This is a genomic window from Janthinobacterium sp. GMG1 (genome assembly GCF_034427795.1).
Classification (GTDB): Bacteria; Pseudomonadota; Gammaproteobacteria; order Burkholderiales; family Burkholderiaceae_D; genus Janthinobacterium.
This window is the reverse complement of sequence record NZ_JAXQNT010000010.1, coordinates 55,338-219,693: the sequence shown is the minus strand read 5'-3', so window position 1 is coordinate 219,693 and position 164,356 is coordinate 55,338. Positions and strand designations below refer to the sequence as shown.

Below are 164,356 nucleotides of genomic sequence, written 5' to 3'. Positions count from 1 at the left end.
CGCCAGCAGCATGCCGTAGGTTACTGGTTCTGGGACGGGGGTAACAGTGCCATCGTCGACGTTAAATGCCTGAATCAGCGTTATCGGACGGGTTTCCCCAAAGAAAATGAATCTGGCCCAACCGCCCCAACGATCAATGCGACAGCACCGAACCGCGCGACCTGTGGCCGAGGTAGGGCAGCAAGCTGATGAGGCCAAGCACGGCCAGCGCGACACCGACCCACAACGGGGAGCGCAAGCCGTAGCCGGCGGCAATGCCGAGGCCGCCGAGCCAGGAGCCGGCGCCCAGGCCGATGTTGATGACGGACGTGTGCACCGTGTTGACCAGCGGCCCTGGGTGGGCGGTCTTCATCACGCGGGCGATGATGGCGGGATTCATCGACATGCCGACCAGGCCCGTGACGACCAGCAAGGCGACGCTGATGGTTTTGTCGTGCGCGAAGACGGCGAATAGCGCCAGGCTGATGCTCAGGATGATCATGCCCCAGACCATGATGACGGTGGTGTAGCGGTCCGCATAACGGCCGACTACGCCATTGCCCACCACGTTGGCGACGCCGTAGATACCCAGCAGCCAGGGGATGTCGGAAGCTTGAAATCCTGTAATTTCCGTCAGGATGGAGGCGAAGTAGCTGAAGGCCGCGAAGATCGCGCCGATGATGAGACCGCTGCTGGCATACGCTGCCCACAGGTGGCGGTTGCGGAATTCCCCCAGTTCATTGCCGAGGCTGACGACTTCGGATGGCTTGGCGCGCGGCACCAGTACGGTGATGAGTGCCAGGCACAGGAGCGCCAGCAGCACCACCAGCCAGAAGCTGGCGCGCCATCCCAGATGCTGGTCGATCAGCGTGGCGACCGGCACGCCCACCACGGAAGCGAGCATGAGGCCGCCGATCACGACGGCGGCGGCGCGTCCGCGCGCATTGGGAGCGACGATGTCGGCACAGATCGCCAGGGACAGGCCAAAGCAGGTGGCGGCGACCACGCCGGTGACCACCCGCGCGATGGCCAGGATGTCATAGCTGGTGGCGGACGCGGCAACGGATTGGGCAAGGACATAAAAGCCCAGCAGCCACAGCAGTCCCTGCTTGTTCGGCACGCGCAGCTTGAGCAGGGCGATGGTGCTCAGCGGTCCGCCGATGACCATCCCCATGGCGTAGAGCGAGATCAGATAGCCGATCCGTGTCACCGGTTCGTCCATGGCCAGGGCCAGCGACGGCATCATGCCCGCCACCATGAATTCAGAGGTGGTTAACGAAAAGATCGTCAACCCCAAAATGTAAACAACCAGCGGCATAGCAATATCCTTCGAGAGTAATAACAAAAACGCCAGCCAGGCGTGGCGCGGGCCTCGGCCTCATGCGGCCCTTGCGCGCGCCACGTCCTGGTCAGGTGTTGCAAGACGTAAAGACGCTGTCCGCAATATCACCGACAAACAGGTTGGGGAAGTCGCGTACCGACCGGTGCTGCGGGTCGTTGCCTGTGACCATGCGCAGCAGGCGGTTGCCACCGGCCTCCAGGTAAAAGACCGATGGCGGCTTGCCCGTCCGCTCCACTACCCAGGCGTCCGCTTCCCGGCCCAGCACGCTGTGGCGGCCGTCGTGACGGGCACCGCCGTCCAGCAGCACCGCTTGCGGCAGGAACAGGTCATGGAACTGGATCACCTCATCGGCCAGTGCCGTGCCGTGCAGCTGCTCGCCACTGGCCTCCGCCTGCCTTGTGTAGGCCACTTTCTGCTTGCGGCTTTGTTCGCGCCTGGCGTCACCGATTTCCGACATCCACAGCAGGTGTCCATGTTCCTTTTCCGGCCAGGGATTGAACAGACCATCGATGCGGCAGATGTTGCGCGCATAGTCGAACCAGCAATAGCCGGACGTGACCTGGTCGTCCTTCCGCATCGGCGTCCAGTAGGAAATATAGGCGCTGCTCCATTGCAGCGGCAGCGGCGGCGGGGCGAGGTGTGTCGGCATGGTATCTCCCTTAGCGGCCCAGTGCGTAGCCAAGGCTGGCCATCACCGCTTCTTGCAGCGACGGCAAGTCCTTGCGGCGGGCGTCGAAGCTGGCGGTCAGCTCTTCATTGCTCAGTTCGATACGTTCGCCCACGCTTTCAAACCACAGGCGGCTGCTGTTGGCGTGCTCCTTGAACAAGTGCACCAGGGGCACGGCGCGGGCATTGAAGCTGTCCAGGGCGGCGGCCGTGTTGGCTTCGGTATTGAGGACTTTGACCAGCAGCAGTGCCGCCACCACGGCCATGGTGGTGCCATGGCCGATGGAAAAATGCCCCGATTGCAACGCATCGCCGAGCAGGACGAACTTGCCGTCGCAGGCCCGGTCGCGGCTGAGGGTCATGAAGTTGCGCCAGCCCTGGCCCGGCTGGCTCTGCAGTCCGTGCTCGCCGAGTTCGGCTTTGAAGGTCTTGGCGATATACGCGGCGGCGTCGTGCTCGGACAGCGCCTCCAGCCCGGCCTTCGCGTACGTTTCTTCGCTGCATTCGACGATAAAGGTGCTCATCGTGTCCGAATATTTATAGGCATGGCCGATGAAAATGCCGTGTTCATTGCTGCGGAACACCAGGTTCATCTGGTCGAACAGCTGGGTGGTGCCGTACCAGATGTATTTGTTGCGGCCGAAATCGATGTGCGGCGCCAGTGCTGGCGGCAAGTCCAGCGATTTGTAATTGACGCCATTCGACACCACCACCAGGTCGTACTCGGCTTCCAGTTGTGCCTTGTCCGCCGGCGGCGTTTCGTAGCGGATATCGATGCCGGCTGCCACGCACTTGGCGCGCAGGGCCTGCACGAGGGCCTGGCGTCCGACGCCGCACAGCGTCACGCCGGTGCCCATCAGGTTGGGCTGCTCGTGGTGCACGAGCTTGAATTCTTCCAGGAACTGCGGATTGAGCCGTTCCGGCTGCTCCAGGTAAGAGAGCGGATTGGCCGGATGGCGCGGCGGCCGTCCCGGCAACACCACGCCCCAGCCCAGCACTTCTTCCGGGGTATTCTTTTCCGTAATGCGGATATTCCAGCCGGGCTGGGCCTGTTTCATCTGACTGGCGAAGAGCAGTCCTGCGGGACCGGCGCCGATGACGAGAATGTTCATTAATTTACCCTCCCAAGTTTGTACCAAACGTTTTGTTTTTTCTGAATTTGCTGCAGTTCATCGTAAGGAATCGATGTAAAGAACAATTTATCCGCCATGTCGGGTGGATAAATACGGGGGAATTTCTGGTGCATAAAGCGGTTGTAGCGCGTCTGCAGGAAGAAAATCAGATTGGGGTTGCTCAGCGCTTCGTAGTTGGCGATCGCCATATCCTGCATGGCGTCGGCCTGTACCTTGCGCTGCTGCGTGAACTCGGCCAGGGCGGGCGCCAGCGCATTGCCGTGCTTTTCCAGCAAAGTGACGAAGATATAGGTGTCTTCCAGCGCCATGTTCATGCCCTGGCCAAGGAAGGGGGCGGTGGCATGCGCCGCATCGCCGATCAGCAGGACATTGCCCTTGTAATGGAAGGTGCTCGAGCGGACATTGATGAGGTCGTTGCTGGGCAGGGCGATGAACTGGTTCACCATCTCTTGCCGGCTGGCCGCCGGCAGCTTGTCGTAATAGCGGTCGAAGAAGGCCGCCATGGTTTCCCGGTTCAGCGTGTTCAGGCTGAGCGTGCCGGAGTAGGGCAGGCAAATGACAAAGCTGACGCTGCCGTCCGGAATGGTGGCTGCGCGGCCGGCAAACTGGCCCTTGGAAGCCATGCCGAAGAAATACAGCAAATCCTTCCTGAAACCCAGGCCCTCCGCATTCGGTAACACGAGGGTCTTGTAGCCATGGCGGAAGAAGCTCTGCTTGAATTCAAAGCGCCGCATGCCGCTCTGCATGGCGCGCCGCACGGCGGAATGGGCGCCATCGGCGCCGATGATCAGGTCGCCATCCAGGTGCTGCAGGGCGCCGTCCGGACCCTGGATCAGCACGACTTTTCTTTCCAGGTCGACATCCAGGCATTTATGCTCGAAGTAGTATTTCACTTCGTGCCTGGCGGCATAGGTGTTTAACAGGCGCTGGAAGGCGGACCTGTCCAGCGATAGTGGGAACAGGCCTTCGCGCTGGTCCAGTTCGCGCACCTTGAATGTACCGCCGACGGAAAACGCCATGCCAAGGATGCGTTCGCCGCACAACTCCAGCTCTTGCCTGCTGATGCCGGCCGCCAGCACCGCCTTGACGCCGCGCACGGTCATGGTGACGCCGATGGCGCGCGAGTTGACCGGATCGGCGTTGGCGTAAGCTTGCTGCAGCGGATCGCCGCGTTTTTCGACAACGTGGACATCGTGTCCCCGTTGCGCCAGATAAATGGCGCTGAGGCTACCTGCCAGGCCTCCGCCGACGATAATGATTTTATGCATTTCAGGCCTCTCTTGACATCTTTCCCCGAGATGAATCGGTAAGTTGCTGATTAAAAAACTCCAACATTTCTATCGGCGCCATGCCGATGACATCGCTCTCAAGGCCGCGCGCGTACCGTGCCAGCGCCAGGCATTTCTGCGCCAGCATGTCGCAACCCAGGCTGTAGTCGCTGCTGACCCGGCTGCTGACCGGCTCGGGCACGGGCGGTCCCGCATGGCGGCCGGGCACGCCCGATGGCATGTTCATCAGGGCGGCCGACAGGGGGCGCAACAGGCCGGTCATGATGTCGATGGAGGCGTTCATCAGGCGCGAGCGGCGCAGGCTGCCCAGCGGCTGCTGCGCGAAATGGTGCGCCATCATCAGGAAGGTCAGTTCGTAGCAGCCCTGATACAGCTGCATCAGCGCGCGCGCCTTTTGGTCGGTTACCACCGTGCAGTCCGCGCGTGCTTCCAGCACGGGATTCTTCAGCGCCGGCACGGCCGGCTCGAACGGCTTGCCGCAGGCCGCAAACTTGCCGGCGATGGCGCGCAGCCGCTGGAAGTGCGACGAGGCGAAATGCGGCGAATCGACGGCCACGCCTTCCCCCTGTTCCGTGACGAAGTCGATGGCGAACAGCGCGCTGTCGCGGTCCGACACTTCCAGCTGGTAGCCGGGATAGGCGCGGTTGGTCAATTCTTTCAGGAACAAATGGTGCTCGCCGCCGCGCTTGCCGCCGCCGCTCTCGAACAGGCCGGGCAGCTCGGCCACGGCCTGGCGGATCGCGATATAGAAGGTGGCAATCGATTTGCCCGGCGTGGGAAGGTAGTCGGGCCATTCGAAACGCACGAAGCGGGCCAGCACGTGTTCGGAAAATGGTTCGAACGCAAATTCCGTGTCCAGGCCGAAGCGCCGGCGCGCCTGCAGGCCCAGCAGCGGGGTGCCGCTATAAAACGCTTCGCCTAGCGCCATCAGCACATTGTTGACTAATAAGTAGTGAATCATTTCTTCATGGGCGATTTCCAGCAATGCGCCGCGCGTGCCACTGTTGCGGCGCCGGTCTTCGGCGCCGCAGGCCAGTTCCAGCTCGGCCGGCAGCCAGCGGCCGGCCTGCACCAGCGCCGCACCCTGCGCGTAATTGGGAATCGAATACGCGGCATACAGGTATTGCAGCATCAGCGACAGTTCCAGGTCGATGGCCTTTTTCAGCTCGTCGATCAACTCCGCCTTGCAGCCGATGACATGCGGCGTGGCCGCTTCCGGCACCGCCGCCTTGGCCGCGGCTGCCGCCTCGACCTGGGTCAGGTATTTGAGGAACAGGCGCGACTTTGGCAGCGACAGTTCGCGGGTGCTGGGCATGTAGTAGCTTTTTTCGCGGTTCTGCGGATCGCACATCTGCCACATCAGGCGCGAATACGTTTCGCACTTGCACTGGTCCGCCAGGCTGAAGACCTTGTCCGACATGAAGGGATACACGAGCTCGTAGTAGCTCATCACATGCCTGTAGAGGAAGGCGTAGTCGACCTGTTCGGCCGGTACGTCGTCGAGGTCCCAGTCGTCGGGCAACACGCGCACGCAGAGGTATTGTTTATCCTGGCCTGTGCCCAGCACGATGCGGGTCGCGCCCGGCTGGCGTCCCGTCAGGGTCAGCGCCGTGTAGCCATGCCCGAGCGGCGACGGCTGCTGCTGCACGGCCAGCAGCGCGCCGTCTTCCGCTTCCGCCAAGGATGGGGGGGCCGCCAGCTCGCCGCGGAAGCGGCTTTGCACGGTGATGGTCTGCGGAAATTGCTCGTGCTTTTTATGGTTCGGCGCTTCCAGGTACAGCTGGTTGCTGTCCGATTGCAGCACCCAGTCGGCCTCGTTCCACTGCGCCTGCGCGCTGCCCAGGCTGAGCGAACCCGGGGCGGGGGGATGTTGCAGCGGCACATCGAAGACGCCGTGGTGGCGCCAGTAGTCGCGGTACAGCGATTCCGGAATCCGTGCCAGCAAGGTGCCTGTGTCATCATGCAGCAGCAGGTCGCCGAGCGCCTGCTTGCCGCCCAGCGCATGCGTGGGATGCTGTTCCGAGACGGCGCCCGCGTCGCGCGTGGTGAAGGGGATGGCGGTCGGCATGTTGAACGCGACGCGATCCGCATGCAGCTTTACCAGCACCGGTCCCAGGCTGGCCTGGCGCGGCTGCAGCAGGCGGCCGGCCGGATAGGTGGCCAGCTCGTCGCGTCGCCACAGGCCGATGCTGCCGGCCAGGTCATAGAACACGGGCGAGTCGGGTTTTTGCGGCGTCGACATATTGAACAGGCAATACTGCACCGTCAGGCCCAGCACGTCGTCATCTGCCAGGGCTTGCTGCAAAGCACGCATACTTGCCGGCAGCGGCAGGTCCGCATTGAACAGGAAATGCGGGTCTTGCTTGGCCACGGAAAACTGGAACAGCCTGGAGCGGCCGAATTCCTCGTCCAGGAAATGCCCGCTGCGTTCCGTGATATGGCCGCTGCCGAGCCAGCGCACCGAGTGCGCCTGCGCGATGTCGGCGGTAAACAAAGTGGGCGTGTTGGGCGTGGCCAGCTTGTCGCTCAAGGTGAACTGGCCGGCGTAGATCAGCGTGGTGTCCGGCTGGGCCGGGTTATTGTCGATCCACCTGGCGCGGTTGAACGTCGTGCGCAGGTACTCGTTGTAGTGGCCCCACAGGCCCAGCTTGGCGCCCACCAGCGGATCCTGCGTATCGACCTCGCCATGACGCAGCTGGACGCCCGTGATCCTCGCGTTTTCCCAAGAGAAATGATTATTCCCGCCAAAATTGTGACCTGCCGCCAGGCTGAAGATACCGTCCGGATCCGGCTTGCCCTCCGCATTGAAGCGGGGGGCAAGCTGTTTCAGGTGTGCATGGAATTCGGCCGGCGGCCGGCTCAGGTCGACAGCTTCGCCCGCCATCGATACCGCATTCGTGGCGATATCGATGTTGCCGTGCGTATTGCGATTCCCGGTCGGCACATTGGCGCGGGCAAAACCCCGAAAATGCAGGCGGGGGAAGTCAAGTAGGCTCATGCGCGCTCGGTCGAGGAAGTGATGAAGGTATCGTTGGCGGCGGCGACCACGTCTTCCCGTTGATCGAGCCGCTGCAGCAGCAGGCCGCTGGCGTGCTGGGCGCTGATCAGGCTGCCTTCCATCCAGCCGCAGTGCGCGGTATACGCATCCGAGCAGGAAATGATGCCGTCCTGGTGCAGCAGGACGGCCGGGTGCTCGGCTTCCGGCTCCACGCAAAACTCGACGCCATGCGGCCAGAACTTGTGGAAATGCGCCTTGATCGGCGGCAGCGGCTGGCCATCGAGCGGCAGGATTTCTTCCAGGTGGCTGCGGACACGCGCCAGGTACACGTCTTCACCGAGTTCCAGGCTGTCCCGCCAGTAGGTGGCGCTTTTGCTGTCGGTGTAGAACAGCACATATTTGTCGCTCTTGAAGTAGACCTTGCGCAGGGGATTTTCCGCCATCAGCACCTTGTCGGTCAGCCCCAGCGCATCCCACCAGGCCGTGTCGAAGGTGAAAAATCCCTTGAACAGGGGCAGCGAGTCGTACTGGAACGGACTCCAGGCGGCAGGAAAATCCAGGTTCAGGCGCGGCATGGCGGACGGCGGAATGGTCATCACCAGATGGCGTGTGCGGTGCATATGCGTGTCGCCGTGGTGGCTGAAGGCAAGCACATGCTCGGCGCCCGATTTTTCAACGGACAGCAAGCGATGTTCGAGCCGGAATTCCACCCCGGCGGCCTGGGCCTGGTGCTGCAACTGGCATAGCAACGCGTGGTAGCCATCGGTGGCGTAGTGCCACTGGTTGGCGGCGTTCTCCGTAAAGTGCTGCGTTTCCGGGTGTTTCTTGATGATGTCGTAGGCCATGGCCGCCGACACCATCGGCAGCAGCAAGGCGTCATAGCCGGTCGCCTTGATGATGTGGGTGGCCTTGGCGGCGCCCAGGTAATGGCTGACGAACTCGAGGAAGGAGTCGTTCGGATGCTCTTTCAGCATCGGGCTCAGGTCATCGAGCGTTGCCTTCAGCTCTTCCAGCACGCTGTCGTGCGAGATGACCTTGGTGAACGGGTAGACGGCATGCGGCAGTCCGCTGCCCTGCATCAGTTGCTGGAAATGCGGATGCAGCTGCGGCGAGTAGCGGGCGGCGCCGAGTTCGGCGATTTCCTCGCCATCTATTTTTCGCGACTGGATGCGGCCGCCGACGGTGGGATTCAGGTCGAAGACCCGGATGCGCAGCTTCCTGCTGGCGGCGGCGTCGATCAGTTGATTGGCGCAAGTCAATCCGCCTATGCCGGCGCCAACGATGCAAATGTCAGAATACGTGCTCATACGAAATTCCTTTTTAACGTGCATTAATCAAAAAGCTGCAAAATCGCTAGCAAAAGTTTCCCCGGCACGTACAGGCAAGGGAGGGGGAACGCTGGGTGTTACCGCACTTGGCGAGCGTTATCGGCTGGGGAATGAAGAGCCTGGCGAGAACTGGCGTTGTGTCTGGAATGGTCGATTCTTGGCAGCAGAGTTTCTGTTTCAAATCAAAGATGGCACCGACAGTAGCCCACGCATCGGGCAGTCAATTTGATAAATATCAATGTAGTTGTCGTTCGTGGCTGCACCGCTGTTGATGCGGCGATGCATGCGCGATGGCGGCGGCAGTGTGCCGGGCGGTAGCCGGGAGGACTGGAATGCGGTGTGGTGCGGCTTCTCCGGCCACTGCCCTGGTCTGTTAGACCGCAGTCATGCGGGGAGTTCCGCCGTGTGCGATGGCGACAGGACCAGCAGTGGGTTCTGTCGCCATCCATGGTGAGATGGTCTGCTTTTTTGCTATTTTTTGCTGTTTTTTACTTTGCTGCCGGTGCCCGTCAAAAATCCACGGCGGCCGACAGTTGCACGCTGCGGGGCGCTGATTGCGAGACGGTGCCATACGAGGCCACGCCGGCCCAGTAGTGGCGGTCGAAGGCGTTCATCAGGCCGCCGCGCAAGGTCGCCGCCTTGCCGGCGATGGCCGTGCGGTAGCGCAAGCCCAGGTCGACCTTGGTCCATGACGGCACCGATTGCTGATTCGTCTGGTCGACAAACTGTTTGCTCGTGTAGCTGACGGCGCCCGTGGCTGTCAAGCCCGGCCAGTACGGCATATCCCATTCGCCGCCCAGGTTGGCCATGGACGTGGGCACGCCGACGGGACGCTTGCCCATGGTGGCGGCGTTGTTGGTCTTTACCAGGCGGCCGTCGAGCAGGGTGATGCCGGCCAGCAGGCGCACGGCCTTGCTGGCGGCGCCGGACAGATTCAGTTCCAGGCCCCGGTTGCGCTGTTCGCTATCCATGCTGTACACCTTGCCATACAGCTGGCCGCTGGGTTTACTCACCTGGAACACGGCCAGGGTCGCCAGCACCACGCCGAAATCGGCCTTCGTGCCCACTTCATATTGCTTGCTCTTGTAGGGCGCGAAGACCTGGCCCGCGTTGTCGGCGATGTTCGGCGCGATATCGCCCTTGCTCAGGCCCTCGATATAGTTTGCGTACAGCGACACGTGGCGCAGCGGCTTGACGACGATGCCAGCCAGCGGCGTCAGGGCGCCCTGTTTGTAATGCGTGGTGAGCGCGCCGCTGGTGGCGTGGTAGTTTTTCGATTCGACCAGCTGGCGGCGCACGCCCAGGGTCAGTTGCACGCGCTGGTCCAGCATGTCCAGCGTATCGGCCACGGCCAGGCTGGAAAGCGTGGAGGCCGACAGTTTCGGCGCGCGGACCGGAGCGGGAATGCCGGGGTCGGCCACGGCGACAGGGTGGTAGATATTCGAGGTGATGAGTTTGCCGGAATTGCTCACGCTGCCAAATTCATCGCGGTAGACATTGCCCATCACGACCAGCGCATGCTCGATGCCGCCCGTGCGAAAACGCGTGCGTACGCCCGTGTCGCCGCTGGCGCGCCGCACGCGGAATTTCCAGTTCATGGGCGTGACCGTCATGTCGCCCGCCGCGCTGGTGATGGTCGGCGTCTGGTCCGAATAGCGCGACACGTCGGAGCGCGTGCCGCCCACGTCGGCAAAGATGGTGACCTTGTCGTTCAGGTCATATTCGAGCTTGCCCAGGGTGGCCAGGTCGTTCGACTTCCACCAGCCCCAGGATTGGGCGATGTTGCGCCGGCCATCGGGCGCTTGCGGCACTGGCAGGCGCGCGGCCACGAGGAAGGGGCGCGTGGGCGCGTCGATCCACTGGTATTGCTCGATCACGTCGAGCGAGGCGCGCAGCCGTTGCCCCTGGTAATCGAGGGCGATAGCGGCCACTTCCGCGCGCGAGGTCTGGTGGTCGAGCGGCGTGCGGCCCTGGCGGTGCAAGCCATTGACGCGGATGCCGAAACGCCGCTCGTCGCCGAAGCGGCGGCTGACGTCGATGGCCGCGCCAGCCTGCGAGCCCGAGCCGTAGTCAAAAGTCAGTCGCGTCAGGTCGCGCGGCAAGGAGCGTTTCGGCACGGCATTGACGACGCCGCCCACGCCGCCATTCGGCGACATGCCGTACAGCAGCGCGGCCGGTCCCTTGAGCACTTCGACGCTCTGCAGGTATTCCGTAAACAGGTGGTAATTGGGCGACACGCCATACACGCCGTCGAACGCCACTTCGCTCAGATTGCCCTCGTTGAGGGGAAAGCCGCGGATGAAGAAGGAATCCGTGACGCCGCCGATCTGGCCCGTGAAGCGGGTGGACGGGTCGCCGCCCAGCACCTCGGCCAGGGTCAGCGCCTGCTGGTCTAGCATGCGCTGGCTGGTGTAGCTGTTGACGCTGAACGGCGTATCGAGCAAGTCTTTTTCGCCCAGCATGCCGGCGCGCGCGCTCTTGGCGATCTGTCCGCCGGCGTCCGCTTCGGCCTGGCCATTCACCAGCACGGTGGCGAGCGGGGTCGATGCATCGGCCGCGGCCTGGGCGATCGCCTGCGGCGTGACGCTGGCAACGAGCAGGCCGGCGAGGATCAGCCGGGTGGTGAGGTGGGGATGGGCGAGTGGGGAATGTGGAATGGGCATCAAGGGCAGCGTATAAAGTCAGTAGGGAGGAATTGCATGCACGACATTATAAATGAGAATCATTACGATTTATAATGATTAAAATAGTCGCTGCTGCCACGCTCATGACCATGCCGTGCGCGTGCCTGGAGGGTATTTCAGCGCGGAAAATGGCCATCCTGGGCCTTCAGATCCCGATATTTGCTGTCTTATATAAGATTCGTCGCCATCGGATACACAAACAGCGGCAGGACAGTCTAAAATACGTGGTGGGCAAGCACGGCGTCACCGCCGGCACACTAGCCGTCCAAAGCAAGGCTAACCGTCCTGTGTTTGGAATGAAGAAAGTTAACCACCAGGCATCACCGCATACAAGGGAATGAACATGGCAACACAAAAATCCAAAATCATCTACACGCTGACTGACGAGGCGCCGCTGCTCGCGACGTATTCCCTGCTGCCAATTATCAAAAAATTCACCGCGCCGGCTGGCGTGGACGTGGTCGCCAGCGATATTTCGGTGGCGTCGCGTGTACTGGCTGAATTTCCAGAATTCCTGACGGACGCGCAAAAAGTCCCGAACACCCTGGCTGAACTGGGCAAATTGACCCAGAATCCGGACACCAATATCATCAAGCTGCCGAACATTAGCGCTTCCCAGGGCCAGTTGATCGCCTGCGTGCGCGAATTGCAAGGCCGTGGCTACAAGCTGCCGGACTACCCGGAAGATGCGAAGACGGACGAAGAAAAAGCCCTGAAAGCCCGCTACGGCAAGTGCATCGGCAGCTCGGTCAACCCGGTCCTGCGCGAAGGCAATTCCGACCGCCGCGCACCGAAGGCTGTCAAAGAGTACGCACGCAAGCACCCGCATTCGATGGGCGAGTGGAGCCAGTCGTCGCAGACGCACGTGTCGCACATGCACCATGGCGACTTCTACCATGGCGAAAAATCGCTGACCCTGGAAAAAGCGCGCGACGTCAAGATGGAACTGGTCACGGCCTCGGGCAAGACCATCGTGCTGAAACCGAAGGTTTCCCTGCAGGCGGGCGAAATCATCGACAGCATGTTCATGAGCAAGAAAGCGCTGCTGGAGTTCTACGAGAAAGAAATCGACGACGCCTTCAAGACGGGCGTGATGTTCTCGCTGCACGTCAAGGCGACCATGATGAAGGTCTCGCACCCGATCGTTTTCGGTCACTGCGTGCGCATCTTCTACAAGGACGCGTTCGCCAAGCACGCCGCCCTGTTCGACAAGCTGGGCGTGAATGTCAACAATGGCATGAGCAACCTGTACGACAAGATCGAGACCCTGCCGGCGTCGCAAAAAGATGAAGTGCTGAAAGACCTGCACGCCTGCCACGCGAACCGTCCGGAACTGGCCATGGTCGATTCGGCCAAGGGCATCACCAACTTCCATTCGCCGAACGACATCATCGTCGACGCGTCGATGCCAGCCATGATCCGTATCGGCGGCAAGATGTGGGGTGCCGATGGCCGTCCGAAAGACGTCAAGGCAGTCATGCCGGAATCGACTTTCGCGCGCATCTACCAGGAAATGATTGGCTTCTGCAAATGGCATGGCAACTTCGATCCGAAGACCATGGGCACCGTGCCGAACGTGGGCCTGATGGCGCAGCAAGCGGAAGAATACGGTTCGCACGACAAGACGTTTGAAGTGCCTGAAGGCGGCATCGCCAACATCACCGACCTGGAAACGGGCGAAGTGCTGCTGACGCAAACGGTGGAAGAGGGCGATATCTGGCGCATGTGCCAGGTCAAGGACGCGCCGATCCGCGACTGGGTCAAGCTGGCCGTCACGCGCGCGCGCAACTCGGGCATGCCTGCCGTGTTCTGGCTCGATTCCTACCGTCCGCACGAGAACGAAGTCATCAAGAAGGTACAGGTTTACCTGAAAGAGCACGATACCAAGGGCCTGGACATCCAGATCATGTCGCAAACGCGCGCCATGCGTTACACCCTGGAACGCGCCTTCCGCGGCCTGGACACCATCTCGGTGACCGGTAACATCCTGCGCGATTACCTGACCGATTTGTTCCCGATCCTGGAACTGGGCACGTCCGCCAAGATGCTGTCGATCGTGCCGCTGATGGCCGGTGGCGGCATGTACGAAACGGGCGCCGGCGGTTCGGCACCGAAACACGTCAAACAGCTGGTGGAAGAAAACCATTTGCGCTGGGATTCGCTGGGCGAGTTCCTGGCCCTGGCCGTGTCGCTGGAAGACATGGGCATCAAGACGGGCAATGCGAAGGCGAAAATCCTGGCGAAAACCCTCGACGAAGCCACCGGCAAGCTGCTGGACAACAACAAGTCGCCATCGCCACGTACCGGCGAACTCGATAACCGCGGCAGCCATTTCTACCTGGCCATGTACTGGGCGCAAGCCCTGGCTACGCAGAAGGACGATGCGGAACTGGCAGCGCATTTTGCGCCAGTGGCCAAAGCCCTGGCTGACAACGAAGAAAAGATCGTTGCCGAGCTGAAAGCAGTACAAGGCAAGGAAACGGATATCGGCGGCTACTACCTGCCAGATCCGGCGAAGACGGAAGCGGTCATGCGTCCTAGCGCCAGCCTGAATGCCGTGCTGGACAGCATCTGATGCAGTCATGAAGGCAGTCAGTTCTTGACTGCTGCCTGATAAAAAAACGCCGCCGGAAGCGATTCCGGCGGCGTTTTTCATTGCCCTTCAGTGTTATTGGTAGTGCTTGTAGACACTGGTGCTGCCATTGTTCTTGACCAGCAAGACGTCATACGCATCCTTGCGCGGTCCTTCCATGCCTGGCGAGCCCATCGGCATTGCCGGGACGGCCAGGCCCTTGGCCTTGGGTTTCTCGCGCAGCAGCTGCTTGATTTCGCTGGCCGGCACGTGGCCTTCGATGGCGTAGCCGTTGACGAGGCCCGTGTGGCAGGAGCCGAGCGCGTCGGGAATGCCGGCCAGCTTGCGGTATTGCGCCGGCATCTCGACATTTTTCGCGCGCACCGTAAAGCCGTTCGTTTCCAGGTGCTTGATCCAGTCGGCACAGCAGCCGCAGGAGGCGCTCTTGTAGACTTCGATGACGGGCAGGGCCGCCATGGCGAACGTGGGCAGGCCCAGCATGGCGGCGCAGGCGCCGCGCAGCAATAAATGTTTGATCATGGTGTTGCTTTCAGACGAAGTAGGTCTATCGTGGCCACTTTGGTGGCCTGCTTGGTATTTAAACTGCTAGCTAAGCGGAAAGCGGTCTCGGCGGCCGGCGCGGGCCGTCGGGAATGAATCCCGTCAGCAAGGTGGCCGTTGCGATGGTGACTTGTTGCGCGCCGCTGCAGGACGCGGCGGGCGGGGTAATGCCAGGTGGCATCAGCGCGCCCAGGCAAAAGCTGGAGCAGGCGCCGCATGCGGGATGCTTGGCTGGGGTCTTGTTTTCTTCCGGTGTGCTGGCGCTGTCCGGAACGGCGGAGGATTGCGTGGCGTCATGCTGGCAAGCCGCTGTCATCGCGGCGGCAGGCACGGCAGCGAGCGGCGCGCACGTCCGCATGGCGCCCGCAGCGGCCGCCTGCAGCGGCACCGCCGTGATCAACAGCAGGATCAGCCATGTTTTGAAGAGTCTCAGCATCGCCGGAAAGTATAGCATAGGGGAAACTGTCGCCAGGAGCGGGCGTCCGTTAGCGCGAGGCGGCCGCCAGCACTTTCGAGGCGTACATGGCCCGGTCCGCATGGCGCAGCAGCAACTGCATGGTATCGCCATCTTCCGGATAGTGGGCCACGCCGATGCTGACGGCGATCTGCAATTGCTGTCCGTTGCCCAGGTGCAGCGGCGCAGCCAGGGCCGCGTGGATCTTTTGCTCGATCAGGCTGACGTCCCCCGGCGTGGCATTGCTTTCCAGAAGCACGACGAATTCATCGCCGCCCATCCTGGCCAGGGTGTCGGTTTCGCGCATGCAATCGCGCAGGCGGCTCGCCACCGTTTGCAGCAGCAGGTCGCCACAGGCATGGCCGTGGTCGTCGTTGACCCGCTTGAAGTTGTCGAGGTCGAGGAACAGCAGCGACAGCCGACCTTCCTGGCGGTGCGCGCGAGCGAAGGCCGTATGCAGGCGGTCGTGGAACAGGCGGCGGTTCGGCAATCGGGTCAGCTCGTCGTGCATGGCCATGAACTGCATTTGCGTCTGCAACTGGCGCCGCTCGATGGCGGTGGCAAGTTGCTTGGCGACAAATTGCAGCAAATCCTGGTCTTGCGCCGAGCCGATGACGGCATCCTGGCCCCCTTGCAGGGCCAGCGCGCCGATGCTGCCCAGAGAAGAGTACAGCGGCACGGCCAGCCAGCACGAGGACAGGGCGCAGGCCGCCGTTTGCAGCGCCGCCGGCAGGCCGGCCAGTTGTCCCGATTGCAGCAGCAGGGGACGGCCGCTGCGCAGGACTTCGTCGCACAGCAGGCTGGCCAGGGACGATGTTGGCTGGGGCGCGCTGTCGTCGGCATGCGAGGTCATGGGAGCCTGGGCGCCGTGTTCGTCATGCAGCAGCAAGGTCAGACTGCGTGCCGGCAAGTGTTCGCCGATGATGTGCTGGATGCGGTGCAGCAAGGCGGGCAAGTCTTGCGTCGCCTGCATGGCTTCGGAGATGGCGTACAGCGCGGCCTGCTTTGCCTGGGCCTGTTTCAGCAAGGTGACGTCGCGCGCCACGGCCACGCGCAGCTGGTCGGCGGCGGACCAGCGGGCCGACCACATGATGTGCGCCAGGCTGCCATCCTTGCGCAGGTAGCGGTTCTCGAAGTGCGTCTGCGCATGGCCATCCATGATGGCACGCGCGGCGGCCAGGGTGCGCGCGCGGTCGGCGGGGGCGACCATGTCGAGCATGAGCTTGCCGATCATTTCCTGCTGCGTGTAGCCGAAGATGCGTTCGCAGGCGGCGCTGACGAAAACAAAGCGCCCCTCCACGTCGACCATGCACACGGCATCGAGCAACAAGTCGGTAAAGCTGGCCAGCGGCGCGCGCAGAATCTTGTGTTCCATAGTGGCATTTTAATGGACATTCCCGGCTGTGATTCAACTTGTTGGGGCAGGCGAGGTCTGCGGCATGAAAATGTTTCATTTCCCCGACGCTCATGCTTTTCCGTTTCTTGCCGTTAATGCAGTATTGCCATGCAGTACTTGCCTTCACGCCAGATAACGTGAGGCCAGGTTTGCCTGGCGCCAGGAAATTGCAAAAAAACTAACCATATCGAACTTTTATGATGCATCTTCTCTCCATTTGCAAGGTGACAGCGCCATGACCTCCATTTCTCCACTGTCCAGCTGGAATAGCGCCCCGTCACGGGCTTCCTCCGCCGCGTCGAACCGCACGGAGGCGCCGTCCCCGTCGCCCGCATCCACGCCGTCTGCCATCGTTGCGCTCAGCCCGGAGAGCGTGAGCGACAGCAAGCTGGCAGCGTTCGTGAAAGCGCCCATGGTGTGGGAAAGCGCTACGCGCGACAAAGTGAGCGAGGCGATGACGAAGAGTTTCTCTTCGTACGCGTTTGGCGGCCGCTTCAGCGGCCTGGGCGCTGCCATGCTGGGACAGGCCAAGCTGGGAAACTATAATTTCTCGCAGGCGATGCGGCAGCCGCCGCCAAGCACCACGCCGAATATCTATGGCGCATCCGGCATCGCGCCCGGCAGCCTGCATGGCAATGGCGAAGACCGGGTGTCCCTCAGCATCACCACCAGGAGCGGCGTGGAAGTCAAGCTGTCGCTCGACAGCCAGGGCGACGGCCTGGCCGTGAACATGACGACCAGCGGCGAGCTCAGCGACGCTGAGGCGAGCGCCCTGGGCGAACTGGCGAAAGGTTTTCAGGAAGCCATCGATGGCATGGGGCAGAGCACGCCGAAAATCAAGCTGGAAGGCTTGATGCAGTTCGACCAGCAGGTGCTCGAGTCGGTGAAGCTGCATGCGGAAGTGAAGGTGCGCGGCGAGCCGGAAAGTGTTCAAACCCTCGATTTCCAGGCAGATGGCGCGCAGCGCAAGGTCAGCTTCAGCGGCGAGGCCGGCAGTCTGGACCTGAAGGTCGACGCCAGCCAACTCAATACCTTGGGCAGCAAGGAAAAGCAAGCCAAGGCGCTGGACAGCTACATGAAGCAGTTCGACCAGGCGGCGTCGCGCGGCCATGGCGACGCGGGCCTGGTGTCCATGCTCAAGGATAGCTTCACTGCCTTGCACAGCAACGCCGCCGCGCCGCAAGTAGCCACGGACAATCCCGCGACGGGCAAGTGGCGCCTGGCGGCCGAGGACAAGTCCATCCTGACGGGACTGGCCGATTTCAGCGCCTCCGTGTCGCAAACCGTGAAATTCAGCAATCCCATGCGCAGTGCGGAAAGGGATGGCTTCAATTATGAAGTGTCGCAAAAGACGGAGCAGGCCGGCGCCAGCCAGGACGAACGGTCGATCAGGCAGCAGCAACAATCGAAGCTGAGCGCCAGCTTCCATGAAACGCTCGTCCCCGGCGTGCCGCTGCGCCTGCTGGACAATACGGAATCGCAGAACTACACCTATCACCAGATCGAGGATACGGCCAGCAGCGATGCGCAAGTGGCGTACAAGGATGGCAAGATGGTCAAGGCGAGCTTGCGGCAGGAGGGCAACCAGTCCGAGCGCGTCATGAAGTATTTCCTGGGCAAGCTGGAATCGGACAAGACCACGCCGGGCAACTATTCCGTGCTGCGCGACCTGCTGCCCGTGCTGGGGCCGTACAAGTCGGGCGAGAAGGAGATGACGCCGGAGGCGCGCCTGGAACAGCGCAAGCAGGCGTTGCTGACCTTGAACGACGATGTGCTGCTGCAGTCGTATGCGGGCCGGACCATCAGCCTGTGGCAAGCCGATGTGCTGCCGGAGCGGGACAAGGCCGTCGCCGCTTAGCGATTGAGCACGCTCAATGCAAAAAGCCCGCCTTCCTGCGAAGACGGGCTTTGTGCTTTTGATGCGGCGCAAGGCAGTCTAGGCCTTGGCCCTGCTTTGCTTGATCCAGTAACCGACGCCCAGCGCGGCGAGCCACACGGGTATGAGGTAGACGGAAATGCGCAGGCCCGGCGTCAGGTACATGATTACCAGAATGCCGGCCAGGAACACCAGGCACAGGTAGTTGGTGAACGGGTAGCCCAGGCTCTGGAACAGGGTCGTCTTGCCTTCGATTTTTTTCTGTGCGCGGAAGCGCAAATGGATCCAGCTGATCATGGCCCAGTTGATGATCAGCGCCGACACGACGAGCCCCATCAGCACTTCGAACGCTTCGCCCGGCATGAAGTAATTGACCACCACGCAGGCGCCCGTCGCCAGGGCCGATACGCCCAGTGCCACCAGCGGCACGCCGCGGCGGTTCAGGTGCAGCAGCGCGCGCGGCGCATTGCCTTGCTTGGCCAGGCCGAACAGCATGCGCGTGTTGCAGTACACGCCGCTGTTGTAGACGGACAGGGCGGCCGTCAGCACCACCACGTTCAGGGCCGTGGCCACCAGGTTGCTGTCGAGCGCATGGAAGATCAGCACGAAGGGGCTGCCGCCGGTGACGACGTTTTGCCACGGGTACAGCGACAGCAAAATGCCCAGCGCGCCGATGTAGAAAATCAGGATGCGGTAGATGGCCTGGTTGGTGGCGCGCGGAATCGTCGTGCTCGGGTCATCCGCCTCGGCCGCCGTGATGCCCACCAGTTCCAGGCCGCCGAACGAGAACATGATGACGGCCATGGCCATCACCAGTCCCTGCCAGCCATTCGGGAAGAAGCCGCCGTGCTGCCACAGGTTGGCTACCGAGGCTTGCGGACCGGCGTCGCCGGAGGCCAGCAGCCAGGCGCCGAAGACGATCATGCCGATGATGGCGACCACCTTGATCAGGGCGAACCAGAACTCCATCTCGCCGAAGGCTTTGACATTCAACAAACTGATGGCGTTGATGACGCAAAAGAAGATCAGCGCCGAAACCCAGGTGGGCACGCCGGGCCACCAGTATTGCACGTAGATGCCGACGGCCGTCAGTTCGGCCATGCTGACGAGCACATACAGCACCCAGTAATTCCAGCCCGACAGGAAGCCGGGCAGGTGGCCGCAGTATTTGTCGGCGAAATAGCTGAAGGAGCCGGCGACGGGTTCGTCGACCACCATCTCGCCCAGCTGGCGCATGATCAGAAAGGCGATGACGCCGGCGATGCCGTAGCCCAGCAGGACCGAGGGGCCAGCCATCTTGATGGTTTGCGCGATGCCCAGAAACAGGCCGGTGCCGATGGCACCGCCCAGGGCGATGAGCTGGATGTGGCGGCTTTTCAGGCCGCGCTTGAGCTCTTGTGGTTCGGTATTCCCGACTGCCGTCATATGTTTTATCCTGTTTTTACGGGGCTGAGGTCGCTGATTCTAAAGCATGCACGGGCAAAGCAGGAGCGAAATGCATGTTGCACTGCGGAGGCGCAAGAAAAGCCCCGCATCTTCGCCGAACGGCGTGCAAAACGGCGCTCCAGGCGTCCGCTTTTACGCGCCGGCCGCGACGATGGCTGGTTCGTACACGGCCAGAAACTCGGGCGGCAGGCGGCGTGCGCGGCCGCTGCTCAATTCGATGCAGATCAATTCCCATCGTCCGCGCACGACGGTGGCGCCGTCGCTGTCGCGGATCAGCTGGAAACGCCGTTCCATGCTGGAGCGGCCATCGCTGGCGCACAGCCAGGTGGCCAGGGTCAGCGCTTCGCCGGCCCGCGTCGGCAGCAGGTAGTCGTATTCGCCGCGGCGTATCGCCATGGCCCGGTCCAGACGCCGGTAATCGTCGAGGTCCAGCCCCAGAGTGGCCGAGTGGTGCCAGGCGATATGCTCGCACCAGCGCACGTAGACGGCGTTATTCGTGTGCTGCAAGCCATCGATGTCGCCCGCTTCGGGCGTGACGGGCAGGGTATGGGCGTACGGATAATCCCAGTTCAAGTGCATTCCTTTCGAGACGGTGGCGGCTGATTGTACGGTCTGGCAGCGCGTCCTGTCTTCTGTGCACGCCAGGAAAAACACTGTTTTTCACATTGATGTATGATGCATCATAATTTCTCAACGATCAAGAACACGTATGAACCATCAATTGGACAGTCTGGTGCACGTCAATCTGGGCAAGTCCGTGTACGCCATGCTGCGCGAAGCGCTGGCGGCCGGGCGCTTCCAGCCGAATGACCGGCTGCGCATCCGCGAACTGGCGCTGCAGCTGGGCACCAGCGTCACGCCCGTGCGCGACGCGATGCTGCAACTGGTGCAGGAAGAGGCGCTGGTGCTGCGCTCGCCACGCGACTTCCGCGTGCCCGTGCTGAGCGTGGCGCGCTACCTGGAAATCCGCGCGCTGCGCCTGGAACTGGAAGGCCTGGGCGCGTTTGAAGCGGCGCAGCGCATCGACGATGCTACCCTGGCCGACCTGGAGCGCCTGCTGCAGGCGAACGAAGAGGCCATCGCGCGGCACGACCTGGCGGCGGCCCTGCAATGCAACCAGGCGTTTCACCTGGGCCTGGCGCAGGCGGCCGGCATGCCGACCTTGAAACGCTTCGTCGACCACCTGTGGATGCAGACGGCGCCCCTGATCGCCGCCGGCTACGCCAGCTTTTCGCCCGACATGCGGGTGGGTCATCACCACGCCATCATCAGCGCGCTGCGCCAGCGCGACAGCGCGGCCGCGCGACGCGCCATCGAACAGGACATCCTCGATGGCGGCACGCAGATGCTGGCCTATGTCATGCGCCAGGAGCGCATCCACGCCGGCGCAAGCGAACAAGAACAGAACGAGGAAGAACATGACGCACATTGAGCACAAGATTGAACAGAAAGTTGAACAGAAAACCGCCATCGTCACGGGTGCCAGCCGCGGCATCGGCCACGCGGTGGCCGAGCGCTTCCGCAGCCTGGGCTGGCGGGTCATCACCGTCTCGCGCAGCCCGATTCCCGGCGGCTGCCCGCGCAGCCAGGAGCACAACACGCATGTGTGCATGGATTTGTCGGACCTGAGCCAGATCGGGCAGATGGTCGAGACGCTGCGCCCCATGCTGGGCGACTCGAAACTGCACGCGCTGGTCAACAATGCGGGCGTGTCGCCGAAAGGACCGGGCGGCTCGCGCGTCAATTCGCTGACCACCGACATGCAGACGTGGCAGGAAATGTACAACACGAATTTCTTTGCGCCGCTGGCCCTGACGCGCGGCTTTGCGCAGGAATTGTCGAACGCGCACGGCGCCGTCGTGAACCTGTGCTCGATCGCCGGCTACCGCGTGCACCCGTTTGCCGGCTCGGCCTATGCCAGTTCGAAGGCGGCGCTGGCGTCGCTGACGCGCGAAATGGCCAACGACATGGCGCCGCTGAATGTGCGCGTCAACGCGATCGCACCGGGCGAGATCGACACGGCCATCCTGTCGCCTGGCACTTCGCACATCGTCGACACGCAAATCCCCCTGCGCCGCCTGGGCACGACTGCCGAAGTGGCGGATTTGGTGGAGTTTTTGTGCAGCGAGCGCGCTTCGTACATCACGGGGGCGGAAATTCCCATCGACGGCGGCCAGCGCATTTAGAGCCTGTCCCGGTAGCCGGCGCGGATGGCACCTGCGAGGCGTCAGTGCGCGTCCAGCTGCGCCTGCAGCGCGGCCACCACCAGCGCGTGGTCGTCCGCCTGCGCCAGGCCGGAAACGGTGACCGTGCCGACCAGTCCCACGCCGCGTATCAGCAGGGGGAAAGCGCCGCCGTGGCCCGCGTACTCGATGTCATCGAGGTATTTCACGTCTTCGAAGGTGCTGCCGCGGCTTTTATACGAGATGCCCATGTAGTAGGAGCTGCGGCAAAAGCGCTGCACCGTATTGTTCTTGCGGCGTATCCAGTCCGCCTGGTCCGCCGTGGCGCCCGTCATGGCGTGGTGGAACAGGACTTGACCGTTGCGCGTGATGTTGACGGTGACGGCCTTGCCCCGCTTGCGCACTTCTTCGACGATCCACAGGCCCACGGCCAGTGCGGCGTCGTTGTCGAAGCGTTCGAATTGCAGGGATTCTTCCTGCTGCGCCAGGGTTTGCAGCAAATCGGCGTAATGATCCATCGTGGAGGCGGGTGGTAGTGGCTGGAAGCGCTACTGTAGCGCACCATGGGGCGGCCGCGCGCGCTTTTTCCATGGCGCGGCTAAAATAGGCGGCATGAACCTGTCCCTGTTCGCCGATGAAGAACAAGTCCCGGCCGGCCCCGTGCTGCTGGTGCCGGGTTCGTCCGCGTCTATCCTGCTGCGCGCTTTCGCGCTGCCCTGCCTGGACGAACTGCTGCCGGCGCTGGACGCCATCGTGCTGGCGGCTCCCCTGCGCCACATGGCCACGCCGGGCGGCTTGCGCATGTCGGTTGCCATGAGCAATTGCGGCGCCTTGGGCTGGGTCACGGATGGGCGCGGCTACCGCTATGCGCGGCGCGATCCGGACAGCGGTCTTCCCTGGCCGCCGATGCCGCCCGTGTTCCTGCGCCTGGCGCAGGAGGCGGCGCTCGCGGCCGGCTATCCGGGCTTTGCTCCCGACGCCTGCCTGGTCAACCGCTATGCGCCCGGCGCGCGCATGGCCCTGCACCAGGACCGCGACGAATGCGATTTCAATGCGCCCATCGTTTCCGTCTCGCTCGGTTTGCCCGCCACCTTCCTGTTCGGCGGCGCCGGGCGGGCCGACAAGGCGGCGCGCATCGGCCTGCTGCACGGCGATGTGGTGGTGTGGGGCGGCGCCGACCGCCTGCGCTTCCACGGCGTGGCGCCCCTGAAGGAAGGTGAACACGCGGTGCTGGGCGCGCAGCGCATCAATCTGACGTTTCGCAAGGCCAGCTAACCCGTCAATATGCTCCATTAATGCAAGTTGCTTGCAAATGCGAGGATTTTTCTTCATGATATGCAACTTGTTTGCATATGGAGTATCACCATGAAGCGCGATTCCCTATCCTCGCCGCTGCCCGATGTGGCGGCCGGCCCCCATCTGGGCAGCCCCTTTCCGCTTGAGTGGGTCGGCATGCAAGGCATCGCCTTGCCCCTGTGGCTGGAAGAGGGCGGGCAGGCGCAGCAAGTGCATGCCTGGGCCGACGTGCAAGTCGATTTGCCCGACCCGCACGTCAAGGGCATCCACATGTCGCGTTTGTATCTGCTGCTCGATGCGTTTGCCGCCGCGCAACCGCTCGATGCGGGCGCCCTGGCCGCCGTGCTGCGGCGCATGGTGGACAGCCATGCCGATTGCGGCAGCACGCAGGCGCGCCTGGTGCTGGCCTTTCCCCTGCTGCGGCGCCAGCCGGCGCTGCTGACGGCGGGGCTGTCTGGCTGGAAATCGTATCCCGTGCGCCTGCAGGCCAGTGTTACTCCGCAGGGCTTTGCCCTGTCCCTGACGGTGGAGGTCGGCTACTCGTCGACCTGTCCATGTTCGGCGGCGCTGGCGCGGCAATTGCTGGCCGACGCCTTCGCGGCGCAGTTCGGTGCGGGCGGCATCGAGGGCGCGGCCGCGCGCGCCTGGCTGCAGGAACACGCGAGCCTGGCCACGCCGCACAGCCAGCGCAGCACGGCGACGGTCACGGTGCCCTTGACGGAACAGGCGGAGCTGGACCTGTTTCCCCTGATCGACCTGGTGGAAGCGGCACTGGCGACACCGCTGCAGACGGCCGTGAAACGGGCGGACGAGCAGGCGTTCGCGCGCCTGAATGGTGCTAACCTGATGTATGTGGAAGACGCGGCCCGCCGCGTGCAGGCGGCGCTGGCGCCACGCCATCCGCAGGCGCGTGTTACCGTACGGCATATGGAAAGCCTGCATCCGCACGATGCCGTGGCGCAGGCGGGCAAGCTTGCCGGAGAATACTAGTCAACCACCGTGAAGGAGGGCAGCATGCCGGAGAAAATCGAGCGGGACGTCAACGATGACAGCCTGGAAGAAGAAGTGGAACGCGAACGGCGCGAGCATGCGCTGATCGACGAGGAAAAGCTGGGCATGGACGAGCTGGAAGAGGAGCGGCTGAAGCGGGAGCGCCAGCCGGGCGGTCACTAACGTCAAGGCAATGTTATCAGCGCTGGCATCGCGCCGTGCTGCCCGGTACAATTTCGCTTTGTCCTTCTCCCCCAACCCCGGAGGCCCATGAAATATCGCGCATTGTTCCAGTTTATCCTCGGCCTGACGGCCGCCACCCTGGCCGCTTCGCAGGCCCAGGCCGCCACCATCTGCACCGCCATGGCCGACGCCAAAACAGGCGCCGTCTTGCTGCAAGAGGGCAATTGCCTCGACAGAGTCACGCCCGCATCCACGTTCAAGATCGCGCTCAGCCTGATGGGCTATGACGCCGGCTTCCTCAAGGACGAGCACAAGCCGGCCCTGCCGTACCGCCAGGGCTATGTGGACTGGGGCGGCGAAGCCTGGCGCCAGGATACGGACCCGTCGCGCTGGATGCAGTATTCCGTCGTCTGGTATTCGCAGCAGATCACGCAGGCTCTGGGCGCCGAGCGCTTCCAGAAATACGCGAAGGCTTTGCGCTATGGCAATGCGGACGTCTCGGGCGATCCGGGCAAGGAGAACAGCCTGGAGCGTTCGTGGATCAGCTCTTCGCTGAAAATTTCACCACTGGAACAGCTGGGCTTTTTGCGCAAGCTGGTCAATTACCAGCTGCCCGTGACGAAACAGGCGATGGAAGCAACGCACCGCCTGACCCGCCTGGCGGACGTGGGCGGCTGGCAAGTGCATGGCAAGACGGGCGCCGCCTTCCCGCGCAAGGCCGACGGCAGCTTTGACGAAGCGCATGGCTACGGCTGGTTCGTGGGTTGGGCCAGCCAGGGCGAGCGCAGCATCGTCTTTGCGCGCCTGGTGCAGGATGACAAGAAGGGTGAGCAATCGGCCGGCTTGCGCACGCGCGAGGCCATGCTGAAGGAATTGCCGGCGCTGCTGGAGCAGGCGCAGAAGTGACGGCCAGCATCGTCGCCGCCACCTTCATCGCCACCGATGGCGAGTACCTGGAAGCCGTCATCGACGTGGATGGCCAGCGCCTGCACGTGATGGACGAGTTCGGCGGCAGGCAGATGGCCGCCGGCACGCAAGTCCAGCTCGAACTGTGGCCCATGGCCAGCGAACTTGACGACTGGGACGCCATCTTCCGCGCCAACCCCGGCCGGGAGCAGGGCTTGCGTCGCCTCGATGGCTGGCGCTACCTGGCGCTGGGCGTCGTGACCCAGGTCGATCCCGTCATCTGCGACTGCGGCCTGCTGCAACTGGAAAACCCGTTTACGACGCATGACGCGCGCTGCGTGGGCGCGTATGTCGGCGTCACCCTGGCGCGCCTGGATGCTTGCCTGGCGTAAATTCCGGCCCGCTTTGTTGCCCGCCCTATATACTTGCTGAAACGGATTTTCCGGCATCAGACAAGGTTACAAGCATGGCATCAGGCATGGAGCAGTTTCAGGAAAAAGCACGGCAGGCATGGACATGGGCGTGCGCGCAAGCCTTGCGCGTGGCGGGAGTGACGTGGACAAAGGCGGTGGCGCTGTACCGGCGCGGCCACGCGCACCTGATGACCCTGCCGCCCGTGCGGCGCGCGCTGGTGCTGGGGCTATGGTCTTTCCTGGCCGTGCTGGCGCTGCTGACCTTGTACATGCTGCTGCTGATTCCCCTGACGCCGAGCATCCACGACTTGCGCCAGGCGCGCGCGGCCGCGCCGAGCACCATGGTCAGCGCCGATGGCGAGGAACTGGCCCGCTTCGACCAGGGCTTGCAGGAACGGGTCACGTTAAAGCAGATTTCGCCGAACGTGATCAGCGCCTTGATCTCGACGGAAGACCACCGTTTCTACGACCACCACGGCATCGATTTCACGCGCACGGCAGGCGCCGTCTTGCACACCGCAAGCGGCAACCCCCAGGGCGGTTCCACCATCACGCAGCAACTGGCGCGCAATATGTTCCCCGAGGAAATCGGCCGCTCGCGCAACCTGAACCGCAAGCTGAAGGAACTCATCACGGCCCTGAAAATCGAGGCCACCTACAGCAAGACGGAAATCCTGGAAGCGTATTTGAACACTGTGCCTTTCCTGTACAACACCTACGGCATCGAAATGGCGGCCCGTACCTATTTCGACAAGCCAGCCTCGCGCCTCGATATCCTGGAAAGCGCCACCCTGGTCGGCATGCTCAAGGGCACGAATTACTACAATCCGGTCGGCAATCCCGAACGTTCTTTACAGCGGCGCAATGTGGTGCTGGGGCAGATGCGCAAGCATGACGTCATCGACGAGGCGCGCTACAAGCAGTTGATCAAGCGTCCGCTGCGCCTGCATTTCGAGCGCCAGAGCGAGCGGGCGCAATCGGACAGCCATTTCACGGCCTATGTGCGCAAGTGGCTGATCGACTGGGCCGACGAGAACGACTACAACCTGGAGCGTGACGGCTTGATCGTGCACACCACGCTCGACCATGACTTGCAGCAGGCGGCCGAGCGCGCCGTCGAACGCCAGGCGAATGCCTTGCAGGCGATCGCCGACGTGGAATGGAGCCGCGCGGGCGTGCCGTCGTCCACCTCGACAGGCATGTACGCGGGCATGCAGGGCGGCAGCGTGCCCTTCGATTATTTCTGGAAATCCCACCCGGCCTTGCTTGACGCCTTCGTGCGCGAGTCGGGTGACTACCGCAAGCTGACGGCCGCCGGTGGCACGCCGGAGGCGGCTTTGGCACAGCTGAAGGGCGACCGCGCCTTCATGGCGGCCCTGCGCAAGTCGAAGACCCGCCTGGAAGCGGGTTTTACGGCCATGGATCCTGCCACGGGCGCCGTGCGCGCCTGGGTGGGCAGCCGCGACTTTGCGCGCGAACAATTCGACCACGTGTCGCAGGCGGCGCGCCAGCCCGGTTCCACATTTAAACCCATCGTGTATGGCGCGGCGCTGGAAAAGGGCTTGAGTCCCGAGCACGTCTACCGCGATGCCGTGATGGATATCAAGGCGTCCGATGGCACGATTTGGCGCCCGACGGACATGAGCGGCACCACGGGGCGCGACATGACCATGCGCGACGGTCTCGTGTATTCGAAAAACACCATCACGGCGCAAGTGATGCAAGACGTGGGCTTGCCGCCGATCATCAAGCTGGCGCGCGCGCTGGGTATTCGCGACAGCAAGCTGGAAAAAGTGCCGTCCCTGGCGCTGGGCACCAGTCCCGTCACCTTGCTGGAAATGGTCAACGCCTACGCCAGCATCGCGGCCCAGGGCGAAGCGCGCCTGCCGTTTGTCGTCACGCACATCACCGACCGCGAAGGCAAGGTCATCGCCCGCTTCGGCGAAGACAAGCCCAAGCGCGCCATGCAGGAAGCATCGGCCGCCACCCTGACGGACATGATGCGCGGCGTCATCGACCGCGGCACGGGCACGGCCATCCGCAGCCGCTTCGGCATCCGCTCCGACGTGGCCGGCAAGAGCGGCACCACGCAAAACAATGCGGACGGCTGGTTTATTTTGATGCATCCGGAACTGGTGGGCGGCGCCTGGGTCGGCTTCAATGACGCGCGCGTCACCATGCGCAGCAATTACTGGGGCCAGGGCGGCCACAACGCCGTGCTGGTGGTGGGCGACTTCTTCAAGACGGCGCTCGACACGGGAAAACTGTCGCGCGACGCCATCTTCCCCGGCGGCAAGCCACCTCCGCCGCCGCGCCACGTGGAGCCGGTCGACGAGCCCGAGGATGAACCGGTGGAAGAGCCGGGTGACTTGCTGCAAGAGGGCGCGCCGCCGGCGCCGCTGGCCATGCCGGCCGAAGGCGAGGGCGGGCAGGAGTCGCATGGCAAGGCGGTGCAGGAGCCGGCTCCCGCACCGGCTCCTATGCCGCAGCCGGTGCCGCAAGGCTGAGCGGCGAGAGCCTGGCGAAGTTCTCTGATCGGCCTGAACCGCGTGTACGAGATTCTCTCAATGGCACGCGCCAGCTGACCCTGCCGACGATCCGCCGCCTGCATGAGGAGTTGGGTATTCCGGCCGAAGTGCTGATACGGCAGGCGGCGGCTCAGGCTTAGCTGGCCAGCCTGTGTTCTTGCCTATCTTTTTACACCGTATTGCGCCGCAACCCCGCTTCGCGCACGAACACTTGCAACGCGGCCATGGTCTGCTGGTGCAGCGTTTTCAGTTCCGCTCGCAGCGCGGGCGTGATGGCCAGGTTGCCGTTCGCTTCCTTGCGCACTGGCAGGCCCAGTACCTGCGCCATTTCCACCGGGTAATTTGTGAAGTCGCCATACGGCCGCTTGCCGTCGACGGACGGAGTGGGCCAATAGCCTTCGGCCAGGTAGTCTTCCGCCGCCATGCCCAGCATTTCCAGCGGCATCCACGACTGTTGCCGCAGCAGTGTCACATGCTGCCTGGTCAGGGCGAAGGGTACCTTGCCGTTGGCATAGCTGCCAGGCTTCAGGTCGGCCATCTGCACGAAGTGGGGCAGCAGCAGCGCCGCCTCCATCAGGCGCTGCGCGGCCAGCGCCGCATCCTTGCTGGCAATGGCCTGCATGGTCAGTTGCAGGGTATCGCCCTTGCCCAGCGGGTAGGCCGGATTGAGCATGGGCGCGCCGCTTTCCACGGGCGACCAGCCGATGTTGAAGCGCCGTATCAGCGCCAGATGCTGCACATTGAGCACCGTGGGCAGCGGAGCGTCGAGGGTGGCCAGGATGCGCTGACGCACGGCGCTGGGCAGGTCATTGTCTGCCGCGCGTGCGAGTACGGGCGAACACAGCAGGACGCCGGCGAGGCGCAGCAGCTGGCGGCGCAGGGGCTGGATCAGGCGCGGCATCATGGCGTCGTCAAGTCCTGGCGCTGGAATTCGATGCGGTTTTCCTGGTAATCCCACTTGGTGTAGGACCCGAACACGCGACGGTTTTCCTTGCTGTCGGCATTCGACAGTTCGCGCTTCATGCGCCGTACCAAAGCGGGATCCGTGAGCGGCGCCGTCGTGGCGGCGAACACGTCGTGCCGCACGCTCTGTTTGGCGTCGGCGCCGCGCGAGATGATGGTGAGCTTGCGTGAAGCAGGATCGAAGTACACGCGCATGGCGAAGGTATTCATGTCCTGCAGATACAGGCCGTCGTCGCGCTGCTGGGCGTGGAAATAATCGCCGCAGACTGCCTTCGGCTCGCGTTTCCACTCGCAGGACAGGGCGATCAGCAGGTGCCGCTCGTCGAGTTGCTTGACCGAAATGCGTCCTTTGGAGTAACCCCAGGTGCTGGCCGGCACGGTTGCCGACGAGGCAAGATTGTATTCGCCCACCAGCTTGGTCAGGGGAGCTTGCGCCGACGCGCCGGCGCAGAGGATCAGGGCGGCGGCCGCAAGGGCGCCTTGTATCTTGGAAAATGGTGTCATGATGACCATAAAGAAAAGTTGCCATATTATAGATGGCAACTTTCCAATATGGCCACGCGCTAGCGCAGTGCCGGCCGTTACTTCAGCTTGCTCAACTCGGCCACGTCGATCTTGACGGTCTTGTCGCCCACGGCGGCCACCAGCGTCTTGAAGTGGGGCGTCGCGTAATGCGCCGTCAGCGCGTCCTGGTTGCTCCACTCTTCCAGCATGATGAAGCGCGTAGGAATCTTGTTGTCGAGGTGTAATTCGTAGCGCAGGCAGCCGCTTTCCGCGCGGCTCGGTACTACGACGGCTTCCAGGGCGGCGCGCACGGCGTCGATATGGTCAGTTTGGGCATCGATGGTGGCGACGACGATCAGGGTCATGGTGGTCCTTGTGGTTGGGGTGCCAGCAGCTTAGCGCATCTGGCGCTTCCTTGCCGGCTGCGCCGCGACGGCTTGCGGCGCAGCGGGCACTCCTTACGCGGCTTGCAGCGCCCCGATCTGCTCGAAGGCCCCCGTCAACGCTTGCGCCCTGGCTGCGTCGCTGACCTTGACGCCTTCGGCGCGCACGATCTCGATCTGCGTGACGCCGAGGAAACCGAGGAAGGCGCGCAGATGGCTTTCCTGGTGTTCCAGGGCCGCCATCGGCGTGTCGGCGCCGTAATAGCCGCCGCGCGTCGAGGCGATGATCACGCGCTTGCTGCCCAATAAACCTTCGGGGCCGTTGGCGCCGTACTGGAAGGTTTTGCCGGGCACGGCCAGCGCATCGAGCCACGATTTGAGCTGGCTGGGGATGGCGAAGTTGTACATGGGCGCGCCGATGACGATGACGTCGGCGGCCAGCACTTGCTCCAGCGCGCCAGCCAGCGCCAGGCCGTCGGCGGCGCTCGGTGCTGCCGTAAATTGCGGCAATGGTTGCGCGGCCAGGTCATGGTACTGGACGGTGGCGCCGGGCGCGGCCGTTTGCAGGCGGGCGACGATGGCGGAGGACAATTGGCGGCTGAGGGAATGCTCGCCGAGGATGCTCGAATCGATGTGCAGGATGTTCATGTGGGCCTTCTTGGGTGGTATGATCGGGTGGTATGCTTTTGTAACCGAGTTAAATATAGTGACTATCAAATGAACGCACAAGAAGGCACTTTTTCCACACTGGGGCACACGGATGTGACTATTGGCGATGCCGCCGCGCAAGGAGCGGAGCTGGAACGGCGCATGCGCGACGAAGGCGGCCATGCGGGCGTGGCCGATTCCTGCCGCCCGATCACGGACATCCTCACCCGCGTGGGCGACAAATGGAGCGTGATGGTGGTGATCTTGCTCGGCAATGGCACCAAGCGCTTCAACGAGATGCGCCGCCTGATCGGCGGCATCTCGCAGCGCATGCTGACATTGACCTTGCGCGGGCTGGAGCGCGACGGCCTGGTGACGCGCACCGTGTTTCCCACCGTGCCGCCGCGCGTCGACTACGCCTTGACGGACCTGGGGCGCTCGCTATTGATCCCCATCAGCGCGCTGGGCGCCTGGGCCCATGGCCACCGCGACGCCATCGATGCGGCGCGGCTGGCGTTTGACGCCCGGACGGCGAACCATTTGCTGTCCGGCGAATAAGTCACCTCAAGCCGCGCCAAACAGCTGCGCCATCGTCTGGCGCAGCCAGCGGTTCGACGCATCTTCATGGTAGCGCTCGTGCCAGTGCTGCTTGACTGAAAAGCTGGGCAGTTGTACGGGCAGGGGCAGGATGCGGAACGCTTCGTGGTCCTGCATCTGCAGCGCGTAGCGGTACGGTACCGTGACGATGTACTCGGTTTCGGCGACGATGCGTGACACACCGAGGAAACTGGGCAGTTTCAGCACGATGCGCCGCTGCACGCCAGCCGCCGCCAGTACTTTTTCCACGATGGAATGGCCCGTGCCCGAGCTTTTCACTTCGATATGCCCCTCCTGCAGGAACTCTTCCACCGTCATCGTGTCGCGGATGCGCGGGTGGCTGCTGGCCACCAGGCAGACAAAGTGCTGGTCGAACAGTTTTTGCTGATAAAACCCCGATTCCAGGTGCGGCATGAAGCCCACGGCCAGGTCCACTTCGCCTCCCTCCAGGCGCTCGGGCGTGTCGGTGGCGATCTTCGACACGTCCAAGGTGATGCCGGGCGCGATCTGCTGCAGATGGTTGAGCAGGGTGGGCAGCAGCACGATTTCACTGATGTCCGTCATGCAGATGGCAAATTCGCGCGTGCTGGCGGCCGGGTCGAACACGGGCTGGTCGGCCAGCGCATGCTGCCAGGCGGCGATCGCGGCGCGCACGTCCTGCACCGCGTTCTGCGCGCGCGGCGTCGGCTCCATGCCTTTCGAGGTGCGCGCAAACAGGCGGTCGCCGAAATGCGTGCGCAGCTTGCCCAGGCCGATGCTTACCGTCGATTGCGGCAAGCCCAGGTTTTCCGCCGCGCGCGTCACATTGCGGCTTTTATAGATCTCGTCAAAGATGAACAGCAATTCGATATCGAAGCGCGACATGGGGAGCACCATTATTTAAAAACTTGATTGTGGCTATTGTATTCCATCGCTTTACCAAATATTGACCTGTCGGCACACTGCTTGCCATACCCAGAGCACGGCAAACGTGCATCGCGCAAGCACACAGATCAATTGGAGGAAAGAAATGGAACATACCCACAAGCCGTCCGTGCTGATCGTCGGCGGCGGCATCGGCGGCATGGCCGCCGCGCTGTCCCTGTCGCGCCTGGGGCTGGCCGTCACCGTGCTGGAACAGGCGTCGGCGCTGGGCGAGATCGGCGCCGGCATCCAGCTGGCGCCCAACGCCTTCGCCGCGCTCGATGCCCTGGGCGTGGGCGAACGCACGCGTGCCAAGGCCGTGTTCACGGAGCGCCTGGTGATGATGGACGCCGTCGACGCGACCGAGGTAGGCACCTTTGTCGTCGACGCGGCCTTCCGCGAGCGCTTCAGCAATCCCTATGCCGTGATCCACCGCGCCGACATCCACGGCGCCATCCTCGACGCCGTGCGCATTTCGCCGCTGATCACCTTTGTGACGTCGTCGCAGGTGACGGACGTGGTGGAAGATGCGGACGGCGTCACCGTGCAGGATGCGGCGGGGCGCAGCTTCCGCGCCGATGCGCTGATTGGCTGCGACGGCGTCAAGTCCGTGATCCGCGAGCGCATCGTGGGCGACCAGGTCCGCGTTTCCGGCCATGTGGTCTACCGCGCCGTGGTGCCGGCGGCCGACATGCCGTCCGACTTGCGCTGGAACGCGCCCGTTGTCTGGGCCGGGCCGAACTGCCACCTCGTGCACTACCCGCTGCGCAATGGCGAGCAATACAACCTGGTGGTGACCTTCCACAGCCGCGAGCAGGAAGAATGGAGCGTCACGGACGGCAGCAAGGAAGAAGTGCTGTCCTACTTCGACGGCGTCCATGCGCAGCCGCGCCAGCTGCTGCACAAGCCGACATCATGGAAACGCTGGAGCACGGCCGACCGCGACCCCGTCGCCAACTGGAGCACGAAGCGCATGACCTTGCTGGGCGACTCGGCCCACCCGATGCTGCAATACCTGGCGCAGGGCGCCTGCATGGCGCTGGAAGACGCCGTGACCCTGGGCGAAGCCGTGCGTGCATGCGACTTCGACATGGCTGCCGCCTTCCAGCTGTACCAGCGTTCGCGCATCGCCCGCACGGCGCGCGTGGTGCTGTCGGCCCGCGAGATGGGCCGGCTGTACCACGTCAAAGGCGTCGAGCGCCTGGTGCGCAATGACCTGTGGCGCGGTCGCACGCCCGCGCAATTCTATGAGGCGCTGGCCTGGCTGTATGGCTGGACGGCGCAAACCTGTCTGGCCACCACCGAGAAGGAGGCAGCATGACTTCCCATCAAACGCCCGAACGCGAAGCTTTATATGAAGCCCTGAGCGGCATGCATTTGTCGCCGCTGTGGCAATCCTTGCACACCCTCGTGCCGCCCCATCCGACGGCGCCGTATGCTCCCGCCCTGTGGCGTTATGCCGACATCGCGCCGCAGCTGGCGCGCGCCGGCGAAGTCATCACGGCCCACGAAGCCGTGCGCCGCGTGCTGGTGCTGGAAAATCCGGCCTTGTCTGGCCGCGCGTCCATCACGCAATCGCTGTACGCGGGCCTGCAGCTGATTTTGCCGGGTGAAGTGGCGCCCTCGCACCGCCACAGCCAGTCCGCGTTGCGCTTTGTGATCGAAGGGCAGGGCGCCTACACGACGGTGGCGGGTGAGCGCACCACCATGCACCCGGGTGACTTCATCATCACGCCGTCTTGGACCTGGCATGACCATGGCAACCTGGGTATCGACGGCGTCTGCGAGCCGGTGGTGTGGCTCGATGGCCTCGACATTCCCATGCTGCGCTATTTCGACTCGGGTTTCGCGGAAAACGACACGGAAGACAGCCAGACCGTCACCCGCCCGGAAGGCCAGAGCCTGGCCCGCTACGGCTGCAACATGGCGCCCGTGAAGCAGTTGCACCAGGGCGCGACCTCGCCCATCTTCAACTACCCGTATGCCCGTTCGCGCGAGGCGCTGGAGCTGCTGTCGCGCACGGACGCCATCGACGACTGGCACGGCTACAAGCTGCGCTACACGAATCCGCTGACGGGCGGCTCGCCCATGCCCACCATGGCCACCTTCCTGCAGCTGCTGCCGAAAGGGTTTGCCGGCAAGCGCGCGCGCAGCACGGACGGCACCGTCTACAGCGTCGTCGAAGGCCGCGGCAAGGTGACGATAGACGCGCAGGTGTTTGACTTCGCCCCGCGCGACACCTTCGTCGTGCCGTCGTGGGCCCTTGTCTCCTTCGACTGCCCGCTGGACGACGTCGTGCTGTTCAGTTTTTCCGACCGCCCAGTGCAGCTTGCCATGGGCGTACTGCGCGAGCAGTTTTTGACCGATTGATTTTTCACACAGGATTTCACCATGACCAACTTCATCTTCGCCCCTCAAGCCATCGCCGGCCTGCCCATCGTCGGCGGCGACAGCCAGTTTCCCGTGCGCCGCATCTACTGCGTGGGCCGCAACTACGCCGCCCATGCGCGCGAAATGGGCTTCGATCCGGACCGCGAACCGCCATTCTTCTTTTGCAAGCCGAATGACGACAAGTCTGTCGTACCCGTGCCGCCCGGCGTGACGGCCACCGTGCCATATCCGGCACAGACGTCGAACTACCATCACGAGATCGAACTGGTGGTCGCCATCGGCAAGGGCGGCAGCAATATCGCCCTGGAGGACGCGGCGTCGCACATCTTCGGCTATGGCGTGGGCCTGGACATGACGCGGCGCGACCTGCAGATGCGCATGCGCGAACAGGGGCGGCCATGGGAAATCGGCAAGGCCTTCGACTATTCGGCGCCCATCGGCGCGCTCACGCCCATCGCGGCGTCCGGCGAGATCACCACGGGCGCCATCGTGCTGGAAGTCGACGGCAAGGTCGTGCAGACAAGCGATTTGACGCACCTGATCTGGTCCGTCAATGAAGTCATCGCCAATCTGTCGACCCTGTTCGAACTGCAGCCGGGCGACATCATCATGACGGGCACGCCCGAAGGCGTGGGCGCCGTCACCGCCGGCCAGACGATGGATGCGCGCATAGACGGTTTGACGCCGATCACCGTCGCCGTCAAGTAAACCACCGGGCCAGCGCGGCACAGATCGCGCAGCCCAAGCGAACAATAACAACGGAGACAAGATAATGACTACCCACGCCGGCACCGACGTCCAGCACTTCCTCGACAGCCACCCGTTTTCCCGCTACCAGAAACTGATCCTCTGGCTATGCTTTCTGATCGTCGCCATCGACGGTTTCGACACGGCCTCGATCGGCTTCATCGCGCCGGCCATCCGCGCCGAGTGGGGCTTGACTCCCGCCGCGCTGGCGCCCCTGTTCGGCGCAGGGCTGTTTGGCCTGATGGCGGGGTCGTTCCTGTTCGGACCCCTGGCCGACCGCTATGGCCGGCGTCCCGTGCTGATCGTCTCCGTGGCCTTCTTCGGCGCGGCCAGCCTGCTGTCGGCCTGGTCGACGGATCTGACCATGCTGCTGGTGCTGCGCTTCCTCACGGGGCTGGGCCTCGGCGGCGCCATGCCCACGTCGGTGACCATGACGTCCGAATACTGCCCGCAGCAGCGCCGTTCCGGCCTCGTGACCATGATGTTCTGCGGCTTTACCATCGGTTCCGCGCTGGGCGGCCTGGCGTCGGCGCAACTGCTGCACCTGATCGGCTGGCGCGGCGTGCTGATGCTGGGTGGCGCCTTGCCGTTGCTGCTGGTGCCAGTGCTGCTGCTGGCGCTGCCGGAGTCCTTGCGCTGGCTGGTCTTGAAGGGGCGCGACGGCAGCCAGGCCATCATGCGCCGTATCGCACCCACCCTGGCCGTCTTGCCGCGCCTCGTCGTCAGCGACAAGAAACTGGCCGGTTCGCCCATGGCGGAACTGTTCCGCCCCGGCGTGCTCGGCGGCACCTTGCTGCTGTGGTCAACGTTTTTCATGAGTTTATTGATCATTTACCTGCTGTCGAGCTGGATGCCGACCTTGCTCAACGGTAATGGCCTGTCCTTGTCGAACGCTTCGCTCGTGACGATGATGTTCCAGGTGGGCGGCACCGTCGGCGCCATCATGCTGGGCCGCTGGATGGACCGCTACAGTCCCCATAAAGTACTGAGCATCGCCTACCTTGCGGCCGCCGGCTGCATCATCGTCGTGGCCCTGTCGGGCAGCAGCCTGGCCTTGCTGGTGCTGGCCGTGTTTGGCGTGGGTTTTGGCGTCAGTGGTTCGCAAGTGGGCGCCAATGCGCTGGCCGCCGCGTTTTACCCGACATCGAGCCGCGCCACGGGTGTCAGTTGGGCCGCGGCCGTGGGCCGCAGCGGCTCCGTGCTCGGCTCCATGGCCGGTGGCCTGATGCTGACCCTGAAACTTGATAACGAAACCATCTTCTTTTTGCTGGCCATTCCCGCCGTGCTGGCGTCCCTGGCCTTGCTGGCCATGGGCCGCCTGATGCGCACCCGGAATGCCGCCGGCGCCGTTCCTGTCACCCTGAAAGAAAGCACCGTATGAAATTGCATGGCTATTACCGCAGCTCCGCGTCCTATCGCGTGCGCATCGCGCTGAACCTGAAAAACCTGCATCCCGACACGGCGTATGTGCACCTGAGCCGCAATGGCGGCGAGCAGTTTACGCCGGCGTTTTCCAGCCTGAACCCGCAGCACCTGCTGCCCGTGCTGGAGGACGGCGGCGCCGTGCTGACCCAATCACTGGCCATCATCGAATACCTGGACGAGACGCAGGAGGGGAAAAAGCTGCTGCCGGCCGATGCCCTGGGCCGCGCCCGCGTGCGTCAGCTGGCCATGGTGTGCGCCTGCGACATCCATCCGCTCAACAACCTGCGCGTCCTCAATTACCTGACGGGACCCCTGGCCCTGTCGCAGGCGCAGAAAAACGCGTGGTACCAGCACTGGACCCATCTGGGCCTGGCCGCGCTGGAAGCGGAACTGGCAAATAGTCCCCACACGGGCCGCTTCTGCCATGGCGACACGCCCACCCTGGCCGATTGCTGCCTGGTGCCGCAGGTATACAACGCGCTGCGCTTCCAGTGCGACCTGGCGCCGTATCCCACGATACGCCGCATCGTCGCGCACTGCGAGGCGCTGCCGGCATTTCGCGAAGCGCACCCCGATGCGCAGCCAGACGCAGAATAAACCACAATAAACGGAGACAAGCATGAGAAAAATCAACGCCATCACCATGGCGCTGCTGGGCACGTGCGCCTGCAGCACCGCCTATGCGCAAGGCAGCGTCACCCTGTATGGAGTGCTCGACAGTTCGCTGGCCTACACGACGAATGCCAACGCGGCCGGCGACAGCGTCACCAAGATGCCCACCTTGACCGGTTCATTGCCGTCGCGTTTCGGCTTCAAGGGCGTGGAAGACCTGGGCGGTGGCTTGCAGGCGATCTTTGCGCTGGAATCGGGCTTCGGCGTCGATACGGGCGTCGCGGGGCAAGGCGGGAGACTGTTCGGCCGCCAGTCGTGGGTGGGCCTGAAGGGCCGCTATGGCAGCGTGATGCTGGGGCGGCAGATGAACATGTCGTTCTGGGCCACGCAAAAGTCCGACATCATGGGGCCGGCCCTGTTTTCCATCAGCAGTCTCGATCTGTACCTGCCGAACGCCCGCAGCGACAACGCCATCGGTTACCTGGGCACGTTTTCCGACGTGACCGTGGGCGCCACCTACAGCCTGGGGCGCGATGCCTCGGCGGCGGGCGGGCCGGCAGCTACGGGCTGCGCGGGCGAAGTGGCGGGCAATGCCAAGGCCTGCCGCCAGATTACCGCCTTGCTGGGCTACGACACGGGCCGCGACGGCGCCACGGCGTCGTACGACATCATGTACGGCAACGCAGGCGCGGCCAACGGCCTCACGTCGAGCCGCCACTTCGACCGCCGCGTGATCGCCAGTGCCTATGCCATGTTTGATCAACTGAAAATCGGCGGCGGCATCATCGACCGCACCATCCGGGCCGCCGGGGGGGCCGTCGACTCGCAACTGCTGTATGTGGGCGCCGCCTGGCCGCTCGCGCCAGCGCTGGTGCTTGACGGCCAGGTGGCCAAACTGGCCGTGAAGGACAGCCCGAACGATGCCACCCTGGCCACCGCGCGCCTGACCTATCACCTGTCCAAGCGCACGGCCATCTACGGCGCCATCGGCCGCATGGACAACGATGGCGCGGCGGCCGTGGCGCTGGACGCGGGCGGCACGGTGGGTGCGGGGCGCACGCAGAATGGCGTGATGGCGGGCGTGCGCCATTTCTTCTGACGTCCTATGAGCTGCCTTGCATGTCGTGCCGGTAGCGCGCCGGCGGCAGCTCGAACTGGGTCTTGAAGAAGCGGGTGAACGCGCTTTGCGAGGAAAAGCCCAGGCGTTCGCCGATTTCCACCACGCTCAGACTCGTTTCGCGCAGCAAACGGCGCGATTCGCGGCTTTTGGCGCGCAGTTCCAGTGCGCGGAACGATGTTTGCTCCTGCTGCAGCTGGCGCTGCAAGGTCCAGCGGTTCATCGCCAGGCCGTCGCACAGGGCCGGCAGCAGCGCGGCGCTATCGGCATCTCCTGCGCCTTGCCGGCCCAGCAGATCGATGATGGCTTGCTCCACGCGGGCCGAAAATAGCTGCGCGCCCTGCAACTGCTGTAATTGCCCCTGCGCGTGCCGCAGCGCGTGCGGCGCCAGCATGGCGTTGAACTGGACGAAGGGCCGGTCCAGCGCCGGCGCGTCAAACGTCAGCGTGTTGCGCGCCTGACCAAAGGTGGCGGCGGCGCCGAAGCACTCGGCAATGGCCGGCGCGAACCACGGCGCTTTGCCATGGAAGCCGGCATGGAAGGCGGTGGCCGCGCCATCGTCGTAGGCGCGCGCCACCAGCGACAGCATGCGGAAATTGGCCAGCGCCTGCATGGCGCCTCCCAGCGGGCAGAACTCGGACAGGTATTCGATCTCGATGCGCGTGCCATTTTCGCTCATCAGCATGAAGTCGAATTCGCCGATCAGGCCCCGCAAGTGCAGCAGCTCGTGCAGCGCGCTGCGCAGGGTGGGGCGGTTGAAGCAGACGTGGGCGATGCCGGAGTAATGCGCGAACCAGTGCGTCACGTCGAGGTCGAGAATCGCCCGGTGCTGCGGCAGTTGCTGCGCATAAGCCGTCATGCGGCGGTGCCGCTCGGCGTTGATGCGCCCGCCAGGCTCGTTCAGCTGCGCCGGCGTGATGCCGGTCTGCCGGAAGAAGTCGGCGGGGTCGTGCCCATCGGCTTGCATGGCGCGCGCGCATTGCTGCGCAATCCGGTTCGAAACCGTGCGCGTATCGGGTTTGTGCAAGGGTGTCTCCTGCTTGTTGTAGTAATTTTTCACAAATATTAGCACTTTGTAGGAGATTGTTGGTTGTCATGCCGTCTAACCAAAAATTGTTCTCGCGGGTATAAAACGCGTGCTGTGCGGTCAAGAAACTCACGCATTCTCACGCTATATTGATTTCGGGCTGGCCCTGATGCCACCCGGATACCTACAAAAACAGTCTTGGAGATAATGATGAATTGCACTATGAAACCGATGGCCCGCATGGTCGCCGGCTGCGTCGCCACGCTTGCCCTGGCCGCCTGCGGCAATAACGGCAGCGAGCAATACACGCAGCCCGTGTTTGGCGCCACCACCTACAGCCAGATCCAGGTCGACGGCTATACCTTCAAAGACATGAACCGCAACGGCAAGATCGACCCGTATGAAGACTGGCGCCTGCCAGCCGAAGCGCGTGCCGACGACCTGCTGGCGCGCATGACCCTCGATGAAAAAGCGGGCCTGATGATGCATGGCACGGCGCCCACCGTGTCCGACCCTTCCGGCATCGGCCTGGGCGGCGCGTATGACTTGACGGCCCTGCAAGACCTGATCGTCAAGCAGTACGTCAACACCTTCATTACCCGCATGGCGGGCGATACGGCCAATATGGCGGCCCAGTACAACAAGGTGCAGGCAATCAGCGAAACCTCGCGCCATGGCATTCCCGTGTCCATCAGCACGGACCCGCGCCACCATTTCCAGTACACGGTGGGCGCCAGCGCCGGCACCAAGGGATTTTCCCAGTGGCCGGAAACCCTGGGCCTGGCCGCCATCGGCGACGATGCGCTGGTGCGCCGCTTCGGCGACATCGCGCGCCAGGAATACCTGGCCGTCGGCATCACGCAGGCCCTGTCGCCGCAGGCGGACCTGGCCACCGAGCCGCGCTGGTCGCGCATCAACGGCACCTTTGGCGAAGATGCGGATCTGGCCAAGCGCATGGTGCAGCACTATATCGAGGGCTTCCAGGATGGGAACACGGGCCTGCATGACGGCAGCGTGGTAGCTGTCGTCAAGCACTGGGTCGGCTACGGCGCCACGAAAGAGGGCTACGACGGCCACAATTACTATGGCCGCTACATGACTTACCCGGGCAACAACTTTGCCTACCACGTGAAGCCGTTCGAAGGCGCGTTCACGGCCAAGGCGGCCTCCGTCATGCCGACCTACGCTCTGCCGGACGGCAATATCACCATCGACGGCATCACCTTGGAGCAGGTGGCGGCCGGTTTCAGCAAGACCATGCTGACGGATCTGCTGCGCGGAAAATACGGCTTCGAGGGTGTGATCCTGTCCGACTGGGGCATCACTTCCGACTGCGACGCCAATTGCCGCAATGGCACGGCGCCGGGCGTGGCGCCTTCCTTCATCGGCTTCGGCACGCCGTGGGGCATGGAAGACGCCACCAAGGCCGAGCGCTATGTCAAGGCCGTGACGGCCGGGATGGACCAGTTTGGCGGCGTGACGGAAGCGCCCTACCTGACGCAAGCCGTGCAGCGGGGCCAGCTGACGGAAGCGCGCATCAACGCGTCGGCGCGGCGCATCCTGATCCAGAAATTCAAGCAGGGCCTGTTCGAGCATCCGTTCGTCGATGCGGCCAAGGCGGCCACCACGGTGGGCAAGGCGGACTTCATCGAGGCAGGCCTGGAGGCCCAGCGCCGCTCGCTGGTTCTGCTGGAGAACAAGGAAAAGGTCTTGCCGCTGGCGGCCAACGTCAAGAAAGTCTACCTGTACGGCATCGATGCGGCCGTGGCGCAGCAGTATGGCTACACGGTGGTCGCCACGCCGCAGGAAGCGGACGTGGCCCTGCTGCGCGTGGCCGCGCCGTATGAAATCCTGCATCCGAACTACATCTTCGGCAGCATGCAGCACGAAGGGCGCCTGAACTATGTCGATGGCGACGCCGACTACGAGGCGATCAAGAACGCGGCGAAGTTCGCGCCGAAGACGGTGGTCACCGTGTACCTGGACCGCCCGGCCATCCTCGGCAACGTGGAGGACAAGGCCAGCGCCATCCTCGCCAACTTCGGCGTGAGCGACGGCGCGCTGTTCGATGTCCTGACGGGCAAGGCCAAGCCGCAAGGCAAGCTGCCGTTCGAACTGCCTTCGTCGATGGCCGAAGTGCAGGTGCAGAAATCGGACGTGCCGTATGACACGGCCCATCCGCTGTACAAGTTCGGCTACGGGCTGGCGTACTAAAACGCTGCTGTTCAGGCTTGCTGGCGCCAGGCTTGGCTGTCGAGCGCGTCGAGGAAGCGCGCGGCGGGCCAGTCCTGCGCCAGCGCTTCGTGCATGAGCTGCTGCTGCGTGGGCGGCGCCATGCCGCCGATCGGTTGATCACGATCAAGGTTGCTGGGGAAGGCATAGCCTTCTGCGCAGGCGGCAATCGCGTGAACAATCCCATCGGCGGACAGGGTTTCCTCTGCCCGCAAGGCCTGCAGGGCCGGATACAGCGCGGCGCTCATGGCGCGGCGGTCCAGCGCTTCCATGGCGCGACCGAACGGCGACGACACTTGCAGCAGGTTGGCCATGCGGCGGATGTCGGGCGAGCGGTTGTGGCCCGCCGCATGGAACAGGGCGGGGTTGAAGAAGACGGCGTCGCCTTGTGACAGCGGCAGCTGCACGCAATGCCGGGCAAAATAGTCGCGGAAAGGCCGCTGCTGCCAGGCGAGGAAACCGGCCTGGTAGCGCTGCGAATAGGGCAGGTACAGGGTGGGGCCGGATGCCAGCGGCATGTCGCAGTGGGCGACGGCGCCCTGCAAGGTCAGGAGAGCCGACATCTGGTGCACGGGCGCGGGATAGGCGGCGCAGCTGGCGGCGCTCTGGAAGCCCAGGTGATAGTCGCGGTGCGGCGCCTGGGCCGCCCCGCCCGGGTTGACGACGTTCACTTGCGCCGTCATCTGGTAGGCGGGACCGAGCCAGGCCTCGGCGATCCACGCGAAGACGGGATTGCTGTAATAGCGCGCGAACGCTTCGGGCGCGCGCAGACACAGTTTTTGCTGGGCGTTCCAGATACGGTCATTCGCGCCCGGTTTGGCGAAATGGTCGCCGCCCGCCTGGCCGCTCGCGTGCTGTTCGGCGATCAGTGCGCGAAACACGCCGCTCACCTGTTCCAGCGTCGCCGTGTCGTCGATGGCGCGCTGGAGCACGATGACGCCGGGGCCATCCATCAGCGCCTTGCCCCATTCAGCCTGCAGCGCGCGCAGCGACGCCTTGCTGGCGGCCAGTGCACGCACCTGGTCGCAATCGTAGACGAGAATATTTTCTTTCACCGCAGTGGCGTGGGGATAGTCGGCCAGCGCCGTGCCTTGGCTGACGGTGCGGATGAAGTCATCGAGCTGGCAGTCTTGCTGCGACAGCCAGAAGGGCGCGGGCGGCGCGGCGTCTTGGGTGATCATGCGGTGTCTCCGTTGTTTAAGTTGTAGAATCAGTATAGGGATGAAAATCCGCTTTTTTCATCAGGAAATCCATCAAAAAACCATCAAAAAGTTATTTAATAGAATGGACATGGCATGACGCATCCGTTTCCCGTCAAGGTCGTGGCGCTGCAGGCCGGCGTCAGCGTGGCCACCGTCGACCGCGTGATCAAGCAGCGCGGCGGCGTGCATGCCAATACGGTGCGCCGCGTGATGCAGGCGCTCGATGAACTGGCGCGGCAAAGCACGCAGGTGGGCCTGTCCGGCAGAAAATTCATGCTCGACGTGCTGATGGTGGCGCCGCGCCGCTTTACGGACGCCGTACGTGCAGCGCTGGAGGCGGAGCTGCCATCCTTGCATCCGGCCGTGCTGCGCTCGCGCTTTCACCTGCATGAAACCCTGGAGGTGGATGGCATCGTCGAGCAGCTCGAACGCATCCGCAAGAACGGCAGCCACGGCGTGCTGCTGAAAGCACCGGACTTGCCGCCCGTGGCCGAGGCGGTGGGCCGGCTGGCTGCGGCCGGCATCCCCGTGGTGACCCTGGTGACGGACTTGCCAGCGTCCGCGCGCCGCAGCTATGTGGGCATGGATAACCGCGCCGCAGGGGAGACGGCTGCTTACCTGATCGGCCAGTGGCTGGGCAGCGCGAGAAAGAAACAGCAGGTGCTGGTGACCCTGAGCAGCAACCGCTTTCATGGCGAGGAAGAGCGCGAGATCGGCTTTCGCCGCGCGCTGCGCGAACGGCACCGCCATTTATCCATCGTCGAAGTGAGCGAAGGCCACGGCATCGATGGCGCCACGGGCGCGCTGGTGCGCCAGGCTCTGGCCGCGCATCCCGCCATCGCCGCCGTTTATTCGATCGGCGGCGGCAATGCCGCCATCGTGCGGGCATTCGCGCAGGCGGACCGGCCCTGCCAGGTCTTCATCGGTCATGACCTGGACGCGGACAACGTGGCGCTGCTCAAGTCGGGCGCCATCCAGGCCGTGCTGCACCATGACCTGGGCCAGGACATGCGCCGCGCCTGCCAAGAGGTGCTGCGGGCGCAGGGCGCGCTGCCGGCCCTGGCGCAGCCGGCGCCCTTGTCCTCCATCCAGGTGGTCACGCCGTGGAATCTGCCCGCGTTGAATTGCCTGACTTGATTGCCGTTTTCTCCGCTCGAACTGATGGTGAGCCGCTACCTCTGTTACGGCGCGCTGATAGCGGCGGAAGGACGGGCGTAGCGAAAAATACATCGTTGCCAGCCTGCCGTTTGCACTGGGCGGGCCGTATAATGACCTTCATTTGCCGGCCATCCAGGGAGTTCCGCTTGCAGCTACCGATCCGTTATCCGAACATGCCGCAACTGCTGCTGAAGGCCCGCGACAGCCTGCTCCAGCATTTCCGTCCCATCCTCAATCACTTCGGCGTGACGGAGCAGCAGTGGCGCATCATGCGCGCGCTGAATGAAAGTCCGACCCTGGAACCGCGCGAGCTGTGCGAGATCTGCCAGATATCGAGTCCCAGCATGAGCGGCATCCTGGCGCGGATGGAAGAAATCGGCCTGATCGGGCGCAGCAAGTTCGAAGGCGACCAGCGCCGCCGCAAGGTGCACCTGTCGGAAGCGGGCGCCAGTTTGCTGATGCAGATGGGTAAGCTCATCGACCTGCAATATGCCCACCTGGAAGCGGCCTATGGCAAGCAGGTGTTCGAAGACATGCGCCGCACCCTGGAAGCCTTCATTGCCCTCGAAACTTTGCCGGTGGCGCCCGCCATCCTGCGCTGAACTTCCCAGTTCCTCCGTTTTTCTGTCTGCCTGGATATCCACAGGGCGCGTGTTTTCCGACACGCGCCGCCGCTGCTTTCCCCATATCTGTTCCGCGTATTTCCGCACGTTGCGGGGCGTGCGGCCGCACGCCTGCCGATTTTGCTATAAGACACAAGAAAGTTTTGCTATAAGACTACGCCTTACAGTCAATTACTTACATGTTAGTAAATAAGCGTATAATTTGCCTCACTTGATCCAAATCAAGAAGAACAGCGGACGCCCGTATCAATGGATGGGGCGGCAACGCGGCGCCACGCCCGTATTTCGCCAGATAAAACAGGAAAGTCAGGAAAAAAATGAATACACCATGCATGCGCGCTGCGGCGCTGGCCATTTCCACGCTCATCGGCGCAAACGTTTGCGCCCAAAGCAATGTCACCATTTACGGCGTCGTCGATGCGGCCACCGCCTACGCCAGCAACCAGGGCGGCAAGTCGAATACCTACATGCGCAGCGGTAACTTGTCTGCCAGCAAGATCGGTTTCCAGGGTGTGGAAGACCTGGGCGGGGACCTGAAGGCGCTGTTCCTGCTGGAAAACGGTTTTGAAAGCGACACGGGCGCCATGAGTTCCGCCGGTACCCTGTTCAACCGCCAGGCTTACGTGGGCTTGCAATCGACCGCTTACGGCAGCGTGACGGCCGGCCGCCAGTACACGCCGTACTACCTGCTGGTGGGCTCGCTGGCGTCGAGCAATGTCTTGACGGGAGCCACCGGCGCCCACCCGGGCGATATCGACGGCCTTGATACGACCGTGCGCATCAGCAATTCCGTCACCTACAGCATGCCCGCCTGGCGTGGCCTGCAAGCCAGCGCACAATACGGCTTTGGCGAGGCGGCCGACGGCAATGCCGTGGGCAGCAGCTTCAGCGCCGCCGTCAAATACAGCACTGCGCCGGCCGAATTCGCGCTCGGCTACCTGAAACTGAAAAATGGACAGAATGGCGCCGGCTGGAGCGACAACGCATCGGGCAGCTTTGGCATCTCCGCCATCAACCAGGGCTACGCCTCGGCGGAAAGCATCGCGTTCATCGCCGCCAGCGCGCGCTACACCATGGGCAAGTGGATGGTGGGCGCCAACGCCAGCAACGTGCAATACCAGGCGGGCAGCCGCTCGGCCTTCTGCGACACGGCCATCTTCAACACGGCCGGCCTGATCTCGAGCTACCAGCTGACGCCGCAATGGTTCCTGTCCGCCGGCTATAGCGACACCTTCGCCAGCCACGCCAACGGCGTGTCGGACCGCGCGCGCTACCGCCAGCTGTCGTTCGAACAGAATTATGCGCTGTCGAAGCGCACGGCGATCTACCTGATCGAAGCGCGCCAGCTGGCGCGCGGCCAGACCCTGGGCCAGGACGGCGCCATCGTCAACGCCGTCGCTTCGGTCGGCGATTCGCAAAACGGCACGCCGTCGTCGAATGGCGGGCAGACGGTGGTCATGGTCGGTCTCAAGCATTCTTTCTGAACGGTTGCTGAACTCACGGGAGCTTCAATTGGACGCTACATATCACAAGGAGGGCCGCGGCCCTCTGAATCCCGGCCGCCGCATGGTGCTGGCCGGTTTGCTGTCGGCGTCGGCCGCGGCGCTGATTCCCTGGGCGCTGGCCGCACCGGTCGCCAATGCGGAGCAGGGCGCATTCCTGGGCGTGTCGGCCATGCTGGTCGGGCGCCAGGTGCTCGACCCCGTGCTGGCCAAGCGCCTGTATGACGCACTGGTGGCGCAGGACGCCGCCTTCCCGGCGAAGGTGCGCGCGCTGCTGGCGTTGATCAACGCGCAGGGCTTGCAGGCGGCCGGCCTGCAGGAAGCGCTCGACGGGCTCGATCCGGCCCAGTCGCCGCTGGCGGCCTTGCCGCGCCAGATCGCCAGCGCCTGGTACCTGGGCATCGTCGGCACGGGCGAGGCGGCCGTCTGCGTCGCCTACGAGCAGGCGCTGAACGCTGCCGTCGTGGCCGACGTGCTCAAGCCTCCCACGTATTCCTACGGCGCCTACGGCAGCTGGGCCAGAAAACCAATTTAAGGAGCCATCATGGCTGAAGAACTCTCCGCCGATTACCTCGTGATCGGCTCCGGCATCATCGGTTCCCTGGCCGCGCGCAAGCTCGCGCTGGCGGGTGCCTCGGTGCTGATCCTGGAAGCGGGGCCGCGCGTGTCGCGCGGCGAAATCGTCGCCCGTTTCCGCAACACGACGCGCCGCAGCGACTGGATGTCGCCGTATCCGTCGGTGGCCACGGCGCCGCACCCGATCTACCAGCCGAAGGATAACGGCCACCTGGTGCAGGCCGGCCCGTATCCGTACCCGGCCGAATACATCCGCCAGTTCGGCGGCACCTCGTGGCACTGGGCCGCGCAGGCGTGGCGCAATGTGCCGAACGATTTCCGCATCCATACCCTGTATGGCGTGGGCGTCGACTGGCCGATCAGCTATGCAGATCTGGAACCGTTCTACCAGGAAGCGGAAGAAATCATGGGCGTCTCGGGTGCCGACAATACGGGTTCGCCGCGCAAGCAGGCCTTCCCGATGGAGCCCGTGACGGAGCCGTACGCCATGCGCCGCATTCGCGAACGCCTCGACCCGTCGTTCAAGGTCGTCGGCAACACGGTGGCGCGCAACAGCGCCAGCTACGATGGCCGCCCGGCCTGCTGCGGCAACAACAGCTGCCAGCCGATCTGCCCTATCGACGCGCAATACCACGGCGGCATCGCCGCGCAGCAGGCGGAAGACGCGGGCGTCAAGATCGTCTGCAACGCCAACGTCTACAAGCTGGAACACGATGCGCAGGGCCGCATCACGGCCGCGCTGTACTATGACGTCGACAAGAAGAGCCACCGCGTTACGGCCAAGACCTTTATTCTGGCGGCCAACGGCATCGAAAGCCCGCGCTTGCTGCTCGTTTCCGCTTCGGAGAAATACCCGAACGGCCTGGCCAACAGCAGCGACATGGTAGGCCGCAACCTGATGGACCACCCGAGCACCTCGATCACCTTCGACGCCGATGAAGACCTGTGGCTGGGCCGGGGCCCGCAAAGCCCCAATTCCATCAACACCATGCGCGATGGCGACTTCCGCAGCCAGCATTCGCCGTACCGCCTGGATTTCACGAACATTTCGAGAGTCGATGGCGCCACCAGGGAACTGATCGGCAAGGGCGTGTTTGGCGAAGAGTTCGAACAGCAGCTGCGTTTCCGCTCGGCCCGTGAAATGAGCCTGAAAAACGTGCTGGAAGTGCTGCCGAACCCGGAAAACCGCATTGCCCTCAGCAGTGAAAAGGATGCCATGGGCATCCCCAAGCCGCAGGCGCATTATGCGATCGATGAGTACACCAAGCGTGGCCACGAGCGTTCGAAGCAGGATTTCGAGCAGATCGCCAAGCTGATGGGCGGCACCAATCTGCGCCACAGCAAGGAAGGCGTGTTCGCCAACAACCAGCACATCTGCGGCACCCTGTCGATGGGTTCCGACCCGGCCAAGGCCGTGTGCGACCAGTGGGGCCGCACGTTTGATCATGCCAACCTGTTCCTGTGCAGCACCGGCGTGCTGCCCACGTCCGGCACCTGCAATTCGACGGAAAACGGCCTGGCCGTGGCGCTGCGCACCGTCAAGCACATCCTCGATGAACAGCAGGGAGGAACGGCATGATGGCGGCCTACCGACTGGCGGCGGGTGCCGCCTTGCTATCCCTTGCGGCCTTGCCGGTGCTGGCGGCGCAAGCGCCGGGCGCGGACGTGCAGTCGATCGAACGTGGCCGCTACCTGGCCACGGCGGGCGACTGCATCGCCTGCCATAGCGTACCTGGCGGCAAACCGATGGCGGGCGGCCTGGCCCTGGCCACGCCATTGGGGGCCATTGTCGCCACCAACATCACGCCGTCGACAACGCATGGCATCGGCAACTACACGCTCAAGCAGTTTTCCGACGCCGTGCGCCATGGCGTGCGGGCCGATGGCGCGCACCTGTATCCGGCCATGCCCTACACGGCCTACGCCAAGGTGACGGATGACGATACGGCCGCCCTGTACGCCTACTTCATGCATGGCGTGGCGGCGGTGGACACGGCGCCGGCGCAAACGACGGACTTGCCGTTCCCGTTCAACATCCGCCTGTCGATGGCGGGCTGGAATCTGCTCTTCCTCGACAAGAAGCCCTTCGTGGCCGATGCGTCGAAAAGCATGGAGTGGAACCGCGGCGCCTACCTGGCACAAGGCCTGGCCCACTGCACCACGTGCCACACGCCGCGCAATGCGCTGATGGCCGAGCAACTGTCGAAGGAGCTGGGCGGGGCCGACCTGGGCACTTGGTACGCGCCGAACATCACGTCGGACGCCAACAGCGGAGTGGGCGGCTGGAGCCAGCAGGAACTGGCCGGCTACCTGCGCACGGGCCGCGCGGCCAACAAGGCGCAGGCGGCCGGACCGATGGCCGAAGCCATCGACCATAGCCTGAAGCACCTGAGCGATGCGGACTTGAACGCCATCGCGCACTACATCAAGAGCGTGCCCGCCATCCGCGACAAGGCGGACGTGAAGCCTGTGACGCAATGGGGCCAGGCGGGCGACGAGTTGAGCAGCATACGCGGCGTGCCGCTGCCGCAAAATCTGAACAGGATGTCGGGCGCGCAGCTGTACGATGCGCAGTGCGCCAGCTGCCACCAGGCCAGGGGCGAGGGCAGTTTCGACGGCAGCTTGCCGCCGCTGTTCCACAACTCGGTGACGGGCCGCAGCAACAGCAACAACCTGGTGATGGCGATCCTCGATGGCGTCGAGCGGCAGGATGGCAGGGGTGCCCATGCGGGTCATTTGATGCCTGCCTTCCGCCAGACCCTGTCGGACGAGCAGATCGTCACCTTGGGCAATTACGTGCTGAAGATGTACGGCAATCCCGCCATCAAGGTGACGGCGGAACAGGTGACGACCTTGCGCAATGGCGGCGCGCCGTCAAACCTGATCGGCCTGGCCCGCGCGGGCATCATCGTCGGCGTGCTGGTGTTGCTGGCCTTGCTGGTATGGTGGCGGGGACGGCGGCGCAAGCCGGTGTAAGCGTGAATTGATCGCATAAGCTGGGGCCAGGCCGCAAAGTCTGGCCCTTTTTTTATGCCGCAAAAATCGCAACTCAATTGCATCTGCATAGATTATGTACTATCATTAGTTACATGAGACGCGACAGCAAACTATCATCGATCCTCCATGTGCTGCTGCACATGGCCCACGCGGGACGCCCGATGACGTCCGAGGAACTCTCCGGCTACCTGGACACCAACCCCGTGCTGGTGCGGCGCGTGATGGCCGGCTTGCGCGAGCGCGGCTACGTGGCGTCCATCAAGGGCCATGGCGGCGGCTGGCGCATCGTCTGCGACTTGCGCAGCGTGACCCTGCAAGACATCTACGTGGCCGTGGGTTCGCCCACCATCTTCGCCATGGGCAACCGCGTCGATCAGCCGGGCTGCCTGGTCGAACAAGTGGTCAACCAGTCGCTGGCCGGCGCCTTCGACGAAGCCGAGGCATTGCTGATCCGGCGCTTCGGCGCCGTCACCCTGGCCGACCTGGCTGACCGTTTCAGCCAACAATACGCCACCCACAAAGGAGCACCGCATGCACATTCCTGAATCGCCTGGCATTCCGTTCGATGCCATCATCGTCGGCGGCAGCTACGCGGGCCTGTCCGCCGCCACGCAACTGGCGCGCGCCCGCCGACGTGTGCTGGTGATCGACGGCGGCCGGCGCCGCAACCGCTACGCCAGCCATTCCCACGGTTTCCTGACTCAGGACGGTAGCGGCACGGCCGCCATCGCGGCCGAAGGCAAGGCGCAGTTGATGGCGTATGCCAGCGTCACATGGCTGGACGGCACGGCCGTGCAAGCGGTGGCGAGCGGTGATGGCGATGGCTTCGACGTGACCCTGGCGGACGGCAATGTCGTGCACGGCCGCCGCCTGGTGCTGGCCACCGGCGTGATCGACGAACTGCCGCCCGTCGATGGCCTGGCCGAGCGCTGGGGCGGCAGCGTCTTTCACTGCCCGTACTGCCACGGCTATGAACTGGAGCAGGGCGCCATCGGCGTGCTGGCCACCGGCCCCCTGTCCATGCACCACGCCCTGATGCTGCCCGACTGGGGCACGGTCACTTTTTTCCTGAATGGCGCGTTCGAGCCGGATGCGGCGCAGCTGGCGCAGCTCGATGCGCGCGGCGTCAAGCTGGTGCGCACGCCCGTGGCGCGGATCGACGGCGTGGCCGACGTAGTTACGGCCGACGGCAGCCGCCACGCGATGGCCGGCCTGTTCGTGGCGACCCGCACCCGCCTGGCCAGTTCCCTGGCCGGCGAATTGGGCTGCTTGCTGGAAGAGGGACCCATGGGACCGTTCGTGCGCACCGACGAGCAAAAGGCCAGCAGCGTGCCTGGCGTGTTTTGCTGCGGCGACGCGGGCCGCATGGCTGGCAGCGTGGCGTTCGCGGTGGCCGACGGCGCCATGGCAGGCGTGGCGGCGCACCGTTCGCTGCTGTTCGGACTCGATCAGGCGGCAAAACCACCGTCGATCTTCAGTCCGGCGCCCGTGACGAAAGCCGCTTCCGCGCTGGCCAGGTAGGCCACCATGCCGGCGATTTCATCGGCCGTGCCATGGCGGGGCAGGGCCATCAGGCCGTGCATCAGGTCGGCGAAGTCGCCCGTCGGCGGGTTCATGTCCGTGGCGACGGGGCCAGGTTCCACGTTGTTGATGGTGATGCCGCGCGGTCCCAGGTCGCGCGACAGGCCTTGCGTCAGGCCGCTCAGCGCCGATTTGCTCATGGCATAGGCAGCCGCGCCGCCGAACGGCATGCGGTGCGCATTCGTGCTGCCGATGTTGATGATGCGCCCGCCCGTCTGCATGTGCGCCACGGCCGCCTTGATGGCGACGAACACGGCGCGCACGTTGACGTTCAAGGTCTTGTCAAAGTCTGCCAGCGAAAAGTCGTCGATGGCGCCGGGCAGGAACACGCCCGCATTGTTGACGAGGATATCGACACGGCCGAACTGCGCCGCCACCTTGTCGATGGCGGCCGTCAGGGCGCTGGCGTCGGCCGCATCGGCTTGCACGCCCAGGGCCTTGCCGCCTGCCGCTTCGACTTTGGCGGCCAGCGCCTGCGCTTCGGCGGCGGAACTTTGATACGTGAAGACGACGTTGGCACCCTGGCTGGCAAGGCGGCGTACGATGGCGGCGCCGATGCCGCGCGAGCCGCCCGTCACAAACGCGATCTTGTCTTGCAGTGGTAAAGAGGTGCTGGTGGTGGCTGGGGTTTGCATGATGTGCTTTCTGTGTGAGGAGTCGAGGAATTCAGTATCTGCCTTTCATTCCTGTCGCGCTAGCCATCAATCCCTACAATCACTTTCAACCATTACTATCAAATGGGCGGGTAGAATAGGGGCATGGAAGCCCTCAATCACTTGCAATCGTTTGTGCTGTCCGCCGAGCTGGGCAGCTTTTCGGCCGCCGCGCGCCGCCTGGGGTTGACGCCGGCGGCCGTCAGCAAGAATGTGGCGCGGCTGGAAGCGAGCCTGGGACTGCGGCTGTTCCAGCGCAGCACGCGCCGCCTGACCCTGACGGAAGGGGGCGAGCGCTTCCTGCAGCAGATCGGCGGCGCCCTGTCCACCTTGCGCGAAGCGATCGCCGGCGTGGCGGAAGAGGGCGGCCAGCCGGCCGGCATACTGAAAATCAGCATGGCGCCATCGTTCGGGCGCAGCTACGTGGTGCCCTTGCTGGGCGAATTCATTGCGCGCTATCCTGGCGTCATCCCCGACTGCCATTTCGACAACCGGCAAGTGGACTTGATCGGCGAAGGGTTCGATGTCGCCATCGGCGGCGGCATCGAACTGACGCCGGGCGTGGTGGCGCGGGAATTGGGCCACGCCCACATCGTCGCCACGGCGTCGCCCGCCTTCATGCAGGGCAAGGCCATGCCCGCGCATCCGTCGGACCTGGCGCACTTCGACGGCGTGGCGCGCCGCTCGGCTGGCAGCGGCAGATTGCGCAGCTGGATATTGCGCGACGGATCCGGCGGCGAAGGCGTGGCCGAATGCCGCCCGCGCGCCATCTTCGACGACCCGGAAGCGATGGCGCAGGCAGCCATCCTCGGCGTCGGCGTGGCGCTGCTACCCATGCCGCACGCGCTGGCCCATTTGCGCAGCGGCGCGTTAATCCGCTTGCTGCCCGGCTGGCATGCTGATTCCGGCCCCCTGTCCGTGTACTATCCCAGCAAGAAACTGCTGCCCGCGAAGACGCGCGTGTTCGTTGATTTCCTGCTGGAGCAATTCCGCCAGCGCGATTTCGCCGCGCAGATACGGCCCGATTAAACAATGAAGAATCTTATGCCTGACAATTACAGCCTGTTTTACACCTTTGACCATGACCAGCCGGCCCGCTTCCAGGAAGCGCGCGTGTTCGGCAAGACCGTCTGGACGGCCAGCGGCGCGGCCATGACCTGGGGCGCGGAGACACGCACACAGTACGCCAGCGTAGCCGAAGCGCAGGCCGCCTATCTGGCCCATTGCGACGCGGCTGTTGCCGATGGCTATATCCTGGAGCGCGCCATGCTCATCGACCCTGCCGTCTTCGATTTTGCGCTGCTGCAAACCCTGGTGGCGGACGCCGCGCGCCTGGCTGTCGATGCCGTGCGCCGTGCCCATCCCGACCAGCATATCGACGCTTTCGCGCTGGTGAGCGACGACAGCGCCATGACCATCGACCCGATGGCCAACAGCCGCGAAGCGCTGGACGCCTCGGAATATGGCGACGAGATGCTGTGGAATCCGGCCGAATGGGCGTTTGACGAAGGCGGGGCCTACTTCGACAGCGCCTACCGGCTGTTCTTGCAGGCGCACCGCGACTTGCCGTTCGACGTCGATTTCAGCACTTTTCGCAGCGGCGTGTTCGAGGCCTGCATCGCGGCGCTGGCGCAGCTCGATGCCGAAGGCTGTTTTGGCGTGGGAGTGCAGCGCGACGATTTCGTACTGCTGTTCGAGGTCAGCGACAGCGAAACCGTGGAAGGCGCCATGGCGCGCCTGAATCCGCCGGCAGTGGTGGCGCGTTTCGCGGCGTGGATGGCCAGCTGGGCCGACTAGGCTCTACGCCGCCACCAGCCTTAACCGCGTAATCTCCGCCGGCGCGCCGATGCGCTTGGGCGGGCCCCAGTAACCGGTGCCGCGGCTCACATAAATCCACAAGCGGCCTTGCCGGTGCAGGCCCGCCACGTACGGCTGCTGCAGCGGCACGAACAGATTCCACGGCCAGAATTGGCCCCCATGCGTGTGGCCCGACAATTGCAGGTCGTAGCCGGCCGCTTCGGCCTCGGGCGCGCTGCGCGGCTGGTGCGCCAGCAGAATGCGGGGGATGTCGGCGGGCGCGCCGGCGATGGCCGCTTGCGGGTCGCTTTTCTGGGCAGGGTCGAAACTGGCCGCATTGAAATCGGTGACGCCGGCCAGGGCCAGGCGCGCGCCGTCGTGTTCGAGGACCGCATGTTCGTTCATCAGTACGCGCAAGCCCAGGCGGCGGAACTCCGCCACCCACGGTGCTGCACCCGAATAGTATTCGTGGTTGCCTGTGACGAGAAAGACGCCATGGCGCGCGCGCAGCTCACCCAGCGGCGCCGTATGGCTGCCCAGTTGCGCCACCGTGCCATCGACCACGTCGCCCGTGATGGCGATGATGTCGGGCCGCAGGCCGTTGGCGCGCGCGACGATGGCTTCCACGTAGGCGCGCTTGATGGTGGCGCCCACGTGGATGTCGCTCAGCTGCACGATGTTCAGCCCTTGCAGCGCCTGCGGCAGGCCGGCAATCGGTACCGTCACTTCGCGCACGCGCGCCACCTTGCGGGCGTTGATGAAGCCGACGACGGTGGCCAGCAGCGCCAGGAGCAGGACGGCCACGGCGGACGCCTGCGCGTGCGGGCGCATGGCGGGAATCAGCATCAGCAGTTCACGCAGCACGGTGAGCACGAACAGCGAGGAAAAAAAGCCCATGCACAGCGAGCCGGCCCAGCTCAGGCGGTCGGCCAGACGCGCATCGTTGGTGACGGCGCGGGCGAAGATGGTCATCGGCATGAGCATGGTCGAGGCGAGCAAGACGGCGCCGCCCAGCAGCCAGCCGGCCAGGCCGACAGGCAGCGCCGGCAGCAGCAGCCAGCCCAACAGGGCGTGCAGGGCGCCCAGTATCATGGTGATGCGCAGCAGCGGCGTGCGGGTTTTCATGTCATGGTTCCAGAGGTGAGGCGGCCGCCGATTATAGCCGACGCCCTGGCAACACGCAGCCGCCATCCCCGCTCATGGAGCAATATGCAATCCCAGCATGGCCAGCTTGCCGAAATCGACAGGCTTGGCAAAATGTTCATTGAAGCCCGAGGCCAGGGCCGCCTGGCGGTCGTGTTCCTGGCCGTAGCCGGTCAGCGCGACGAGCAGGAATTGCTGCGGTATCGGCAACTGGCGCAGTTTGATTGCCACGTCGTAGCCGCTCATGTCGGGCAGGCCGATGTCGAGAAAGACGATGTCGGGCTTGAATTCCAGGGTGCGTTCGGTCGCTTGCGTGCCCGTGTAGGCCGTGCGCACCGTGTGGCCGTACATTTCCAGCAGTTCGGCCAGGGTGTCGGCCGCATCGCAGTTGTCGTCGACGACGAGGATGCGCTGGCTGCCGCCGGTGGCGGTCTGCGGCGCGGGCGCGGCCGGCAGCGGCACGTTGGCGTCGAGCGGCAGGAGGACTTCGAAGGTGCTGCCCAGTCCCACGCCGGGGCTGCGCACGCTGACCTGGCCGCCGTGCAAGGTCACCAGGTTGCGCACCAGCGACAGGCCGATGCCCAGGCCATCCTGTACCCGGTCGGGCGAGTGGCCGCTCTGCTCGAACAGGCCGAAGATGCTGTCGATATTGGCGGCGGCGATGCCGATGCCGTTGTCGCTCAGACGGATGCGCACGTTGTCGCTTTCGCGTTCGGCGGTAATGGCGATGCACCCGCCCGGTGCCGTGAACTTGGCCGCGTTGAGCAGCAGGTTGGCGACGATCTGCGACAGGCGTACGGCGTCGCCGCAGACCCACAGTTCTTCCTGGGGCAGGTTCACGTCCAGTGCATGGCCGCGCGCCTCGACGCTGTGCGAACTCGTTTCCAGCGCGCTGCGGATGACGCTGGCCAGGCTCACACTTTCCCACTGCAGCGAGATTTTACCCTGCGAAATGCGCGACACGTCGAGCAGGTCGTCCACCAGCCGCACCAGGTGGTCCGTGTGACGGCCGATGGTGCGGCGCGCATTGTCCTGCACGGCCGGCACGACGGGGTCGAGCTTGCACAGCAGGGCCAGCGCCGTGCGGATGGGGCCCAGCGGGTTGCGCAATTCGTGCGCCAGGGTGGCCAGGAATTCATCCTTGCGGCGGTCCACGTCGCGCAGCGCGCGCTCGACCCGTCCCAGGCGCAGCAGCGCCTTGACGTTGGCGATCAGTTCATCGGCCTCGATCGGCTCGACCAGGTAATTGTCGGCACCGCCGTCCAGGGCGCGGATCTTGTCGGCCGTGCCGATGCAGGACGCGGACGTTTGCAGCACCAGGATGGTGCTGGTCTCGTCGCCGCCCTTCAACTGGCGGCACACTTCCAGGCCGTTGATGTCGGGCAGCTTGACGTCGAGGAGGATCAGGTTGGGGCGGTCCTGGCGGGCGCGCAGCAGCGCGTCGCCCCCGTTCGAGGCTTCGATGACCTTGAAGCCGGCGCGTTGGAGGATGCGCGATTTGGCGTAGCGTGCGCCATCGCTGTCATCGACGTTCAGGATCAGAGCATCGCTGTTGTTATCCGGTAGCATGCGCATTGTCCCAGGTGGTTGTGCCTTGCGGCGGAACCGGCTCTTGCCGGTGGTGTGGATTGCCGATCAGCGCGCGCAAGGTCGCCAGCAATTGCTGGCGCGACAGCGGTTTGACGTAGTAGGCATCGGCGCCCAGGGCCAGGCCCTTGCGCACGTCGTCGATCTCGGTGGCGACGATGACGGGCACCTGGCGCCGCAGCGGGTCGTTTTTCAGCTCGGCCAGCCAGTGCCAGGCCGTTTCGCCGTGCAGCAGGATATCGAGGATGACGGCGGCGGGGCGCTGCTGTTCCCAGCGCTCCTGCGCCTCGCGCACGCTGCGCGCGGGAACGACGCGAAATTCGCTGCCTGCCAAAAATTTTTCATACAGCAGGCGCACGGGCGGATTGTCTTCTACCACCAGCACGGCGATGCGCTGGTCATTGCCATTGTCGTTGGCCGGCGCGCACGGCGGCAGGGTGCCTTCGGGTGCATGGTAGCTGGCGGGCAGGACCACGGAAAACAGCGAGCCCTGGCCTGGCGTGCTTTCCACGGCCACCGTGCCGTTGAGCAGGGTGGCCAGGTTGCGGCACAGGGGCAGGCCCAGGCCCGTGCCCTTGACTTTGCGCTGCATGTGGTTTTCCACCTGGCTGAATTCCTCGAAGATCATCTGCACGTCTTCGGCGGCGATGCCCAGGCCCGTGTCGGAGACGGAAAAGCGGATGGCATCCTGCTCCGGCAAGGGCGTGGCGCTGACGATGATGGCGCCGGCTTCCGTGAACTTCAGGGCGTTGGCGATGAAGTTGCGCAGGATTTGCGACAGTTTGCCTTCATCCGTGTGGATGTGCAGCGCCGGGTCGGGATCGATGAAGGTCAGTGTCAGCGACTCGGATACCAGCAGCGGGCGCAGCATGCCGCGCAGGGCGCTGAACAGGTCGGCCACCTGGAAGCTGTTGGCGTGCACGTCGACCTTGCCCGCCTCGATCTTGGCCAGGTCCAGCAGGTCGTTGACCAGGTCGCTCAGGCTGACGGCGCTTTGCAGGATGAACAGCACCTGCTTTTCCTGTTCCTCGGACAGCTCACCGTCGATGCGGTCGAGCAGCAGCCTGGACAGGGCGCGAATGGAGCTGAGCGGCGTGCGGAATTCATGGCTCATGTTCGACAGAAAGCGCGATTTCATCTGGTCGGCGCGGCGCAGGTGGTCGGCTTTTTCATCGAGTTCCGCGAACAGCGCCACCACGCCGCGGTTGGTGTCTTCCAGTTCGCGCGTCAGCTGCAGCAAATCGTCCTGGCGTGTCTTCAGTTCGGCCAGGGTGGTCAATAGTTCGCGGTTCTGCTGCTGGACTTCGGACAGCGTGATATCCGGCGGCAGCGCCTGCAGGCTGCCGGACAGCGCGCCGACGCTCTGCCCGTCGAGCAGGGGCGCGTCGCGCGGGAACAGCTTGTGCAGCGTGATGTGCGTGCCATCGCCCGGTGCGCTGCGAATATGGCAGCGGTCCATCAGGCGCTGGGCGCCCAGGATACCCAGGCCCATGCCCGTCGGCGAGCGGTAGGTGCCGGCCAGTATTTTGTCGAGCTGCGCGATGCCGGGGCCCTGGTCTTCGATGCGGATGCTGAGCACCTGCGGCGCCGTCTGGCCATCGATGGCAAAATGCACCTTGCCGCTGCCGGCGTAGTTGTAGACGTTGCGCGCCAGTTCCGACACGGCCGTGGCGATGCGCACCTGGTCCTGCACGCCGAAGCCGCACAGGGCGGCGATCTGCCGCGCGCGCTGGCGTGCGCCCACCACATCGAGTTCGCTGCCTATATGGGCCGTTAATATGCGTTGGGTCATGGCGTGTTGTTCCTTTCCGCACCGGCAGGCCGGTGCTCCTCATGTTCGCGCAGCACCACTACCGTGACATCGTCGCGCCCGCGCGCGAAATCGCGGTACAGCACGGCGGCGACGAGGCTGGGGTGGCATTGCGCCAGGCCCGGATACTGTTCCAGGTCCCAGCGCGTGTGCAAGCCGTCGCTATGCATGATCAGTGTCGCGCCCGGCTGCCATGGATAGCAGAATTCCTGCACCTTGCGCAGGTTGCTGCCGACGATGCCGTTATGCGACAGCAGGTGCCGGCGCTGCCGCGCATCGAAGGCGCAGGCGGCGATATTGCCCACGCCCGCGTAGCGCAATTGGCGGCGTGCGCTGTCGATATGCGCCAGCGCCAGGGCCGCGCCGCGCGTGGCGCGCAGGGCGCCGTGGGCCAGTTCGATGAAGGGGGCGGGCAGCGGTGGCAGTCCCGGCGTGTCGTGTTCCAGCAGCGCGCTGGCGCGTTCCGACGCGCGCGCCGCCAGCGGGCCGTGCCCCAGTCCATCGGCCACCATCAGGCTCAGTTCATGGCCTTCGCAGACGACGTTCCAGGCGTCGCCGCATACCTGTTCCGAGGCCAGCGGCAGGCACACGGCGCCGATGCGCCAGTTCGGACTGGGCGGGATGGCGCTGCTGGCGTTTGGCCCCCAGACCACCACCATCAGCACCGTGCCCTTGCCTGGCGCCGTGTACAGGTCGAATTCCTGGCTCAGGCGGCGTATCGCGCCCAGCCCCACACCGTAGGTGCCCGTGGTGGAATGGCCATCCTGCATGTGCTGGCGTACATTCGCCATGCCGGGGCCATTGTCGATGGCCAGCACTTCGATGCCGCTGGTGCCGCCGCGCAGCACCTTGCGCAGCAGGATTTCGCCGCGCTGCGCGTGCTTGACGATGTTGGTGGCCGCTTCGCTGATGATGATGGCCAGCTGGCCCGTGCGCACATCGTCGAAGCCGATGTGGCGCGCCAGTTCGTTGCCGGCGCGGCGGGCCGCGGCGATCTCGCTCGGTTCGCCGACGGGGAAACTGCGTTGCCTGAGAATGTCAGGTTGTGGTTCCTGGTGGTTCAAAACAGCTTCCATTTCGCGATGGTGACGGTGGTGCCCGCGCCGGGCGCCGTGTCGATGTGAAAGGCGTCGGCCAGGCGCTTGGCGCCGCCCAGCCCCAGTCCCAGCCCGCCGCCGCTGGTGTAGCCATCGGTCAGCGCCAGGGGGATATCGTCGATGCCAGGTCCCGCATCGACAAAGCGCAGCTCCAGTCCCTGGCGCGCGCCATCGCAGACGCGCGCGATGCGCGCTTCGCCGCCGCCGCCGTAGCGCAGGGTGTTGCGCGCCAGTTCGCTGGCCGCCGTGATGATCTTGGTCTGTTCGATCAGGCCAAAACCCATGGCGACCATGCTGTCGCGCACCTGCTTGCGCAGCCGCACGACGTCTTCGTCGCTGTGCAGGGGCAGGATCTGCTGCACCTGTTGCACCCCCGCCTGCGCCTGCGCGCCTAGCACGGCGCCCCCGTCATGCGCATGCGCCGCCCCGTTCCAGCAGCTTGATGCCCAGCTCCACGTTCAGCGCCGTGCTCACGCCTTCCAGCGTCAGCCCCAGTTCCACCAGGGTGATGGCGACGGCCGGCTGCATGCCGACGACGACGGTGCGCGCGTCGAGGATTTTCGCCATCGCCGCCGTGTTGCTGATCATGCGGCCGATGAAGGAGTCGACGATGTCGAGCGCGGAAATGTCGATCAGCACGCCCGTGGCGCGGTCTGTCACGATGCGGGTGGTCAGGTCGTCCTGCAAGGTCATCGCCAGGCGGTCATGCATGTCCACCTGGATCGTCACCAGCAGCAGCCGGCCCATGCGTAAAATGGGGATTCTTTCCATAGGCGCCTCAGTGTTGTTGCTGCTGGTAGGTGATGCTGGAACCCGTGCGTTTCAGGGCCACGACGAAGGCGTCGGCCAGCGTGGCCTTGGTCATCACGTCTTCCAGGTTGACGCCCAGATGCACGATGGTTTGCGCGATCTGCGGACGGATGCCGCTGATGATGCAGTCGGCGCCCATCAGGCGTGCTGCGGCGATGGTTTTCAATAGATGCTGCGCCACCAGGGTGTCGACGGTGGGCACGCCGGTGATGTCGATGATGGCGATCAGGGCGCCCGTATCGACAATCTTTTGCAGCAGGCTTTCCATCACCACCTGCGTGCGCGCGCTGTCGAGGGTGCCGATCAGGGGCAGGGCCAGCACGTTTTGCCACAGCTGCACCACGGGCGTGGACAGCTCCAGCAATTCCTGCTGCTGTCGCAGAATCACCTGTTCGCGCGCTTTCTGGTAGATGGCGATGGTCAGCAGGCCCAGCTCGTCGAACAGCTTGCTGGTGCTGACGATGGCGTCGCCCAGTTGCTCCGGATGGGCCGTGATTGCCTTGCGCAGGTAGGCGAACAGCGGCTCCTTGAGGGCAAACATGAAGCTGGCCGTGTCGATCGGCGAATAGCCCTGGCGCACGCGCGACTGCGATATCTCCGCGATCAGCTGGCGCGTATCGTCCCAGGCGCCGCCTTCGATGTCGAATGAGTCGCCGCTTTCCAGCGCACTGGCCAGCAGCGGCAGGAATTGCGATGCCTGCTGGCGCAGCTCGTTCTCGGCGATCTTGTCGCGCCGTACCAGGCGGGCGATCAGGCCGGCCATCCAGCCGTCCAGCAATTCCGTGTGGTGCGCGTTGATGATGCCGGCCAGTTGCTGCGCCTGGCCCGTGCCCGTCTTGGCAGTGTCCATCTTCATTCTCATACTCATCCTTGGCTGGAGTGGAGGGTGCGGCACGGCCGCAAACGGGCCCGCGCTGTGATGAATAAATTATAAGCAGACATGGCCGTAGCTTGTGTTCCATGCCGCACATAGTGGCCATGTCAGTATGAAATACTGGCTATTTAAAGATGCATGTAATTTGCATGTTTAAGTGAATTCCGCTACACTGGGAACACTCAACAAGAGAAACACGCCATGAATATCGACAAATTCAAACAGCAGCACCTGGACATCCTGACCGCCATCGACGACTTGCGCGAGCTGGCGCGCGGCGGTGTGGCCGCGCAGGCGCGGGCCATTGCCGACCAGATCATCGCCATGAGCGGCTTGATCAAGCTGCACCTGGCCGTCGAGCAGCGCTACCTGTATCCGGCCGCGCAAGCGTCCGGCGTGGCCAAGGTGGCACAACTGGGACGTCAGTACGAAAACGAAATGCACGGCATCGCCGGCGCCTACCTCGATTTCGCCGGCCGCTGGAATACGCCCGTGCGCCTGGAAGCGGAACCGGAAGCCTTCCGCAGCGAAGCCAATACCGTGCTGCACGCGCTGTTCCAGCGCATGCGCCGCGAAGACCACGAGTTATATCCAGCCGTTGAAACGCTGGCCTGAGACCGCTTACAAATAAATATACACAGGAGTTTTACATGCTGACCCAAGAACAACGCGCCATCATCACGGCCACCGTCCCCATCCTCGAGCAGGGCGGTGAAGCGCTGACGCGCCACTTTTACAAGAATCTGTTCCGCGACCATCCCGAAGTGCTGCCGTACTTTAACCAGGCGCACCAGCACAGCGGCGACCAGCAGCGCGCACTGGCGAATGGCGTGCTGATGTATGCCAAACATATCGATAAACTCGATGCGCTCGGTGACCTCGTGGCCACCATCGTCAACAAGCACGTGGCCCTGCAGATCCGCGCCGAGCACTATCCGCTGGTGGGCGCCAGCCTGCTGCAAGCGATCCGCGAAGTGCTGGGTGTAGAAGTCGCCAGCGACGCTGTCATCGATGCCTGGGGCGCGGCGTATGGCCAGCTGGCCGACATCCTGGCCGGCGAAGAAGGGCGCATCTACAAGGCGCAGGCGGCCGCACCCGGCGGCTGGAGCGGCGCGCGCGATTTTCTGGTGCAAAGCAAGGTCGTGGAAAGCGGTGAGATCACGTCCTTCCTGCTGGTGCCCGCCGATGGCCAGCCCGTGCTCGACTTTGCGCCAGGCCAATATATCGGCGTGCTGGCCACGGTCGATGGCGTGCCCATGCGCCGCCAGTACTCCTTGTCGGCCGCCAGCAATGGCCAGACGTACCGCATCAGCGTCAAGCGCGAAGCGGGCGGCAAGGTGTCGACTTTCTTCCACGATCACGTGCAGGCGGGCGACACCGTTCAGCTGACGCCGCCATCGGGCGACTTCGTGCTGACGGATAGCGACAAGCCGCTGGTGCTGATCAGCGGCGGCGTGGGTATCACGCCGACCCTGGCCATGCTGACGGCGGCCCTGCGCGGCAAGCGTCCCGTGCATTTCATCCACGCGGCGCGCAACCACGGCGTGCATGCATTCCGCGCGCAGATCGATGCACTGGCCGCGCAGCATCCGCAGTTGCAGCGTTATTACTGCTACGCGGAACATGGCGGCGAGCAAGATGCGCCCGATGCCGTCGGCTTGCTGAATAAAGAGCAGCTCGGTCACTGGCTGCCGGCCTCGCGCGACGTCGATGCCTATTTCCTGGGGCCGCAGCCATTCATGCGGGCCGTCAAGCAATACCTGCGCGAGCTGGGCGTGCCGGAACAGCAGACGCACCATGAATTCTTCGGACCGGCTGCCGCCTTGAACTGATTTCCTTCCTGCCTTGTGTTGTCCCCGCGAGAAAAAACGCTGCCGTAAGGGGCGGGTAAGTCTCGCGCTGTACTGTGAATCCAAGCTCGCACAAAAGAGCACGCTTTTACATAACAGGAGGCAACACAATGCATGACGATCTGGTTCAAAAAATCAAGGGCGACCCCAGCTATCATCAGCTGGTCAAGGTGCGTTCCCGCTTCGGCTGGGCGCTGACGGGCCTGATGATGCTGGTGTACTACGGCTACATCCTGCTCATCGCCTTCAACAAGGAATTCCTGGCCACGAAAACGGGTGCAGGCGTGATGACCTGGGGCATGCCGATCGGCCTGTTCGTCATCGTGTTTACCGTGCTGGTCACCGGCATTTATGTGCGCCGCGCCAACAAGCAATTCGACGACCTGACCAGCGCCATCCAGGCACGGGTGCAGGCATGAACGGCGCCCCATTGACGCAACGCAAACTCGCCTGCCTGGCAGCCCTGACCTTGCTGGCGGGCGCCAGCAGCAGCGTGCTGGCGGCCGGCGCCGATCTGGGCCAGGCAGTCAAGCAACCGACCAACTGGACGGCGATCATCATGTTCGCCGCCTTCGTCATTTTTACCTTGTTCATCACCAAGTGGGCGGCCGCGAAGACCAAGTCGGCTTCCGATTTCTACACGGCTGGCGGCGGCATCACGGGCTTCCAGAATGGCCTGGCGATTGCCGGCGACTATATGTCGGCGGCATCGTTCCTCGGCATTTCCGCCGCCGTCTTCTTGAACGGCTACGATGGCCTGATCTATGCCATCGGCTTCCTCGTCGGCTGGCCCATCATCACCTTTTTGATGGCCGAGCGCTTGCGCAACCTGGGCCGCTACACGTTTGCCGACGTGGCCGCCTACCGCTTCAAGCAAGCGCCGATCCGCATCTTTTCCGCTTCCGGCACCCTCGTCGTCGTGGCGTTCTACCTGATCGCGCAGATGGTAGGCGCGGGCCAGCTGATCAAGCTGCTGTTCGGCCTCGAATACTGGATCGCCGTCGTCCTGGTCGGTACCTTGATGATGATTTACGTGCTGTTCGGCGGCATGACGGCCACCACCTGGGTGCAGATCATCAAGGCCGTGATGCTGCTGGGCGGCGCCACCTTCATGGCCGTGGCCGTCCTGGCGCAATTCAATTTCAGTCCGGAAGCGCTGTTCGCCAAGTCGGTGGACGTGCACGCCACCAAGGAAGCCATCATGGGTCCTGGCAGTTTCATCAAGGATCCGATCTCGGCCATCTCCTTCGGCATGGCGCTGATGTTCGGCACGGCCGGCTTGCCGCACATCCTGATGCGTTTCTTCACGGTGCCGAGCGCCAAGGAAGCGCGCAAATCCGTGTTCTGGGCCACCACCTGGATCGCCTATTTCTATATTCTGACCTTCATCATCGGCTTTGGCGCCATCGTGCTGGTGAGCACGAATCCCGAGTTCAAGGATGCTGCCGGCAAGCTGCTTGGCGGTAACAACATGGCGGCCGTGCATCTGGCCAAGGCCGTGGGCGGCAACGTCTTCCTCGGCTTCATGTCGGCTGTCGCGTTTGCCACCATCCTGGCCGTCGTGGCGGGCTTGACCCTGTCGGGCGCGTCGGCCGTGTCGCACGACCTGTATGCGACAGTCATCAAGAAGGGCAAGGCCACGGGCGCCAATGAATTGAAAGTGTCGCGCGTGACGACGATCGTGCTGGGCATTATCGCCGTGGTGCTGGGCATCGCCTTTGAAAAGCAGAACATCGCCTTCATGGTGTCGCTGGCGTTCGCGATTGCCGCTTCGGCCAACTTCCCCGTGCTGTTCATGTCGGTGCTGTGGAAAGATTGCACCACGCGGGGCGCCACCATCGGCGGTTTCCTCGGTTTGACCACGGCCGTCGCGCTGACGGTGGTGTCGAAATCCGTGTGGGTTGACGTGCTCGGCCATGGCGAAGCGCTGTTCCCTTACGCCTCGCCGGCGCTGTTCTCGATGACGGCCGGCTTTGTCGGCATCTGGCTGTTCTCCGTGCTCGACAAGAGCCCGCGCGCGCGCATCGACCGCGCCGGCTACGAAGCGCAGCAAATGCGTTCGGAAACGGGTATCGGTGCGGCAGGCGCCAGCGCGCATTGATATAGAGGAGTTGCTGAAAGAGATAATGCCCGGTTCGCCGGGCATTATTGTTTTTGGCGAGCTTACTTTGCCACGCGCAGGGGAATGACGCCCGCCGCCAGCGCGGGCGCGCCCGGCGTCGCTTCGAGTATCGAGGCCAGGGTCACCGTATCGAGCACGGCCAGGAAGGCGGCCGTGGCCTGGCCCAGCTTGGCCTTCAGCAGGCAATCGGGTGTCAGCGGGCAGGTATTGTTTTCCATGTTAAAACATTCCGCCATGAAAAAATCGTTTTCCGTCTCGCGCACGACGGTGCCGATATTGATCTCGGCCGGGTCGCGCGCCAGGCGCAGGCCGCCATTTCTCCCGCGCACCGTTTCCACGATGCCTGACAGGCCCAGCTGGTGGACCACCTTCATCAAGTGATTCTTCGAGATGGAGTGCAGGTCGGCGATGTCCTGGATGGTCACGAGGCGGTCGCGGTGCACGCCCAGGTACATCAGGGTGCGCAGGGTGTAGTCAGTGTAGGCAGTCAGTCGCATGGGGTTCGTTCATAAGATGTGGATTACATCCTTGTTTCAACCGCAGCATACAGGAGAGGGCCGGCCCTGTGTGTTGCCTGTGTGTTGCGCCGTCACTTTTCAGCCTCGAAAGACAAAAGTTGATTGCCTTTCGCCTAAATGCGTAGTAAATTTTCATATTGTTGCCTTGGCAAACAGCTCGTAAGCCCTTGCTGGTCCTTTGGGTGGGATTTTTATTGATGGAAATCAAGAGGATGGTGAAGCAATAAGGTAAATTTACTACAAATTCGACGATGGGCGTTTCCCGGGCCGGGAAGCGCGAACTACGCAATCTGTGCGGTGCCGCCGTGGCCGCCCCAGGAAATACATACCATGCAAATGAATGAAGTGAAAGACGAGCTGCTGAGCAGCGATATCCGCCAGCTGGGCCGTCTGCTGGGCGACGCCATCCGCAACCACCTGGGCGACCCCGCTTTCGAGCGCATCGAACATGTGCGCCAGCTGGCCATCCGTTTCCGCCGAGACAATGATGAAGCGGCGCGCGCGCAGCTGTCGGACGCGCTGCAAGCGCTGTCGCAGGAAGAAACCACGCAATTGACGCGCGCCTTCAGCTATTTCTCGCTGCTGGCCAATATCGCGGAAGACCAGCATCACATCCGCCGCACGCGCGCCCATTTGATCGCCGGCTCGCCGCCGCGCCAGGGTAGCCTCAGCCATGCCGTCGGCAATGTGTTTGACGCGGGCAAGGCCGATGCGCTGGAAACCTTCTTCGAAGATGCGTTCGTCAGCCCCGTCTTCACGGCGCACCCGACGGAAGTGCAGCGCAAGAGCATCCAGAATTGCCAGATGGCCATCGCGCGCCTGTTGAGCGAGCGCGACCGTGTGCAAATGACGCCGGAAGAAGCCGAGCAAAACGAAGAAGCGCTGGGCCGCGGCATCGTCACCCTGTGGCAGACGCGTCTGCTGCGCACCAGCAAGCTGTCCGTCATGGATGAAGTGGCCAATGGCCTGTCATTCTACGACCACACGATTTTGCGCGAATTGCCGAAATTATATTCCTCGCTGGAAACCATGCTGGCCCAGCGCGACGCCCGCTGGGAAGATGCGGAATTACCCAATTTCATGAAGGTCGGCAGCTGGATCGGCGGCGACCGCGACGGCAACCCGTTTGTCACGGCCGACATCCTGCGCAGCACCCTGCAAACGCAGGCCGACAAGGTGCTCGATTTTTACCTGGGCGAATTGCGCAAGCTCGCATCGCAGCTGTCGCTGGCGCAAATACTGAACGCCTGCAGCGAACCGCTGCGCGCGCTGGCGGAACGCTCGGCCGATGCGTCGCCGCACCGCGTGGACGAACCGTACCGCCGCGCCTTGCATGGCATCCATGCGCGCCTGGAAGGCACGCGCGTCGTCTTGTGCGGTAAAGGCAAGCAAGCCGACGGCGTACAGCCCTACGCGGCCGCTGCCGAGCTGCTGGCCGACCTGGACGTGGTCCAGCATTCGCTCGTCAGCAATGGCTTGCGCGCGCTGGCCCGTGGCCGGCTGCGCCAGCTGCGCCGCGCCGTCAAGGTTTTCGGTTTCTCGCTGGCGCCGCTGGACTTGCGCCAGAATTCCGACGTGCATGAGCGCATCGTGGGCGAACTGTTCGCCGGTGCCCAGCCGGGCCTCGTCTACCTCGACCTCGATGAAGAGCAGCGCGTCAGCTTGCTGCTGGCCGAGCTGGAATCGCCACGCCTGCTGACGTCGCCGTATGCGCAATACTCGGATGAAACGACGTCCGAACTCGACATCTTCCGCGCCGTGCGCGAAGCCCATGTCAAATACGGCAAGGAATCTGTGCCGAACTGCATCATCTCGAAGGCAGCCAGCGTCTCGGACTTGCTGGAAGTGGCCTTGCTGCTGAAAGAAGTGGGCTTGCTGCGCCAGGACAGCCGCGAAGTGGATGTCAACATCATTCCCCTGTTTGAAACCATCGACGACTTGCGCGCCGGCCCCGCCATCATGGCGCGCGCCTTCGGCTTGCCGTTCTACCGTGGCTTGCTCGAATCGCGCGCGGACCAGCAGGAAGTCATGCTTGGCTATTCCGACAGCAACAAGGACGGCGGCTTCCTCACCTCCGGCTGGGAACTCTACAAGGCCGAGATCGAGCTGGTGACGGTCTTCAAGCAATACCAGATCAAGCTGCGCTTGTTCCACGGCCGCGGCGGTTCCGTCGGCCGCGGCGGCGGACCCAGCTATGAAGCCATCCTGGCCCAGCCGGCCGGCGCCGTGCAGGGACAGATCCGCCTGACGGAGCAGGGCGAAGTCATCACGGCCAAGTATGCGAACCCGGAAGTGGGGCGCCGCAACCTGGAAGTGCTGGTGGCCGCCACCATCCAGTCGACCCTGCTGCCGCAGGCACAGCTGCAGCCGAAGGCTTCGGCCGGCGCGGGCCACCTGACCGCGATGGAAGAGCTGTCCGGCACGGCCCTGAACGCCTACCGCGACCTCGTCTACGGCACGGAAGGCTTTGAACAGTATTTCTGGGAATCGACGGTGATCGCGGAGATTGCCGCCCTGAATATCGGCAGCCGTCCCGCCTCGCGCAAGAAATCCACGTCCATCGAGGATTTACGCGCCATTCCCTGGGTCCTGAGCTGGGCGCAATGCCGCTTGATGCTGCCGGGTTGGTTCGGTTTCGGTTCCGCCGTACAAGCCTACCTGGCCGCCCATCCCGCCGATGGCGCGGACGTGCTGCGCGGCATGTACACGGACTGGCCCTTCTTCACGTCCTTGCTGTCGAACATGGATATGGTGCTGGCCAAGAGCGACATCGCCATTGCCGGCAAGTATGCGGAACTCGTCAAGGACAAGGCCTTGCGCGAGGCCATCTTCACGCGCATCCGCGCCGAATACGCTGCCACCCTGGACGCCTTGAAACTGATCACGGGCCAGGAAGAGTTGCAGCAAGCCAATCCGCTGATGCAGCGGTCCATACGCAACCGTTTCCCGTATATCGACCCGCTCAACCACGTGCAGGTGGAGCTGTTGAAACGCTTCCGCGAGGGCAAGCAGGATGCGGCGGCGCGCACGGGGATACATTTGTCGATCAATGGCATCGCGGCGGGGTTGCGTAACAGCGGTTAATTTTTAGGGCAGACCCGCCGAAATTCCGGGGTCAGACCCGCCGGGTCTGACCCCAGCTTTGTACTTGGGCTAGTTTTAAGTAAAAAACAATAAGGAGACAGCATGACCATCAAAGTTGCCATCAATGGCTATGGCCGCATCGGCCGCAATGTCTTGCGCGCGTTTTATGAAGGCGGCAAGCAGCAGGATATCGAAATCGTCGCCATCAATGACCTGGGCGACGCCAAGTCGAATGCACATCTGACGCGCTACGACACGGTACACGGCAAGTTTCCCGGCGTCGTCACCATCGATGGCGAGAACATGCTCGTCAATGGCGACCGCATCCGCGTCTTCGCGCAGCGCGATCCGGCCCTGATACCGTGGGGAGAGTTGGGCGTTGATGTGGTGCTCGAATGCACGGGTTTCTTCACGACCAAGGAAAAAGCCTCGGCCCATTTGAAGGGCGGCGCGAAAAAAGTCATCATTTCCGCACCGGGCGGCAAGGACGTGGACGCCACCATCGTGTTCGGCGTCAACCAGCACGTGCTGAAAGCCACGGACACCGTGATTTCCAACGCGTCGTGCACGACGAATTGCCTGGCGCCATTAGTGAAACCGCTGAACGACGCCATCGGCATCGAATCGGGCCTGATGACCACCGTGCACGCTTACACGAATGACCAGGTGCTCTCCGACGTGATGCATGAAGACTTGCGCCGCGCCCGTTCGGCCACGCATTCGATGATTCCCACCAAGACGGGGGCGGCGGCCGCCGTCGGCCTGGTCTTGCCGGAACTGAATGGCAAGCTCGATGGCTTTGCCATCCGCGTGCCGACGATCAACGTGTCGCTGGTCGACCTGTCTTTCATCGCCAAGCGCGACACGACGGTCGAGGAAGTCAACGCCTTGCTGAAAGCGGCGTCGGAAGGCGCCCTGAAAGGCATCCTGACGTACCAGACGGAACCGCTCGTTTCCATCGATTTCAACCACAACCCGGCTTCGTCGAACTTCGATTCGACCCTGACCAAGGTTTCGGGCCGCCTCGTGAAAGTGTCGTCGTGGTACGACAACGAGTGGGGCTTCTCGAACCGCATGTTGGACACCACGGTCGCCCTGATGGCGGCCAAGTAAGAACGTAGTACCGCTGATCCAGCGCACCAGGACGGCCGGCCCACAAGGCTGGCCCTTGTAGCAACTTATTTTAGAAAGCAGCAACCATGACCATGCAAGTACAGCAACGCGCCACCAAGATCGTTTCCACCATCGGCCCCGCTTCGAACGACATCGATACCCTGGTCCGCATGTTCAAGGCCGGCGTCGACGTCGTGCGCCTGAACTTTTCGCATGGCAAGGCGCAAGACCATATCGACCGCGCCCGCATGGTGCGCGAGGCGGCAGCCCTGTGCGGCCGCGAAGTGGCCATCATGGCCGACTTGCAAGGCCCGAAAATTCGCGTGGGCAAGTTTGAAGAAGGCAAGATTTTCCTGGAAAACGGCGCCAAGTTCATTCTCGACGCGAAATGGGGCGAGAACGGCGAACTGGGCAACCTGGAGCGTTGCGGTCTCGACTACAAGGAATTGCCGCGCGACTTGCGCGCCGCCGACGTATTGTTGCTCAACGACGGCCTGATCGTGCTGACGGTCGACAAAGTCGTCGGCAGCGAAATCCATACGACCGTCAAGATCGGCGGCGAATTGTCGAACAACAAGGGCATCAACCGCCAGGGCGGCGGCTTGTCCGCGCCGGCCCTGACGGCCAAGGATATGGAAGACGTGAAGACGGCGATGAGTTTTCAGGCCGATTACGTGGCCGTGTCGTTCCCGAAAAATGCCACCGACATGGTCATGGCGCGCCAGCTGGCCAACATCGCCGGCGAAGCGTGGGACCACAAGCCGATGATGATCGCCAAGATCGAGCGCGCGGAAGCCATTCCAGCGCTGCAAGAAATTCTCGACGCTTCCGACGGCATCATGGTGGCGCGTGGCGACCTGGCCGTGGAAGTGGGCAACGCGGCCGTGCCCGCCTTGCAAAAACGCATGATCAAGATGGCGCGCGCGTCAAATAAACTGGCGATCACGGCCACGCAGATGATGGAATCGATGATCGTCAACGCCGTGCCGACCCGCGCGGAAGTGTCCGACGTGGCGAATGCCGTGCTCGACGGCACGGACGCCGTCATGACGTCGGCGGAAACGGCCTCGGGTCGCTACCCGATCGAAACGGTGGAAGCGATGGCCGCCATCTGCCTGGACGCGGAAAAGTGGGATACCTGCAAGCTGGACGCCGATTTCCTCAACGCCACGTTCTCGCGCATTGACCAGTCGATCGCGTATGGCGCCCTGTTTACGGCCCATCATTTGCGCGTCAAAGCGATTGCCACCCTGACGGAATCGGGTTCGACGGCACTGTGGATGAGCCGTTGCAACATCGATATCCCCATCGTCGCGCTGACCCCGAGCGTGGGTACGCGCCGCAAGCTGGCCCTGTACCGCAACGTCAGCACCCTGGAACTGACGTCCGGCACGGACCGCGACAAGGTCTTGCAGCAGGCGGAAGATTTGCTGGTCGAGCATAAAGTCGTGACCAAGGGCGACACCGTCGTGCTGACCTGGGGCGAGCCGATGGGCAAGGTCGGCGGCACGAATGCGCTGAAAATCATGAAGATCGGCCAGCACTGACCGTCTCGCCCGCCGCCAGTTGCCTGCAGCCTTAAGAATGGCTGAAAAACAGGCGGTTGGCCGCCCACCGCAATGGCAGATGCCCAATCTGCCATTGCGGTCGCCACATTTCCGTGTCAGCATGGCTTTCCTGCCTTCCAAGGCGATCTGGAGTTCATGATGATCGAGTACTTGCCTGCCTTGATCTGGTCGCTGTCGGCCTTCGCTTGCCTCTTCATCGCCAAACGCCGCGCCTTACGAATAACGGCCATCCGTGCCGTCATGGTGACTTTCCTGGGGCCGTTTGTCATTCCCTTCGTGCTGGCCGCAAGGCCCGAGATGCACGGCTAAGCGTGTGGCCTGTGCGCGTTCCTCTTTGCTATATTCAAGTTTTTAGCTGAGGACTGCCCATGCAGCGCAGCGCGCCACGGGGCTGTGGAAGGTGACGCCCACCACCTCGCCATTTTCCTGGGAAATCTGCGTCGACCACGCGCGCGTCCGGACGCCAGGCTGGCCGTCACCTTCAAGGGCGACCTGGCCAGGGCATATACCTTGAGCGCCGACGCCACCGTGCAAGTCAATGGCAAGAGCAAAGTGCAGCGCACGGAACTGGCGGCCATGTTCCAGGGCGCTTGTCCGGCGGGCTTGGCGCCGGGCGCGAAGAAAATGCGCGGCGGCATGCTGATGAAGAGCTTGTATACCGACCGCTAGAAGATTGCAGCCACGCTGAAACAACAGTTTCCAAGGATAGGCAGGCGCCGGCATTGACGCCGGAGCCAATGATTTGTGATAATGAGAATTATTATCAATTAGCCGCGCCTTGCCTTGCGCGCATCGGAGTCCCCAGTGAACATTGCGCAGTCCAGCGAGTCGATAGCCGGCATTTACAGCCACCACCATGGCTGGCTGATGCGCTGGCTGCGCGCCAAGCTGCAGTGCGCCGACCATGCGGCCGACCTGGCACAGGATACCTTCGTGCGCCTGCTGACGGCGCCGCCGGAGAACCGGCAAAGCTTGCGCGAGCCGCGCGCCTATCTGACGACCGTGGCGCAGCGCCTGCTGATCGACCATTACCGACGCCTGTCGCTGGAACAGGCCTGGCTGGAAACCCTGGCGCAACAACCCGATCTGCTGATGCAGTCGCCGGAAGAGCGGCTGCTCGTGCGCGAAGCCTTGCAGCGCATCGACGCCATGCTCGACGGCTTGCCGCCGCTGGTGCGCAATGCCTTTCTGCTGGCCCATGTCGACGGCCTCGGCTATGGGGAAATCGCCCGGCGTCTGGCCGTGAGCGAGCGCAGCATCAAGCGCTACATGGTGCAGGCGTTCGAACGTTGCATCCTGCTGATCCTGTGAGCTCCACCAGCACGGCGGCCATCGATCCCCGCGCCGCGCGCGCGGCAGCGCAATGGCTGGTGCGCCTGCACGCGGGCGCCTTGACGCCCGACGAGCAGCAAGCGTTCCAGGCCTGGCGCGCCAGCGATCCCGCGCACGAAGCGGCCTGGCAGCGGGCCGAACTGGTGTGCAGCACCCTGTCCAGCGTGCCGTCCGCGTTGCGCCAGACGGCGGACGCGGCGCCGAAGTCGCCGCAGCGGCGTGCCGTGCTCTACGGCCTGGCGGGGTTGATCGCGGCCGGGCCGGCGCTGTGGCTGGCCAGCCAGTCGGCACCCTGGCAAGCGTGGCGCACCGACATCCGCACGGCCAGGGGCGAAATCCGCCACATGACATTACCCGACGGCACGCAGCTGGTGCTCAATACGGACACGGCCATCGACGTGCATTTTGATGACACGACACGGCTGGTGGACTTGCATGCGGGCGAACTTCATATTGCCACGACGCACGACAGGGCCGTGCCGGCCCGTCCCTTCCTCGTGCGCAGCAGCAATGGCGCCGTGCGCGCGCTGGGCACGCATTTCAGCGTGCGCCAGCGCGGCAGCGTGCTGGCGCCGCGCACCGAGGTGAGCGTCAGCGAAGGCGCCGTCGAGATCGCGCCGTCGCGGGCGCCCGAGGCCTTGCGCAGGGTCGATGCGGGCCGGCAGGGCAGTTTCGACGACGTGGCCGTTTCCGCCTTGACGCCGCTGTCACCTCATGCGGATGCCTGGCTGCAGGGCGTGCTGATCGCCGAGCGCATGCCGCTGGGCGAGGTGCTGGAGCAGGTGGCGCGCTATCGCTATGGCGTGCTGCGCTGCGATCCGGCGCTGGCGGCCATGCCCGTGGACGGCATTTTCCAGTTGAACGACCCGGACAACATCTTGCTCTTGCTGCAAGGTTCTTTGCCGATCCGGCTGGCGCGCCGCACGCGCTACTGGATCAGTGTCGAGGCGGCGTAAGCCGACATGCGCGCAATTTGCTTTTTCCCTGTCCCTTTTTTCGGATTGCTTCGTCATACAAGGTAGAGAACGAACAATCCGAACCATCGAAAGGGTCCACATGGCTTTGCAGCACCGCAGTTTGACAACAGCACGCATGACGCTCCATCCCACCACCGGCGCCGTGCGCGCCGCGCTGGTCCTGCTGCTCGCCGTGGGCACGGCCGGCGCCACCTTGCCGCAAACAGCGCTGGCCGCGGAGGCCAGCCCGGCCGCCAGCCAGCGCGACTACAGCATTCCCGCCGGCAACCTGCGCAGCGCACTGGCATCGTTTGCCATCGCCGCCGGCGTCAACCTGTCCACCCAGGGAGTGGCGCTTGACGGCCTGGTGACACCGGGCTTGCAGGGGCGCCACGGCGTTTCCGCCGGCCTGCAAAAACTGCTGCAAGGCAGCGGCCTCGAAGTGCTTGATAACGGCAATGGCAATTACCTGTTGCGCAAGATCAATACCAGCACGGCCGATGGCGGCCTGACCAGCATGCCTGCCGTGGTCGTCAGCGCCGAGGCTGACCGCGCCACGGAAGGCACTGGCCTATACACGTCGAGGAATATGTCGACGGCCACGGGCTTGAACCTGTCGCAGCGCCACACGCCGCAAACGGTCAGTGTCATTTCGCGCCAGCAAATGGAAGATTTCGATCTGACCACCCTGCAGGACGTGGCGCGCGCCACGCCTGGCCTGTATGGCAAGACGCAGGGCGTATCCGACCAGGAAACCAGGTATTTCGCGCGCGGCTTCGCCTTGAGCCATGTGAATGTCGATGGTTTGCCGCTCGACGTCACGGATTTCAATGAGCGCAACGTCTCGGCCGACATGCTGATGTACGACCGCGTGGAAGTGGTGCGCGGCGCCACCGGCCTGATGGAAGGGGCGGGCGCGCCGTCGGGCAGCATCAACATGGTGCGCAAGCGTCCCACGGCCACGCCCTTGCTGGACGCATCCATTCACCTGGGCAGCTGGAAGGACCGGCAATTGACGGTGGACGCCAGCAATGCGCTGAACGACTCGGGCAGCGTGCGCGGGCGCGTGGCGGCCAGCCTGCGCGACAGCGACAGCTTCGTCGACGTGGTCAACAACAAGAACAGCACCGTGTATGCGATCGTCGAGGCGGACCTGACGCCATCGACCACGGCCGGCATCGGTTTTTCGCGCCAGCACAGCCGCACCGGCGGCGTGTTCGTCGGCTTGCCGACCTTGCCCGATGGCCGTCACATGGACTTGCCCCGCTCGACTTTCCTGAACAATGCTGATTCCTTCCAGAAACGCGACAACAATGTCGTCTTCGCCGACCTGGAAACAACGCTGGAGAAGGGCTGGCGCAGCCGCTTTGCCATCACGCATATCGACGCCTCTTCGGATACGCGCAATACCACCAACAGCCGCGTCGCTGGTGAAACGTATCTGCTGGAACAGTCGGAAACGGGCTGGAAGTACGGCACGCAACAAGTGGTGGCGGACTGGCGCTTGAGTGGCCCCGTCACCTGGTTTGGCCGCCAGCATGACGTGATCGTCGGCGCCAGCTACCGCCATGACGATTCGGACGCGGCCCAGAGCTGGGAAGGCGCGCAAACGCGCGTGATCGATATCCGCCGCTGGAATCCGCGCGCCTACCGCATGAACGGCGCACCATTTGAGCCGTACAACTGGGGCCGAAAACGGACGAGAAGGGGCTGTACGCGGCAGGCAACTTCAGCCTGGCCGATCCGCTGCGCCTGGTGCTGGGCGGGCGCTTCGGCTGGTATGCGCAGGATGTCACGGGCTGGTATGCCAGCAATCCGACGTGGCGCCGCAGCCTGACGGAGAACGCGAAATTTACGCCGTACGCTGGCCTCGTCTACGACCTGGACCAGCACCACTCCATGTATGCGAGCGGCACGCAGATCTTCCAGCCGCAAAGCGTGCTCGATGTCAAAGGCAATACCTTGCCGCCGTTGAGCGGCACCAACCTGGAAGTGGGCGTCAAGGGAGAATATTTTGGCGGCAGGCTCAACGCCAGCGGCGCCTTGTTCCGCATCCGGCAAAACAACCGCGCCATGACCGATGAAGTCAATTGCCCCACGGGCGGCCCCATCTATTGCGCCCGCGCGGCCGGGCAAGTGCAGAGCGAAGGCGTCGACTTGCAATTGTCGGGCTCACCATTGCCGGGCTGGCAGATTTCGGGAGGCTACACCTATGTGCTGGCCAAGTACACGAAGGACAGCGTGGCCGCCAACGTCGGCCAGCGCATCGCTACCGATGAACCGAAGCAATTGTTCAAGCTGTACACGAACGTGCAGCTGAACGGCAGCCTGGCGCCATGGAATGTGGGCGCCTCCGTGTATGCGCAGGACAAGATCTACCGACGCGATACGGCCTACCTGACGCGGCAGGGCGGCTACGCCATCGTCGGGCTGACGGCCGGCTATCGCATCAATGAGCAGCTGCAGCTGCGCGTGAATATCGATAACGTGCTCGACCGCCGCTACTACCAGGCGCTCGGCTATTCCTGGTCGGGCGGGCTGGAGCGCTACGGCGCGCCGCGCAGCGTGCTTGTCTCGCTGAACTACAAGATGTAGCGGCTGCGCCAGCAGAGCGCGCCCGTCCGGGCGCCTCTGCTACACTGCCGCCGTCTTTATCTTTCCACTTTGCCATGACCGCCATCCCTGTCCTTACGCCCCTGAAAAGCGCCTTCCAGCAATCGCGCGCCGAGAATAACATCGAGCTGATCCTGCCTGAACTGCTGGCCGCGCAATTGCACGTCGTCATCGGCGGGCAAAGCGAGCAGATCGACCTGTTCCTCGTGCCGTCGCCGAATCCCGAGCGCCAGTGCGTCACGGTGGCGGAAGATATGGCCTTCCTGGCCGGTATCAATTTCCCCAAGATTCCCGTCACGGGCGCGCAGCTGATCGCCTCGATTCCGGCCGAGATCGAAATCGTCCTGCTGCATGGCGATGGCGCCAATTACCTGACGCGCGAGCAACTGGCGTGGTTCCGCGGCATGCTGGCGCAGAACGCTTGAGCGGCATTCCCGCCAGGCGCTTCAAGCCGGCGCGTGCGGAATGGATACGCTTTGCGCCGGCCGACGATGCAAGCTCGCAAGCGGCGATGATGGCCAATCTGCGTCCCGTGCTGTGGCGCAGCGTGCTGCTGGGCGGCTGCGCCCTGATCCTCGCCTTTGTCGGGCAAGCCGTCTGGCGCGATGCGGCATACGCGGGCGAGGCAGTGCTACTGCTCCTGCCGGCGCTGGCCGCATGGATCGTCGCCCTGTTCGTGCTGACTGGCCCCGCTCTGTCTTTTCATGTCGAGATCAACGACGCCGGCCTGCTGCTGCGCCGGGTGACGCGGCGCCTGCCTGGCCATGACAAGGTGCTGCAACTGGCGCCGCGGCAGATACGCGCGCTCGAGGTGGTCACCTACGCGGGCGCCGTGAATGTCTACCGCGGCGGGCCGCCGATGGCGCGCGTGGAGCTGCTGCTGCACACGACCCTCGGCGACTGTCCGCTGATCCGCGTGGTGGGCATGGATCTGCCCGTGCCGCAGCGCTGGTCGTTGCGGCAGATCAAGGACGAGCTGAGCCGCCGCTGTACACTGGCCGGTATCCCTGTGGCCGTGCGTGCCGGTCCGACTTATCAGGCATCTGCCGCCATACGCGCGCAGTGGCCGCCAGCTTGAACAGACGAGCGCTGTCGCATCGCAACCTCAGAATATTGCATTTCTTGTCATAGTATTGCTGAAGTCCTATGAATATGTTCGCAAAGCAACTATACTCATGGCTCTTTAAAAAATCATCGTCACGCTGGCGGCCAGCCATCCGCGCCAGAGTTCGTACGCATTCCGCTTTTTCCCTCTGTAAAAAGCACCTTTCCCCCGCGCGGCAGGCGCGGGCGTGATGACCGAGCCTTGCCCTGGTCGACTGCTACCGTTGTCTTTTCCGCTGTGTTGCCGCTTTAGTAAAAAGCGTGGCGCCGGCGCGCGCGGTGCGCCGTCATGTTTTGCGACGTCACGTTTCACTCTATTGAGTTCACGACAGTATGCTGAGTTCCATCTTTGCCGTATCGACCGATACCATGCAGTACATCTATGGCACGCACAATGCGTGGCTGGTGCTGTTTTCCATCGGCATCGCCATCTTTGCCTCGTTCATGGCCTTGCAGATCGCCGGCATGGCGCGCAGCAGCGAGCGCGGCTTCCAGCGCCAGACGGCCATCATCACGGGCGCCATCGCGCTGGGCGGCGGCATCTGGTCGATGCACTTCATCGGCATGCTGGCCTTCGACATCTGCACGCGCGTGTCCTTCGACCCCAGCCTGACCCTGCTCTCGATGCTGCCCGGCGTGGCGGCCTCGTGGGTGGCGCTGCACATGCTGGCGCGTCCGAGCATCAACTGGCGCCAGCTGGTGGTGGGCGGCGTGCTCGTCGGCGTGGGCATCGGTTCCATGCATTACAGCGGCATGGCCGCCATGCAGACCTCGCTGACCCTGCATTATCAGCCGTGGCTGTTCGCCCTGTCGCTGGTGGTGGCGGTCGTCATGGCCATGCTGGCCCTGTGGATACGCTTCGGCCTGAGCGCCATGCGTTTGCGCCTCACTCCCCTGGCGTCGTTGCTGGTCAGCAGCGTCGTCATGGGGTTGGCCATTTCCGGCATGCATTACACGGGCATGCTGGCGGCGCGTTTTTCCGGCACGCCCACGGCGGGCGACAACACGATCACGGTGCAAGCGTCGTTCGTGGCCCTGGCCGTGGCCCTGATCACCGTCACCCTGACCGTCTTCGTGGCCGCCGCGAATGGCTTGCTGCGCTACCGCCAGCTGCTGCGTCATGCGAATGCCAGCGAATCGCGCCTGCGCGCCATCGTTGATACGGCGGCCGACGGCTTGATCACCATCGATGGCCAGGGCAAGGTGCGCTCGTTCAATCCGGCCGCGGAAAGCCTGTTCGGCTGGCGCGAAGCGGATATCGTGGGGCGCGACGCCAGCGTGCTGCTGCAGCAGGCCGACGCGGCCGAGTACGAGGGCTATCTGCGCGACTACCTGGAAACGGGCGCCTCGCGCATCCTCGACAGTGGACGCGAACTCGATGGCTGCCACAAGGATGGCACGGTGCTGCCGATGCGCGTGGCGATCGGCAAGATCGACACGCCTGGCCAGCCCCTGTTCGTGGCGTTTGTCACGGACATGCGCACGTCGCGCAGCATGGAGCAGGCGCTGAAAGACAGCGAGCGCCAGTACCGCACCCTGATCCGCAATATCCCCGGCGTATCCTTCCACTGCAGCTTCGCGCCCGAATGGAAGATGATCTTCATCAGCGACGCCGTTTTCAACCTGACGGGCTGGATGCCGCAGGACTTCGCCGAAGGGCGCGTCAGGCTGTTCGACCTGGTGCACCCGGACGACCGCCAGCGCGTCAACGACACCTGCGTGCAGGCGGCCGGCGAAAAGCGCGACTTCGAGAACGTCTACCGCATGATCCACCGCGACGGGCGCGAGCGCTGGGTGCGCGAAAGCAGCGGCCCCGTGCTCGATAACGACGGCGTGGTGCGCTGGATCGACGGCGTCATCCTCGACATCACGGAAAGCGAATTGCGCAACGCCGAATACGAAGGCAAGGTGACGGCCATCTCGCGCGCGACGGCCGTTGCGGAGTTCGACCTGCAGGGGCGCATCCTGGCGGTCAACCAGAACTTCCTCGACCTGGTCGGCTACCGGCTCGACGACGTGCTGGGCTTGCACCACAGCATTTTCTGCGAGGCGGGCTATGTGACCTCGCCCGATTACATCGCATTCTGGCAGCACCTGGCGCAAGGTGAATTCAATACGGGCGAGTACAAGCGCATCGGCAAGGATGGCCGCGAAGTGTGGATACAGGCCTCGTACAACCCGATCTTCAACACGGACGGCAAGCCGTTCAAGGTGGTCAAGCTGGCCACGGACGTGAGCGAACGGCGCGCCATGCAGGAAAACCTGCGCGCAGCGAAAGACCGCGCCGAGCTGGCCGCCGAATCGAAGACCAGCTTCCTGGCCAACATGAGCCATGAAATCCGCACGCCGATGAACGCCATCATCGGCTTCACGGAAGTGCTGCTGGGGACCGCCCTGGACAGCCTGCAGCGCCGCCACCTGGGCACGGTGCGCCAGTCCGCCCGTTCGCTGCTCGAGCTGCTCAACGACATCCTCGACACGGCCAAACTGGAAAAGGGCGCCACCGAGCTGGAACTGGTGGACTTCTCGCTGCCCGACCTGGTCGATCACGTGGCCGCGTCCCTGCGCGTCACGGCGCATGCGCGCGACCTGGTGCTGCATGTCGATGTCGATCCCGGCATGGGCCAGTTCTTCCTGGGCGACGCGCGCCGGGTGCAGCAGGTGCTGACGAACTTGATCGGCAACGCCGTCAAGTTCACGGAAGTGGGCCATGTGCGCGTGGCTGTCGACATGCAGGGCGAGCAGGTGCATATCGCCGTGCACGACACGGGCATCGGCATCCCGGCCGACCGCCTGGATAAAATCTTTGCCCCGTTTACGCAAGCCGATTCCTCGATGAGCCGGCGCTTTGGCGGCACAGGACTGGGCACGACGATTTCGCTGCAGCTGGTCGAGCTGATGGGGGGCACCATCACGGTGGAAAGCACTCTGGGCGTGGGCAGCGTGTTCCACGTGCTGCTGCCGCTGGCGCCGGGCAAGGCCGTGGCGCGCCGCAGCGAGCAGCCCGTGGTGGCCTTGCCGCCGCTGCGCATCCTGGCGGCCGACGACGTGCCGCAGAACGTGGAGCTGCTGTTGATCAGTCTGGGCGCGGCCGGCCACCAGGTGATCGCCGCCAGCGATGGCGAGAGCGCCGTGCGCGAGTTCAGCAAGGGCAGTTTCGACATCGTCCTGATGGACGTGCAGATGCCTCGCATGGATGGCCTGGAAGCGACGCGCCTGATCCGCGTGTTCGAGCGCGAGCAGGGCCTGAAGGCGACACCCATCATCGCCCTGACGGCCAGCGTGCTGGAACAGGACCGGCGCGCCGCGCAGACGGCCGGCATGAACGGCTTTGCTTCGAAGCCGCTGGAAATGCACAAGCTGACGGCGGAAATCGCCCGCCTGCTCGATATCGCCGTGGCCATGCCGCCGCCGGCATCGGGCGCGGCGGCGAGAGTGGCGTCCGGCCAGGTCGACTGGCAGCGCGGCATCGCCCTGTGGGGCGGACGCGAAGCCTTGCAGCGCGCGATTGGCCGTTTCGTGCAGGCCAATGGCGATTGCGCCGCCATGCTGGCGGCGGAACTGGAACGCGGCGGCAGCAGCGTGGCCGGCCATCTGCTGCACCGTATCAAGGGCGCGGCGGGCAACCTGTGCCTGGTGCAGCTTGAAAGCCTGCTGGGACGCATCGAGCAAGCCATCGCGCGCCAGTTGCCGGTGACGGAATTGCTGGTGCAGCTGGCGGCCGCCTTCATGGCACTGGCCGGCGAGCTGGAAGAGGTGGGCCTGCCCGTCGTGGCCATGGCGGCGCCGGCCGCCAGCGCGCCCCTCGATGCCTCCGCTGCGGGCGCCTTGCTGCGGCAAGCCATCGCCAGCCTGGAAGGCGGACAGCTGGACGACGCCTTGATGGCGCAGATTGCCGCCATGCTGGCGCCGCACGGTCAGCAGCCGCGCCTGCAGGCGCTGGCCAGCGCCATCGATGACTTTGAATTTGCACGCGCCGCGGGCGTGCTGCGCCAGCTGCTGGCGTGGCTGGAAACGCCAGCGCCTGCCGACCTTTCCTGATACTGGGCTAACGATGACCTTACACGAAGACAAACCGATCCTGCTGCTGGTCGACGATGAAGCGACGAATCTGCAGGTGCTGCGCCAGATTTTGCAGGACGATTACCGCCTGCTGTATGCCAAGGATGGCGAGAAGGCGCTGGAACTGGCGCAGAACAATCCCGTCGAGCTGATCCTGCTTGACATCATGATGCCTGCCATGACGGGCTATGAAGTGTGCCGCCAATTGAAGGCCATGCCGGCCACCGCGTCCATCCCCGTCATTTTTGTGACGGCCCTGTGCGACGTGAAGGACGAGGCGGACGGTTTCGACGCCGGCGCCGTCGACTACATCACGAAACCTGTCAGCCCGCCCATCGTGCGCGCCCGCGTGCGCACGCATCTGTCGCTGGTGGACGCCGAGGAATTGCGCCGCTCGCGCCTGCAGGTGATCCAGACCCTGGGCCAGGCGGCCGAATACAAGGACAACGAGACGGGCATGCACGTCATCCGCATGAGCTATTACGCGCGCCAGCTGGCGTTGGCGGCCGGCTACAGCGTCGCCAGGGCGGAAGATTTATTGAATGCGGCGCCCATGCACGACGTGGGCAAGATCGGCATCCCCGACGCCATCCTGCAAAAGCCGGGCAAGCTCGATGCGGACGAATGGCAAGTCATGCGCCGCCACGCGGAAATCGGCGCGGCCATCATCGGCGAGCACGCGGGCGGCCTGCTCAAAATGGCGCGAACCATCGCCCTGACGCACCACGAAAAATGGGATGGCAGCGGCTATCCGCAAGGCTTGAAAGGCGAGGAAATCCCCCACGAAGGCCGCATCGTCGCCATCGCCGACGTCTTCGACGCCCTCACCAGCGAACGCCCGTACAAGCGCGCCTGGACCATCGACGAAGCCATCGCCACCATGCAGCGCGACAGCGGCACGCACTTCGACCCGGACCTGCTGGCGCTGTTTGTGGAACAGCTGCCAGCGATGCTGGAGATCAAGGACAAGTGGCGCGAGCCGGTGTAGGGCGCCTCAGGTCAGGGCGGATCCACGCGCAGGCGATCGCACAGCAAGCGTGAGTATGCCTCAGTGTCGCCGAATGGCAGCTGTGAGCACGCCATGGCCTGGCCCAAGGTTGCCATGTGGCGCGATGAAATGCCATAAGCTAGTTTGCCGGGCTGGCGGCGCGATGGATACATGAAACCGTGAATCGCGCCGGCTTCCTGTGCGATGATCTGATCCAGCTGCCAGCCCAGCCATTGGCACCAGCCGTGATCGGGGCTGCGCAATTGATCATAGATGCCCAGCCGGCTGGCGGCCAGCCCTGTCAGATCGAGCAATTGCAGCGGGGCGCTGAATGACAAGGTCGCGATCAGCGCTTGTTGCGCGCCATGCGCGATGTAAAACGTGCCCGGGCGCGTGACGTCGTTGCGGCAAAGCTGGGCTTCCCATGCTGCCGTGTAGGCGTCATCCGCAATATATACCCAGTGATAGGGGAAACCGTCCCGCTCGGCCAGCTCGGCGGGCGGGCCGAAGCGGTAGGTGCGTTCGACCTTCGCGGGCCAGACGGATGCCACGTTCCACGCTGCGCGTACCAAGGGTTGGCCTGCTTGATGGGTGGCAAGATTGCTTAATAATTCAACGCGCAGCGATGTCAATGCCGGCAGGCGCGCAGCCATGTCCGGCGGGACGGGGGACGTTGTATGTCCGAGTTGCATGTTAACCTACGATGTCAGCCATCCCCCTATGCTGCCATTTCGCCACCGCAAGCACCTTGCGCAATCTCTCGTTTGCCGGCAGGTCCAGCAGCGCTTGCTGACTGGAATGCACCTCGGCCCGCGTCTCGAATGATTTGCCCGCAAGCATCTCTGCTGGCGACAGTTCGTTGAGTTCGTCTGCACCACTGACCCAGAAGGCATGGATTTCACTGCTGGGCTGGTCGGCAAGGATGGCCAGTACCGGCGAGATCAGTTCCGGTACGGGCTGGACAAATTGCCATGCAGGAAATTCCTTGCCGATACTGCGCCCCTTGGGCGTCACGCAATAAAACCGATTGTTTTCCACCGCGCGATACAGCGACGCCTGCGACAGTTCCACCCATCCTTGTCCGATGACATCGGATACCTTGAGTTTTGACCCTGGGAGCTGGAGCGGCGTGAGCGGCGGCGGGGCGCCCAGCGAGGCGCGCGCCTCATGGAGCGCCCGTGTGGCCAGGTCGATCAGGCGCGGGCGCTCGGGCCCTTGCGCCAGTATGTCGAGCTGTGCGGTCACGAGGCGCGAGAATTGTTCCACCACCCGCAGGTCGTTATCCGTTAATGCCTGAAGCTCGGGCGCCAGAGTATCGTGATGCAGATGCGCTGTCATGATGATTCCTTTGCAGTAGCGTGGTAAAGAACACTATATACAAGATTCTCATATTTCGCAACTTTATCATGCGATGTAACTTTCGTATCCAGCGATAAAGCATGCGGAAAGAATGCTAAGTGCATCAGGGCAAGGTGTCAGGCATGCGCAAAATCCGCCGTATCTCCAGAATCGCCTGCGGACTTTCCTGCACGCTGTGCCACGAAGGGATGACTTTTTCCGACAGGGCGCTGTCGAGGTGGGCGCTGGCGTAGGGCACCACGCCGTCGCTCGATTCCGCCAGGGGCAGCTCCGGCGTGTCGTTGCCCATGATGGAGTAGTAGTGCACGTTCGGACTGATGGGCAGGTCGGCCACCAGGCGCACGAACGGGTCCTTGTCGCTGAGGTTATCGATGCTGTTGGGGATGCGCAGCGGTTCGCTGCTGCCCGTGTCGAGCTGGGCCAGACTGCCGGCCGCGTCGGACAACTGGTCGAGCATGTTGATGGGCAGTGTGATCAGGTTGGCGATCCAGCGCGCCACCTTGTGGTTGGCGAACGAGGTGCCGCGGTGCGGCGCGGCGATGAAGATGGCGCGGTTCACTTGCGGCATGGCCGTGAAATTCAGGTAAGGCGCCAGGCCCGCGCGCACTTTTTCCGCCTTCTTGCCCTTCAAATTGTATTCTTCCGTGATGGCGTCGAGCAGGGTGTTGCTGGCATCGGAGACCATCAGGCGCGCCAGTACGCCGCCCATGCTGTGGCCGATCAAGACCATGTCGTTGGCCGCGTCGGCCTTGGCCGAAGGGTCGAACTGGGCCAGCGTCGCGTTCAGTGCCTTGCGGATGGCGGCGTTGTTGGCCGCCAGCGGCGCATTGCTCGGGTAGTACACTTGCCAGATCTGGTAGCGGCGGCGCAGCTGTTCGTCGCCCATCAGTTCATTCGCCACATTGATCCACGCTTCCGGGCTGCTGGCCAGGCCGTGCAGCATGACGATGGTGCGCTTGTTCGGGTCGTAGGGCTGCATCAGGTGCACCTGCGGGCGCGAGATGCCGTCGGCGCGGCCGAACAGCGTGCGCAGCGCTTGCACGCCGAAGCCGGAACGGGCCAGCCACAAACCATAGCCGGCCGTGAAATTGGCGGCCACGGGCAGTTCCTGGCCTGCCATGCGCGTCGATTCGCTGCGCGTCGGGTCGACCAGCATCACCAGCAGCTGCTGCGTGGCCAGCACTTCCTGCAGGCTGTTGCCGTCGAAGCGGATCAGCGCCGTGACGACGGGGAAGCGGGTTTCCTGATAGGGCACATACTCGCCTTTCGACGCCTGGGGCTTGGGCATGACGGCCACCAGGTCGGCGCCGAATCCGTCGCGCCGGTACACATTGCGCAGGCCGGAAAACGACAGCGAGGTGGCCGGCAGCAGTTCTTCCGGCAGGGTGCCGTCGTCGGGCAGGCGCAGGGCCGACAATTCGCTGTCGATCTGCCAGCCGGCGACGCGGATCACATGGCCGTCCGGGCGGTATTCGCCCCGGTGGCGGAACAGGTTGCCGACGGCTTTTTGCACGGCATAGTTATAGTAGTCGCGGATTTGCGTCTGGCGTTCTTCGAAGGCGCGCTGGCCCGGCGTGCGCGTCGTGTAGAACAGGTAGGCATACGCATAGCGGGCCGATTCGAGCCAGGCGGCCAGCGTTTCCGCACTCGGGTGGCCGCCCTGTTTTTCTTCCGCCAGCGCGCTTTCCAGCCACAGTTCGGACAGGGTGGCCAGGCGCTGCTCGTCGCTGAGCAGCTCGGAACGGGCCAGGTCGGCGCGGCAGCTGCCCGTATTGGCTTCGCAGGCGGCGATGTCGCTGCCGATGATGCGCAGCACCTCGCTGGCCGAGGCGCTGAGTTTGCCCGTGGTGAGGATGTCGCCGCGCCGCTGCTGCAGGTAGTCGGCCGGCGAGATCGCGCTGACGGTGACGGCGGCGCAGCCGCTCAGCAGCGCCGCCGCGCACAGGAGGGCGCATACGCGCAGACGCCGCATCAGCATGGCCGGTGCGCGCCTAGAACGAGTAGACCAGGGTCAGCGACGTTTGCGTATCCGTGTTCTTCTTGTCATCCGGTACGCGTGTGTCGTTGCGGGCGCTGAAGGCGGCCTTCATCTGCATGGTGCCGTTGATTTTCGTGCTGAGCGCTGTTTCGGCGATCGAGTGCGTGTTCGAGGTGCCCCGTTCCACGCTGACCGTCTGGGTGAACATGGCTGACTGGCTGATCTTCCACTTCATGGCGGCCGCGCCACGCACCGTCAGGCCGTGTTCCGATTCGCCCGCGTCGTTGGTGCCGCTGAAATAGCCAGGACCGACTTCCACGTCGACGCTCTTGTCGCTCGACTGGTACCAGCGCGAGCCATGACCGACGGCCAGGGTCGAGTATTTGGTGTAAGCGCCGAACTTGTCGTTCACGTGCGAGGCCAGCACGAACAGTTTTTCATGGTCGGCCATCAGCTTGTAGGCGGCCTTGGCGGAGGCGGAAAAGCGTTCGGCCGAGCGTTCGCGCACTTTTTCGCCGTCGTCGTTGGTCGTTTCGTCTTCCTTGAAGTAGCCGCTGAAGATGTACTGGTTGCTCCAGTCATCGAGTTCCTGGCGCGCGTCGATCTTGCCCGTGACGGAGGTGCCGACCGTGTTGCCCGAGGTGGTGATGGCGCCCAGTTCGGCGGAGGTGCTCCAGCTGCCGATGGGGATTTCATCGAACAGCATGCTTTGCTTGGTGTCTGCGGCGGCGGCGCTGCCGCAGGTCATGGCCAGCGCCAGTGCGAGAGAGTGGGTCGATTTCATGGCTGTATTGGTTTTTGGCGCGCGCCAGGCGCGCCTGATATTCGTTAGTGGCAGTGGTGGTTTGCAGGCCGCGGCAAGCCGGGAGGCGCCGAAAACATGCGCACATCAGCATGCGCGCGCGGGCGCGGCCAAACATTGTCGAGGCTGTATTGTACCCGACCCTGTCATCGCGCGCCGCACGCGGCGGGGCTGGCAAGTGGCGCGCGCCTGGCGTATGCTGCGCATGTTTGCTGTCCCGATCTTTACAAGGAACTCCCGTGCGCTGCCTGGTCATCGAAGACGAAGCTGAAACTTCCCGCTATATCTGTGCCGGCCTGCGCGAGGCTGGCCACGACGTCACCGCCTGCGACAATGGCATCGACGGCATGCGCCTGGCCTGCGGCGAAGACTGGGATGCGCTGGTGCTCGACCGGCTGCTGCCCGGCGAGATCGACGGCCTGGCCATCGTCGCGCGCCTGCGCGGCTTGGGCCGCAACACGCCCGTGCTGGTGCTGTCGGCCCTGTCCAGCGTCGACGAACGCGTGCGCGGCCTGCGCAGCGGCGGCGACGATTACCTGTCAAAACCGTTCGCCATCGCCGAACTGCTGGCGCGCATCGAGGCACTGCTGCGGCGCGCCGCGCCCGTGCCCGAATCGACGCAGCTGCAGGTGGCCGACCTGGTGCTCGACATGCGCACCATGCGCGTGACGCGCGCCAACCGGCAAATCGCCCTGCAGCCGCGCGAATTTCGCTTGCTGGAATACCTGATGCGCCACCAGGGCCAGTCCGTCACGCGCGCCATGCTGCTCGAAGCCGTGTGGGACTACCATTTCGACCCGCAGACGAACGTCATCGACGTGCAGGTAAGCCGTTTGCGCACCAAGGTGGACAAGGAATTTTCGCCGCCGCTGATTCACACGGTGCGCGGCGTTGGCTACACCCTGGGCGTGATCGACAGTGCGTAACTGGCACCGCTCGATCGCGGCCCGCCTGGCGCTCGGCTATGGCGTGCTGGTGGTCGTCTCGATCAGCATCGTCTGCGCCGTCTTCTATTTCGGCACCATCGGCGTGCTCGATCGCAGCGTGGACCGCAAGCTGACCCTGCTCTCGGAGCGCCTCGCCGCGCTGTACCAGCAGGGTGACAGCAGCCGCACGACGGCGGAAATCGCCCATCTGCTGACCGACCGCACCGACAGCGACACGGAGATCTTCTTGCTGGTGGGCGCCGATGGCCGCCGCGTGGCGGGCAATCTGTCGTCCTGGCCCGACGCGGACAGCCCCGTGGGCCGCTTGCTGCACCGCGACGTCACGCGCGAAGGACGCCGGGTGCCCGCGCGCATGCTGATCCGCGACCTGGAGGGCGGCGCGCGCCTGTTCGTCGGGCGCGACATGGAAGAGGGCAAGTCGATCCGCTCGCTGGTGCTGCGCTCGCTGGCCTATGGCGGCGGGGTGGCCATCCTGCTGGTGGTGGCGGGCGCGTGGCTGTTCCGCCGCCAGCTCGAGGCGCGCATCGGCCAGATCCGCCGCACGGCGGGAGAAATCGAGGCCGGTGACCTGAGCCGGCGCATTCCTGTCGCCAGCGAGGATGAATTCGGCTTGCTGAGCCGCGACATCAACCGCATGCTCGACCGCATCGAACACTTGATGGAAGGCGTGCGCCACGTGTCGAACGCCATCGCGCACGACTTGCGCACGCCGCTGGGCCGCATCCGCAACAAGCTCGATGGCGCCTTGCGCCAGCAGCCGGGCGTGGCCGGCTACGAGAGCGCCGCGCAGGCGGCCATCGACGATATCGACGACCTGACGCGCGTGTTCGACAAGCTGCTGCAGATCGCGGCGGCCGAATCGGGCATGCGCCCGGAGAATTTCGATGACATCGACCTGCAGCAGATCGGCGCCGACATCGTGGAAATGTACGAAGCCACGGCCGACGAGCAGGGCGTGCTGCTGGTGCAGATGTATGGCGAGGGCGTGCCGGCGCGCGGCGACCGCAACCTGCTGGGCAGCGCCCTGGCCAGCCTGGTCGACAACGCCATCAAGTACGCGGGGCCGGGCGCCACGGTGGAGGTGTCGGCCGGCAGCGATGAACAGGGTAGCTGGCTGGCCGTGCGCGACAACGGCCCCGGCGTACCAAAGGAAGAATTGCCGAAGCTGACGCAGCGTTTTTACCGGCTCGACAAGAGCCGCCATTTGCCCGGCAATGGCCTGGGCCTGTCCATCGTGGCGGCCATCGCGGCCCTGCATGGCGGCAGCCTGGAGATCGAGGATGCGGCGCCGGGCTTGCGCTTGCGTTTGCGGCTGCTGCGCTAGCATGGCGTATCGGCACATTACCAACTTGTAACCCCCTTCATTTTCGCCTCCCCCTATCATCCGTTCTACCCGGCGTAGAGCGGCTGCGTGCGCGCAGCCGCCTGTTCCGGGCTGCCCGCGGCCTGCCGCGGCTTGCCTGTTCCGACACGTCGTAGAGCTGTTTTCATGCATACATTTACCGCCACCGGCGACAACGCCGCGCCGCAGCAGGTGCCACTGCGCCAGCATGGTCACCGCCTCAAGGCCGCGCTGGGCGCCATCGTCTTTCCCGTGCAGCGCGCGCGCTGGCAAGCGGTCATCGTCGGCACGCCGGGCCTGGCGGCGCTGGCGCAAGCCCATCCCAGCCTGCTGTACAAGATTTATCGTCCCTACGCCAGCCGCCGGTTGGGCTGCGCGGCGAGGGTGGACCTGCTGTGCGGCCATTACCGTTTCCTGTGGCAGGCGGGCGCACGGGCGCTGGTGGAATACGCGGCGCGGCGCGCACTGGTGCTGGCAGCCATCGAGGGCAAGGATGGCGGCACCTACCGTTTGCAGCTGACGGCCATCCACGATAGCCACCGCGAAGGGGAGCTGTGCCTGCGCCTGACTCGCGACGGCGTGCCGCTGTACCTGGCCAGTTTCCTGTTCCGTCCCCAGCCTGGCGGCGCCGTCATCCAGCTGGGCGCCTTGCAGGGTTTGCGCTCGCCTGCCGGCGCGCAGGCGGTGAAAGAGGCCACGCGGGCGCTGCATGGCTGCCGGCCGAAAAACCTGATGGTGACCGCCTTGCGCGACCTGGGCGATTTTTTCGGTTGCGGCCACCTTGACCTGGTCAGCAACGCCAACCGCATCGCGCTGAATTGGCGCCGGCGCCGGCATATCTCGTGCGACTACGACCTGGCGTGGCGGGAACTGCATGCGCTGCCCACCAGCGACGGCAATTACCGCCTGCCTTGCGGCCCTTGCCGGATGCCGGATATCGAGCTGGTGCCGTCGAAAAAGCGGGCGGACGCGCGCCGCCGCGGCGCCATGCTGGTGCAGATGGCGGCGGACATGCGCTGGCAAGTGTCGGCCCTGCTGCACGCGCAATGACGGCTCCGGGCGGGGTTTCTTGACCTGCGCGGCTTTTTTGCCGTGCAGCCCGGCGCAATCGGCGTGATCGGCGTATACTTGCTGGCGTTGTTAACCTGAAGCCAGTCACCCCATGCCAGCACACTACCCAACTTCGCGCATGCGCCGCCTGCGCGCGACCCCGCAACTGCGCGAGCTGTTCCGCGAAACCGAGATCAATCCGCGCGACCTGGTCTTGCCGATCTTCGTCGACGAAGGCAGCAGCGATTTCATCGACATCAAGTCCATGCCCGGCGTGCGCCGCATTCCCGAAGCGAAGCTGGCGCAGGAAGTCGAGCGCTACGCGCGCGCCGGCCTGCGCTCCGTCATGACCTTCGGCATTTCGCACCACAAGGACAGCCACGGCACGGACACGCTGAACCCGGACGGCCTGGTGGCGCGCATGTCGCGCATCATCAAGGACGCCGTGCCGGAAATGGTGATCATGTCCGACACCTGCTTCTGCGAATACACGGACCACGGCCATTGCGGCATCCTGCATGGCGATACGGTCGACAATGACAGCACGGTGCTCAACCTGGGCAAGCAGGCCGTCATCGCGGCCCAGGCGGGCGCCGACATCATCGCCCCCTCGGCGGCCATGGATGGCCAGGTGGCGGCGATCCGCAGCGCCCTTGATGCGGCCGGCTTCCACGACACGCCCGTGATGGCGTATTCGACCAAGTTTGCCTCCGGCCTGTACGGCCCGTTCCGCGACGCGGCCGGCAGCACCCTGAAGGGCGACCGCAAGACCTACCAGATGGACCCGATGAACCGCCGCGAAGCCGTGCGCGAGTCCTTGATCGACGAAGCCGAAGGCGCGGACGCGCTGATGGTCAAACCCGCCGGCGCCTACCTGGACATCATCCGCGACCTGCGCGAAGTGACGCGTTTGCCGATCGGCGCCTACCAGGTCAGCGGAGAATATGCGATGATCAAGTTCGCCGCGCAAGCGGGCGCCATCGACGAGCGCCGCGTGGTGCAGGAAACCCTGGGCGCCATCAAGCGCGCGGGCGCGGACATGATCTTTACGTACTTTGCGATGGATGTGCTGAATAACCCATATTAAGTCAACGCGGGGCAGGGCAGCCGCCTTTTCAGCTATCATGGCGCGCTGCCCAACCGGGTCTTATTTGTAGCTTCCCATGCCCCTGAAAATCTCCCGCATCCTGCACGCCGGCTATGTCTTCGAATGCGAAGGCACGGCCATCGCCTTCGACCCCATCGTCGAAAACCCGTTCAGCCGCAACTGCCACGCGTTTCCGCCCGTGCGCTTCGACCTCGACGCCGTGCGCCAGCTGTGCTGGGATGCCGTCTTCATCTCGCACTTCCATGACGACCACTGCTCGCTCGACAGCCTCGATGTGCTGGACCGCGCCACGCCCATCTATTTGTACTGCGTCTTCGACGAACTGTTCGCCATGCTGCGCGCGCTGGGTTTTAGCCGCGTCGAGCGGCTGCACGTGGACGTGCCGGTACAGGTGGGCAGCATCGAGGTGATCCCGCGCCGCGCACTCGATGACGATGTCGATTCGCTGTTCCAGGTGCGCGCCGCCGGGCTGAATGTGCTCAACGTCGTCGATTCCTGGATCGGCCCGGAAACCCTGGCGCAGCTGGCCGCCTATGCGCCGTGGGACATGGTGCTGTGGCCATTCCAGACCATGCGCGAGATCGCCGTCATCGCGCCGTCGCAGGCGCAGCCTGGCCCGGTCGAACTTCCCGACGACTGGATGCCGCAGCTGCGCGCGCTGGCGCCCCGTTACCTCGTGCCCAGCTCCTGCCAATTCGTGCAGGAAGACTGGTCTTGGTACAACCACGCGATGTTCCCGATCACCTACCGCCAGTTCGCGCAGGAGATCGGCGCCGCGCTGCCGGACGCGCACATCTTCCGCCTCGACCCATCGACGTCCGTGCTGCTCGACGCGCACGGCATGGCGCCAGCCGCGCCGCTGCCCTGGGTCATTCCCATGGGGCCGCAAGAAGTGGATTTCGACTACCGCCCCGACGCGCCGCCGCCCGCCACGGCGGACATCGCCCGCCGTTTCGCCCCCTTGGGCGCGGATGATGCCGCACTGGTGCTCGATTTCTGCCGCAACGCTTTGCTTGAGCGCTACCGCGACATGGAACTGCCCGAGGATAGCTATTTCCAGGCTCCGCGTGTGTGGCGTCTGGCGCTGTATGGCCATGACGGCGCGGCCACCATCCTGCACTACCGCACGCATGGCGACTTGATCGACCTCGTGCCGGACACGGGCGAGGCGCCCGGCTGGACGACGGAAGTGCCGCTGGTGAAGTGCCATGCGGCGCTGGTGCTCGGTGAATCGCTCACCTCAATGTACATGCGCATCAATGATGGCCCATTCGATGCGGCCACGCGGGCCGGACTGGCGGAAGCGGATATCGTCGACGACCCCTTGATCCGCTGCCTGTTCAACGACGCCATCGGCGCCTACCAGGCGGCGCAGCTCAAGCGCTTGCTGGCCCGCTGAAGAAAACGCCGCGACAGGGTAAGATGGACGATTGATACCAGTATCTCAGATCAAGGAATGATCAATATGACACAAAACAACGAAATCGCGATCCTGGCCGGCGGCTGCTTCTGGGGCGTGCAGGACTTGCTGCGCCGTTATCCGGGCGTGATCGCCACGCGCGTGGGCTACAGCGGCGGCGACGTGGCCAACGCCACTTACCGCAACCACGGGACGCATGCGGAAGCCATCGAGATCATTTTCGACCCGACCACCATCAGCTACCGCAAGATCCTGGAATTTTTCTTCCAGATCCACGACCCCAGCACGGAAGACCGCCAGGGCAATGACCGCGGCACGAGCTACCGTTCGGCCATCTTCTACACCAGCGACGAGCAAAAACGGGTGGCCGAAGACACCATCCGCGACGTTGACGCTTCCGGCCTGTGGCCCGGCAAGGTGGTGACGGAACTGGCGCCCGCCGGCCCGTTCTGGGAAGCGGAACCGGAGCACCAGGATTATCTGCAGCGCTTGCCGCACGGCTACACCTGCCATTACATCCGGCCGGACTGGGTCTTGCCGCAGCGCGGGCAATAAGGAGCGAGGCATGCGTTACTGGCGCGTCGAGCGGCAGCCGGCGGAAGGGCAGCTGGACTTCGGGCGTACCCTGGAGTTGATGGCGGCCATCGGCCATGCGGACGTGAATGCCGTTGCCGGGGCCATCCTGAAGACGGTCAGCACGGTCGCACCGATTGCCCAGTGCACGATCTTTGCCTATGAATTCGGCAACCGTCCGCGCACGGTCGCCGTGGCCGACCGGCGCGGCGGACGCTTCCTGCAGGATATTGCCGACAGCTATGCCCGCCATTACTATGCGCTCGATGGCAACCAGCGCGTGATCGCGCCGGCGCCGGGACGGAAAATCGATCCCGCCATCGTGCTGCACCAGCAGGCCAGCGACGAGATCGACCATCCCGGCTACCGCGCCGCCTGCTATCAAAAACCGCATGTCTCGGACCGGCTATCCTTGCTGGTGCAGCCGGCCGGCGATATCTGGCTGTCCGTCAATTTCTACCGCGACAGCAGCCAGGGCAAGTTCCTGCCCGGCGAAGTGGCCGGCATCGAAACCCTGTCACCGCTGTTTGCCCATGCCGTCAAGCATCACTACAGCTTGAAGGGGCAAGCCACGCAAGGCGTCGCGCCGATGTTGCTGGCACGGTTGCGCCAGCATTGCCCCGCCTTGAGCAAGCGCGAACTGGACGTGCTGCGCTGCGTGCTCGAAGGCCTCACTGCCGTGGAAATCGCCGAGACCATGGGCGTGCAACCGTCCAGCGTGATCACTTATCAGAAGCGCGCCTATAAACGCCTGGGCATTTCCAGCCAGCGCCAGTTGTTCGCCCTGTGCATGGCGCCGGTCTAGTTCCTTCGGCGTAGGGATGGCTCCGCCTTTTTGACTGTTTTAGCCGCGAAACGTCCCCAAAATGGGGACAGCCGCCGGCATTGTCGTCTGCATACTGTGTTTCAAGCCGGGATCACCCGGCCGCTCTCACCCAATAAAATCAACAAGGGGAGGGCGACACCTTATGGAGACAAGCATGACCATCGCCACCACTACGCCCGTCCTCGACGCGGCCACCGACCAAATGGAACAGCAGGTGATGCGCAAGGTATCGCGCCATTTGCTGGGATTTTTGTTCCTGCTGTTCGTGTTTTCCTTTCTTGACCGCATCAATATCGGCTTCGCCGGACTGACCATGATGCAAGACCTGGGCCTGTCCGGCACCCAGTTCGGCTTTGCCACCACCCTGTTTTACATCGCCTACATCGCCTGCAGCATTCCCAGCAACATCGTGCTGGCCCGCATCGGCGCGCGTAAATGGATAGGCAGCATGATGATCGCCTGGGGTCTGGCCTCGACGGCGACCCTGTTCGCCAGCGGCCCGGCCAGCCTGTACGCGCTGCGCTTCCTGGTGGGTGTGACGGAGGCGGGCTTTCTGCCCGGCATGCTGCTGTATCTGACCTACTGGTTCCCCAGCGCCTACCGGGCGCGCGCCAATGCCCTGTTCATGATCGCCATGCCCGTCACGGCCGCCATCGGTTCCGCTCTGTCGGGCCTGATCCTGGGCCTGGACGGCCACTGGGGCTTGAAGGGTTGGCAATGGCTGTTCTTGCTAGAAGGCATGCCATCCGTGCTGCTGGGCCTGGCCGTGTATGGCTACCTGGACGATTCTCCCAACAAGGCAAACTGGCTGGGCAAGCTGGAACAGCAGGTGCTGGCGCGCATGCTGGCGGCCGAGCACAAGCCGGCTGCAGTGCACATCGCTCCCCGGCAAAACACCTCGGTGATGGCGGAAATGTGCTCGCCCACGGTATTGAAATTCGGCGTCGCCTATTTTTGCCTGGTGAATACCCTGGCGATGGTGGCCGTGTGGACGCCGCTGATCGTGAAAAGTTTTAATAGCAACGCCAGCAACACGCAGATCGGCTTGCTGGCCGCCATTCCGCAAGTGTGCACCGTGATCGGCATGATTGCCTGGGGCCGCCGCTCGGACCGCCTGCAGGAACGCCGCTGGCACATCGTCTGGCCCATGCTGCTGTCGGCGGCCGGCTGGCTGTTCACGGCGTATTCCGGCAACCCGGTGGTGCAGCTGCTGGGCGTGTGCATGGCCTCGACGGGCGCTTACACGGCTATGTCCGTCTTCTGGACCACGCCGGACCGTGCGCTGAGCCTGGGCGCGCGCGCCATCGGCATCGCCGTCATCAATGCCACGGGCAATATCGGCTCGGCCCTGAACCCCGTCGTCGTGGGTTGGCTGAAGGATTTGACGCACAGCTTTGCCACGGGCTTGCTGTACGCCAGCGTGCTGCTGGTAGCGGGCGCGGCCATCGTGCTGACCCTGCCCATCGCCCGTAGCAGCAAATAATATTGTTGAAGAGGAAACATCATGAGCGATACATTCCACCCTTATCCCCATGTGCCGAAGGTCTATCCGCCCGGCAAACCGGCCGGCGCCGGCATCGAGCACGTGCCGGTCCTGATCGTCGGCGGCGGCCCCGTGGGCCTGGCCACGGCCCTGGGCCTGGCCCGCCATGGCGTGCGCTCGGTGCTGATCGAAGCGGACGACGGCGTCTGCACGGGCAGCCGCGCCATCTGCATCTCGCGGCGCAGCCTGGAAATCATCGAACGCCTCGGTGCGCTCGACGGTTTTCTCCGCAAGGGCTTGCCGTGGGCGGGCGGACGCAGCTTTTACCGCGACGAGGAAGTGCTGCACTTCACGATGCCGCAAGACGCGAACCAGAAGTTGCCACCCATGGTCAACCTGGCGCAATACCATATCGAACAATTTCTGCTCGATGCGGCAGAACGCCAGCCGAAGCTGATCGATATCCGCTGGCAATCGAAAGTGACGGGCGTGCAGCAGCGCGCCGACGGCGCCAGCGTGACGGTGACGACGCCACTTGATACATATCAAATCGATACGGACTGGCTGGTGGCGGCCGATGGCGGGCGCAGCGTCGTGCGCGAAGCGCTGGGCCTGAAATTGCAGGGCACCAGCTATGAAGGGCGCTACGTCATCGTCGACATCCATTTGAAGAGCGAACGCCCGACGGAGCGCCTCGCGTATTTCGACCCGCCATCGAATCCCGGCTCGACCGTGCTGGTGCACAAGCAGCCCGACGATATCTGGCGCATCGACTACCAGTTGCGCGACGACGAGGATGCGCAGGCGGCCGTCCTGCTGGAAAACGTGGCGCCCCGCGTGGACAGCCTGCTGGCCATGATGGGCGAAACATCACCATGGCATCCCGTCTGGATCACCCTCTACAAGGCTAACGCGCTGACTCTGGAAAAATACCGGCATGGCCGCGTGCTGTTCGCGGGCGATGCGGCCCACCTGGTGCCCATCTTCGGCGTGCGCGGGGCGAACTCGGGCATCGATGATGCGGACAACCTGGCCTGGAAGCTCGCATATGTCGTCAAGGACCAGGCGCCCGATGCCTTGCTGGACAGCTATTCGGACGAGCGCGTGTTCGCCGCCCATGAAAACCTGCTCCACGGCACCAAAAGCACGGAATTCATGGCGCCGCCCACCTTCGCCTTCGAGCTGATGCGCACAGCCGTGCTGGGCCTGGCGGGCAAGCATGCGCACGTGCGCTCCCTGATCAACCCGCGCCAGACGAGCGCCATCGCGTACGCGCAGTCTGCCCTGAATGCACCGGATAGCGAGACGTTTGCCGCTGGCCCCACGCCGGGCATGGTCTTGCCCGAATGCCCGCTGGCGTTGCTGCAAGACGGCGCGCAGCAAGCGGGGTATATTACCGATTTGCTGAAACGCGTTGACGGCGATTTCACGGGACTGTACTTCAGCGAGGATGGGGCCGTGCCGGCGGAACTGCTGGCGCTCGGCGATACATTGCCGTTGAGTACCGTGGCGATCGCCCGCAGCGGGCAGCAAGGGCGCGCCCGGGATCACACGTCGCAGGTATTCTCGCTGTTCGACGCGCAGCCCGGCACGTTTTACCTCGTGCGTCCGGACGGGCACGTGCTGGGCCGCTGGCGGCAGGTGCGGGCGGGGCAGGTGGCGGCTGCGCTGGCGAAAGCCGGCATTGCCCAATCAAAGTAACAAGGAGACAACATGACCGATATCGAACTGGATAATTTGTACACCGAGCTGTGCCATACCATGGGCGGCCTGGGCGAGCAGCGCTCGCCCTTGTTCCTGGCCCGCTTCGCCCTGCTGGCCATGGGCGCCATCGGCAGGGCCGACGTGGTGCAGGGCTTGCTGCGCGACGCGGCCGACGGCCTGGCGGAGGGGGCATGATAGGCGCCGGCTACCAAAGCGGCTTCGGCAACGAATTTGCCACGGAAGCCGTGCCCGGCGCCTTGCCGCAGGGGCAAAATTCTCCGCAGCGGGCGCCATTGGGCCTGTATGCGGAACAACTCTCGGGCACGGCCTTCACGGCGCCGCGCGCGCAGAACCGGCGCTCGTGGCTGTACCGCATCCGTCCCGCCAGCCAGCATCCGCCATTTACCCTGGCTGAAAATACCCGCATCGTCAGCGATTTCCACGCCATGCCCCCCACGCCGCCGAACCAGCTGCGCTGGGACCCGCTGCCGCTGCCCGACAGCGCCATGCCGGTGGACTTCATCGACGGCTGGCAGACGATGGCAGGCAATGGCAGCGCAGAAACCATGAGCGGCTGCGCCATCCACGTGTACGCTGCCAACCGTTCCATGCAGCGTTTTTTTTACTCGGCCGATGGTGAATTGCTGGTCGTGCCTCAGGAGGGAAGGTTGGCGATTGCCACGGAACTGGGCTTGCTTGAGCTGGAACCTCAGGAAATCGCCGTGATTCCCCGCGGCGTGCGCTTCCGCGTGACCCTGCCCGATGGCGCGGCGCGCGGCTATGTCTGCGAAAACTTCGGCACGGCTTTTCGTTTGCCCGATATGGGGCCCATCGGCTCGAACGGCTTGGCCAACAGCCGCGACTTCCTCACGCCGCACGCGGCGTATGAAGATATCGACGGCGCATGCGAACTGCTGGCGAAGTTCGGCGGCCACTTGTGGCGCACGACTCTCGACCATTCGCCGCTGGACGTGGTGGCCTGGCATGGCAATTACGCGCCCTATAAATATGATTTGCGCCGTTTTAATGTCATCGGCTCGATCAGCTACGACCATCCGGACCCGTCGATCTTCCTCGTGCTGCAGGCGCCCAGCGAAAATCCGCTGTTCGGCGCCATCGACTTCGCCATCTTCCCGCCGCGCTGGCTGGCCGCCGAGCACACGTTCCGGCCACCGTGGTTCCACCGCAACGTGGCCAGCGAATTCATGGGACTGATCCACGGCGTGTACGACGCCAAGGCGGCCGGCTTCGTGCCGGGCGGCGCCAGCCTGCACAACTGCATGTCCGGCCATGGCCCCGATGCGCAGACCTTCGAAAAAGCCTCGCACAGCGACACATCCGCGCCCGTGAAGGTGGGCGACACCATGGCCTTCATGTTCGAGACGCGCACCATCCTCAAGCCGACGCCGTTCGCGCTGGACGGCGGCCTGCTGCAAAACGACTACTTCACGTGCTGGCAAGGCTTGCGCAAGCATTTCGATCCGGACCAGGGGTAGTCAAATGTTGGTCACGCAGCCCGCGTCCCCGTATGCGGGCTGGCGAGCCCTTTGGCAACCGGTCATCTGTCGTGGTTGCTCCGCTGTTTGCCGCAGCACCTGTCCATGCCTGCGCAATAAATCTTGCCAAGTTGAAATTATCAATATACCATCCCCCTTGCATCGAGCACGCGATTTTTTCTGTACTCCTTAGTCGAAGAAATGAACTGCTGAAAGGGCTGCATGGACCACTTTCCGGAGAATTTTTCCCGTCGTCGTGCCCTTCGAGGCATCGGTGCCCTTGCCGTTGGCACAAGCGTCGGCTTGTCAGGCTGTTGCTTGTTCAAGCCACGCCCTTTGGATTGCGTCAACAGTCCCGACATCAACCTGCCGACGGGGCCTTTGACCATCGATGCTCACTGCCACATTTTCAATGGCACGGATATTCCTGTCATGGACTTCGTGGGAAAAGTGATGGTTGGGGAGGCCAGCCCGCTGGGGCCTGCGGCAATGGCTGTCGGTGCGCTGCTACAAGGCCTTGCGTGGTCATTGGCGCCTTCCGGTGACATGGAGCTGGAGACGCTCCGGGAGTTGTCCCCAAAACTGGCCACTTGCACAAGCGAGCAGGCCAAGATGGAGGTCATTTCCCGGCTGCGGCGAGACGCATACGCAGCCGGTACTGCGTCCTTGAAAGCTGCTGCGGCTACCTCACCCCTGTACTTGCCATTCATTCGAGAAAAGCAAAGCAAGCTTCTTATTCCCGATATGCAGACACGTCTGCAAGTCGAGGCCCTGGAAATTATTGACAAGCTTCCTGCCACGATTCCCGATCTGGATAAAGACTCTCCCGAGCCATTGGACATGCTGAGTGGAGACAGGTCGGTGATGGGTGTCATTAAATTCATCCTTCAAAATTTCCAATACCGGTATGTAAATATTCAGCAATATCTGCGCACATTTAATGTTCCTGGTGTGCGCATGGTGGATCTCCTCATGCCCAGCATGGTCGATTATTCGTGGTGGATATCAAAGGGGAAACCAACAGCGACTTCGCTCGAAACGCAGGTCCAGGTCATGGAGCAGTTGTCCATTCTGACGGGAGGGAGAATGCACGGATTCGTGCCATTCTGTCCGCTGCGAGAAGTGGCGTTCAGCAAGGGGAAATCAGCGACCAGTTCTTTTGACCTTGTCCAGCGCGCGCTTGAAGAACACGGATTTATCGGCGTCAAGCTATACCCGCCAATGGGCTTTGCCGCGCTGGGAAATCAGTATATTCAAGATGCGGAGCCGGATTTCTGGAGGCGTCGTTGGTTGCCGGAGTGGGTACAAAATACCCCTGATTTGGGAAAGTTGCTCGATGACGCCTTGCGCCGGCTATATGACTACTGTCAAAAGCATGGTGTACCGATCATGGCGCACACGGGTCTTTCTAACGGACCCAGCATGGCCTTCAAGAATCTGGCGGGTTCCAAATACTGGGCGTGCGTCTTGAAGGAGTTTCCACGCCTGCGTGTCAACTTCGGGCATTTCGGCGATACGTCCATCGTGAAGGACCAGCGTGCAGGTTTCTCCCTTGCGGAAGCATTTGCAAAGGAGATGAATGCAAGCGGACCAGGAGAGTTCGCATACGCCGATGCCGGATTCTTTACCGAGGTGATATCGGACCAGCCTGAACTCAAGGCGGATCTGCAAAAGCTCTATAACCTTACCGCCCCAAAGGGTTCTGCATCGTTGGCGAACCGCTTTCTATATGGCACAGACTGGGAAATGAGCCTGACTGCCAGCTCAATTGGAAGTTATCTGAGCGACTTCATGAAACTTTTCAAAGAGCTTGAAGAACTGCCATCTCTTAGCGGCGAAACCGTGACGACGCTCTCGAACAAATTCTTTGGCGATAACGCTGTACGTTACGCTGGCTTGTCCCGTGGCGGGGAGACGCGGTTGAGGTTGCAGGCATTCTATGACAAACACGGCGTAAAGCCGCCTGCCTGGCGCTTGAAAGTGGATGGTCGATTCAGTTAGCGAAGCATGGTGCGGATGTCCGAAATGCCATTTTCAAAACTTGGAGATTATCGATGTTTAACAGATTCCAGCATTCGCTTGCCATCATTTTCTCGCTCATGGCTATGGGCGCCTCGGCAGCGGATATCGACATGGAAAAACTCCAGCAAGAAATTCCTGCGGCAAAAGATGAATCCATATCCGTTATTTGTGAGAGATGCAATTCTGATTTCAAGATAAGCGAGCATAAAATCCTTCTGGATGGCCTGAGCAGCCGGAAGTATGTGCGTCAAATGCAAATTGCACTCTACATGCAAGATATAGTGCATCAGACAGCATCAAAGGCCCACTTCGACAACTGTGATTTTTCCGGAGCGATTGCTTATATTGCGCAACTTAAAGCCGAGCTGGACGAGCACGCTGAAGCGGCCACGATTCTGCTCATGGCAAAGAAACCATTGTTGGTGAATCTGGAGTTGAATCTGGCTTTTCTGTCCCTGGGACAGGCGCTGCATGGAATTCAGGACTTCTATGCTCACACGAATTATGTCGAAATCAATATCGATGATGCCAGCGCTTTATCGGACTTCAAGGTTGTCAAAACCTGGGGAAACCAGGCAGAAGAGAATGTGAAAAAATGGCAGGAGGCGGGTCTGACATCTGGATACGTGAGCTGGGGAACACCAAAAAAATGCACGGCTCCCTACGAAACGCATGGAGAGATGGCGAAAGACTCAAAGGAAACTGATCGGGGGAAAAAAGCTATTTCAAAGTTTGGTAATGTCACCCATTTTGAAGTGGCTCAGCGACTTGCCAAAGATGCCTCAAGGCAATTCATTCTTGATGTATTCGCGGAGTGGCCAATTTTAAACGCGGTAAGCCAGGGAACGATTAAACTCGATGTGCTGGTCGACGGCAGAGCGACCGTTTTGAGGTAGCGGCGAAACAAATCCCGGCAAGGCCAGGGTTGAAGCCGGGGTGGATGACGCTATCTCCAAAGTGCACCGTTCACGACAAAACAGCGCCCGTTCCCGGCACTGTGCATATGCAAAATCCGGATAAGCAAGCGCAGCACCATTCGTTCACGCCTGGAGATGGCGCGCGGTATAGTCGGTCCATGGAACTCTTAGCCCACAATTTCAGCAGCGATTTCGCGCGCAGCGCCCACCTTGCCCGTGGCGCCAGCGCCGACGATGATGGTGCGCTCGTCGCCTTCCGCGACCCGCAGCAAATGAGCTTGCTGGTGCGCGCCACGGCCTTTGTCTTTGCCGACCCCCGTTCGCGCCAGCTGCACGAGCTGATCGAACGCATCGCCCCCAGCGAGGCGACGGTGCTGATCACGGGCGAAACGGGGACTGGAAAAGAACTGATTGCGCGCCACGTGCACGGCTTGAGCGGGCGCGCCGAACAGACCTTCGTGGCGATCAACTGCGGCGCGTTTTCCGAAACCCTCGTCGAGAGCGAACTGTTTGGCTATGAAAAAGGCGCATTTACGGGCGCCCAGCAGGGTAAACCCGGCTGGTTCGAGACGGCCAGCGGCGGTACCCTGTTCCTCGATGAAATCGGCGACCTGCCGCTGGCGATGCAGGTCAAGCTGCTGCGCGTGCTGCAGGAGCGCGAAGTGGTGCGCCTTGGCGCGCGGCGCGCCATCCCCATCGACGTGCGTCTGATCGCGGCCACCAACGTGGACCTGGCCGAAGCCGTGCGGGCCGGGCGCTTCCGCGAAGACCTGTATTACCGGCTGCAGGTGATCGGCCTGCCGCTGCGTCCCTTGCGCGAGCGACCGGGCGACATCATGCCGCTGACGCGCCATTTCATGGCCATCTATGCGCAGCGATTGCACCTGGGCGAGGTGGAGCTGGGCCTCGATGCGCAAGAGGCCTTGCTGGCCTATCCATGGCCGGGCAATATCCGCGAACTGGAGAACGTCATCCACCGCGCGCTGCTCGTCTGCCGCAGCGGCGTCGTGCGCTCCGAGGACCTGAGTTTGTCGGGCTGGCACAGGGCGCCTGCCGCCGCACCTGTTTCTGTACCCGGTCCAGAGGCCTGGGCCGGCGGCGCCGACATCGCCTACGCGGCCCACGGCGCGGCCGCACAGGACGATGTGCTGGCGGCCGAGCGTTTTGCCCGCGCCTGGCAAGCCTTGCTCGACTCGGGCGAGGCCGTGGAATTCGAAGCCATGCAGCAGGAACTGGTGCGCGCTGCGTGGGAGCGCAATGAGCGCAACCAGGTGCGCACGGCAAAACACTTGAACCTGAGCCGCAACATCCTGCGCACTTTCCTGAAAAAGGCGGGCGCCATCGACTAGGCACATGACGAACCTCCCGGAGCCGGACCCGCAGCGATGCGGCTCCGGCTTTTTTCATGGCTGCTGCGCGCGCAGCATGCTGCTGCCATGGCTGCACCCGGTTGCTGCCAAATCAACAGCGAATGGCGCTGTTGGGCCTATACGGCATGGCATGTTTTCTGCGAGGAGGGAAGGGCAGGCCGCTGCGCGCAAGTATCCAATGCGCGCAGCGGCGTTTTCTTCGACCCACGACAGGAGTCCATGCATGACCATAGAATTTATCTGGCAATTGCCCACCAGCGGCGATGGCCGTTACGCGGCGCCCGGCGTCACGCGCCGCGGCGAGCGAAACGCTGGCGCGCCCAGTCCCTTGCAGGCGGGCGTGAGCGACCCGCGCGGCGCACGTCCACCCTTCAATTATTTCGATTACCTGCACCAGATCGCCCGCGCGGCCGATCTCTCGGGCTTCGACGGCATCCAGATACGCCACGATACGCAGGGCGATGAAAGCTGGATCGTCGCCGGCTACCTTGCGCGCAGCACGCGCCATTTGAAACTGATCGCCGAATTCGACGCGGCCTGGGGCTCGGCCGTGTACGCGGCAAAGAACGCCGTCAGCTTCCAGCGTTTCACGGGCGGACGCTTTGCCTGGCAGATCGGCCATGGCGGCGATGCGGCAGCGCGCCGGCGCCAGGGCGATGCCGTACCGGACGCCGACATTTTGCCGCGCATCGATGAATTCATCACGGTGGCGCGCGGCGTGCAAAGTACTTCGCCGTTCAGCTTCAAGGGCAGGTTTTTCGAAGTGCAGGACGGCGGCTTCAAGGGCCCGCTGGCGAACCATCCTGTCAACAGCATTTATTTGACCGGCAATACCCCTGAATCGCTGGCCCTGTCGGCGCGCCAGGCCGACGTGCACGTGTTCGATGCTGCACCGCTGGCGGATTTGTCGCCCGCCATCGCCAGCCTGCAAACGCGGGCGCGCCAGCTGGGCCGCGCCGTGGCGGCGGGCTTGCGCATCGACGTGCTGGCGCGCGAAACGTTCGAGGAAGCCTTGCGCGATGCGCGCCGCTACCGTAGCGGTGCAGGACTGCCCGACGATGCGCCATTCGATGCCGGTGCCGCAGCCTTCTGGCCCGGCTTTGCGCAAGCGCAAACGGGCGCCCACGGCGCCTTGGTCGGCAGCTATGCACAGGTCAGCGCGGCGCTGGAAGCCTACGCGCAGGCGGGAGTCTCCAGCTTCGTGCTGGCGGCCATCCCCCATTTCGAGGAAGCCTACCGCATCGGCGAACACGTGCTGCCGCTTGTGCGCGCAGCGTTGAACACGCAACGGCAAGCAGCCTGAATCCCCTTATTTGAAGGAGTACCCCACATGGCAATCGATTTTTTCTGGCGCATCCCCACGCATGGCGAACCGAGTTCGCACCGCGCCCGCACGCCGTTTCGCGGCGACTGGTTTCCCGGCAATGACAACCTGCGCCAGGCCGGTCTCGGTGGCGGCGGCGCCGATGGTTTCAGCTATATCGACTACCTGGCTGAAATCGCCCGCGCCGCTGAAATATCGGGCTTTCAGGGCGGTTTGATCCCGTCCTTCCCCATGACGGACGAACCGTGGGCCATTTCCGCGCTGCTGGCGAGAGAAACGACCACTTTCCGCTTCATGATCCCGTTCCAGCCCGGCTTTTTGAACCCCGTGGTGGCCGCGCGCATGACGGCCAGCCTGCAACGGGCCACGGGCGGCCGCGCCCTGTACAACGTGATCACGGGCGGCGGCGGCCCTTCGCAGCTGTGGTGGGGCGATTCGGCCGGCCACGATGACCGTTATACGCGTACGACGGAATTTCTCGACGTGGTGCGCGGCGTGTGGCGCGGCGGGCCGTTTTCCTACCAGGGCAAGTTCTACCAGGTGGAAGACGCGGGCCTGGCCACGCCGCTGTCGGAGCAGGATTTCCCCGAGATTTACTTTTCCGGTTCGTCCGACGCGGCCCTCGGTTCCGCCTCGAAGCATGCCGATTACTACCTCACGTGGCTGGAACCGTTCGAGCAGCTGCGCGAGAAATTCGCCCGCGTGCATGAAAAAACGGCGCTGCTGGGCCGCAAGATCAAGTGCGCAGTGCGCGTCGATATCGTGGCCCGCGCCACGGAAGAAGAGGCGTGGGATGAAGTGCGCAAGGGCTTTGACGCCGTGGACCCCGCCACCCTGCGCCAGTTCCTCGGCGCCGATGGCGGCGATTCCGTGGGCGCCGCGCGCCAGCGGGGCAACCGGCCGACCACCCTGAACAGCTACAAGGACTTGATCACGGCGCCCAACATCTGGTCCGGCTTCAATCTGCTGCGCGGCGGGCAGACGCAAGGCATCGTCGGCAGCTACCAGCAAGTGGCCGAACGCCTCGACGAACTGGTACAACTGGGCGCCGACGCCTTCATCCTGGCCAGCACGCCGCACCTGGAAGAAGCGTACCGGGTGGGCGAGGAAGTGCTGCCGCTCGTGCGCGGGCATACATCGGCGTTGTTGCGCGCCGCCTGACCTTCACACTGTTGCCGCGACAGCAGCGTCACCGCCTGCTGTCGCGCAGGCAGCACGCGGCAGCGCCGCTGCTGCCAAATCAACAGCACTATCATCACGATAGTCTTCCTTTTAAATCAATCACTTAATGATGATTTTGCTGCGCCGCGGCAGCGGGCATGCGCCTTGCAATGACAGTCATCACCATCTCGCGTTTTGACTTTACTCAAGGATAATCACCCATGCGCCGTTCGACTGCCCCCGCCGCCTTCTCCTCTTTTCCCTTTCATCTGACGCCAGTGCGCCGCGCGCTGCGCTCGGCCTTCGCCATCGGCGGCCTGATGCTCGTCCATGGCATGGCCCATGCGGAAGCGCCTGGCGCCGATGTCATTGCCGCCGCCGACGCGAACGGCGCCGGCGAGGGCACCTCGCTGCAATCGGTGACGGTGACGGCGCAAAAGCGCGAGGAATCCGCGCAGAAGGTGCCCAGCGCGATCACGGTATTGGGCGGCAAGGAGCTGCTCGACACGGGCATCGGCCGCTCGGCCAGCGAAATCCTCAATTACGTGCCGAACGCCTCGGCCGGCACGCAGCAGCATGGCCGCCCGCGCTGGTGGATACGCGGCGTCGGTGCGGGCCAGCAGCAGATCGATTTCCCAAACCCTGTCGGCTTTTACCTCGACGATGTCTACATCAGCAATTCCAGCGCCACGGGTTTCCCCTTGTTCGACCTGGACCGGGTGGAAGTGCTGCGCGGGCCGCAAGGCACCTTGTGGGGCAAGAATACGACGGGCGGCGCCATCAACGTGATCTCGCGCAAACCCTCGTTCAAGTCCAGCGGCTACGCCAAGCTGGATTACAGCAGCTACGACACCAAGCTGGCCGAAGGCGCCATTGGCGGCGCGCTGGTCGACGAGGTGCTGGCGGGGCGCTTGTCCTTCCACACGGAGCAGCAGGACAAGGGCCGCTTCCACAATCAGTTTACGGGCGAGCGCGATGGAAAGCTCAAGGACAGCGCCATCCGCGGCCAGCTCAAGGCCCTGATCGGGCGCGACCTGACGGCGAACCTGAACCTGCATTACCGCGACTACACGACCAAGGGCGCCACCACCACCGTGGCCAGCTATGGCGCGAATGGCATCTACCGCAATGGCTACGTCCCCAGCACGAATCCCGATGACGTCAGCACGAACGCGCCGGCCGACAGCGACGTGACGCAGGGCGGTGCGCAGCTGAACCTGGAATACGCGCTGGGCGAGCTGACCCTGACGTCCATCACCGGCTATGAAAATTTCAGGAACGAAGCGACGGGCGACAGCGACAACACGCCGCTGGAAGTGGGCCGCAGCCGCTCCAAGGCCAGCAGCCGGCAAGTGTCGCAGGAGCTGCGTTTGACGTCGCCGCAAAACGGCGCCGTGAGCTGGGTCGCCGGTTTGTTCTACTTCAATGAAAAGATCGATTCCGATGCGGCCGGCGCGCGCCTGCCCAACGGTACCGTGCCGGCGCTGGCGGGCAGCACGCAGCCCGTCGGCTACAACCGCACGCTCTACCAGCACAAGGCGCGCAGCGCGGCCATCTTCGGCAGCACGACCGTCAACTTCAGCGAGCAGTTCCTGTCGACGTTTGGCCTGCGCTGGACGACGGAAACCAAGGATCTCGACTTGCAGCGCGTGCAGGCCGCATCGAATTCGGTGACATTTGGCGATGCGGCCAACTGGTGGAACACGGTCCGGGGCGGCAATTACGGCGCCGCATCGGTGGCCAACAACAACTTCACGTCGAATCCGTCCACCACGTGGAATGCGCTGACCTACGACGTGACGCCCGAGTACCGCTTCAGCCGCACCCTGCGCGGCTACCTGAAATACGCGCACGGCATCAAGTCCGGCGGCTACAACACGAGCGCCACGGACGTGCGGGCATTGAATACGGTGAAGCCGGAAACCCTGAACTCGTTCGAGGCGGGCATCAAGTCGGAATGGCTGGACGGGCGCCTGAACTTCAATGCCAACGTTTTTCACTATGACTACAAGAACGTGCAGGTGAATATCACGGGCGTGTACAACGGCGACCCCACGCAAAGCGTCAATTACCTGCAAAACGTGCGCAAGGCCCACGTGAATGGCGCGGAATTCGAGATCGAGGCACAGCCGACGGACAAGCTGCACCTCAACGCCAATATCGGCCTGCTGCGCACGGAATTCGACGATTTCGCCATCCAGAACAATGGCGGCGACCGCTCCGGCAATGAATTCGTGCGCTCGCCCCACGTGACGGCCTTGCTGGCGGCCGACTACCGCTACCCGCTGGGCGATGGCGCGCAGCTGGTCTTCAGCGGCGACGTGCGCTACACGTCGAAGCAGTATTACTATGTCGACCCGCAAAACGCCGCGCGCGACTTGCTGAACCAGGGCGGTTTCGCGCTGGCCAATGCGCGCCTGTCGTATGTGCTCCCGGGCGGCAAGCAGCGCATTACGGCGTATGCGAACAACCTGGCCGACAAGGTGTACCGCAACCACACCTTGACCAGTTTCGTGCCGGGCGCCGTCAACGGCGACACCGTCATCATCGGCCAGGGCCGCACGGTGGGCGCGTCGTACACGATCCAGTTCTGACCCTGATTGCCTGATGCAGAAAGGCCGGCGCTTGCGCCGGCCTTCTCATTTAAGCTGCCTGCAGCAGCAATGCCTCCAGGCGCCGCTGTGCCTCCTCCAAAGGCCTGCGATCGATCCAGCGCTCGATATCCACGTCGCGGTCGAGGAAACCGTGCTGCAGCTGGAAATCCTTCTGCTGGCGGAACAGCGCCACCTTCTCGTCGGACAGGTCGGGCGCCAGGGTCAAATGAAAACCATCACGGTAGGCTTCGGCCACGGCTTCGGCGCCGGCCCGCGTTTCGTCCTGCAAGATGGCGAGCACGTCGGCATGGTGGTTGCGGGCCCAGTGGGCGGCGCGCAGGGTTTGCGTCAAAAAGCGCACGACCAGCTCGAAATGCTGTTCCAGCATGGATGCATGCACGGTGATCGGGCGCGGCGTGCCGTTGTTCACGCGGAAGCGCCGGTCGGGCAGGGCGTCGATGTCGATGCCCACTTCCAGTCCCGCCGCGCGCGCCGCTTCGGCCGCTGCCGCGCCTTTCACGTAGACGGCATCGACTTCGCCGCGCAGCAGCGGCGCGATGCCTTGCCACAGGCCCGCCCCCAGATTGGCCGATGCCTGGGCGTCGGCCCCCACTTCCACCAGCTGCACGTCGTCGAGCGTGAGGCCGGCCGACGCCAGCACGCCCTTGTAGCCGGCCAGGCTCATGCCGCGCGCAATGCTGCGTCCGCGCCGGTTCTCGCGCAAGTCCTCGGCGCGGAACACGGGCAGCGCCAGGCGCTTGCCCTGCAGCTGCGCCGGCGTCGTGATGCCGGAACCTGGGCGCACGAGGATGGCTTGCCATTCGTCGATCCAGGTCAGGCCGATCAGGCGCGTGGGTGCCCCTTGCGCGCGCGCCGGCAGGGCCAGCAGGTTGCCCCCTTCGCGCACGAGCGTGGACAGGCCGTGGTCGTAATGGTGGCGCGCCAGTTCGCCGCCCACTTCCTGCAGGGTCTTTAACGCGATGCCGTCGCGGGCGAATTCCTCGTCCAGCCAGCCCAGTTTATAGGCCAGGCCCGTGGCCGTGGGCACGGGGCAGCGCGTGAACCAGACGGTATCGACGGCGGGAGATGGTGCGGTAGTCATGGGACTCCTTCGTGGTGGGTGGAGCCTGGAACCGTGCAGGAAACGTGCCCGCGCCGCTTGCTGGCTTGCCGACAGCGCGTGCGCACGCGGCTGCTGCCTCGCCAGCAGCCGCTGTTGCGCAGGCAGCAGCCTTCCACCATTTGACTGGCCGCGGCGCTGGCACGCGTCTTGCGAAAGTAGAGGCAGGACTGACCCGTATCCCAACCCCAAAGAATGGAGCATGACATGACGGACGTGGCACAAGCGGAAGCACAACAAGTACAGGTGCAGGAATTGACAGCGGCCGAACTGGCCTTCGTGGAGCAGGTGCGCCGCGATGCGCAGACGGCCTTCGACGGCTTGCGCGAAACGGGCAGCCTGACGGCCAATGGCACGGTGGGCTTCGTCGAGCGCACGCCCGGCGGCGACAAGGTCGTGGTGGTCAACGATCCGGGCCCGTTCCGCCGTGGTCAGCCCCTGAAGGCGGCGGTGCTGGCGCTGGACGGCACGGTGCTCGTGGGCGATGCGAACAACGGCGGCGCGCGCTACTTAAAACTGTTCCGCGAGCGGCCTGAGGTCACGTCGATCTCGCACGTGCACTCGCCGTCGCTGGGCGCGTGGGCGCAGACGCACCGCACCCTGCCGATCCGCTACGTGCCCGTGCAGCGCTACCAGCTGGTGCGCGAAATCCCCATCTATATCGACCGCCGCCAGCCGGAAGTCGATTTCATCCTCGGCGAAATCGCCCGCAACACGCATGCGACGGCCATCCTGGAAGCGAACGGCGGCGCCACCGTGTGGGGCAAGCAGGGCTTGCTGAAGCTGGCCGAGTTCATCCTGCTGCTGGAAGAGGGCGCGAAGATCCAGATCGCGGCCGAAGCCATCGGCGGTTCGCGCGATTTCGGCCCCGGCGTGCTGCTGCAGCAATGGAAGATGAGCAAGCTGATCGACACGGCGCGCGCGCTGTCGCTGCTGCCCGCCACCGACCTGGTGTAACCCTTTCACGAACAGGCCCGCAATGTCATTGAAATTCTTACGTTTGAGCTGGCGCAAAGCATTCGCCGCCGCCGTGGCGGTCAGCCTGCTGGCACCCGCCATCGCGCTGGCGGCCGCCGCCGAGCCTCTGCCGGCCGCCGTACGCATCGCCGTCGTGGCACGCACGGCGCCGTCCGGCAAGACCGTGTTTGCCGGCTCGGCTGCCCAGGTGGCATCAACGGGCTGGCTGGCGGCCGAACTGGGCAAGCTGGGCGTGAAGCTGGAATGGGTTCCCGTCACGACCAATTCCGTGGCGACGCAAGTCAACGAGGCCTTTGCCAATCACTCGATCGACCTGGCCCAGTATGGCGATCTGCCATCGATTATCGCCAATGCCTCGGGCTTGACGACGCGGCTGATTTTGCCGGGCGGCAGCGCCAACAATACCTATCTGGTGGTGCCGAACGGTTCCACGGCCAGGTCGATCAAGGATTTGAAGGGCAAGAAGATCGCCTTGCACCGTGGCCGGCCGTGGGAGTACCCGTTTGCGCGCCTGCTGGAAGCGAACGGCATGACCTTGCGCGACGTCAAGATACTCAACCTCAATCCGCAGGCGGGCGCGGCGGCCGTGGCGACGGGCGGCGCCGACGCTTTCTTTACCCTCAGCGACGCTTTCCTGCTGGAAGATAAAAAGGTCGGCAAGATCATCTGGTCGAGCAAGGCGCCGCCGCAGGACTGGAAGATGCGCGCCGAACTGTGGGCCGACAGCGGTTTCCTGCAACGCTGGCCGCAACTGGCCCAGCTGGTGGTGACGGCGTATGTGCGCGAGCACCACCGGGCTGCCGGCGCTGGCGGCGAAGACGAATACGTGCGCACCGAAGCGGCAGCGGGCCAAGTGGAAAGCGTCGTGCGGCGCGAACTGGCGGGCGACCATACGCCATGGCAGGCGCGCTGGTCGCCCTTGTTTACGGCCAGCCTGCGCCAGCACTACGTGGGCGAGGCGGCGTATGCGAAGAGCGCGGGCCTGATCGGGCGCCCCCTGCAAGTCGACAGTCTGTTCGCGCCCCAGTTCGTCAACCAGGCGCTGGCGCAGCTGAAGCTGCAAACTTACTGGTCGCCATGACGGGGGGCATATGAATACTCTTGTCAACGCCATCGCCTTGCCGCGCGCCCCTGCGCCAGTGCGCGCCGCCGCTGTGCCCTGGCTGCAACGCTTTATACGCTCACGCTGGTCCGTGTGGGCATCGCCGCTGGCCTTGCTGCTGCTGTGGACGGCCGCCACCACGTTCGAGTGGATGCCCGCGCACATTTTGATGTCGCCATGGCAAGTGCTGCTGACGGCGGCAGACCTGGCCGACAGCGGCGAACTGGGCCAGCACCTGGGCATCAGCCTGTTCCGCCTGCTGGCCGGCTTCGGCCTGGGCGCCAGCGCGGGCCTGGCGTTTGGCGTCGTGCTGGGGCTGTCGCCTGGCTTGCGCAGCTATGTCGACCCCACCTTCAATGTTTTGCGCCAACTGCCCACGGTGGCCCTGATCCCCCTGTTTATCTTGCTGTTTGGCATAGGTGAGAGCTTCAAGGTGTTTATCGTGGCCAAGGCCAGTTTCTTTATCGTCGCGCTGGCCGTGCATGACGCCATCCGTAACCTGTCGCAACGCTATTTTGAGGTGGCGCAAGTGTATTGCTTCTCGCGCTGGCAGCGCATCCGCCTGATCGTCCTGCCCGCCATCGTGCCGGCCGCGTTGACGGGCATGCGCATCGCCCTGTCGCGCTCGTGGATGGTGCTGGTGGGCGCGGAATTGCTGGCCGCCGACAGCGGCCTGGGCCAGATGATGGAAATGGGCCGGCAAATGTTCCGCCTCGACGTGGTGATGGTGGGCGTGGTGCTGACGGGCGTGATCGGCTTTGGCCTGGACCGGCTATGCCATGCGCTGGAAGCGCGGCTGATGCGCTGGAAGCGTAATGGGGAGTCCATATGAAACAACGTTTGATCCAGATCATCAAGGGCGCGCTGCTGCCGCTGGCCTTGCTGGGCGCCTGGCAATGGGCCTCCGGTCAGGGCGCGGCGGCCGCCTATATCTTCGTGTCGCTGGGCGACCTGGCGCACAGCCTGCGCGACCTGGTTTTGACGGGCGAACTGTGGGTGCATTTGCGCGCCAGTCTGGGCCGTACCCTGGCCGGCTTGCTGCTGGGCGGCAGCGCCGGCATCGTCACGGGCGCGCTGATGGCGCAGTCGCCGCTGGCGGACAGATTGATCGGCCCGTTGTTCCACAGCATCCGGCAAGTTCCGTTGCTGGGTCTGATCCCCCTGCTGGGATTGTGGGTGGGCAATGGCGACGGCGCCAAGCTGCTGGTGATCGCCATCGCCGCCTTTTATCCGACCGTGCTCAACACCTATGCGGGCATGCGCCAGGTGGAAGGACGATTGCGCGAAGTGGGGCAGGTGCTGACCCTGACGCGCTGGCAGACCCTGCGCCAAATCTTGCTGCCGTGCGCCATGCCGGCCATCGTCACCGGCGTCACGCATGCGCTGGCATTTGCCTGGCTCGCGTGCCTGGGCGGCGAACTGCTGTTCTCTGCCGGCCCCGGCATGGGTTCATTGCTGCTCAATGGCGAAGTGTCGGGCCGCATGGACGTCGTCTTGCTGGCCGTGCTCGTGATCGCCTTGCTGGCACAAGCGATGAACGTGGCGTTTGCGCGGCTGGCGCGTTTGCTGGTGAAGGGGCGCAGCAGTGAGTGAATCGTTGCCATTCCAGCCAGACTCGGCCGTCAGCGCCCGCGAAGGGGAGCTGCGCGCCTTTCTGCTGCGCTTTATCGGCCTGACCCTGCTGTCGGGCGTGACCATCGGCATGAACAAGGTGCTGGCCACCTTGCTGGGCTTGCATCTGCACGTGAGCAATTTCCAGCTGGCTGCGATCAGCAGCGCGGAAACCCTGGCCATGGCGCTGGGCACCATACCGGCCGGCTACATCTTGTCGCGCGGCAACCCGAAGCATCTGTATGCAGGCGTCAGCCTGAGCCTGGCACTGGCGTTCTGCGTGCTGCCGTGGCTGCCCGGCTGGCAATGGGTGGCTTTGCTGATGTTTCTCGTCGGCCTGTGCATCTCCCTGCGCATCGTGGCCATGAGCACGGTCTTCCTTGTGCGCCTGCCGGAACTGGGGCAGGGCAAGGCTGGCTGGTACAAGGGAACCTTGATCCTCGGCATGCAATTTCTTGGTCCCCTGTGTGGCAATTACCTGATCGCGCAGCTGGGCCTGAAGGCGGGCTTTTTGATCTCCGCCCTCATGTTCGCCATTCTGGCCGTGCTGGGCTGGCAAGTGTTGCCCAGCAATACGGCGCCGCGCAAGCTGGATGGCCAAGCCTTGCTGCCCGGTGCGGCCAGCCTGCGCGAACTGCTGCGCCTGCCTATCGTGCGCGTGACTTACCTGTTCGAAATCCTCGCCAGCTTCACGGCGTCCAGCGTGGGCGTGTTTTCCATCTTGCTGGCCATCCGCGTGCTGCACTGGCCTGCGCATCACTCCGTCTGGCTGATGGCCGTGCAGGGACTCAGCTGCGTGCTCGTGCTGCTGTTCCTGGGGCGCTTCGTGCTGGCCAGCCGCTATCGCGAGCAATTGTATGGCGGCGCGCACCTGGCCATCATGGCGGCCTTGCTGATCCTCGGCCTGTGGCCAAACAGCATCGCCTACCTGGCTGCCTCCGTGCTGCTGGGCCTGGGCCTGGGCGTGAATAACCTCGTCAATACAGACAATATCGCCCGCGCGCCAGTCGACAAGGCCCGCGTTTCCGCCCATTTGACCCTGTTCGGCATGGTGGGCGGCACGGCTGGCGCGCTGGCGGCGGGACGCTTGGCCGACCTGACGGGGCTGCGCAATGTGTTCCTGATCTGGCTATTTCCCTGGCTGGCCGCCTGGCTGGTGTTCCACGGCAGCCGCTGGCTGCGCCGGGCGCCGCCCGCCGCCATTCCTTCCCTTGCCCCCACCGCAGAGAGTGCGCCATGAATGATTTCGTTTCCCCCTCGGCCTTGTCGCCGCAAAAGCAGCACCTGAGCGGCGGCTTGCAAGTGCAGCACGTGAGCAAGTCGTTTTCGCTGAAAGGCGCGCCGCTGCCCGTGCTCGACGATATTTCCCTGACCATCGCCCCCGGCGAATTCGTCGCCATCGTGGGCGCGTCCGGTTGCGGCAAGTCCACCTTGCTGCGCCTGCTGGCGGGCCTGGACACGGACTACACAGGCTTGCTGCTGCACGATGGCGTGCCGATTCGTGGCACGGATCTGCACCGGGGCCTCGTGTTCCAGGATCACCGCCTGTTTCCGTGGCTGACGGTGCAGCAGAACGTGGCCGTGGCTTTCAGCAATACCAAGGTGCCGCTGGCCGAGCGCGACGCGCGCGTGGCGGCGGAAATTACGCGCGTAGGCCTCGACGGCTATGCGGATGCCTATCCGCATCAATTGTCGGGCGGCATGTCGCAGCGGGCCGCCATTGCCCGCGCCCTCGTGGGGCGGCCTGACGTGCTGCTGCTGGACGAGCCGCTGGGCGCGCTTGACGCATTGACCCGCTTGCGTTTGCAGCAAGAGTTGCGTCGTTTGTGGCAGGACGAGGGCATCACCATGGTGATGGTCACGCATGACATCGATGAAGCCGTCTACCTGGCCGACCGCATCGTCGTGCTCGATGCTCGTCCGGGCAAGGTGCGCCGGGTGCAGGACGTGCCGCTGGCCCACCCGCGCCAGCGCGGTTCGCCCGGTTTTGTGTCCATCCGCGATGGCTTGCATGCGGATTTCAGCGACCTCGACGAATCGCATGCGCCCGTGGCGCAGGAAGAACACCCCAGCAGCTTGTGGGATGGCAATGAATGGGCGCGCAGGATGGCGCTGTAGTTTTTTTGATATCCATCAACCTGGAGATACACGATGAGCAATAACAACGTACTCGACACCCTGTGGTACACGCGCTGCCCCGTCCCGACGGGCCTGGGGATAGCCCTGCAGCAAGGCTGGCTGGAAGAGGCCTTGCGCGCCGACGGCAGCAACTTGCGCTCCTTGCGCGAATCGGAGCAGGAAGCCGTGCGCGAATCGCATTTCGACCATACCTTGCAAAATTCCGTGCGTCACGGCGGCAACATCCCGGCCCTGTGGGCGCGCGCGGCGGGACGCGAGACGCGCGTGATCGGCCTGTCATGGTCGGATGAGACGCAGCTGATATTGACCTTGCCTGGCAGCGGCATCCAGTCGGTGCGTGACTTAAAGGGGCGGCGTTTCGGCTTGCCTTTGTGGGCCAAGGCGCAGATCGATTTTGCGCGCGCGCAAGCCTTGCGCGGGCTGGAAAATGCGCTGAGCCTGGAAGGGCTGGCCGTGTCCGATGTAGAACTGGTCGATTATGTGGTCAACACGGGCCAGAGCGAGGCGGCGCCGGAGAAGGGCGCGGCAACGAACCTGTTCAGCGGCGCGCGGCGCGGCGGGCAAAGCCCGGAACTGCTGGGACTGTTACGGGGCGAGGTGGACGCCATTTTCCTGAAAGGCGCCTCGGCCGCCCAGCTGGCGCAGCAGTTCGGCTTGCATACGGTGATCGACACGGGCATCCATCCGGAACCCTTGATCCGCGCCAACAACGGCACGCCGCGCACCCTGAGCGTCGATGCGCACCTGCTCGACAATCATTTCAGTTCCGCCGTGACCCTGGTCGACCAGGTGCTGCGGGCCGAAGCGTGGGCGCGCGGTCACGCGGACGAGACGCGGCGTTTCCTTGCGCGCGAATCGAATGCCAGCGAGCACTGGGTGCAAGTGGCGTATGGCAAGGATGCACATTTGCGCCTGGACACGGACCTGGCGGAAACGTCGGTGGCGGGCTTGCAGGATTTCAGCGACTTCCTGTTCCGTTGGAATTTCTTGCCCAGCAAGGTAGACGTGCGTGCCTGGATCGACCCGCGTCCCTTCGAATCGGCGCTGGCGCAGACGCGCCGGGCGGCTTGAGCGGGAAGTACGTCAACAGTGGCCATGCTTGATGATGAGGAGAATGCGATGCGGCGACGCACGGTGATGGGCGGGCTGGCCTTGCTGCCCCTGGCGGGACAGGCGGTGTCGGCAGTGTCGGCAGCGAAAGGGGCGGGGGCGCCGCCGGCGGCCCTGCGCATCGCCTCGACGGGCTTTGCGGAAAACGGCAAGGCGGAACTGGGCGGTATCGCTTACCGGGTGCAGCAGGAAGGCTGGCTGGCGCGTGAACTGAAGCAGTGGGGCGTGCGGCTGGAATGGCTGCCCGTCACGGGCGACACGGGCGCGACCATGAACGAAGCGTTCGCCAGCGGGCGCATCGACATGGCTGCGTATGGTGACTTGCCGTCCGTCATCCTCAACGCGGGCGGCGTGCGCACGCAGGTGATCGTGCCGGCGGGGCGGGGCACGGACCAGTTCCTGCTGGTGCCTACCGGTTCGCGCGCCACGTCGCTGGCCGAGCTGAAAGGCAAGCGCATCAGCGTGCACCGGGGCCGGCCATGGGAACTGGGCTTGCGCCAGCTGATCGCCGACCAGCGCATGTCGCCTACGGATTTTCGTTTGATCAATATGGATTTGAAGCCTGGCACCGCCGCGCTGGCCACGGGCGCCGTCGACGCCTTGTTCATGATCAATGGCTATCCGTTGGAAGACAAGGGCATTGGCCGCATCATCTGGTCCAGCAAGGGGCTGCCGGAACGCAAGATGCGGGCGGAACTGTGGGCGCGGCGCGATTTTACGCAAGCCCATCCCGACATCGCCGAACTGGTGGCCACGGCCTGGCTGCGGGCCCAGCACTGGGCGGCGTTGGACGGCAACCGCGAAGCCGTCATCAAGGATGGCACGCGCAACGGCACGCCCGACAGCGTGGTGCGGCGCAGCTACGACGATCCGGGCTTGCAGTGGAAGGAGCGCTGGTCGCCCCTGTACGACGACGCCGTGTACCGCCATTACCGCCGGGTGCTGGCGTTTGCGCAGGAACAAAAGCTGATCCGCCAGCCCTTGACGGCGGAGGAATTGCTGGAACCGCGGTTTGTCGCTGCCGGCTTGAAAAAGCTGGGGCTGAGCAATTACTGGGAACCGGCCAAGGTGTAGTGCCGGAAGACGGGCGCGTGGCTCAGTGCGGCAGGCACACGCGTCCCGCCACATTGATCAGGTCGTCGCCCGCATGCGCGCGCAGTTGCAGCAGCATCAGGGCCACGCCCAGCATCAGCGCGGCAGCGCAGAGTTTCTTGTGCATCGTCTTTTCCGTTTTCACTATCTATGGGGGTGTTCAGCGATATTATTGCCGAAATTCACCGTGCGGGCTGAGCTTGTGCCAGGCGTGCTTTACAATTATGCATCGTGCGCATCCGCGCCATCTGAATGCTATGCATAGTATGTGAAGGGAATGACAAGCCTGTGACTTCCAAACCGATCAAGATCGCCGCCACCGTTGTCGTGGCACTCGCCGCTGGGGCCGGCATTTATAGCTACACGCGTCCCGCCGCCACTGCCACGCCGGGCGCACCCGTATCGGGCAGCCCGTCCGCCGCCGCCCAATCGACGGTCGACACGGCCACCGTGGCTGCCCAGTTCCGCGATTTGCTGGGCAATTTCCGCAAGATTATCGTGCTGCTGGCCGACGAGCAAAGTCTGCCGGAAGGCGCGCGCGACGAAGCGCGTAAAGTGGGGCAGGGATTGTTCCATGAAAACCAGGAACGCATCGCCAAGCTCGATCTTGCGCTTGATCAATTGACGGCGCCCACCAATCCGGGCCGCTTCGAGGCGCTCGACAGCCTGTTGACGTATATCGAATCCGATCCCGGCCTGTATGACGCGGACCGCCTGGCCTTCCGCGAGCTGCTGCAAAGCATGCTGGCCGACGTGGCCAAGGATTCGTCTTTGCCGGCGATCAAGCTGCACAAGCGCATTTCCGAAGACCTCGATGCGCTGGGAGAGATCGAGCGCAATTACGAGAAGGAAATCCGGCAAATCTTCGGCAACCTGGGCCAGCGCGCGATCGAACTCAAGCGCGAACGGTGGGACGATTACGTGGCGCAGCTGAAAAAGCTCTACAGCCGTGAACAGATTTTGAAGGAAAACGGCATCGTCGTACCGTATGCAGTACCTCCAGCCGCGCCGTCAGCTGGTACGATACCCGAAGCCAAGCCCGTGCCAAAAAAAGATGAGGCAGAAATCTTTGGCCTGGGCTTGCCGAAGAAAACCATCGTGCTGACCTTTGACGACGGCCCGCACCGCCGCTACACGGAAGAAATCAGCGCCATCCTGAAACAGTATGGCGTGCCGGCCGTGTTCTTCAACGTGGGCCGCAACCTCGGTTCGCTCGATGCGGAAGGCCACGCCAAGCTGGGCGCGGGCGCGGAAGTGAGCCGCAAGCTGATGAAAGAGGGCTATGCCGTGGGCAACCACAGTTTCAGCCACGCACAATTGTCGAAACAGACGGGCGACAAGCTGAAAGGCGAAATCCTCGGCACCGACACCTTGTTGAAAGCCATCAGCCCCGAGCGGGCCGCGCTGTTCCGCTTTCCGTATGGCGCGCGCAATAGCGAAGGCATGGCCGCACTGGCCGATGCGCATTTGAAATCCGTGATGTGGAATATCGATTCGCTGGATTGGGCCGACCCTGTGCCCAGCTCGATCACGAACCGCGTGTTGGCGTCCGTCGACAAGGCGGGGCGGGGCATCGTCCTGTTCCACGACATCCACGAACGCACGGTGAAAGCCTTGCCGGCCGTGCTCGACAAGCTGATCGCCGAAGGCTATCAATTCGCGGGCTGGGATGGCACCAGCTTCCAGGTGGGGAAAAGCATGGCCCCGGCGCCGGAAAAAGTGCCCGTGACCACCGGTTACGCCAATTCCTGGGCCGTCGTGATCGGCATCGACGATTACGCGAAATGGCCGAAATTGCAATATGCGGTACGCGACGCGCAAGGCATCCGGGAAACGCTGATTGAAAAATTCGCATTTGCGCCCGAGCGTGTCGTGACCCTGAAAAATGGCGAAGCGACGCGCAACAACATCCTGGCCGCTTTCCACGACAAGCTGGCCCACGGTGGCGTGCAAAAGAATGACCGCATCTTCGTGTTTTTCGCCGGCCACGGCGCCACGCGCAAGCTGAGCTCGGGACGCGACCTGGGCTACATCGTGCCCGTCGATTCCGACCCGGCGCAGTTTGCCACGGATGCGATTCCGATGACGGAAATCCAGAATATCGCGGAAAGCCTGACGGCCAAGCACGCGTTCTTCGTCATGGATGCCTGCTACAGCGGCCTGGGCCTGACGCGCGGCGCCGGTTCCAGCTCCTTCCTGCGCGACAACGCCAAGCGCATCGGCCGGCAAATGCTGACGGCCGGCGGCGGCGACCAGCTGGTGGCCGACGGCGGGCCGAATGGCCACTCCGTGTTCACGTGGACCTTGTTGCAGGGCTTGGCGGGCAAGGGCGACCTCAACGGCGACGGCCTCATCACGGCCACGGAACTGGCGGCGTATGTGGCGCCGGCCGTTTCCAGCGTATCGAACCAGACGCCCGCGTTCGGCAGCTTGCCGGGCTCGGAAGGGGGCGATTTTGTGTTTGAATTGCCGGGCGAAACGGAATTCCTCAGCCCGAACACGACGCAGCTGTCGACGGAAGCCATCGCCCTCAATAGCAAGCTCGATGCGAAACCGGCGGCGGCCAGCGTCACGGTGAAGGATTTGCAGGGCGGCGAACAGAAGATCGTCACGCCGGGCGCCGTGCCGACGTCCACGCGCCAGTTGGCGCAGCGGGCCAACGACCGTGGTTTGCAGCTGTACAAGGAGAAACAATATGCGGCGGCGGAAGCGCAATTTACGGAAGCGCTGAAACTGCGTCCCGACTTCGCGTTGGCGGCGAATAACTTGGGCTTTGTCTTCTACAAGCAGGAAAAATACCGCGAAGCGGCCCGCTGGTTTGAAAACACGGTCAAGATGGACCCGTCGCGCGCCATCGCCTATCTGAACCTGGGCGACGCCTATGCCAAGGCCGGCGACGCCGCCAAGGCGAAAGCGGCCTATAAAACCTACTTGGAACTGGCGCCGACGGCTTCGACGGCCCCGGCCGTGCGGCAAAAGATGGAGAAGCTGTAAGCGTGTGCGGCAGCGCGCCCATCGTCCACGTGTTTGTGTGCCGCGGGCGCTTTGCCAGCTGGGACGCGCTGCAGGCCTTCCTGGCGCCCACGTACACGGAGGATGGCGATGAAGTAGCGTCGCCATTCTTCCTGGAAACAGGCCTCACGCACTACGAGCCTGCCTGTGTTGAGAGCGCCATGCTGGCGTCGCCGGCGCCGCTGGCCCGGTTGCTCGATGGCGTGTCGTATGGCGACAGCTGGATGGCGCTGGCGTGCGCGGACGCGGATGGGCAGCACTTGCTGGCTGACACGAGCGTGTGCGTATTTGCGCCGAATCAGCTGGCGCACCCACAGCGCAGTTCGCTGCATCACGTGGGCAGTTACCGTTACTGCGTGGAAGACTGAGCGCCATCCCCCCGCTCCTCATGCAATAGCTTGTTGACGCTGGCCAGCAGGCTGGTGCCCGACGTCGTGATGAAGCGGGCGCCGGCCGCCTCCGCTTCCGTGCCGTAACTGGCGACCGTATCCTTGCTGCAATACACAATGATGGGTAACGCAGGCTGCGCCTGCCGCACTTCGCGCACCGTGCGCACGCCCGCATCCTTGATGCGCCGGCGGTTTTCCACCCGCGCCATGTCCGTGATGAGCAGCGCATAGGGCTTCTGTTGCAGCATGGCCAGCGCCTGCCGCGTCGAGACAGCCTGGTCCACCTTGATGTTTTCCCGTTCCAGCTGTTCCACCAGCAAGGTATTGTTGCGGGGATGGTCGTCTAGCCACAGCACCTGACTGGCCGGCTTTTGCGCCGTCGGCATGCCGGCCAGGGCTGTGACGGCCGCGCCCCCGTCCGGCGGATGGGCCAGCAGCAGTTGCGTGACGGCTTCCTGCATGTCGTCGAGCGATTTTTGCTGCAGACGGCTCAATTCCGTGACTTCGATTTCCTTGCCGCTCTCCAGGCGCACGGATTCGTTCTTGACCATGCTGTCGGCGCGCTTGATCATGATGGACAGGTAGATGCGCGTGAGCAGGTAGCCGATCAAAAAACCGTGCACGGAAAAGAACAGCATGATGCCACCCACGACGGCCATGGCCGTGGGCGTGTCCGTATTCAGGCTCGGTGCGATGAAGGCGGCCATGCTGCGCGCGCTGCCGGGCAGGCTTTTGAGTTCGATCAAGCCCACGCCGACGATGATTTTCGTCAGCCAGTCCGACACTTCGACCAGATTCGAATTGATTTCCATGGGCGTGGGCGTGCCCAGGAACAGGGTATTGCTGGCGTTCCCCGTTGCCGCATCAGCCCCGGCGGCAGGCGGTTCGTCCGTGGGGCGGCCCTTGCCATTGCTACGCTCGTCGGGCGGCGCCATGTTGACGGTGCCCGAGGGCAGGGTGCGCGGTATGCCGAACAGGAAACCCAGCAGCATGCCGCTGACGCAAAAGCCCAGACTCCACAGCAGGGCCGGCACGGCGTGATAGTAGGGCGGCAACAGGGCGCCGGCCAGCACGGACAGCAGCCCCGCCAGCAGGATGAACAGCAGGATATACGGCAGCACATCGCGCTTGCGCACGGCGGCGGCAGTGCTGGTTGCCTTGCCGGTGCTGTCGTTCAGGTCCACGGTCGCTCCTTGAAAAGGCTGAATCCAGGCGCCCACCCGCCGCGTATATGGTCAGCAGGGGCCTGTACTGACATCATAAAAAGGGGAGACGCGATGCTATTGAGAAAACGCAAACTGATGGCAGCTTGTGCACTGGCATTGTTGGGCATGGGGCGCCTGGTGGCGGCGCAAGCGCCAGCAGGGGCCGCCACAGTGGCTGAAGAGTCGCGCACCGTGCGCGTGACGGGCCACTACGACAACGCCGTCGGCACGTCGGACGCGGCCAGCCAGGGCGTCATTACCAGCGAACTGATCGTCAACCGGCCCGCCTTGCGCACGGGCGAGTTGCTGGAATTCGTGCCGGGACTGATCGTCACCCAGCACAGCGGCGACGGCAAGGCCAACCAGTATTTTTTGCGCGGTTTTAATCTCGACCATGGTACGGATTTCGCCACCCATGTCGACGGCATGCCCGTCAACATGCGCACGCATGCGCATGGGCAAGGCTATTCCGACCTCAATTTCCTCATTCCCGAACTGGTGCAGCGCATCGATTACAAGAAGGGGCCGTATTTCGCCGGCGAAGGCGATTTTTCCTCGGCAGGCAGCGCCCGCATCCGCCTGGCCGACAAATTGCCGCAAGGCCAGGCCAGCGTTTCCGTGGGACAGCATGGCTATGTGCGCGGCGTCGTGGCCGATTCCGTCGCTGCGGGGCCAGGCACCTTGCTAGTCGGCCTGGAAGTGAACCGCAACAACGGTCCTTGGGATGTGCCGGAGCGCGTGCGCAAAGTCAGCGGCCTGCTGCGCTACAGCCAGGGCACGTCCGATGACGGTTTCAGCGTGACGGCCATGGCCTATAGAAACAGCTGGAACGCCACCGACCAGGTGCCGCTGCGGGCCGTGGCATCGGGCCAGATCGGCCGCTTCGGCTCGCTGGCGCCCAGCGATTGCGGCGATACTTCGCGCACCAGCCTGTCCTATGCGATGCGCCAGCGCACGGAGAACCGCTTGTTCGAGCTGGACGCGTACGTGATCCGCTCGCAGCTGGAACTCAATAGCGATTTCACGTATTTCCTTGCCGACCCGGAACAGGGCGACCAGTTCCAGCAAAGCGAGCGGCGCACGGTGGCGGGCGTGAACGCCAGCGAAAGCTGGACCACGCAGCTATTCGGTCTTCCCTTGCGCAACAAGCTGGGCGTGCAGGCCCGCTACGACCGGCTGTCGCCCGTGGGCCTGTACAACACGGTGGAACGCGTCCGGCAAGGCACGCTGCGCGAAGACCGGGTGCGCGAAGCCAGTATCGGCCTGTATGGCGAAAACACCGTGCAATGGCTGCCGTGGCTGCGTTCCGTGGCGGGTGTGCGCTACGACGCCTACCGTTTCAATGTGGACAGCAGTATCGACGGAAACAGCGGCGCGGTGAATGACCACGTGGTGTCGCCGAAGCTGTCATTGATCCTTGGTCCCTGGAGCAAGACGGAATTCTTCGTGAACTACGGAAAAGGTTTTCACAGCAACGACGCACGCGGCACGACGCAGACGCGCCTGGCCGATGGCGCGGTGTCCACACCCGTGACGCCCCTGGTGCCGACGAAAGGCATGGAATTGGGCGCGCGCACGGAATGGCTGCCGGGACTGCAAAGCTCGCTGGCCCTGTGGCGCCTCGACATCGCGTCGGAATTGCTGTTCGTCGGTGACGCGGGCGAGACGGAGCCCAGCCGCGCCAGCCGCCGCCACGGCATCGAGTGGAACAACCATTATATTGCCGCGCCGTGGCTGCTGTTCGACCTGGACCTGGCCGCCTCGCGCTCGCGCTATAAGCAGAATGATCCGGCCGGCAATTTCATTCCGGGCTCCATCGACAAGGTGGCCTCGTTCGGCGTGACGGTGACGGACCAGGGGCCATGGTCGGGCGCCTTCCAGCTGCGCTACTTCGGCCCTCGTCCCCTGATCGAAGACAACAGCGTGCGCTCGGCCTCGACCATCCTGGCGTATGCAAGAGTGGCTTACCAGCTCAACCGCAAGACGCGCCTCTCGCTCGATGTGTTCAACCTGTTGAACAAGCGCGCCAGCGACATCGATTATTACTACGCGTCGCGCCTGCCCGGCGAAGCGCAAGAAGGAGTGAACGACCGGCATTTCCATCCGGTCGAACCGCGTTCCGCACGGCTGACCTTGTCATATGCATTTTAGTCAGGGTAGACTGGGGCATGACCGATCACTTAGTAAATACCAGTAAATTTCTTTCCCTTATATTGCGCCACGCCCCAGAAAAAATCGGCCTCGCGCTCGATCCAAACGGCTGGGCCGACATCGGCCAGCTGCTGGCGCAAGCGGCCCGGCATGGCCGACGCCTTTCTCGTGAACAATTAGATGACGTGGTGGCGCGCGACAGCAAGACGCGCTATGCCATCAGCGACGACGGCATGCGTATCCGCGCCAACCAGGGGCATTCGCTGGCGGCCGTCGATATCGCTCTGCCGCCCGCCACGCCACCCGCCATGTTGTACCACGGCACGGCCAGCCGCTTTGTCGAGGCGATCCGTACCCGCGGTTTGCTGCCGGGATCGCGCAACCACGTGCACCTGTCCAGCAACCGCGAAACGGCCGTGGCCGTCGGCGGGCGCCATGGCAAGCCCGTTGTGCTGACGGTGGATGCGGCCGCCATGCGGGCGCAGGGTCACGTGTTTTATGTGTCGGACAATGGCGTGTGGTTGACTGACGCCGTGCCGCAGGCGTTCATCGGCTTTCCCTGAGGACAGGCCGAACTGCGGCTTCCACGCCCGAATAAACCTGCACGGCGTCCGGCAGCCTCGCCCCTTGCACCGGGATAGCCGCCACAGCCTGGTTCAGTTCCGCCACTTCTGCGGTTGTAAAACGCACACTGGCCGCGCCGATATTGTCCAGCATGTGCGCCATCTGCGTGGTGCCGGGAATCGGCACGATCCACGGCCGCTGCGCCAGCAGCCAGGCCAGGGCGATTTGCGCCGGCGTGGCTTGCTTGCGTGCCGCCCAGCGATTGACCAAGCTCACGAGCGCCAGGTTGTGCGGCAGGTTTTCCGGTGCAAAACGCGATTCGATCTTGCGGATGTCGCCGTCGGCAAAGCGGGTCTTTGCGTCGATGGCGCCTGTCAGGAAGCCCACGCCCAGCGGGCTCCACGGCACGAAACCGATGCCGAGTTCCTGGCACAGGGCCAGCACGCCGTCTTCCGGCCCCCGCCACAGCATCGAGTATTCGCTTTGCACGGCGCTGACGGGTAGTGCCGCATGGGCGCGGCGCAAGGTCTTCAAGCCCATCTCGGACAAGCCCCAGTGCAACACTTTTCCTTCGCGCATCAGGTCCTGCACGGCGCCGGCCACGTCCTCGATCGGTACTTGCGGGTCGACCCGGTGCTGGTACAGCAAGTCGATGCGGTCCGTGCGCAGGCGCTTGAGCATGCCGTCGACGACCAGCTTGATGTGCGCCGGACGGCTGTTCAGGCCGGGGCGGCGTTCGCCCGTCTGCTGGTCGATATTCCAGCCGAACTTGGTGGCGATGACGATGTCGTTGCGAAACGGCGCCACGCCTTCACCAAGGATGTGCTCCACCTCGTGCGGGCCGTAGGCTTCGGCCGCATCATATAAGGTGACGCCCTGCTCATAAGCCGTGCGGATGATGCGATGCATTTCGGGGCGGCTGGGTATTGTCGTCTGGTAAGTGCGGCTCATGTTTTGCACGCCCAGGCCGATGCTCGATACTTCCAGTTGGCCCAGCTTGCGACGACCCTCCACCGTTGCCGGCACCGTTTCGCCTTGCGCCGAGCTGATCAACGGCGTGGCGGCCAGGCTGCTGGCCGCCAGCAGGAAGCCGCGGCGGCCCGTGCTTGTATCTTTTGTTGGCATGTGTGTTTTCCCTTAAATACCAAGCTTGCGTTCGGCCATCCACTGGACGATGGCCGGGTCGCGGTGCGAAAAGAAGCTGCTGGTGCCCGTTTCCAGGGTGGCGATGGCGGCCATGTCCGCTTCATCGAGGTCGAAATCGTCGATGGCCAGGTTTTCCGCCATGCGTTCGCGGCGCACGGTCTTGGCCAGCACGGCGATGCCCCGGTGCGTGAGCCAGCGCAAGACGATCTGGCCCACGGACTTGCCATATCTGGTGGCGATGTCCAACAGTAACTCGTTATGGAGCAGATGGTTGCGGCCTTCGGCGAATGGCGCCCACGCTTGCGGCTGCACGCCGTGCTCGAGCATGAAAGCCACGCTGTCGGCTTGCTGGTGAAAAGGGTTGATTTCGATCTGGTTGACTGCGGGCGCGATGTCGTTGAAGGCGATGATGTCCATCAGTCGGTCAGGCTGGAAATTGCTCACGCCGATGGCGCGCAACTTGCCGCCGCGATATGCGTCCTGCATGGCGCGCCAGGAGCCGTGGACGTCGCCAAACGGCTGGTGGATCAGGAATAAATCCAGATAATCGAGCTGCAAGCGTTGCAGCGACTGGTCGATGGCGTCGCGCGTGCGTTCGTAGCCCGTGTCCTGCACCCACAGTTTGCTGGTGACAAACAGTTCCGCGCGCGCCACGCCGCCATGCTTGATACCCTGGCCGACGGCTGCCTCGTTCATGTAGGAAGCGGCCGTGTCGATCAGGCGGTAGCCGGAAGCGATGGCGTCGATCACGCTGCGCTCGCATTCGGCCGGATCGGGAATCTGGAAGACGCCGTAGCCGGCGACGGGCATGCTGATGCCGTTATTCAGGGTGACGTGGTTCATGGCTAGCTCCTTCAATCATTGACAGGAGCTACTTTACGGCCTAAGCCATTCGTTGATAAGCCGCTGGAATCGGCATGCTCTTATTAGCTGTACTAATGAATAAGCGCCCTCGCCTTGGCTTGCCCCTGGCGCTTGCGGCGCCAGATCAGCACGCCCGTCACGCTCAAGCCCGCCACCAGCAGGCCCATGGCGCAGATGAACAGTTTAAAAGGCCAGCCCCACATCGAGGCCATGTGCAGGGCGCTGATCCAGCTGCGGATGGTGTCGCCGCTGGCTGCGCCCGTGGGCAGCCAGGCGGCCAGCTGTCGGCCGCTGGCTGCATCGAAAAAGACAGTGGTGAGGCCCTTGTGGGCGCGCACGTCGCGGCTGCTGCGCACGTTGTAGCTGTACACGCCCAGCGCGCGTTCATACGCCAGCGCGTTTTCCTCGATGATGCTGAAAGCGTGCCGGCGCGCCAGTTCGCCCATCAACAGGCGGCCCTGCGCGCGGGCGGCCGGCCAGTCCAGCTGCGGCCCCGGCGACGGCGTGTGTCGCGCGACGATTTCCTCGGCACCCTGGTGGGCAAACAGCGGATGCATGACGGCCGCATAGGCGCCGTACAGGTTGAAGGCGACGCCGCTCCAGGCAAACACCAGCAGCATGGCCCACAGCCACAGGCCGCCCGCGCGGTGCAGGTCGAATACCAGTTTATAGCTGCCGCCGTTGCGGCGCAGCAGCCACGATGGCCGCCAGCGCAGCAGCCACGGTTTCGTGCCCGGCGCGCGTTTTTTCAGGCGCGCGGGGAAGGTCAGGGCGGCGCCGATGAAGCAATCGAGCGTCCAGACGATGGCGACCAGACCGAACACCAGCAAGCCCGTGTCGCCCAGCGCCAGCGCGTAATGCAGGCGCTCGATGAAGGGCAGCAGGTTGATGGTGCCCTGGCTGATGGCACCCCAGCGTCGCTGGCCCAGTATCGCGCCCGTGTACGGATCGACGAATACTTCGTCGCTGGCCAGCGGTGATTCGTCGCCCGGGCGCAGGTAAAACACCATGCTGCGGCCTGGCGGTGCGGACAGCGGCGCGTAGCTCACCTGTGCCTGGGGAAAGCGCGCGGCGATGCTCTCGCGCAGCAGCAGGGCGTCGAGCGGCGCGGCGCCCGGCGTGGGCGGCGCCACGCGGAAGACGGCGGGTAGCATGGCCGCCTCCAGTTCATCCTTCCACGCCAGCGCGCTGCCCGTCACGCCCGCGACGATGAGGAAGCCGGCCATCAGCAGGCCGGCATAGCGGTGCATGGCCGCTAATACAGGCCGAACTTGCAGCGATGGCATCAGAACCTGTACATCGCGCTGACGTTGGCCGTGCGTTCGGCATTGCGGTAGCACAGGTTGGGCAGGTAACCGCAGTCATACAGGGTCTGCTTGTTCAGCACATTGTTCACGTTGAGGGCGAACTGCCACGGCCCGCGCGACACGCCCAGCGCCGCATCCCATTGCGTCAGGCCGCCATTGCGGATGTTCAGGTTCTCGCCATCGGAGTTCGAGCGCATGGCGCCGAGAAAACGCATGCCCAGTGCCGCGTACGCGGGCAAGGCCGTGCCCAGGTTGAACGACTGGCGCGCCCACGCCGAGGCGCTGTGGCGCGGCGCGCCCGCTTGCTGCAAGCCCAGGTCGCCGTTATTGCTCTTTGTGACCTCCGTATCGAGGTAGGTGTATTGCGCGATCAGGCTCAGACGGCTGGCGAACTCCGTGCGCGCTTCCAGTTCCACGCCGCGCGAGCCGACTTTGCCCGTTTGCTGCAGGCGGCCCGGGTTGCCGATGTCGGACGTGGTGACGTTGTCGCGCACCAGGTCGAACACGGCGGCCGTGTAGCTGGCGCGCTGGCCCACGGGTTCGTAGCGCACGCCCGCCTCGAACTGCTTGCCGCGCGACGGTTTCAAGGCGTCGCCGTTGGCCGTGATGCCCAGCTCGGGCGAGAACGAGGTGGCGTAGCTGACATACGGCGCCCAGCCGCCATCGAACAGGTAGACGGCGCCCACGCGGCCCGTGGTGGCCGATGGCGACTGGTGGAAGTCCGGTTTGACGGCGCCGCTATGGAGGTCGGTGACGTCGCGCGATTGTGTCGCCTTATCGCGGCGCAGGCCCGCCGTGACGACCCAGCGGTCCCATTTCAATTGATCCTGCGCATACAGGCCCAGCTGGCGCGACGGCGCTTCAGCGCGTGTCGGCGCCTTGGCCGGAACCAGGGGCTGCTTGCCATACGCGGGCTGGTACAGGTCGATCGGCTCGATAAAACCCTTCTGGTGGCGGTAGTCGTCCGTGTTGCGGATATTCGCATAATCGACGCCCAGCAGCACCCGGTGCGCCAGGCCGCCGGTGGCAAACTGTGCCTGCAGCTGCGTATCGGCGAACAGGCTTTTCGACGCCGTATCGACGGGCATGAAATAGCGTTCCACCGTGCCATCGTCATTCAGGCCACCGGGGAACATGTCCGTGCGGTCGTTCTTCAGGCGCGTGTAGCGCAGGTTCTGGCGCAGCGACCACGTATCGTTGAACGTGTGTTCGAACTCGTAGCCCAGCATGGTGTTGCGGCGCTTGAAGCGGTTATCGTCGCCCATCAGGTTGACTTTTGGATCGACCTGGCCGCGCGGACCCGGCTGCAGCAGCTGGTTGGGAAACGCGTACTGCTGGTTGTCCTGCTCGTAGCGGGCCAGCAGGGTCAAGCGCGTGGCGGGCCCCGCCTGCCACGTCAGCGAGGGAGCGAAGTACAGGCGGTTGTCGTGGTCGCGGTCCAGCCGCGTGTGGGCTTCGCGGCCCAGCATGACGACACGGTAAGTCCAGGCGCCTGGCGCGTCGATGGTGCCGCCCACGTCGGCTTTCAGCTGGCGGCGCTGGTAGCTGCCGTATTCCACGCCCACTTCGCGCACGGCGTCCGCGCTGGGACGCTTGCTGACGGCGTTGACCATGCCGCCCGGCGGAATCTGCCCGTACAGCACGGAGGCGGGGCCGCGCAGCACTTCCAGGCGTTCCAGTCCATACGGTTCGATCGAGGCGCCAAAGGTGCGGCCCGAATTGCGCAAGCCGTCTTGCAGGATGCCGTTCGTCTCGATGGTGAAGCCGCGCAGCAGCGAGGAATCGTCGCTGCCCAGCGGGCGCTGGTTCGGCGTCACGCCGGCCGTGTAGCGCAGGGTTTCGTCGAGCGATTCGGCATTGCGGTCGCTGATTTCATCAGCCGTGACCACCGACACGGATTGCGGGTTTTCATTGAGCGCCGTATCCGTCTTGGTGGCCGAGCCGGCGCGCCGCGCCACGTAGCCGCGCACGGGACCCGTCGCCGTTTCGCGTTCGCTGCTGGCATTGATGGTGATGGCGGGCAGGGTGGCGCTGGCCTGTGCCGGCGTGGCTGCCGGTGCCGGGGCAGTCTCCGCCCGCAGCGCATACGCGCCGTTGGCGCCCGCCACCACGCGCACGCCTTGGCCGCGCAGCAGTTCTTCGAAACCCTGGCGCACCGTGTAGCTGCCCGTCAGGCCGCCGCTGCGCTTGCCCTGCAACAGGGCCGCATCGGCCGACAGTTCCACGCCTGCCGCGCTGGCGAACGTGGTCAGGGCCCGCTCCAGCGATCCGGCGGGGATCGCGTAGGGGCGCTTGGCTTGCGTAGTGTCGACCGTCTGGGCGTGGGCGGCGGAGGCCGTGACGGCCAGGGTGCCGACGGCGGCGCCAGCCAGGAACAGGGCCTGGATGGCGGCAGCTAGGGGAAACGGACGCAGCTTGGGTGCGGGTGCGGTCAGGCGAGGGGGCATGGTGCAAATCCTTGGAAAGTGGCAGGAAAAAATCGGTTCTTCCCGTATTCCGAACGAAAAGCCAAAACCCTCAACTTTTTTTCACTTATTTTTTCAGGAGGTGGGGCGCGGCCCCACGCTGACCCAATAGCGCGTGCGGTAGCGCAGTTGCACGGGCAGGCTGGCGGCCAGGTTGGCCAGCGAGCGGTCCGTGTCGCGCAGCGAATACACGCCCGTCACGCGCAGGCCGGCGATGGATGCGTCGCAGCGCAGCACGCCGTGGCGGTAGCGCCCCAGTTCGGCCAGCAGCTCGCCCAGGGGCATGCGCTCGGCCACCAGGCTGCCATCGGCCCAGGCGGCGGCGCTGTCTTCCACCTTGCCGATGTCCCGCACGGCATGGCGCGTATAGCCGGCGCGCTGGCCCGCCTGCAGGTGTACCGGCGCGGCGCTGTCTTGCGATGGCTGCAGGGCGACTGTGCCCTGGAACACGGCGACACGGCTCTCGCCGTCATCGACGCGCACGCTAAAGCGCGTGCCCAGCGCCGTGGCCGTGCCGTGCGGCGTTGCCACCAGCAGCGGGCGGTAGACGGGCGCCGCTTCATGCGCGCTGGTGACGAGGATGGCGCCGGCGCGCAGCACGATGCGCCGTTCGCCAGCGCTGTATGCCACGTCGATGGCGCTGGCCGTGTCCAGCACCACTTGCGTGCCGTCGGCCAGCATGATGGCGCGCGTCTCGCCAACAAAGGTGCGGTAGTCGCTGGCGGCCCGCTGCCACAGGTCCGTTTCGTGCGCCAGCAGGGCCGTGCCGCCGCCCGCCGCGATCAGGCCCAGCAGCTGCAAGGCGCGCCGGCGGCCGATGGCATGGCGCGGTGCTGGTGTCAGGGCGCCGCGCGCCACTTCGCGTGGCAGGGCATCGAATTGCCGGGCGAAGCACTGCAGCCGGGCCCAGGCCCGTTCGTGCTCGGGGTGGGCGGCGCGCCAGACGGCGCAGGCGTCGGCATCGGCTGCGCTGGCGTCTTCCGCCCACAGCCGTGCCATCCACTCGGCGGCGCGCTGCAGCACGGCGGGGGCGATGGGGGCGCTGTCCAGCTGGGAACTCATGCGCATTGCGCCGCGCAGCAGGCCAGCAAGGCGCGGGCGATGTATTTTTCCACGGACGAGACGGAAACGTCGAGGCGCGCGGCGATGTCGGCGTAGGCCATGCCTTCCAGTTTGCACAGCAAAAAGGCGTCGCGCACTTTATGCGGCAGGCTGGCCAGGATGGCGTCGATTTCCATCAGCGCCTCGACGATCAGCGCGCGCATTTCCGGCGTGGGCGCGGCCGCTTCCGGCTGCGCGGCGATGGCTTCCGCGTAGGCTGACTCGATATGCCGGCGGCGGAACAGGTCCACCACCAGGCCGTTGGCGATCTGCGCCAGGTGCTGGCGCGATTCGTCGGGTTCGGGGGCGCGGCCGCGCGAGATGATGCGCAGATACGTGTCGTGCGCCAGGTCGGCCGCATCGAAGGCGTTGCCCAGCTTGCGGCGCAGCCAGCCCTGCAGCCAGCCATGGTGGTCGCTATAGAGCACTTCGATTTGCCGGTGCAGTTCCAGTTCGGGGCGTAGCATGCAACCTTTCCATGCCACGGTCCACAGGACAGACAGGCCTTGATGCGATTGAGAATTGTTCGTATTGTAGCCCGATTGCCGGGACTTGTGGCCCGGCAGTGGCGGGCCAGCAACGCTATTCTCCAGCCGCTACGCCGAAATCAGCTTGATATCAGCCACCCGCTCCACCAGCCACACGCACGCCACCAGCGCGATGGCCAGCGAGCCGACGGTCAGCACTTGCCGGTACAGCCAGGTCTTGCGCAGCAACCAGGCGAGGGGCAGGAACGCGGCGACGATGGCCAGCTGGCCCAGTTCCACGCCCAGGTTAAAGCCCAGCAGGCTGGCCAGCAATGAACCCTGCGGCAAGCCCAGGTCGCGCAGCACGCTGGCAAAGCCGAAACCGTGGATCAGGCCAAACGCGAAGGCGGCTACGGGCCGTTTTCCCCGGAACAGCGGCAGCAGGTTGTTCAGCGCGGCCAGGATCACGGAAGCGGCGATGGCCGACTCCACCCAGCGCGAGGGCAGGGAGACGAGAGACAGGCTGGCCAGGCTCAAGGTGATGGAATGGGCAAGTGTAAAAGCCGTGACGACTTTCAACACGTCATAGAACGCCGCCTTCAAGCCGCGCTGCTGCTCGCGCAGCCCAGGCAGCAGCACGGCCGGCAGCAGTAAAGACAGCAAAAACAAAATATGGTCGTAGCCGATCCAGATATGCCAGATGCCGTGCTTGACGTAGGCGCCGAACTGCGCCAGGCGGTCCGGCGCGGCCAGCGAGATGGTCTGGCGCGGGCTGTCCGGGTCGAAGATGGCCGTTTGCGTGGAACCATCGCTATTAATCTTGAACAAGCCCTTGTGCTGAGGATCGAGGTCCGCGAACAGGGTGTAGCCGATGGTGAGGCTGGCCGGGGCAGCGCCGGGACAGCTGGCCTGGAAGCGCAGCACGCTGTAGGCGCCGTCCGTATGGTGGTCGATCAGCTGCTCGACGGCTTGCAAAGGGCAGACGCCCTGGTCGCTGGCCACCTGCAGGCGCTGCAAGGCGTAGGCGGCGATGGCGTCGTGGCGCGCGCGGATTTCATCCCACGTCAGTGCGCCGTCGCCATTGCCATCGAGGCCGATGGCGAAATCGAGGTCGCGCAGGGCGATATCCCATTGTCCCTCGATCTGCTGGCCGTGCACGGCCAGGCTCACATAACTGTCGCTGGGCTTGTGCGCTTGCGCGGGAGCCAGCCAGGCGCACAGCAGCAGGATGAACAGGCAGCGTTTCATAGCGCCCCCGCTTTCTTTGTGCTACTGAGTTTCTGCCCATCCTGCGGCCCCAGTTGCCTGACGAGCCGTTGCAGGGCCACGTCTTCCACGCCATTGGCGGCGATCCAGGCCAGCACGGCTTGCGCCGCCCCGTAATTGCGCGCGGCCAGCGCTGCTTCCAGCAAGATGCGCATGTCGGGCACTTCCTTCTGGATGACCCAGTTCTTCTGCGCCAGTTGCAGGGCCGCCGGCACATCCTGTTGCACAAACAGGGCGAAACGGGCTTGCTCGCGTTGGTGCACGGTATCGCCGCGCTGCATGGCGGCGTTGAAGCGGGCCGCCAGTTCCGCTTTCGCCGCCAGGAAGGCTGGCTGCTGGCCGGGCAGCGCTTGCAGGGCGAGCACGTAGCGCAGCAGCAGGGCATCGATGCGCTGCTGGTCTTTCAGCAGTTTGACGACTTCCTGCGGACGCTGGCGGTCGAGCAGGAAGTCCGCGTACGCACCCAGCAGATAGCTGTCGCGCGGCTGCTGCGCCAGCGCCCTGGTGTAGCGCGCTTCGGCCAGCGCTGATTCTCCGCGCCGCGTGGCCATTTCCGCCAGCAGGGTTGCGGCCCAGTTTTCCAGTTCGGGCGCCGCGCCGGCGCTTCTTTGCAAGGTCAGGTCCAGCAAACGCTCGCTGCTGGCGGCGCGGCCCGTGACGCTGGCGATATTGGCAAGGCAGGTGACGGTGACCAGTTGCGTTGTCAAGGCCGACAGGCGGGCGCAGGCCGCTGTCGCCTGGGCGTAGTCGCCCTGCACGGTGAGCACGGTGGCGCGCGTCAGCCAGGCCTGGGCGTTTTGCGGCTGCTGCGCGATGACGGCATCGAGATCATGCAGCGCGGGGCCGAAATGATGGGTGCTTTGCAGGATGGTGGCGCGCAGCAGGCGCACGGGGACGGGCGGCGCCGCTTGCCGCCACCAGGGCGCCAGCGCCGCTTGCGCGTAGCCCAGGTAGCGCGGGTCCGTTTCGCTGCGGGCCAGGGTGATGTAGCGCTGCGCCAGATTGCTCGCCAGCGCCAGGTCTTGCGGCGTCGTATCGAGTTGCTGGCGCAGGCCGCGCAGGGCCAGCTGCGTGGCGTCCGCGCGGCGCGGCAGCTGTTCGATGACGGCGCTGCCGTCTTTCGGCGTGTAGGGCGCAGCCAGTGCCAGCACGGGCAGGCAGGCGCACAGCAGGGAAATTGGTGTTTTCATCGCGGATGCCGTGAGCGGTGGGGGAACAGGGCGGGCGCCGGGGAGGGTTTCCCGGCGCCCGCTAGGGCTTACAGCGGCACCGGCTCCGTATTTTCCGGAGACGTCGACATGATGGCGTCGATGGCCACGCCGTCCTTGTCATCGCTGGTGGTCAGGATGACGTTGCTGACGGCCACATAGAAGGCGTCGAGCAGGACCACGGGCGGTGGATTGACGCCACCGTTGCCATTATCGCCGCCGTGGCTGCTGCTACCGCCGCCACCGCAGCCGGCAAGCAGGGCCGTGAGCGCCAGGGCGCCGCATGCATAGAGCTTTTTCATCGCGTTCTCCTGGTTACAGCTGCGGCGAACCGGCCACGGGATTTTTCAGGTAGGGGAAACCGGCCGTGAACGACGTTTCGTCGAGGAAGGCGCCGTCCGTGAAGTGCAGGGCGCCGGCGGGAGCGTCGGCCGGGGCGCAGCCGATGTTCAGGGTGCACAGCTTGCCCATGGCCACGCGCAGCACCACGTCGACCACGTCGTCGCCGGGGCGGCGGCCGTTCGGGAAGCCGGCGTTATCGCCGCCGATGACGCCGAGGCGGTTTTGCGCGCCCACATTGGTGGCCGCGATCGAGGTGTTCAGGCGCAGCATTTCGGACGCCGTCACGGTGACGGGCTGGTTCACGCCCTTGATGCCCGTTAAAAATGTGGCGACCAGGTCGTTGCGGGGGAAGTTGGTGGGCGCCTTGGCGCCTGCCGAGCCGAACAGCACTTCCACCAGCGCCGGCGCCGTCGGGTTGGTGACGTAGTCGGCAAATTGCGCATCGCCCGAAGGCTTGCTGGCGTTGAAGCGGTCCTTGTCCTTCAGGCCGATGACCAGTTCATTTACCAAAGGCATGCCCAGGCGCGACACTTGCACCCACGCGCCGCCTTCCTTCGAGGCCGTCGTAGCCGTGCCCGGCGCCGGGTTCAGCAGGCGGCCCTGGCGCAGGCTGGCCGTGGTCCAGCCGCCGATGACGGGGTCGGCGCCCGCCGTCAGGCAGGCGGTCGGTACTTCCATTTCGATGGCCGTGACGTTTTTCCGTGCCAGGTCATCCTTGGCAGCGGACTCCGCATTCGCGGCAAATTCCGTGGCAGGCGCCTTGATGTTGATCAAGTCGAACGTTTCGCCCAGGTTCACGACGAACGGGTCCTTGCGCTGGCCGACGAACATGCGCGCGGGCGTGGCGCAGCCGGGAATGTTGACGGCGTACACATGCTGCGCGGCATACGCGGCGTAGTTGGGGATGGCCTTGTTGCCGATATTGTCGACGGGCTTGTCGAAGGTCGTGCCGCCGCCCGTGGCATTCGTGACGCTGCTGCGCGTACCCGTGCGGCGGTCGCCCCGCACCACCGTCACGCTGTAGGTTTCGCGCACGTTCAGGCCGGCCGGGTTGACGGAATCGATGGCGCCGCCGTTGATGACGAGTGGAATCGAGACTTTCTTGCCGCCCACGGTGAACTGGCCATCCTTGATGGTGTTGGTGAAGCGGAACTGGAAGGTGAGGTCTTCCTTGCCGTCGCCGTTGTTGTCGATATGGATTTCGTACAGGGCGTTCGGGTCCATGGCGAAGTAATTCGGGCCGCCGTAGGCGTCTTGCAGGGGGATATAGTCGGCTACCAGCGTGGTGTAGGCGCCGCGGCCCGCTTCATAGCTGCGGAACATATAGAAGTCGGTGGCGTCGACTTTGGGGTTTTGCGTGATGAACGGCGCTTCGCGGTGGCTGGAAGCGTAGGCGGCTGGCGCGATGGCCAAAGTGAAGGAAACGGCGAGAAGGTTGCCCAGGATAGCGGCGCCCAGTGCGGTTTTCGAGTGTGACAATGACATTTCGATTCTCCCGATTTTTGTTAGCGTTGACAGACAAGTCCAAGAAACTGCAGGCTGCCTGACTTGTACGCACGGGGGGAGAGAACGGATTCAACTCTTCGGCAAGGGCCGAAAAAGCGTCACCAGGCCAGCACTTTCGGCCCGATGGCCGCGCCGATGGCGGTTGGCACCAGCATGCCAACTACGTACCAGAAACCGACGAAGCTGGCCGCCAGCTCGGGGCAGTGCAGGCAATACACGAGCGCGGCCATGGCGCCGGCGGCAAACCCGGCAGCCGCGCCGGCCAGGCGCAAGCGCGTGGGCGCCAGCTGGCGCATCAGGCGCAGCACGGCGGCCAGGATGGGCAGCGACAGCAGGGTGATCAGCAAGGGGCAGCTGCGCCAGGTGGCGCCCCAGAACAGCTCGGCCCGTTGTTCGGGCGGCGCTTCCTGCACGATGATGGCGCCCAGCGCCCACATCAGCAGCAAGGGCATGGCGAGCAGCAGGGGCAGGGCGCGGGTAGCGGCGCCCGGCACGCACAGGCGGCGGCTGACATGCCAGGCCGCCAGGCAGATGCACACGACAAAGCCCACCTTGATCCAGAAATCGGGCAGCAGGGCCAGCTGTTCCAAATTGGGCCGCACGCCCAGCAGCATGGCCATCAGCGCCACGCTGGCCAGCAGCCCGGCACCCAAAGTGGACGCGGCGCGCCAGCGGGCGCCCGGGGGCGGCGCGGCGGCCACGTCGGGGCCGCTGGCCAGCATGGCGATCAAATCATCGGTTTTCATGGTGCGCTTCCTTCTATTCGTAAATTGGCTGCCAGTGCCTTCAAGCCGCGATGCACGGCTACCTTGACGCTGGCTTCCGAAATCTGCATGGCGGCGGCCGTGTCGCGCACGGACCAGCCGTCGAGCTTGGTATGCACGATGGCGTCGCGCTGCTGCGCTGGCAACGTGGCCAGCAGCTTGCCCAGGTCGCGGCTGGCTTCGGCCGCCTCGGCATCGGCGCTGGAAAATAGTTCTTGCGCGCTATCTTCTTCGTCATACGGCAAGTGCTGCGCCTCGCGCCGCCCATGCCGGCGCAGCCAGTCGATCAATTTATAGCGCGCGATCGCATGAATCCACGACGTCAGCGGCACGCCCGTGTCATACGTCAGGCGCTGGTTGTGGATGGCCAGCAAACATTCCTGCACCAGGTCTTCCACCTCATCCGGCCAGCGCTGCAGGCGGCGCCGGAAAAACGCGCGCAAATGGCTGCTGCTTGCCTGCAAGAAACTGCGGTAGGCCGCCGCATCACCGTCGAGCCCGCGCAGCATCAAGCCATGCAGCCGCAATTCCGTGCCATGCAACTGCTCGCTTACAGGTATTCGTTGCATGCAGGCCTTTGGTGACAGGCGTTGAAAAAATAAATTTAAAAATAATTGAGGGTGGCTGTAACCAATCCGGCCATCGCGGCGAATTGACAGGCAAGCACGTTTCTTAATTCACGTTTCTTATTTCAATATACCGGGTAAAGACCATGGACATCAAGCACCGCCTTGCAACACTGTTTTTACCTGTCCTGAGCGTGACGATGGTAGCCCCGGCCATGGCGCAGATGGCGGCCGGCCAGCGCTGCGCCGTGCAAAGCGGGCCGCAGACGGCGGCGCTGGTGGAACTGTACAGCAGCGAAGGCTGCTCCAGTTGCCCGCCCGCCGACCAGCGCCTGAACGCCTTGCGCAAGGAAGCGGGCGCGGCCAGCCTGATCGTGCCGCTGGCCTTGCACGTCACGTACTGGGACCAGATCGGCTGGACGGACCCGCTGGCGCAGGCGCAATTCGATGCGCGCCAGGCCGAGCTGCTGCGCCACCAGCCGCGCCACGTGGCTTACACACCCCAATTCTTTGTGGGCGGGACGGAATTGCGCAGCTGGGATACGCAGTTGCCGGCCGCCATCCGCCGCATCAATGCGACCACCGCGCCCGTCGCTATTCGCCTGTCCGCCACGCCGGGGCCGGGTGGCAAGCTGCTGCTGGAAGCTGATGCCAGCGCGCCGGACGCACAGACGGGCGGCCAGTTGTATGTGGCCATCAGCGAAAGCGCCATCGTCTCGAAAGTGCTGCGCGGCGAAAACCGCGGCGCCACCCTGCATCACGATGCGGCCGTGCGCCTGTGGCTGGGGCCGGTTGCGCTGGCGCAAGGCCGTGCCCAGTTGCGCCGTGAAATCAATCTGCCCGCTAGCTGGCGCCCGGAACAGCTGCAAGTGGTCGCCTTCGTGCAGCGGGCCGACAGCAGCGCCATCCTGCAAGCCGTCAGCACGGCGCAATGCACGAAAGGAGTGTTGTGATGTCTACGCCGGCTGTTTCCAGCGCCGTGATCCACCCCGCCTGGCTGCGCCTGACGCACTGGCTCAATGCCGTGGCCGTCGTCGTGCTGGCCACCAGCGGCTGGCGCATCTATAACGCGGCGCCGTTTTTCCCGTTCGAATTGCCGCGCGCGCTGACCCTGGGCGGCTGGCTCGGCGGCGCGCTGCAATGGCATTTTGCCGCCATGTGGCTGTTGGTGGCCAATGGCTTGCTGTATCTGATTATCAATATCGTCTCGGGACGGCTACGGCGCCAGTTCTTTCCCCTCTCGCCGCGCCTGCTGCTGGCCGATTTTGCCGCCGCGCTGAAGGGCAAGCTGGCCCATGCTGACCCGCGCCATTACAACATGGTGCAGCGCGCCGCCTACCTGTTCGTCATGCTCGATTGCATCGTGCTGGTGCTGTCCGGTCTGGTGCTGTGGAAATCCGTGCAATTTCCCCTTCTGCGCGAGCTGATGGGCGGCTACGAGAGCGCGCGCCGCGTGCATTTCATCGCCATGGCGTTGCTGACGGGCTTTGTCGGCGTGCACTTGCTGATGGTGGCGCTGGTGCCGCGCACCCTGGTCGCCATGCTGCGCGGCCGCTAAGGAGATGAACATGAAAAAAACCATCCTCGTGCCGGAGCATGGCCAGGCCATGCTGGCCGACGCCTTGCGCCAGATCAAGCAGCCGTCGCGGCGCCTGTTCCTGCAGCGCAGTTTGACCCTGGGTGGCCTGTCCTTGCTGACGGGATGCAATGTCAGCGATCCGTCCGCCATCGAGACAGCCTTGACGGCGGTGTCGCGCATGAATGACACGGTGCAAGGCTGGCTGTTCGACCCGAACAAACTGGCGCCTACGTATCCCGATTCCATGATCACGCGGCCGTTTCCCTTCAACGCGTATTACGGCGAGGATGAAGTGGAAGAGGTCGATGGCGACGCCTGGCGCCTGGAATTGAGCGGCTTGATCTCCGACAAGAAGTCGTGGACCCTGCCGCAGCTGCGTGCCCTGCCGCAGGAAACGCAGGTGACGCGCCACATTTGCGTGGAAGGCTGGAGCGCGATCGGCAAGTGGGGCGGCGTGCCGTTTGCCCACTTCCTGCGGCGCGTGGGCGCCGACACGACGGCGAAATACATCGGCTTCAAGTGCGCCGATGATTATTTCACCAGCATCGACATGGCCACGGCCCTGCATCCGCAAACCATCATGGCCTTGACGTACGACGACCAGGAATTGCCGCCCAAATATGGCTACCCCATGAAACTGCGCATGCCGACCAAGCTGGGCTACAAAAATCCGAAACATATCCAGGCCATTTTCGTGACGAATACGTATCCGGGAGGGTACTGGGAGAACCAGGGCTACAACTGGTTTGGCGGTTCCTAGTAAGACCGGGGAGCCGGCCAGTGCGGCGTTGCATTGCCTTGTCGTACTAATCGTATTGCCTGCGGCAATGCGCCTGGCCCTGACCACCTCCCGGTCTTCCTGTTATTTAGCAGCAAGCAGCACCCGTAGCACAGCAACAGCTTTATCACCGGGCAATCTCGCCCATCCCACACTGAGACAAGGACTTATCATGAAAACCACGATCACCACCTTCGCCGCCATCCTCGCTTCCGCCATCCTCATGTCGGGCGCCGCGTTTGCCCAGGACGCCATGAAAAAAGATCCGATGGCCAAGGACGCCACGGCCGATGCCATGCACAAGGACGGCATGGGCAAGGACGGCATGAAAAAGCCGATGGCCAAGAAACACATGAAGAAGGACCACATGGCCAAGGATGGCATGGCAAAGGATGGCATGAAGAAGGATGAAATGAAAAAGGATGGTATGGCCAAGGATGCGATGGCCAAATAAGCGGGCAAGCAAGGTTTTGCATGGGCAGGCGCGCCACCCGGCGAGGATGGTGCGCCTGCCGTCGTTTGGCCAGCGGTTTGCTGATGTTCATTGCAATTTGCTAAAATTGAAAACTTATTTAATAGCAATTGCTGGAGTAACGATGCCGATGCATGAAGCAAGCTTCCCATTACGCTGTGCTGCAGCGGTGCTGGCCATCCTGCCCGGGCTTGGCCAGGCGATGCCGGGCGCGACCTGTCCGCCGCAAGTGTATCCGCACGAGGCGCGCCTGTATGAACTGGAAGGTAAAACGACCATGCGCTTTTCCGTGGGGCAGGATGGCAAGGTGGCATCGGCATCCGTGGCACGCAGTTCGGGGTGGAAAGTGCTGGACGATGCGGCGCTGAGCAATGTGCGGCAGTGCGTGTTCCCTGCTGATAGAGCGGCCAAGGAAAATTTTAGTGTTCAATATGTATGGGACCTGGACGATGCCGAGCTCTTGCGTCCCTTGCTGGTGCCCGGCAGCTGCCAGCCTTCCCAGCGCGTCCAGGGCTATAACAACCTCGACAAATCGGCCAGCAATGACAGCGGCGTAGTGCTGCGCATGTTTATCGGCAGTGAAGGAGCCCCTGCACGCATCGTGGCCGAAGCGCCAGGCGTGCCAGCGGAACTGGTCGAGGCGGCTGTTACCTATGTGCAGGGTTGTCGTTTTGCTATCGATACTGAAGTTGGCGGCACGCGTAGCTGGAGCACGTATGGCAAGGTGATGCTGCGCCGCCAGGCCCTGTAGTAAGCTTGCACTCTCCACATTGTTTCCCCGCCGAAGTCATGACTGAGCCATCCGCCGCCGCTGTTACCACCGTATCGAGCTCCTCCGATAAATCGATCCGCCGCCGCTCGCTGTTCGCCGCCTGCAGCGCGCATGCCGTGCATGACGGCTTGACGGACGTGATCTATGTGCTGTTGCCCATCTGGCAGGCGCAGTTTGCTATCAGCTACGCCATGGTGGGCCTCTTGCGCGGTTCCTACTCGGGCATGATGGCCGGCTTCCAGTTGCTGGCCAGCCGCCTGGCCAGGCGCTGGGGACGCGAGCGCATGCTGGTGGGCGGCACGGCGCTGGCCGGCATCGCCTACCTGATCGCCGGGCAGGCGGGCGGCCTGGCCGTGCTGCTGTTCGCCCTGCTGCTGGGCGGCCTGGGCGCCAGCACCCAGCATCCGCTGGCGTCTTCCATCGTCACCGACACGCACGAGGCGGGCGGCGGCGTCAAGGAGGCGCTGTCGCACTACAATTTTGCCGGCGATATCGGCAAGACCCTGATTCCCGCGCTGGTGGGCTTGCTGTTGCTCGTGTGCAGCTGGCAAGCCAGCGTTTCCCTGCTGGGCTTGCTGGGTCTGGCGGCGGCCGGCTTGCTGTGGTGGATGCTGCCGAAGCCGGGCGAGCTGCAGGCGGGCACGAAAAAGGCCAGCAAGACCATCACCGGCAGTGGCGCGAAAGGCAGCTTTCGTGCGCTGCTGGCCACGGGCACCCTGGACAGCGCCGTGCGCATGGGTTTTCTCACCTTCCTGCCATTCTTGCTGAAAAGCAAGGGCGCGGGCACGGCCGGCATCGGCGTGGCCCTGTCCCTGCTGTTCGTGGGCGGCGCCTTCGGCAAGCTGCTGTGCGGCTACCTGGGCGCGCGCATCGGCATGATGAAGACCGTGTGGCTGACGGAATCGATGACCTCGCTGCTGATCGTGCTGGCCCTGTGGCTGCCGCTGGCCGGCGTCATGGCCATGTTGCCGCTGCTGGGGCTGGCGCTGAACGGCACTTCGTCCGTGTTGTATGGCGTGGTGCCGGAGCTGGCCGAGCCTGGCAAGCGCGAGTATGCGTTTGCGCTGTTTTACACGGGCAGCATCGGCGGCGGGGCGATGTCGCCCGTGCTGTTCGGCGCGCTGGGCGACCATACGAGCGTGAACACGGCCTTGCTGGCGCTGGCAGCCGTATTGCTGCTCACTTTACCGTTGGCATGGAAAGTGCAACGGGGCCTGGCGCACGGCGGCGCCACATGACACTACGCATACATCTGCCATTGCCGCGCGATAAGCACGATACGCAGAACGCGCAAGCCCTTATTGCCTTGCCATGGAACGACATTGCTCCAGCCATGCCGGAGATACTGGAATGGGTGCAAGATGCGAACTGGCCCGTGGCAGCCGTGCTCCTGCCGTATCTGGCCGGCATCGGTCCGCGCCTCGCTCCCTATATCAAAACGGTGCTGGCCAGTGGCGACGCACAGTGGAAGTATTTTGTGCTGCAGGGTATTGTGCGCCATTCACGGGAGCTGGCGTTCGAATTAGGCGGGGAATTGAAACGCTGCGCTTATGCGCCAACAATCGAAGAGCTGGAGGAAGGCGTGGCCGAGGTGGCCCGGGAAATCCTGCAATGCCAGTTAATCACCGTGCCCAGTCAATAATCAGGGTCATGATTGGAGCGCATCAGTATTGAATGTGCGTGCGTGTGGCCATTCCTGCAATAGATAGGCGACAATCCGGTCCGAATATTTGTCGGCATCCGGGTTTTGAAAACTCTCTATCATTTAACAGGAAGATTACATGGGCAATTTTAGTATCCCGCAAACCAATAAAGCACTCGCAGTGTATTTGCATGGCAAGACGGTGCCTATGCTCTTTGCGGTATTTGCGGCGATCCTGGCGGCAGTGGCGGGTTTCGTGCTGTACCTGAGCACGACCTTGCCCCAGAAGACACTCACTGATGTGCAAGCCATGACCTTGCGTAACGGCGCCAAGCTGGGCACGCACAGCAATTTGACGATTCTTTATGGCACGGCGGCTTTTCTATTGCTGATCGCACTGCTGGTGCTGGTCATGCGCGCGGTAATGCTCAAGCGGCGGAAGAGCCGTTTTGAATTGCATGAAGACGGTGTGGTGCATGAATTGGACGGTATTCGCAGCTACGCTGCCTTTGCCGATATCGAAGACCTGTATCTGTTCGCTGGCGGCTCCACCGCCATGGCCGGCATGATTAATAACTTAGCCTATCGGACGGGTGCCGACCAGCCCTGGATATGGGCTACCGGAGAACTCAAGCGCTTTGACGAGTTCATGGACGAGTTTCGTTCCCGTTACCTGGAAGACCGCATGCCCGTCCTGAAGAAAAAACTCGCAGACGGCGAGTGCGTGAATTTCCGTTACATCAGCAGCGGCGACGTGTACAAGAAACGCTTGTTCGGCAATTTCCTGAATGTCAAGACACAGGAACTGGCATTATCGGCGCAGGGCTTGCATGTGGATGGCGTCACCTGGCCTGGCACCAGCCTGAAATGCATGAATCAGAATGACTGGACCGAGAAACTGACGATCAAGGATGCGGCAGGCAGCACGGTATTTTCATGCATCGGCACGGGTATTCTGAGTTTCGACCTGTTCGCCAATATGCTGGACGACGAGATTAATCAGGCCGGGTAAAAAATCCGGCGAAAGTATGCCTCCCGCTACAGGGAGGCTTGCGACCGGGCTATCCCGGTCGGCAGTCAGTTTCAGATAAAAAATGAAAACACATTGACTGTCGAATGACGAATATCAAAAAAACATTACATGCGCTCATGACGTGACTTGCCCGCCAGCACCGCCATCGTCTACACTCGCCGCATGAAAAATTTTGAAAAGCGGCGTGACCGCTATGATTTGTTCCGGGCGTTTGACAATCCCCTCGTCAACATCAACTTCCAGCTCGACGTGCCGGACTTCCGGCCGTATTGCAAGGCACGGCAGATTCCCGTGTTTCACTTTTTCCTGTTTTGCCTGCTCAATACGGTCAAGGAAATCGACAACTTCATGTACCGCATCTACCAGGGTGAAGTGATACGCATCGACGATTTCCCCGCCTCGTACACCGTCATCAACGGCGATGAGAACCTCAATTACACGCGCTTCGCGATGACGGACCAGCTCGATCTATTCATCGCGCGCAGCCTGGACGCCAAGCGCCTCGCCGAAGCCAGTTCCGCGCTGATCAATACGGGCGAGGGAGAGAGCGAGCGCCAGCAGCGCAACAATATCTTCATTACCTGCTTGCCATGGCTGGAACTGGCGGCCATCGAGCACCCGATCTACCGCCACCGCGACGCCGACATCCCGACCTTTACTTGGGGCAAGTTCGGCCCCGCGCAGGACGATGGCCGCATGCGGGTGCCGTTTTCCACGCAAGCCCACCATGGTTTTGTCGACGGCTACCATGTGCAGAAACTGGCGCAGGCGCTGGGCCAGCGCATCGCCGCCATCATTTCCTAGGTCGACAGATAATCGCTTGGCGCCTGGTCCAGCACGCGGCGGAAGGCGGCCGTGAAGGCGCTGGGGCTGGCATAGCCGAGGTCGAGCGCGATCCTGGTGACGGCTTGCCCGTCGGCCAGGCGCGTGATGGCCGCCAGCAGGCACGCTTGCTGGCGCCACTGGGCAAAGGCCAGGCCCGTCTGGGCACGGAACTGCCGCGTAAAGGTGCGTCGGCTCATGCCCGCCTGCGCCGCCATTGTGTCCAGGCCGCTGTCCAGGCTCGGTTGCCGTAGAAATTCCATGCATAGCCGCGCCAGCCGGGGTTCCTGCGGCAGGGGCGCGTTCAGGGGCAGGGGCTGGGCGGCGGCAATCTCGTCGAGCAGCAAGGCCATCAGCCGTCCGGCGCGCGACGCTTCCGCATACATGGCTTCCACGGTCACGGCCTCGGCCAGCAACTGGCGCAGCAGCGGCGAGGCGTCCAGCACCTGGCAGTGGGACGGCAAGCCGGTTCCGGGGATGGCGGCGGCGTCGATAAACACGTTGTGCATGGTCACGGCGCCATGCATGCGCATGCCGTGGATGAGCTGGGCCGGTACCCAGCAGGCGCGTTGCGGCGGCACCAGCCAGTTGCCTTGCGGCGTGTGCACGCTGATCACGCCGCGTGCTGCATACGCAAATTGCCCGCGCGCATGGCTGTGGCTGGGAAAGACAGCATCAGGCGCATGGTCGCGCGCCGTGGCGATCAAGGGGCGCGGCACTTCCGTATAAAAATCATCCATGGCCCATACTCTACAGTATTTGACCTGGCATCGAAGGCGGGCCGCTCGCTGGCCGCTTACCATTGACTCTTTTTCAGGAGTGAACATGCACAATACCTATCACCGCGTGGGCCATGGCCCGCACGCCGTCATCGTCCTGCACGGCTGGTTTGGCGACGCCAACGCTTTTTCCCCGATGGAAGCGGCCCTCGATGGCGACGCTTTCAGCTATGTCTTCATGGACAATCGCGGCTATGGCGGCATGCGTGGCGCGGCAGGGACGTACTCGATTGACGAAGTGGCCAAGGACGCCCTGGCCTTGGCCGATGCGCTCGGTTTTGCGACGTTCAGCGTGGTGGGCCATTCCATGGGCGGCATGGCGCTGGAACGGCTGGCCTTGCTGGCGCCCTTGCGCCTGCGCAAACTGGTGGCCGTGGCGCCCGTGCCCAGCTGCGGCGTGGCCTTCGATGCAGCAGCCCGCGCGACGTTTCTCGCGGCCGCTGATAGCGTGGCGGCGCGGCGCGCCATCATCGATCGCAGCACGGGCGGGCGCTTGCCCGCCACCTGGCTGGATTGGAAGGCGCAATATTCGTGGGAAAGGTCGGATCCAGCCGCGTTTGCCGCCTATTTTCTCGCCTGGAGCGGGACGGATTTCAGTGAGGAAATCAAGGCGGCGCGCGTGGCACTACCGTTGCTGGCGCTGGTGGGAGAGCACGACCCCCGTTTCGATGCGGCCCTGATGCGCCGCACGTATCTGGCGTGGTACCCGCAAGCCCGGCTGGAGGTGCTGGGCAATGCGGGACACTATCCGATGAATGAAACGCCGCTGGCCCTGGCGGCCAGCATCGAGACGTTTCTACTGCAGTAGTACTTAGCTGTAATTATGCCGCCTTGCTGCGCAGGCGCAGCAGGCTCAGGCCCAGCAAGACGAAGGCGCCGCCCGTGATGCGGTTGAACAGCTTGGCGCGGCCCGGCGTGGCCAGCTGGGTTTTCAGCAGGCGCGCCAGGTTGGCATAGAACAAGTGGGCCAGCATGGCGCAGGCGACAAACGAGGTCGTCAGCACGGTGAACTGGATGGCCACGGGTTCGCCCGGCGTGATGAATTGCGGGAACAGTGCCGAGAAGAACAGGATGGCTTTCGGATTGGTCAGCGCCACCGTCAAGCCCTGGCGGAAGAGTTTCCAGAACGAATTAGGATTCGCCGCGCCGGCCACCACGGGCGCATCGGCCACGACGCTGGTCTTGCTGCGCCATTGCTTGATGCCCAGGTACACCAGGTACAGGGCGCCAGCCAGTTTCAGCAGCATGAAGGCCGTGGCCGAAGTGGCCAGCACGACGCCCATGCCGGCCATGGCCACGCCGGAAATGATGAACAGGCCAAAACCATTGCCCATGCTGCTGATCATCGCGCGGCGGGGGCCGACGGCGATAGCATTCGAGATAGCCAGCAAGACGGCCGGGCCGGGAGAAAACGTGACGAGCAGGGCGACGCTGCAGAAAAGCAGCCAGTTCGAGAGATGCATGGGTGTTCCTGGATGGGGGCCGAAGCCGGATTGAGAGTCAAAACACTCATATTGTACGAAGTTTTCGGCTCTCGTGTCGGCTAGCCTGGGCGGGAACTGGCCAGTTTCAGGCAAACAGGCTGGCGACCACATGGTTGATGGCGGCGCCACCGGCGATCAGCCAGCAGAACAGCAAGCCGGCCAGCAGCAGGGGTTTGATGCCAGCGCGGCGGATGGCCGACATGTGCGTGGTCAAGCCCAGGGCCGCCATGGCCATGGCCAGCAAGGCCGTATCGAGATCCGTGATGGTGGCTACCGTGCCCGCTGGCAGCAGGCCCAGCGAATTGAAGGCGACCACGGCAATAAAAATGAAGGCGAACCAGGGGATGGCCAGCTTGGTGGCCTTGTCGTGGCCGCCGGCCTTGGCTTTGCCGCGCGCCAGCACCGCCGACAGGATGACGAGAAACGGCGCCAGCATCATTACACGCACCATCTTGGCGATCACAGCCGCATTCGCCGCCTCTTGCCCGATCGACTTGCCGGCCGCGACCACCTGCGCCACCTCATGCACGGTCGAGCCGATGTACACGCCAAACGCAGTGGGCGTGGCGCCCAGCACTTGCCAGCCCAGGTTCAGCTGATACAGCAGCGGGTACAAGAAGATGGCGATGGTGCCGAACACGACGACGGTGGAGACGGCCACGGTGACGTCTTCGCTGCGCCCCTTGACGACGGGCTCCGTCGCCATCACGGCCGCCGCGCCGCAGATCGAGCTGCCCGCGCCGATCAGGATGGCGCTGTTGCGTTCCAGCTTGAACACCTTGGTGCCGAGGAACATGGCCAGCCCAAACGTGGACGCCAGCACCAGCGCGTCGATGGCGATGCCGGCCAGGCCCACCTGGCCAATATCCTGGAACGTCAGGCGGAAGCCGTACAGGATGATGCCGAGTCGTAATAATGTCTGCTTGGAAAAGGTTACACCTGCGCCGCACGTGGGCGCCAGTCGGCCATACAGGCTGTTGCCCAGCACAATACCCAGCATGATGGCCAGGGTCAGGGCGCTCATGCCGTGGCTTTGCATCCATTCCAGCTTGCCCAGTTGAATGGCGCCATAGGCGATCACGCCGCTGAGCAGTAGGCCGGGCAGCAATCGGCCGTAGCGGTCGCTGAAATTTGTTGTGTTGCTTGTTGATAGGGATGGCATGCCGTACTCCATGTTTTTATGCGTATGGCATGACTGTACAGTTCGTCGATTAAATGGTAAAACGGATTATTTTTGTATGTTTAACCTATTAAGTGAGTACATGAGATGGCGTTGACCTTGCGGCAACTGCAGATTTTCCTGGCCGTGGCGGACACGGGCAGCACCAGTGCGGCTGGCGAGCAGATTGCGCTGTCGCAATCTGCCACCAGCGCGGCCCTGAATGAACTGGAAACCTTGCTCGGTGCGCAACTGTTCGACCGGGTGGGCAAGCGACTGCTGCTCAACGACAATGGCCGTTTGCTGTTGCCGCAGGCGCGGCAGATGCGCGACGGGGCCGCCAGCATCGAGCGCCAGTTCGCGGGCGCGGACCCGTCCGTGCCCGTCAGCCTGCAAATCGGCGCCAGCACGACGATAGGCATCTATCTGTTGCCGCAGATTCTGGCGCAGGCGGCGCAGCAATACGGGCGCAGCATCCCGCAAGTGACGATTGCCAACACAGCCGACATCGCGGCCGCCGTGGCCGAGTTCCGTGTCGATATCGGCCTGATCGAAGGGCCGTGCCACGAAGCGGGCTTGCTGGTGGAACCGTGGCTGACGGACCAGATGCTGATCGTGGCTGCGCCCACGCATCCGCTGGCCCAGCTGCGCCATTTGCTCAGTTTTACGGAGCTGAACCAGGCGGGCTGGCTGCTGCGCGAAGCGGGCTCTGGCACACGCGAAGCCGTGGAGCAAGCATTGGTGCCGTATCTGCACTATCTGCGCGCCGCAGGCGAGTTCAGCAATTCGGAAGCCATCAAATATGGCGCCGCGGCCGGTCTCGGCATCGCCTGCCTGTCACGGGTCGTCGTGGCAGATTTGCTGGCCAGCGGGCAACTGGTGGAGCTCGAGACCATGCTGCCGCCCCTGGAGCGCAACTTTTATCTGATCCGCCAGTCCAAGAAGATTCTCTCGCCGCGCCTGGCTGGTTTCCTGGAATTGTGCCGCCACGCGTCGCGCATGGCGGGCTAGGGGGCGCGTCTTACTTGGGCCGTGGTGGCGACAGGTTCGCATCGGGCGGGGCCAGCGTACCAGCGCGCAACCGCTTGACGGCTTCCGCCACGGCGCGCGCCACGTTGCACACTTCTTCCTGCATCTTGGTGTCGCGGTCCAGGGTGTCATGGCTTTGCGCGTAACTGTCGTAATAGCCGATGTAGCGGTCCAGCCGCGACTTGGCGCCCGCGTCGACCAGGCCCATCCAGTCCAGCCAGTCGGACAAACCCCGCCGCACGCCTTCGATGCCGGCCACGTCGCCGTGCACGACGAGGCCATAAGCGCGCCCGGCCAGGTGTTTCGGGTAATTCCAGCCTTGCAATTCCAGCGCTTTCGCTTCCACGGCTTTCTTGCCGTGCGTGGACGTGGGATCGGGGTTGCCGCCATCGGCGCACACGAGCCGGTCTATCATCAGTTTCAGCACGCTTGGCGTCTGGTACCAGTACACGGGCGTGAGGATGATGACGGCGTGCGCGGCCGTCCAGCGTTCGTAAATCTCCGCCATCCAGTCATTCGTCTGCCGTGTGCCATGGTTCGGGTAGCAGCTGCACGGCCAGTGGCACAGGGGCATGGCCGTTGAGACGCAGCCCTTGCACGGATGAATGTGCAAATCATACGAGGAGGTCAGCAGGCTCAGGTCCAGCACGTCCGCTTCGATGTGGTCGGCCTGCAATATTTCACTGGCCCACTGCGTCATGCGCCACGTCTTCGAGATTTCGCCGGGGCACGAACCGTCATTGCGCGCCGCGCCGCAGATCAGCAGCACGCGCGATGGCGTGGCGGAATCTTTCTGGCGCGTTTCGGCGGCCAGCAAGCGGTCGCGCGTGGCTTTCCACTCCACGGACAAGTCGTAGTCGGGGTCAAGAAAGCCGGGCCCCGCTTTCTGTGTCACTGGCGCCTTGCGGCCATCCTGGTAATTCTTCCACGCCACTTCTTCCACCTGCACCAGGGCGTCGCGCACGGCGTCGAACGTGGGATCGGCAAACGAGCGGATGAATTGCAGATGAAATTCAACCCTGCCCAGTGGCGCGGGCGCCTGGCCCAGGCGTAGCTCGGGAGTGGAGGGAGTGGCGACCATGGCTTCTCCTTGAAGTGATGGTGCATCGTGCCTGAGGGCCGGCCGCAGGTCTGTGCGCTGAGCAACTGTGCAGCGATTGCTTGCCAAATTCCCTGTTATGGGATAAATTCCCATATATGGAAATTTTACTGAGTGCAGAGAACGATACGGAACAGCGGCTGGCGGCGCGTCTGAAGCAGTTGCGCGTGGAGCGGGGCTGGTCGCTGGACCAGTTGGCCACCGCCAGCCAGGTCAGCCGTGCCACCCTGTCGCGCCTGGAAAATGGCGAAGTCAGCCCGACGACAAACGTGCTGGGCAAGTTGTGCGCCGCGTATGGCCTGACCATGTCGCGTCTGCTGCGGATGGTGGAAGACGATTTCCCGCCCGTGCTGCGGCGGGCCGGGCAAAGCGTGTGGGCGGACCCGGTTACCGGTTTTATCCGCCGCTCCGTCTCGCCGCCGTCGCGTGCGCTGGCCGGCGAAGCGCTCGAATGCGAACTGGGCGCTGGCGTGACGATCAGTTATGCCGCCTCGCCCCGGCCTGGCATGGAACACCATCTGTTGCTGCAGGAAGGCAAGCTGAACGTGACAGTCGACGGCCGCTCGCACGATTTACAAGCTGGTGACTGCCTGCGCTACCAGTTGCATGGCGCCAGCGCGTTCATGACGCCGCCAGACAGCGGCGCCCGCTATTTTCTCTTTCTTGTCTGAGGTCGCCATGTCCGCATCGCTACGCCATTTCTCGTCCACCGATATTCGTGTACGTTTGCCGGAACTGGGCGTCTTGCTACAAGACTGCGTGCACGACGGCGCCAGCATCGGTTTTATCTTGCCCTTCGACATGACGGCCAGCCAGGCGTTCTGGACGGATAACGTGTTGCCGGCCGTCACGCGCGGCGTGCGCCTGCTGCTGGTGGCCGAAGTCGATGGCCGTGTGGCCGGCGCAGTGCAGCTGGACTGGGATACCAATCCCAACCAGGCGCACCGGGCCGAAGTGCGCAAGTTGCTGGTCGGGCCTGCTTTCCGCCGCCAAGGCCTCGCGCGCCAGCTGATGCAGGCGCTGGAAGAGCAGGCGCGCCTCTTGCCGCGCAGCCTGTTGACCCTGGACACGCGCAGCAGCGACCATGCGGAACCGCTGTATTTATCGCTCGGCTATGTGGTGGCCGGCAGCATCCCCGGCTATGCTCTGGCGCCGACCGGCGACCGGCTGGACGCCACCACGGTCATGTACAAACAGCTATAAATGAGAGCGGCGCGGCGATGGCGGGGGAACTCAGGCTTTCAGCCGCGCTCTAACGGTTGTGGCAGGGCGATTTGCTGGCGCGGAGACAGCGTGAGTGGCCTGCGGGGCCACCAGGCTGATGCCGTGCGCAGCTTGGGCTGACGCTTGGTCACGGCTCAGCTTGAAAATGCCCACCGTGCCCGACAGTAGCGTGGCGCGCTGCTGCATGCTGGCCGCCGCCGTCGATGCCTGCTCCACCAGGGCCGCATTTTGCTGCGTCACCTGTTCCATCTGCACGATGGCGGCATTGACTTGTTCGATGCCTGACAATTGCTCGCCGCTGGCCATGCTGATTTCGCCCATGATGTCCGTGACGCGGTGCACGCTGGCCACGATCTCGCGCATGGTGGCGCCAGCCGTGTCGACCAGGCGCGCGCCCGCGTCGACCCGCTCCACGGAATCGCCGATCAGCTGCTTGATTTCCTTGGCCGCATTGGCCGAGCGTTGCGCCAGGGTACGGACCTCAGCGGCGACGACGGCAAAACCGCGCCCCTGTTCGCCGGCCCGCGCCGCTTCCACGGCCGCGTTCAAGGCGAGGATATTCGTCTGGAAGGCGATGGCGTCAATGACACCGATGATGTCAACGATCTTTTTCGATGAAGCGTTGATCGAACTCATGGTATCGACCACTTGCGCCACCACCGTGCCCCCTTTGCCGGCCACTGCCGCGGCCGATTGCGCCAGCTGATTGGCTTGCCGTGCGTTATCGGCATTTTGCTTGACGGTGCCCGTCAGCTCGTCCATCGAGGCGGCCGTGCGTTCCAGCGAACTGGCTTGCGCCTGCGTGCGCTGCGACAAGTCCAGGTTGCCGGCGGCAATTTCACCCGAAGCGCCCGCGATGTCGTGCGTGCCGCCGCGCACCTCGCCCACGATCGTGATCAAGCTGGCATTCATGTCTTTCAGCGCCTGCAGCAGTTGCCCCACTTCATCGCTGGAATCGACGCGGATATGCTCGCTCAAGTCGCCGCCAGCCACCTTGCGCGCCACTTTGACGGCATGCCGCAAGGGCCGCACGATGCCGCTGCTGATGAACCAGGCCGTGGCCAGGCTCAACACGCCGCCGACCAGGCCCAGTGCAATGATGAGCACACTGGTATCGTGGGCGCGGGCCATGGCCGCCTCGGCCGCCGTGCGCATCTGCGCCGATTGCGTGGCGATCTGCTGGTCGAGTTCGTGCAGGGTCGGCTGTTCTTGCGTGCTGTTGCGCGCGGCTTGCAATTGTGCGATGCGCGCATAGCGCTGGTTCACGCTGCTGTCGATTTCCCCGCTCACGGTCGACAGCTGCCACGTGCTGATAAGCACCACCACGGCCAGTAAAAGCGAAGTGAGCAAAAAGCCTGCGGTCAGGCGCACACCGATACGTATGTTTGAAATATTCATGTCCCCTCAGCTGTTGTCCCATGGTGGCCATCTTCCATGCCTGCGGCATGATGCGGCGCTTGTCCCCTGAAGTTGCTGGGGTGAAATGAGTGTAGCAGCGCGGTACTAAGTAATCTATAAATATTTCCATATTGGAATTAGTCACTGCCTGTTTAGCAACAGCGGCATTGCATGTTGCCAGATAAAATCACCCGCCGTATTACAGACCCGTCCTACCTCAATACCCGGCATCGTCCGACTGGCGCATGGCGGTGCCGCGCCTACACTGTTCTTTGTACAGGCCCGGCGGCGGGTCTTTCTTCTACTCTAATTTACAGGAGGCTGACATGGCGAATATCCAGGCAGGATCGGACGGTGCGGCAAACGAGGAAATGACGGCAAAGCGCCTGAACGTGGTCGACTGGATCTCCATGATCCTCTTGATCGTGGGTGGCTTGAACTGGGCGCTCGTGGGCTTGTTCGATATCGACATCGTGGCCCGCATCCTGGGCGCCATGTCGACGGCGTCGCGCGGCGTGTACGTGCTGGTGGGGCTGGCGGCGCTGTATTCCATCTATCTGTGCGTGCGCAAGCTGCCAGCCAAGCCTTAGACGGGAGGACACATGCCTGTCGGTGCCAGCCCCAAGCGCGAGCGCGAATTCAAGCAGCTGGAAAAAGAGTTCAAGCAGGAGGGGCGCTATCCTGGCCGCGAGGAGGAAGTTGCCGCGCGCATCGTGAACAAGCAAAGGGCGCAGGCGGGTGAAACGCAGCAGGAGCCAGGCCGCCAGCGAGATGGAAAGCCTGCGGCCAAGGCTGCCGGCACAGCGGCGGCGCGCAACTTGCCAATTGCAGGATACCAGCACCTGACAGTGGCGCAGATACGCGACAAGCTGGGTGGCCTGTCGGCCGCCCAGTTGCACCACCTGCGCGACTATGAGATGGCGCACAAGAAGCGCAAGGGCGTGCTGCAAGCGCTAGGAGCTTGATCGGGCGTAATGGGTTTGAGGGGGCTTGAGGCGTTGTGCCTGTGTGCTTACTGCGTGCGCAGATAGGCCAGCAGGTCGGCCACTTGCTGGGCGTTGCCGATGCCCCAGAAACGCATGTTATTGCCGGGAATGAAATCGCTCGGGGCTTTCAGGAAGCCGGCCAGGTTCTGTTCGGTCCAGACGATATTCGCGTTTTTCATGGCCGCCGAGTATTTATAGTCGGTGGTGGCACCGGCTTTGCGGCCGATCACCCCCGTCAGCTTGGGGCCGAAGCCGCCGCGCGCCGATGGCCCCACCTGGTGGCAGGAGGCGCACTTGCGAAACGCGGCCTTGCCTGCTTCGGCATTGCCAGTGAGGGCGACCGCAGCGGCCGGAGCTGCAGCCTGCGCAACGGTGACTGGCGCCAGCAGCAGGGCTGCGGCGGCGAGAGGAGAGAACCAGCGAAAAAGAAAGGTGGATGTCATCGGTGAGGCGGAAGTGCACGATATGGCACAATAACGCATTTTACAGGCGGGCATCAAAACCTGCCTGTCAGCTGGGCAGCCATGCCAGGAAGCCGTGCAGGATGACTGACACCGCTAGCGCTTGCCACCTTGGGCACCCAGTGCCGCCATGGCCGACGCAAACACGATGCAGGCGATGGCCAGCCACTGGGTCAGGCTCAGCAATTCTCCCAGCACGGCCATGGCTGCCAGCGCGCTGACGGCCGGCGCCGCGCTGCTGAACATGCCGAACACGCCTTGGGGCAAGCGGCGCAGGGCAAAGATTTCCAGCGAATACGGCAGGGCGCTGGATAGCATGGCAATGGCCAGGCCCATCAAGGCAATCGATGGCGCCAGCAAGGCCGTGCCCGAATACGCGACACCGATGGGCACCGTCACCATGGCCGCCACCGTCATGCCCCAGGCCACGGCTTGCCCGCCCTGCAAGGTCGAGGCGCGCTTGCCAAAGATGATGTACAACGCCCAGCACAGCGCCGCCCCCAGCGCGTAGGCCACGCCGACGGGGTCCAGGCTGCCCGGGCTGCCTTGCAGGGGCAACAGCAAATACAAGCCGAACACGGCACACGCCACGGCCAGCAAATCGCGGGGGCGCCGCGACGACAGCATGGCCACGGCCAGCGGCCCCGTCACTTCGATGGCGACCGCGATGCCGATCGGTATCAGCGCAAACGCCCGGTAAATCAGCAAGTTCATCAGCCCCAGCACGGAACCGTAGACGAGCAAGTTCAGCACATCCTTGCGCGTCAGGCGATAGCGCCACGGCCGGAAGATGGCCAGCAGGATCAGCGCCGAAAACCCCACCCGGTACGCCGTAATCCCTTCCACGCCAATGACCGGAAACAGATTCTTCGCAATCGCCGCCCCCAGATTGACGGAAATCTGCCCTCCCAGTACGGCCAGGGAAGGGAGCAGGATGCTGTCGGGGAGGGAAGAGGTCGAGGCGGGGGAGGTCATGGGACGGTATTTTAATACAACGCAGGCTGTGCAGTCGTTGGTAGATCCGTAATTTGGTGGTTTGGTTGTTTGTATGATTGGCGGACACGGTTTTCGACGTCATTTTTCTAATGCCTTGTTGTCAAATGCATTACCGCTGTAAAATGACCTACTAATTTTTAGAGAGGCATGTTTCGATAAAGATGTTCGCATAGTTATGCAAAATTAATCGGACTATAACTTGAAATTGAAGAAATGTTGTAGTGTTTGTGCGTGCCTAGGGCGAACTCTGAGAGTGACCTTTCGTAATTGCCGATGGTAGGATTGTTAATTGTTGTTATTTTATTAAATATATGTGATCGCGCTATTTTTACCAATTAGATAAATGACGTCTGGGAGGAACGATTGGGATCCGTATGGAGACGAATATTTTTGTGGTCTGGGGTTGCTTGGTATTTTCGGTGATTTTATGTAAAATTATGATGAAATTGGTTAATTTTTAGAACATAGAGAAATCACAGGGAGTTAAATTTGATGTTTTTTTTGGGGGCGTTGTTTGAGTAAATTTAATAATTTCAAAATTTTTATGGTTGGGAGTATTTTCTATTTAACTAATTATACTGCTGTTAAGGGTGCATAATGACACTAAGATCACTTGATGAACTTGAAAGCCTACTAGCTCGACAAATTGAGCGCTTTAATCAACGAAGGAGAGATACGCGGAAATGGAAAAATTTTCTATTCAATGCTCAAGTATCCTGTGCTTCTTTGACAACTTTTATTATTGCTGCCAATATAAAATTTGGTAATGTTGAACTTAATATTGTCGCTGCAGGACTTAGTGTACTTGCAACTTCTTTTGGAATATTTCAAACATCATATAGGTTTCATGATAGGCTTCACGCCTTTACACTTACTTCAAGCCAGTTGCAGGGAATTCTTGCGCGTTTGAAGTTGCAACGACTCAAGCATGCAGATGATCCCATTGCTTGCCCGCTTAATACTGCTACTGTTGACCATCTCTTTCAAGAAATGGAAATTACCCTAACACGTTCGAACGAACAATGGTCAAATATGATGATGAAAAACAAACCAAAGGCGTCGCTCGATGATTTGTTCAAAGATCCTAACTCTCAACAAGAATAAATTTGTTACACGACTTTCGCAGTTAGACGATGCACCAAATGACAGTGGTTCCGTCGAATATTTTAACATTGGCTATCCCATTCTTGATCCGCCTACACTTCGAGGTTCAATTGTTGCTTTATTCCGAAAAAATTTTATTGAGAAAAACAAGGATGCCATTGTTTTCGGCAGTCCAGTTGATACTGGCGGTATTGCATTTGGGTTGTTTGAGAATCTCGATGATCCGTTGAGTTTGGTTTCCGATTGTAAATGTGATGGGGATAAGTTTTTGAGTTTGTTAAATTCATTAAAGGAAAATCTTACTCCTAATGATGTTGAGAAACTTTATCAACATAAAATTAGTCTTGGCGCCATTGATGTTTTGAGGAATTTCTTTTCGAGTCGTGTTGTAAATCTAATTATCAATAACGAATTCAATCCTCACTCCCTAATTTTCGAGTTTTCACTGTCAAATAAATATTTAATTGATGCGGGTGATGTGGAAAAATTGTACGTTCCAAATACGCTAGATTGTCAAAACCTTTTTCCTAATTTTTGGCCGGATAATGTTAAAAATATAATTAAATTCAACCCAAAATATGGAATAGAAAATGCAATGCAATTTAGCTAGAGATTTTTATGTTATTGGCGCATTTGAGGCGCCTAGCCTGAGTTATTTTCCTACTCATCTTCAACCCATAATAGCAGAAAAAACTGGTTTGGGTTTTCGAAGATGGTCTTATATCATCGAAAAACCGTACGGCCTAACTCCTAAAGCAATGGTTGGGAGTGTGCGGCCAATTGGTGACTTATTTCCGATACGTTCATTTTTATTGCTTGAATCCCCAGTTAGAATGCATAGGAGAACGCAGGTAATTGCACTTAGTGAGCGAAATTTTATTATAAGTAAATCAAAGGTAATGATTGTGCTAAGGCTCGTTATGGCCGTATTGGCACGATTTTGGGATATTTCCTTTGCGCATCGTACTTGGAAAACTATCTGGAATTCTATTTTTTAGCTGCTGAATAGAATATTTTAAAAAGTAGCTAATTTAGGATATTGAGAGGTGGCCTAGTCTATTTTTTTATGAGAGTAATTTCTATGTCGGCTAAATATATAAAGCCGACTTTGATGCGGCTGCTACAGTCTGTATAGTTGAACGTCATGTAGTTGGTTAGGCGCGCTACTTGCTTTGCGTGAGAGTGCCTTATTTTTGCGTTTGAGTTATTTGAATCCGGTGGATTTGAAAAACCATGGTGAAATAGTTGGCTTTATTGGTCGAGTTGATACATATGTTATGCATTGCTTTCACTCGTGATCGCGATTTTGCTTAGAGCGACGATATTGAATTCTATGCCATTGTGGAGCGTAAAATGAAGTCACAATTATGAAACACAGGACGGCGAAAATGCGTCGGCTCGGTAGCCGTAATTTTTTGTTTGATCTTTAGATGCCAGCTGAGTGATGAGGCAGAGTTGAATTCTTGTCCGCTCATCGCGCTGCTGCTGTGCGGTATACCTACTTGTAACTCATGAAAGATATTGATGAGCATTTTCAGTATTGGATACACCAATTTTGAAGTGGATGTAGCGAAATCAAGCATTAGTCTGGACGCTCATGGCAGCGGCATGCTGGAGCTCAATATTGATATCCACGGCGATGATGATGTGTTTGTGCGCTTGACTGAGCCGGAGGATGCGGAATGGTCGTGGGCGCTGTATCCGCCGGCGTTTTTCCTGCACGGCTTGCGCATACCGGAAGGGCAGGGAGGAGCGCTTGCGATCGGGATGCTGGATACGCATCCCGAGGCGGAGGAATCGGGTATCTATATGATGGAATATGGCGACGTGTCGGCCGTCAATATTATCGAATTGTCGGCACGGCGCCTGCTCGTGTCTGGCATGGTGGACTTGTGCGGCAAGCGACTGCCATTTCATATTGATATGCCGCGTGCATAGTGCCGGGGCTGGTTCCTTCGGGAGCGGAATGCGCGCTACTGATGCGCATTCCCCGGCAGGCCCAACCCCGTTCTTGCCTGATTACTCCAGCTTCAATGCCTTCGCTACATCCCCCCAAGCCACATACTTGAAGTTTTGCGGCCCATCGGGCAGGCGCTTGTAGCCGTCCTGGATCACCAGCATGCCTTGTGCATACGCGCCGCCCAGGTTGGCGGCGGTGACGTCGAGGCCATCCGTTTCCGAGGTGCCGTCGATGCCGGCGGACAAGTTGAAGCCCACCTTGAAGCGGCCGCGCACCTTGTACGGCGCTTGGGCGTCTAGCACCACGTAGCTGCTGTCGCCCTGGCTGGAGACGATCAGGTAGCCGCTGTCCGGCTTGGCGCCGGGCTTGCGGTAGATGGCCATGCCTTCCACGTCCGCCGTCAGGTTCGCTCCCACGGGCAAGACCATGGTAAGGGCGTCCGGCTTGGCGGCGTCGGCCGAGGTGGTCCAGATGCCGCGCGTTTCCTCGCCCAGGAACAGGCGGGCGTTGGCGTCGTCAGCCACGCAGCCTTCCGGTTGCGTGGCGACCTTGAAGCTGCGCAACAGAGTTGCACTGAACTTGTCGCCTTCCAGGCCGATGCTGTACTGCTGGAAGGTGCCGTCCTTGTCGTTGATGAACGCTTGCACGCCGCCGCTGGCCGGCTGGTACAAGCACATGCCGTAGATGCTTTTCAGGCCGGTCGGAAAACGGCCCGCTTCCGCCACGACGCCATCGGCATTGATGGTGAACAACATCATGCTGTTGTCGTCGCGCTGGGTGGCCACGGCCAGGTCGACCTTGCTGCCACCCAAACTGATGTTCTGCCGCACGTCGACGTTGTTCAGGCGGCCCACTTCCAGCAGCTGCGTCTGCTTGCCTTGCAGGTCGTAGACGAGCAGCCCCTGCTTCTTGTTGGTGCCCAGGATGCGTGCATTGGCGGGGTTGCTGGACAGCCAGATGGCCGGATCATCGGCCGCGTCACCCTGGCGCGCCATCGGTTCCGTCTGCGCCTGTGGGGCGATGATGGCCACCGCAGGCTGTGTTTCCGCTTGGCTAGCCCATTTCAACGGTCGCGCCTGCCAACCGTTCTTGCCGCGCAGCAGTAGCGATTCCTTGTCCAGCGCCAGCTGGCTGTCACCCTTGCGCACGTTCAAGGCCACGGTTTGGGCCGGCTGTGCCGTCCATTTACTGCCCTGATGGGCGACCAGGTGCAGCTTTTCCGCCTTGCCATCGAGTACGGCCACACCGCCCGGCAGCACGGCCAGCGCGCCGGCGCCGCCGTCCAGCGGGCCATACGGCTTGCGCAGGGCCACCACTTCGCGCTTGCCCATGCCTTCGGAATCGGCGTCATACGCCCACACGCCCATGTTCGACTCGCTCACCAAGAGGCGCCGGGCGCCATCATCGACCCGGCAATGCTTGGCGTGCGGCGGCAAGGCCAGCTTGCGCACCAGCTGACGCTGCTCGCCCTGCATCACCCACTGTTCTGCCTGGCCATCCTTGCCGATCAGGAAGAGATGGTCGAGTTGCTGGGCGTCGCGGTACAAACACGACGCTTCCACGGAAAAGGTGGGGACGGGAAACGGCGCCAGCTTGACCAGCTTGCCGGCCTGCACGTCGACCGTCACGGGCAGCGGGCGCTGCGTGTCCGCTTCCAGGAAGACGGCCAGTACTTTATTGCCGTCGCTGCGCGTGTCGAGTTGCTTGGCGCGCACGGCGATGCGGTCCTGCTCCTGGCCGCTTGCATTGAACAGGCGCAAGCCATGCTTGTCCAAGGTCAGCCAGCCGCCGCCGGGCAGGCGCGCCAGTTCTTCCGCTTCCTGTGTGAAGGAAGGAGCAGCCTGGACAGACGCGGCTTGCGCCGTGGCCGAGAGGCAAAAGGCAGCCAGCAAAGCGCTGCAGAGTGCGTTTTTTTTCATGGTAGGTAAAATCATCATCAGAAGGCGCTGGCTTTCAGGCTCACTTTGAAAGTGCGGCCGTATTGTTCGTTCTGCACGTTGAATTGCTTCGTGCCCTGGTAAACATAGTATTTCTCGTTGTTCAGATTAGCCGCCTCGAACATCAGCTGGAATTGCTTGTTGATCTGGTACGACAGCGAGAAATCAAGTTGCTTCTGGCCGGCGACGATATGGTCCTGGCTTTGGTCGAGGATGTCGTTGCCCATTTCCAGCAGATACGGCGACTTGTAGTTGAGGGCCAGGCGGGCGCTCACCGGTCCCGTTTCATAGCCCAGCATCAAGTTCATCACCTGGTTCGACTGGCCCGGCAGGCGGATGTCACGGTTCATCTGCTTGTTGCTGGCTTTGTCGAAGCGGCCGATTTGCGCGCTCGACGTGCTCAGGGTGCCGTTCACGCCGATGAGAAATTTGTTGAATGGCGCCGGCAGCATGCGCAGCGGCTGCATATAGGCCAGTTCGATGCCTTTGACTTTGGCCGCGTCGCCGTTCGCATACGAGGTGGCCGTCGTGTAGCCCGTCCATGATCCCGTGCCGGCAAGATTTGTCGTATAGGTAAAGTTCTTGATGTCCTTGTAGAAGCCGTAGGCCGACATCACGCCGTCGTTGCCCAGCACGCGCTCGATGCCGAGGTCCAGGTTGTTCGCCTTCAGCGGTTTCAAGTCCGGATTGCCGATCACGGCTTCCGTATTGCTGGCCAGGCTGATGCCCGGTGCCAGCTGGCTGAAGTTGGCGCGCACCACGGCCTGTGTCCACGCGGCCCGTACGCTGGTCTTTTGATCCAGGTCATAACGGGTTTGCAGGTTCGGCAGCCAGTTGGTGTACGAACGTTCGCGCGTCAAGGGCGTGGCGACGCCGGCGCTGTCCACTTGCGAGCCGGCAGCTTCAAAGCTGGTACGCTCGGCGCGCACGCCGCCGAGGATGTGCCAGGCGTCGAAGTCGTAGCTGTTTTGCACATACATGGCGTTGATGTCTTCATGCATGCGGTAATCGTTGATGATGGACTCGGTGGCCAGGCGCGCCTTGGCGCGGTCCAGGCCGGCTACGCGGGCGCGGATCAGGGCGGGGTCCAGGGCCACGCCGATGTTGCCCAGGTCGTAGTCGAGAGTGTGGCCTTGCACGAAGTTGCTCATCGACGTGGAGCCGGCGCCCCAGTAGTTGCCGCTCGATGCCTTGCTGCTGTTATACGCCCATTGATCCGTGTCATTGGTCTTTTCGCGGCGGCTGACCTTGGCGCCGAATTTCAGGGTAGCGATGTCGAACTTGCGCGCCAGGTCGATGCGTGCATGGTGTTCATTGTCCTTCGAGTAGCGCTTCTGCAGGGTGATGGCGTTCAGAGCGTAATTGGCCGGGTCGTACAGCGCGGCGGGGCCGCTCAATTTCGGCTCCTGCGTATCCGTGAAACTGATGCCGGAGAAATTGCTGTTGCCGCGGAAACGGCCGTCGTTCAGGGATTCCGGCGTGTCTTCCGTAGCACGGCTCAGGCCGCCTTTGACGTCCAGGGTCCAGTCGCCCGATTTCTGCTGCGTGCCCAGCACGAGCGAGCGCACTTGCTGCGTGTATTTGCGCTGGCGGATGCGGCGCTCGGCGCGCGCACTGGCCGTCTGGCCTTCGGCCAGGCTGCCGCCGGCGATATTGCTGATGGTCAGGCGATCGCGCACTTCATTGTCGGAAAATTCGCTGACGAACGAGCGCAGGAACCAGCTGTTGCCCGCTTCGGGGCGATAGTCGAGGTTGACGGCCAGGGCGCCGCGCTTGCGCACGGGCAGGTAGTCGCGCAATTCCAGGCCCGACAATTTTCCCTTGCTCCAGGCGCCGCCCGTTTCCACGTCATCGGAACCGAACGAGCGCTTTTCCGCGCTCAGGCCGGCTGCGACGCCCAGCTTGCCGTCGAGGAAACGCTGAGCCCACAGAGCGCCGCCGCTGGGGCTGGTTTTGCCCGTCTTTTCGTCATAGCTGGCGCCCACGTTGGCCGACAGCAGTTTGCCCGGCAAGTCGAAGGCGGACAGCGATTTGACTTCGACCGTGGCGCCCAGCGAGTTGGCGTCCATTTCCGGCAGCAAGGTTTTCGAGACTTCCAGTGTGCGGATCAGGCCGGCAGGCAGGATGTCGAGCGCCACGGCGCGGCGGCCCGCTTCCGGCGACGGTACCAGCGCGCCGTTGATGGTGACGGCGTTCAAGTCCGGTCCCAGGCCGCGCACGGTGATGTAGCGGCCTTCGCCCTGGTCGCGCTGCACGGATACGCCGGGCAAGCGGGCCAGCGCTTCGGCCGCGTTTTTGTCCGGCAAGCCGCCGATATCGTCGCTGCTGATGACGCTGATGATGTTGTCGGCTTTCTCTTGCGCGGCGATGGCGTTGCGCAGACTGGCGCGCTGGCCGCTGACGATCACGGTGGCGGCCGGCTGACCATCCTCACCTTGCGCTTGCGCATGGCTTTGACCGCTGAAGACGGCCATGATGCCGAGGGCCACGGCCGTCAGGCGCAGCGGAGAGGGGAACGAAGTGTGCATGGTTTTCATGAAGGGCTCGGTTAGGGGAAGGAACCGGGCGGATTCTAGGCAGCAAATATGACGGTTGCGTGACAGGCAAGGGCTTGCCACCCTGAAAACAACGGCATGCGAACGCTTTGCGGCCGGAATGCTGCCGCCATGAGCTGAAATGACCTGCCGGCGCAGGGCGCATGGGATGCGGCTTGCTAGATTTTCAGCAGCTGCACTGCTAATGATGAGCCGTTTGCACCTGCCGCACGGGCGCGGCGCATGTCATCGTGCCGTCATGGGCGGGCGCTATCGTGGCGACAGCACCACTTTTAAAGGTTTCCCACATGCTGCCGTTGCACCGTAACAGCCTGATTGCCGCCGCGCTCGCGTTGCCCCTGTTCTTGTTCCTGTACGCCACACTGGGGCACCTCAAACCGTTTGCCATCTGGAAGTGGATGGATATCGTCTGCGAAGGCGGCACGGCCGTCATGGCCGGTACCTGGTTCCTGTTCACACTCAGCAGCCGGCCGCGCGGGCTGGTGACAAGTCTGATCGCCGGCGGCCTGTGCGCCATCATGCTGGGGTCCTGGGCCGATTGCCTCGATGAATTCTTTGCCGTCGATAAGAGCGCCGTGTGGGATAACTGGCTGGAAGCCTTGATTCCGTTTGGCATGCTGGTGCTGACGATCGGCATGTATTACTGGCGCCAGGAACAGTTCCGCCTGAACGAACACCTGCAAAAGCGCGAACGCCTGTTCCGCGACCACCGCGCCTTCGACCGCATCACGCAATTGGCCGACGCCAGCTATCTGCGCACGCAGATACGCCTGGAGCAGGAGCGCCGGCCCGGCCTCGATTGCGCGCTGGTCTTGCTCGACATCGACAGCTTTCACCTGATTAACCGCGAATACGGCCACCGCGAAGGCGACCGCGTGCTGCAAGCCGTGGGTCACATGCTGCTGTTGAACTTGCGCAATGACGATTTGCTGTGCCGCTATGCGGGCGACCGCTTTGCCGTGCTGATGCCGGGCGTATCGCGCGAGGATGCGGCCGTGAAGGCGCGCCACCTGTGCGCCATGGTGGGGCAGATGCGCCACCACGCCAACGACAATCGTGAAATCCGCCTGAGCCTGCGGCATGCGTGCTCGCTCACCGATGGCGTGCCGGAAGTGGTGCTGGCCGAGCTGAGCCGGGCCGTGGAAACGCCGCGCTCCGGTGCCGGGATCAGTTCCGCCGCGCCTGCCTGATGCCGCTGAACCAGCAAGGCGACCCCAGCATCGCGGCCCACCATCAGCCGGCGCTGGTGCTCGATTACGCGCGCAGCCGGGAACTGGCTGTGGCGCCGCTGCTCAAGGGCACGGGCCTCGATGGCGGCGCGCTGCCGTCCGCGGAAAGCCAGGTCAGCGCCGCGCAATACCTGCAATTGCTGGCAAACGTGGCGCGCGGCCTGGACAGTGCCGACACGAGCTTCATGCTGGGCCAGCAAATGCTGCCCGGCCATTACGGCGCGGCCAGCCACGCCTTGCTGCAGGCGCAGAATCTGCGCCAGGCCTTGAGCATCCTGTGCGATTTCCATACCTTGCTGTGTCCGCTGTTACAGCCGCGTTTGCGCGAAGCGGGCGACATGCATGTGCTGTACTGGGTCGATGCGTTCGGCGCGCCGAGCCAGCTGCCTTTTCTGGTGGAGATGCACATGACGGC

At 63.4% G+C, this 164,356-nt stretch carries 151 protein-coding genes (1 of these 151 running past the window's edge); 94 read left to right on the top strand and 57 right to left on the bottom strand.

Annotation, left to right across the window (positions count from 1 at the left end; translation table 11 throughout):
* Nucleotides 1-133 precede the first annotated feature (133 nt).
* The 7 genes from SJI03_RS23600 to SJI03_RS23570 all read right to left on the bottom strand — a co-directional run bounded on the left by SJI03_RS23600 (nucleotide 134) and on the right by SJI03_RS23570 (nucleotide 11,398).
* Entirely contained in the window at nucleotides 134-1,297 is a 1,164-nt protein-coding gene (locus SJI03_RS23600) for an MFS transporter (RefSeq protein ID WP_099377390.1), read from the bottom strand.
* A gap of 91 nt (nucleotides 1,298-1,388) precedes the next feature.
* A complete protein-coding gene (gene vioE / locus SJI03_RS23595; RefSeq protein WP_322428828.1) occupies nucleotides 1,389-1,970 on the bottom strand; it encodes a violacein biosynthesis enzyme VioE in 582 nt (193 codons plus the stop codon).
* 10 nt (nucleotides 1,971-1,980) lie between these two features.
* Nucleotides 1,981-3,099, bottom strand: a complete 1,119-nt coding sequence (locus tag SJI03_RS23590; protein ID WP_322428827.1) for a tryptophan hydroxylase — start codon at nucleotides 3,097-3,099, stop codon at nucleotides 1,981-1,983.
* Nucleotides 3,099-4,388, bottom strand: a complete 1,290-nt coding sequence (locus tag SJI03_RS23585; protein ID WP_322428826.1) for an NAD(P)/FAD-dependent oxidoreductase — start codon at nucleotides 4,386-4,388, stop codon at nucleotides 3,099-3,101. The genes SJI03_RS23590 and SJI03_RS23585 overlap by 1 nt, the downstream gene beginning before the upstream one ends.
* 1 nt (nucleotide 4,389) lies before the next feature.
* Nucleotides 4,390-7,407 (bottom strand): iminophenyl-pyruvate dimer synthase VioB, encoded by a 3,018-nt coding sequence (gene vioB / locus SJI03_RS23580; RefSeq protein ID WP_322428825.1) that lies wholly within the window; start codon nucleotides 7,405-7,407, stop codon nucleotides 4,390-4,392.
* On the bottom strand, nucleotides 7,404-8,714 hold the full coding sequence (locus SJI03_RS23575; protein ID WP_322428824.1) for an FAD-dependent oxidoreductase: 1,311 nt from the start codon (nucleotides 8,712-8,714) through the stop codon (nucleotides 7,404-7,406). Before SJI03_RS23575 ends, vioB begins: the two co-directional genes overlap by 4 nt.
* Before the next feature lie 530 nt (nucleotides 8,715-9,244).
* Entirely contained in the window at nucleotides 9,245-11,398 is a 2,154-nt protein-coding gene (locus SJI03_RS23570) for a TonB-dependent siderophore receptor (RefSeq protein WP_322428823.1), read from the bottom strand.
* Between the two features lie 364 nt (nucleotides 11,399-11,762).
* Between SJI03_RS23570 and SJI03_RS23565 the strand changes: the two genes are divergently transcribed.
* A complete protein-coding gene (locus tag SJI03_RS23565; RefSeq protein ID WP_099377382.1) occupies nucleotides 11,763-13,994 on the top strand; it encodes an NADP-dependent isocitrate dehydrogenase in 2,232 nt (743 codons plus the stop codon).
* A gap of 93 nt (nucleotides 13,995-14,087) precedes the next feature.
* Here SJI03_RS23565 and SJI03_RS23560 read toward each other — a convergent pair whose 3' ends face one another.
* The 3 genes from SJI03_RS23560 to SJI03_RS23550 all read right to left on the bottom strand — a co-directional run bounded on the left by SJI03_RS23560 (nucleotide 14,088) and on the right by SJI03_RS23550 (nucleotide 16,381).
* Nucleotides 14,088-14,531, bottom strand: a complete 444-nt coding sequence (locus SJI03_RS23560) for a DUF411 domain-containing protein (RefSeq protein ID WP_099377381.1) — start codon at nucleotides 14,529-14,531, stop codon at nucleotides 14,088-14,090.
* A 70-nt stretch (nucleotides 14,532-14,601) separates the two neighbouring features.
* Nucleotides 14,602-14,988 (bottom strand): hypothetical protein, encoded by a 387-nt coding sequence (locus tag SJI03_RS23555; protein WP_322428822.1) that lies wholly within the window; start codon nucleotides 14,986-14,988, stop codon nucleotides 14,602-14,604.
* A gap of 49 nt (nucleotides 14,989-15,037) precedes the next feature.
* Entirely contained in the window at nucleotides 15,038-16,381 is a 1,344-nt protein-coding gene (locus SJI03_RS23550; RefSeq protein WP_322428821.1) for a bifunctional diguanylate cyclase/phosphodiesterase, read from the bottom strand.
* Nucleotides 16,382-16,637: 256 nt separating this feature from the next.
* Between SJI03_RS23550 and SJI03_RS23545 the strand changes: the two genes are divergently transcribed.
* Entirely contained in the window at nucleotides 16,638-18,260 is a 1,623-nt protein-coding gene (locus SJI03_RS23545) for a hypothetical protein (protein ID WP_322428820.1), read from the top strand.
* A 78-nt stretch (nucleotides 18,261-18,338) separates the two neighbouring features.
* On the opposite strand, the gene SJI03_RS23540 is transcribed toward SJI03_RS23545, so the two are convergent.
* Both SJI03_RS23540 and SJI03_RS23535 read right to left on the bottom strand, forming a co-directional pair.
* Nucleotides 18,339-19,703 (bottom strand): amino acid permease, encoded by a 1,365-nt coding sequence (locus SJI03_RS23540; protein WP_322428819.1) that lies wholly within the window; start codon nucleotides 19,701-19,703, stop codon nucleotides 18,339-18,341.
* Nucleotides 19,704-19,856: 153 nt separating this feature from the next.
* Nucleotides 19,857-20,297, bottom strand: a complete 441-nt coding sequence (locus SJI03_RS23535; RefSeq protein ID WP_322428818.1) for a thioesterase family protein — start codon at nucleotides 20,295-20,297, stop codon at nucleotides 19,857-19,859.
* A gap of 136 nt (nucleotides 20,298-20,433) precedes the next feature.
* Between SJI03_RS23535 and SJI03_RS23530 the strand changes: the two genes are divergently transcribed.
* Nucleotides 20,434-21,156 (top strand): GntR family transcriptional regulator, encoded by a 723-nt coding sequence (locus SJI03_RS23530; protein ID WP_322428817.1) that lies wholly within the window; start codon nucleotides 20,434-20,436, stop codon nucleotides 21,154-21,156.
* The gene (locus tag SJI03_RS23525; RefSeq protein ID WP_322428816.1) at nucleotides 21,143-21,910 is read left to right on the top strand and encodes an SDR family oxidoreductase; all 768 of its coding nucleotides are present in this window, start codon (nucleotides 21,143-21,145) and stop codon (nucleotides 21,908-21,910) included. Before SJI03_RS23530 ends, SJI03_RS23525 begins: the two co-directional genes overlap by 14 nt.
* Before the next feature lie 41 nt (nucleotides 21,911-21,951).
* On the opposite strand, the gene SJI03_RS23520 is transcribed toward SJI03_RS23525, so the two are convergent.
* The gene (locus SJI03_RS23520) at nucleotides 21,952-22,425 is read right to left on the bottom strand and encodes a heme-degrading domain-containing protein (protein ID WP_116744637.1); all 474 of its coding nucleotides are present in this window, start codon (nucleotides 22,423-22,425) and stop codon (nucleotides 21,952-21,954) included.
* A gap of 94 nt (nucleotides 22,426-22,519) precedes the next feature.
* Here SJI03_RS23520 and alkB point away from each other — a divergent pair, with 94 nt between their 5' ends.
* The 6 genes from alkB (at nucleotide 22,520) to SJI03_RS23490 (ending at nucleotide 28,202) form a co-directional block, all read left to right on the top strand.
* Nucleotides 22,520-23,182: a DNA oxidative demethylase AlkB gene (gene alkB / locus SJI03_RS23515; RefSeq protein WP_322428815.1), complete on the top strand. Its 663-nt coding sequence runs from the start codon at nucleotides 22,520-22,522 to the stop codon at nucleotides 23,180-23,182.
* Nucleotides 23,183-23,272: 90 nt separating this feature from the next.
* Complete coding sequence (folE2, locus tag SJI03_RS23510; protein WP_322428814.1) at nucleotides 23,273-24,193, top strand: GTP cyclohydrolase FolE2; 921 nt, start codon at nucleotides 23,273-23,275, stop codon at nucleotides 24,191-24,193.
* A 24-nt stretch (nucleotides 24,194-24,217) separates the two neighbouring features.
* A complete protein-coding gene (locus SJI03_RS23505) occupies nucleotides 24,218-24,376 on the top strand; it encodes a hypothetical protein (protein ID WP_158301156.1) in 159 nt (52 codons plus the stop codon).
* Nucleotides 24,377-24,463: 87 nt separating this feature from the next.
* Nucleotides 24,464-25,282, top strand: a complete 819-nt coding sequence (blaOXA, locus tag SJI03_RS23500; RefSeq protein ID WP_322428813.1) for a class D beta-lactamase — start codon at nucleotides 24,464-24,466, stop codon at nucleotides 25,280-25,282.
* Nucleotides 25,279-25,674 (top strand): hypothetical protein, encoded by a 396-nt coding sequence (locus tag SJI03_RS23495; protein WP_322428812.1) that lies wholly within the window; start codon nucleotides 25,279-25,281, stop codon nucleotides 25,672-25,674. The genes blaOXA and SJI03_RS23495 overlap by 4 nt, the downstream gene beginning before the upstream one ends.
* Before the next feature lie 74 nt (nucleotides 25,675-25,748).
* Complete coding sequence (locus SJI03_RS23490) at nucleotides 25,749-28,202, top strand: penicillin-binding protein 1A (RefSeq protein ID WP_322428811.1); 2,454 nt, start codon at nucleotides 25,749-25,751, stop codon at nucleotides 28,200-28,202.
* A gap of 190 nt (nucleotides 28,203-28,392) precedes the next feature.
* Here the strand turns inward: SJI03_RS23490 and SJI03_RS23480 are convergent, their stop codons facing one another.
* The 4 genes from SJI03_RS23480 to SJI03_RS23465 all read right to left on the bottom strand — a co-directional run bounded on the left by SJI03_RS23480 (nucleotide 28,393) and on the right by SJI03_RS23465 (nucleotide 30,721).
* A complete protein-coding gene (locus SJI03_RS23480; protein ID WP_322428810.1) occupies nucleotides 28,393-29,127 on the bottom strand; it encodes a hypothetical protein in 735 nt (244 codons plus the stop codon).
* Nucleotides 29,124-29,690 carry a hypothetical protein gene (locus SJI03_RS23475; RefSeq protein ID WP_322428809.1) on the bottom strand — a complete coding sequence of 189 codons (567 nt, stop codon included), beginning with the start codon at nucleotides 29,688-29,690 and terminating at the stop codon, nucleotides 29,124-29,126. The genes SJI03_RS23480 and SJI03_RS23475 overlap by 4 nt, the downstream gene beginning before the upstream one ends.
* A 77-nt stretch (nucleotides 29,691-29,767) precedes the next feature.
* A complete protein-coding gene (locus tag SJI03_RS23470) occupies nucleotides 29,768-30,055 on the bottom strand; it encodes a putative quinol monooxygenase (RefSeq protein ID WP_322428808.1) in 288 nt (95 codons plus the stop codon).
* Nucleotides 30,056-30,148: 93 nt separating this feature from the next.
* The gene (locus SJI03_RS23465; protein WP_322428807.1) at nucleotides 30,149-30,721 is read right to left on the bottom strand and encodes an FMN-dependent NADH-azoreductase; all 573 of its coding nucleotides are present in this window, start codon (nucleotides 30,719-30,721) and stop codon (nucleotides 30,149-30,151) included.
* Between the two features lie 162 nt (nucleotides 30,722-30,883).
* On the opposite strand from SJI03_RS23465, the gene SJI03_RS23460 reads away from it, so the two are divergent.
* Entirely contained in the window at nucleotides 30,884-31,279 is a 396-nt protein-coding gene (locus SJI03_RS23460) for a winged helix-turn-helix transcriptional regulator (protein ID WP_099377364.1), read from the top strand.
* Nucleotides 31,280-31,285: 6 nt separating this feature from the next.
* On the opposite strand, the gene SJI03_RS23455 is transcribed toward SJI03_RS23460, so the two are convergent.
* Nucleotides 31,286-32,182 carry a LysR family transcriptional regulator gene (locus SJI03_RS23455; RefSeq protein WP_322428806.1) on the bottom strand — a complete coding sequence of 299 codons (897 nt, stop codon included), beginning with the start codon at nucleotides 32,180-32,182 and terminating at the stop codon, nucleotides 31,286-31,288.
* A gap of 145 nt (nucleotides 32,183-32,327) precedes the next feature.
* Between SJI03_RS23455 and SJI03_RS23450 the strand changes: the two genes are divergently transcribed.
* From SJI03_RS23450 to SJI03_RS23425, 6 genes are all read left to right on the top strand, one after another.
* Nucleotides 32,328-33,542, top strand: coding sequence for a 3-hydroxybenzoate 6-monooxygenase (locus SJI03_RS23450; protein WP_322428805.1), 1,215 nt, complete (start codon nucleotides 32,328-32,330; stop codon nucleotides 33,540-33,542).
* Complete coding sequence (gtdA, locus tag SJI03_RS23445) at nucleotides 33,539-34,591, top strand: gentisate 1,2-dioxygenase (RefSeq protein ID WP_322428804.1); 1,053 nt, start codon at nucleotides 33,539-33,541, stop codon at nucleotides 34,589-34,591. Before SJI03_RS23450 ends, gtdA begins: the two co-directional genes overlap by 4 nt.
* 21 nt (nucleotides 34,592-34,612) lie before the next feature.
* Nucleotides 34,613-35,320 carry a fumarylacetoacetate hydrolase family protein gene (locus tag SJI03_RS23440; protein ID WP_322428803.1) on the top strand — a complete coding sequence of 236 codons (708 nt, stop codon included), beginning with the start codon at nucleotides 34,613-34,615 and terminating at the stop codon, nucleotides 35,318-35,320.
* 64 nt (nucleotides 35,321-35,384) lie between these two features.
* A complete protein-coding gene (locus tag SJI03_RS23435) occupies nucleotides 35,385-36,740 on the top strand; it encodes an aromatic acid/H+ symport family MFS transporter (RefSeq protein ID WP_322428802.1) in 1,356 nt (451 codons plus the stop codon).
* The gene (maiA, locus tag SJI03_RS23430) at nucleotides 36,737-37,381 is read left to right on the top strand and encodes a maleylacetoacetate isomerase (protein ID WP_322428801.1); all 645 of its coding nucleotides are present in this window, start codon (nucleotides 36,737-36,739) and stop codon (nucleotides 37,379-37,381) included. The genes SJI03_RS23435 and maiA overlap by 4 nt, the downstream gene beginning before the upstream one ends.
* A 22-nt stretch (nucleotides 37,382-37,403) precedes the next feature.
* Complete coding sequence (locus SJI03_RS23425) at nucleotides 37,404-38,495, top strand: porin (protein ID WP_099377358.1); 1,092 nt, start codon at nucleotides 37,404-37,406, stop codon at nucleotides 38,493-38,495.
* 4 nt (nucleotides 38,496-38,499) lie between these two features.
* Here SJI03_RS23425 and SJI03_RS23420 read toward each other — a convergent pair whose 3' ends face one another.
* The gene (locus SJI03_RS23420; protein ID WP_322428800.1) at nucleotides 38,500-39,540 is read right to left on the bottom strand and encodes a helix-turn-helix transcriptional regulator; all 1,041 of its coding nucleotides are present in this window, start codon (nucleotides 39,538-39,540) and stop codon (nucleotides 38,500-38,502) included.
* Nucleotides 39,541-39,762: 222 nt separating this feature from the next.
* On the opposite strand from SJI03_RS23420, the gene SJI03_RS23415 reads away from it, so the two are divergent.
* Nucleotides 39,763-41,754 (top strand): glycoside hydrolase family 3 protein, encoded by a 1,992-nt coding sequence (locus tag SJI03_RS23415; protein ID WP_322428799.1) that lies wholly within the window; start codon nucleotides 39,763-39,765, stop codon nucleotides 41,752-41,754.
* Between the two features lie 11 nt (nucleotides 41,755-41,765).
* Here the strand turns inward: SJI03_RS23415 and SJI03_RS23410 are convergent, their stop codons facing one another.
* Nucleotides 41,766-42,953, bottom strand: a complete 1,188-nt coding sequence (locus SJI03_RS23410; protein WP_322428798.1) for a phytanoyl-CoA dioxygenase family protein — start codon at nucleotides 42,951-42,953, stop codon at nucleotides 41,766-41,768.
* 114 nt (nucleotides 42,954-43,067) lie between these two features.
* On the opposite strand from SJI03_RS23410, the gene SJI03_RS23405 reads away from it, so the two are divergent.
* From SJI03_RS23405 to SJI03_RS23370, 8 genes are all read left to right on the top strand, one after another.
* Entirely contained in the window at nucleotides 43,068-44,111 is a 1,044-nt protein-coding gene (locus SJI03_RS23405; RefSeq protein WP_322428797.1) for a LacI family DNA-binding transcriptional regulator, read from the top strand.
* Between the two features lie 167 nt (nucleotides 44,112-44,278).
* Nucleotides 44,279-44,734: a homoprotocatechuate degradation operon regulator HpaR gene (gene hpaR / locus SJI03_RS23400; RefSeq protein WP_233516081.1), complete on the top strand. Its 456-nt coding sequence runs from the start codon at nucleotides 44,279-44,281 to the stop codon at nucleotides 44,732-44,734.
* 338 nt (nucleotides 44,735-45,072) lie between these two features.
* The gene (locus SJI03_RS23395) at nucleotides 45,073-46,239 is read left to right on the top strand and encodes a porin (RefSeq protein ID WP_322428796.1); all 1,167 of its coding nucleotides are present in this window, start codon (nucleotides 45,073-45,075) and stop codon (nucleotides 46,237-46,239) included.
* Nucleotides 46,240-46,267: 28 nt separating this feature from the next.
* Nucleotides 46,268-46,792 carry a sugar dehydrogenase complex small subunit gene (locus tag SJI03_RS23390; protein ID WP_322428795.1) on the top strand — a complete coding sequence of 175 codons (525 nt, stop codon included), beginning with the start codon at nucleotides 46,268-46,270 and terminating at the stop codon, nucleotides 46,790-46,792.
* Between the two features lie 9 nt (nucleotides 46,793-46,801).
* Entirely contained in the window at nucleotides 46,802-48,412 is a 1,611-nt protein-coding gene (locus SJI03_RS23385; protein WP_322428794.1) for a GMC family oxidoreductase, read from the top strand.
* Nucleotides 48,409-49,809 carry a cytochrome c gene (locus SJI03_RS23380; RefSeq protein WP_322428793.1) on the top strand — a complete coding sequence of 467 codons (1,401 nt, stop codon included), beginning with the start codon at nucleotides 48,409-48,411 and terminating at the stop codon, nucleotides 49,807-49,809. Before SJI03_RS23385 ends, SJI03_RS23380 begins: the two co-directional genes overlap by 4 nt.
* A 113-nt stretch (nucleotides 49,810-49,922) precedes the next feature.
* Nucleotides 49,923-50,375, top strand: a complete 453-nt coding sequence (locus SJI03_RS23375) for an Rrf2 family transcriptional regulator (RefSeq protein WP_322428792.1) — start codon at nucleotides 49,923-49,925, stop codon at nucleotides 50,373-50,375.
* Nucleotides 50,362-51,351, top strand: a complete 990-nt coding sequence (locus SJI03_RS23370) for an NAD(P)/FAD-dependent oxidoreductase (protein ID WP_322428791.1) — start codon at nucleotides 50,362-50,364, stop codon at nucleotides 51,349-51,351. The genes SJI03_RS23375 and SJI03_RS23370 overlap by 14 nt, the downstream gene beginning before the upstream one ends.
* Here the strand turns inward: SJI03_RS23370 and SJI03_RS23365 are convergent.
* On the bottom strand, nucleotides 51,279-52,046 hold the full coding sequence (locus SJI03_RS23365; RefSeq protein WP_322428790.1) for an SDR family oxidoreductase: 768 nt from the start codon (nucleotides 52,044-52,046) through the stop codon (nucleotides 51,279-51,281). The genes SJI03_RS23370 and SJI03_RS23365 overlap by 73 nt on opposite strands.
* A 123-nt stretch (nucleotides 52,047-52,169) precedes the next feature.
* Between SJI03_RS23365 and SJI03_RS23360 the strand changes: the two genes are divergently transcribed.
* Both SJI03_RS23360 and SJI03_RS23355 read left to right on the top strand, forming a co-directional pair.
* Nucleotides 52,170-53,093: a LysR family transcriptional regulator gene (locus SJI03_RS23360; protein WP_322428789.1), complete on the top strand. Its 924-nt coding sequence runs from the start codon at nucleotides 52,170-52,172 to the stop codon at nucleotides 53,091-53,093.
* A 15-nt stretch (nucleotides 53,094-53,108) separates the two neighbouring features.
* Nucleotides 53,109-53,861, top strand: coding sequence for a DUF4303 domain-containing protein (locus SJI03_RS23355; RefSeq protein ID WP_322428788.1), 753 nt, complete (start codon nucleotides 53,109-53,111; stop codon nucleotides 53,859-53,861).
* Nucleotides 53,862-53,864: 3 nt separating this feature from the next.
* Here the strand turns inward: SJI03_RS23355 and SJI03_RS23350 are convergent, their stop codons facing one another.
* From SJI03_RS23350 to SJI03_RS23320, 7 genes are all read right to left on the bottom strand, one after another.
* A complete protein-coding gene (locus SJI03_RS23350; RefSeq protein ID WP_322428787.1) occupies nucleotides 53,865-54,986 on the bottom strand; it encodes a metallophosphoesterase in 1,122 nt (373 codons plus the stop codon).
* 72 nt (nucleotides 54,987-55,058) lie between these two features.
* Nucleotides 55,059-56,573 (bottom strand): response regulator, encoded by a 1,515-nt coding sequence (locus SJI03_RS23345; protein ID WP_322428786.1) that lies wholly within the window; start codon nucleotides 56,571-56,573, stop codon nucleotides 55,059-55,061.
* Nucleotides 56,560-58,383: an ATP-binding protein gene (locus SJI03_RS23340; RefSeq protein WP_322428785.1), complete on the bottom strand. Its 1,824-nt coding sequence runs from the start codon at nucleotides 58,381-58,383 to the stop codon at nucleotides 56,560-56,562. The genes SJI03_RS23345 and SJI03_RS23340 overlap by 14 nt, the downstream gene beginning before the upstream one ends.
* On the bottom strand, nucleotides 58,380-59,465 hold the full coding sequence (locus SJI03_RS23335) for an ATP-binding SpoIIE family protein phosphatase (protein ID WP_322428784.1): 1,086 nt from the start codon (nucleotides 59,463-59,465) through the stop codon (nucleotides 58,380-58,382). The genes SJI03_RS23340 and SJI03_RS23335 overlap by 4 nt, the downstream gene beginning before the upstream one ends.
* Nucleotides 59,462-59,896, bottom strand: a complete 435-nt coding sequence (locus SJI03_RS23330) for an ATP-binding protein (RefSeq protein WP_322428783.1) — start codon at nucleotides 59,894-59,896, stop codon at nucleotides 59,462-59,464. Before SJI03_RS23330 ends, SJI03_RS23335 begins: the two co-directional genes overlap by 4 nt.
* 10 nt (nucleotides 59,897-59,906) lie before the next feature.
* Nucleotides 59,907-60,269, bottom strand: coding sequence for an STAS domain-containing protein (locus SJI03_RS23325; protein ID WP_034785745.1), 363 nt, complete (start codon nucleotides 60,267-60,269; stop codon nucleotides 59,907-59,909).
* A 7-nt stretch (nucleotides 60,270-60,276) separates the two neighbouring features.
* On the bottom strand, nucleotides 60,277-61,164 hold the full coding sequence (locus SJI03_RS23320; protein WP_416208783.1) for an STAS domain-containing protein: 888 nt from the start codon (nucleotides 61,162-61,164) through the stop codon (nucleotides 60,277-60,279).
* 219 nt (nucleotides 61,165-61,383) lie between these two features.
* Between SJI03_RS23320 and SJI03_RS23315 the strand changes: the two genes are divergently transcribed.
* The 4 genes from SJI03_RS23315 (at nucleotide 61,384) to SJI03_RS23300 (ending at nucleotide 65,133) form a co-directional block, all read left to right on the top strand.
* Entirely contained in the window at nucleotides 61,384-61,797 is a 414-nt protein-coding gene (locus SJI03_RS23315; RefSeq protein WP_322428782.1) for a hemerythrin domain-containing protein, read from the top strand.
* Nucleotides 61,798-61,832: 35 nt separating this feature from the next.
* Nucleotides 61,833-63,014 (top strand): NO-inducible flavohemoprotein, encoded by a 1,182-nt coding sequence (hmpA, locus tag SJI03_RS23310; RefSeq protein WP_322428781.1) that lies wholly within the window; start codon nucleotides 61,833-61,835, stop codon nucleotides 63,012-63,014.
* Nucleotides 63,015-63,142: 128 nt separating this feature from the next.
* Nucleotides 63,143-63,451: a DUF485 domain-containing protein gene (locus SJI03_RS23305; protein ID WP_099377336.1), complete on the top strand. Its 309-nt coding sequence runs from the start codon at nucleotides 63,143-63,145 to the stop codon at nucleotides 63,449-63,451.
* Nucleotides 63,448-65,133, top strand: coding sequence for a cation acetate symporter (locus SJI03_RS23300; protein WP_099377335.1), 1,686 nt, complete (start codon nucleotides 63,448-63,450; stop codon nucleotides 65,131-65,133). Before SJI03_RS23305 ends, SJI03_RS23300 begins: the two co-directional genes overlap by 4 nt.
* A gap of 62 nt (nucleotides 65,134-65,195) precedes the next feature.
* Here SJI03_RS23300 and SJI03_RS23295 read toward each other — a convergent pair whose 3' ends face one another.
* A complete protein-coding gene (locus tag SJI03_RS23295) occupies nucleotides 65,196-65,651 on the bottom strand; it encodes an Rrf2 family transcriptional regulator (RefSeq protein ID WP_322428780.1) in 456 nt (151 codons plus the stop codon).
* Between the two features lie 351 nt (nucleotides 65,652-66,002).
* Between SJI03_RS23295 and ppc the strand changes: the two genes are divergently transcribed.
* The 13 genes from ppc to SJI03_RS23230 all read left to right on the top strand — a co-directional run bounded on the left by ppc (nucleotide 66,003) and on the right by SJI03_RS23230 (nucleotide 82,492).
* Nucleotides 66,003-68,756 (top strand): phosphoenolpyruvate carboxylase, encoded by a 2,754-nt coding sequence (gene ppc, locus SJI03_RS23290; RefSeq protein ID WP_322428779.1) that lies wholly within the window; start codon nucleotides 66,003-66,005, stop codon nucleotides 68,754-68,756.
* Nucleotides 68,757-68,858: 102 nt separating this feature from the next.
* Nucleotides 68,859-69,869, top strand: a complete 1,011-nt coding sequence (gene gap / locus SJI03_RS23285) for a type I glyceraldehyde-3-phosphate dehydrogenase (RefSeq protein WP_070291450.1) — start codon at nucleotides 68,859-68,861, stop codon at nucleotides 69,867-69,869.
* Nucleotides 69,870-69,955: 86 nt separating this feature from the next.
* Entirely contained in the window at nucleotides 69,956-71,416 is a 1,461-nt protein-coding gene (gene pyk / locus SJI03_RS23280; protein ID WP_199534285.1) for a pyruvate kinase, read from the top strand.
* A gap of 156 nt (nucleotides 71,417-71,572) precedes the next feature.
* A complete protein-coding gene (locus SJI03_RS23275) occupies nucleotides 71,573-71,746 on the top strand; it encodes a hypothetical protein (protein WP_322428778.1) in 174 nt (57 codons plus the stop codon).
* Nucleotides 71,747-71,830: 84 nt separating this feature from the next.
* On the top strand, nucleotides 71,831-72,106 hold the full coding sequence (locus tag SJI03_RS23270) for a hypothetical protein (RefSeq protein WP_322428777.1): 276 nt from the start codon (nucleotides 71,831-71,833) through the stop codon (nucleotides 72,104-72,106).
* Nucleotides 72,107-72,241: 135 nt separating this feature from the next.
* A complete protein-coding gene (locus tag SJI03_RS23265) occupies nucleotides 72,242-72,748 on the top strand; it encodes a sigma-70 family RNA polymerase sigma factor (RefSeq protein WP_099377330.1) in 507 nt (168 codons plus the stop codon).
* A complete protein-coding gene (locus SJI03_RS23260; protein ID WP_322428776.1) occupies nucleotides 72,745-73,725 on the top strand; it encodes a FecR family protein in 981 nt (326 codons plus the stop codon). The genes SJI03_RS23265 and SJI03_RS23260 overlap by 4 nt, the downstream gene beginning before the upstream one ends.
* Nucleotides 73,726-73,861: 136 nt before the next feature.
* Entirely contained in the window at nucleotides 73,862-75,562 is a 1,701-nt protein-coding gene (locus tag SJI03_RS23255; RefSeq protein WP_322428775.1) for a TonB-dependent siderophore receptor, read from the top strand.
* The gene (locus SJI03_RS23250) at nucleotides 75,460-76,320 is read left to right on the top strand and encodes a TonB-dependent siderophore receptor (RefSeq protein ID WP_322428830.1); all 861 of its coding nucleotides are present in this window, start codon (nucleotides 75,460-75,462) and stop codon (nucleotides 76,318-76,320) included. The genes SJI03_RS23255 and SJI03_RS23250 overlap by 103 nt, the downstream gene beginning before the upstream one ends.
* A gap of 74 nt (nucleotides 76,321-76,394) precedes the next feature.
* Nucleotides 76,395-76,763, top strand: a complete 369-nt coding sequence (locus tag SJI03_RS23245) for a hypothetical protein (protein ID WP_322428774.1) — start codon at nucleotides 76,395-76,397, stop codon at nucleotides 76,761-76,763.
* Nucleotides 76,760-77,416, top strand: coding sequence for a hypothetical protein (locus SJI03_RS23240; RefSeq protein WP_322428773.1), 657 nt, complete (start codon nucleotides 76,760-76,762; stop codon nucleotides 77,414-77,416). Before SJI03_RS23245 ends, SJI03_RS23240 begins: the two co-directional genes overlap by 4 nt.
* A gap of 359 nt (nucleotides 77,417-77,775) precedes the next feature.
* A complete protein-coding gene (locus SJI03_RS23235) occupies nucleotides 77,776-81,483 on the top strand; it encodes a PAS domain S-box protein (protein ID WP_322428772.1) in 3,708 nt (1,235 codons plus the stop codon).
* Between the two features lie 13 nt (nucleotides 81,484-81,496).
* Nucleotides 81,497-82,492, top strand: coding sequence for an HD domain-containing phosphohydrolase (locus tag SJI03_RS23230; RefSeq protein ID WP_322428771.1), 996 nt, complete (start codon nucleotides 81,497-81,499; stop codon nucleotides 82,490-82,492).
* A gap of 11 nt (nucleotides 82,493-82,503) precedes the next feature.
* Here SJI03_RS23230 and SJI03_RS23225 read toward each other — a convergent pair whose 3' ends face one another.
* From SJI03_RS23225 to SJI03_RS23210, 4 genes are all read right to left on the bottom strand, one after another.
* Nucleotides 82,504-83,145 carry an RES domain-containing protein gene (locus SJI03_RS23225; RefSeq protein ID WP_322428770.1) on the bottom strand — a complete coding sequence of 214 codons (642 nt, stop codon included), beginning with the start codon at nucleotides 83,143-83,145 and terminating at the stop codon, nucleotides 82,504-82,506.
* Between the two features lie 40 nt (nucleotides 83,146-83,185).
* On the bottom strand, nucleotides 83,186-83,830 hold the full coding sequence (locus SJI03_RS23220; RefSeq protein ID WP_322428769.1) for a hypothetical protein: 645 nt from the start codon (nucleotides 83,828-83,830) through the stop codon (nucleotides 83,186-83,188).
* A 124-nt stretch (nucleotides 83,831-83,954) separates the two neighbouring features.
* Nucleotides 83,955-85,829: an esterase/lipase family protein gene (locus SJI03_RS23215; RefSeq protein WP_322428768.1), complete on the bottom strand. Its 1,875-nt coding sequence runs from the start codon at nucleotides 85,827-85,829 to the stop codon at nucleotides 83,955-83,957.
* Between the two features lie 13 nt (nucleotides 85,830-85,842).
* Nucleotides 85,843-86,613 (bottom strand): DUF481 domain-containing protein, encoded by a 771-nt coding sequence (locus SJI03_RS23210; RefSeq protein ID WP_322428767.1) that lies wholly within the window; start codon nucleotides 86,611-86,613, stop codon nucleotides 85,843-85,845.
* Between the two features lie 257 nt (nucleotides 86,614-86,870).
* Here SJI03_RS23210 and SJI03_RS23205 point away from each other — a divergent pair, with 257 nt between their 5' ends.
* From SJI03_RS23205 to SJI03_RS23125, 17 genes are all read left to right on the top strand, one after another.
* Nucleotides 86,871-87,557 carry a winged helix-turn-helix domain-containing protein gene (locus SJI03_RS23205; RefSeq protein WP_099377320.1) on the top strand — a complete coding sequence of 229 codons (687 nt, stop codon included), beginning with the start codon at nucleotides 86,871-86,873 and terminating at the stop codon, nucleotides 87,555-87,557.
* The gene (locus SJI03_RS23200; protein ID WP_322428766.1) at nucleotides 87,550-88,902 is read left to right on the top strand and encodes a HAMP domain-containing sensor histidine kinase; all 1,353 of its coding nucleotides are present in this window, start codon (nucleotides 87,550-87,552) and stop codon (nucleotides 88,900-88,902) included. Before SJI03_RS23205 ends, SJI03_RS23200 begins: the two co-directional genes overlap by 8 nt.
* A gap of 165 nt (nucleotides 88,903-89,067) precedes the next feature.
* Nucleotides 89,068-89,970, top strand: coding sequence for a VirK/YbjX family protein (locus tag SJI03_RS23195; RefSeq protein ID WP_099377318.1), 903 nt, complete (start codon nucleotides 89,068-89,070; stop codon nucleotides 89,968-89,970).
* A gap of 112 nt (nucleotides 89,971-90,082) precedes the next feature.
* Nucleotides 90,083-91,057, top strand: coding sequence for a porphobilinogen synthase (hemB, locus tag SJI03_RS23190; protein WP_099377317.1), 975 nt, complete (start codon nucleotides 90,083-90,085; stop codon nucleotides 91,055-91,057).
* Between the two features lie 76 nt (nucleotides 91,058-91,133).
* Entirely contained in the window at nucleotides 91,134-92,477 is a 1,344-nt protein-coding gene (locus SJI03_RS23185) for an MBL fold metallo-hydrolase (RefSeq protein WP_322428765.1), read from the top strand.
* A gap of 66 nt (nucleotides 92,478-92,543) precedes the next feature.
* Complete coding sequence (msrA, locus tag SJI03_RS23180) at nucleotides 92,544-93,053, top strand: peptide-methionine (S)-S-oxide reductase MsrA (RefSeq protein WP_099377564.1); 510 nt, start codon at nucleotides 92,544-92,546, stop codon at nucleotides 93,051-93,053.
* 10 nt (nucleotides 93,054-93,063) lie between these two features.
* A complete protein-coding gene (locus SJI03_RS23175) occupies nucleotides 93,064-93,876 on the top strand; it encodes a helix-turn-helix transcriptional regulator (protein WP_322428764.1) in 813 nt (270 codons plus the stop codon).
* A gap of 175 nt (nucleotides 93,877-94,051) precedes the next feature.
* On the top strand, nucleotides 94,052-95,380 hold the full coding sequence (locus SJI03_RS23170) for an MFS transporter (RefSeq protein ID WP_322428763.1): 1,329 nt from the start codon (nucleotides 94,052-94,054) through the stop codon (nucleotides 95,378-95,380).
* Nucleotides 95,381-95,401: 21 nt separating this feature from the next.
* The gene (locus SJI03_RS23165; protein WP_322428762.1) at nucleotides 95,402-97,081 is read left to right on the top strand and encodes an FAD-dependent oxidoreductase; all 1,680 of its coding nucleotides are present in this window, start codon (nucleotides 95,402-95,404) and stop codon (nucleotides 97,079-97,081) included.
* Nucleotides 97,082-97,093: 12 nt separating this feature from the next.
* Nucleotides 97,094-97,279, top strand: a complete 186-nt coding sequence (locus tag SJI03_RS23160) for a hypothetical protein (RefSeq protein ID WP_077405067.1) — start codon at nucleotides 97,094-97,096, stop codon at nucleotides 97,277-97,279.
* The gene (gene hmgA / locus SJI03_RS23155) at nucleotides 97,276-98,580 is read left to right on the top strand and encodes a homogentisate 1,2-dioxygenase (RefSeq protein WP_322428761.1); all 1,305 of its coding nucleotides are present in this window, start codon (nucleotides 97,276-97,278) and stop codon (nucleotides 98,578-98,580) included. The genes SJI03_RS23160 and hmgA overlap by 4 nt, the downstream gene beginning before the upstream one ends.
* 222 nt (nucleotides 98,581-98,802) lie before the next feature.
* On the top strand, nucleotides 98,803-100,581 hold the full coding sequence (locus SJI03_RS23150; RefSeq protein WP_322428760.1) for an amidohydrolase family protein: 1,779 nt from the start codon (nucleotides 98,803-98,805) through the stop codon (nucleotides 100,579-100,581).
* A gap of 53 nt (nucleotides 100,582-100,634) precedes the next feature.
* Nucleotides 100,635-101,498 carry an HET-C-related protein gene (locus tag SJI03_RS23145; RefSeq protein WP_322428759.1) on the top strand — a complete coding sequence of 288 codons (864 nt, stop codon included), beginning with the start codon at nucleotides 100,635-100,637 and terminating at the stop codon, nucleotides 101,496-101,498.
* Between the two features lie 179 nt (nucleotides 101,499-101,677).
* Nucleotides 101,678-102,868, top strand: a complete 1,191-nt coding sequence (locus SJI03_RS23140; RefSeq protein WP_322428758.1) for a sigma-54 interaction domain-containing protein — start codon at nucleotides 101,678-101,680, stop codon at nucleotides 102,866-102,868.
* Between the two features lie 244 nt (nucleotides 102,869-103,112).
* Nucleotides 103,113-104,192 (top strand): LLM class flavin-dependent oxidoreductase, encoded by a 1,080-nt coding sequence (locus tag SJI03_RS23135; RefSeq protein WP_322428757.1) that lies wholly within the window; start codon nucleotides 103,113-103,115, stop codon nucleotides 104,190-104,192.
* A 27-nt stretch (nucleotides 104,193-104,219) separates the two neighbouring features.
* Nucleotides 104,220-105,374 (top strand): LLM class flavin-dependent oxidoreductase, encoded by a 1,155-nt coding sequence (locus tag SJI03_RS23130; protein WP_099377307.1) that lies wholly within the window; start codon nucleotides 104,220-104,222, stop codon nucleotides 105,372-105,374.
* 221 nt (nucleotides 105,375-105,595) lie between these two features.
* Nucleotides 105,596-107,968 (top strand): TonB-dependent receptor, encoded by a 2,373-nt coding sequence (locus SJI03_RS23125; RefSeq protein ID WP_322428756.1) that lies wholly within the window; start codon nucleotides 105,596-105,598, stop codon nucleotides 107,966-107,968.
* 49 nt (nucleotides 107,969-108,017) lie between these two features.
* On the opposite strand, the gene SJI03_RS23120 is transcribed toward SJI03_RS23125, so the two are convergent.
* Nucleotides 108,018-109,070 carry an ABC transporter substrate-binding protein gene (locus tag SJI03_RS23120; protein ID WP_322428755.1) on the bottom strand — a complete coding sequence of 351 codons (1,053 nt, stop codon included), beginning with the start codon at nucleotides 109,068-109,070 and terminating at the stop codon, nucleotides 108,018-108,020.
* A 225-nt stretch (nucleotides 109,071-109,295) separates the two neighbouring features.
* On the opposite strand from SJI03_RS23120, the gene SJI03_RS23115 reads away from it, so the two are divergent.
* The 8 genes from SJI03_RS23115 to SJI03_RS23080 are packed head-to-tail and all read left to right on the top strand — an operon-like array spanning nucleotide 109,296 to nucleotide 117,102.
* A complete protein-coding gene (locus SJI03_RS23115) occupies nucleotides 109,296-110,045 on the top strand; it encodes a class II aldolase/adducin family protein (protein ID WP_099377304.1) in 750 nt (249 codons plus the stop codon).
* 22 nt (nucleotides 110,046-110,067) lie between these two features.
* Nucleotides 110,068-111,147, top strand: a complete 1,080-nt coding sequence (locus SJI03_RS23110; protein ID WP_322428754.1) for a PhnD/SsuA/transferrin family substrate-binding protein — start codon at nucleotides 110,068-110,070, stop codon at nucleotides 111,145-111,147.
* A 10-nt stretch (nucleotides 111,148-111,157) separates the two neighbouring features.
* On the top strand, nucleotides 111,158-112,000 hold the full coding sequence (locus SJI03_RS23105) for an ABC transporter permease (RefSeq protein ID WP_322428753.1): 843 nt from the start codon (nucleotides 111,158-111,160) through the stop codon (nucleotides 111,998-112,000).
* Nucleotides 111,997-112,761, top strand: a complete 765-nt coding sequence (locus SJI03_RS23100; RefSeq protein WP_322428752.1) for an ABC transporter permease — start codon at nucleotides 111,997-111,999, stop codon at nucleotides 112,759-112,761. Before SJI03_RS23105 ends, SJI03_RS23100 begins: the two co-directional genes overlap by 4 nt.
* A complete protein-coding gene (locus SJI03_RS23095) occupies nucleotides 112,754-114,019 on the top strand; it encodes an MFS transporter (protein ID WP_322428751.1) in 1,266 nt (421 codons plus the stop codon). The genes SJI03_RS23100 and SJI03_RS23095 overlap by 8 nt, the downstream gene beginning before the upstream one ends.
* Nucleotides 114,016-114,897 carry an ABC transporter ATP-binding protein gene (locus tag SJI03_RS23090; RefSeq protein WP_322428750.1) on the top strand — a complete coding sequence of 294 codons (882 nt, stop codon included), beginning with the start codon at nucleotides 114,016-114,018 and terminating at the stop codon, nucleotides 114,895-114,897. The genes SJI03_RS23095 and SJI03_RS23090 overlap by 4 nt, the downstream gene beginning before the upstream one ends.
* A gap of 33 nt (nucleotides 114,898-114,930) precedes the next feature.
* A complete protein-coding gene (locus tag SJI03_RS23085) occupies nucleotides 114,931-115,989 on the top strand; it encodes an ABC transporter substrate-binding protein (RefSeq protein WP_322428749.1) in 1,059 nt (352 codons plus the stop codon).
* Nucleotides 115,990-116,037: 48 nt separating this feature from the next.
* A complete protein-coding gene (locus SJI03_RS23080; RefSeq protein WP_322428748.1) occupies nucleotides 116,038-117,102 on the top strand; it encodes an ABC transporter substrate-binding protein in 1,065 nt (354 codons plus the stop codon).
* 22 nt (nucleotides 117,103-117,124) lie between these two features.
* Here the strand turns inward: SJI03_RS23080 and SJI03_RS23075 are convergent, their stop codons facing one another.
* Complete coding sequence (locus SJI03_RS23075) at nucleotides 117,125-117,247, bottom strand: hypothetical protein (RefSeq protein ID WP_267891635.1); 123 nt, start codon at nucleotides 117,245-117,247, stop codon at nucleotides 117,125-117,127.
* Nucleotides 117,248-117,408: 161 nt separating this feature from the next.
* Here SJI03_RS23075 and SJI03_RS23070 point away from each other — a divergent pair, with 161 nt between their 5' ends.
* Together SJI03_RS23070 and SJI03_RS23065 are read left to right on the top strand one after the other, a co-directional pair.
* Entirely contained in the window at nucleotides 117,409-120,114 is a 2,706-nt protein-coding gene (locus tag SJI03_RS23070; protein ID WP_322428747.1) for a polysaccharide deacetylase family protein, read from the top strand.
* Between the two features lie 2 nt (nucleotides 120,115-120,116).
* Entirely contained in the window at nucleotides 120,117-120,500 is a 384-nt protein-coding gene (locus SJI03_RS23065) for an immunity 22 family protein (RefSeq protein WP_322428746.1), read from the top strand.
* Here the strand turns inward: SJI03_RS23065 and SJI03_RS23060 are convergent.
* Nucleotides 120,482-121,705, bottom strand: coding sequence for a response regulator (locus SJI03_RS23060; protein WP_322428745.1), 1,224 nt, complete (start codon nucleotides 121,703-121,705; stop codon nucleotides 120,482-120,484). The genes SJI03_RS23065 and SJI03_RS23060 overlap by 19 nt on opposite strands.
* A gap of 93 nt (nucleotides 121,706-121,798) precedes the next feature.
* On the opposite strand from SJI03_RS23060, the gene SJI03_RS23055 reads away from it, so the two are divergent.
* On the top strand, nucleotides 121,799-123,877 hold the full coding sequence (locus SJI03_RS23055) for a TonB-dependent receptor (RefSeq protein WP_322428744.1): 2,079 nt from the start codon (nucleotides 121,799-121,801) through the stop codon (nucleotides 123,875-123,877).
* 17 nt (nucleotides 123,878-123,894) lie between these two features.
* Complete coding sequence (locus SJI03_RS23050; RefSeq protein WP_322428743.1) at nucleotides 123,895-124,440, top strand: RNA 2'-phosphotransferase; 546 nt, start codon at nucleotides 123,895-123,897, stop codon at nucleotides 124,438-124,440.
* Here the strand turns inward: SJI03_RS23050 and SJI03_RS23045 are convergent.
* From SJI03_RS23045 to SJI03_RS22990, 12 genes are all read right to left on the bottom strand, one after another.
* Nucleotides 124,424-125,566, bottom strand: coding sequence for an aldo/keto reductase (locus SJI03_RS23045; protein ID WP_322428742.1), 1,143 nt, complete (start codon nucleotides 125,564-125,566; stop codon nucleotides 124,424-124,426). The two genes, SJI03_RS23050 and SJI03_RS23045, sit on opposite strands and share 17 nt — an antisense overlap.
* Before the next feature lie 12 nt (nucleotides 125,567-125,578).
* Entirely contained in the window at nucleotides 125,579-126,430 is an 852-nt protein-coding gene (locus SJI03_RS23040) for an aldo/keto reductase (protein WP_322428741.1), read from the bottom strand.
* Nucleotides 126,431-126,522: 92 nt separating this feature from the next.
* Nucleotides 126,523-127,701 (bottom strand): PepSY-associated TM helix domain-containing protein, encoded by a 1,179-nt coding sequence (locus tag SJI03_RS23035; protein ID WP_322428740.1) that lies wholly within the window; start codon nucleotides 127,699-127,701, stop codon nucleotides 126,523-126,525.
* Nucleotides 127,702-127,736: 35 nt separating this feature from the next.
* The gene (locus SJI03_RS23030; protein WP_322428739.1) at nucleotides 127,737-130,205 is read right to left on the bottom strand and encodes a TonB-dependent siderophore receptor; all 2,469 of its coding nucleotides are present in this window, start codon (nucleotides 130,203-130,205) and stop codon (nucleotides 127,737-127,739) included.
* Nucleotides 130,206-130,298: 93 nt separating this feature from the next.
* Complete coding sequence (locus SJI03_RS23025) at nucleotides 130,299-131,285, bottom strand: FecR domain-containing protein (RefSeq protein ID WP_322428738.1); 987 nt, start codon at nucleotides 131,283-131,285, stop codon at nucleotides 130,299-130,301.
* The gene (locus tag SJI03_RS23020; protein ID WP_322428737.1) at nucleotides 131,282-131,791 is read right to left on the bottom strand and encodes a sigma-70 family RNA polymerase sigma factor; all 510 of its coding nucleotides are present in this window, start codon (nucleotides 131,789-131,791) and stop codon (nucleotides 131,282-131,284) included. Before SJI03_RS23020 ends, SJI03_RS23025 begins: the two co-directional genes overlap by 4 nt.
* Nucleotides 131,792-131,920: 129 nt before the next feature.
* Nucleotides 131,921-133,039 carry a HupE/UreJ family protein gene (locus SJI03_RS23015; RefSeq protein ID WP_322428736.1) on the bottom strand — a complete coding sequence of 373 codons (1,119 nt, stop codon included), beginning with the start codon at nucleotides 133,037-133,039 and terminating at the stop codon, nucleotides 131,921-131,923.
* The gene (locus SJI03_RS23010) at nucleotides 133,036-134,247 is read right to left on the bottom strand and encodes a hypothetical protein (RefSeq protein WP_322428735.1); all 1,212 of its coding nucleotides are present in this window, start codon (nucleotides 134,245-134,247) and stop codon (nucleotides 133,036-133,038) included. Before SJI03_RS23010 ends, SJI03_RS23015 begins: the two co-directional genes overlap by 4 nt.
* A gap of 68 nt (nucleotides 134,248-134,315) precedes the next feature.
* A complete protein-coding gene (locus tag SJI03_RS23005) occupies nucleotides 134,316-134,567 on the bottom strand; it encodes a hypothetical protein (RefSeq protein ID WP_322428734.1) in 252 nt (83 codons plus the stop codon).
* A gap of 13 nt (nucleotides 134,568-134,580) precedes the next feature.
* The gene (locus SJI03_RS23000) at nucleotides 134,581-136,092 is read right to left on the bottom strand and encodes a DUF4331 domain-containing protein (RefSeq protein WP_322428733.1); all 1,512 of its coding nucleotides are present in this window, start codon (nucleotides 136,090-136,092) and stop codon (nucleotides 134,581-134,583) included.
* Between the two features lie 119 nt (nucleotides 136,093-136,211).
* A complete protein-coding gene (locus SJI03_RS22995; protein ID WP_322428732.1) occupies nucleotides 136,212-136,859 on the bottom strand; it encodes a DUF1109 domain-containing protein in 648 nt (215 codons plus the stop codon).
* Nucleotides 136,856-137,446 (bottom strand): sigma-70 family RNA polymerase sigma factor, encoded by a 591-nt coding sequence (locus SJI03_RS22990; RefSeq protein WP_322428731.1) that lies wholly within the window; start codon nucleotides 137,444-137,446, stop codon nucleotides 136,856-136,858. The genes SJI03_RS22995 and SJI03_RS22990 overlap by 4 nt, the downstream gene beginning before the upstream one ends.
* Before the next feature lie 143 nt (nucleotides 137,447-137,589).
* Between SJI03_RS22990 and SJI03_RS22985 the strand changes: the two genes are divergently transcribed.
* The 9 genes from SJI03_RS22985 to SJI03_RS22945 all read left to right on the top strand — a co-directional run bounded on the left by SJI03_RS22985 (nucleotide 137,590) and on the right by SJI03_RS22945 (nucleotide 144,523).
* Nucleotides 137,590-138,396 carry a DUF1223 domain-containing protein gene (locus SJI03_RS22985; RefSeq protein WP_322428730.1) on the top strand — a complete coding sequence of 269 codons (807 nt, stop codon included), beginning with the start codon at nucleotides 137,590-137,592 and terminating at the stop codon, nucleotides 138,394-138,396.
* Nucleotides 138,396-139,001, top strand: coding sequence for a cytochrome b/b6 domain-containing protein (locus SJI03_RS22980; protein WP_322428729.1), 606 nt, complete (start codon nucleotides 138,396-138,398; stop codon nucleotides 138,999-139,001). The genes SJI03_RS22985 and SJI03_RS22980 overlap by 1 nt, the downstream gene beginning before the upstream one ends.
* A 4-nt stretch (nucleotides 139,002-139,005) precedes the next feature.
* Complete coding sequence (locus SJI03_RS22975) at nucleotides 139,006-139,782, top strand: molybdopterin-dependent oxidoreductase (protein WP_416208782.1); 777 nt, start codon at nucleotides 139,006-139,008, stop codon at nucleotides 139,780-139,782.
* A gap of 190 nt (nucleotides 139,783-139,972) precedes the next feature.
* A complete protein-coding gene (locus tag SJI03_RS22970; RefSeq protein WP_322428727.1) occupies nucleotides 139,973-140,254 on the top strand; it encodes a pentapeptide MXKDX repeat protein in 282 nt (93 codons plus the stop codon).
* A gap of 142 nt (nucleotides 140,255-140,396) precedes the next feature.
* A complete protein-coding gene (locus SJI03_RS22965; protein WP_322428726.1) occupies nucleotides 140,397-141,023 on the top strand; it encodes an energy transducer TonB in 627 nt (208 codons plus the stop codon).
* A gap of 38 nt (nucleotides 141,024-141,061) precedes the next feature.
* Nucleotides 141,062-142,282 (top strand): MFS transporter, encoded by a 1,221-nt coding sequence (locus tag SJI03_RS22960; RefSeq protein ID WP_322428725.1) that lies wholly within the window; start codon nucleotides 141,062-141,064, stop codon nucleotides 142,280-142,282.
* 20 nt (nucleotides 142,283-142,302) lie between these two features.
* The gene (locus tag SJI03_RS22955) at nucleotides 142,303-142,686 is read left to right on the top strand and encodes a DUF5071 domain-containing protein (RefSeq protein WP_322428724.1); all 384 of its coding nucleotides are present in this window, start codon (nucleotides 142,303-142,305) and stop codon (nucleotides 142,684-142,686) included.
* A 139-nt stretch (nucleotides 142,687-142,825) separates the two neighbouring features.
* On the top strand, nucleotides 142,826-143,698 hold the full coding sequence (locus SJI03_RS22950; protein ID WP_322428723.1) for a hypothetical protein: 873 nt from the start codon (nucleotides 142,826-142,828) through the stop codon (nucleotides 143,696-143,698).
* Nucleotides 143,699-143,845: 147 nt separating this feature from the next.
* Nucleotides 143,846-144,523 carry a CatA-like O-acetyltransferase gene (locus SJI03_RS22945; RefSeq protein WP_322428722.1) on the top strand — a complete coding sequence of 226 codons (678 nt, stop codon included), beginning with the start codon at nucleotides 143,846-143,848 and terminating at the stop codon, nucleotides 144,521-144,523.
* On the opposite strand, the gene SJI03_RS22940 is transcribed toward SJI03_RS22945, so the two are convergent.
* Nucleotides 144,520-145,281 carry a helix-turn-helix transcriptional regulator gene (locus SJI03_RS22940; RefSeq protein ID WP_322428721.1) on the bottom strand — a complete coding sequence of 254 codons (762 nt, stop codon included), beginning with the start codon at nucleotides 145,279-145,281 and terminating at the stop codon, nucleotides 144,520-144,522. The two genes, SJI03_RS22945 and SJI03_RS22940, sit on opposite strands and share 4 nt — an antisense overlap.
* Before the next feature lie 85 nt (nucleotides 145,282-145,366).
* On the opposite strand from SJI03_RS22940, the gene SJI03_RS22935 reads away from it, so the two are divergent.
* Nucleotides 145,367-146,128, top strand: coding sequence for an alpha/beta hydrolase (locus SJI03_RS22935; RefSeq protein WP_322428720.1), 762 nt, complete (start codon nucleotides 145,367-145,369; stop codon nucleotides 146,126-146,128).
* 13 nt (nucleotides 146,129-146,141) lie between these two features.
* Here the strand turns inward: SJI03_RS22935 and SJI03_RS22930 are convergent, their stop codons facing one another.
* Both SJI03_RS22930 and SJI03_RS22925 read right to left on the bottom strand, forming a co-directional pair.
* Nucleotides 146,142-146,783, bottom strand: coding sequence for a LysE family translocator (locus SJI03_RS22930; RefSeq protein ID WP_034755914.1), 642 nt, complete (start codon nucleotides 146,781-146,783; stop codon nucleotides 146,142-146,144).
* Between the two features lie 106 nt (nucleotides 146,784-146,889).
* Complete coding sequence (locus tag SJI03_RS22925) at nucleotides 146,890-147,966, bottom strand: YeiH family protein (protein WP_322428719.1); 1,077 nt, start codon at nucleotides 147,964-147,966, stop codon at nucleotides 146,890-146,892.
* Between the two features lie 105 nt (nucleotides 147,967-148,071).
* Between SJI03_RS22925 and SJI03_RS22920 the strand changes: the two genes are divergently transcribed.
* The gene (locus SJI03_RS22920; protein WP_322428718.1) at nucleotides 148,072-148,974 is read left to right on the top strand and encodes a LysR family transcriptional regulator; all 903 of its coding nucleotides are present in this window, start codon (nucleotides 148,072-148,074) and stop codon (nucleotides 148,972-148,974) included.
* A gap of 10 nt (nucleotides 148,975-148,984) precedes the next feature.
* On the opposite strand, the gene SJI03_RS22915 is transcribed toward SJI03_RS22920, so the two are convergent.
* Complete coding sequence (locus tag SJI03_RS22915; protein WP_322428717.1) at nucleotides 148,985-150,073, bottom strand: flavodoxin family protein; 1,089 nt, start codon at nucleotides 150,071-150,073, stop codon at nucleotides 148,985-148,987.
* Nucleotides 150,074-150,189: 116 nt separating this feature from the next.
* Between SJI03_RS22915 and SJI03_RS22910 the strand changes: the two genes are divergently transcribed.
* Both SJI03_RS22910 and SJI03_RS22905 read left to right on the top strand, forming a co-directional pair.
* On the top strand, nucleotides 150,190-150,762 hold the full coding sequence (locus tag SJI03_RS22910; RefSeq protein ID WP_322428716.1) for an XRE family transcriptional regulator: 573 nt from the start codon (nucleotides 150,190-150,192) through the stop codon (nucleotides 150,760-150,762).
* A gap of 7 nt (nucleotides 150,763-150,769) precedes the next feature.
* Nucleotides 150,770-151,294, top strand: a complete 525-nt coding sequence (locus SJI03_RS22905; RefSeq protein WP_322428715.1) for a GNAT family N-acetyltransferase — start codon at nucleotides 150,770-150,772, stop codon at nucleotides 151,292-151,294.
* A gap of 30 nt (nucleotides 151,295-151,324) precedes the next feature.
* Here SJI03_RS22905 and SJI03_RS22900 read toward each other — a convergent pair whose 3' ends face one another.
* Complete coding sequence (locus SJI03_RS22900) at nucleotides 151,325-152,713, bottom strand: methyl-accepting chemotaxis protein (protein ID WP_322428714.1); 1,389 nt, start codon at nucleotides 152,711-152,713, stop codon at nucleotides 151,325-151,327.
* Between the two features lie 326 nt (nucleotides 152,714-153,039).
* Between SJI03_RS22900 and SJI03_RS22895 the strand changes: the two genes are divergently transcribed.
* A complete protein-coding gene (locus tag SJI03_RS22895) occupies nucleotides 153,040-153,303 on the top strand; it encodes a DUF378 domain-containing protein (protein WP_199534280.1) in 264 nt (87 codons plus the stop codon).
* Between the two features lie 12 nt (nucleotides 153,304-153,315).
* Nucleotides 153,316-153,678: a hypothetical protein gene (locus tag SJI03_RS22890; protein WP_322428713.1), complete on the top strand. Its 363-nt coding sequence runs from the start codon at nucleotides 153,316-153,318 to the stop codon at nucleotides 153,676-153,678.
* A gap of 47 nt (nucleotides 153,679-153,725) precedes the next feature.
* On the opposite strand, the gene SJI03_RS22885 is transcribed toward SJI03_RS22890, so the two are convergent.
* Both SJI03_RS22885 and SJI03_RS22880 read right to left on the bottom strand, forming a co-directional pair.
* Nucleotides 153,726-154,142 (bottom strand): cytochrome c family protein, encoded by a 417-nt coding sequence (locus tag SJI03_RS22885; RefSeq protein ID WP_322428712.1) that lies wholly within the window; start codon nucleotides 154,140-154,142, stop codon nucleotides 153,726-153,728.
* A gap of 114 nt (nucleotides 154,143-154,256) precedes the next feature.
* Nucleotides 154,257-155,135, bottom strand: a complete 879-nt coding sequence (locus SJI03_RS22880) for an EamA family transporter (RefSeq protein WP_199534278.1) — start codon at nucleotides 155,133-155,135, stop codon at nucleotides 154,257-154,259.
* Nucleotides 155,136-155,753: 618 nt separating this feature from the next.
* On the opposite strand from SJI03_RS22880, the gene SJI03_RS22875 reads away from it, so the two are divergent.
* The 3 genes from SJI03_RS22875 (at nucleotide 155,754) to SJI03_RS22865 (ending at nucleotide 158,198) form a co-directional block, all read left to right on the top strand.
* A complete protein-coding gene (locus SJI03_RS22875; RefSeq protein ID WP_322428711.1) occupies nucleotides 155,754-156,260 on the top strand; it encodes an SLATT domain-containing protein in 507 nt (168 codons plus the stop codon).
* A complete protein-coding gene (locus tag SJI03_RS22870; RefSeq protein ID WP_322428710.1) occupies nucleotides 156,223-156,870 on the top strand; it encodes a hypothetical protein in 648 nt (215 codons plus the stop codon). Before SJI03_RS22875 ends, SJI03_RS22870 begins: the two co-directional genes overlap by 38 nt.
* Nucleotides 156,871-157,784: 914 nt before the next feature.
* On the top strand, nucleotides 157,785-158,198 hold the full coding sequence (locus tag SJI03_RS22865) for a hypothetical protein (protein ID WP_322428709.1): 414 nt from the start codon (nucleotides 157,785-157,787) through the stop codon (nucleotides 158,196-158,198).
* A gap of 81 nt (nucleotides 158,199-158,279) precedes the next feature.
* On the opposite strand, the gene SJI03_RS22860 is transcribed toward SJI03_RS22865, so the two are convergent.
* Together SJI03_RS22860 and SJI03_RS22855 are read right to left on the bottom strand one after the other, a co-directional pair.
* Nucleotides 158,280-160,139: a phytase gene (locus tag SJI03_RS22860; RefSeq protein WP_322428708.1), complete on the bottom strand. Its 1,860-nt coding sequence runs from the start codon at nucleotides 160,137-160,139 to the stop codon at nucleotides 158,280-158,282.
* A 17-nt stretch (nucleotides 160,140-160,156) separates the two neighbouring features.
* Nucleotides 160,157-162,694 carry a TonB-dependent receptor gene (locus SJI03_RS22855; protein WP_322428707.1) on the bottom strand — a complete coding sequence of 846 codons (2,538 nt, stop codon included), beginning with the start codon at nucleotides 162,692-162,694 and terminating at the stop codon, nucleotides 160,157-160,159.
* A 305-nt stretch (nucleotides 162,695-162,999) separates the two neighbouring features.
* Here SJI03_RS22855 and SJI03_RS22850 point away from each other — a divergent pair, with 305 nt between their 5' ends.
* On the top strand, nucleotides 163,000-163,902 hold the full coding sequence (locus SJI03_RS22850; protein ID WP_322428706.1) for a GGDEF domain-containing protein: 903 nt from the start codon (nucleotides 163,000-163,002) through the stop codon (nucleotides 163,900-163,902).
* Nucleotides 163,902-164,356, top strand: partial view of an AraC family transcriptional regulator gene (locus SJI03_RS22845; RefSeq protein WP_322428705.1) — the start only. 571 nt of this gene lie beyond the right edge of the window; the window shows 455 of its 1,026 coding nt (coding positions 1-455); the start codon lies at nucleotides 163,902-163,904; the stop codon falls past the right edge of the window. The genes SJI03_RS22850 and SJI03_RS22845 overlap by 1 nt, the downstream gene beginning before the upstream one ends.

Coding starts and splice junctions, on each gene's coding strand:
- SJI03_RS23345 (WP_322428786.1), bottom strand. CDS start 56,573: ATGCTACCGGATAACAACAGCGATGCTCTGATCCTGAACGTCGATGAC.
- hmpA (WP_322428781.1), top strand. CDS start 61,833: ATGCTGACCCAAGAACAACGCGCCATCATCACGGCCACCGTCCCCATC.
- SJI03_RS23585 (WP_322428826.1), bottom strand. CDS start 4,388: ATGCATAAAATCATTATCGTCGGCGGAGGCCTGGCAGGTAGCCTCAGC.
- SJI03_RS23315 (WP_322428782.1), top strand. CDS start 61,384: ATGAATATCGACAAATTCAAACAGCAGCACCTGGACATCCTGACCGCC.
- SJI03_RS23360 (WP_322428789.1), top strand. CDS start 52,170: ATGGAAGCCCTCAATCACTTGCAATCGTTTGTGCTGTCCGCCGAGCTG.
- SJI03_RS23305 (WP_099377336.1), top strand. CDS start 63,143: ATGCATGACGATCTGGTTCAAAAAATCAAGGGCGACCCCAGCTATCAT.
- SJI03_RS23590 (WP_322428827.1), bottom strand. CDS start 3,099: ATGAACATTCTCGTCATCGGCGCCGGTCCCGCAGGACTGCTCTTCGCC.
- SJI03_RS22970 (WP_322428727.1), top strand. CDS start 139,973: ATGAAAACCACGATCACCACCTTCGCCGCCATCCTCGCTTCCGCCATC.
- alkB (WP_322428815.1), top strand. CDS start 22,520: ATGAACCTGTCCCTGTTCGCCGATGAAGAACAAGTCCCGGCCGGCCCC.
- SJI03_RS23130 (WP_099377307.1), top strand. CDS start 104,220: ATGGCAATCGATTTTTTCTGGCGCATCCCCACGCATGGCGAACCGAGT.
- SJI03_RS22860 (WP_322428708.1), bottom strand. CDS start 160,139: ATGAAAAAAAACGCACTCTGCAGCGCTTTGCTGGCTGCCTTTTGCCTC.
- SJI03_RS23195 (WP_099377318.1), top strand. CDS start 89,068: ATGCATACATTTACCGCCACCGGCGACAACGCCGCGCCGCAGCAGGTG.
- SJI03_RS23425 (WP_099377358.1), top strand. CDS start 37,404: ATGAGAAAAATCAACGCCATCACCATGGCGCTGCTGGGCACGTGCGCC.
- SJI03_RS23135 (WP_322428757.1), top strand. CDS start 103,113: ATGACCATAGAATTTATCTGGCAATTGCCCACCAGCGGCGATGGCCGT.
- SJI03_RS23085 (WP_322428749.1), top strand. CDS start 114,931: ATGAGCAATAACAACGTACTCGACACCCTGTGGTACACGCGCTGCCCC.
- SJI03_RS22895 (WP_199534280.1), top strand. CDS start 153,040: ATGGCGAATATCCAGGCAGGATCGGACGGTGCGGCAAACGAGGAAATG.
- SJI03_RS22930 (WP_034755914.1), bottom strand. CDS start 146,783: ATGCATCTCTCGAACTGGCTGCTTTTCTGCAGCGTCGCCCTGCTCGTC.
- SJI03_RS23525 (WP_322428816.1), top strand. CDS start 21,143: ATGACGCACATTGAGCACAAGATTGAACAGAAAGTTGAACAGAAAACC.
- SJI03_RS22940 (WP_322428721.1), bottom strand. CDS start 145,281: ATGGATGATTTTTATACGGAAGTGCCGCGCCCCTTGATCGCCACGGCG.
- SJI03_RS23015 (WP_322428736.1), bottom strand. CDS start 133,039: ATGAAACGCTGCCTGTTCATCCTGCTGCTGTGCGCCTGGCTGGCTCCC.
- SJI03_RS22905 (WP_322428715.1), top strand. CDS start 150,770: ATGTCCGCATCGCTACGCCATTTCTCGTCCACCGATATTCGTGTACGT.
- SJI03_RS22965 (WP_322428726.1), top strand. CDS start 140,397: ATGCCGATGCATGAAGCAAGCTTCCCATTACGCTGTGCTGCAGCGGTG.
- SJI03_RS22950 (WP_322428723.1), top strand. CDS start 142,826: ATGGGCAATTTTAGTATCCCGCAAACCAATAAAGCACTCGCAGTGTAT.
- SJI03_RS23225 (WP_322428770.1), bottom strand. CDS start 83,145: ATGGCTGCGCGCCTGCCGGCATTGACATCGCTGCGCGTTGAATTATTA.
- SJI03_RS22885 (WP_322428712.1), bottom strand. CDS start 154,142: ATGACATCCACCTTTCTTTTTCGCTGGTTCTCTCCTCTCGCCGCCGCA.
- SJI03_RS23100 (WP_322428752.1), top strand. CDS start 111,997: ATGAAACAACGTTTGATCCAGATCATCAAGGGCGCGCTGCTGCCGCTG.
- SJI03_RS23455 (WP_322428806.1), bottom strand. CDS start 32,182: ATGTCGCGCTTCGATATCGAATTGCTGTTCATCTTTGACGAGATCTAT.
- SJI03_RS22920 (WP_322428718.1), top strand. CDS start 148,072: ATGGCGTTGACCTTGCGGCAACTGCAGATTTTCCTGGCCGTGGCGGAC.
- SJI03_RS23125 (WP_322428756.1), top strand. CDS start 105,596: ATGCGCCGTTCGACTGCCCCCGCCGCCTTCTCCTCTTTTCCCTTTCAT.
- gap (WP_070291450.1), top strand. CDS start 68,859: ATGACCATCAAAGTTGCCATCAATGGCTATGGCCGCATCGGCCGCAAT.
- msrA (WP_099377564.1), top strand. CDS start 92,544: ATGACACAAAACAACGAAATCGCGATCCTGGCCGGCGGCTGCTTCTGG.
- SJI03_RS23600 (WP_099377390.1), bottom strand. CDS start 1,297: ATGCCGCTGGTTGTTTACATTTTGGGGTTGACGATCTTTTCGTTAACC.
- SJI03_RS23375 (WP_322428792.1), top strand. CDS start 49,923: ATGAGACGCGACAGCAAACTATCATCGATCCTCCATGTGCTGCTGCAC.
- SJI03_RS23470 (WP_322428808.1), bottom strand. CDS start 30,055: ATGACCCTGATCGTCGTCGCCACCATCGATGCCCAAACTGACCATATC.
- SJI03_RS23030 (WP_322428739.1), bottom strand. CDS start 130,205: ATGCCCCCTCGCCTGACCGCACCCGCACCCAAGCTGCGTCCGTTTCCC.
- SJI03_RS23075 (WP_267891635.1), bottom strand. CDS start 117,247: ATGCACAAGAAACTCTGCGCTGCCGCGCTGATGCTGGGCGTGGCCCTG.
- SJI03_RS23140 (WP_322428758.1), top strand. CDS start 101,678: ATGGAACTCTTAGCCCACAATTTCAGCAGCGATTTCGCGCGCAGCGCC.
- SJI03_RS23020 (WP_322428737.1), bottom strand. CDS start 131,791: ATGCTACGCCCCGAACTGGAACTGCACCGGCAAATCGAAGTGCTCTAT.
- SJI03_RS23450 (WP_322428805.1), top strand. CDS start 32,328: ATGGAACATACCCACAAGCCGTCCGTGCTGATCGTCGGCGGCGGCATC.
- SJI03_RS23295 (WP_322428780.1), bottom strand. CDS start 65,651: ATGCGACTGACTGCCTACACTGACTACACCCTGCGCACCCTGATGTAC.
- SJI03_RS23035 (WP_322428740.1), bottom strand. CDS start 127,701: ATGCACCGCTATGCCGGCCTGCTGATGGCCGGCTTCCTCATCGTCGCG.
- SJI03_RS23565 (WP_099377382.1), top strand. CDS start 11,763: ATGGCAACACAAAAATCCAAAATCATCTACACGCTGACTGACGAGGCG.
- SJI03_RS23080 (WP_322428748.1), top strand. CDS start 116,038: ATGCGGCGACGCACGGTGATGGGCGGGCTGGCCTTGCTGCCCCTGGCG.
- SJI03_RS23520 (WP_116744637.1), bottom strand. CDS start 22,425: ATGGATCATTACGCCGATTTGCTGCAAACCCTGGCGCAGCAGGAAGAA.
- vioB (WP_322428825.1), bottom strand. CDS start 7,407: ATGAGCCTACTTGACTTCCCCCGCCTGCATTTTCGGGGTTTTGCCCGC.
- SJI03_RS23555 (WP_322428822.1), bottom strand. CDS start 14,988: ATGCTGAGACTCTTCAAAACATGGCTGATCCTGCTGTTGATCACGGCG.
- SJI03_RS23405 (WP_322428797.1), top strand. CDS start 43,068: ATGACGCATCCGTTTCCCGTCAAGGTCGTGGCGCTGCAGGCCGGCGTC.
- SJI03_RS23385 (WP_322428794.1), top strand. CDS start 46,802: ATGGCTGAAGAACTCTCCGCCGATTACCTCGTGATCGGCTCCGGCATC.
- SJI03_RS22935 (WP_322428720.1), top strand. CDS start 145,367: ATGCACAATACCTATCACCGCGTGGGCCATGGCCCGCACGCCGTCATC.
- SJI03_RS22925 (WP_322428719.1), bottom strand. CDS start 147,966: ATGCCATCCCTATCAACAAGCAACACAACAAATTTCAGCGACCGCTAC.
- ppc (WP_322428779.1), top strand. CDS start 66,003: ATGCAAATGAATGAAGTGAAAGACGAGCTGCTGAGCAGCGATATCCGC.
- SJI03_RS23145 (WP_322428759.1), top strand. CDS start 100,635: ATGTTTAACAGATTCCAGCATTCGCTTGCCATCATTTTCTCGCTCATG.
- hmgA (WP_322428761.1), top strand. CDS start 97,276: ATGATAGGCGCCGGCTACCAAAGCGGCTTCGGCAACGAATTTGCCACG.
- SJI03_RS23055 (WP_322428744.1), top strand. CDS start 121,799: ATGCTATTGAGAAAACGCAAACTGATGGCAGCTTGTGCACTGGCATTG.
- SJI03_RS23230 (WP_322428771.1), top strand. CDS start 81,497: ATGACCTTACACGAAGACAAACCGATCCTGCTGCTGGTCGACGATGAA.
- SJI03_RS23175 (WP_322428764.1), top strand. CDS start 93,064: ATGCGTTACTGGCGCGTCGAGCGGCAGCCGGCGGAAGGGCAGCTGGAC.
- SJI03_RS22855 (WP_322428707.1), bottom strand. CDS start 162,694: ATGAAAACCATGCACACTTCGTTCCCCTCTCCGCTGCGCCTGACGGCC.
- SJI03_RS23235 (WP_322428772.1), top strand. CDS start 77,776: ATGCTGAGTTCCATCTTTGCCGTATCGACCGATACCATGCAGTACATC.
- SJI03_RS23215 (WP_322428768.1), bottom strand. CDS start 85,829: ATGCTGATGCGGCGTCTGCGCGTATGCGCCCTCCTGTGCGCGGCGGCG.
- SJI03_RS23005 (WP_322428734.1), bottom strand. CDS start 134,567: ATGAAAAAGCTCTATGCATGCGGCGCCCTGGCGCTCACGGCCCTGCTT.
- SJI03_RS23325 (WP_034785745.1), bottom strand. CDS start 60,269: ATGGAAAGAATCCCCATTTTACGCATGGGCCGGCTGCTGCTGGTGACG.
- SJI03_RS22850 (WP_322428706.1), top strand. CDS start 163,000: ATGCTGCCGTTGCACCGTAACAGCCTGATTGCCGCCGCGCTCGCGTTG.
- SJI03_RS23550 (WP_322428821.1), bottom strand. CDS start 16,381: ATGGAACACAAGATTCTGCGCGCGCCGCTGGCCAGCTTTACCGACTTG.
- SJI03_RS22995 (WP_322428732.1), bottom strand. CDS start 136,859: ATGAAAACCGATGATTTGATCGCCATGCTGGCCAGCGGCCCCGACGTG.
- SJI03_RS23530 (WP_322428817.1), top strand. CDS start 20,434: ATGAACCATCAATTGGACAGTCTGGTGCACGTCAATCTGGGCAAGTCC.
- SJI03_RS23415 (WP_322428799.1), top strand. CDS start 39,763: ATGAAACCGATGGCCCGCATGGTCGCCGGCTGCGTCGCCACGCTTGCC.
- SJI03_RS23380 (WP_322428793.1), top strand. CDS start 48,409: ATGATGGCGGCCTACCGACTGGCGGCGGGTGCCGCCTTGCTATCCCTT.
- SJI03_RS22910 (WP_322428716.1), top strand. CDS start 150,190: ATGGAAATTTTACTGAGTGCAGAGAACGATACGGAACAGCGGCTGGCG.
- SJI03_RS23040 (WP_322428741.1), bottom strand. CDS start 126,430: ATGAACCACGTCACCCTGAATAACGGCATCAGCATGCCCGTCGCCGGC.
- SJI03_RS23115 (WP_099377304.1), top strand. CDS start 109,296: ATGACGGACGTGGCACAAGCGGAAGCACAACAAGTACAGGTGCAGGAA.
- SJI03_RS23165 (WP_322428762.1), top strand. CDS start 95,402: ATGAGCGATACATTCCACCCTTATCCCCATGTGCCGAAGGTCTATCCG.
- SJI03_RS23370 (WP_322428791.1), top strand. CDS start 50,362: ATGCACATTCCTGAATCGCCTGGCATTCCGTTCGATGCCATCATCGTC.
- SJI03_RS23505 (WP_158301156.1), top strand. CDS start 24,218: ATGCCGGAGAAAATCGAGCGGGACGTCAACGATGACAGCCTGGAAGAA.
- SJI03_RS22865 (WP_322428709.1), top strand. CDS start 157,785: ATGAGCATTTTCAGTATTGGATACACCAATTTTGAAGTGGATGTAGCG.
- SJI03_RS23475 (WP_322428809.1), bottom strand. CDS start 29,690: ATGACACCATTTTCCAAGATACAAGGCGCCCTTGCGGCCGCCGCCCTG.
- SJI03_RS22890 (WP_322428713.1), top strand. CDS start 153,316: ATGCCTGTCGGTGCCAGCCCCAAGCGCGAGCGCGAATTCAAGCAGCTG.
- SJI03_RS23300 (WP_099377335.1), top strand. CDS start 63,448: ATGAACGGCGCCCCATTGACGCAACGCAAACTCGCCTGCCTGGCAGCC.
- SJI03_RS23395 (WP_322428796.1), top strand. CDS start 45,073: ATGAATACACCATGCATGCGCGCTGCGGCGCTGGCCATTTCCACGCTC.
- SJI03_RS23245 (WP_322428774.1), top strand. CDS start 76,395: ATGACCGCCATCCCTGTCCTTACGCCCCTGAAAAGCGCCTTCCAGCAA.
- folE2 (WP_322428814.1), top strand. CDS start 23,273: ATGAAGCGCGATTCCCTATCCTCGCCGCTGCCCGATGTGGCGGCCGGC.
- blaOXA (WP_322428813.1), top strand. CDS start 24,464: ATGAAATATCGCGCATTGTTCCAGTTTATCCTCGGCCTGACGGCCGCC.
- SJI03_RS23560 (WP_099377381.1), bottom strand. CDS start 14,531: ATGATCAAACATTTATTGCTGCGCGGCGCCTGCGCCGCCATGCTGGGC.
- SJI03_RS23160 (WP_077405067.1), top strand. CDS start 97,094: ATGACCGATATCGAACTGGATAATTTGTACACCGAGCTGTGCCATACC.
- SJI03_RS23460 (WP_099377364.1), top strand. CDS start 30,884: ATGCGCGACGAAGGCGGCCATGCGGGCGTGGCCGATTCCTGCCGCCCG.
- SJI03_RS23210 (WP_322428767.1), bottom strand. CDS start 86,613: ATGAAATCGACCCACTCTCTCGCACTGGCGCTGGCCATGACCTGCGGC.
- SJI03_RS23575 (WP_322428824.1), bottom strand. CDS start 8,714: ATGAGCACGTATTCTGACATTTGCATCGTTGGCGCCGGCATAGGCGGA.
- SJI03_RS23090 (WP_322428750.1), top strand. CDS start 114,016: ATGAATGATTTCGTTTCCCCCTCGGCCTTGTCGCCGCAAAAGCAGCAC.
- SJI03_RS23275 (WP_322428778.1), top strand. CDS start 71,573: ATGATGATCGAGTACTTGCCTGCCTTGATCTGGTCGCTGTCGGCCTTC.
- SJI03_RS23120 (WP_322428755.1), bottom strand. CDS start 109,070: ATGACTACCGCACCATCTCCCGCCGTCGATACCGTCTGGTTCACGCGC.
- SJI03_RS22875 (WP_322428711.1), top strand. CDS start 155,754: ATGACACTAAGATCACTTGATGAACTTGAAAGCCTACTAGCTCGACAA.
- SJI03_RS23440 (WP_322428803.1), top strand. CDS start 34,613: ATGACCAACTTCATCTTCGCCCCTCAAGCCATCGCCGGCCTGCCCATC.
- SJI03_RS23570 (WP_322428823.1), bottom strand. CDS start 11,398: ATGCCCATTCCACATTCCCCACTCGCCCATCCCCACCTCACCACCCGG.
- SJI03_RS22880 (WP_199534278.1), bottom strand. CDS start 155,135: ATGACCTCCCCCGCCTCGACCTCTTCCCTCCCCGACAGCATCCTGCTC.
- SJI03_RS22960 (WP_322428725.1), top strand. CDS start 141,062: ATGACTGAGCCATCCGCCGCCGCTGTTACCACCGTATCGAGCTCCTCC.
- SJI03_RS23105 (WP_322428753.1), top strand. CDS start 111,158: ATGAATACTCTTGTCAACGCCATCGCCTTGCCGCGCGCCCCTGCGCCA.
- SJI03_RS22990 (WP_322428731.1), bottom strand. CDS start 137,446: ATGCAACGAATACCTGTAAGCGAGCAGTTGCATGGCACGGAATTGCGG.
- SJI03_RS23355 (WP_322428788.1), top strand. CDS start 53,109: ATGCCTGACAATTACAGCCTGTTTTACACCTTTGACCATGACCAGCCG.
- SJI03_RS23045 (WP_322428742.1), bottom strand. CDS start 125,566: ATGCCAACAAAAGATACAAGCACGGGCCGCCGCGGCTTCCTGCTGGCG.
- SJI03_RS23340 (WP_322428785.1), bottom strand. CDS start 58,383: ATGACCCAACGCATATTAACGGCCCATATAGGCAGCGAACTCGATGTG.
- gtdA (WP_322428804.1), top strand. CDS start 33,539: ATGACTTCCCATCAAACGCCCGAACGCGAAGCTTTATATGAAGCCCTG.
- SJI03_RS23050 (WP_322428743.1), top strand. CDS start 123,895: ATGACCGATCACTTAGTAAATACCAGTAAATTTCTTTCCCTTATATTG.
- SJI03_RS22870 (WP_322428710.1), top strand. CDS start 156,223: ATGATTTGTTCAAAGATCCTAACTCTCAACAAGAATAAATTTGTTACA.
- SJI03_RS23010 (WP_322428735.1), bottom strand. CDS start 134,247: ATGAAAACACCAATTTCCCTGCTGTGCGCCTGCCTGCCCGTGCTGGCA.
- SJI03_RS23110 (WP_322428754.1), top strand. CDS start 110,068: ATGTCATTGAAATTCTTACGTTTGAGCTGGCGCAAAGCATTCGCCGCC.
- SJI03_RS23490 (WP_322428811.1), top strand. CDS start 25,749: ATGGCATCAGGCATGGAGCAGTTTCAGGAAAAAGCACGGCAGGCATGG.
- SJI03_RS23410 (WP_322428798.1), bottom strand. CDS start 42,953: ATGATCACCCAAGACGCCGCGCCGCCCGCGCCCTTCTGGCTGTCGCAG.
- SJI03_RS23150 (WP_322428760.1), top strand. CDS start 98,803: ATGGACCACTTTCCGGAGAATTTTTCCCGTCGTCGTGCCCTTCGAGGC.
- SJI03_RS23185 (WP_322428765.1), top strand. CDS start 91,134: ATGCCCCTGAAAATCTCCCGCATCCTGCACGCCGGCTATGTCTTCGAA.
- SJI03_RS23025 (WP_322428738.1), bottom strand. CDS start 131,285: ATGAGTTCCCAGCTGGACAGCGCCCCCATCGCCCCCGCCGTGCTGCAG.
- SJI03_RS22985 (WP_322428730.1), top strand. CDS start 137,590: ATGGACATCAAGCACCGCCTTGCAACACTGTTTTTACCTGTCCTGAGC.
- SJI03_RS22900 (WP_322428714.1), bottom strand. CDS start 152,713: ATGAATATTTCAAACATACGTATCGGTGTGCGCCTGACCGCAGGCTTT.
- SJI03_RS23435 (WP_322428802.1), top strand. CDS start 35,385: ATGACTACCCACGCCGGCACCGACGTCCAGCACTTCCTCGACAGCCAC.
- SJI03_RS23170 (WP_322428763.1), top strand. CDS start 94,052: ATGACCATCGCCACCACTACGCCCGTCCTCGACGCGGCCACCGACCAA.
- SJI03_RS23320 (WP_416208783.1), bottom strand. CDS start 61,164: ATGAAGATGGACACTGCCAAGACGGGCACGGGCCAGGCGCAGCAACTG.
- maiA (WP_322428801.1), top strand. CDS start 36,737: ATGAAATTGCATGGCTATTACCGCAGCTCCGCGTCCTATCGCGTGCGC.
- SJI03_RS23365 (WP_322428790.1), bottom strand. CDS start 52,046: ATGCAAACCCCAGCCACCACCAGCACCTCTTTACCACTGCAAGACAAG.
- SJI03_RS23545 (WP_322428820.1), top strand. CDS start 16,638: ATGACCTCCATTTCTCCACTGTCCAGCTGGAATAGCGCCCCGTCACGG.
- SJI03_RS23540 (WP_322428819.1), bottom strand. CDS start 19,703: ATGACGGCAGTCGGGAATACCGAACCACAAGAGCTCAAGCGCGGCCTG.
- SJI03_RS22980 (WP_322428729.1), top strand. CDS start 138,396: ATGTCTACGCCGGCTGTTTCCAGCGCCGTGATCCACCCCGCCTGGCTG.
- SJI03_RS22975 (WP_416208782.1), top strand. CDS start 139,006: ATGAACATGAAAAAAACCATCCTCGTGCCGGAGCATGGCCAGGCCATG.
- SJI03_RS23480 (WP_322428810.1), bottom strand. CDS start 29,127: ATGATGCCGCGCCTGATCCAGCCCCTGCGCCGCCAGCTGCTGCGCCTC.
- SJI03_RS23220 (WP_322428769.1), bottom strand. CDS start 83,830: ATGACAGCGCATCTGCATCACGATACTCTGGCGCCCGAGCTTCAGGCA.
- SJI03_RS23350 (WP_322428787.1), bottom strand. CDS start 54,986: ATGAAAACCCGCACGCCGCTGCTGCGCATCACCATGATACTGGGCGCC.
- SJI03_RS23255 (WP_322428775.1), top strand. CDS start 73,862: ATGACGCTCCATCCCACCACCGGCGCCGTGCGCGCCGCGCTGGTCCTG.
- SJI03_RS23465 (WP_322428807.1), bottom strand. CDS start 30,721: ATGAACATCCTGCACATCGATTCGAGCATCCTCGGCGAGCATTCCCTC.
- hemB (WP_099377317.1), top strand. CDS start 90,083: ATGCCAGCACACTACCCAACTTCGCGCATGCGCCGCCTGCGCGCGACC.
- SJI03_RS22915 (WP_322428717.1), bottom strand. CDS start 150,073: ATGGTCGCCACTCCCTCCACTCCCGAGCTACGCCTGGGCCAGGCGCCC.
- SJI03_RS23000 (WP_322428733.1), bottom strand. CDS start 136,092: ATGTCATTGTCACACTCGAAAACCGCACTGGGCGCCGCTATCCTGGGC.
- pyk (WP_199534285.1), top strand. CDS start 69,956: ATGACCATGCAAGTACAGCAACGCGCCACCAAGATCGTTTCCACCATC.
- vioE (WP_322428828.1), bottom strand. CDS start 1,970: ATGCCGACACACCTCGCCCCGCCGCCGCTGCCGCTGCAATGGAGCAGC.